The sequence below is a fragment of the Spirosoma arboris genome, from assembly GCF_009754945.1.
Taxonomy (GTDB): domain Bacteria; phylum Bacteroidota; class Bacteroidia; order Cytophagales; family Spirosomataceae; genus Spirosoma; species Spirosoma arboris.
Window position 1 is genome coordinate 115,343 of record NZ_WPIN01000002.1, and the last position, 230,686, is coordinate 346,028.

Genomic DNA, 230,686 nt, shown 5'->3' on the forward strand with positions numbered 1-230,686 from the left:
CAAGGGTGGTATACAGCTAGTTTTTACACGGCCACGCAGAATGTCAACTACTTTACATCTTGCTGTTTCCGGATTTAAATCGGGGATGAGTTGGTTCGTCCCGAGGTCAATTGTAACAGGTCGCTCAGTCGATTCACGAAACGTCAGGCACGGGACTTGCAAGTAGGTTGTTTCTTCCTGTACACCACCCGAATCTGTAATTACGATGGCGGCATGTTCCATCAAGTTCATGAATTCCAGGTAGCCCTGAGGCTCCAGAAGTCGGACGTTTGGTATAGCATCAAGCAGTGTATTCAGGCCAAATTTGAGCAGATTGGCGCGAGTACGAGGATGTATTGGGAATAGCACAAGCCTAAGACTGGCTATATTTTCCACGAGACTCAAAAGCTTTCTCAGCCTTGCTTCAGTATCGACATTGGCGGGGCGATGCATGGTGATCATCACGTACTGGCCTGGCAGTAAACCCAATGTGCCAACGGTATTCAACTTACTCGCTTCTGGCTTGTACTGCACTAGCGAGTCAATCATCACGTTACCAACGAAATGAATTTTTTCGCTAGAAATTCCTTCACGCTGGAGATTGTCTAACCCAGCCTGCTCAGTCACAAATAAGAGGTTCGATAAAGAATCTGTCAAAATTCGGTTACGTTCTTCTGGCATCTGGCTATCACCCGAACGCAATCCTGCTTCAACGTGGGCCACCCGAATTCCCATTTGGGCGGCAGTAAGCGCACAGGCAAGCGTACTCGTCACATCGCCAACGACCAGTACCCAATCAGGTCGATCCACGTTTAGAACGCGCTCAAATTTGTGCAGAATGTCTGCCGTCTGTTGGGTAGTTGTGCCAGGGTTTACGTTGAGATAATGATCGGGTTGAGGCAACCTGAGTTGATTGAAAAATACATCGCTCATTCCAGTGTCGTAATGCTGGCCGGTGTGGACAATTTTCGACTCGATAGTAGAATACGCTAGAAAGGCCTGATGTAATGGAGCTAATTTGATAAAATTGGGCCGGGCACCGACAACACTAAGAATTTTCATTCGATACTATACATCTCTTTTTTGATAGACGCCAACCAGTAAATTATTGACGTATTCTTCGGCTAAGAATGGCTTTAGCACGCTCGATATGGGATCGTTGTTTGAGAAATAAACGGTTTCCAGAGGATCGAACCCCAGCTTAGTCAACTGCTGATCGAACATTACTTTGGTAGACATGTGGCGAATATGAGCGAAATATCTAGGGCGTTTCATTAGCCCGAATGCGACTCGCTCAATCACACGAAAGACGCTCATCTGATTAGGTATAGAGACAATCAACAAACCATTTAGCCTCAGAAGCGATCGGGCCTGTTCAAGCATTCTGGTCATGTCGTCTACATACTCGAGAACACTCGACATCAGTACAATGTCCTGCGGGGTGTAGTACGCCAGATTGGTCAGTGGCAACGACTGCACGATGTATTGCACATTCGCTGATGTGCTATTTTGCTGGCAGAGGGCAATCATTGCCACTGAGCCGTCAATACCCGTTACGATACATCCTTTATCGGCGAGATAATTACTGAAAATGCCGGGTCCACAGCCAAGATCGATAACATGATCCGTCAATTTTAGGTAGCGATCGAATAACCCTGTCCAGACTCGAAATCGCTCCTGAAATGCCTTCGATGATTCGTATTTGCGACTAAATTCGGCGGCAATGGTGGTATGGAAATCAATAGCGTTCTTATCGGTCATAATCAGTCGATTAAAGCCTTTGGTTTTCGTCCTAACTTATGGAGTATCTGCTCATAAAATTGGTCCCATTCACCGTTGTTCCCAGCTATCGAAAACCGTTGGCGAGCCAGTTCAACTGCTCGTTCACGATAGCCGACATACTCGTTTATTGGCATTGTCAGGTATCTGTCAATGGCTTCCTGAAGTTTGACAGGTTCGTTCGAGACCCAGCTACCGACTCGTTCCGTTTCAAGTAGTTGCCAGGGCGTATTTGTCGAAGCAACGACCGGCGTGCCTTGCGCCAGTGATTCAATGACAACGTTTCCGAAGCTCTCCGAGTGAGATGGTAAAATTGTCAATCGGGCATTGGCATATAGATGTTCTTTCGCTTCATCCTGCACGTGGCCGATAAATGACACCTTCGCCGAAAGGCCCAGCTTCTGCACTAATTCAATCAGTGTTCGCGCATACGCTTTATCGTTTTCTGGCCCTGCAAGCTTTAGTACGTAATTGCTTTCAATAAATACATTCGACGCACTCAAAGCCATAAGCAAGTGATCAATAGCCTTGATCGGGTGCAGTCGACCTATAAACAGCAGGTAGGGTTGACTTGCCTGATCAATAGGTGTTGGTAGTACGAGAGCAGGTAATTCCATTCGGTTCAAAATTTCACCTACCACAACAGTTGCCCCAAAATGCTGACGAATATGCATCGTCTCTGTGGCACTGGTTGCATGAAACTGAACCGTCGGATCGCAGCGCTTAATGATCCCTAATATCAATCGTTTGAGATGCGGCCGAAACTGTAAAGCGATTGGACTCAATTCACCATGTGGCGACCAAACAACGGGTTTGCCCACCAGCCGACTCATTAGTACCCAGATCATTGATGCCGGATAAAACAAGCTATTTATGTGAACGATATCCGCTTTTTGAATAGCCAGCCAACCTTGCCATATGTGATTGAGAGGTAAGTAGAAATGAGGATTTCGGGTATAAATTACCTGACCACAAGCCAGTGTTAGCCATCGGTTTAACGGAACAGATGACGGTAAATTCTGAGAAGTCGCTATTACGGTTACGTCGTGACCAGCACACTTCAATGCTTTCGCCTGCCAATAAATCGTATTACTAGGTCCGCCCATCTGCGCTGGATAGAAGCAATCTGCCGATAAAAGGATCTTCATACTGCTCGTTTAGATAAGGATTGAACCCCAGCAAGTTTCTCATAAAGAGAGCGGTATTGATTAGCAGTTGCCGTTACAGTGTAGCGCTGAACATTCTTTCTGCCAGCCTCAATCAGCGACTGACGTAATGTGTCATCCTGAATCAATTGCAAGATGCCCTGTCGAATAGCTGACACATCTGTCGGATTCACAAAATGGGCCGCATCGGAACCAATCGTGCACATCGGCTCCAGGTCCGACGAGATAACTGCACGGCCAACGGCGTTGGCTTCAAGAATGGGCATTCCGAATCCTTCGTAGGTTGACACGAACGTGACGATATCACATTCTTCATACAATTGAACTACTCTCGCTCGACTCAGGTCAATGTAATTCCGGTAATTAATTCGATACTCCCGGAGTGCCCGAGTGATGATATTTGTTAGCGGACCAATGATAATAAGTGTACAAACAATGCCTTCGATAGCGGCAATCAGGCGCAACAGGTTCTTGTTAGGAGCAGTGCCTACTTGTAATAAGATGGGGCTTTGTTTGCGAAACGCAGCCGGTTGATACACAAACGCCGGATCGTATCCATTAGCTACTACAACTGCTTTCTGAGCCACTTGCCCTACATGTCGAACCAAGTCCTGCTGCGTTTTTTCCGAAACCACCGTTACAACACCAGCCCGACGAATAGGCAGGTAATACCAGAACAACCAGAACAGAGCGTACCGTAAGGGGTGGTTTCGGCTCTTTTCCAGGATACTACAATCATGAATTGTCAGTACTGTGTGTGAGGCAGGCAGGGCCAGTGCTGCGTAATGGATATCGCCGGTTATGTGAAAAATAGTGGCCGACACTGCTCGTAGAAAGCGCATATTTTGCCAGACACTCCACCAACCGCGACTAACATACGGCAACTGAATTCGAGTCGTCAGCATGTCTGGCTGTCGATCAAGTTCGCGCTGAATACTGCCAAATAGCTCTTCAATGCTATTACCGGTTCCCCGGCTACGAAATAGATACGTAACAATCATAGAAATACTAAAGCTCAATGCCTATGCCTTTCGTCGACCAAAACAGGATCGCAATGAACAGGGCACTGTTCACTAAACTTCCCCAGGTCGATAGCAAGTCTGTTTCCATCGTCAGACACCCGACATATAGCATTGGCAACCATAAAATGACTGAAGGAACTCGCTCGGCCATGATAAAAACAGCTTGAAAGCATCCTCTTAACAGTAAGCCATATAAATAGGCAAACAGAATACCCCCATAGCCGAAATTCACATAGCCTTCGCCCACTGGAGAGAGATTAATACTGGTGTTCTCAAACTGGGTTAGGGTTGTAAAGCGTCGTATATTTTCATAACCGCCTGTTTGGGGTTTATCAGACCAAAACAGGCGTGGCACCAACGGATAAATAAATGCCAGCAATACTTCACCATTGGCATAGGCTTCATGTACAGGAACTTTAGCCATAGCACTGCCAATCATTATGCCTTGATTGAAGCGCCCAAACGAAGCAAAAAGATGCCTTATATTCAGTAGCTTCTCAGGATAGGTAAGTCGGTCGATGAGCAGTTCAGTCATCAGGCCCGCATTGGCAGTACGTTCGTTACGAAGGTGCCCCCAGGTATTGTAGCGATATTCGGCTTTGATTGACTGGATAACTAAAAGAAAGGCAAAGGCAAACCCAATCAGAACTGTTTTTGAGCGAATGGTCAGTGGGATTGAAAAGCTAACAGTCCCTAAAACGAGCGCCAATAAAACCCAGAAAAACAAATCCCCAAACATGCCCGTCCGAACCGTATTTGCCAGCAGGAGTATAACGACGAGTCCGATAAGTGGAGTCCGGTATGCGCTTCTGGAATAATAAGCGTACAAAACGCTTATCAGCAAACAATACATGGGCAATGTTCCCACAAAAGCAGGCGCAAGCGGGATCACTATTTTTACCAGGAATCCGACTAATCCAATAAAAAACAGGAACAAACAAGCGGTCTTACGATGCTGGAGGTACTCAATTACATGCTGAATATAATGCCGGTGTGAATCCTCAGAAGAATTATTGGTAAACCCATGTAGGCCAGCATAAAACGCTATACAGGCAGGCAAAGCATAGCCAAAATAAGTAACCGACTCAATAGGCATCGAAGCCGGGAACATCCAGTACGTAACAGCCGGCACGGCTAAAATCTCGAGCGACGCAATGGCACTGATACACTCCAGAATAGCTATACGTTGGCCAATTCGATGAACGAATGTAAGGAATGTATACAACGAAAAAGATACAGCCAGTGCTTCATAAAACGAACTGGCTGCCAGCCATAACGAAACCAGAAAAATAACCAAACTCAGTATTAGTCGTCCCATCGGCCATTGAGTTGTACCTGCTCAGAATCCAGTAAGGGAGCTAGGCCTATCGTTTGCAAGAGTTGCGTAACCCGTTGGTCGAACGTGTGGTGTTGCTGAAAATGAGTGTATTGTTGTTTGGCGAGTTCGTGCCGTTTATCAGGTCGTGCCAGATAATACCGTATTTTATCGATGGCATCATCTATCGTTCGGTACGTTACCTGCTCAGGAGGAACACCGGTATGATCATCTATCGTTGATTTGTAGTCGCAGAGCTGGAACGCGCCAATACCGTTGATTTCAAAATATTTCTGATTGACCGAGCTTACTTCAGCGTAATGAAAATTATTGAAAACAATTTTGGCCCCATATAACAGCCTGTTTTTTTCCTGACCAACCAGGTATTGCTGTTGAAAAATTGAGCTAACCTCCGGGCGCAGGTAGGGCCCTTGCGTACCATACACTTTTACCTTCACACCGGCCCGCATAAGTTGCTCAATCATACGAGCGCGATACGCATACAAATTGCCAAATACCAATACGTCAATGTCAGTTAGCCATTCAGCAACAGCTTTTTCGATAGGCGGTTTTTGGTGAATGCGCTGATTAAAACCCTCAGGCAAATAATGCGCATTCAGACCAGCTTTGTGTCGCAACGTATCAACAATGTAGGGCTCTTTGGAAAAGTAATAATCGAAATCAGTGGCAATGATCTGCTGCTTTTCAAGGTTTGAAAGAGGATCAGGATTCATTTGCACGATCAACACATCGCCTAACTGCTTTTTCAATTGCTCTACCAATATTGGATGTAGATAGCGATAGACAATGACGACCAGATCGGGGCGAAGTTTTATGATTTTGTCCGCTATAGTTTTGCTGATAGCCCGGTCATAAAATTCAACGAACCGCGATACCCAGTAATTAATTTTAGAGGAAACAGGCAATCCATCTGCAATATCAAGTAGGGAGGCACTATGCCCTAACACCCGGAATGAATCGCAAAGGTGTTGCTCCAGCGAATCAATTAACCGGCTACCAACAATGACTACCTTCATATCTCTTCTGATTACCTGATCAAAGCTGCCAGTAGTCTATTCCATCGTCTTTACGCATCTGATATAAGCCCTTCAAATCCAACAAAATGGGCGCATGCTTCATCAGTGATTTGAAATAGGCAAGGTCCAAATCTCTATAGGCATCATGTCCAACGGCCACAATCACCGCGTCGTATTGGCCTGAAGGTTTGTCCATCAGATTCAGGCCGTACTCACGAGCTACTTCATTTGGCGACGCATATGGATCTATAGTATGCACATTAATCGCATACTCCATGAGCTCACGCACCAGATCAGCTACTTTCGAATTACGGATGTCAGCAATATTTTCCTTGAATGTTAGCCCCATAACCAGCACGCGGGTTTCGCTCGGATTTTTGGAATGCTGCAACAGCATCTGTACCAGCTTTGTAGCGATATACGCCGGCATACTATCATTGACGCGCCGTCCTGAATTAATTACCTGTGGTTCGTAACCCAACTGACGGGATTTATGAAGCAGATAATACGGGTCAATGCCAATACAGTGTCCTCCTACCAATCCTGGCGTAAAGGGCATAAAATTCCACTTCGTCGCAGCTGCTTTTATCACTTCCTGCGTGTCAATACCCATTTTATCGAAGATGATTGCCAGCTCATTCATGAGCGAAATATTGAGGTCTCGCTGAACGTTCTCAATGACTTTAGCCGCTTCGGCAACCTTAATGCTCGGAGCTGTGTAGATACCCGCCCGAATGATGCTACCATAAACCTCGGCAATAGTATGAGCGGCCTCTTCATCATTGCCCGATACAACTTTTAGAATATCCGTTAGTGTTCGGGCTTTATCACCGGGATTAATGCGTTCAGGAGAATACCCAAGTTTAAAGTCAGTGCCCAATTTCAGGCCAGACTGCGATTCCAGTATGGGTAAACAGTCCCCTTCTGTACAGCCGGGATAAACCGTAGATTCGTACACAACATAATCTCCTGGTTTAAGGGCAGCACCAATGGCCGCTGAAGCCTGCTGCAACGGTTTTATGTTGGGAACTTTGTAATCATCTACCGGTGTAGGAACCGCCACAACGAAAAAATGCGCCTGCTTCAGTTCGTTAGGATCGGCCGTGAAGAGAATATCCGTTCCAATAAACGCATCGGATGACAACTCCCGCGAAGGGTCTTCAGACCGCTGTAGCATGGCCACACGATTCGGGTTGTTATCGAAACCAACAACTCGAAATTGTCGGGCAAAAGCAAGTGCAACCGGCAAACCGATATACCCTAAGCCAATGACGGCAATTTTCTTTTCTTTCTGTCGAAGTGCGTCTATCACCAGTTGAGTCTAATTAATGGGTTCGTAACAATATGTATCTTCTGCGACAATCGCCTTTAATCGTCCAGCCAGATCGGCTTGCTGAATCAGTACAACCAGAACACTTATCACCAGTCCTGCCAGTGAAGAAAGTAGAACGGTTAGCATTCGTCTGGGCGATATTCGTTTAAGTGGTACTTTAGGTGGTTCGAGTACATTAAAGATGGGGGTTCGTTCCTGCACTTTAAGCTTAGCCTGTTCGAACCGGCGAGATAATTCAGTATAAACGGTCTGGGCAATTGTCAGTTCAGTCTCCATACGATGTCTATCCACCGTAGCAACCTGCATCGCAATAGCCTTGTGATTATCGTTATACTGGAATAAAGCTGACTGCGCTGTCTGGTATCGTTGATGAGCTGCGTCTAATTGTCGATCGTAAAAGGTTAAATCCTCCCGAGCTTTTTTCGTTCTATAGGCCGTCACATACCGGGTCAGATAATTCAATGCCAGTTGGGTCACGCTGGCGGCAACTTGAGCATCAGGCATTTTAACGGTAATTGTAATGATACCCGAACGCGTATCGAGTTTAGCATTGACTCGTTCGCTAATTTCCTCGGCCAATTCTTGCTGTTGCGCCGACAAGTACACTGGTCCCTGAATATTAGTAGTACGGGAACGGTTATCTTCATTTTGCTTATCAAATGAGACTAATTGCTTCCATGACCAGCTAGTATGGTTTGCTACTAGGAACTGACCAACTGTTTTCGGTTGGCCCTTGATGTGAACAGACTGATCAATCAGGAAAAGAATAAACGGCGTACTCTGTAATACATTAGGATACAAGTCTGGACGAACGGCATCCACGTCTTCTGCATCCGAGAAATCAACATCCACAAAGCCAGCCATTGATGAGAGTCGCTTAAACAAGTCGCTCGCGCCCGTATTCATTTCAGGAATAATCCGCGCTTCCGACCGAAATTCTGGTTGCTGAACTAAAGCAATTAGTATCCCTAGGACTGTAAATGACATCGTGATTATTATAATCCGAAACCGAGCCTGCCAAATCGTTCGTATCACTACATCAGCGGGCAAAAAAAACCAGCGATTAGCGAACAAGGTTGGGCTAAATTCCGTCGACGTTACCATACAACTCGGTGAAGGCTTTGGGCCACTGAGTCATCTAGTGACTTTCAGTAAGCATATGACGACAAAAATCAAAAAAGTCTCCTTAATTTATCATTAGGAGACTTTTTTGATTTTCACTAAGGTATTATTCCACTAATAAAAACTAGCTATAAATCTGAAAGCTACTAGTTAAATATTTAGAATTCAGGATATTAACTATTGCCAACCTCATTTATAATCGCTGCATTAACCGAACAACCTGTTCATTTTTCCAGGCTACAAAATCACCGGCCTCGATATGAGCCCGTGCCTGTCTGACAAGCCAGAGATAAAACGTCAGATTGTGCAGACTGGCAATTTGCCCGCCCAGTAATTCCTCCGATTTAACCAGATGACGCAGATAAGCTTTCGAGTAAAACGTACTGGCATACCCGTCTAATCCCGCATCGATCGGACTAAAATCCTGGTTCCATTTTTCATTTTTGATGTTGATAATACCCTCCGTTGTGAATAATAGTCCGTGTCGGGCATTACGCGTTGGCATCACACAATCGAACATATCTACCCCTAAAGCAATAGCTTCCAAAATATTGGCAGGTGTTCCTACACCCATCAAATAGCGTGGTTTATCAACGGGCAGAATACTATTTACTAACTCGATCGTAGCATACATTTCCTCGGCGGGTTCGCCTACTGCCAGCCCACCAATAGCGTTTCCTTCGCGCTCTTTACTCGCAATCGTTTCTGCCGACTGACGGCGAAGGTCAGCGTACGTGCTACCTTGCACAATAGGAAACAGCGTTTGTCGATAACCATAATGACCTTTGGTTGCATCGAAACGATCGATGCATCGGTCAAGCCATCGGTGCGTCATTTCCGTCGACTGTCGGGCATACCCATACTCGCATGGGTAGGGCGTACACTCATCGAAAGCCATGATAATATCGGCTCCAATCGTACGCTGAATATCCATGACGCCTTCAGGCGTAAAGATATGTTTTGAACCGTCGATGTGTGACTTGAAGGTCACGCCCTCCTCCTTAATCTTACGGGTATTTGACAGTGAATAGACCTGATAACCACCCGAATCAGTTAGAATAGGTCGTTTCCAGCCGTTGAATGCATGCAATCCACCTGCCTGGCGAAGTACCTCCAGACCAGGACGCAGATACAGATGATACGTATTGCCCAGAATGATTTCGGCATTGATATCGATTTCAAGTTCGCGCTGGTGAACTGCCTTTACGGTTCCTGCCGTACCGACAGGCATAAAAATCGGTGTTTGAATGGGTCCATGATCAGTGGTCAGCGTTCCCGTTCGGGCCTTCGACTGTGGATCATGACTAGAAATCGAAAAAGTCATATTGCAAAGATACGAACCCAGAATTGTTTCAGGTTCAAGGTTCCATGATTCATTGGAGAGGCTTGAAACATTGAACCTAAAACATTGAACTTGAAACTTGAAACCTGCTTATCTTTGCAACTTCGTTCAAAACCAACGCAATAGCGAGTAAACGTTTCCTCCTGGTGATTATAGCTTTACTGATAATCTGGCTACTTGTGGTCAGTATTCAGCTCATTTATATCTTCTTTATCTATTCCCGAACGGCCTTCTTCCGACAACCTGAGCAGAACGTCTTAGACTTAGGGGCCAATTCTACTAGCGGATCTGGGGTCACCATTATTGTCTGCGCACGCAACGAATTGGTAAATCTAATTGAATTGCTGCCGCTATTAAATGATCAGAATTATCCTGATTTTGAGATTTTAGTCATGGATGATCGGTCGACCGATGGCACCAGCCTATTTTTAGAAAACGATATTCCTCATCTCCAGCGCGTTCGATTTATTCGCATAGATAAAGAACATGAGCACGTTACGCCAAAAAAATATGCGCTGACAATTGCCCTTAAAAAGGCAAGCTACCCCATCGTGTTGCTCACCGACGCCGACTGTCGACCAGCTTCCGATGGCTGGCTTAGTAGTATGGTGGCACCACTAATCAACAGCCCCAAAGCCATCTCACTAGGTTTCTCCCCATACGAACACCAGCCGGGTTTACTCAATTTTCTAATCCGATCCGAAACCCTGTTTACGGCTGTACAGTATTTTTCGCTGGCTTTAGCAGGTCGGCCGTATATGGGTGTCGGTAGGAATCTTGCCTACCGAACCAGCTTATTTTTTGCCAACAAAGGATTTTATACGCACATCAATGTGGTGGGTGGCGACGACGATCTGTTTATTAACGAAGTAGCCACAGGACAAAATACAGCCGTATGTCTCAATCCGGATACATTTATGTGGTCGAAACCCAAAGAAACCTGGGCAGAATGGAGGTTACAGAAAAAACGGCACCTGAACGTAGGCAAGTACTATAAGCCCGGCAACAAATTTCGGCTTGGGTTGCTCACCGGATCGCACGTATTAACGTGGGTGCTAGCCCTGATGGTTGGTCTCGTTGTTCTAGTCCATAAATTACAGCATCATTCATTCACAACGAACGAATGGTTACTTTTGCTAATTGGAACGGGCATTTTCGTTCTCCGTGAACTAGGTTTCTGGAGCATTGTTGGTCGAATCAGTCACCGACTAGCGCATACGGTTCATTGGGCTAGTATTCCGTTAATGGATTTGTTACTTGCCTTTTACTATGGTTTAGCAGGTATAGAAACCATTTTCAGACGTCGCAAAAAACGGCTTTACTGGCGTTAAACGTAGTGTTGAAAGAAAAATGAACCTTGATCTAATCTTAAAATACTTTCCTACGCTAACTGCCGAGCAAAAAGAACGTTTTGCGGCTTTAGATGGGCTATATCGTGACTGGAATGCGAAAATCAATGTAATTTCGCGGCAGGATATTGATGCTTTGTATGAAAAGCACATTCTGCACTCGTTGGGCATCGCTAAGATTGTCCAATTCAAACCCGGCACCGAGATTCTGGATGTAGGTACCGGGGGTGGTTTTCCGGGCATTCCGTTGGCGATACTATTTCCCATGGCCGATTTTCATTTGGTCGACAGCATCGGTAAGAAAATAAAGGTCGTGCAGGAAGTATCGGATGCATTAGGCCTGACAAATGTGAAAGCTGAGCAAATTCGAGTGGAGCAATTAACAACGACCTACGATTTTGTAGTAAGCCGGGCAGTCACGCGTTTGAAGCCATTTTTGGGTTGGGTACGATATAAAATTCACAAGGCGGGTAACAACGATCGACCCAATGGTGTTTTGTATCTCAAAGGCGGAGACCTAGCCGAAGAACTGGCCGAAGTAACTGATCGTTACCGTGTTTATGAGTTATCGGACTATTTTGAAGAACCTTTTTTCGAGACCAAGAAAGTAATTTATATACCTAAAAAATAACCGGGATTTAGCTGATTTATGGATTAAACTGATTTTGATTATTGTAGATTCCCTCTTATTGAAGTGCCTAGCAAAATCAATTTAATCCATAAATCAGCTAAATCCCGGTTCAGACACTATGCCAAACGAAAAATTCCGATCCAGCAGTTTTAAAGATCCGCTGACTCCCGATGAAGTTATCTTCAACGATAAGGGTGTTACGTTCCGTGCTCGCAAATTGATTGGCGGCACTGATAATTTTGTATTCTATTCTGACATCTCCGGCGTTGAGATTGATAATGGCTTGTTCTTTTCAACGGTCCGGGTCATTCCACGGGCCCGCCCCGAGATTGTGATCAGCAATTTCTCCAAAGGCGACGCTCGACGGATTAAAGAGCTAATTTTAGAGAATGTTCCCAGTCATCGTCCAGATGCATTTCGCTAGTATTTTGACTTTTTTCGCATTGATTGCCATGTGGTTAGCCAAAATCAGCATAATCAATGATATTTTTTAAGTCTTAACACTTGCGTAGTATTTGGTTTCGCACTACTTTTGCACCACGATTCCCGAATAGCTCAGTCGGTTAGAGCATCTGACTGTTAATCAGAGGGTCGCTGGTTCGAGCCCAGCTTCGGGAGCCTGATAAACAGCCACTTACAGCATAATAGCAGTGAGTGGCTGTTTTGTTTGCATACGGATTTGCATACATAATGACTTATATTGTTTTATAGAACTTACTGTTATCCACCCTTATATTTTCTGTTTCTATGTCAAAACCTGTACTCGAAGCTCTTCTACAAGCACATATCATTACAATAGAACAGGACGATAATTTCGACAGGTTGACGGAAGCTGTTGATGAGGTAGAAAAGCGCTTACGTGCCCAAAAAAATCGTATCGCTCAAATTAGCCAATTGGCATTTGATCCCGATACTAATCCTGAGGAGCCCTCTGTAATAGAGGTTCAAGAAATTATTAGTGATAAGTGGAAGTCTTTTTCAAGCAAGTGCCAGGATCGACCAGTTCCATATGTGCGTGCTGTCATGCTAGGCGCGTTGCAAAGGTTAGCGACGGACGTAAATATTGCTGGTATCATTTGGCTAACTGTAAGCAATTACTTGCCATTCATTAAAGGTGCTCAGCGTGAAACATCTCTTCTACAAGCACTATTGTATGAAATAGGGAATGTTTATGAAAGGGCTGGTTGGATCGCTTGGGGATTAACTGAAAACTACACTTTACCTGCTCCTCCAAAAATTGTACCTATTATTAATGAACCCATTTCCTTAATCGATAGAGAGGAGATAGTAGAACGTATGAAAGCAGCGGTAGGAGGGTCTGACGAGGACAGCAATAGGGCAATTTTTTTTGATTTTAACAACTACTATACCGGTAATATCCAAATAAGAGCAACTAATGAGTGGTCAACTTCTTTTGGATCTATTGCTAGCAGTGCAATTCAAGCGGTTGCGAGCCAAATTATCGACGGTACAAACAATGCATTAGCTGAGGTTGCTAACCTAAAGCAGTTAGAGGCTTACACCTCAGAAATAACACGGTTTTTAGGAAATGTAGCCGTCTCTATAAACCAACAGACAGCTACACATAATTTGCGTAGTCGTTTATTATGGTTGAAAGAATCTTTGTATTCGGTCAGTCAACAGAAAAGTTACCGTGGATTACCCTCCTCGATTTTATCATTAGCCTTAGCGGTCGATATGTTAGAAATCGTTCCGACAATTTATCCTGTTAGTGTCAATTTCTTTATAAAGGAAACGATGACACACGCAAATTCAGGGGCTTCTCTTGCTAGCACGTTTGAAGAGATTTTAGGAGACGTATCGGCGAATAAAGATGTCGCAGGAAAAACTCTATCAACTATTAGTCAACCTGAATCTGGCCGGTTGAGTTTGCTAGAATTCTTAGGCAATTTGATATTAGGTAGCCTTAAAATTGAAAACTTCGAAGAAGTAACTGGCTTACAGCTATCTAGTACTATTACATGGGAAGAATTGAGCGTCTGGATTTTTAAGGAACTTCAGGTAAAAAAGCTGGCAACCGCAAAGTAACACTACGATGACGAGAGGATTTTGTAAGCTAGATAGGTGTCCAGCGGCAAAGACAGGGCTGTGTTATGACAATTTACCTGATCTTGAACATTGTCCGAACTGGCAACTTGGTGCTGCTGAAAGTGCTAGTTCGATTGAAGGTGCTAGCTCGATCGATACGACTCAGCAAATAACAAAGGGGAATACGATTTCGGATAGTCAAAATGTAATCTGGACAGGCTATCCTTTAAAATTAACAGAGATAGAGCTAATCAGTCGACGGACAAATCCACTAATCGTGGCACCGGTCGGTGAATCCTTTGCAGGAAAGTCGTCGTTCTTAGGCATGTTACATACACTCTTGCTACGAGGCCATAGACTAAAAGAATACACATTTGCAGGCTCAGCCACTTTGTTAGGATGGGAAGCGCTGGCCGCTTCCTTGCGCTATAATAAAGGTCAATCATCAGAGCCCACACCTACTCCTAGCGATCCAGAGTATTATAGTTTTCTCCACTGGGCACTTCGGCGAACAAAGGGAACGATACTCGACATACTTTTCCCGGACGCTTCCGGAGAAGTTTTCAGCCAGTGGGCCGTAGACCGCGATGAACCCAATTCCGAGAATGTAAGATGGATACATGACAATGCAGACGCATTCATTTTTTTTGTGAGTTGCCAATCGTTGATAATTAAACGAGGCGAATCCGTCACAAACTTGGTTGATTTAGCAAATCGAGTAAAGGAAAATTTGAGGGGGCGGCCTCTACTAGTTGTTTGGTCAAAAGCCGATTTGATTGGCGAAGTTCGTGCCGCCGTAAAAGAGCGACTCATACAGCAACTCGACTATATTTTTGGAACTGTACCACACATTGAGATCAGCAAAGTATTACAGGAGCAACCAGATCATAAACAGCTTAACAATTTAGCCGTCCTTGATCAATTATTCAGCCAACTAGAGGCTTATCATCCTAAAGTTCCTACTTTGGAAAAACCCGTTAGTAGCCAAGACCCTTTTTTGCTATATCGAAATTATGAATCAGATAGATAATAAAGTACTAATTATCGGCAAACCGGGAACATCTAAAACTACCTTTCTAGCCCAACTATTTAACGTTTTACAAGGGGGTAACAGCAGGATGAAATTGTTGGATGGAATGCCGGAGAATATAATGGCCATAGACGACGCACGTCGACGACTTGCCAAAGGGATCAATACGAAGCCAACTCCAGCAGATGACAATAAAATATTACAGTTAAAATTACTCTTGGATGGAAATATTTTTGAACTGGAATTTCCCGATTATGGTGGTGAGCAGGTCAGAGACATAATTCATGACCGTCAGTTAGGCCGACATTGGGTCAGAATGAGTCAGGCAAGCAATCAATGGATATTATTTATTAGGCTTCATGATCACGCCGAGCCGCTAGACGTGCTTACTAAGTCGATCCATGAAGTGGAGCTTTCTTCACACCAGACTGACTCTCAATCTACATTCCCTACAAAATCCATCAATGAGTCGGTGGAACTGATCGAGTTACTTCAGATGCTTTTAGCCGTACGAAATGTGGGAATCCGGCATCGTATCAAGGCTCCCAAATTGAAGACTGTCATTACTTTATGGGATGAGCTACAAACCGACCTACTACCGGAGGAGGTACTGAAGAACCGATACCCCCTGTTCATGCAGTATATATCTAGCAATTGGGCTAACGACTTTTATGAAGTATGGGGATTATCAGCGCAAGGCTTTAGTCTGGCAATAGAGGAGAACAGAGATAAATACCTTGATTTTGGTCCGCAAGAATACGCTTATGTTGTTCGACCAACCGGTGAACATGCAAATGACCTTTCCTTATTATTCGATTAACTCAATCTTTCCTTAATGTGTCGACATTTGTAGTTCATCAAGCCTTGTTTGGACAAGATGATAGTTGGGGGTTTGGCTTACTAAGTACTACCCATCCCAACCAATCACTCGTTCGAAGAATGGGAAACTCAACCGACTTGATTGAGCAGGTACCTGATCAGGTGAGTTGGCAACCTACATTGAGAGGCCGCAAATGGAATGAATACTATTTATTGTTTAAAACATATCCAGACTCCTCGATAGGTATGCGGCCGGGCCGCGTATTTTCTCATGTATTAATAATAGAGAGTGTCAACTTACCGACCGTATCCAACCTACGGCCATTACTGGACTTATTACCAATTCAGCTGAATAAAGATATAGTTCTGGATCCCGTGTCTGTTGCTCCTTCATTACCTCAGCAGATTGATATCACGCCCCGGCTTGGGTATATGTTACAGCAATATGTGTCACCCACACGTTCTGGACCTCTAATTTGGGCTGGACAGTATGGATTTGAAGAAGCTATAGTTTTATTATGGCAAGCAATTGATGATCGTGAAAGAGAACAGCTATCTTTCAACATCGGATTCATGCCCACTCAATTGCGCAATCCCGCAGATCGACTACAATTAGTGTCGGTCCCTCAAAGCCTTCTTGATCGCTGGCGCCCAAATTTCACTGTAATAGATATCAACGCTTCCCATACAAATCTAAACGAATTAGAAGCATTCCTGGCTGGTGATTTTAACAATTGTCCAAATCTTTCCTTCATTTTAAAAGAGTTAGGCATTGATTCCCGTAGTCTGAACGACCTAGATGCACTTTACCGAGTCGCATCTATTGCCTCAAATATTACTGGCGCTTCACTACAGGAAATCTTAGCTCTTGCCTCTGTTATTCACTATTATAAACCAAGTGAGAATAGTGCAAAACAAATTAAAGACCGTATTATAGTCCGTCTAAAACACCTAATATCCAACGACGAGACGGGTAACTTAGCTCGGTTAGGTTCGCTCAAAAACAATTCACTGAGTGCAGTTGATTTGTCTACAATAGCAACAGCAATAACTACCCGTCTGATTGAGCTGATGTTGCTAGGGTTAGACAGTCAATTGCTTTCAATAATTACTCAGTGGCCAAATGAACCTTCTCGAACTTGGTGGCGGACTAGCTTATTGGCAGCATTGGAAAATATTTTTTCTAAGTGGACGGCGGGTTCCGAAAGGATTGTCTTTGGTTTATGGAGCCAGCCCTTCGAGAGCGTCAACGATTTTTTTGACCTCTTGCCAGATACTGAACGTATTGAGTCTTCTTTACTAAGTGCGCTTCCCGATAGTTTACCTAGTAAGGCTTGGGAAACCGGAATCAAACTGGCTCAAGTTGAGCATTGGCTACGATTACATTTAGCGTGTTTGCTCAAGTTATTCAACCTTCAAGATGCCTTGAAGAAACATCTGGAAATAGATGTTTCTTCAACCTATATGGCCGCATTACAACTTGCCCGTGACCAACAGAATCCGCTAGAATTTATCGATGCCGCCATTACGCTTGAGGAGGGGCGGTTGATCGAACTAGCTGGCCAGCTTTGTAATAGTGACCCCGATCTCTTAAAAAATCTAGATATCACAAAAAACGGTTGGCAAAAAGTTTGGCTGTCCAGTGTGGGCTCAGAAGGGAATTTATGGAACAGCCTCAAACAACCAAACCAAATCACGGAATCCATATTTGATCACTTGATAGCAGGTGGACAAGTACTACCCGAGTTAATTAAAAAAATAAGTATGAGCACACAAGCCGATCTTCGCGCTTATTCAAACCGCTCTACTTTATGGCCACTACTGGATAAAAATAATCGAGAACGTTTCCTACTGGCGACAGCAACTGGTCTTTTGACTCATGAGAAACCAGAGGATTCATCCTATCATTTAGAGCCAGAGCTAATAGAAGTATTTAGTAGAGACAATTTTTTTGCACACGTTATTGCTAATCCTACGATATCGTTGGGTCGTTTGGTAACCTATATTGACAGGTTCAAGTTGGCCGAGGCTAATATAGTCAAGTACATACAAACTTATAATGGTCGTTCCGAGTCGGGGGACATCGTGGCTTTAGGACAACTTATTCATAGAAACCGATGGACTACCGCTGCCGAGCAAGTAGTCAATCTGGCTCGACGCATTTCGGCATTTAAGCAAGCGATACCGTTCTGTATTGATTTGTTGAGCAGATACAATCGAGTCAAAGTATATTTCTACTTCGGTGATCTACTACAGGCCCTGCCCACTACTGTCGATATTCGTAGTGACTGGTGGAGTACGTTGCTGGAAGAGGCCAAATTAGTGTATCCAGACGGGCCCCGGCAAAACGGAATATGGTCTGATAGTGGAGGAAAAGACCATGTTGTTAAAGTATCAGTAAATGGAGGGGAACAGTGGAATGATTTATTGTCTGGCATTCGTCGCGGTCGCTTTAGTGTTAGTATAGATTCCCTTCTAGCTGTTATGATTGAAGACAGCCCCCGCAATGAAACTTTTAAAATGCTTCAACAAACAATATCCAATGCTCGATAACAAGGTGCTTATCCTCACTGCTCTGGAAGAGGTAGAACGGCAAGTATTACGTACGTTTATTTCGCAAGAAACAATTGTCTACCATCCTCAAAGTAAGACAGATTATTACGCCGGCGTACTACCTACCGAGAGTGGGGAGATTACTATCATATTAGCTAGGACAGATCAGACGAACGTTAGTGCTTCGCTCGAAACTAATCGTGCATTAGATTTTTTCAAACCGCAGTACGCCTTTTTTGTAGGAATAGCAGGAGGTTTAAAAGACGTAGGAATTGGCGATATTGTCATTGGCAAAGACGTCTTTGCTTACGAGCGCGGTAAGACAACGGTTGACGGTTTTAAATCTCGGCCAGGTGAAGGTAACTCGTCTTATAAATTAGAGCGCCTAGCAACCAATTTTGCAAAATCTGACCGCTGGAAGCAAATCTCTAAAACTCTTCCAACCACTAATTTTCCAGCTCCAGTGAATGTGCAAACTGGAACTATTGCAGCTGGGGAGAAAGTGGATGCATCAGTAGAATCCGATCTGCATAAATTTTTAAAAGTCCATTGCAACCATGCTTTGGCCATTGAAATGGAAGGATTCGGCTTTTTAGAAGCTTGCCGACAACATCCATCAGTTGAAGGGTTATTAATACGTGGCATTTCTGACTTGGTTGACGACAAATCCGCTTCTGATGCTGGCGGCTCTCAACCCTATGCTACCCACAATGCAGCCGTATTCACTTTCGAACTAATAAAACAGCTTTATTCCGAAGTAAAGGGCGAAAGACTCCCAACTGACGAAGAACGTAAGCTATTTGTTAAACTAGCTTGTGAATTATACCCAGGCGGTATTAGAGAAAATAGTGTCTGGGATCGTGCAGGAGGCCAAATTGCGGCAATAGCGATCAGTAATAATGGTAAGTCACAGTGGTTAGAGGCAATTCGTCTAATAAGTAATGGCGGAGGGGGAAAAGTGACTTTTAATTCAATTCTTGAGGCCATGTTAGAAGACCATGAATCAAATAGAGAGCTTATACAGCTTAGAGGTATATGATCCAAGCTATTGCTAAACAGGCCATCTTTTAATATAAAGACTTGCATAAACGCCACTAAAGATAGTCAACAGTAGGCTTTAGCCCCTCTCACTATTATAATTGGCAATTTCAGCATTAGCTCAAAAATTTGTTCTGTGTTGCAAGTCCAGTGACAGGAGGGATGCGATCAATGTAAAAACCCTGGCTTGTTAAGCCAGGGTTTTTACTACTATTTATGTTTATCTTTTAGATTACGCTGTAAAGAAAGTATTGTAAGAGAAGCTTATCGAGCAGGGTTTTCGGCCGGATACTAGCGCCCGACACAACTGGCTGCGTAGCCACTCCGTTAGTCCACTGCCTTTGCAGTAGCCCGGTGCTAAATGAGAAAAAGGGACATCCAGCTACACCTTCACAAACTTCTTACTGGTCTTGCTCCGGTTCAAATCATATTCCGACGGAATGATATTGACTTCCAGGCCTCGCCATTTGAACTTGGTTTCTCCCCGAAAATACTGCTTGACCAGCGTTTCCCGTAACACCTCGTCGTTGGCACTCTTGATCGAGCGGGTGTGTTGCCGAACGGCATGACAGATCGCTTTGCGGCGCGACTGGCCTTCGGGAATGTCCCGCAGCGAAAAGACTTCGTTGTGATTCTCGGGCAGGATCGGAATCCGCACGCCAACCGAGTCCGGTGTTTCCCGGATGTAGATCGACCACTCGTAGTAGTGGGTGAAGGCCACCATCACGCTGCCGGTTATCCACCTGTTGGTATTCCAGTAAGCTTCGGCGTCCATGCCTTCGACCTTACCCGGCTCGAAACCGGGCTGCGTCAATGGATAGATCAGTTCGCCCCACCGATCAGCGTTACCCTTCTTACGGGCATAGTCGGACAGATAATCTTTAACCTGCTGCCGAGGAACGCCAGGAAAATGCTCCACCATGCCATTAATAATATCCTCCCGAATGGCCTTATGATCCCAGGGAGATCTCAGCTCGTAGAAATTCGAGCCGGTGTACCATTTCTCCTTATCAGTAATGTAGGCTAGCCGGGCCTCGATGGCGTAGGCATTGGGCAGGCACATGCCCCGTTTCTCCTTCAGCTCCAGACTACGGATGTGTTGCAGATTGACAATATCGGACTGGAGATTAAACAGCTTGATCTTATACCCATTGGGGTACATATGGCGTATGCTTAACTCCCGTTCCTTCTCGTAATTTATATAGAACAGTTCGCGGCCATCCAGGGGGGTGGTAAAGAGCCAGGCTCCGTCGAAGGTTTTCAGACTGAACTGGTGACGACCGCTCGACTCTACTCGAATCGGAGACTCTTTCAGGTTCAGATACAGCAGGGCGTACTCTAAAAAACCGATGGCGTCGTCGTCGGGAATCTGGGGGGCCATGCGCAGGCTTTTGGCGAACTCGTCCTGAGTCTGGCCGTAGAGATCGGCATTAAGAAAGGAAGATTGCATAAGTATTTGAGGGAATTTTCGGGTCGTAGGGAGCCCGGTTAAACGAGTAGGTAAATAATACGGTTTTAGCGAAGGCTTAGCGGCCTTTGGCCAGCTGCGCCAGGCGGTTGACTTCCGCTTCGAATCGGTCAATCTAGGTCGTACAGTAAACGATCGAGACCTGGCTGACCTCCTCATCGGCTTCTAACTGACTCCGTAATTGCTGCCACTGCGACAATTGAAGTTCGAGTAACGTGCGAATGGATAGGTCTACCCGTTGGGAGAGGTTGTTTTGAGAGTCCATGGGCGATAGTAGTTTGTGGCCCCGACCCTCGGCGGGTCACTACCCGGTGTACTGCCCAGCGGACACTACCCGCAGCCAAGAGCAGCCATACACTAGCCACCGCAAAGGGTCGGAGCGTTCGTAGATTCATTTTAGTCTTCGGTATAGGTCAGCTCGGCGCTGACGATGGCGTATAGCTTCTCCATGTGGCCACTGCGATCAGCCACGTCCAGCCAGCTCTCCCGGTCGGATCGTTTGTAGCTACGGATGCTAACATGATAGAGGTAGTACAAGCGGTCGTAAACCTTGCGCCACACCTCCTGTTGACCCACGCCCTTGGCCCGGCAGTAGTTATTGACGATGCGCTGGATCTTCATGCGCGTGGTCTCCACCGGCAGGGGCTCTGAACTACGGGGTAGTTCGAGCAGCGAGCGGGCTGCCTGCTGCTGAGACTCGATCATCTGGCTCAGTTGCTGTTCAAGACTGGCCAGTCGCTGTTCCTGTTGCTGGAGGTAAAGTGGTTGAGCGACTTCCCGCAGCTGGCGCCGGGCTTCGGAGAAGGAGCGGACCAGGGTGGCTTTGAACGCGACTACTCGCTGGGAGTTCCGACTGAGCGTGCCGATGAACAACGCCTGATCTTCGGTCAGGTGGGCAATGACCTTATTTTGTACACCACCTCCTGTCTGGAAGGGTTGCGTTTCAAACGTAACCCTTCCAAATTCGGCCTCAATCGCTCTTTGATGACTGCGGATTGTTTCCAATAAGCTCCGGTGCTGGATACCCAGCCCACTGGCAAAGTCTACACTACTGACGGTTAACATCTCTCCCGATGTGCGTACCGGTATCAGTTGGGTGGTTGGCTCCATCTCAGTATAGCCGACCAATGCCGCGTTTGTCAATAGTAGGCGACTCAAACAGGTCAGGATGCTGGCCGTAATAGGCCCGAATCGTTGTAGGGTTGTCAAGTTGTAGCTCATTCATGGACTACCTCCCTTTCTACCCTATTGCTCATGCCGTTGGCGGCTAACGATAACTCAGAACCCAGCCCGCAGACCAGCCCAAATAGACTGTTCTGGATTTCCTGAAGTATTGCTAAGTAGTGGCCGGCTTCGCCAATACCCTCACCACCCGTTTCGGTTTCGGCTATTAGCGTCTTGAGGTGGTCACCCTTGAGAGCCTCGAGTCCCCAGTAAACTAATTCGACCTCGGAATGGCGGCCTCTGGTTTCCCAAATGGTCAGGGGTAGTTTGACCTGATAGGGACCGAAAGGAGTGTAAGAGGCTTGGGCTTGCCGGTTGTCAAGCGGGGGAGGTGTCTGGCCGTCGTTTTGGGCCGGTGCTGGATTGGGGCTAAGATTACATTGATTATTCATGGTTAGGAAGGGTTTGAGTGGGGGGCTACAATAACTCGAGGGGCGTTCTTATTGGCTCGCCGGACAATTCCTTTGAGGGCACATACAGTAATACCGTAGCGCTGGGCAATCATGGCTCTGGTTAAGCCTGTAGACTTACGTGTTAGATAATCAGAAACTACACTACATACTGTCTCCTGGCTGTGCCGACTTGGTGGCCTGTGCTGGCGAAGGATTTTCTTTACCGCATCAATAGACAGCCTATGCTTAAGGCTCAACTGTTGAATGGTAAATTGTTTGGGCTGGGTATCGTAGTCGCTAATAACTCTGTTGACTATATGAACGGGGATAATCTTCGGCCTTCCGGTAAAATTTGGGTTGTTTTTAATGGCGTGAGCGATGTTTTCCTTAGCAGTAACCCATTCAAGATTTGCCCACGTATTGTTTAGTCGGTTGCCGTCTTTGTGGTTGACCTGTGGAAGCCCCTGTGGATTGGGGATAAAAGCTATTGCAACAAGCCGATGAACGAACAGGTGATGATACACTTCACCATCGTAAAGGGCCGTCCTTTGGTACCCAGTGTTAATTAGTTCGAGCTTTAGAAACTTTCTTTGGATATAGCGGGGGCCGGACCATCGGCCAAGGGCTTCAACCCTACCTTTGCTCGATACCTGGTATCGGTCTTCAAGCCCGGTTACGGGTCGCCACAACTCAGTGGCTAAATCAACGGGGATTGGAATTTGCCTTTTGTCAGGCCGGAGGGTAATTCGGGGCCGCTTTTGGGCCGCTGGTTCAGAATAAGGCGCAAAGTTGCCCTTACCCGCGTACATTTGTACCGTTTGCATTTTGACTCACTGGTTAGAATGTGACACTCGCCCCAATTGCTGCGTTTCCTAGGCCCAGCATTGGGGTTTTTCTTTGTTAATTAAGCTTCTACCGTTAAGCGGGGCACCCCTAAAAGGGGTATGTGCCGCCGTTTTCGTGCTTCATTAACAATACAAATATAGTGAAATGTTAATTATAATAAACATTATTTCTCAAAAAAACATTAATTATAACTAACTAATACTCTTAATGAGACTTCTTTAAAAAAAAGGAAACATGCATATCGTATCCAAGAGCATTAGAAATTCTATTTAATGTTGAAAGTGTCATATTTGTTCGGCCGGTCTCAAAATGAGTATAAGTGCTAGTCTTAACGCCTAACTTATGGGCCATTTCAGCCTGTGTAAGACCCTTTTGTTTACGCAATTGCTCAATATAGTCTCCGATTTCTTCTGGCGTATTCATGGTGTTTTATATGTACACAAACCTAAGAACAATATTTATTATATTCAATCTTTCGGCCTCATTGGTTATTAAGCGGCATGAATAATATTTAACTCTTGCTTACTTGCTTAAACCCATAAAATAATTTTACTGCTGCATTTTTTTGAAAAAAACAAGAAAATACTATTTTATTTATTAAATATGGCTACTTTTGACCGTGAGCATCTTTTCATCCTTATTTGAGCAGTTACAGTTTAGCCGAGATAATGGGCTATTCTACACCCAAGAGAACCGGTGGGAAGGAATCTTTCCATCCAAAATTGAACGAACCCTAAGGTTATTAAGCCCAACAGCCTTCTTTGTATTTAATGGAGAGCCGTTAGTACTTTTCTTTGATAATACCTATAATACTTCCCAAACTCATCAAAATTGTTGGAACTTTAATGTAACTCCTATTCTTTTTTTTGTATCAGATACTGATATAGAAATTTACAATAGCTTTAAATTAGAAAAGAAAAAAAAACAGGTAGATTCAGTAGAAAAAAGAATAAGCTTAGAAAAATTGGGTGGTAAACCCAATATACAGGCTTTTAATTTTTGGAACATTGCTTCAGGAAATGTATTTCAAACATACCAATCTAATTTCAATAGTCGCGAAAGAGTTGATCGCAAGCTATTGGATAATATTGAAGCAGCACGTAATGAATTGCTTAAAAAAGGATTGCCTTCGTCCATTGCAAATAATTTATTAGGACGACTCATATTTATCCGTTATCTCATTGATCGTAAAGTACGTATTTCATTCGATGAACAAGATGAGGGTTTCTTGACAAGTCAACATTTTCGCCAAATACTACAGTCAAGGCAGTTATTATATAACTTGTTTGCTCACTTAAGACAGAAGTTCAAAGGGGATGTATTTCCAGGTGAAGCACAAGAATACTTAATGATTAATGATGACCATCTAGAGGTGCTTTATCAACTGTTTAGTGGTGAGTATGTAGCGCCACGTCAGCTTTCATTATTTAATCTATTTAACTTTGACATTATACCTGTTGAGTTTATAAGTAACATTTATGAGTACTTCATGGGAAGAGAGAAGCAGGTTGATCAAAAGGCCTACTATACACCTTCCTTTTTAGCGAATTATATTGTTGATCGGACTGTTTCAACGTACTTTGAGCAACACCCAAATCAACACGAGTGCAAAGTGTTAGATCCTACGTGTGGCTCTGGTATTTTTTTAGTTGAAACACTTCGTCGAATCATCAATCAGTATGAACGAACCACTGCTCCCATTACCAATCAAAATAGCCATGTATTAACAAAGTTGGCAGTTGATAATATATTTGGTATTGATAAAGACCCAAATGCCATAAGCGTTGCTATATTTTCGCTATACATAACATTACTTGACTACCAGGAGCCAAAGGACATTGAATATTTTGAACTACCTGATTTACTCAATAAAAACTTCTTTGTAGAAGATTTTTTCAATCTTAATGAAGGTAGTCTATTTGAAGCACAAAGTTATTGCGCTTCCGTCTTGAAGGATGTAGCTTTTCAGTTTATCATTGGCAATCCGCCATGGGGTGAAGTAGCTGACAGCCCATATATGGCCTGTATACGAGAAAGAGAAAAAAAGGAAGGAACAATTATTGGTGTAAGTGATAATCAATTCTCTCAAGCCTTTTTAGTACATACAAGCCTTTTCTGTCAACCAGAGACAGTGTGTGCAATTGTTATTAATAGTAAGCTACTATATAATTTAAATGCTTACAACTTTAGGCAATATTTTCTAAAGAGATTCCACGTAGATAGCGTTCTTGAATTATCAGCAGTTAGACGTTATCTTTTTAATAGAAGCCAAACAGGGAAAGGGGGGGCAATTACTCCGGCAGCTGTTTTGGTCTATAGACATGCAAAAGGGCATGCTACGAAAGATAATGTTGTTACTCATACCACCCTTAAGTTAAATTTATTTTATAGAGTTCTTCGCCTGTTTGTGATTGAAAAAAATGATATTAAAAAGCTTAAACAAGCGAATTTCGTACAATACGACTGGATTTGGAAGGTGCTTTTGTATGGAAATGCATTAGACTTTCAATTTATCAAACGTTTAAGGTCTAATGAATTTAGTTCCATAGGAGATGTAGTAGATGATGAAAATCAGTATGAGGTCGGGGTTGGAGTTACTATGGGAGGAAAAGATAAAAATCCCGCTAGTCACCTAGTCGACAAGCCTTATTTAGATTTGACCAAAGGATATATTCAACCATTCCATGTCAATATTCCAAATAATAGTACATGGAAAAAGCATTTTGTGCATCGGCCTAGCAATGCGTCTTTATTTCAGCCCCCGATGTTATTACTTCAGAAATCAGTAGATAGTCACTTTAGAGCTAAGGCAGCCGTTAGCTACAAGCCAGTTGTGTTCACGGATAACGTAATTTCAATTAAACTTAAGCAAGATGATTTAAAGTCCGCTTCATTTTTACACGAATTAGAAGGCTTATTTCATTCACGCCTATTCACTTATTTTCAGCTTCACACTGCGGCCTCTATCGGAGTAGAAAGAGAAAAAGCAATGAAAAAGGAATTGCTTTCTTTTCCATACCGGACCAATACTGAAGTAGGAAAAATAGCCAAGAAGATTGAGGAAGAGATTAATGGCCTAACTAGTCCTATAAATCTGTATAACCTTCTTGTAGAGGGAGCAAACTTGTTTACTAGTATTGAACAATATAATACCCTACATCAATTATACCGTGAACTTAATGTTAGTATAGAAGAAGCATATGATGTAAACTCAATTGAATCTGCTCTTATAGATTATGCTGAGACAGTGACAATTCCACAACATATCTCAACACAACAAATAGTTTATCCTGCTAGTGATACATGCTTGGAAAATTATTTGTCTGTTTTTCGCCAGCACTTTGAAAAAGTTTTTCCTGTTCGTAAAGGGTATAAGTTTATTGCATCTGCTCATAGGGAAAAGTATTTTGTTCAGGCAAGTTTTAATATATCCATAATTGAGCCAGGTATACCTGATACAAGCCCAACAGAAGAAGATATTCGCAAGAGAATTGATTTATTCTCAAGATTATCTCTCAGTAAGTTTAGTGATCAGTTATTCATTCAAAAAGATATAAAGCTTTTTGAAAAAACGTCTTTTCATATAATTAAACCTAATGAAGACAAAAATTGGCATCTAGCTATTGCCTATTCTGATCTGTTTGAGATTCGAGAATCTTTGCTCAATTCAATGTCTAATCCTTCGACTCCAGTCAATGAATATCGGTAAATTCGCTTTAACTGCCGACTACTTTGCCGGTGAGTTGGAAATTATTTTAAACTTTATTGTAGATTGTTTTCAAATACTTAAGGAAAAGGAAAAAAATATTGCGAATGATGAAGAAATCATTCGCAATTTACTTTATGCCCGTTATTTGACTAATAGCTCTATTAAAAAGCAGCTAGATTTTACATCTGGCCGCTTCTGTGCTGAACCAGCAACTATTGACAAGGATACGCTTAAAGAAACAGGTTATCTGGATCTAAAAGTGTGTTTAGCGAATCATTTTAACGACGACGACATATTCTTTATAATAGAGTGTAAGCGCCTAGATGGTGGCAATACGTTGAATCGAGAATATGTAAGAGAGGGAATTAATCGATTCATTACAAGCCAGTATCCATCCCACTTATCAGTAAATGCTATGATTGGGTTTTGTGTAACTGCCTGTGATCTTGATGGATTAGTTACGGCCCCCAATGGTATTAACTATCATATTAATAAATGGATCTCTCCTTTAACAGTTCAGTCTTTAGAGTCTTACCACTGGATTGATTATTTTACAAGTACCTATTCTTCTAGACATAAAATATCATCTAGTATTAGTGAAACATTTAGTTTATATCATGTAATATTGGATTTTTCTGAAGTAGTAACTTAAGTGGTCAAAGACCTGGAGCTAAACCCGTTACTGTTTGACTCTGTTGACCGCATAATAGCCATTTATTATTAGCTCTATCTTAAATTCGGCTTTGTAAGACATACACATTCGAAGCCGTAATAGGAATACATACCCGTTTCCGATAGACGCAGATTATCGACCAGCCTAATGTCAGCCTCCAGTAGGATTTGGTACTGCCGTTCTACCTCATCCTCGAATTCGGCGGCATACAGGTCTTCAGCCGTAGGCCGGTGCCAGGTAGCGATGATTACCCCGTTAATGGTTCGATCACGAAGGGCCCGGCTTAGAATGCTGGTCAAATCAATTTCGGGATTATGCCCGCGTAGACGATGGAGCCGCTCGATGGCGACAACCTGCTTTCCGTTGAGGTAACAGACAAAAGCACTAAAGTCTGAGTTGCCTCGGTGGTTTGCAGCAGTCAAGAGAAGAGCGGCCTGGAAAGGGGATTCGACGACCTGCGGCTTTGTTTTACCGGTTGGAATTGGATTCTGGAAGCCGGTAAGCTGATCTGTTGGTTGAACCGATACGGTCGACTTAGAGGATCTGGCGGCCTGCGCTTTTGATCGGGTAACCAGTGGAAGAATGGGGAGTTGATTGGCCTGCCGTTTGTAATTCCGGGCAGTAGAATGGGCCTGCTTTGAGACCGTCTGTGGAGTTAGGGTTGTAGAATCCCCTACCCGCAGGTACATTTGTCCTGTGATCATTTGAATTTAACGGTTTGGGTGTTTCACATCGCCCCTTTGCTATGACCGTCGAAAGTGTAGCATTGGGGTTTTGTATTAATTAGTTGCTGTCAACTCGGTACGTACTGTCCAGCGGGCAACCTCCTCGGTACTATATCGCCTTTTCTGTTCCTCATTAACTTAACAAATATAGACAATATTCTACATATATATAGAATATTGGGGTAAATTTTTTTATATCCCTTTAACCAGATCAGCCATTGTTACTCCAAGGCTTTGAGCGACCTTAAATAGGGTCTCCACAGTCAAGTTTTGGCCGGTTTCATATTTATTGATTGCTTGAAAAGAAACTCCTACTAGCTGACCTAACTCCTTTTGGGTTAATCCTTTTGATTTACGAAATTCTCGAATCAAATGTCCTACCTGTTCTGCTACCTCTGGCATGATACCCTACATGATGAAGTTGTAAAAATAACGACCTAGCCCTATTTGACAAGTGATTCCGTATAAGCGGCTGATTAAGGAGACAAATATTTCTCGGCTTAATAAGGGTTGCTATTAGCTGAGCAGAATTTTTAGCGTTTGACCTATTAGGCAAGGTGCCATTTCCTCATTAATAAAATGTAAATATAGACAAAGCTTCATGCGTAAGGGTTAGCAACACATTACTAGAAGTAAATTAGTTCAACTAACTCAGTAACGTTATGAAAAAAATAAGAATAGCAACAGGGCTACTGTTGCTTGTGATTTTGGGTTATGCCTGTAAGAACGATGATAATCCAACAACCGTAAGCAATCCGGTTCAATTGATAGCTACGCTCAATAACCAGTCAATGTCGCCGGGCTCAACGACATCAACTGCGACAGGAACGTTTCTGGGAAATCTCGATCAATCATCGACTGTACTAAGCTACACGGTTACTTTCTCGGGTATTTCGCCGACAGCGGTTACCCTGGACCCTGGATCTACATCGACCTCGACAACAAGCGGTACGGTGTCTAATAGTAATAGTATTTTACTGGCTGGGGCCTTTCCATCAACTATTTCCAATCCTGGTAGTGGCACCTCAACGTCACCGGGTAGCGGAACCAGTACGATCCCAGGTAGTGGCACGTCAACTACGCCTGGTAGTGGGACCTTGGCTACACCCGGTAGTGGCACTACGACCACACCGGGCAGCGGAACCAGCACAACCCCAGGTAGTGGGACCTTGGCTACACCGGGGAGTGGCACTACGACGACTCCGGGTAGTGGTACCTCAACTACACCAGGCAGTGGTACAGCTATTGCCCTAACATCACCCTTAAGCGGTACTGTTTCTATAACACAAACGCGTGCTGACAGTTTGAAGCGAGGTTTATACCGGGTTAATCTTCGTTCTAGCTCATACCCAGCCGGTGAAATAGGGGCTACTGTCCAGATCCGTTAGTAGGCAATTAAAAATATACTTGTTACCTCACAAAAAATGCTAGCACTCTCAGTAGCGCTAGCATTTTTGTCTAACCCATAAGAGCTTGCCTTCTCAAGCAATCAACACGTTAAGTTACTGTTTAGATAATAAGTTAATTTATTTATTATTCGGTAACATCAAGCTTTGTTAGCTATAGCAAGCGTCAATCTCGCTAAGTCGATATTTTTTAATAGTATATTAATAGTGTTTACTCTGGCATTGTGTAAGTTACAAGGTCAAATTAGTCTCCCTTAGGAAGGTTAATAATGTAGATAGAAATGGAAACGCTGGTTCCGATTGGAGCTGGCGTTTTTTTGTCAACTAGTATAAACACGCTGACAGCCGACTTCGATACCCAATAATAAATAGTCCATGTTGGGATTGGATAAAAATACAAAATGCCGACTTGGATTAAATCGGCATTTTTTTGATGCGAAAACAGCCCGTACCCAGTAGGCACAGGCTGTAGAAACCAATACTTGACAAAAAGTCAATCACTTCTAAGTATAGAACACGTTTTAGGAGGAAAGCTACCTGTAAGTAAGGGTGCTAGATAACGAATCAGCCGCCATCTAAGTAGACGACGGCTGATTGATCTGATTGAAATTTATTTGTTCATTCACTACTCACCAAGAAGTCTGTTTGTTACTGACTGTGAGGGAATGGGTTTAAAAAGCACCAGCTTTAAGTAGATAATAGGTAGTGCAGACCCTGGATAGACGAATAGAGGAATTGGGCGGTTAGGAATCTTTCCTAATAGTCTCAAATTTGAATTACACAAGTTCACTTATGCCACTAAAGTGTTTATGCAAATAAAAATCCCAGTCGATACGGCCGGGATTTTTATTTGCATAATTGTCGTTTAATCCTATTCGATACTATAGGAAGCCAGCATAGCCAATAATGCCTCACTATGCTTGAAGATATCATTTAATGAGCCAAGCTCATGCCGAACCTCCTTTTTGGCCTCATCAAATAGGGTAATGAATTTCTTCTGTCCGTTGAAATTTAACCGGCAGATGGGCTTACGATTGTTGTCATCTAAGAGAATCGCAAAATAGGATTGCGCATCACGGTGGACAATCCGTTCGGGTGCAACTTTGGTTCTTAAGATCGCCCGCACAATGTAGAAGCCTTCCAGCTCCTCAGCGGTTGTAACAACTATTGGCTCTTTCTTGTCGGTGGAGGCTGTTGGTAGTTCCACACTGACGACCGGCGGCTCATCCTGCTCTTTGGTGAGGGCCGTAGTGAGTCGATCTTTGATCTGATCGGAAAAGGTTTGCTGAAATGATTTTTTGACCAGGCCCGTAAAGTAGTCTAGACGCTGGGCAGTCATCTGGCCGGTATATACCTGTTTGGCAAAATGACGAACAAACACCTCCGATGGGCTGGCCAGTTCTGTTTGAATAAGCGCCTTAATCTGATTGGTGTATTTGAGCTCACTAGCCGTTGATAGGATACTATCGACATCGAAGTAAGACTTGTGGAACTTCTTTAGCTCCTCGATCTGGTTGTCGCGTAAATCCAGCATGTTAATCTCCAGAAACGGCTTTTCGTCCATTCGATTTGGAGCCTCCAGGTCCGTATAGAATCGATAAACAATACCATTCGTCAATATACCAAACCGGGCCTTAGTGACATGGAAATATCGGAGGAGTTGATTGTCATGGAGGGTCAAGGCCTGCTTCCAGTGCTTGCATTCGATAAGCATACAGGGTTCAGGCTGGCCGTTCACCTCTCGCATAATCGCATAATCAACTTTCTCGCCTTTTTTGGTCCCTATATCGCTGATAAACTCCGGAACTACTTCGAAAGGATTAAATACATCATAGCCGAGTGCATTCAGGAAGGGCATGATGAACGCGTTTTTGGTGGCCTCTTCCGTGAGGATAGAATCTTTCATGCGGGAGACGCGCTCCGCCAATTGTTTGATCTGATCTTTAAAGTCCATATAACAGAAGGGAGGAAGGGTTAAAGAATGACTTATGACTGCATTTTAGTGGCGGCCCCGACCTCCACTACTCCGATAGGAGCCGCTACTACGTGACCGATAAGTACTGCCACTGCTTTTTGAGCGGTAGCTGCTGGTGCTCCTTGATGGACTGCTACTAGTTCGGGGAACATACGTTTTGTTCCCGTGACTATTAATGTAATACCGCCCACCCCGGGGCCCAGTATGAATGACTGCACCGGTTGAGGGTGTGTAGCCATAATTACTGGGTAAACCGCTATAGGCGCTACTATGACCATAGCGCAGCCGGCTGGTATAAACAATGGCTGGTGCAAAGGCATCGCGTTTTGACCGCACCTTTACAATCCGTAAAAACCTCGCTCTGGCAAAAGGAGCATAGAAGCGGTAACCCCTGTATTCAACCGGAACTGATCCGCCTAGCTGAATACCCTTTGTTCCGGTTGCAGAAACCGTATCCCCGGGGGCAGCGGTGAGTAGTGGCTGGCCTGAGAAAGAGGAAAATTCATAAAGATTAATGGGGTCTTCTACAACATAGTAATAGCGATTGACCCGGCAGCCCGTGAGAAAAAGGCAGGCAGCGCAAAACAGAGGGAGTATAAATCGTTCCATTAGCAGCCACATCCTTGTCCAACGGTCCAGTGACACGAGTGGGTACTACACTCCGATTTATTGTATTTGGAACAACCACATTTCGAGGTCGTACTACCCGAAGGCGAAGGATCTCCACCACCTCCACCGCAACTTAACAAAGCAAAAAGGGAACAAAGTGTAAATAGCCGTTGCATAGGCATGCTAGTATAGTGTGAATTATTTCTACAAATAATATAAATAATTCCACCTATAGTTTTTCACTTTACTTAACGGTAGTAAAACAAAGCGCCCTTTGCTCCTAAGTAGCCAACTTATCCTTACCTACACTTTTGACTGCAACTGCTTTACCTTCCGTATTCCATGTACCTACACGTTTTCGGTCCGCTTGTATAACCAGCTATGCAGTCCCGTTTTTTTTGACAATCCTTGCGGCCTACTTTGTAGTCATAGGCATTCCAAAACACATCAAACGTCGGAACGACGGGCGCTTTATTTGTAGTAGGTATATAGGTAATAGGTATATCCTTATTAATAGGTGCGCTAGAGGTGCTAGTAGAGGTAGCACTAGAAGTGCATTTTTGCACCGCTACTTCAGGGGGTAGAGGTGTCAGTAGCGGTGCGTTTTTGCACCACAGCTTCGGGAGTAGAGGTGTCACTAGAAGTGCGTTTTTGCACCTCTATGGGAATCAAGGCGCCCAGATAAAACCGGGTATGCCGTGTTCATGACGGCCCGGTATACGTTAGCTAATAACCAAATTGACTAGTCCGGCCCGTGCCGGATATTTTTATTTTAAAACTACGACTTGACGTAGTTTTCCCGACATAGCTCAGCTCCTGAATTCGCTCTCTACTTTCGCCCTACACCGCTAAACGGAGTAATCCAGGATAAGTATGGAAGCCGAAGTAACCCCAATCCAGAAAACAAAATGCCAGCCCTGCCGAGTCAAGGGCATGAAGCGAATCGAAGCGTACGTTTCGCCCGAGCGAAAAAAAGAGATCATTCGCCATTGTAAAGAGCGCGGATTCAGCATGGCGGGACTGCTTGACAAGCTATTGCGTAAGGAGCACTTATAATCGCGTCATTAATTTATCACACCGTCAAAAACGGTTTACCACACCTATACCCATTATGGCACAAGAAACGGAACAGCTACTCTTCGAGGTAGTACTCGATATTCCAAAAGTTAAAGAGAACGCGGAGATTGCCCGGGCAGCATTAGCTAGCCTACGGGTCGAAAAAGAGAAGACACAGCAACTCTTTACCAGTAAGCTCCTGGGCGAGGATGTGTATCGAAAAACGATGCAGGCCCTCCAGGTCGAAATAGACAAAACCGAGAAGGAACTAGCAGGCTACACCAAAGCCCTGGCCGCTCACGAAAAGCAGCAAAAACAGGCCGAGGCCATCGTCAAACAGATGAGTCTCTCCATGGCCGTTTTAGAGGCCAATCTGGATAGTCTCAACCAAACCGAGAGCAAAAGTGGAAAGGCGGCTCAGCAATTGGCCGGCGAACTCGAAAAAGCCAATGCCGAATTAAACCGACAGGAGGCCATATCGCAAGCCGCCACCGGCAGTATGGATGAGCTCGATAAGCTGATCGCCGAGCTAACCGATGAGTATCACCAGTTCACCCAGGCCCAACGCGACGATGCGACCGTGGGCGGTGTTCGGCTTAAGCAGATCAACGACCTGACGAGAGTTCAGCAGAAAAATCAAAAAGTCATGGATGAATCCCGAAAAAGCATTAAAGAGTATCTGCGGGATATCAATGTGCTGGGATTCAATGTAGGGAGCACACTCGATTCGTTTAAGTCCGGTGCTCAGGGAGTCGGTCTATTTACCAAAGCCGTCTTTACGGGTAGGGGTGCACTGATCGCTCTCGGCGCCGTACCCATCGTGCTACTGTTAACGGGTCTGGTCACGATCCTGACCAAGACCCAGGCCGGAATGGATTTTGTCGCTAAAGCCACCGGAGCCGTTGGCGCCGTATTCGACGTGCTCATCAAAAGCGGCATTGAGCTGACCAAAGCGTTTATTGAACTCTTTACCAGCCCAACAGCGGCCATCACCCACTTTCATAATATCATTAGGGGCTTACCTTCAGCGGTAGCCCAGGCCGCCCAGGCAGGCGTAGCCATCGTGGAACTTAATCAACGAATTCGGGAGGAAGAACGGGCCTTGCGATTAGAGCGGGCCCAGGGCAGGGCCGAGATCGCAGCCCAGAAGAAACTAGCGGAGGATGTCACCCAAACCCAGACGGTTCGCGAGGCCGCAGCCCGCAAGGCCTACGCGCTAGAAAATAGCTTACTCCAAAAGCAGATTAGCCTCCAACAGCAACGGATCGCCAGCGCAAAGGCCGAGTATGAGTTAAGTCAGAAAACAGCGGCTGACAAAGACAAGGTAGCCGAGGAGCAGATTAAACTAGCTGATATAGAGGCCGAGAGTAAAGAAAAACAGATCGAACTGCAAAACAAACTGAATCAGATTCAGATCGAAGGCGAGCAAAAGCGCATCAATTTATTGATCGCCAACTCCCAAAAAGAACTGGAAATCGCTCAGCGAAACGGCCTGGACGTCTTACACATTCAGAAGAAGTTACTCGATGAGCAGCTTCAGTTGTCGCTCGTGGGCGTGGCCAAGGGCACTGCCGAGGAAAAGGCAATCCGGGTTAAATACGAAACGGACTTACTAGCCTTAAATACCAATGCGGCCTTTGACCTCCAGGAGAAGCAGAATAGTATTACCTCGGCGGGTATTCGCCAACGTCTGTTATTAGTTGAGAAAGGAACCGCTGAGGAGTTCGAATTACGCAGGCAGCTCATTGATCAGGAAACCGAAGAGCAGGAGCTGGCTCTCTCAAAGCAGCTTGGCAAAACAACGGAGTACTACGCCAAACTGCGCGAACTGGAAGTCAAGCGAGCGGCTGATAAGCGGGAAATTGACAAACAGGAAGCCCAGGCGCAGCTTAGTACTATCCAACACCGAACCAATACGGCGCTGGCGAAAACGAAAGCAGGCAGCAAGGCCGAGTTAGATGAGCGGTTAAACCAGATCCGGGAAGCAGCTGCCCAGGAGCTACTGCAAGTTCAGGACAATGCGGACGCCCAGGAAGAAATATGGGCCAACATGAACCGGGCCATTGCCGATGCCCGGAAGGATTTCAACCAAAAACTAATCAATAACAGCTTAGACGCGCTAGCGACCCTAACCGATGCCCTAAGTAACGTTTCGCAGGCCATCACCCAGCGCGATAACAAGCTCCTGGAAGAGCAGCAAACAGCACAATTAAAATCAGCTGGTCTAAGCGCCGAGGCCCGAACCCAGATTGAAGAGAAGTACGCTCAAAAAAAGGACGAACTCGACCGCAAGAGCGCCGAACGCGCCCGCAAACTGGCCACGATCCAGAATATTATTGCCACAGCGCAAGCGGTGACGGCTGCCCAGATCCTGCCTCCTCCCTTCGATGCGATCAAAACCGTATTAGCCCTGGCCGTCGGGGCGGCCCAGCAAGCCGTCATTGCCAGTCAGCAGTTTGAGCATGGTGGTGAAATTGTAGAGGGTCCAAGCCACGCCCAGGGAGGAGTTAAGTATAGCGTTCGGGGCCGCCGTCAGGTGGAACTAGAAGGTGGTGAAGGGATTGTTAATAAACGATCCATGGCCATACCAGGTGTAAAGCAGAAAATTTCGGAATTCAATCAACTGGGGGGTGGGATTGCTTATCCTGGAACGATGCGAATCAATACGGGTGCCCCTTTAGCCTCCTATATGCCTAGCCGGTTGGCACTAGGTGGTATCCTGACCCCCACCTACCTGGCCACCACCTCCCCGGGGGCTCCCCTGGATTACGAGCGGCTGGGCTCGGTGGTGGCCGGGATGGTGCTGCAAACGGTCAAGTCGTTACCACCCCAGTATGTGCGGGTAGGTGATATCCGAAACGGCGTTGATCGACAGGTCCGCGTCGAGAATAAGGCAAATATTAAGGGATAATACCCACCTGTTTTAATCCGTGCATTTTCCCTTACTCCAGTTATTGGCTCATAGTTACTTAATCAACCATCCATCCATGCTTACCGTTAAAACCCCTCAAGTCAGCTTTACCGTGCCCACCTCCTGGGAGGAGATTACGCTGGGTCAATTCCTGCACTTGCGGCAGCAAAGTTTATCCGTCGCGGATCAGACCGAGGAGAGTCGGCCTATCCCGCTCTCCATCGGGATGCTATTAGATATACTAGCTTCCGATCCTAAGGCGCTACAAACGATTGAGGCCGCTGAAGAAGCCCAACTCATGCAGCACTTGGCCTATCTAGGTCAGGCTCCCGATTTTTTATCTTTACCCGTTCCGGAAACCATAGCCGGCGTAAAGCCTCCCCAGGAACTAGGTCTGTGCACGTTGTTTCAGAAATGGACCGTGGACGAGTTTGTCAATGAGTTGGCTGACGAGGAACTATCGGTTAATTATATGACCATGGCGGTAGCAATCTTATCGATTTATCTCTATCCGCTACTGATGAAGACTCGATTGACGGACAGAAGCCAGCTGGCCGAAATAACCGCTCAGATCGAAGCCCTGCCCGTGACCGAAGCCTTGCCGCTGGCCCATTTTTTTTTGACCAACTATCGAAGCTCGACGAGTTCTGGGCAGGTCACCTTCATTCTCAGCCACCCAAATCGGCCTTCGAAGACCTGGCTGAGTCGATGGTTCCCGAACTGGAAGCCTATAAAGAGTATGCGCTGGTATCGGCCGTGGCTGCGCACCGGGGCATCTCCTTTGACGAAGTAGAGCAACTACCTTATGGTAATTTTATGGCCTCGATTGGCTATCTTCATCACCAGGCCCGCTACCAGCACGAGATCAGTTCGTTGATGAAACAGCGAAACGGGCATTGACCTGGTTCACTATCCCAAAATCATGTTTACCTATCTATCCCGCCTTATTCGTCGTCATCGTCTGGTTCGACAGATTAAAGCAAATTACCCCGAATTAAACCGTCTTTCGGGCCTGGTGCTGCTCCGACGGTTTATCGATAACCGACTGGCGGATGAGTTGCGGCAGGAGCAGCGTTTCGAAGCCTCGCTTCGCAATCCTACTCTTTTCGGGGGCTATATCCAGTATCCAACCCCTCAGCCAGATCTACTCCAACAGGCGCAGCTTTTTGTAGAGCTAAAGCCGAACGAGGCTGTTGAGACTAACCCGAGTACCCCGCTAAAGTTCGTTAAGGCCCCTAATACCAGACAGGTGATCGTTGGCCTTAGTCCGCTAGCCACGGCCGTTAAATCGGCCAACCTGTTTCAGAGGTGGCTGACCGAACTGGAGAACCAGGGCGATCAGTGCGAAGAAGACCCGGCCATGATCGACTATCTGCGCATGACGGTAGACTTCTATAAGCAGGAGATCCAGCGCCTAACCCAACAACGAAGCCAGTAGCGGTTTCGGCTTCCAGCAGCAGGGCGTTTGCCTACGCTAGCTGACCAGTAAGGATTAGAAACCCGGGGGCATTATGACCAGCGGTGAAGTAACGTCTTTCGTAGCAACGGAAGGTTTTTACCGGTTCAATACGGGTCCATAAGAAAGGGCAGTACCAATCGGTACTGCCCTTTCTCTCATGTGTGTTTGCCCAATCCCTAAATTGCTAGTGTAACACGAATGGAGCGTTTTTGTGAGACTCAAATCATTTGGGTTTTAAGTGAGCTTTTCAAAAATGATCCAATACCTGGGCCGTTTGCTGGAATGATTTTCAGACCCGAACTGAACTAGCAAGAACGCCGCTAGAGGAAGTATCTGAGGAGTACCCCCCGTGATCTTGTAAGGGCAACCCCGTGACCTTATGAGCTTTACCGAATGGTCACAAATTTGCTAACTTTTGACTCAAACGGGATAGCTAATTGTTCCCTAGAGTCCCACCTTTGACGTATAAAACCGACCATTCATTTCGTAGATTAGCGATTGCTTTCCTCGTCCCAAGAACTATGATTCGATGCCTACTCATTGGCCTGCTGCTGAGCCTGACAACCCGCTCGCGATTGGCTCAAGCCCAGGTGAGCCCAGTTCCCCGCATCTATTTCGAGCATCTGAGTGTAGCTGATGGCCTGCCCGAAAACTCGGTCGTCTGTATGATCCAGGATCATCTAGGATTCATGTGGCTGGGTACCCAGAATGGCCTGGTCCGCTACGATGGCACCACCATGACCTCTTTTCGGTATGACCCCTTGAAACCCTTCAGTTTGAAGGGACAGCAGATAAGGGCTCTGCACGAAGACCGCAACGGCGATATCTGGGTGGGTTGTGAAAGCCTCTTCCGCTATGAACGGGCCACCGGGCGCTTCATCGACTATCCACTACCCAAAGCCCGACTAGCCGATCAGTTTGTCAACTCTATTCACGAGGACCATCAAGGAAACTTATGGATCATTACCGCACAAAATGACTGGCAAACGTACGTGCTGGATCGGCTCGATCCTAAGGCCAAAACCTGGACCTCATTCCGTTATGACCCAGCCAACGCTCACAGTTTAGCCAGCGATAATATCTATGCGAATACAGCAGGATTCATTGCTTTTTCGTTTGCGGAAGCCCCAGATAGCACGATTTGGGTCGTTACCAGAGGAGCTACCGAAAACATCCTACACGCATTTGACCCCAAAACGGCCCAGTTTAATCGCGTCCAGATCAACGCTTCATCGACCCTCTTGGGAGCTTTTCGGAAGGTTAGCTTTGTGCTGCCGGTGGACGATCAACTCTATCTGTCCAGTTCCGAGAACGGGCTGTTTCGGCTCAACCCCCAAACCGGACAACTTACCCAGTTCACTCATAACTCCCGTGACCCCAACAGCCTACAAGCCGATTCGCTCTTCCAGCTTTTCCGAAGCCGGGATGGACGGATCTGGGTGCCCTCCAGTCAGGGGGTAGATCGGTTCAATCCCAAAACTGGTCAGTTCACTCATTTTGTTTCCCGGCCCGGCGACCTGGCTACCCCCAGCGCGGGTGTATGGGGGGGGCTCCGCGAAATGCCCAACGGCGATATTTGGTTTGGGGCCAAGAATGGCCTGAACCTGTACCATCGGGCAAGTAACCGCTTTGTGCGTTATGAACTTGACCCGTTAGAGAGAGCGACCAACCTATATGGAACAGCGTTTCCTTCGTTTTTGGTGGATAAAACCGGGTTGGTGTGGGCCGGTAGCTTTGGGCTTGGGCTTAATAAACAAAGCCGCATTCCCCGTTTCCCTTTGCTGACGGCCCAAGCTGGCCAGCCAGCCAGCCTGCAAAGCAGTAATGTGCTAACCGTATACGAGGCTCCTTCTGAGCCGGGAGTAATCTGGTTCGGTACGAATAAAGGCCTCGACCGGCTCGATAAAAAAACGAACCGCTTCACCCACTACCGCTACGACAGCCTCGCCCACCACTCACTGGGAAAAGGAGCCATCCTGGCCATAGCCGAAGACAAAAAAGGGCGGTTCTGGGTGGCTACCGATCAAAGCGGTCTCTACCAGATGGATCGCCAGACGGGCCGCTTCACTCATTTTATGCCTGACCTGCGACGCAATCCCAATGAATCCCGCTTTCAGGATATCCGTCGTTTACTCCCAGCCCCTGATGGCACTCTTTGGATGACTGCCATTGAGGAACTGGCCCATATCGATATCGATGGACAGCGATATGAGCATTTTTATCAAACGGCCGACGCTTACCCGCCTGACGTATTCACGTCGCTCAAGCCCCTGCTGGTATCCCAACGCCGGATTGCGGGTATTGTTCACCCGCAGGCTAGGGCCAATCAAACCACTTCCTTCACACTGGATACGCCCACGGAGGTCTGTGTGGTGGCCGGTGGGGAGATAGGTTCGGGTGTCAAGTGGGACTACGGCTGGCTCGAAGACGAGAAAGGGCAGACGATCTGGGAACTATCACCCGAGAACAGCAAAATAGACAGTTACTCCCAACTGCGGCTGGAGATCAAAACCCTACGGCTAGGGGCGGGGCGTTACCGGCTGCGCTACCGCTCCGATGATAATACGAACTACGGTTCCTGGCCAGGTGCTCCTCCCATTCATGCCGATCTGTGGGGTGTTCAGGTCCTGAAATTGCTTCCTTCGGAACGAGAACCACTTGAGCGGCTTATTAACCGGAAATACCAGCGGGAAGGTCTGTCGGATGCGAATCTTTTTACGTTACGCCAGGATCAGAAGGGAAACATATGGACGGGGTCTGGTAATGGTGGGATTTGCGTACTGAATCCGGCCACCACCCGCTTTACCACTTGGCGGGATCAGATGGTTGGACCAAACTGCGTGCTGACCCTGCTGGAGGATCAACCCAGTGGAGGCTGGTGGGTAGGAGATTATTTGCGTGGGTTATTGCTGCTGGACCGGCACGGAACGATTATCCGCAGTTATAATACCACAAATGGCCTGCCAGCTAATCGGGTGAGTGCCCTTCAGCGGGATGATCAGGGCTGGCTGTGGGTGATGACCGACAATGGTTTGTGTCGGTTCAATCCGCAAACAGAGCGGCTACTGACCTTTACGGATCGCAATAATGGTATCCAAACAATCGTACGAGGGACTGGTGATGGTTCATTGAAAGCTCAGGATGGCGAGCTTTATTTCTGGGGTGAAAAAGGGGTGAATGCGTTTTATCCGGCTCAGGTTCAGACTGACACTCATGCCCCACCCGTAGTGTTGACCGACCTGGCCATCAACAGCCGACCGGCGACCCTGGGCGAGGATGGCCAACTACCCGTTCACATATCCGTTGCCAAAGACATCTCCTTACCCTATAACCAGAACGATCTGACCTTCCACTTTGCGGCTCTCAGCTATAATCGGGGCAGTGAATCCAGGTATGCTTACCAACTCAGTCCTCTTGATAAGGATTGGGTTCAGAACGGTACCATCCGCCAGGTCCGCTACAGCGATCTGCAGCCCGGCACGTATGTGCTGCGCGTCAAAGCGGCCAACGCCGATGGGGTCTGGAATGAAAAAGGAACGAGTATCCAGATCACTATTCAACCGCCCTGGTGGCAGACCTGGTGGGCCTATGTAGTGTATTCACTGGCACTAGGAGGTAGTCTCTGGGCGTTTATCCGATACCGTTCGCGGGCGTTGGTTCGAGAAAACCGAATTTTAGAAGAGCGGGTAGCCCAACGAACCCAGCAGGTGCAGCGCCAAAAGGGAGAGATTGAGCAGCAAAAGGAGGAGATCACCGCTCAGCGCGACCATCTAGAGGATACGCTTAACGAACTTCAAACGACTCAGGCTCAACTGATTCAGAAGGAGAAACTAGCCAGTTTGGGCGAACTGACCGCTGGTATCGCTCACGAGATTCAGAACCCTTTAAACTTCGTCAACAACTTCTCGGAAGTATCTACTGAATTGATTGAGGAGTTGAAAGAAGAAGCCCAGGCCGGACATATCGAGGACGTACTAGCCATCGCCGACGACCTCAGTGGCAACCTCCAGAAAATCAACCATCATGGCGGTCGAGCCAGTAATATTGTTAAGGGCATGCTCGAACACAGCCGCACCGAATCGGGTGAAAAGCGGCCCACTGACCTCAATGCCCTGGCCGATGAATATCTCAAGATAGCCTATCATGGCCTGAGGGCTAAAGATAAGGGCTTCAACTGCGAGCTAATCACCGATTTTGACTCAACGTTAGAGCCAGTCGAAGTAGCTCCTCAGGAGATCGGGCGAGTCTTACTCAACCTCTACAACAATGCCTTTTATGCGGTTGCCGAACGAGTCCGACAAACTAATAATCCCGATTATAAGCCCACCGTTTGGGTCAACATGCGTCAGGAATCTGGTAAAGTACTAATTCAGGTACGAGATAATGGTATCGGTATTCCTGACTCGGTAAAAGCCAAGGTATTTCAGCCTTTTTTTACCACCAAACCCACAGGCGAGGGAACGGGACTTGGCTTGTCGCTTAGCTACGACATCATCACTAAGGGACATGGGGGTACACTGACGGTGGAAAGTATACCCAATGAAGGCACTGAGTTTATGATTACAGTTCCCACAACCTAAGCGTTTGAACGTCATGAAGGTTTATATATACTTAATGTTCCTGCCTTTTCTTGCTCTTTCCACAGTTGCTCAACCGGTTAGCTATTCTATCGACAGTCTTCGAAATGAACTAGCCCGCGCCAAAGCAGACACCAGCCGAGTGTGGCTGATGACTAAATTGAGTGAGCACTATTATGAGCGTAACTTTGATTCGGCACGCTGGTATGCCCAACAGGGCATTCATTTGGCCCAGCGAGTTGGTCATCGAAAGGGCGAGTTACAAAGTAGTATTCTGTTGGGTGATGCCTATTCAGTGCAGGATATTCCCCAGAGTATGCGAATCTATTTGCAGGCCTTGCAACTGGCCCAACAAATGAACTATCAGTATGGAGTGGGTATGTGTAACCTAAAAATTGGGGAGCTAAATTTGTTTTTAGAAAATTATCCGCAGGCCATTCGCTATCTCAAACAAGCACATGACATTTTTCTAACTGTACAAGATAAGCAGCAAACAGCTCTTGCTGATTCAGAAATAGGTATTGTTTATTGTCAACTAGCCAAAAAACAAGACTCCGCTCGTTACTATCTGACCCGAAGCGATCAGGAGTACCCGCCTTTCAAGCATGATCCGTTTCAACTCTATTACTGGGCCGTACTGGAAAGTAATGAAAATCCCAGTCGGGCAGTTCAGCTTTTTGGCCAAAGCATTGAACTTTTCAAAAGGCGAAATGAGCGACGGGGTCTAGGCTATGCCTACAGATGGTATGCTATCTTTTTAAAGAACCACCATCAGCTCGATTCGAGCATCCTGATGGCTAAAAATGGGCTACGGATTAGCCAACACCTGCTCAATTTTCGGTCTATTCTTCAAAATAGTGACTTGTTAACTAAAGTGTATCAGGCACTGGGGCGGCCTGATAGTGCTTATAAGTATCAGAGTATCATGATGGCCGCCCGCGATAGTCTGTTCAGCCAGCAGAAAATCAACCAGATTCAAAACACGCTGATTGACGAACAGCAGCGGGTACAACGGCTACAGGAAGAGAAAAGTCAGTTTAAAAGCCAGGTCAAAATCTATGGTCTACTAGGCATTATGACGGGTCTACTGCTGTTAGCTGGTGTGTTATATCGTACCAATCGACAAAAGCAGAAAACCAACAGTCGGCTGCAAGTGCTGAACCATGAAATCGAGCAGCAGAAAGAAGAGATCGAAACCCAGCGCGACTATCTAGAAGAAACCCTAACTGAACTTAAAAGTACCCAAGCCCAACTCATTCAAAAAGAGAAACTCGCTAGCTTGGGTGAGCTGACGGCGGGTATTGCTCATGAGATTCAAAACCCTCTCAACTTTGTCAATAACTTCTCGGAAGTCTCGACCGAACTGGTCGAAGAGCAGAAAGAAGCTTTAGCGAAAGGCGACACGGAGGAGGCCAAAGTCATCGCCGATGATCTGAGCCAAAACCTTCAAAAGATTCATCACCATGGGGGGCGGGCTTCGGCTATCGTCAAGGGTATGTTGGAACACAGCCGTACCGATTCAGGCGAAAAACGACCTACCAGCCTGAATGCTTTAGCCGATGAATATCTCAAGATTGCCTATCAGGGGCTTAGGGCCAAAGACAAATCGTTCGAGTGCACTCTGGTGACTGAGTATGACGCTGACTTGGGACAAGTCAATGTAGTCCCCCAAGAAATTGGGCGTGTCCTATTGAATCTGTATAACAACGCCTTTTATGCCGTCAGAGAGCGCCAGCAGCACGCTGATTCATCCTACTTGCCGACCGTAAGGGTTACGACCGAAAAGACGCCAGAAGGCGTTCAGATTCGGGTCGCTGACAACGGTACAGGCATACCTGAAAGCATGAAGCAGAAGATCTTTCAGCCTTTTTTCACCACCAAGCCCACGGGTGAAGGGACCGGATTAGGCTTATCCCTTTCTTATGACATCATCACCAAAGGGCATGGAGGAACGCTTCGAGTTGAGAGCCAAGCGGGTGATGGAACGGCGTTTTTCATTGAGTTACCCCAGCGGCAGAAATCCGATTCCCATGTGTAACCTTCTCTCCTGAAATGGCCGTTTGTCTGAGATAACCTGTCAACGATGATAATGATGCTATTAGGATGGGGTTGCCGTCGCAACTTGCCAGCTCACTAATCAACGTCCCATTTCCAGTTAGGGGTGGAGTTGACGATACACCCAAGGATTGCTTATCGACTCGCTAACCATGACCAAGTGACGGAGTTGACGATCCCCTGTGGCGCTATAATCTGGCAAAGGCATCCATTCTCTGTAAACGGTTTCAAGGGCGGCATAGTCGATTGGCCCGCAACCTATGCTGTTGCTGCTCACAGTAAGTTATATGCCTGACCTGGCTGCCTATTCTTTAGGGAGGGGTATTAGGGGGACGCTAATCAGCTGTCACCGTTTGAACCCAGTTAAGCCGACCATGGGCATGGCTTGAGCGAGTGCGGTCAAGGTGAAGATAGCGAAATCAATGCCTCTACGAACTTACTCCGTTTAGCGAGTCAGCCTTAGGGATGCGGTGTCTACTCTGAGGACTGGCCTGCTGGATGAAGAATCTAATAATAATGCGTCCTGGTACTTCTTTACGCCTTTCCTGAAGGTATCTTTAGCTAACCGTAAACAACGCATTATGCCCCAACTCCTGCGCATCCAACTCTATGACGACCCCAGCCGACAGAGCTATACCCTACTACAGGCTGATGTGGTGGTGGAGGACCCACCCCACTACAGCTACGGCCAGCCCTTACTGATTGGTGAGGATGCCGACGATCCGGCCACCTGGCCTACTTACATCGTGGCTCACTTATCGCACATGAAAATGGAGGCCGATGCTGACCGACCCGGTAAGAAAAATCTCATCTACGAAATCTTTGTGGCCCGGCAAGCGGATTGGGAACAGTTCGATGAACCCACTAGCCTGTAAGCGATCGGTGGCAGACCTATAGGCGACCCAACTACGATCAGTTACCCACCAGCATAGCGATTAGTCATCAGCTCGAATACTCTTACCCAGCTAAGAGTATTCGAGCTGATCATCGATAGGCAGATTTTCGATGGCTCAACTCCGATGGCTGCGGATGAGCAAAGAGGCCTCAAGCCAGTACGGATAAGGGATTGATCGAGCAAAGGGGCTATCCCCTTTCGTAGCCTCAACCACGTTTACAGTTATTTACTTTTTTACGCCTATGGCCGTTCACCATTGACCTTATCGTTAACGGAAGGTTTTCGCGGGCATTTCAGGCGGGCGAAAATGGTCCAACGACAACGAAATAGTTTATCCGGATCGGATAATCGGCATTTCGGACTAAGTACAGGCGTTATACTTCGCTTTCGTACTATATCCTCTTCTATCGTTTCCTCATCGGTACGGTAAGTAGTATTGAGTCGTATCCCATTTGGCTCGGTAGCCAAATATACCGTTTCTAGCGTTCTGAAGATTTCTTTGACATCAATCATACGCAGGCGCGATCGGCAATCGAGTCTACCTAATGGCGCATCCGATGGGCTGAGGTGAATAGATCACGAATTGGATATATCCGAGCCTCTGTGAGCAATAACAGTAATAAAACAGCGTGAACTTCCGAAAACGGGTTGTATTTTTCCACTATAGACTAAAGCTGCAATGAACAGACCAGGTAGAAACGGGGGTACCCTTCGTGACTTTCCAAAAGGCCAATCGGGTAACCCAGCGGGTCGGCCACCCAAGCAGGGGACGATTTCTCAACTGATGAAGCAGCTGGGTCAATGCAGCGACCTGGAGCTGAGCATTACCACGACGACCGCCGATGGTCAGGTCAGCCGACAAAGCCTGACCTACTCGACCGACGGGGATAACACCCTATTCGCCATCGTCGCCATGCAGCTTATTTATCGGGCGTTGCGGGGGGATATCAACGCGTTCAAGGTGCTTCTCGACCGGACCGAAGGACGAGTCCCCCGACCGGTAAAATCAAAATCGGGTAAGCCGTCCACCGGTCAGCTCGAGTCCAGAACGGATGGGCAAATCCAGGACGAACTTAGGGAATTACGTACCCGGCGACTCGCCAGAGCAGCCCCTAATTTATGAGGTCAATTTTGATCAATAACAGGAATAGAACAGGAATAAAATCCTAAAACGGGCTAGGTCAAATCGACCCCGAAAAAGCCTCTTCCAGGCCGGCAGAATTGCCAATAGTGAGCCGATCCATTTTGAGCAATAACAGTGATGAAACAGTGATGAAATAGGGATTTTGGCTCACCTCATATCGATCGTTATACCCCTACCAAGAGCCCTCTGTAAAGCGACCCCAGCTTAAGCAATAACAGTAATAGAACAGTAATAAAATACCAAAAATGGTAGAGCAAAAAGGGTCATCCAAAAGAGCCGGAGCATGCCTTTATGGAGGCCTCCGTTCAGGTCGATGACATTCAGAAAATAACGGAATAAAAACGGAATAAAACGCCCTTTTGGGGCTGTCGAATTGGGTCGTTTTTGATCGGATTTGACGAGCGGTTTACGACCTTATGCCGAGCGGTTTGCTAGCCTGTAGACTGATCAAATCAGCGGCCTATAACTGGAGCTGTAATAGCCCGGAAAACGCTTCCCTGGTCAGCATCAAATACGGCTTGTGTTCAGTCAAGGGTATAGCCATGGTTAAACCTGCGTATTGCCCACCTGCCGAACCCGTTCAGCCAGTAGATGAGTTTTCATCGAGACCGATTCAGAAAATTGGGCTGGAGTCAGGAATCTATTGACCAGCTGATCAAACGCGGGCCGATCCGTCCGGATCAGGTTCTTGAGCGTCAAGATGGTGACGAATCGACAACTGGGTCGCTGGTGGGTAATATCCACGTCGGTAACCGGACATAGTCGCTTGGGGCGCTGAGCATTCAGGAATTGACTCAAGGCTAATTTTTTAAAGTGGTCGGCCGGATATGTGTTGACAAGGGCCCCCACCTTTAAAGCCATACTCATGCAACGGCCCGACATCGAGGAGTCATTCGGAGCCGAAATCTCCAGGCGAGTCATGACCTCTTCGAACTGGTGCCGATCCGTTTTATAGAGTCGTTTGATGGTCGCGGCCGTCACGACCGGATAGTTGTCGCCCTGATGGGTAATATCAATGTCGGTAATGGGACACCTCCGGGCGGGGCTATGAGTGATTCGCTCATAGTCTGACTGGGTACTATCCGGTTTTGACGGATAGTCCGGCTGAGTACTATCCGCGATTGACGGATAGTCTTTGGCTAGCCTTGAAAGACTATCCGGTTTTGACGGATAGTCTGGCTTGGTACTATCCGTCAAAACCGGATAGTCGGTTAAAAACTCAGCTAATGGCCTCAGGATTCGCTTATTGGCCTGCTCCTTATCGACCGTTACAGCTATCAGCGTTGCCTCACCTAATCGACTGATCAATTCAGAGATGGTTTTTGAATGCATGCCCAGGGCCTCGGCCAAGGTGGTATTGCTATCGGTGCACTGGCCAGCATCCTGAGCGGCTCGCTCACACAGGTGGGCTAGTAGAATCTTTTCGACGGCCGAGCGCCCAAGGCTCATAATAGGGAGTGAAATATAAATGGGCTGCATAAGACGCTTTTGTGATGGTTAATTGATCGAGGTTTATGGATGCCCAAACTAGCCGGTAGCAAGCAAACGCCTTTAGGTAGGTTCAACAGGAGTGGAATCAAGTGGCTACCGACGTTGAATGGGTCGTGGCTAATCGCTTTATTTCGGCAAATAGCTCGTCAAGCCTTTGCTGTTGCGCTTCCAGTTCGACGTCCGTTTTCAGGCGAATGCCTGGCCAACTGGTCACCGCCACCAGCGTTCGGTAACTGCCCCCCATCGAACAACAGTCATGGAACCAGTAAAGCTGGGAAAGATCCCCAGTCGTATAGTGACTGCATTTGTCACCTACCAACGCGTTAAACGTCGGGCAATAGCGGAGCTGCAGCCGGGCGATAAATTGCTCGAACGACTCCTGGGCGAATCGATCAAAGTTAGGAGCGGATTCCCGGAGGCAATCGCAGGCCTGATCGGCGAATTCAGGTAAAACAAAGTGCAGTCCCATCTCTTCTACTTCCTGATCGGGGACTGACTGGTAATCCAGTCTATGTGTGCTTCGTAACATGGTTGGCTTGGTTAAAATCCTTCTTGCCCTGGCTGAATCGTTACGCCGATCGGCTCCCCATTTTCAAACTCGCCCCGGCTGCTGTAATAAGCCGAATACTTGAGCCGGTGATATAAGACTACCGGATCGTCACCAGTTCGAATCACCCCATCTCGGCTTTTGGCAATGTGGATCTCGGTCAGATTGGCCGTTGGGATGCCATCCCTATACGCTTCTAAGTGGTAGTATTCGGGCCGGAACAGAAAGAAAATACCATCCGCATCCTGTTCCAGATCACCCGAACCCCGCAAATCACTCATAATCGGACGCTTCTCCCAATTACTCCGCCGGTCGGGTTCACGGGAAAGCTGAGACAAGGCCACAATGGGTACGTTGAGTTGCTTGGCTAGATCCTTCAGCGTGCCCGAGATAGCCGTAATGGTTTCCATCGCTGTGGCTCGGGGTCGGTAGTCCCGAACTCGTTGCAGGTAGTCGACAAAGATGATTTGAGCCCCATTCAGTACCAGCCGGGTGATGCGGGACTCTAACCGGTCAAGCGAACAAGGCAAATCGTCAATTTCTAAGGGAGCCTGCGCCACGATGGCCAGGGCTTGTGCCACTAAATCTCGATTGGTGTTGCCTAAACGAATGTCCTCTACGCTAAAGCCACAATATCGAGTCGAGAGTCGTCGAACGATCGATTTGTCAGTTCCTTCCAAAAGCAGTAGGCCAAGCGGAATTTTCTGTTTAACGGCGATACCGTCGAGTTGTTGACACAGATAAGCTGATTTGCCCATCGAAGGCCTCCCAGCCAGAACGTACAAACAACCAGGTTCATAGCCGCCAATCGCTTCGTCAAACAAGCGAATACCCGACTTGATTAGGTGACGCCCCTGCTGGCTCATTTCTTCCAGGACGGCCCGGGTTACGTCGGTCAGTACTTTCGCCCGTCGGTCCGGCAAATTGCTTTCCATCCGATCCATATGCTGGCGAAATTGATGGCCCGCCTGCAGTACATCGGTCGAGGGGTTTTCCAGATCCCGAGCGTAGGCTAAAGCAGCGGCCTGGGCTTGCCGTCGGTGATACAGCTCATACACCTGAATACATCGGATGTCAAAATTGGGTAATGAGGCCTCACGGGTTAATTCCAGGATGTCCACGGCGGTCAGCCTGGAGCCATTTCCACGAAGGCGATGCGTTACGTCAATGACCTCTGGTTGGATACCTTCGGCCTGCAGCTCCAGCATCGCCCGGTAAACCTCCCGGTGGGCGTAGTGAAAGAAGCTGGTTTCCTGTTTGAGTTTGGCCAAGGCTGAGCGTATCAGGGTTGGCTCAATCAGGATGGCTCCCAAGAGCCCAGCCTCTAGCTTTAGGTTAAATAAATTCTCGTTTAGGGTGTTCATGATCAAGTAAGGGCACTCAGGCCTTTGGGTGAGCTGCGGGATTGAGGTCGATCAGTAGTTCCAGGGGCATGGGTTGAGGAAGTAGCGCGAAGGCGGATTTTGCCAATGTCCTCATCTTTCCAGGACTCCCCATTCAGAAAGGTGAGCGGGTGCTTTCGAGCCGGAAACCCACCCTCTGGGGTAGCTTGAACATAGGCCGGTAGAACGGTCAGAATAGCCACCTTGTCTTCGGGCGCTAATCGGTCCCATTTTTTTTGACAATCCTTACGGCCTACTTTGTAGTCATAGGCATTCCAAAACACATCAAACGTCGGAACGACGGGCGCTTTATTTGTAGTAGGTATATAGGTAATAGGTATATCCTTATTAATAGGTGCGCCAGAGGTGCTAGTAGAGGTAGCACTAGAAGTGCATTTTTGCACCACAGCTTCGGCAGTAGAGGTATCACTAGAAGTGCGTTTTTGCACCTCTACTTCGATAGTAGCGGTGTCACTAGAGGTGCGTTTTTGCACCTCTACTTCGATAGTAGCGGTGTCACTAGAAGTGCGTTTTTGCACCTCTAGTGGAATCAAGGCACCCACATGAAACCGGGCCATGGCGTGTTCATTACGACCCGGTATATAGAGCAGTAAATCTTCCTGCCGAAGCCACTTCAAGGCCTCGTAGTACATTCGCTTTGAACACCGAATTTTATTGATGAGCCGATCAAAGTCGATGGCCGTTTCCCGCCAGAGTTCTCGTTGTGCATTTCGATTGATCGAATCGATGATGGCCAGAAAGGTGGACCCATATTCCGATTTGTAGCCTGGTCTATAGGGTACTTCCTCCCAAAACCATTCCAACAAACGGTAATAATTGATCTTAACGGGCGGGGCTTGATTCTGCGGTAGATAGGCCGTACTTTTATTGTGTTCTTGCGAGGAGGTGTCCGGTTGTGGGTTCTGTAGGCTCATAATGGTACACCTCCTTTTTTACTGAGTAGCCGCTGTCCACAGGGTCTTAACCTAGTTCGTGATTTCTGCGCCGGGTTAAGGCTGGCCAGATGTTGCGGATTCGTAGTCATTGCTGTTGACGACCTCCCCGGCGTCGGCGCGTTGACAGCGTAGTTCCCACTACCTGGCTGGCCTTCGCTTGTAGCTCATCGCTTGTTTGCTGGCGACCTGACTTGAGCCACTGGATCAGCTCATCCCTGAAGAAATAAATCCGATTCCCCTGCTTGACATGGGGCAAAGTGTTGTCATGAACCTTATCGTAAATGGTCTGATTCGTGAGGCCCAATAATTGGGCAACTTGGGATACATTAAGCGGGTCAGACTCAATCTTTGTCGGCGTCAAGGCAGGCGACTGGGCTAAGCCCGTCAGCAAAGACTCAATATTAGCGAGCCGGTCGGCTAGTTCTTGAAAGGGATTATTCACAGCTCAGTCAGTTGTAAAGTAAGGTTTCGATTATAATTAGGGGCGCGCACAAGGTCGGCCTGATCATTCGCTTACTTTATTCTGAATGGCACTCAGCCTCTTGGGATCATTGAGCAGAGCCAGCACGTCCTCCCGGCGATACCGAATACGAGACCCTATTTTAAATGGGATCAAAAGGGCAGGACGCTCCTTGGTTGGTTTAGACCAGTTTGTGAGCGTCATGTTGGTAACGCCCAATGCCTCTTTGGTTTGGCGCTTAGAAGGAAAATCGGGCAGAGCCACCACCTTAGGAGCTGCTGGCACATAGCTAGCCAGTTCCGATCGAACTTCTGAGCGAACGATCATCTTCATAAAGTCGGTGAACTGCTCAGACGTAAATGAGGTTACTATTACTTGTTGGCCAATCATAATTTGTATTCGTTTGTTTTGCTACTCCTTTTATTACAAATTGTAAGTAAGGCTTTAAAACAACAAAATACATTAAAAAATAATTACCAAAAAAGTCAATCTTCAACTTTTTGCAAATTTTATTGCAGCCCCTAAAGATGGATCCCAAGTTGCTTGGCCAAGTCAATTTCAGAAATGACCTTAGGGCTTGAAAAGGAGGGGCTAGCTCTGTTCTGGTTCAGGAGTCGACCGAAAGGAAGTCAATGCATTAGCGTACTGAAGCTTCACATCGTCTTCGAAGCTATCCAGGTAACTCTCGGTCGTTCGAATGTCCTGGTGGCCCAGGCTTTCGCTGATAAACTCGATTGGAGCACCGGAGCGCTTGAGCACGGTACTGAAGGAATGACGGGCGGTGTAAGTCGTTACGTCTTTGTCAATGCCCAGGCTCTGGGCAATCCGGCCGATATACTTGTTAATGGTTTTGGTAAACTGGCGTACCAGAGCCAGTTCCCGCTCGGCGCTGATGCCCGGCTCCAGTGCATCGAATACGTACTTTTGGGGACTAATTGGCTTTTGGCCCCATTTGTCAATAATACGCCGAACGTCATCGGTAACGGCCACCGTAATCGCTTTTACATCCCGCTTGGTGCGTTCGGTCTTGGCCCGGACAAACCGGATCTGTTTCTCTCCTATCTGTTGATAGGTCAGCCGGGCGATGTCTTTAGGGTTCATGCCGTTACACAAGTAGGAAAATAGCCACAGATCCCGCGCCTTTTCCTCCGCGCTGCCCGGTTCGGCCGCATACCGAAAAATCTTCTCGATATCGGCAATGGTCAGGGCTTTTTTGGTATTGCGGCCAGTAGGTATCTGATATCGGCGCTTGGTGAAGGGATAAATATCCCGATCGACTATACCATCCTCAACTGCCTGGTTGTAGATAGTCCGCAGCGAGCGCAGATAGATGCCGACTGTTGTAATGGAGTTCCCGTTATTGATCATCCATTGCTCAAAGCCTTTTAACCAGGCAGGATCAATTTCTTGGTAAGTCAACAGGGCTTTACGCTGGTGATAGTGTTGCAGAGCATTTACAGCACACTGGTAGCTACTGGCGGTACCAGCTCTACTTTCCTTTTTCAACTGCTCAATATAACGCTCAAATCCAGCAAATACGCTACCAGATGGGGACTCAGTACTACCTACGTAACGGGATTCAAATTCGTCAAACGTAAATAATGGCATTTCCCGAATGATCTTCTCCGCTCGATTACTGAAATTTTCCAGCAACCGTTTAGCGTCCCGAATATAATCTTCTCGGGGTTTGGGCTTTCCGACCTTCTCCCATTGCGATTCAGTCAGATTGATTCCGGTTGGATAATACTGCTGTTTGCGCTGAAAGGTAACGCGTAGTTTGGCGGGAAACGTACCGTCGTTTTTTTGTCGACGGGTATCCAGGTAAAGACTTACAATGGCGCTCATAGTCGGATTTAGGTTGGTTAGGCTTCCTGCTGTTGATCGGAGGATCAATAATCAGAGGGCCAAACCGTTTGCATACAAATTTGCATACATAAACCCGAAATAAACAAGCCTTAAAACTAAACGATTACTACTCATTTTAAGGTAATACACTGTTATTCAATAGTATTACTAAACCGTCACCTATCTATTATTTATGAATGGAAAAGACTGTTAATCAGAGGGTCGCTGGTTCGAGCCCAGCTTCGGGAGCAAAAAGCCTCAAATCTTATGATTTGGGGCTTTTTTGTGTTACAGATGTAATAATCGTATGGCTTCTATATATTTGAATGTTACATAAAATATACTCGTATGCAGATTGACGTTACCAATGCTACAGAATTGTTTAGTACACATTTTGAAGAGCCAAGTAATGATCGTATACTTTTTTCAGGCCGTTTTGGTTCTGGCAAGACCTATTTTTTAGATAGCTTCTTTAAAGGAAGTGAGTCAACAACATTCCGCATTTCACCTGTTAATTACTCGATAAGTAGTAACGAAAATATTTTCGAGTGTATTAAATTTGACCTAGTAATGCAGTTATTAAAATCATTTGATCTTATCTCGAATGAAAAGACTGAATTTAAAAATAATTTACTAATTCAACAATACTTAATATATCACACAGATGAAGCGCTAAAAACTTTAGTGGATTTTTTAGGAAATTTTGACGAGAAAGCCAAAGTTATTAGTGAATCTTGGACAAAATTACTTGAACTAAATTCTAATTTTAATAAATTCAAAGATAAGCATAGGCAAAAAAGCGAAACAGAGAAGGCTATTAACTTTCTAGAATTTCATTCTATGTTAAAAGGCTCAATATATGAAGATGATTTAATTACACAGATTATCCGACAAGCAATAAACCATTTGAAGACAAAAGAAAACAACTTAATCACTTTAGTTGTAGATGATCTTGACAGATTAGACCCTGAACATATTTTTAGAATATTAAATGTTTTTAGTGCTCACAACAATAACTATTATGAATCAAAAAATAAGTTTGATTTCGACAAGATAATTATAGTATGTGACATAGATAATATTCAACGTGCATTTGAACATCGCTATGGAATTGGACTCGATTTCGAGGGTTATATTGACAAATTTTATTCTAACGATATTTTTAGGTTCGACAACAATCTAGCTTTATTATATTTTTGCGACTCTTATATTGCTCCTTTAGTTAAGGATGAAAATGCTATTTTTTTACTTAAGATAATATTAAAAGAATTCGTAAGAAGAAGCAAATTAAATGTTAGAAATATAATAAAATCTAAATATTTTATTGACAAAAGGAAAAGCGATTTTTTTAGAGAATTTGCAATAATAAAAAGCAGCTTTCATTTAAAGGACGCATACTCTGACTACCGTACAGAATACCATCATAATGTAATGGGAGCTTTTGATATGAATAGTAAAGAATTCTACGTCAGCTCTAATGACATTTCTTTCCTTAATATTATTAGAATTTTATCAATTATGATGGGGGACTATAATAGGCTAAAATTATGTATTCAGGATTTAATAAAAAATAATTCAAATAGCTTCGAAAATAGCCAAACCAATAATGAGAATTTACTTAAATCTTTGTATCTCATTTTTCATATTGCGAAGCATATAGATAACCCAATTGAAATTTGTTATGATATATCAATTGAATCACTAGGAAATAATTCTTTTCGATCAATTGCTAATTTACCAAATGTATATATTTTCAACAAGAAATTCTCAATTCAACTGCCTTGGAAATACGATAATAAGTATAGAGGAGATTGTAGTTATTTTAAAGGGGCTGAACTCAATTTGAGAAATAATATATCTGAGAGTATTAATATTAAAACCTCAGATATATTTGAAATCATCTATGAAATCATTACAACCCTTGAAAAAGGCAACATACTTAATAAAATAGGAATAACAGGTAAATAGGATTACAACTACCTGTTATTCTATTATCTCACATTTTCCTTAATCTTAGATGTGCCTTCTGGCAACCCTGACAGCAGTAAGTAGCATCAACCCTTTTGCCCTCAAACTCCTTATTACAGTATAGGCATTTCTTGGTATAGAAGAAGTTCGTAAATTCTTGATAGCTACCGGGCCATCTTTGGCTATATATCCGTTTACCTTTTTGCACCTTCTCGAACTGGTAATTACGAAGTCCGTTTTTGCCTTCTTTAATTTTATTGTTTGTCTTCATGTCAATGTACGCGTTAAATCTGTGAAAGAACTGGCTTTGTCATTCGATAGTCATCTGATAGACCTTCTTTATACCGTCCATAGCCTCCCCAAAGCCCGCCTAAAGCCATCGAAAAGCCTATTTTGGTATAGGACTATATATCAGGTAATGTAATTATTCATTAGATGCTCGTTGAAGTCTTTACTATTTGGGTAATAATGGGAGCAGTCCCGAACATTCAACCCTTCTTTCTTAAGACGCTCTAAAGCTATCTTGCCGGACTTATCATTATCCAAGAAAGCATTTACCATAGCGTACTCAGATAAGATCGGTAAGGCATTGTTTATGAATGAAAGTGAGTTTAAAACAATAGTCGGATTCTTTAGCCTTTGTGTGTTGAACAACTGACAACAGGACAGAAAATCAAATACACCTTCAAAAAGGTTGATTGTGACTGTGCTTTGAGCCGATAGGTAGGTAAACCACTTGGGCGAAGTCCCTCCTTGAAAGTGCTGGCTTCTTAACTCAAATCCACCCTTCTCATTGCCAAATCCAACCGCGTAGTATTGCTTCTGCTTTATTCGGTAATAAACCTCCTTTAAATAGATTGAAGCAATAGCGTAGGATATTTTACGGCTGGCCACATAATTAATCAAGGCCCGATTTCGTAGGGGCTGAATGGTTATGATTTCGGCGGTTGTTTGTTGATTGGTTGGAGCGGAATTTTGACCGCTAAAAGAAAAGGATTGGTTTCCTTCCGGTTTTAGGGCTTCTAGTACATCAATCGCTTGCATAAAGCTACAGCCAGTGATATACTGAATAAGCCGGATTATATCACCTTGCTCCCCTAGTCCACTAAAATCATGAAAGACGTTCTTTTGGGGATTGACAAAAAAGGAAGGGGTGTGTTCCTCATTTTTAGGCGAATAGTAAACCAGTTCAGCACCATTCGTTTTTACAGGCTGTAACCCCTGTTGACTCAAATATTCCGTAATCGGGATAGTCTTTAATTGCTCAATCTGTTCTTTGGTTCTCATTTCCTTTTTCTTTAGCGGTGAAAACTCTACTACTCGCCTACTCTTCAACTTATCTTATTTATAATCAATAGATTAAATCAAGTATTTCGAGTAATCAACTTTTAAGCTTGACTCGTTTTTTGCCTTAATTTCGAGATACAAGACAAAACGAGTAACTTCTTATCTACTCGAATAATTAGTTATAAGTGATTGATTTATAGTAGATAATACTACTTCGAGTAACCGAGTAAGTAGGTTTACTTCATTTTGACATAATAGCCTTTATGGGAGTACCCTTTTTCCTTGCTGTAGCCAGATTCCTTCGGAAAGCCCATTACGCTCATAGCTGTACCGATTTGCGTTCTGTGTAGCCGCAAGGACACTTTACCACGCAGATATTCTTCTATGTCAGATGCCGTACAGAAGATCGCTTCACTATCGCCCTTTTCGCTTGGTAGATAATATTTACTGATCACTTCCATTTCGGTCGTTGTCCGTAAAAAACGGCGGTTTAGTATCTCTTGATGGCTGATTTCATCGGGTGTCATGTTACAATAGAACATGGGGTCATTTAGCAACGTTAAAGCTTGCGCCCAAACCCGGTCAATGTCAATGACAGCCGCGTATCCGTTCGGCCCTCCGGCATCATGTTGAATGTACTTAACCACGAACGGAAGCCAGCGAACGTTTCCCGTTTCATCGGTCAAAAACTCAAACTGGTTGGTACTAGCAACAAAGCTTGCGCGACGAGGAAAGGGAGTTTCAATGTTTTGAAACAGTAACCGGAACTTGACCGTACTTTCAGAGAGTACTGTCTTAAACTCATTATTCAGTTCCTTTTTCTCGAAGGAAGCTAATTCATCCAAGTTGATAAAGAAGTTCTGAATCAGCGAAAACTTGCCGTCTTTGTGGCCAAAATCAAATCCCTTTTTGGCGTAGTTTTTTAAGCCCTCTGGAATGAGAAAATCTAGGAAAGTAGTCTTACCATCATTCTGTTTTCCGACTAAGGTTAGACATTGTTTGTTAAATGGAATTTTGCCAATTGCTTGCCCAACGGCTCGAACCAGCCATTTTTTAAACATTCGTTTCCACCAAATCCGGTCATCGGTTTGAACAAAGTCGGCTAATTGTTCAATGTAATTAGGTTGCGATTCGTCCCATTTAGGCAAGCCATCAAAGTAGGTTGTGAATGGGTCGTATCTAGGAATCAACCTAGAGCCGAATAAGGCTCGCAAAGGGTCTTTAAACCCTTTAAAATTCGCGTTGAATAGTTCAAACTCAATGTCAGCCATATTAACTAACTCCCATTCAGAAGCGGCTTTGCTTTTGCGTTCTAATTGGTTCGACACGATGTTTACTCGGTATTCGTGCTTATCAAATAGAAATTTTTGGATTCGTTGGATAATAGGTTGCCCTTCCGAGTTTTGCTCGTCGTTTGTATTGGATTTCATATATTTGTTTTTGCGTTGAAAAAATGAATGAAAAGCACGCTCTGGCAGGAGCGTGCTTTTTTGTTATACGGCTTCGCTCAATGGCTGTTCGTCGTTCCTACGAGCCTGAAATTCATTAATATGACGAATGACAGCTTCCTCTGTCCGTTCGGTATAGTACAATTCGGTTGTACTAGTTTTCTTATGACCTAACATGGTGGCAACACTCGTTAAAGGCACACCATTAGCGATATAAAACGACGCACAAGTTTTACGGGCTACGTGGGTAGTAAGCCGAACTTGAATTTTACAAATGGCCTGTATTTCCTTTAAAATCCGGTTCATGACCTGATTGGCATAAACGGGCAAAAGTCGGTTATTGACTAGACAATCGGGGTTATTACTGTACTTATGAAGAATCTGCAACGCTTTAGGGACTAACGGAATAACGCACATATTCCCGTTCTTACCACGTCTAATTTTAATAAGCTGACTCTCATTTTCAAGTGCAACGATATGGGAAGCATTTAACTGACTAACATCAACGTAAGCCAACCCAGTAGCACAACAGAATAGGAAAACGTCTTTCACATAGTTGTACTCTCGACCAACGAAAACCATGTTTTCCAAAGCTCGAATGTCAGCTTCACGTAGGGCAACTACGTCTTTACGGTCTCGTTTTGGCCGAAAGAAAGCAAATGGGTTTTTATCTAGCCACTCGTTCGCAATGGCATAGTTACAAGTACGTTTCAGGAATTCAGCATGTAAAACAGCGTGATTATGGCCATGTCCAAACGTTCGTTTGCAGAAGTTAACCAAGTTCTGAGCGTCTACTAATTTCAGGTCGCTTAGCTTAAAATGTGGGTTATTATGGTAAGTGATAACGTATTGCTTTATACGTTGTACAATGAACTGTTTCTTCTCAACCGTCTTGCGCTCAAAGTCAATACCCTCTAATGCCTTAAACTCATTCTTAAAAAAAGTCTCTAAGCACTCTATCAGCGTTGGTATGCTAGGATCAGCACTTGCCTTCTGTAAAACCACATCCCGAATCTCCCGTAAATCGGGCGTTCGCTTGGTCAATAGAAAATCAGTGTATGTTCTTTGAAAATCTGCCCGTAACGCCTGTAGCAGATTGGTAGCAGACTCATTGCCTTCAATCGTCAATGTCTTCTTATCTAACTGCTTATGGCGACAGGTCAGACCTGTTGAAAAAGCTATGCTTTTACCGTTGCTGAATAGCTTTAGGTAAACGTTAGTACCTCGTAGATAGGGCTGAACGGTCAACCGTTTTAATCGTTTCCCTTTTGTTGCAGGGTCGATTTGTTTTAACTTTGTCATAACTGATTTTACTGTTAGTTAAAAAAAAGCCCTGTCCCGCCTGGCCGCGTTACAGGGCTTTTGCCTTTAGAGAAGTTTGTGAACTGGAATGTGGAAATGACCCGCGATTGCGTGTAGCTCATTTCGTTCTGGCTGTATTTCTCCCCGTAGGATTTTGGAGAAGCGATGCTTATTTATGCCTACTTCTTGGTAAAAGTCTTTCGTAGGCTTAAATTGCATATTGGCGGGTAAAGCTTCACTGATAAGCTCCCTAATTGGTGTTAAAACGCTTGCTTGCATATTGTTGCGGTTTGATATTGGCAACAATATTAGACCTATTTCGCATATATATCCAAATTATATATGCGAAATAGGTCTTTTAAAGTGAAATTTAGAATCATTATATATAAAAAATGTCTAAAGTATACGAAAGCATAAAGGCCATTCGCACAGCGAAAAACCTTAAGCAAGAGGAAGTTGCGCAGAAACTTGGAATGGCTCAGAGCAACTACGCCCGTATGGAGAAAGGACTAACTCAGATCACAGTAGACCGTTTAGAGGAATTAGCGGAAGTGTTCGAAATGTCTGTAACCTCTATTTTGAGCTATGAAATAGGACAGCAACAACCAACAACAGAGGACATTGCATATTATATTGATCTGTATAAGAAAAATCAGAAAACAATCGAAAACCAAAAAAAACGAATTGCAGAGCTTGAAGAAGAAAGCTTAAATGATTTGAGCCGAGCAGATGATGAATTAAAAACTGCTAAATTGAAGATCAAAGATTTGAATGAACGTTTGAAAGATAAGGAAAGAACTATTCAGGTGCTTGAAAAGGCGCTAAATGCTTTAACAAAGAGTTAATTAATAGTTATAAATAATTTTTGATAACTCACAAAAAATATATTATATATTAAACAAATTACATTTACTATGCAATAAAGCTTAATTAATGTTTTATACTTTATGTTTATATTCGGCACGCTGTTTACGCATTCTGGAAGCTATCATCGGGATAGGAAAGTATTCATCTTTATATGGAAATGGATTAGCTCTTCTTTCCAACAACAGTATACAATCTGTAAATAAAAAAATACCTCCAGCACTACATATTTGTTCAGCAATCTCATCATCTATGCATCCAGCTTGATATAAAGTTGCTACATCTCTGTAGTAAAATTTTATTATGTGCCTTGCTTCTTCTAGCTCTAGAGCCCATCCTTCTTCATTTTTTAACGCAGAAAACCAAACATCAATAAATTCATTTTTATACCTATCTCTAGAATCTCTTTCTCGTTTAAATTTTCCTACTTTTCTAAGTGACTGACGCATCTTATCATCCGAATACCTTAAAAAAAAGTTATAAGCAATACTGCCTTTAGAAAGACGACCTGCAACATGGGCATAATATCCTGATATAGCAGCGCATATTAAAGAAAAGAAAGAAATAAATAAAGCTATATTATCAGCAATTTCTTTTTTCATAATATTTTTCTAAAAATCATGCTTACACAATTCAGAATAGAAATTCTTTACTTGCATTTCAAAATAGCTAAACAGCATTGAAAGGCTCCAATTAATAGCAAATAACATTAAAGTCAATGCTAATAATTAATTTGTGGAGAGCAAAGTTCCTCCCGACTCAGCCAATCCTCGGATACATAATTAATAACAAGCGTCCTTCGCAAACCCGTAATATTTTTTTTATTAAATCCATGCCAAGTATTATTTGCTGGTCGAAAAATAAAACCAGAATTGCATGCCGAAGATGTTGTACAGACTAGCTTTTTTTCAGAATCGAATAAGTCTGTACCTAGGTCTTCAAAAGGCTTATCTTTGGATAAATATACTGTAATTGTAATTAATTTAACGGAAAGGTCAGTGTGTGGCAGTAACCAGAAACCATCTTTATCTACATAATAGCCAATTCGCAAATAGCTTCCTTTAAGGTTCACTCCTAGCATTGTTTCCAAACTTGAAGTAATATTCCTAGACTGAAAAGTAGCGGCAATTTTTCTACAAACATCGAACTTTTTGCAATTCATCTCATTAAAAAAAATGTGATTATTATTGCTATTTCTTTTCCCTTCAGCATTATATCTTTCTGGAGGGGTTACGGGCAAATTAACCAGCTCATCATATATACTATGTGAGAAAATATCCTTTATTATTAAGTACTCAAATGGACTATATACTTTTTGGTGTGTTACTAAACTTTGTAATACGCTTTCCATTATAGATAAGAATTTTTACGTAGTTTTTCTCATTATAAAATCTCAAATTGGCTTTAAATACTATAATTTACTCTTCCCATTCAAATATTAAACTTGGAAATACAGTCTTCACATCAATTTCTTCGCGTTCATCAATAAAGCTTTTTGGTAAATTTTTAATTAAGGAATACTTTAATATTAAACCTTCGTTTTTCCAATTTTTACCCAACCTTGAAAGAGAGTTAAAAAACAATAACGCTTGTTCATGATTAGACAATTGTGCTCTTATAGTTTTTACATAATCTTTTTTCATTTCTTCAGTTAAAAATTTTTGCGAATCTACAAAAGTAATAGTTTGATATAAGTGTCTATAGTAATGTGCTAAACGAGATTGGTGTCCTTCAAATGGGGTAAAGGAGAATTTTCGATTTAACTTTACTATATTTTTTCTCTTACTTACATTTATAGCTAAATCTCTAACGAAGTTGTCGGTATGATTTGGTAAAGAATTTATTAAAACTCTAGTAGAGTTTGGCCCCGTTCCGTAATAAAGTACCATATAAGCAAGCTCAATTAGCACTTCTCTGTCAGTTGTTTTTTGATGTTTAATATTAATATCCTTTACAATCTTTAGTGCCTCCCTAAATTCCCTTAATAGAATAACAAATATTTTCTTTCCTTTTTCGTGAGATAATATTAATTCATCAACATTATCTCTATGAAGTTTTATTAATTCATAGTATTTATTTTCAAATTTTTGCAGCTCAGTACTGTTTCTCTGTTCTTTAAAGGTATAATATAATAATACAACACTTATAATGCTAAATATACTTCCTACTATTCCACCTATATAATCTCCAAAAACACCCCAATTAGCTGGGTTATCGGATAATCCATATTTGTGGAACTGATAATAATACATCCATATCACCCAACAACAAATTATGCTAAAAAACAAAATGGCTATTTCTAAAGCATATTTTTTAAGATAGGCCCGTACTTTTTTTAAATTTTGATTCATATTTGAGATTGATGATAAATTATGGTAAGTTTTCACTAAAACCTATAAAAACAAAATCTATAAACAGCTATCTCAGTAGTAATCAAATATACTTACAGTATTTACTTATTTATAACAGACAAATTATTGACTATCAATACATTACAGACAAGTTAATGATATTTTTTAATATTATTTTATGACGTATGGTAGTTCTAAGAACTAGACCTAATGATAAAACACTGAAAATCAACATTTTGCACTTTATTATATACCACAGCTTCGGGAGCAAAAAGCCTCAAATCTTATGATTTGGGGCTTTTTTGTCTATTCTGGCGCGGCTTTTCAGGACGCTTGCTTCTCCTGAACTCCTCAGTTTAACTGATCAAGCAAGCCATATTATCAATTTATCCGAGACTGCTCGCTGAAGCGTGCTGGATTAACTCGTCTATCATCAGTAAATCAGGCATTTATTTGTCGACATTTTATTTTCCCGATTGCCTAATGGATGCTTTACTCGTCGTTTCGCTCAGCAGCTGATTTATATCTGCGTTGAACTCTTTCACAAACTCTTCATAATATTGACCCGTAGCTGGTCCCGAATAACCGGTATGAATTTTAGCCACTTCACCCTGACGATTGACGTAAATCGTTGTCGGAAACGAAAGAACTTCACTTAGGGCGGGTAGCACGGACGACGCATACTTCTTATCAGCTAAGCCAGCAAAAAGTATATCATAATCGACCCCAAATCGGGATTTGAGTGCTTCCAGGCGAGTTTTTGCAAAGGCGGGGTCATTCTTTCGCTCAAAGGCTAATCCGATGATCTCAACTCCCCGTTGTTTATTAGCTCGATACCACGGCGCTAGAAAACTGGTCTCATCCAGACAATTAGGGCACCAGCTTCCCAGAATAGTGACGACCACAACTTTCCCTTTGTATTTCGGGTCATTGAGCGAAACAGGTTTGCCGGTAAACGCGTCGGGGAATGTAAAATCGAATGAAGTACCTTCTTTTAGTTTGGTTAGTGTGTACGCATCAGGAAGAGTTGCCTGCTCATTTCGCGTTCCCTTTATGGGCTGTGAGCCTCGGAAATTGATAAAGCTAGCCGATAATTCATTTCCGATAACTTTCCCTTTTATCAAGGATGGGCTGGAACCACTAAAGGCCGACAATTCAAATTCATCTCCCTGTACAACACCTTCGAAAAAGCGATAATCACCCGTGGTAGTCAGGAAAGTCCCCGTCACTTTGCTACCCGATTGCGAAAATACGCCAACCGTTTTGTTGCCATTGCCCATCGTAACATCCCATTTCCCATGTAGGCTCACGGTAGCAACCGCTGGTTTTTCCACAAAACGATACCGTTTTCCAAACTCGGCCCTAAATGGAATACCCGCATCAACGGGAGTGGTATTCAGCCGTTTGAAAACTCCAGATAACGTTTTATTACTCACAACTTTAGCCGTTAGAACAGCGTCATAGATATCGATAGGTAGAACAAGTGAATCACCTTGCTGATGCACCCCTTTCAACTCAAAACGTTCGGTACCATTGAGTAACCACGCGGTTGACCCTTTGATCTCAAAATTAAAGGGAGCCTCCTGATTACCAGCCAGTGTAAATGTGCCTCGCCAAAAACCGTTCTCAGGCTTCACTTGCGCCTGACTAATGGAACCTGTTAGTAATAAAGCCGTTACGGCCAGGATGGATATTCGTTTCATTGGAAGGTAGTTTATCGTTGATAAAAGGTAATTCTTGGTCAACTGGCTAAAGCCTGAGTTATCCGAACAAGTCCGGTTATAGCGTTGAGTCGTTGAAGTAATATGTCTATGGTTTCGGCCCGATCAATGCCAAGTCGAATATGACCTTCCGACCGAACACCATCAGACTCGAAGCGAATGCCTTGAAACCAGGTTCGACCGTCCAGGCGGACGGCGTTAAGCACATCATTGGCTAAACCAAGTCGGTCAAAACCAAGCAGATTAACGATAATTTGGCGACCTGTTGATTCTTCCAGAACTAAAGTGTCAGTAGGTGTCGGTGTCATATTCGTTCGTAAACTAAGGGGTCACATAATTAATACTTAAAGTCTATATATTAAATAGATAAATTAGTTAAAAACAGAGCCAGAGCGCGAACTCTGGCTTGATTCTACAAACGTCTATTAAAAAACTTTATTTACCAATCAAAGCTCCCCTTTTTTCTTAAAAGGAACCCAAACATGGGGACGAGTGGATAGCAGGCAGCTTAATTAAGCGCCATCGCCTATATTCGGGCTAACTTCATTGGCAAGTCTCGGCGATCACTAAATCGAACATAAGAGTGAACCATCCATCCACGACATCATCTCCCCTACTTCGGGGCATTGGGCGGTTCGATTTTATCGCACTCATTATTAACATCACCATTGGAGCGGGTATTCTGGGCCTTCCAGCCAAGGTATATGCCTTGATTGATACCTGGAGTTTACTGTCTTACGGCGCTAGCGCGGCTGTCGTGACACTAATTATTCTCTGTTTTGCTGAAGTAAGCAGCCGATTTAGTGGAACAGGTGGCCCTTATTTATATACACGGGTGGCCTTTGGGCCGCTCATTGGCTTTGAGGTCGGCTGGTTATTCTGGCTATCCCGAATGGCAGCCTTTGCCTCAATTTGCAACCTATTTGTTAGCTATGCAGCCCTTTTCCGTCCACAACTGGCTGCTGGCGGGGAGCGAGCTGGCCTGATAACGCTACTGGTAGTTGGATTAGCCAGTATCAACTACATCGGGGTGAAACAGTCAGCCTGGGTAAACACGCTCTTTACCATCAGCAAATTGGGCGCAATAGGCTTATTTGCTGGATTGGGCTTATTTTTTGTTGATCCAGCTGCCTTTAGTTTTCCTAAACTACCCGATTATAGCCCGTTTTCGCAAGCCGTATTGCTCCTGATTTTTACGTTCTCGGGCTTTGACGTGGCCGCTATTCCCTCTGGTGAAGTGCAACAGCCCCAGAAAACCGTCCCTTTATCCCTCCTGGTGTCAATCGGCATAGTAGCAGTACTTTTTATGGCTGTGCAGATTGTCTGTATCGGTACTTTACCCAATCTAGCCCATTCCGAGCGACCACTGGCCGATGCCGCTGCCCATTTTCTGGGGCCAAAAGGTGCTTTATTGATCACGATGGTAGCCTTACTCACAGCTGTCGGTACCCTTCACGCTCTAATGCTGACAGGTCCCCGACTGCTATTTGCCATGGCAGAACAGCGACAATTGCCGGGTTGGCTGGCCGCTACTCATTCTCGCTTCCGCACGCCCTATGCCGCGATTCTAATCACGGCAACGCTCCAACTTCTATTGGCTCTAACTGGCACATTTCTCTATGCCCTGACACTGAGCACGGTTATTCGACTTTCGTATTATGCCCTAACCTGTGCGGCCTTACCGTTATTGCGTCAACGTACAGATGTACCAATGGCTCAATTCAGAGTAGTCGGTGGCCCGTTGATAGCCGGATTGAGTGTATTACTTTGTGGCTGGTTGCTGAGCAACAGCTCGGGTCGGGAAGCTCGTGATGCCGCGATTGCCGCAGCAGTAGGATTGGTTATTTTTGTAGGAATGCGCCGGTACCAAACGCCCCGTTGATCGGTGTATAAGTAAACTCGATTCGTTCAAGGTTATTTTCATTAATCATATGATGACTGACGTCAAACCCAAATCAGCCAGCCTTCATAAATACCTCATGAGCATTTTTCTGCTGGTATTACTGAGTAGCCTTTCTCTCGACTCAATGGCCCAGGTAACCGACACCATCCTGGTGCAAAACCTCTATTTCCCAAAACCGGGCAAAGAAGAGGAGGTTTTTAAATGGCGACTTCACGCGTCCGAAGTACGTGCTAAACTGGGGCTACCGAAAGGCCGGGTTCTTAAAAAGTTAAGCGGTTCGGGTGGCCCTTTTGTCATATGGGAATGCCAATACCCTTCGCTGGAAGCTCGAGAGAAAGACGTAACTATACTTGACAAATCCGATGAATTTAAAGAAGTACAGGCTCATATGAGTACACTTCTGGATAAATTTGAACGCTACGTTTTTGCCATTCATAAGTAGCCTGCGATCTTTTCGGCTCGTATAGATTCTATTTCCAGTTAGTCAATGCTTCATCAACCTATTGCATCAATAGCTACCCGAACCACCGAACGCATTTGTGAAGTGGCTTGGTTTTCTGATCTCTGCGGGGAGGATACCGAATTCATAAGCGTTCGCGATCCCGACCGGAGTACGTTTGCTCATTGCCGTGAAATTGCTCTGGCCGCTGAGCGCCTGGGTTTCAGCAATCTGTTGCTCCCCACTTCCTATATGATTGGTCAGGAGGTGATTCCCTTTGCAGCAGGGATATCGCAAGACCTAACGAAAATCAGTCTCTTAACGGCTATCCGATGCGGGGAAATGCACCCACCCATGCTCGCCCGTACCCTGGCGTCACTCGATCAGATGCTCGAAGGGCGACTAACGATCAACATCATCAATTCCGATTTGCCCGGCTATCGTGAAGACGCTGATTTCCGTTATCAGCGCTGCGCCGAAACGATTCAGATACTTAAGCAGGCCTGGACTACTGATCGTATTGACCATGATGGACCAGTCTATGGCAAAATTTCCCTGGCAACTGATCCCGTCAAACCCTATCAGCAGAACGGCGGGCCGCTGCTTTATTTTGGGGGAACATCAGATGGCGCACGAGATGTCTGCGCCCGTTATTGCGATGTGTTTTTGATGTGGCCTGAAACCGAAGAGTTACTCTACGCCAACATGCAGGATGTGTCGGAGCGTGCGGCCCGCTATGGTCGGCAGGTTGATTTTGGGTTGCGTATTCATATAATCGTTCGCGAGACGGAAGAGGAAGCCAGAGCCTGGTCCCAGCATATTATGTCAAAGTTTGACCCGGTTCGTGGGGCAGCCTTGAAAAACGCATCACAAAGCTCCTGGTCGCTGGGTGTTCAACGACAAAATGAACTCCGCGAAGGTGCCAACGCCGACGGATTTGTGGAGCCTTTACTGTGGACCGACATTGGTAAAGCCCGTTCGGGGGCAGGTGGGGCTCTGGTGGGTAGCGCCGATCAGATCGTTGAAAAAATCAACCGATATATGGATATGGGGATTCGAGCCTTTATTTTTTCAGGCTATCCCCTTATCGAAGAAGCGGAGTGGTTTGCTCGCTTGGTACTTCCCCGTTTGCCTAATTCGTCTTTATCCCGTTTGCAGGGACGCATTCCATTTAAGCCCGAAACTCATGAGCTGTCTTAATGGTCATTTGCGTGACGGTGGATGCTACCCATTACAGGCCGTTTGAAGCTACTTTCCCAAAGACAACAAACCGGCGGTTGCCATTCTGGCAGGAGAAAAACGATATGAGGATCACTGACGTCGACTCAACAAGACAAAGTCAAACGCTATCGTAACATGTGTTAACATGCTAGGTTAGTAGGTTCCTTACTATATCAGCCAATCCTTGTTTGCCAGGGTCGGGCTGGTGATAGTTTCGAATGCTCTCTCTCCTCAGTTCATCAAAATTCTGAACAAAGCATTGAAAGCATTTCGCAAAACGGGCACTTAAAAAGTCAGACCAAGACACGAATAGCTATTTTTTTTGGTTGGTGTATTTGTTTTAGATACATACCGAAAAAATGCAGGAAACGAAGGGCGTGCTAGACAGGATGACGCACCACGATAAATTGTCGCTGATCGTGAATGAAAATTGTGCGATAGCCCTGCCGGACGATGTCTTGCAAAAGCTGCTTCAACCGCACAAACTAGACTATTATTATTTCGTGTTTGTCGATGAGGGATCAGAATCCTTTAAAGTTGACTTGCAGGACATTACCATTGCTGATAGCCAGGTGATTTTTGGTGTGCCCAATCAAATTTTCGCTCATTCATTCCAGAGTAAAGCGCATCAACAGTATAAAATCGGATTTGATGAGAACACGTTAGCGCTGCTTCCCCACGCCTATCCGTTCCTGCTTAATTCGTTGAATTCAAACGTAATAACGTTTGATCCAGATGCCAAACAGCGGGTAAAGGCCGTGTTATCTATTTTATTTCAGTTGCTTCATTCGTCGACAAAAACTCAAAAGATCGACATCATTCTGGCGCATTTAAACACACTGCTAACCGAATTCAACAGTGCATACTTCGAGGGGTCTGGTCAGGAAAGCCATGTAAATGGAAAAATGGCCAAGTATGTCGAATTTAAACTCGCCGTGGAAACGCAATTGACTGACCACGAGGATGTCCACACCATCGCAGAAAAATTAGGCATGACTACAAGCAGTCTTTATGCCGTTGTGAAGGAGTATTCGGGCATTTCGCCCAAGGAGTGGATCACGAATAGATTGATTCAGGAAGCCCAGCGCCAGTTGCAATACACAACCGTTTCTGTAAAGGAACTAGCGTATGATCTGGGCTTTAATGACCCCCATTATTTTTCGCGGTTGTTCAGAAAGAAGACTGGAAAAAGCGTTCGAGCATTTGCCGAGAGCTTACGCGATTTGTCCCCTAAATAACCAGATTTGTCCATTTGGGCCGTTTTTGGGCGATCTACTTTTGCTGCATCAGTTTAAAACAGTTCTTGAAATGAAATCAGCATTAGTAACAGGAGCCAACAAAGGCATTGGTCTGGAAGTAGCGAAACTACTCGCTCAAAACGGATTCTTCGTTTATCTGGGCAGTCGTAGTTTGGAAAATGGGTTGTCGGCAGTCGAAAAGCTCCGAGCCAACGGACTCGACAACATTGAAGCCGTCCAGTTGGACGTCACGAGTCAGGAATCGATCAATGCCGCCCGCTTGGCCATTAGCGAAAAAACAACAGTTTTGGATGTGCTCGTCAACAACGCAGGAATAAGCGGCCCATTTCAGCAATCGGCACTCGGAACAACGGTTAATGTTTATAAAGAAGTTTACGATACCAATTTATTTGGGGTGATTGGTGTGACACAGGCGTTTATCGATTTGCTAAGAAAGTCCCCTGAACCACGCATTGTGAATGTGAGTACCGCAATGGCTTCACTTACCCTGGCGGCCGACTTGACCAACAGCAATTATCCCGTACGCTATGCCGTGTATCAATCGTCAAAGTCGGCGCTAAATATGTACACGATTAATCTGGCTTACGAGCTACGGGATACGCTAGTCAAAGTCAATGCCGTTTGCCCTGGATATACCCGAACTGATTTTACCAACCATCAAGGTACAAGCACGGTCGAAGAGGCTGGTCAACGTATAGCCAAGTACGCGTTGATTGGCCAGGATGGACCAACGGGGAAATTTATCAGTGAAGAGTATTTCCCAGAACCAGCCAGTTGCCCCTGGTAAAGTTGATTATTCATTCAAACGCTCATACGGACTCTCCCAACCCATATGAGCGTTTGGTGTTTTAAACGCATTTAGGCAAGTCAATTAGCTCATTGCCTGTTCGATATCCTCTTTAATGGCGTCAATATGCTCAATCTCCACCGATAACCGTAACGATGTTGGCCAAATGACTTAACCATTTCCAATGTCATCGTTCGTGATGTATAGGACATTAGCTATTTTATGACTGGCTTCAACCGATTAGTCAGGCTATTAAATCAGCAGACTGGTGTTCGTATATGCTTTCAAGTGCAGCCACCAGAATGTCCACTTCGGTTTGCGTATTATACTTCCCAAGCGATAGGCGAACGTGCTCCCAACCTGGCAACGAACCAATAGCACTCAATACATGGGAGCCACCCCGAATCAGATTCGAGCAGGCGCTCCCGCCCGAGACGGCTATCCCTGCATGATCTAAAGTGGTCACCAGCGAATCTCCTGATGGTAGGGGTGGTAAACTAAGACTAAGTACTGTATCTATACTCTCAGCTGGTAAAGCCGATAAACCGTTAAATCGCACTTGTGGCAGTACTTCAGTTAATCGGTTAATCAGTCGTTCTTTCAGAGAACGTACATGGATTTGATTCGATAGGCGATCCCGGTAGCTGATTTCCAATGCCTTTGCTAACCCAACAATACCCGTTACGTTTTCTGTGCCCGGACGTAGTCCCTGCTCCTGGTTACCGCCGTATAGGAGTGCTGGGAGCTGGATTCGTTTTCGGGCGTACAGGAATCCGACGCCTTTGGGACCATGAAATTTATGGGCAGAGCCGACGATAAAATCGATGGGCAAGTCAGCCAGATCAAACGGATAACGACCAATTGTCTGTACTGTATCTGAGTGAAACAAAGCGTTATACTCCTTGCAAAGCCAGGCAATATGGGCAAGGTCGTTTAGGTTACCGATTTCATTGTTGCCGTGCATTAAGCTCACCAGCGTAGACGGCAAATCGTCGGTACGGTGTTGGTGTAGTAATCGTTCTAAGTAGTCGTAATCAGGACGCCCCCGGGTGTCCAGCGGCAGCCAATGAAGTCGAACACCTTCTTCTGGACTAAATCGGGTAAGGGGTTGTAACACCGCTTTATGTTCGATAGGACTACTGATAGCATGCCGGATACCCAACCCCCGCAAACTCCCAGCGATAGCCAGATTATCCGATTCGGTAGCACCACTCGTGAACGTAATCTCGCTCGGGGATGCGTTGAGTAAATCAGCTACAGTTTTTCTAGCTTTGTCCACTACCCGCCGTGCTTCCTGACCCGCTCGATGGGTTGAAGATGGATTACCAAAGTACTGGGTTAAGTACGGCACCATTGCGTCAAATACTTCAGGGTCAAGGGCAGTTGTGGCGGCATTGTCGAAATAGATTTCCATAATGAAGTGTTTTATTGAGTATCACGCAGTAAATTTATCGGTATTTTTTATCTATAATTCCTATAGAATAAATGGAAAAATTAAGCTAATTAAGGGCTAATCAACCTATTCAGTGGCATTAATTCTAAGTAATAGTTAAGAGGAAACTTAGGTTAATTCAGGAGCTAATCAGGCAATAACGGTGGGGAGTACTAACGGGGAGACTCCTTCTTGAGTCAATTGAACATCGGAAGACGTGTGCAGTCATAAGCCATGCCGCCGAAGCGGTTGTAAATTTATAGTTCCTAACGCTGTAGGCAGGTTAGCACTATCGCCAACTGGCAAGTTGCTAAGGGTTCGCTGAGCCTATCTCTCCCCCTTTCTGTATAAATCACAACTACGTGCAGGCTTCGTAATTGATGATGGCGTAAAGATAAACACGTCAATTTTTAATTTCCAAATTAGTATATAAATTTTATCGAATAAAAAGACTAGTCCTAAAACCCGATAGAATATACACCCTATTTAAAGTACCGCACGATCTAAAAAAAACAAAATATTTATAAATAAATGTTCGCTAAAAAATGGGGTTAATCAGATACTGATCGAGTTGAACCTAACTACGTAGGCCGATTACCTGCACCTTTTTTAAATTCGTCAAACTAGAAAGTTTTTTGTTAGAAGCTATTTTTTCTGTTCGTAATAGACTGTATATGAACGATTTTAAAAAAATATTAAGTATTTTTCTTGTTTTTCTAAAATAATCATTCCTACCTTTGAGGCATCTGACAAGTACTACCTGCAAAGTAGTTGTTATTTATACTGATCGAATAGAAGGCACTCGTTGATATCTTTTTCAACTGGCGCAATATTGGATTAGTACTAGTTTCCGAACTTATAAATAACCGTCATTATGCGCATGCATTTTATACTTTGTTGTTGTAGCTCCACTAGAGAAGTCTCCCCTCTCTCGCTACCCATTGACTATTGATCCAGTAATCTCAATTAGTCTTCTGGCTCCTGATCAAATTTAGTAGGATACTCATCCTCAATGAGAACACTTCATCAATAAGCTTTTTTTTACAGTCAATTACTATATAAATTCTATATACTTTGACTAGTAATATAAAAAATGATTAACCCAAAATTCATCGACTGACCCAATACACTCATTTTCTGATCCTGAATCGCTTTTGATTCTGTGGCGTGGCAAATTCTGTTTCTGAAAAGGTAGTTATCCGCTTTCGAAATGCAGGCTCTTCAGCTGGCAACTATCCGAACTCAACAAATTTGTTCACCCACAGAATCGAAGGCAATCGGCAAAATGAGGACTATACATAGTAGCTAATACGATCAACTAAAATCGTCATAACCCAACTGTACTTAACCTATTATGGCAACTCAAGATGTGAAAATTCTGGCGAAGAAAATTGGGGTGAGTATCCTGGTTTACGCGATCCCGCTAGCTATTCTGGGTGGCGGCCTTTCTCTGATTAAACTCCTGATAATCAAGTAATTCACTGAACAATGGCCTTAGATCAATCCGCTGCAAAGAAAATTACCCGCGATGCACTCATTAGCGTCATTCTATACGCATTGCCTGTTATCGCACTTGTCGTCTGGTTCACATATACGGGCGAGACACCCTGGAAAAATCCGGTCAAGGATTACGCTCACGTTTCGGCACCTGCCTTCCTGACGTTTCTAGAGCCGGTATTTAAAAATCTGAAATCCTGGGGATTCATCGCCCTGGCGTTGGGATTAGGTGTACTTGAATTTGCCCTGGGTCTCTACGACAATAAGTGGACACCCACCGAACGCAAAATTGACATCGTCTGTTTTTTAGCTCCCAAGTTTCTGGTGCCACCGGTCGTTGCTTATTTCAGCCTGACACTCTTACCAACGCTGTTACCCAGCTATGCGAATGTATTTTCGTGGGTACCTTTTTGGGGTGGTTTCTTCCTGATTGCTGTAGCCGATGACCTGACTCAGTACTGGTATCACCGACTGCACCACCAGATCCCGTTTATGTGGCGCTTCCATCGGACGCACCACTCTGCTCCCTACATGGGTATGGCGATGGCCAGTCGACAGAATTTCATTTACACGATCTTCTTTTCGCAAACTTACCTGACGGCTACGCTCATTTATCTGGGCTTAGGGTATCCCGCCTTGTTCGTAACGGCCATTAAGAGTCTGATCACGATGACGGCCCACAGCAGCATTGCCTGGGATAAACCCTTCTACAAATACCGGATTTTACATCCCATCGCCTGGGTCTTGGAGCGGCTGATTTCTACGCCCGCTACGCACCATGCTCACCATGCAGACAGTGCCGATGATGGCATCGGGAACTACAAAGGCAACTTTGGTAATATGTTTTTCCTCTGGGACGTCATTTTTGGCACGGGTTTGATTACTCGCCAGTACCCAACTTCGTATGGCATCAAATTCTATAAAGAGGAAGAATGGTATGCCCAGTTCCTGTGGCCCCTATTCAAATCGAAAAAGGAAGGCAGCGAGTTATCGGCCGATGGTCCTGAGGTGGGCGATGAAGTAGAGGCCACCCCCGAATTGATAAATGCGTAAGTGATACGCTAAGTAATACAACCTATGAAATCGTTCCAATCAGTTATTCCCGTTGCTGCTTTATTGATCGCCGGTATGGCGTTCATCAGCAAGAATGGAGTTCCCGATAAAAAGCCTACAAAAAATCCTCAAAAAGCAATTGCTCTCTGTGGAGGCTCAACATGTAAGGTACCATCGCGAGCTGTGGCCCTACGAACCAGCCTGGTTTCAACCACAAATCGGGAGCAAACTACGGCCGATATGGTTTTGATTAAAGGCAGTAGTTTCCAGATGGGGTCGGCGGAATTTCCAGACGCCAAACCCGTTCATGCCGTGACTGTGAATAGCTTCTGGATGGATACGCACGAGGTAACGAACGCTCAGTTTGACGCCTTTGTAAAAGCCACCGGTTATCGTACCGTAGCCGAGCGTCCACTTAACCCCGCTGATTATCCCGGTGTGCCAGCCGATAAGTTAGTGCCTGGCTCGGCTGTATTTACGCCACCAGCTCACCCCGTTTCACTACAAAACCCACTTCAATGGTGGCAATACGTACCGGGTGCCAACTGGCGTCATCCGCAAGGTCCCCAGAGCAATCTGGTTGGCAAGGGCAATGAACCGGTTGTGCAGGTTTGCTACGAAGATGCTGCGGCTTATGCCAGATGGGCAGGCAAACGGTTACCAACCGAAGCGGAATGGGAATTTGCAGCCAGGGCTGGTCGTAAGAACACAACCTACTATTGGGGGAATACGCTGAAACCAGCCGGAAAATGGGTGGCCAATATCTTTCAGGGTTCATTCCCCGCCAAGAATACGCTTGACGATGGCTACGCAGCCTTGGCTCCCGTAAAAACCTTTCCCGCCAACCCTAATGGGTTGTACGATATGGATGGCAACGTCTGGGAGTGGTGTAGCGATTTGTACCGACCCGATTATTACCAGAAAAGCCTCTCAGTTAATCCTAAAGGGCCTAAAGACAGCTTTGATCCCGATGAACCGGGTACAGTAAAGCATGTACAGCGCGGTGGCTCGTTTCTGTGCAGCGATCAATACTGTATCCGCTACAAGGCGGGCAGCCGTGGAAAAGGCGAAACCACCAGTGCCAGTAATAACCTGGGCTTCCGTTGTGTTCGTACGGCCGAATCAATCCCTCAGAATTTATAATCGTTTCACTTAATCGTACCCCATGTAACAAAAAAAGCCAACCCTGTTCCAGCAGGGTTGGCTGGTCAAAACAAGGCTCAGTGGCAACTGAATTTGTGCAGTCGTTGGCACGACTGACACAGCACCCTATTGTTTATCTAACCAGTACAAAACAATGAATAAAAGTTTAATTTTTTTACTATGGGTTTGGGTTCTTACTCAGCCTTCCTCTCTTTTTGCACAAGGCACCGCTCCCGTCATTAACGCTACCCTAAACGGTAAGGTCCTGGATGCCAAAACAAAAGAACCCCTGATTGGCGCTACAATTCAGATAAAAGGCATTACCAATGGGGCCTCAACGGATGCTAACGGGAAGTTCACCCTGAAAACCGCCCAGACACTACCATTTACCCTTATTGTTACCTATGTCGGTTACAAGACCCGGGAAGTAGCGGCTGTTTCGAACACGATCGACATTGAACTGGATGAAAATCTTGGTCAATTAAGTGAAGTCGTCGTGGTGGGCTATGGTACGGTAAAGCGGAGCGATATTACCGGTTCCATTGCTTCCGTTCCGTTAGAAATTAAATCACAGCCGGTTGTCTCACTCGAACGGCTACTCCAGGGTTCCATTGCCGGGGTGACCGTCACCCAAACCTCAGGTCAGCCGGGTGGCGGGGTGAGCGTTCAGGTCAGAGGGAGCAACTCGATTACGGCGGGTAGTGACCCACTCTATGTGATCGATGGTTTCCCGATCAATAACGATTATGGCGTCAGCGATGCCGGGGTTACTGATGGCCCAAAAATAAATCCGCTATCATCCCTGAATACGGCGGATATTGAGTCCATCGACGTATTGAAGGATGCCTCGGCAACGGCTATCTATGGCTCACGGGGAGCCAATGGGGTAGTTATCATTACAACGAAAGGAGGATCAGCCAAAAAATCCTCCATTAGCTACGATGCCTATTTCGGACAGCAACAAGTGATCCGAACACTTCCCCTGCTGAATGCCAGAGAGTGGTGGCTGCTCCGGAAAGATGCAGCGACTAACTCGGGCAAAACGCCCACGCTGCCCAGTGTTTCTGGTTATACATTGGATACGACGGGTGCAGGTACCGACTGGCAGGCGGCTGGATTCCGTAAAGCGGCCCAGCAAAGTCATAGCCTCTCCATCTCCTCTGGCTCCGATAAAACCCGACTAGGCATTTCGTTCAATTACTTCAAGCAGGATGGGGTACTTCAGAATACGGATTTCAAACGAATTTCGGCCCGGGTCAATATTGATCATAACTACAGTAAAAACCTACGCCTTTCGGCTAGCATTACCGGTAGTAACACCAAAGCAAATGTGGCACCCGCAGCCATTGTTGGTGCCTTAATTTTAACGCCACCAGCGCTACCGGTTTATCAGGATAATGGCACATTCGTTAAAAACAGCCCGTTTGAAACGGTCTATGCCAATCCCATCAATTCATTGATGAACCAGATCAACCAGACGTCTACGAATCGGTTTTTGGGCAATTTTTCGGCTGAATACACCTTTATTGAAGGGTTGAAAGCGAAGGTGCTGGTGGGTGCTGACGTCGTCGATAACAAACAGAATCGGTACCTCCCGATCTCTACCTACGAAGGCTCAGCCCTCAATGGCGACGCGCTGGTGGGCTCTATTTTTACCACCAACTGGCTGAATGAAAATACGCTCAGCTACGATAAACATTTTGGTGGTAAGCATGCGTTAAATACGGTTGTCGGGTTCACCGCTCAGCAGTCAAAAACGAGAGGTTCGGTGGCTGAAGCCGCTGGGTTCACCTCAGATGCCCTCACATTCAATAATCTGGGAACCGGCATTACCAACCGGACACCCGGATCGTCAGCCATCGACTGGTCACTAGCCTCTTACTTAGGCCGGATCAATTATGTGTATGATGACCGGTATTTATTTACGGCCACCTTCCGCGCCGATGGTTCGTCCAAGTTTGGTGATGGTAACAAATGGGGCTATTTCCCCTCGGCAGCTGTCGGCTGGAACATCAGTAATGAAAAATTCTTTAGTGAAGTTCGCCATGTTAGTTCGGCAAAACTTAGACTAAGTGCGGGATCAACGGGTAATCAGAATATCCCTCCCTATCAATCGCTGGCCCAGTTAACGTACTATCCCTACAATTTTTCGGGCGCTACCGTCTCGGGCTATGCGCCTAGTACCGTGGCCAACAAGAATTTGAGTTGGGAGAAAACCTTCCAGGTAGATGCTGGTCTGGATGTCGGGTTGTTAAACGAACGTATCCATCTGACAGCCGATTATTATTATAAAAAGACAACGGATCTGCTACTAACCCGCACCGTTCCCGGAACGTCTGGTTTATCGGATGTCTATAATGGCCAGGGATCGACGACCTATCAAAATGTGGGTGCTGTATCAAACCAGGGTATCGAGTTAAATATTAATTCCCGAAACATCACCGGGCCCTTCAAGTGGACGACCATCCTGATTTATGCGAAAAATACGAATAAGATTCTGAGCCTCGGAGACGGCGTCGATCAATACATTCCGTCCAGCTCAGCGCCTTCCATTGCGAAAGTTGGCCACCCACTCGGCTCATTCATCGTCTATCAAACCGATGGCCTGATTCAACAGGATACCAAACCCCTGACTCCGCAGGCCAATAACAAACCTGGTGGGCAACAGTATAAAGACCTGAATGGCGATGGTCTGATTACGCAGGCGGGTGACCGGATTGTGATTGACAACCAGATCAAGTTTACAGCCGGTTTAACCAATACGTTCAGTTACAAAGGCTTCGACCTGTCGGTTTTCTTCCAGGCTTCGGTAGGAGGCAAACTTTACAATGTCAACCGGGCCAATCTTGAATTAGGGACAGGCTACACCAATTTCTCAAAAGTCCTGCTGGACCGATGGACGCCTACCCATACCAACACAGACGTGAAAGCTGCTTACCAGGACCCAGCCATTACCATCTCGGATCGGTTCATTGAGGATGCTACGTACTACCGGCTGAAAAACGCTTCGTTTGGCTATACCCTACCTAAAGCCGTTAGTACCCGGATTGGCCTTCAGACATTACGGGTGTATGTATCGGCGCAAAATGCGGCTACCTGGACTAAGTACACCGGTTTTGACCCAGAGGTTAGTTCAAGCGGGCAAAGTCTGATTAATCGGGGCGTAGATGATGGCGTCTATCCCAACAATAAGTCATACCTGGCAGGCTTGTCCATCACCTTCTGATTCAATCGTTTAATAGTGAACAATCATGAAAAAGTACTCATACATCTTATTAGTTATAGCGGTTTCTTTCACTAGTTCCTGCACGGAATTTCTAAAAGAACAACCCGAATCGATCATTTCAGAAGATCAGTATTATAAAACGGAATCGGATGCGCTAACAGCCATCAACGCGGCTTATTTCTTTCTGAATACGGCCAAAGTACAATCGCCTTATAACACCCTGTTCAATACGGGGATGAACATGGCCGGTGATGATGAAGATCCAGGACCGGGCGCCACCAATCCTGATGTTCGGTCGCTATCCGTTTTAGCGCATTCGACCAGTAACCTGCGGGTGTACGAACTCTGGCAACAGCACTATGCAGCCATTCGGAAAGCCAATGTCGTGCTGGCTAAAGTACCCGCCATTACATTCGCTGTACCTGCTACAAAAGATCGCATTCTTGGTGAAGCCAAATTTTTACGGGCTTTGTTTTATTTCAATCTGGTGCGTTTATATGGTGACGTCCCTTTAGTTACACAGTACCAAAACTATGTGTATGCGTCCGATTACGCCGTTGCTCGCACACCCTCGGCCGACGTATATGCGCAGATTGAAAAGGATCTGACCGAAGCCGCTCAGGTTCTGCCCGCTTCCTACAGCGCCCCCGATGCAGGGCGCGCTACGGCGGGTGCCGCTAAGGCGCTATTGGCCAAGGTATACCTGATCAAATCATCCTTACCGTTAAAATTGACTGAAAACTACCAGAAGGCCATTACAAAAGCCGAAGAGGCTTTATCGACTGCTGATGGGGGAACCGGTACATATGGGTATGATCTAAAAACGGACTATTCTCAGGTATTTTTGCCCGCTTATAAAAATGGTGCCGAGCATATTTTCTCGGCCCAGATGAAAGGGAACTCGTATAGTCAGGGCAACGCTGAAAACCCACGCGCCATTTTTACCTCGATTCCTGGCCTGACGGGTAACTACGCCCATATGGTTCGGTTCTATACCGAAGGCAACGACAAATTTTTTAATATCTACAAACTGTATAAGTCCACCGATAAGCGCCGGGATGTCACGTTTGTGCGCAACTTTACCAGCCCAACAAACGGCAAAAAATACGGTCTTCCAATTGCCAATACAGCCGTTGCCAATGATTCGACCCCGTTCTGGCACAAGTGGTGGGACCCCGCCAACACATCGGTCACCAGCAACTCAGAGGCTAACGTTCCCATTATCCGCTATGCCGAATTACTCCTGATTCATGCAGAGGCCGAAAACGAGGTAAATGGTCCAAGCGCCAAAGCCTACAAGTCGATCAATCGGGTACGTAAACGGGCTGGCCTAGCCGACCTGACTGCAGGCTTAAGTAAGGATCAATTCCGCGATTCTGTTTATCTGGAGCGTCGTCTTGAACTTTCGTATGAATACCAACGCTGGTTCGATCTAATTCGGGAAAAAGACGCGAGTGGCAATGGTATTCTGATCTCCAGCTTACAAAAAGTGGGTAAAACCAATGTAGCGGCTAAGCACTATTTATACCCGATTCCACAAACCGAAATTGACAATAACCCCAAGCTAACCCAGAATGCTGGTTGGTAATGATTCCATAGGTAGAGCGGCCCAACATGCTGCTCTACCTATGGAATTTACCTTTTCGGAATCAGTAGAAAAATGAAAATAAAGTCAACCATAGCCTTATTAATGAGATGCTTATCAGGGATAGTAATCTTTGGTCTAGGCAGTTTCATTGGGCCCGTATTCGGCCAGCAGAAACCGGTTAATGTAGTGGTTTTATATTCCGACGACCAACGGTATAACACCATTCACGCCCTGGGGAACAACGTCATCCAGACGCCCAACCTCGACCGATTGGTGAAACAGGGTGTTGCTTTTACACGGGCGCAAACGATGGGCGGCATGCACGGCGCATTGTGCGTGCCAAGCCGGGCTATGCTCCATACGGGACGGTACCTGAACGACCTGCAAAAAACAGGCGATGTCATTCCTGCCGAACATACTACGTTGCCGGAATACCTGCAAACCAAAGGTTACCAGACTTATGCCATCGGGAAATGGCACAACGATAAGGCGTCCTTCGCCCGGAGTTACACCGGTGGAGCGGCACTTTATTTCGGAGGTATGCATTTTCCCAAAGATGGCGGTCAGGAACACCCGCAGTATGTAGATTTCGATCCATCGGGGCAATACACGAAAGCGAATCAAAACGCCAGCACCTATTCGTCGGAGCTATACGCCAACGAAGCGATTAAGTTTCTGAAGCAGCAAACGCCAACCTCCAAACCATTTTATTGCTACGTCGCCTTTACGTCACCCCACGACCCACGTACACCAACGGAAAAATACCGAAACCTGTATTCCAAAGAACAGATTCCACTGCCCGCAAATTTCCTCCCCCAACATCCGTTCGACAATGGTGATTTGTCTGTACGGGATGAAAAACTATTACCTCGGCCACTTAGCGAAGCCCAGGCCAAAGAGGAACTGGCGTTGTACTACGGGATGATTTCGGAGCTGGACGCGCAAATTGGGCGTATTCTGGATGAACTGGACAAACAAGGATTAACCCAAAATACCCTGATTGTTTTTGCAGGTGATAATGGTCTGGCAGTCGGCAGTCACGGTTTATTGGGAAAGCAAAACGTTTACGAACATAGCATGCGAGTGCCGCTGATCATTAGCGGCCCAACTTTACCGAAAAACCAACGGGTTGACGCACTGACGTATCTAGCAGATATTTTCCCGACGGTAACGAGTGTGCTGGGCTTTCCAAATCCGCCTACGGTTGAGAGCCAAAGTTTGTTACCGTTTATCAAAAACCCTAAGAAACCAGGTCGCCAGCAGGTCTATTACGCCTATCGTGATTTGCAACGGGCTGTTCGTACCGCCGATAACTGGAAGCTGATCAAATACAACGTCAATCAGCAACAAACCACTCAGTTATTTAATCTCAATAACGACCCTTACGAGACAAAGAACTTAGCCGACAATTCAGCCTTTGGGCAAAAGAAACAGCAACTGGAAGCGCTGTTAATCAGTGAAATGAAGACCTATCACGATGCACTCGACATCACTAAACCTAACTGGGGAAAACAACCCTAAGCGTTCATGAAAAAGACCCCTCTTTTAATAACCAAATTCTCACTTGCAGCCTTGGCTTTGCTCGCAACAACAGCGAGCACCAGGGCCCAGTACACACCCGTTCAACCCAGCAAGGCAACCATCGGCAAAACTGTAGCTGAAACACAGCAGTGGTGGCCCGAGCGGAAGAAAGCTCCACAGGGTGCTCCCAATGTTGTCTGGATTTTGCTGGACGACATTGGTTTCGGGGCAATCAGCTCGTTTGGTGGTTTGATTCAGACACCTACACTGGATAGTCTAGCCTATAACGGCCTTCGGTATACCAATTTCCACACGACCTCCATTTGTGCCCCAACTCGGGCAGCCTTGTTAACGGGCCGAAATCACCATTCGGCGCACATGGGTCTTTTCCCAGAAAATGCTGTCGGGACACCGGGTTATGATGCGCAGATTCCGTTTGAAAAAGCGACGATTGCTGAGATTTTGAAGGAGAACGGCTACAATACGTTTGCCCTGGGGAAATGGCACATCACTCCATTGGCTGATCTGACCCCAGCCGGACCATTTAATCGCTGGCCAACAGGTCGCGGGTTCGATCACTTTTTCGGATTCCCATCTCGCGGAAGCACCGACCAATGGCATACTGAATTTTGGGAAGATACGCGTCGGATAAAAGACCAGCAGAACGGAAAGCATTTCAATCAGGTGCTAGCCGACAAAGCGATCGAGTACGTTTCTGAACAGAAATCGGCCGCGCCGGATAAGCCGTTCTTTTTGTATCTAGCAACGGGTGCAGGTCATGCCCCGCATCAGGTCGCGAAAGAATGGAGTGATAAATACAAAGGCAAGTTTGATGCTGGTTGGGATGCCTACCGCGAGCAAACCTTAGCCAATCAGATTCGTCTGGGTGTGGTCCCTAAAAACACGGTATTGCCCCCACGAAATCCGGGCATTAAAGCCTGGAATACCCTCTCAGAGCCGGAAAAGAAACTTTATGCTCGCTTCATGGAAGTGTACGCTGGTTTCCTGAGCTACACCGATCACGAAATCGGCCGCGTGGTGAACCATCTGAAGCAAATTGGCCAACTCGACAATACGTTGATCTTCGTGTCGGTTGGCGACAACGGGGCGAGCAAAGAAGGCACGTTTGTCGGTACCGTCAATAACTTCGATCCGGAAATCTCGGACGAAGAACATCTAAAGAAAAACCTGAAAGAGATTGATTTGATCGGTACCGAGTTCGCCAAGGCAAATTACCCATTGGGCTGGGCTGCCGCCACCAACGTACCATTCCGGCAGTGGAAAACGGACGCCAATTCAGAAGGTGGCACCCGAAATCCATTGATCGTTTTTTATCCGAAAGGAATCAAGGAAAAGGGCGCATTCCGCACGCAATACGGTCACGTCATCGATATTCTACCAACCACCGTTGAGCTGATCAATGCCCAGATTCCGCAAACTATCAATGGCTACAAACAGGATGCCGTTGAAGGAACGAGTCTGGCTTACAGCATTAATGATGCAAATGCGAGCAACCGTCATACGCAGCAGTATTACGAAATTCTGGGCACCCGTTCGATTTATAAAGACGGTTGGAAAGCGGGCACTCTTCACGTCAAGAAACAGCCGTTCGATCAGGATAAGTGGGAGCTGTTCAACATGAACGAAGATTTTAACGAACTGCACGATCTGGCAGCCAGCAATCCCGAAAAACTGAAAGAATTACGCGAGTTATTTGAAAGCGAAGCGGTTAAATACAACATCTATCCGTTGAAAGATGGCACTCCTCCTACCGTTGGACCATCGGCTTACAAAAACCTGAACCAAGTGGTGTTGTATCCAGGCATTCAAACCCTGATCGATATTGCTAGTCCTCTCGCCGGAAAGCAAGCGTTTACGATAACAGCCGACGTCATGATTCCGGCTAACGGAGCCGAAGGGGTCTTACTCTCGCGTGGTGGTCGGGCCGGTGGGCTTACGCTCTTTGTACAGGATAAGAAATTGCAGTTTGTTTATAACCTCGGCGATGGAACCAAATACGCCGTCTGGTCGAAGGGTGTATTACCAGTGGGAAAAGCACTATTGCGTGTCGATGTCCATTTTGATGCACAGAAAAAAGCTGGCCAGATCGATTTGTATGTCAACGGGACGCAGGAAGCCAAAACAACCTTCGAACGAAGCATTGCCTCGATTTATTCGCACGAGGGTGTTAACGTCGGTTTTGATGACCTAACCCCCGTTTCGGATTCGTATAAAGTGCCCTTCGCGTTCACTGGCAAAATCAATAAAGTCACCCTCGATTTCGAACCTAGCCAACAATCGTATCTGAAAAAGTAACGCGGCCGGAAAGCCGCACCGCGTTTTTGTCATTCCGACGTTAGGAGGAATCTCAAGGTTCTTATTAGTCAAGCTTGAGATTCCTCCTAACGTCGGAATGACAAAAACAGGACGCTGGAGATGCCATTTTAATATATCTAAATAGCCTCACTAACCCTGTTTTGATTAATGCCTAAAAACATAACCCATATAGCCTTACTCCTGCTACTGGGCCTGCTCCTTCCGGGACTAGGATTCGCGCAGAAAAAGGCCAATCAGCCGACGAACATCATCTTTATTCTATCGGATGATCACAGTGCGCCTTTTCTGAGTAGCTACGGATATCCGAGTATCAAAACACCCAACATCGACCGGTTGGCGCAGGAAGGAATTCGGTATACGCGTGCCTACACAACGGCCCCTCAGTGTGTATTGTCACGGGCGGCACTGATGACCGGCCGCTCGACGCTCGATATTCAGATGACCCGCTTTTCGGCACCGCTGCCTGCTGATGTCATTACGTATCCCGAGCTACTACGAAAAGCGGGTTATTACACCGGTATTTGCGGACGAACTTTCCATCTGAACGGAAATCGCGGGGTGAAGGAATCGGCGGTGGTTTATGACAAATATGGTCTGGAGACCTTCAAAAACCGGGTCGATTACCTACGCACGACACCCAATTCTGACACTATACAGCTTCAATACAAGGAGTTTCTGGACAAGGCTCCCAAAAACAAACCCTTTTTCTTACAGGTTGGCTACAGCGATCCGCACCGGGTTTTCACAGCGAAACAATTTGAGCCAGACCCAACAACGCTTAATCTCCCGGAAGGATGGCCCGACACGAAACTGGTCAGGGAAGATTTCGCAGCTTATCTCGGCGAAATTCAACGGCTGGATGGCGACGTTGGTCAGTTGCTGGACGAAATCAAAAAGCGAGGACTGGACCAAAATACGCTGGTTGTGTTCATTGGCGATAACGGCGGGGCGTTACTGCGGGGTAAAGGCACGCTGTATAACCTCGGCATCAACGTACCCCTCATTGTGCGGCATCCTGGCCTGGTCAAAGCTGGGCAGGTGAATACCGCCATCATATCGGGCGAAGACATTGCGCCAACCTTTTTGCAGGTGGCCGGGGTAGAGATTCCTAAAACTATGACGGGTAAAAGTTTGGTACCCTCCTTTCAACAAGCGTCGTACGAACCACACGATTACGTCTTTGCTGTACGGGGTGCCCACGGTCATGGTCTACCCACCAGCACGGTTCATTTTGACTTAGGGCGAACGATTATCGGCAACAGGTATAAGTTGATTTACAACGCCTTATGGCAATTACCTTATACGCCCGTCGATTTTGCAGCGCAACCCTTCTGGCTTGATTTAACCCAGCGACATGCCGAAGGAAAATTGAATCCCAAGATTGACCAGCGCTTGTTTGCAGCTCGCCGGGAGATGTTTGAACTCTTTGATCTGGAAAAAGACCCGAACGAATTCACTAATCTGATTGGCGATGAACAACACCAGGATATTGTGCATGACTTGAAAACCCGATTACAAGAATGGATGATTCTGAACCGGGATTACTTACCCTTGCCAATTCCACCGGAGGGAAGATATTGAGTGGTTTGCTCCCCTCTCCTGTTTTGGGAGAGGGGTCGGGGGTGAGGGTAACCTGCCAATTCTGGTGATTCACCTCACGGCAGCGGCCGACCGTCCCAACCCCTCTCCTATAACAGGAGAGGGGCTCCTAACAGCCTTGTCCTTTAGTTGCGGGCCGTTTTTTAGAAGGAAAGCATATGATAAAAATAAAGAAACAACTCATCGGCCTGTTGCTATTGGGATTTTTTCAGGGAAAGGCACAAGCGCCTGCCGACCGACCCAATATTCTCTGGATCGTTAGCGAGGATAATAACACCTCGCTAATTGGCTGTTATGGGAATCCCTACGCCACAACGCCCAACATCGACCAGTTTGCGAAAGAGAGCATCCTGTACAAAAATGCGTTTTCGACGGCCCCCGTTTGCGCGCCTTCGCGCAATACGCTCATTACGGGTATGTATCCTCCTTCGCTGGGCACCGAACACATGCGCAGTACGTATCCGGTACCATCGTTTGTAAAGTTCTTCCCGAAGTACCTGCGGGAAGCAGGTTATTACACGACTAATAATTCCAAGAAAGATTACAACACGACCGATCAGAAAGACGCCTGGGATGAGTCGAGTGATTCGGCGACCTACAAAAAGCGAAGATCTGGTCAACCGTTCTTTGCGGTGTTCAACCTGTTTGTATCGCACGAAAGCGGGTTGCATAAGCCACTTCCGTCGCTGCACCACGATCCAGAAAAAGCGCCCATTCCACCCTATCATCCCCGTACGACTGAGTTCAAACACGACTGGGCGCAGTATTACGACAAGGTCGAAACGATGGACCAACAATTCGGTAAACTGCTAAAAGAATTAACCGATGCTGGACTGGCTGAAAACACCATCGTGTTCTACTACGCCGACAATGGTGGTATACTGGGACGTAGCAAACGGTTTATGTACGAATCGGGGCTACACGTACCGCTGGTGGTTCATTTACCCAAAAAGTACGCGCATCTGGCGAAGGCAAAAGCGGGTTCACAAACGGACCAGCTCGTTACGTTTCTGGACTTTGCGCCCACTATTTTGAGCCTGACCGGTATCCAGATTCCAACCTATATGCAGGGACAGGCATTTCTGGGCAATCAGCAGAAACCCGAGCATCAATACGCCTATGGATTCCGGGGACGGATGGACGAAGCCATTGATCTATCTCGATCGGTGCGGGATAAAAAGTACCGCTATATTCGGAATTATCTGCCGCACAAAATTTACGGTCAGCACCTGAATTACTTATGGCAGGCCCCTTCGATTCCATCGTGGGAAGCTGAGTATAAAGCGGGTCGCCTGAACGAAGTACAGTCCCGTTTCTGGCAACCTAAACCTGCGGAGGAACTGTTTGATGTGGATGCCGACCCCGACAACATTCACAATCTGGCAACTGATCCACGATATGCAAAAGAACTGGTTCGGTTGCGAAAAGCCAACGACCAATGGCTCCGGCAAAGCAACGATGTTGGCTTCATTCCCGAAGCGATTCTGGCGAAAATTTCCAGTCAGGAGCCTTTGTACGATTACGCCCATCAGGGGAAATACAACACCAATCGCATCATTGAAACGGCGACACTGGCTTCTTCGCGCAACCCAACCAATGCTACCAAACTCACCAAACGATTAACCGATACCGATCCGGTGGTACGATACTGGGCTGCAACGGGTTGTACCATTTTGAAGCCCATTGCCGCTAAAGCATCGCTACAAAAACTGCTTCAGGACCCCGAAGCTGCCGTCCAGGTTGCCGCTGCCGAAGCACTCTATCAGCTTGGTGATAAAGAGGGATCGATTGCTGCGCTCAAGAAAGCCTTAACGGATTCCAATCGACTGATTCGTCTGCAGGCACTCAGTGTTCTACAGTCGTTAGGTAAGGAGGCCAGTCCGGCATTACCAGAAGTGAAGGAAATTGTGACTCAGGCAGCGAAAGGCTATTCGGTCGATACGGCATACGATGTTCGGGCGGCCCAAAATCTGGTGGAAGAACTAAACCATTAAACAATCTCAAAGCCATGAAAAAATTACCCCTACTTCTATTTGCCCTTCTACTGACAATCGGTGCGTATGCCCAAACTAGCCAGAGTAAATTGAGCGATATTAAAAAATCGCCGGAAGCGATTGTCCAGGAAATTAAAGAAGGGAAAGCTTATCTGGTCGATGTCAGAACGCCCGAAGAATACAAGGAAGGGCATTTAGCGTATTCGAAGAACATTGATATTAAAGCCGCCGATTTCAAATCGCAGGTCAGCAAGTTGGATCGAAACAAGCCGGTTTACCTCTACTGCCGTTCGGGCAACCGCAGCGGAAAAGCGGCTGATACCTTGCAGACGCTAAACTTTAAATCCGCTTACAACATCGGTGGTTTTGCCGATTTGAAAACCGCTGGATTGCCCGCCGAACCTTAATCAATAATTCGTAACCATGACCTGCAACATGCTACGTTGGATTACTTGTCTGTGGCTGATTAGTGCGATCAACGCACAAGCCCAAAACACAACCGTGTGGAAAACCCATGCCATCGACAATTCGCTGTTGGGTGCCGATGGTGTTCGGTTTGCGGATGCCAATGGCGATCACTTGCCCGACATTGCTACGGGTTGGGAGCAAAGCGGACTCGTGCGTGTTTATCTTAATCCAGGCAAAAAACAAGTTGGCAAAAAATGGCCCTACGTAACAGTTGGCCGCGCTTCTGACGTAGAAGACGCCGTGATCGTGGATCTGGATGGCGACGGAGCCAAAGACGTAATCAGTTGTTCGGAAGGTAGAACGATGCAGGTACAGGTTCACTGGGCGCCAAGTCCCGGAAAGAACTATACCGACTCGACGCTATGGAAAACCGAGATTTTCCCGGTCGCAAAAGGTGCCTTTCAGTGGATGTTTGCGGAGCCAGTTCAGGTGGATGGGCAAAACGGTGTCGATTTAATCGTGGGGGGCAAAAACCATAACCCTCAATCCTACATTGGCTGGCTCAAAGCACCAGCCAATCCCCGCAATCTGGCGGCCTGGCAGTGGTTTCCACTCGCTAAGGTTGGCTGGGTGATGTCAATTCGGCTGGCGGATATCAACGGCGATCATCTCTCTGACATTGTCTATTCCGACCGCAAAGGAGATCACCAGGGGTGTTACTGGCTCGAAAATCCGGGAACGGCTAAAAGTACTGGCCCCTGGGCAAGTCATCTCATTGGCGAGGCCGGTCATGAAGTGATGTTTCTGGACCTGGCCGATCTGGACAAGGACGGAAAACAGGATGTAGTGGTAGCGACCAAAGACGACAAGATTCACTTTATCCTCAAACTAAGTGCCGACGGCCTACACTGGGAAACGCATAAAATTTCGTATCCGGATCATATTGGCCGGGGCAAAGCCGTCACAGTGGCCGATATCGATGGAGATAATCGGAACGATCTCGTGATTTCGTGTGAAGGCGCTGGTGAGGATCGGTCCGGTATTGTTTACCTGCGCTATCGGAATTCAGTCTTTGATGCCGACTGGCAGCGTAATGAAATCAGTGGTCCCATCGGGATCAAATACGATCTGATTCCGGCCCTCGACATCGACAACGATGGAGATTTGGATGTCTTCTCGACAGAAGAAAATAACAATTCAGAGGGTGGAAAACCAGGATTGGGCCTGATCTGGTATGAGAACCCACGCTCCTCAACATCACTAACCCGTTCAAAACCTTAACCTAATGCAATTGACTCGAACCGCAATCTGTAAAAGCCTTCTGATTCTGTTGATTTTCGGCAGTGCAGTCAGTGTTTTTGCCCAATCAAAATCAGCGAAGAAACCCAACGTCATTATCATTATGGCCGATGATCTGGACAGTCGGCAGTTGAGTTGCTATGGCGGGCAAAACCTTCAAACCAGGAACATCGACGCACTGGCGACTGAGGGGCTGAAGTTCAACCAGATTTATACATCCGAAGCCATGTGCGTGCCAACGCGGGCATCCCTATTTACGGGCCTGTACCCAGTACGGCACGGGTCATTCCAGAATCACAAACCCGTTTATGATAACTTGAAGAGTGTCGGACATTACCTGGCAGATCAGGGGTATCGTGTTGGATTGACGGGTAAAGACCACGTTACCAAGCCCAAAACCGTTTTCCCGTTTGAGATCGTGAAAGGCTTCGAGCCAAATTGTGTGGCACCGACCGACGACTATGAACTTGACGATGTGAAGAAGTACATCACTCGTGATTCTCAGCCCTATTGCCTGTTTGTCATGAGCATCAATCCGCATGCCCCTTGGACGGTTGGCGACACGACCGAATTTGACGCAGACAAACTCATTCTTCCCAAAAACTGGGTCGATACGAAGATAACCCGACGTCAGTTTGTCAAGTATCTGGCGGAGGTTCGGCGGCTGGATAATCAGGTGGGCGACATTACTCGACTCCTGAAAGAAACTGGTCAGGACAAAAACACCATCGTTGTGTTTCTAGGCGAGCAGGGTGCCCAGTTTCCGGGAGCCAAATGGAACCTGTGGGACGTCGGGCAGAAGAGTTCGATGCTGGTTAAATGGTCCGGCAGCGTTAAGCCCGGCACCCAAACCGACGCGCTGGTTCAATACGAAGACATCACCCCGACGCTCATTGACATCGCAGGTGGCAAGCCCATTGCCGGACTGGATGGTAAAACGTTTCTACCGGTGTTGCTGGGCAAAAGCACGAAAGCACGGGAATACGCCTATGGCATTCACAACAATATTCCCGAGGGCAACCCCTACCCGATCCGCAGCATTCGCGACACTCGCTATAAACTCATTCTGAATCTGACGCCAGACAAAGACTATTACAACCGGTTCATGATGAACCCTGAACAGAAAGACCGCAATTCGGTCTGGTTTTCTTGGGCCAATCAGGCTACCAGCGACCCGAACGCCAAACGAATCACCGAGCGGTTTGTCAAACGACCGGCCATTGAATTCTACGATACACAGGCTGATCCATGGGAGTTCAACAACCTGGCCACCAATCCAGCCTATCAGGATCGTATTAAACAATACCAACAAAAACTGGACGATTGGATGAAGCAGCAGGGTGATACCGGAGCCGCGCTGGATATCATTTACGCCAAAAAGAAGGAGTAACCATGCAAAACCGGGCTAGACTCAACGCATTACTGCTGGCACTCCTCCTGATCGGGACAACCGGTTTCGGGCAATCGGTGAAGACCAAACCCAACATCGTCTTTATCATGGCCGATGACCTGGGCTATACCGATCTGGGCTGCTATGGCAATCCGTACATCCGAACGCCCAACATTGATAAACTGGCGAAAGGAGGATTACGGTTTACCCAGGCATATTCGGCCTGTCCGGTTTGCTCGCCATCAAGGGCTGCCATTTTAACGGGGAAGCACCCGGCCCGGCTGCATCTGACCAATTTTATTGCGGGTGATCGGAAAGATGCTAACTCGCCGATTCTTCCTGCAAAATGGACCAAGTACCTGCCCTCTTCGGAGACGACGCTGGCCGAAATCGTGCAGCGTCACGGCTATCAGACGGGTATGGTTGGGAAGTGGCACTTGGGTAATGGTAGTGCGGATTCAACCGCTCCGGCAGCGCAGGGATTTGGCTATGACCGGGTGATTGCCAAAAATGGACTGGATTATTACAACTATACGATTACGGCAAAAGGCAAAACAGTATTTGAGGACAAAGGGACTAACTACCTAACCGACAAGCTGACCGACTACGCCGTTGAGTTTATCGACCAGAACAAAAGTCGTCCGTTCTTTCTCTATCTCACCTATTCCGCGCCCCATGTCATGCTGATTCCGAGGGCGGACAAGCTGAAATATTACTATGATCAGTACGCCAAATCGAAAGGCAAGTATAATCCCAACTATGCCGCCATGATCGAGAGCATGGACGATGGAGTCGGGCGCGTAGTTGAGCAACTGGCGAAGCACAATCTACTCGATAATACGATTCTGGTTTTTACTTCCGACAATGGCGGCTTGGGTTTGCCAGAACTCGGACCGACGCCCACCAATCTGGAACCGCTACGAGCCTGGAAAGGCCATGTTTATGAAGGCGGCATCCGAATTCCGCTGATTGTCTGGTGGAAAGGACAGATTCAGGAACAGACCGAAACGAAAAACTACATCACCGGAACTGACTTCCTGCCGACGTTTCTGGACGCGCTAAACATCCGTGACCAACCGGCCAGCCCCGACGGAAAGAGTTTTTATTCAGTACTAAAATCGCCCGAACAACCCAAAGATCGCGGACCCATTTTCTGGCATTATCCTCATTTCAGCAATCAGGAAGGGCGACCAGCCGGAGCTGTTCGGTGGGGAGATTACAAACTGGTGGAGTTATACGAATCGGGCAAGCTCGAACTGTATAATCTGACCGAAGACATATCAGAGCACAACGATCTCTCGGCAAGTCTCCCGGAAAAGACAAAGGAACTGGCCGATCTGCTGAAAAAATGGCGCTCGGAAGTAAAAGCCAATATGCCGGAGACTAATCCAGATTATAAAAAACTATAAACCAAGCCGATGCCAGTCAGAACCTAGCTTTTTTACGCAACCTCATTCAATGGCTCGACCCCAGAAAAAGACCCACTCTCCGATAACTATGAACCGAATTATTCTTAGTCTGGCCCTATCGGCGCTCGCTCTCAGCGCGTCGGTTGCTCAGCAAAAATCACGAACATCGGCAAAAGCAACTGCCGATAAACCCAATATTATCCTGGTCATGGTAGATGACCTAGGCTACTCCGATTTTGGCGCATACGGCTCGGAAATCAACACCCCAACCATCGACAAGCTAGCCAGTGAAGGGCTGCGGCTACGGGAGTTTTACAACAATTCCATCTGCGCTCCCACGCGGGCGTCGCTCATTACGGGGCAGTATCACCACAAAGCAGGTGTTGGTTATTTCAACGTCAATCTGGGTTTACCCGCTTATCAGGGCTGGCTGAACAAAGAATCGCTGACGTTTGGTGAGGTACTGAAACAGGCAGGCTATCGTACGTACCTGTCGGGTAAATGGCACGTCGGAAATGATAGTTTATACTGGCCTAATCAGCGGGGTTTCGATCGATTTTATGGGTTCATCAATGGGGCCAGTAATTACTACGACATCAGTCCATACAAAGAAAAAGCGCCCCCCGTTGAGCTAGTCGAGAACAACAAACGCATAAATCTGGAGCCGGGCAAATACCTGACCGATGAGATTACCAATCACGCCATCTCGTACATCAACGAATCGAAAACCGCTCCCTTCTTTCTGTATCTGGCTTACAATGCCCCCCACTGGCCCTTGCAGGCACCAGTCGAAGACATTGCCAAATACAAAGATCGTTACGCCATTGGTTGGGACTCGCTTCGGAAAGAGCGGCTGGCGAAACAAATCAAACTCGGTATTGCCGATCCTAAACAAGCCATTGCGGCCCATGATCCAGAAGTGGTACCCTGGGCAAGTCTGACTTACGATGAACAGCAACTTTGGCAACGAAAAATGGAAGTCTACGCAGCGATGGTCGATCATGTAGACCAGAGTCTGGCGCGCATTCTGACTGAACTTAAACGACTTAAGGTAGATGACAATACGCTCATCGTGCTGATTTCCGACAACGGAGCACAAGGTGGTTTGATCCCAACGGGACGGAAACGCCCGCGTAGTTCGGGGCCAATCGGGTCGGCGGGTTCGTACGATTATCAGGAGCAAAACTGGGCCTACGTATCGAATACGCCATTCCGTAACTACAAAGCCACGCCTTACGAGGGCGGCATCAGTGCCCCGTTTATCGCCTGGTATCCAAAGAAAATCAAAGCGAGTAGCATCGAGAAAGGCACCGCTCACCTGATCGATCTGGCCCCCACGTTTTATGATCTGGCCGGAGCGAAATACCCCGAAACCTTCAACGGCGTGAAAACCAATCCGCTACCGGGCGTAAGTCTGACAAACCTGCTGTTTCAGGGAACGGCGCTGCCAGCCGACCGACCTATTTTCTGGGAACGGGCGGGGAATCGGGCTGTTCGAAAAGGCAAGTGGAAAATCGTATCGATCTTCCCGCAGAACAAATGGCAACTGTTTGACCTCGAAACCGACCGGGGCGAAACCACCGATCTAGCCATCCAGCACACCGACATTGTCAAAGACCTAAACGCCGAGTATGAAGCCTGGGCCAAACGCACCGACGTAGAACCCTACGAAAAACTCCGTCCAGTGAGTCAGGGCGTACCCGGCGGCAATGCTGGCGCTAACCAGAACCGAGCCGCTTCTCGCGTCGAATAACCACCGTTTGACTAAAACAGACCATGAAAAACATTCTCATACAAAAATATCTATTGGCGATTGCGGCTCTCTGCGTTCTAAGCACGCTGGGATTCGCCCAAAGTCCCAAACCCGCTACGGACCGTCGGGATGCCACACCACCAAACATCATTCTGATTATGGTGGACGATATGGGCTATTCCGACCTGGGTTCGTACGGCTCCGAAATTCAAACCCCTAATCTGGATCGACTAGCCAATGAAGGACTGAGACTGAAAGAGTTCTACAACAACTCAATTTGTGCGCCTACGAGGGCGTCACTCATTACGGGACAATATCCGCACAAGGCTGGCGTGGGTTATTTCAATGTCAATCTGGGCTTACCTGCCTATCAGGGATACTTGAACAAACAGTCGCTGACCTTTGGTGAGGTACTGAAACAGGCAGGGTATAGCACGCTACTTTCCGGGAAATGGCACGTAGGAAATGATAGTCTGTACTGGCCCAAGCAGCGTGGCTTCGACCGTTTTTACGGGATTCTGGGTGGTGCTTCCAACTACTTCGACGCTGGTCCTTTACCCATTGGGAGGCCTTCACCAGTAACCGTTCTGGAAGATAATAAACGACAACACCCTAAACCCAACTCCTTTTATTTCACCGATGAGGTAACCAATCATGCTGTGACGTTTCTGGATGAGCAGAATAAAGAGAACAAGCCTTTCTTCCTCTACCTGGCCTACACCGCTCCCCACTGGCCGTTACAGGCATTGCCGGAAGACATTGCCAAATACAAAGGAAAATACGATACAGGCTGGGACGCATTGCGCAAGGAACGGCTGACTCGTCAGGTCAAGCTCGGCATCATAACCCAGAAGTTAGCCGACGCAGCCGCAGCCCGCGATGCCGATGTACCTGAATGGGATGCGCTAACCTACGAGGAAAAAGGCCTCTGGAAAGCCAAAATGGAAGTATATGCCGCTATGCTCGACCGCGCCGATCAGGGAATCGGTAAAGTGCTGGACAAGTTGAAAGAACTCCAGAAAGACAAGAATACACTCATTGTTTTTATTTCAGACAATGGTGCTCCCGCCGAGGACGTAGCCCATTGGGGACCCAAAGCGGGTCGCAATACGGGGCCAGTTGGTACGGCAGGTTCGTTTGAATCGCAGGGCAAAAACTGGTCGTATCTGTCGAATACACCGTTTCGTTCCTTTAAGTCGTTTGCCTACGAGGGTGGTATTCGTACGCCGTTCATTGCCTGGTTTCCGGGCAAAATTAAAGCGGGCACACTAGCTCGTGGTACTGGCCACCTCATCGATTTAGCACCTACGTTTTATGATCTCGCCAAAGCGTCTTATCCGGCTTCTTATCAAGGAACGGCGATCAATGCGCTGCCCGGAAAAAGCCTGACTAATCTGCTGTTCAACAACCAGGAACTAGATGCTCAGCGACCACTTTTCTGGGAGTGGGCGGGCAACCGCGCCGTCCGCCGGGGCAAGTGGAAGCTGGTATCGATCTACCCAAGCTATCAGTGGGAGTTATACGATCTGGAAAGTGACGCCGGTGAAACGCAGAACGTAGCCGCCCGGAACTCCAATCTAGTCGATGACTTATCGGCGCTGTATTTCAACTGGGCCAAACAAACCGACGTCGTGGATTACGACAAAATAAAGCCAAAAGAACCACTTCTACCCACACCTAAAAAGCCGTCAGTCGGAAACCGAAATTTTTAAGCTTGTTCACCGGTAAGCACCAATGAAGGGCGAGAGCAGTCAAGTTTTATCTCTTTTTTAGTCCCTCTCCTGAAAACCAGGAGAGGGGTTGGGGTGAGGTGAACTGCCAGAATTTGTCCGATTACCCTCACCCCCTGCCCCTCTCCCAAAACGGGAGAGGGGAGTAAAGCGAAAATAAATTCAGAACACCCCCACCTAGAAAGAGGCTCCTGGGGTCATCCTCTCTAACCAAAACTGTTATGAAAAAGCTGTTTTTTTGTAGTTTGGCACTATTTCTACTCTTAACCGATAGAATTAATGCGCAACCTATTACCCTTGAACGATTTGCTAATAATCCAATAATCTCTGCCAGTCAACTCCCGAAACTGGAGGGTGATGACCTTAACGGGCCATCGCTGATCAAAGTCCCCGACTGGCTCCCCAATAAACTGGGTAAGTATTATCTGTACTTCGCCCACCACAAAGGCAAATACATCCGGCTAGCCTACGCCAATGATTTACATGGACCCTGGAAAATTTACAAACCCGGCACGCTGCAAATCACCGATTGCCGGTGCAACGATGCGCCATTTCCAGCTACCGAAAGCATCCGACACGACGGGGCCGAAAATGCAGGCGATGGTGTTACGCACGTAGCGTCTCCTGATATACATATCGACGACCGCCAGAAGCAACTGATTCTTTATTTCCATTGTCCGTTGGAGCACAAAGGCCAGAAAGGACAATACACACTAAGGGCGACAACTAAAGACGGTATCCATTTTAAGGCCGACACTGCCGTACTGGGCGAATCGTATTTCCGGGTTTTTCAGTGGCATAATACCTATTACGCCATCGGTCGGTCGAGTTCAATTTATCGCTCCAAGGATGGGAAAACTGAATTTGAGAAAGGCCCGAATCCGTTCGCGAAAATCCAGAAACCAAACTCGCTCCGTCATTCGGCGGTCAAGGTAGTGGGCGATACGCTATGGGTATTTTATAGCCGCGTCGGCGATACACCAGAGCGGATACTACTCACGAAAATCAAACTAACCGACGATTGGACCAGCTGGACACCAACCCCTCCCCAAGAAGTAGCCGCCCCCGAAACCGATTACGAAGGTGGTAACTTACCCCTGACGACCTCGAAAATCGGCTTATTCTATGGCAAGGTTCGGGAGTTGAGAGACCCCTATGTTTTTGAGGAAAACCAGAAGTGGTATTTGCTGTATTCAGCCGCGGGCGAAAACTCCATCGCCATCGGTCAATTGCATTTTGGCAAACAGCCAACACCCGTCAGCCCTTCGCGAAGCAAGTAATTATGGCACTCTCACGACGACGTTTTCTTAAAACAGCGAGTATCGCCACTACTCTGCCGACTGGCCCCGGCTTGGGCTATACGCTGAATTATACCATCATAAACAAGCATAGTTAAATCTATTGCGTATGAAATCCTGCAACAATCCAATCGCAATCCCCTTATTTCTGACAGCCGTCAGCGCCCTGTTCGTTGGCCTTAATTTGCCTCAAAAGCAGAATCTACCAACCGTTACTCGTCAGCAAGACCCTAATCGGCCGAATATCGTGGTGATTCTGGCCGACGATCTGGGTTACGGCGACATTTCTGCCAATGGGAAGAACTTCGTACAAACGCCCAATATTGATGCGCTGGCCAAATCAGGGGCGCTTTGCACCAATGGTTATGCCAACGCACCGTTTTGTTCGCCTTCCCGTGCGGCCATCCTGACGGGTCGGTATCAGCACCGATTTGGCTTTGAATTTTTGTATCCAGCCACGGCGAAACGGGATTCGGTCGCGGGATTGCCTTTCGAAGAAATAACGCTGGCGGAGCAACTAAAAAAGCAGGGATATGCTACCGCCATGTTCGGCAAGTGGCACATTGGTAATCGTAAGAACAACACCCCTACAGATCGGGGTTTCGATCAGTATTATGGTACACTGGGCGGCCACACCATGTATAAAGACAGTTCGGATGCTGATGTCGAAAACTCCCCGCAACGCTGGTGGCCCGGTTCCGCGACCTCTTTTCACCGCGATGATTACTCTGCCATTTTTGATGGCAAAAAAGAAGTAACCGAGAAGGAATACACAACGGATGTTTTTAGCCGAAAGGCCAGCGAGTTTATCGATCAGCACAAAACGAGCCCATTCTTTTTGTACGTTCCCTTCAACGCGGTGCACTTCCCTTTTCAGGCTACGAAGAATTATACGGATCGGTTCAAAGGCGAGAAAGACAAAAACAAACGAATCTATTACGGCATGATTGCCGCCCTGGACGATGCCGTCGGAAGCATTGTTCAAAAGCTGAAAGCAACTGGTCTCGATAAGAATACCCTGATCGTTTTTACGAGCGACAATGGCGGAGCGGGTTTTCTCAAAGCACCTTATAATGGGCCGTTATCGGGCGTAAAAGGATTGTTGTTCGAGGGAGGCATTCGGGTTCCATACATCGTTTCGTGGGCGGGAAAAATTCCGGCGGGAACTGTGTATACCCAACCCGTTGCCGGTATGGATATCTACACCACAGCCGTAGCTGCCTCCCACGGAACCCTTGCAAAAGATCGCCCGTACGACGGTGTTGATCTGCTTCCTTATCTGAGTGGAAAAACAAAATCAGCTCCTCATCAAACGCTATTCTGGCGATTTGGCAAAAATAAAGCCGTTCGGCAAGGAGACTGGAAACTGTTCTACTATGGTCAGGAAGACAAATATTCTCTCTTCAACCTGGAAAAAGACATTGCCGAGCGTCAGGATGTATCGGCGTCAAATTCGGCTAAAGTTGCCGAGTTAAAGCAGGCATTGGCCACCTGGGAAAAGGGAACTCTCCCACCCGCCTGGGCCGATGGTGGCCTTCCCAAATTTAAACCCGGCAAAGAAGGCAACGGCCAATACCGCGTTGGTCCCGACGGAAACCTGTTTTACATCTACTGATTAGCAAGCAAATGAATCGTAACGCTTTTTTTATAGTAGGGTTATTTTGGACTTGCCAGCTACTGGCGACAACCAGTCTATGGGCACAATCAAAGTCGCCAACCTCGCCAGCGAAACCAAACATTGTGCTGATCATTGCCGATGACCTGGGCTGGAGAGATGTTGGCTTTATGGGTAGCACGTTTTACGAAACGCCCAATCTGGATCGGCTGGCGGCACAGGGAATGAAATTCACTACTGCCTATACCGCAGCGGCCAACTGTGCACCAAGCCGGGCCTGCCTGTTTTCGGGTCAGTACTCCCCCCGACACGGGATTTATACGGTTGCCAATGCGGATCGGGGCGATACTAAAACCCGCAAACTGATTCCTGTAAAAAATAATGAGGTGTTGCCCGATAGTGTGTATACACTGGCAGAAGCCCTGCGTGACGCCGGTTATCAAACAGCGAGCATCGGCAAGTGGCATCTGGGCAAAAGTCCAACCACTCAGGGCTTTACCTACAATCGGGCTGGCGATGAGCGGGGTATGAATAAGCATTTCAGTCCGTATGGTATTCCAGCGCTACCAGACGGCCCTCCCGGCGAATACCTGACGGACCGGCTGACGAGTGAGGCACTAACCTTCCTGGATCAGGCGAAGGCAAAACCATTCTTTCTATATCTGCCCTATTACGCTGTCCATACACCCTTACAAGCACCCGATTCGCTGGTAAAGAAATACGAGCGAAAACCGAAATCGCCGGGGCAAGGTCATGCTACGTATGCGGCCATGATCGAATCGCTGGACAGCAACGTAGGGCGGGTTCTGAAGAAACTGGAGGCTTTGGGACTGGATCAAAATACCATTGTGATTTTCACATCGGACCATGGTGGTATCCGCTCCATTTCCCGGCAAGACCCGATTCGGGCTGGAAAAGGGTCGTACTATGAAGGTGGCGTTCGGGTACCACTGGTTGTTCGCTGGCCGGGTACCGTAGCGGCAGGAAGCACGTCGCAAACGCCTGTCATCAATCTGGATTATTATCCAACTTTTCTGGACATTCTGAAACGGCCAAAGCCGAGCCAGCCGCTGGATGGCATCAGTATCCTGCCGCTATTGACCGGAAAGTCGGTGGCTGAGCGCCCTTTTTTCTGGCACTTCCCGATCTATCTGGAAGCCTATGATCAACAAACAGACAACGGGCGCGATCCTCTATTCCGCACCCGACCCGGCTCGACCATCCGGCTGGGCGACTGGAAATTGCACGAGTATTTCGAAGATAACGCGCTTGAGCTTTACAACCTTAAAACTGATCTGAGTGAACAGCACAACGTAGCTTCAGAGAATCCGGCTGTCGTCAAAAAACTACACACTCTTTTAGGGGATTGGCGCGCTAAGCAGTCAGCTTTTATCCCAACAGAGCGGAATCCGGCTTATGTCGCTCCGTAACAGTGTCACTACTTTTTTGTCATCCCGACAAAGGAGGGATCTTAATGTCTCTTGGCATTCTAGTAAGGACGCGTCAAGATCCCTCCTGCGTCGGGATGACAAAAAAAACGCCCATAACACATTGGTAACAAAACATTTAACCAACTATTACGACTCGCGCTAGCCCTATGAAACTAGATATGCTCGTTTTTTCGGCTCACCCCGATGACGCCGAAGTGGCCTGTGGTGGCACAGTGCTACACTATCGTGCGCTGGGTCGAAAAATCGGGTTTGTCGATCTGACCTGCGGAGAACTGAGCACCCGAGGCACTCCCGAAATTCGGCTAAGAGAAGCAACTGAAGCGGCTCAATTGCTAGGACTGAGTACTCGTCTTAACCTGCATTTTGCGGATGGATTCTTTAAGAATGATGAATGCCACCAGCGCAAAGTCATTCAGGTTATCCGCCAATATCAGCCCGATGTGGTGCTTGTCAATGCGCCCTCAGATCGCCACCCCGACCATATACGGGCAGCTAAACTAGTCGTGGATGCCTGTCATTATGCCGGTTTCGCCAAGCTGGAAACGTACGATGGAAAGCAAACCAGGCAACAAAACTGGCGGCCCAAAGCCATCTATCATTACATACAGGATTGGTGGCTAAAACCTGATTTTGTGGTGGATGTATCAGGCCATTTTGAGCAAAAGCTCCAGGCGGCCAAAGCCTACCGAAGTCAATTTTATGACTCTGAAAGTCTCGAACCTGTCACGGCTATTTCCGACCCTAGTTTCTTCAGTCGTGTCGAGTCACGAGCCGTTGAGTTTGGCCGCATGATTGGCACAAGGTACGGGGAAGGCTTTCTGAAAACCAGCATGATCGATACAAATGTCTTTTTCGACTTTCGCTGAATTTGGGCCATTCACTCTCTCATTTAATCTGTAAGAAACCATGATATCCTCTGTCAATTTTGTCGCCCTCAGTAGCCTGGTGAGCTTACTAACTCTCAGTCAACTAACTGCACAAACACCTGATTACCTGACGGGTAAGTATTTGTACAGCACCGTCGAAAAATTTGTGAGCCTAGGCGAACACCGCACGGGTACCGAAACCGACCGCAATACATCGGCCTGGTTAGGCAACGAACTCAGACAGGCAGGTTATGCCGTCAAGTACCTCGAATTTCCGGTTAAGCAGTTCTTTTTTGACAAAGGGAGCCTGTCGACGGGTGCCAAAGCGATCAATATATTTCCATTGTGGTACGTCAACGATAAAATTCCGCTTCAGGTTGACGCGCCAATCGTTGACAGCCGAACGAGTAGTCAACCATCTGATTTTTCAGGCAAGATTGTCCTGACGCGCCTTTCAGGACAAATCGGTCATAACGCGATTTTTAAGCCATTGATTGACGGAGGTGCCAAAGCGATTGTGGCCATTACCGAAAACCCATCGGGCGAGATTGTGGCCATCAATACGTCGTACAGCACCGAGCCTTGGCCCATTCCCATTGTGCTGGTGGCTCCTAAAGATAGCGCCAATGTGTTGGCTGCGGTTACGGCCCATAAAACCGCTTCGCTGGCAATCAAGGGTACTTTTCGCGACGTAATCGCGCGTAACATCTACGGAAAAATCGGCAATGGACCGAAGACAATCGTGGTTTCAACACCGATTAGTGGGTGGTTTACGTGCGGAGGAGAGCGCGGTCCCGGTATTGCGGCTTGGCTGGCTCTGGCAAAATGGACAAGTGAGGCCAAACTACCGTATACCTTTTTGTTTACGGCCAATTCGGGGCATGAACTGGCCAATCTGGGCGCTCGTCAATTCCTGGAAACGATTGCTCCCAAGCCTGCCGATACTCAGTTGTGGGTCCATCTGGGCGCGGGAATCGCCACCCGAAAATGGGCTAAAACAGAGGCCGGTTACGCACCGACCAATCAGGTAGATGCCAACCGACAGATTGTCTACAGCCCTACTGTAAAAGACAGTTTCGAACAGGTGTTCCAGGCCATCGACGGGCGGAAAGCCGTGACCGACAAGGGAGTTGGCGAACTGATCGAAGTCGTCAAAAAAGGCTATCCAAATTTTCTGGCCATTGCAGGCGCGCATTTCCTGTTTCACGCGCCAACAGACGACGCCAAAGCTACTTCACCTGAATTACTCGAAGAAATCACCCTCGCCCTGAAACACTTCATCGAGCAAGAAACCCGACGCTAATCCACTAAAACACAAACTATTAAACACCACATCGCACTCCTACATTACTCCCCTCTCCCGTTTTGGGAGAGGGGTCGGGGGTGAGGGTAAATCAATACAACAATTATCCATTATAAACCAATACAATCCATGAAAAAGCAACTTGCATTCATCTTTGTCCTGTTGGGCTTCGCTACATTAGCCATTGCTCAAACTGAAAAATCAGAAGACGTTATCTCCGTCGATCAGTTTACCGCGAAATTAAAAGCACAGGCAACTCCTCAATTGATTGACGCTCGAAGTGCCGAAGAATTTGCCCTTAACCACATTCCGAACGCCGTCAATTTCAACCTGCAAACCGAAGGATATGAAACACTTGTAAAGGGAATCAGTAAATCGAAACCCGTATTCATCTACTCCATTGCCAACGGGCGTAGCGTTGCCCTGGCCAAAGATTTACGGAGCAAGGGATTCAACGAGGTCTATGTACTCGACAGCGGTATCGGTGCCTGGACGGGAGCGGGGAACCCTTTGTTCACAACCGCAAAAAAAGGGCTGACATTAGATGAATATAACTCCATTCTGACCAGTAACAAACTCGTTCTGGTTGACATTGGCTCCAAATACTGCGGTTCCTGCAAAAAAGTAAAACCCATTCTGGAGACTCTTCGTAAGGAACACGGAGATGCCCTAAAAATTGTTGAAATAGAGCTGGAAGAAAGCCCTGCGCTGATTGCCTCGCTCAAAACCGTATCAGCTTTCCCATACCTTATCCTCTACAAACAGGGCGAAATTGTACTGAAACGCCCTGGCTTAACCGAGCTAAAAACTGAACTCGATACCAAGTTGGTAGCTTCGAAATAGGGGCTGATGCTGTTTATTTTTCTTCTAGTGGAAAACTAGGCTAATTTTTGTCATTTCGACCGGAGGGAGAAATCTCAACTACCCTATGAGTCAAGCTTGAGATTTCTCCCTCCGGTCGAAATGACAAAAATCCACTCAGTTTTAATGGAATATGAAAAAACTATCTTTTTTACTAATTCCCCTGCTGGCTATCGCTGGCGGTTCTGTTGCCCAACAGCGCGGTTCGACAAGGCCAAACATTGTGCTTATTGTAGCCGATGATCTGGGTTACGGAGACGTGGGTTTCAACGGGCAAAAACTGATCAAAACGCCAAACATTGACCGATTGGCAGCCCAGGGAGTTCGGTTCAATCAGTTTTATGCCGGAACAACGGTTTGCGCCCCTTCTCGGTCAGCTTTACTAACGGGGAAACACACGGGACATACGTACATCCGGGGAAATAAAGGGGTTGATCCTGAAGGGCAGGAACCCATTGCCGATTCGGTTGTAACGCTGGCGGAAGTACTGAAAAAAGCCGGGTATACCACGGGAGCGTTTGGCAAATGGGGATTAGGTCCGGTAGGGTCTGAAGGCGATCCCAACAACCAGGGGTTCGATCAATTTTATGGCTACAATTGCCAAAGTCTGGCCCACCGCTATTACCCAGATCATCTATGGAAAAACGGCAATCGGGTTGTTTTGCCTGAAAATAAGAATCTTGCTCATAATCAGACCTATGCCCCCGATTTGATTCAAAAGCAGGCCTTGAATTTTATTGAAGTCCAGAGCATGAACAAGCCATTTTTCCTCTTCCTTCCCTATATCCTGCCCCACGCCGAGCTACTCGTTCCCGACGACAGTCTATTCCGGTATTACAAAGGCAAATTTCCCGAAACACCGTTTAAAGGAGCTGATTATGGGGTCAGTGCAACAACGGGCGGCTATACGTCACAAGCTTATCCACATGCTACGTTTGCCGCGATGGTTGCCCGACTAGATGCCTACGTTGGACAGGTGCTGGCTGCCCTCAAGGCCAAGGGTCTTGACGAAAATACACTGGTTATTTTTACGAGTGATAACGGGCCACACATAGAAGGCGGAGCAGACCCAACGTTTTTTGCCAGTAGTGGCGGCTTTCGTGGCGTCAAGCGCGACCTGTATGAAGGTGGTATTCGGGTCCCGTTCATTGCCCGCTGGTCGGGAAAAATCAAACCCAATACCCAAAGCAACTACATCGGAGCATTTTGGGATTTGCTTCCTACGTTCGCCGAATTAGCGGGTGTAAAGCCAACAACAACCGGCGACGGTTTTTCCATAGTACCGAGCTTACTCCGTAAAGGAAATCAAAAAGCACACGACTATTTATATTGGGAGTTCCACGAAGGTGGAGGCAAACAGGCGGTGCGTCAGGGCAATTGGAAAGCCGTTCGACTGAACGCCAATAAACCGGATGCATCAACGCTGGAACTCTACGATTTGGCAAAAGATCCGGGGGAGAAACAGGATATTTCCATATCATTTCCGGCCAAAGCGAATGAATTGGATCGCCTAATGAAGCAGTCGCACGTTCCATCAATTCTCTTTCCGTTTGGTGAGCTGTAAGGTGTATTATCTGTCTACCCTGAAAATGGCAACTACACTTTTTGTGATGTCAGATGCTTACATCTGACACGTTAGGTTTCTCAAAACCTATCGGCACAAAAAGTAGGTTTTAAGAAACCTAACGTGTCGGTTATTAGTAACCAACACCACGTAAATATAATCTTCTGTTTCTCTAAAGTATGCTAAAGTATCTTTTCGTTTCCCTCTGCCTTGGTAGTCAAATCGTGTCTCCCCTGAACGCAGTCGCTCAACAGGGAATTGCTAACCAGAAACCGAATATTATCTTTTTACTCACCGATGATCACCGCTGGGATGCCATGGGGGCTATGGGCAATTCAATCATCCAGACGCCAAATCTCGATGCTTTAGCGGGAAAGGGCGTTTTATTCAAAAACGCCTATGTCACAACGGCGATTTGCTGCGTGAGCCGGGCCAGTCTGCTGAGTGGTCAGTATATGTCGCGGCACAAGATCACTGATTTCGATACGCCGTTTAGTCAGGCGGCTCTGGCGAAAACATACCCGCTGCTTCTTAAAAAAGCTGGCTACAAAATTGGCTTTATCGGCAAGTACGGCGTGGGCACTAAAAACCAGCCGAGCGCCGAATACGATTATTGGTCCTGCACCAAAAAAAGTCAGCCCGATTATGAGGTGCCTGATGCTCAGGGCAAATTCATTCATGACACCGATACGATTAGCCACGACATTCAGAAGTTTCTGGGGCAATTTTCCAGCCGAGGGCCGTTTTGCCTGTCCGTCAGTTTTAAAGCGCCCCACGAACTGGATGGCGATCCACCAACCTACATCGTGCAACCACAGTTTAAAGACCTGTATAGTACTATTAACATTCCGCAACCGCTCACCGCTGATCCAAAATACTGGAATAGTTTCCCGGATTTTTTCAGAACGGATCAGAACATTGCCCGGGTACGCTGGAAGCCGTTGTTCTCAACCCCAGAATTACATGCTGAAACCGTACGAAATTATTACCGATTGATTACAGGCGTCGATGAGGCCGTTGGCAAACTGGTGGCTCAGTTAAAACAGTTGGGGCTGGACCAGAATACGGTTATTGTCTTTATGGGCGACAACGGATTTTACCTCGGCGAACACGGCCTGGAAGGCAAATGGTATGGCCACGAAGAATCCATTCGGGTACCGCTGATCGTTTATGATCCCCGGTTACCTGCGACATTACGCGGTACAAAATCCACGCAAATCGCCCTCAATATCGACGTAGCACCAACCCTTTTATCACTGGCCAATGTACCGATTCCAGCCGACATGCAGGGAATTAACTTACTCAGTAGCCTCACTCAAAAAACACCAGCACGAACCGATTTCTTTTACGAACACACTTTTCTGGGTAGCCCCCGACTGCCGAAAGTAGAAGGCGTGGTGAGTTCGAACTGGAAGTACATGAACTTCATCGAGCACGGCTATGAAGAACTTTACGACACCGCCCATGACCCACATGAGACAACAAATCTGGCGCAGAATACCCGGTTTTCAACGAAATTAGAGACCATGCGCAAGCGGTATAAAACACTGAAACAGACGGCTCAATAACCTATGAAACAACGAGCTGTTCTACGTCTGCTTCTGGCCAGTGTGTTCATTACTACGTCAGTATGGGCACAACCATCTGCTTCTCCCAAGGCAGTCAAACGGCCGAACATTATCCTGATTATGACAGATGATCAGGGCTATGGCGATTTGGGATTTTATGGCAACCCACACCTCAAAACCCCAAACATCGACGCGTTTGCAACCCAGAGTACCCGATTGGCCAATTACCATACATCGCCGGTTTGTAGTCCAACGCGAGCCAGTTTGCTGACGGGTCGGTACCACCAGCGAACGGGTGTGCATGATACCTACAACGGTGGCTCCATTATGGCGACCGAAGAGGTAACGCTGGCCGAAATTCTGGCGCAGCATGGGTATCAGACTGGCATTGTTGGCAAATGGCATCTGGGCGACAATTATCCCTACCGGGCATCGGAGCAGGGATTTGCATTCTCATTCGTTGGGCACGGTGGGGGTATTGGCCAGCCCGGCGATCATGCGGATAACTTCTTCCGGCCAGACAGCAGTTATTTCAACTCGACACTTTATAAGAACAATGTTCCGGTAAAGTCTAGTGGCTACTGTACTGATGTATTCACCGATGCCGCGCTGGATTTCCTAAAAACCAGCCAGCAAAAGTCGGGAGACGCGGCTCGGCCTTTTTTCCTGTACGTTGCTTATAACGCACCGCACGATCCGTTACAGGTACCCAAAAAATATTATGACCAGTACAAAGACCTGGCCTTCAATACCCCTTTCGACACGAAGCCCGGTACAGACTGGGCAGCCATGACCGAAAAGGATAAAGAGGATGCCCGTCGGGCTTACGCCATGATTACCAATATCGACGATAACGTGGGCCGAATTCTGGCGCAGGTCAAAGCCCTAAATCTGGAAGAAAACACCATTGTGATTTTCACGACCGATAACGGCAATCAGCAGGTACGGTTCAATACGGGATTAAAAGGTCGCAAAGGAACTGTGTATGAAGGAGGTACACGCACACCGCATTTCATTCGGGGTAACGGAATTTTCCCAGTCGACAAAGACATCAACACCCGCCTGACCCATATCGATATCCTGCCAACCTTACTGGAAGCCGTACACATTCCTCTGCCGGGCAATTTGCGGCTTGATGGTCAATCGGCGCTTCCGTTTATTCAGGGTCGGCAAGTTGAGCGAAAGGGAGTTTTCTACAATGCCTGGAACCGGGGCTGGCCCGAACCCTATCGAAATGCGGCTCTGTACAAGAATGATTACAAGCTTGTTGCCGTTAATGCCGATGCACAAAAACCTGAAAGTTTTGAGTTGTATAACCTCAAAACGGACCCTTACGAACGCACGAATCTGATCTCGACTAACCCAGCAATTGCCCAGGAGTTGAAAACTGAACTTGACAAGGTCTATAAGGACATTGCGGCCAGCCCCAATCTGGTCACCCGGCGAATCAGTCTGGGTACGACTCACGAAAACTCGACTGTATTGACCCGTCAGGATTGGTCTGGTCTGGTGAGTAACTGGATTGCCGAGACGGGTTTGGCTTACTGGGCCGTTCGGGTAGAAACGGATGGGTGTTATGATTTCACGATTCAGAATCGGGCCATCAAGAAAGGGAGTCGGGTAGTTGTGCGAGTCGGACAAACCCAGCGCAGCCTACAAACGGATCAGGACAATAGTACCAAGGAAACGATTAGTCAGGTTTACCTGAAGCGGGGTGACTACAACCTGGAATCGTGGCTGGAAACGGATAAAGGCACGTTGGGGCCTTTTTATGTAGACGTGAAAAAGCGGTAGATGTATGAAAAAGGTTATTCCTATACTCGTTTGCGTTCTGATGGCGGTATGTGTTTTCGCCCAAAAGCCAAAAACGCCACCCAATATCATCCTGATTCTGGCCGATGATCTGGGTTGGCATGAATTAGGCAGCTACGGAAATCGTTTTAACGAAACGCCCAACCTGGATCGGCTGGCGGCTGGTGGAATGCGGTTTACACAGGCATACGCCACCGCGCCCGTCTGCACCCCTACGCGCATTGCGCTCATGACCGGTCAGCATCCGGCGCGGGTTGGCATCACCGATTATCTGGATGCTAAAGACGAAAAGTTTCTGTCTCCAGACTACGTAACGCTTAATGAACAGCTTAAGAAAGCGGGTTACCATTCCGGCCTGATTGGCAAATGGCACCTCACGGGCGATTATACGAAGAAAAAAGGCGAACCAGCTAAGCACGGCTGGGACGAGGTGATCTGCTCCGAAACGGGCTACATTGCTGGTGGCGATTACGTTCATCCGTACTTTTTCATGCCCGATGTCCAGGCCAGAACCAAAGGCGAGTACCTGACCGACCGGCTAAATCAGGAAGCGGTTGACTTCATCAAGCGCAATCAGAAAAGTCCATTTTTCCTGTATCTGTCGCATTACGCGGTCCATACGACATTGGCGGGTAAGCCGGAAGACGTCGCGAAATATCGACAAAAGGCTGGTGCTGGTATGAAACAAAATAACCCCGAACTGGCCGCCATGCTGGAACGTGTTGATGATGGCGTTGGTCAACTAATCGCGACATTAACTGAATTGGGTCTGAAGGATAACACGTTGATTCTATTTACATCTGACAATGGTGGTGAGCTAAACGTAACGTCGAACGCCCCACTCCGAGGTGGAAAATCGGAGTTGTTTGAAGGCGGCATTCGGGAACCCTTCATCGCATATTGGCCGGGAGTCATACCGCCAGGGAAAGTCTCGACGCAAGTGGTTAATACGCTGGACATCTACCCCACTTTACTGGAACTTGCCTCGGTCAAACCGGCTCCTGATCAACAGCTTGATGGTATCAGCATCGCATCCGTACTGAAAGGCCGAGCGAAGCCAATTCTCAGAACGCTCTACTGGAATTATCCGCTTGCGAAGCCCCATTTTCTGGGTGGTCGCTCTGCCGGGGCCATCCGAAACGGAGATATTAAGCTGATCGAATACTTCGACACGGGCCAGATTCAGCTCTTCAACCTGGCTGACGATCCGGGTGAGCAGACCGATTTATCCGATAAACTACCAACTCAACGAACCCAATTGCTTACTCAATTACGGGAATGGCGCCAAAAGACGGCCCGCGATTTCCCAACAGCCATGAATTCTCTCAAACCATGAAAAAAATACTCATCCTTAGTGCCTTCCTAAGCGGGCTCTTCTTCATCGGTGCCACACCGCCAAAAAAATCAACAACTCCCAAAGCCGCCCAAAAACCAAATATCGTCCTCATCATGGCCGACGATATGGGTTACTCAGATCTGGGCTGTTACGGCTCTGAAATTCCAACACCTAACCTGGATAAGCTCGCCAGTCAGGGTGTCCGGTTCACTCAGTTTTATAATTCGGCTCGCTGCTGCCCTACACGGGCTTCGCTGATGACGGGTCTGTTTCCACACCAGGCGGGCATTGGCCACATGACCAAAGAACCGAGCAATCGAATCGACTATGATTATGGCGTTTACGGCTACCGGGGTGAAATCAATCGTAACTGCGTTACGTTGGCGGAAGTACTAAAACCGGCAGGTTATCATACCTATATGGCCGGAAAGTGGCATTTGGGGTCAGGTATACCCGATCTGCGCCCACGCCAGCGGGGCTTTGATCGCTACTACGGCTTATTGGCTGGTGCCAGTAGCTATTTAGATCCCATCCAGCCGCGCGGTATCTGGCAGGATAATGAACCTCTTGACAAAGTAGAACAGCCGTTTTACACGACGGATGCCTTTACCGATCATGCCATTACGTTCCTGAACGAGCAAAAAGACCAGCAGCCGTTTTTCCTGTATCTGGCGTTTACATCCCCACACTGGCCGTTGCATGCGCTCAATCAGGATATTGAACGCTTCCGAGGAAAATACCGGCAGGGCTGGGACGCGCTTCGGGAACAACGGTTCCGGAAGCAGGTCAAAGAAGGTATTGCTCCCGAAAAATGGGGCATTTCTGCCCGCCCGGAAATCTATCCGGCCTGGGCTGAACAGGACACCGCCAAACAACAGGAGATGGATTACCGGATGGCCGTCTACGCTGCCCAGATTTCACGCATGGATCAGAACATTGGTAAGCTGGTTGATTACCTCAAAAAGACTGGCAAATTAGACAATACGCTACTGGTCTTCCTGTCCGACAATGGTGCCTGTCAGGAAGGCGGTGTTTTGGGTGGAGGGGCGTTGACGGACATCAACGATCCGGCCAAAGGCGGTGCTATATCGTACGGGGGCGTCTGGGCGAATGCGTCCAATACGCCATTCAAAGGATTTAAGCACGTTTCGTATGAAGGTGGCATTGCTACGCCCCTGATCATCCATTACCCTGCAGGCACAGCAGGTCAGAAGGGCCGTATTACGTCGACACCGGGTTACCTGATCGACATTATGCCCACCTTTCTGGAGGCAAGTGGAGCAACGTATCCGACAGAAGCGAAAGGGCAGAAAATTCAACCGATTGAAGGTAAAAGTTTGCTTCCTGTACTCACGAAAGGGACGCGCCAGCCGCACGAGTATATGTATTGGGAGCACGAAAACCACCGCGCCATCCGGTTTGGCAACTGGAAAGCCGTCGGGTCCATTGGTGCCCCCTGGGAATTATACAATCTGGAAACCGACCGAACCGAACAGCACAATCGCGCAACGGAACACCCCGATCTGGTTAAAAAGCTCGATCAGCAGTGGAACACCTGGGCTAACTCGCACCATGTTTTCCCCAAAGGGACAATGAAAACGGACTTTTCGAAAGAGTGGAATTTCTTCAAGACGGCTGATTAATTCGTTATGGTTCAAACTCTGTCATAACATCAAAAGGTGCCAGTACACTCAAAGGAAAGTTACTCTATTTTGTTGAGGCTGTTTAAATTTTTTGTGAGCACTACCTGCTTGTGTATGCCACCCGATTACTGAAGGATGTTCCTGGTTTACAATTAGTCGGGACTGCTCACGAGAAAACAAGTATGTTGTCGTTTACGTTGCAAGGGCACACCAACTGGTTAGATAACCAATGGACACGCCCAGACTAGAGCTAACATAGTAAGTTCGTTCACAATAGCGCTTTGCTGAATAATTTCTGATTCAATCAGTTCTCTCATTTTTCTCATTTTATAGTACCCTAAATTCAAAGACGAATGTTCGCTAAAATTGCAGCCTTTGGTTTGATCACCTATTTAGCTTGCCCACTTGTGCAGGCGCAATCCCTCAATACCCTGTCGGCCCAGGAAAAGAAAGAAGGCTGGAAATTGCTCTTTGATGGGCAAGATCTAAAAGGCTGGCATCGATACAATGGAAAAGGTGTTCCCGCAACCTGGAAAGTAGAACAGGGAGTTCTGCATCTGGATGTTCCTCAAACAGCTACAACACCACGTGATGCAGGTGATTTAGTGACCGATGCGTCAATTTTAGGTGATTTTGAGTTTAAAGCAGAGTTCAAAATAGAAAAGTATACCAATAGCGGATTCTTTTTCTTTGTGCAGGAAGAAGCGCAGAACAAAAAAATTTATGATACCGGTCTTGAGGTTCAGGTGGGAGATGATGCACTCTATCAAAAAGAGTCGGCCCATCCGCACAGCTCCGGCGATCTGTTTGGCATAGCCGACGTTCGGATGCAGGAGCCAAAGCCGCTCGGAAGTTGGAATCAGCTAGCGGTGAGCCTAAAAAAGAATAAACTGATTGTCAGCATAAACGGCTTCACCGTTCAGGAGCACGACCTGACCAGTGCCGACTGGAAACAGCGTATGGCAGCCAGTAAGCTCAAAGACGCCCCAGTCGGAAAAGGAAAGTTCAGTGGGCGAATTGGTTTACAGGACTGGAATACCAACGTCTGGTTCCGAAACATCAAACTGCGCCCGCTCTGATAGTTTCAGCAATGGTTCATTAAAAATAAAACACCTGACAGTCAGCTAACTATCAGGTGTATCTTAACCTAACCTATGAGAAATGTTGGCGCCAATGTGTACTTACTGCACAAGCCATCAGCTATGCAACAAAGGTAGACTACGAGCTCATATTCATTTGAGCGAAGAAACACCGATTTTCAGTGCCTTGATCTTAATAGGCAAAAGTCCGCACTTTAGTACGTAGAACTACGCATTGACAATTATTTTTTTGAGCACAACAACTTAACATTCAATAAGTTGCCTCATCAATATAGGCATTGAGGGATGTTGCGATACTATACCAGTTGTCGTATTTTAGTCGCGCTTTCCGATTATGTCCATTCCAATAAACAGCTTGTACTTCCTCACTTTTACTCTCTTTTTTCCATGAGTGATTCTATTTTCAATGAAAATGCAGGACGCTTTCTGAGTACGAAAGAAAACCTGTCCATGAAAGAAGCCTACCGTGCTAGTAAGTTAGCCTGTGGCCATAAAGAAAACGACTATACGCGCTCGGAATTTTTCGGTCTTAACCGAATAACCGAGTTGCTCAAGCAACCGGGCTGTGTGGGTATTCGTGTCCACTACGCCAATCGCTGGGAGGATGAAGACGGCAAACCTACCGAGCCAGGAAGAGGCAAGCTTAATTCCCGCGCTTTACTAACGGGTGTAGATTCGAGCGGTAGAGACTTGCTCGCTTACGCGGGACATGGCGGATTAAAAGATGACGCAGGAGATGGTAATAATAGTGGGGCCGTAGGCGATGGATATACTTGCCCACAACATTGTGGAAATAGTAATTAGATTATGTGGGATCGGCTACTAGAATTGTGGGTAAAATATCCTATTGATTTATTTTCTCATTTGAGTAGTGGCCTTCCTATTATAATAGGTGTAATTATCTGGAAAAGCTTAGATAAAAGCGCTCTTTGCATATGGCTATTCTTTGTTTTTTGTTTTATCAAAGACACGTATGCGCTTTGGCATGCCTTATACGCACTTAATACATTTTACATTCAAAATTTAGAAACTGTTTTCCAAACGGTTTTAATAGGCCTAGTTTATTATTATTGTTTTGATAAGCCATTATCTAAGCAAATTACGATTGGCTTAATTATAGTATGCCTTGGCATCATTTTTTATTCGTATGATGCTACAAGAGTCTCCACTAGAGCCTTATCAACATTTCGATTACTATCAATCGGTTTATCATTAGCGTATTTCAACAAAATTTTAGTTGATATGCGTGTTAATAATGTATTACTGCATACAATGTTTTGGTTTAGTGCGGGGCTACTTCTTTATGCATCCGGCACGTTTTTTATTATGCTTTTCAGTGAATATTGGTATAAAGACATCAATAAAGTCCCTGCTGAAGTATTTGATAAATATTGGAATGCAACTCAGATATTATTTATTCTATTCTGCCTGTTTTCTGCTTATGGACTTTGGGTTAGTAAATACGATCAGGAAAGTTTGATCTAGTTTGACTATTCATTTGTGGAGGTCATAGTATTCAAAATAAAAATAATACCTACTTAATAGTTGCCGCTTACTCAATCATATACCTAACCCATTGACATTCAGACAGCGATTAATCAACTTTACTTCACTTAGATTGAGCGTAAGCAAATAGTATGTCAATGGATGCTGGTTTTGTAATTGCTGTAGGTACGGCTGTACTACTGGTGATGGCGGTGTTCATCATCATTTTCGTGGCCTATTATCAGCAAAAACAGGCCCGACAACAATTGGCTTTTAAAGAATTACAGGCACAGCATCGGCGTGACTTAATGGAGGCTACTTTCCGAGGTCAGGAAGAAGAGCGAAAACGACTCGCCGAAGATATGCATGATGGTATTGGCACCATGTTGTCAATTACCAAAATGAGCCTGAATCAATTAGAACAACAATTGGGTGGTGAAGTAAAAGTTGGGTTTCAGTTTCAGAAAACCCGCTCCATGATTGATGAGACGATGACGAATGTCCGGCGCATCAGTCGCAATCTGGTCCCGACAACTCTCGAGCGATTTGGTCTGTTAGCAGCACTTGAAGAATTGGCCGACCGGGCTACCGATAATGAAACAGAAATCCAGTTAATTTATCCAGAAGTAGAGACGCACTTCACGCCAGCCCTCGACCTGATGCTTTACCGAATCGCTCAGGAATTGGTCAACAATGCCATCCGACACGCCCGCGCCCGACACATTGTCGTTGAGGTATTTAACTTTGAAAAAGAGATCCGTTTATCGGTTCTGGACGATGGCGTAGGCTTTGACTTCGATGCGGTAATGGAAAATAAACAGGGGGGACTGGGGCTTCGTAATATAGAAAGTCGATTAAATGTGGTGAATGGGCACGTCACATTCGATGTGGCACCCGGTCGTGGTTCACAGATTCATGTGCAGGTTCATCTGCATGATGCACAGCCTGTTGATTTAATGAGTTAATTTGTTTGTCCAATAGGTTGTTTTTACGACTTATTGGGTAACAGCTGCTAACTCTTCTCCTCTATGCGAAAAATTAAACTGGCTCTCTGCGATGATCATACTCTATTTCGAGTTGGGATGTCAACCATTCTAGGACAGATTCACGATTTCGAATTGATTCTGGAAGCGGGTAATGGTCAGGAACTCATTGAAAAAATTCCCCGAAAAACACCTGATGTCGTGCTACTCGACCTGCAAATGCCGGTTATGGATGGCACCGCTACAGCCGACTATCTGCGTGAAAATTACCCGCTCGTTAAAATCGTTGTGCTAACAATGCATGACGAAGATCGAATGGTGCTACATCTATTAGAGAAAGGCGTCAGTGGTTACCTATTGAAAGATGCTGAAGCAGGTGAAGTGGAGAAAGCCATTCGAAAGGTAATCGATGAGGGTGTTTATTTGAATGAGTTTGTCTCAAAAGCCATGTTGCGCAAGATGACGAACAAGCCTAATGCTACCAAGCCGGTCAATGCTTTCTATAATAGTAAGATTTTATTGTCGGAGCGAGAAAAAGAAGTGCTAACACTGATCTGTGAAGGTCTTTCAACCAACGAGATCAGCGAAAAAATATTTCTTAGCCCCCGTACCGTTGAAGGACACCGTCTTCGAATTCTTGAAAAAACGGGCACCAAAAACACCGCTGGTATGGTTGCCTACGCGTTTAAAAATAATCTGGTTTAATGTCTCAAGTTCAAGGTTTCAAGTTCTACTCCGGCAAACATGAAACTTGAAACCTTGAACTTGAAACATTAAAGGCTTCCCGTTTTTCCGCCATCTACCGGAATATTAATGCCGTTAATTGAGGCTGCTGCGGGTGTACACAAAAAGGCCACAGCTGCGGCTACTTCTTCAGGTGTGGCAAACCGCCCGGTTGGAATTTCACTCTTCATCTGCATCGTTATTTCTGCCTTTGATTTGCCGGATGTTTTGGTACGCATCGCCAGCACTGCCTCTAATCGAGCGGTTTCTGTATAACCCGGCAATACATTATTGACTGTTATGCCGAAACGAGCAATTTCCAGAGATAGGGTTTTCGCCCATTGCGCAACCGCTCCCCGAATCGTATTTGAAACCCCTAGTCCAGCAATTGGTTGTTTAACAGAGGTTGAAATAATATTGACGATGCGTCCATAACCCGCTCGTTTCATAGCCGGTACAACCGTCTGTACTAATGCCTGATTGTTGAGCAGATGATTGTGGAATGTTTGCACAAACTCATCGGCTTTAGCCTCAAGCAGGGGGCCACCAGCCGGGCCTCCTGTGTTATTGACAAGAATATGTAGATCAGGAAATTTGGCCAAATGTTGTGCAATGGCTGCTGCCACGGCTCCCGACTGACTGAAATCGGCCACGATATAATAATGCGTTTGTCCTTTTTCTGTGTTTAAGTCGGCCAGCGTACTTTTTAGGGTCTGCTCATTACGAGCCATCAAGATAATATTAGCACCCAGCAAGGCCAGTTCTATAGCAGCAGCACGGCCAATGCCCTGTGTACTACCGCTAACAAGGGCAGTTTTACCCGTTAAGTCAAGGTTCATTCGAAAACAGGTTTTTGATTTGTTTCAAGTTTATTAGCTACCAATTATCCATACAAATGCGGAGCAAAGGTGGGAAAAACACCGCTAACGTAGTTTTACATAAACAAATTAGTAGTTTTGACCAACTTTGAATCCAATAATAACCTTTGCATTTCAACATACCATGTCAAAATCGTTAATTATCGTGGTGGTTATCGCCCTTATTTTGGGCATGTACGGCTGTAGTTCCTACAACGGTTTGGTTCAGAATGATACCAATGTACAGGAAAAATGGGCGCAAGTTCAGACGCAGTATCAACGTCGGTCAGATCTGATTCCTAACCTTGTTCGGACAGTACAGGGAGCAGCCAATTTTGAAAAAAGCACGTTGACAGCCGTTATTCAGGCGCGTGCCAACGCAACGGGCATCAAGCTGAATGCTGACCAGCTGACTCCTGAAAATATTCAGAAATTCCAGGCTGCACAGGATCAGTTAAGCGGTTCATTGTCGCGCTTGCTGGCTGTAGCTGAGAGTTATCCTCAACTGAAGGCAACTCAAAATTTCTCGGAATTACAGGCGCAGTTAGAAGGTACTGAAAACCGTATCTCCGTAGCCCGGAATGACTTTAATGGAGCTGTGCGAGTTTATAATCAGTCTGTACGCTCGTTTCCGAACAATATCTTCGCCGGCATTTTCGGATTCCCTGTGAAAGGATTCTTCGAGGCTTCACAAGCCGCTCAGAGCGCCCCAACGGTACAGTTTTAAGTAGTGATTAGTGAAGTGAGTTGATTAAGTGAAGTAGGTGAATCGTCCTTACTCACTTAATCAACCCACTTCACTCACTTCACATAGTCGCCTATGACCAATCCCTTCACCCCCGACGAGCAGCATCGCATTGTCGAATCTATCCGGCAGGCCGAAAAGGCTACATCGGGCGAAATTCGGGTGCATGTAGAAGCCCATTGCAGCAATACTGATCCCGTGCAACGAGCTATTGAGGTGTTTGCCCAGTTAGGCATGCACCAAACCAAAGATCAGAACGGCGTACTTTTTTATGTAGCTTATACCGATCGAAAGTTCGCGGTGGTAGGTGATCAAGGAATTGATGCAAAAGTGCCTGCTGACTTCTGGGAAAGCACAAAGAATCTGCTCCGTAACCATTTTGCCAAGGGGGCTTACGCCGAAGGACTAAGCCAGGGAATTGAGCGGGCCGGGCAACAGTTAAAACAGTATTTCCCTTACGCCAGCGATGACACCAACGAACTCGCCGACGATATTTCGTTTGACTGATACTGCCGTGAATGTACTTCATTTTGTTAATCAAATTACCCGAATTATCTGTCTTGGAGTAGCCTTACTCCTGCTGAGTACGTCTGCTAATTTGCGGGCTCAGGAATCAGCAGCCGATACGGTTATCCCTAATAAGCCAAATCCGCCCCGCCTGGTTAATGACTTCGCAGGCATTTTGACTAGTACTGAGCGCACGCAATTAGAGCAGAAGCTCCGTGCGTATAATGACTCAACCTCAACCCAGATCACCATTGTCATTGTTAAAACAACGGACCCTTACCCGATTGGCGACTTCGCCTTTCAGGTAGGTCGAAAGTGGGGAGTTGGTCAGAAAGATAAAAACAATGGATTGGTTCTTGCCTGGGCTACCCAGACGCGCAAAATCTTCATTGCCCCTGGTTATGGGTTAGAAGGCGCCATTCCTGATGCCATTGCCAAGCGAATTATCACGAATACGATAGTTCCAGCTTTTAAGCAGGAGCAATATTACCGAGGACTGGATGATGCTACTACTGAGATAATCCAACGAGCCAGGGGAGAATATAAAGGCGATCCCGACTCAACTAGTGGTAATGATAGTGGTGGAAGCGGAATTTTCATTGCCCTGATTATCTTTCTTATCATCATTTTCATCATCGCGCGTCGGAATCGGGGTGGTGGCAATAATCGCAACCGTGGTGGTGGCTGGGGCGGTCCTGTTTTCTTCCCAACCTCCAGTTGGGGAAACTCAGGCGGTGGCGGCTGGAGTAGTGGTGGCGGAGACAGTGGTGGTGGATTCGGCGGTTTTGGGGGAGGTAGTTTCGGCGGTGGTGGCGCCGGTGGCGACTACTAAATCAAGCTTTATATGCTTTATTAACAGCCGATAAACAGGCTCAACGGGCCGTTCAACGAAAAAACAGCACTGTTTTAACGCAGGATAGCTTACTTTGACTTAGTAAGCTATCCTCTTTTATGTTACCCGCTCCTGTTCGTCAGTGTATAATTTTAGTCTTTTTGCCATTTTTTTCATTCGCACAGACAAATCCCGTTATTCCGACCACTGCGCAATCAGATGTTGCTTTACCAGATACTATTCGGAAAAGTTCAAGTGAACAAGGCAGTCTGAATGAGCAATCTGCAACGGGTCAAGCCGTAATTTTTGCCCCATCGACAAAACGTAGAATCATTCAAGCCGTTGAAATAAGCGATAAACTCAAAATTGATGGGCACCTAAATGAAAGTGATTGGCAACGGGCAAAACCAGTAAATCGCTTTATACAGGTCGACCCCACTCAAGGTAAGCGGGCTAGCTTTGATACAGATATACGGGTACTGTACAATCGCCATTTCCTCTATGTTGCGGCTATTAATTATGACTCATTAGGCCGAAAAGGACTTCGGGCACCTAACTTCAAACGAGACTTTTCGGCGACAGCGCATGATCTGTTTGGGGTAGTCATTGATGGTTTCAACGATCAACGCAATGCAATGACGTTTGCCACAAATCCGTACGGCACCCAACGCGACCTGCTTTCCTTTGATGATTTGCTGAATGATGTAGATTGGGATGGCTTCTGGAAAGTACGTACCAGCCGCACCGATTCGGGATGGGTGGCTGAAATGCAGATTCCCTGGCAGACGCTTCGTTATGTTCGTTCGGCAGATTCTACGCAATCGTGGGGTATTAATTTCTTCCGTCGACGACGGTACTCGAATGAATTATCAGCCTGGTCACCTTATCCAAGAGCCTTCACGTCGAGCAGAGTAGCGTATGCTGGCTTAATTACGGGTTTAAAACCACCACCACCTTCACCTAATATCCGTATTCAGCCCTATGTGCTAATTAGTGACGATCGTTACAATGGCACCGAAGTAGGCTATAGTCAAGCGGCAGGCATTAAACTGGGTGGCGATTTGAAATGGGCGATCAATCCCAACACAGTTCTCGATCTGACACTAAATACTGATTTCGCGCAGGCTGATGTAGACCGTCAGGTTAATAATATCACCCGGTTTTCCGTCTTATTCCCCGAACGGCGAGCGTTTTTTCTGGAAAACGCCAGCTTGTTTGGTGCCGGATTACCCGGTAATAAAGATACAGGCGAAGGGGGTAGCATGGTTATTCAACCCTTCTTCAGCCGGACAATTGGGTTAGCAACGCTCCCGGACGGTACGAGTACACCCGTTCCAATCGACGCCGGAGCACGATTGGTTTATCGGTCGCTCAACCGGAATTATGGCGGTATGCTGGTACGGCAACGGGGCATTCCAGGCAGTCCAACTACTGATTTTATTGTTGGGCGATACAGTGAAAATGTAGGTCGTCAGAATCGCATTGGTGGTTTAGTAACGTTAAAAAACGTACATGCTACCGATAGTCTGAGAGGTCGGCAAAATGGTACCGTTGCACTCGACGGATTTTTCCGGCTGAGTCAAACAGTAGCCTATAGTGCTATGGTAATGGGTACCTTTGGATCAACAGACACTGATAAGGGGCTATCTGCCTATAGTCAACTTTTCTATCGGACCAATCAACTAGTGGCCTGGTGGACGCAATCGGTGGTAACGAAGAATTTCAATCCGGAAATGGGGTTTGTCTCGCGTAGCGATGTCATAGCCACAACTCCAGGCCTCTATCTGGTTAACCGGGGGAAATGGTTACCGAAATGGGTGCGGAATTTTGAGCCGGGGGCTTTCATGGAGTTATACCACAAGGCTTCAACGGGTTATCTACAGGAAGCTCTGTATAATTTCAATCCAGTTTGGCTCACGTTTCAGAACGGCGGCAACCTTGGCTTGTTTGCTACTCCTACGTTCGAGCGTTTAGACGATGGCGATTATCGTCCTTTAGGGCTCAATATTGCATCAGGAAAATATCGTTATACCCGTTACCAGGTCATATTCAGCACCGACCCATCGCAAAAAGTATCTTTCCAGTTCACTGGCGAAACAGGCCGTTATTATGATGGAAATCTAAATTACGGCCGAGGGTCTCTTGTGTTAGCCCCTATTCCACATATGGCGTTTACGCTGAGTAGCGAGCTAAATAACTTCAGAAACGTAGGCAATTATTCGGGCACGATTGGCTTACATAGTATTGAGAGTCGGATGGCTGTTAACCCTCGACTGCAACTAATTAGCTTTTTTCAGCGCAATACGTATACCGACAAAAACGTCTGGAATATTCGATTGTCGTGGGAGTTTCAGCCGCTTTCATTCCTGTATATTGTCTATAACAATGGCACTTACGCAGGGTCAATTCGCGCCACCGATCGCCAGCAGGAACAGCACACTATTGGTAAGTTATCGTATCTGAAGCAGTTCTGACCGCGCGGGCGGCCCCGCCTGGATTTTTATGATTTAACTGACCGGCCACGATTTTTTATGATTTTGCTTTCAACGAAAGCCGAAGGCTAAAATCAAAGTCTGTCAGTTAAATCACAAAAATCCAGGTTCAGATGACCTGTTTTTCAATGAGCAGGATAAATAGGTGAATGACCTTAATGTGGATTTCCTGAATACGATCTGCATAACCGAAGTGCGGTACCCGAATTTCGACGTCGGCTTTTCCGGCTAATTTGCCACCGTCTTTCCCCGTTAACAAAATCACCTTCATTCCTTTATCCCGGGCAGCTTCAACAGCCCGAACTATATTGCCCGAATTACCACTTGTGCTTAAGCCAAGAAGCACATCACCTTCGTTACCTAGTCCTTCGATAAAGCGCGAAAACACAAATTCATAGCCATAATCGTTGCTGACACAGGAGATGTGACTAACATCCGAAATGGCGATAGCTGCCAGTGAACGACGATTATCACGATACCGCCCAGAAAGTTCTTCGGCAAAGTGCATCGCGTCGCAGTGTGACCCGCCGTTGCCGCAGGAAATAATTTTACGACCACTTTTAAGTGCATCGGCCATCAGTATAGCCGCCTGTTCAATGGCTGATAGATGCTCGGGACTACTAAGAAATTTATCTAGAACAGACTGCGCTTCCGTCAGTTCCTGGCGAATAAGATCAAGCATTTTTTGTTAAGTTGTAAGTTACCAAGTGGTAAGCTACCAAGTAGTAATACCACTTAGTTTAAAACACCCAGTTTCGATATGGCAAATTCCAGCGGAGAGCAAGGCTAGCAACCTTTTCTGTATAGCTATCAGGTCGATATTGGCTGTCCTGAAATCGGTATAGAAGACGACCTTCCAGAAATACGTTATGCCGAATCATATAAGACGCCCTTACATCAGCATATGTGATAATTGTTTTCCGGCCCTGACCAATAAAATTCCCTTCTTCTCGAATCCTTGTTGTGTAGTCTTTCAGGATATTACCTCCATAATTAATATCTGTAGCCGGATCGGCCCCATACATCATTACACCACCAATTCCATTAAGCGATAATCGCTTTTGTTGGTAGCGAATAATGCCTAGCCCCTCCATAAAATTACCACCCAAGGGATGTGCCAGAGGTTGGCTGTAATGCGCATAATTGGTTTGGCCAGAGCTAACCGTAGACGATGATTCGTGCGAATAAGTATATGGACGAGCCAGATTGAATTCAGCCTGTAAATCGAGGTTTGGTACGTTAAACGCATCAATGTACTTGCCTCCAAGCTGTAAGGCAAACTTATTAGTCCAATCACCCTTGCCTGCCAGTAAGGGCTTAAGCCGAAACTCATCTAGCATGAACTGAGTATAGACCAGAAAATGGGACAGAAAGTTGGCTTTTAAATCAATGCCAATAAACGCATTATCGCCACTGCCCAAACTCGACTCAACATAGCGATAGAGAATAATGGGATTTAAATAACTAAGATCCAGGCGATCCCGACTGAACACTTCGGCTTCAAATACACCCAAATTGACGTGATCACTGATGTTGATGCTCAAATGGTGCATTGCGGCAAACTTCGGAGGAATTAACTTATCATCCTGAGGTCTGGGAGCCTGGGTATTTTGTAAGGAGGTGAACAGGTTCGTGTATTGAATTCTACTCCCCAATCGGGTTGACAATTTGAGAAATAAATACGGTGGACTATTGTCAGACAGTAACAGTGATCGAAATCCATTACCGAAGAAGTTTCGGTCGTGGCCAAATTGGATATTGATGACTTTGAGGGCATTAAGCGTAAAGTATCCGCGTGCTGACAGGAAATCCACGCCATTGGTGCGGAATGTCTTCACGAAACCCTCGCCTGGTGCCGTGGCAGATGGATCGCCAGTCGAACTATATACTTGGCCATACGTCTGCCCATAACGCTGTATATATTCAGGGTAAACTGCCTGGTTGTCGGCAAAGAATGTATAAAAACCCAGCTTCTTTCCAATTGTGCCACGTACTTCCAAGCCCCGCGTATTGACAAATAAAGCCTGATTCTTATTGGTCAACGCATCCGTTGAGCTGGATGTAATGTCACCACCTACGCCTACATACACAACTGGATTGACATGCAGATCAATATCTGGTGTTTGTAAACTATAGAAATCCGCTTTCTTTTGATAAAAATGTTTAAACAAAGGCTTATGACTGTCACCTACCGACATTGAAGCACTTTGATGCCGCGTGAACGGATCTCTTCGTATTGTATCATAAGGAGTTACCCATTCCCAACTGTCATTGCGTAGATAGTCGATAGTAAAATAATCGGTATCTGATAAATCACGGCCAGGATGCGTAAGTAGACTATCCGTTAACTGAATAATACTCTGTCGGTTATAAGGCTTCACAGAACTATGAAACCCTTCAGCCCAGTGATTTTGCCGAATTTCGAACCGGTCAATTAAGTGATAATAATCTGCATTCAGTGGCACAAATGGGCTTTGTGCCCGAACACTCAACGAAATGAAAAGAAAACAGAAAACGTAAACGTTGCTGCGCATGTAACTTACTGTCTGATGACCCTGGGAGGTGTGTTTATATAACCGATTGGCCCCATTAAACCGCTTAAATTAGACAATTGGTTTGGATATACGCCAACCTTGGGGCTAATTTACGGCGAAAGAAGCCTACAAACCATGTTTGTTTTTGCCCAGCAGCCCTCGTTAGCCAATCAGTTCATCGCCGAACTTCGGGATGTTTCCATCCAACAGGATCGGCTGCGGTTTCGCCGTAACCTTGAACGACTTGGTGAATTAATGGCGTATGAAATTTCCAAAAAATTGCCCTATCATTTTATTGATGTGCAAACTCCCCTTGGTATTTCCAACACGCAAGTCCTTCGCCAGCAACCTGTTCTGGCCACTATTCTTCGTGCCGGATTACCTTTTCACCAGGGTTTTGCGAACTATTTTGATCAGGCCGAGAATGCTTTCGCAGGAGCTTATCGAGGTAGTTCATCGTCGGAGAACGAGGAATTTGAGATCGCAATGGATTATATCGTAAGCCCCGATCTAAGCGGGAAGGTCCTTATTCTCTGCGATCCTATGCTGGCAACGGGCCGTTCGCTAGAAAAAGTATATCACGCTTTATTGCGTTATGGAATTCCAGCACAAACCCATATTGCTGCTGTAATCGCTAGCCCAGAAGGTGTTCGACATGTGCAGCAACAGCTCCCCCAATGCCATCTTTGGCTAGGAGCCATCGACGATCATCTTAATGAACACTTTTACATTGTTCCTGGCCTGGGCGACTCAGGTGATCTGGCGTTTGGAGAGAAAGTGTGATGTTGATGTATGATATAGGATGTATGACATAGCTGGCGCGAAAGCAATATATCATACACCATACATCCTATCGTAGATCAACAACTTCAACACCCGGATACTTCGATTTGTCGAAAACAAAATACGAATCCGGTGTATTTACATTGGGAGTGAATTTCATGATTGTATAGGAGGTACGTTTACCATCTTTATTAACAATCAACCAGTTGCGAACGGATTTGTCGGCCTTATCAACAGAAATCTGTACTGTTTCAATTGGACTCTTAGGACGATTAGGTGTCAGCTCTATTATTTCGAGTGTTCGCCCACCCTGTTTTTGCTCTTTTAAGAAACGATAACTGAAACCCCGTTTGTAAATCGTATAAATCTGGGTTGGGTTCAATTCGCCGTTACTACTGGCATCATAGTCCTGCACATTTACTTCATTGGATTCTTTAATATAGGTCGACATTACCTTACCATCCGTAAATACTTCCTGACCACCTAACAGTAAATGAAATTTCTCATTTTTTACCGTTAAATCTCCTTTATAAGACTCCTTTGCACCTGCCCCCGCACTAGCGAAAGTAAATGTAGCCTGATAGGATTTTAGTGATTTATAGTACTTACTCATCGCATCCAAAATATCCTGTGCCCGTTTGTCTTTCTGAGCCAAAGCCGGTAAAGCTATTCCTAAAGCCAAACTCAGCATCAATACTATTTTCTTCATTTTTATAGGTGTTACCCGTCAATTCAGGTTCGTGTATAGTTCTTAGACGGGAAATCTGAGTTAAAAGTTTAATAACCCGCATCATTCCAGTCTACAATTACTCACCCTTAAGCCTTTTCAGCATTTCTTCCAGCGTCTGTAAGTCCTGCACAAGGACGTCACGAGCTTTGCTACCTTCAAATGAACCAACAATTTTAGCCGCTTCCAGTTGATCGATTAACCGTCCGGCGCGATTGTAGCCGAGTTTTAGTTTACGCTGAATCAGTGACGTACTACCTTGCTGGTGAATAACAATAAGCCGGGCCGCTTCATCGAACATTGGGTCACGATTGCCGAGATCTACATCTTTATCATCGCTTTGGCCGCCGTCGTCACCCACAAACTCTGGTAGCGCATACGCTTCATCATAACCACGCTGGTTGCCGACAAACTCGCAGAGTTCTTCAATTTCGTTCGTATCCACAAAGGGACACTGAAGTCGAATAATGTCGGAGTTTGACGAAAGAAGCATATCGCCCATACCTACCAATTGCTCAGCACCACCCGTATCTAAAATCGTTCGTGAGTCAATTTTTGACGTCACTTTAAACGATAAACGAGCAGGGAAGTTGGCCTTAATCAACCCCGTGATCACATTTACTGATGGCCGTTGCGTAGCTACAACAAGGTGAATACCAATGGCACGCGCCAACTGGGCCAGTCGGGCAATGGGTTGTTCGACCTCCTTCCCAGCGGTCATCATTAAGTCGGCAAGCTCGTCGACTATGAGAACAATATAAGGCAGGAAACGGTGGCCTTTCTCGGGGTTAAGCCGACGTTTCACAAACTTTGCATTGTATTCTTTCAGGTTCCGGCAACCCGCATCTTTCAGCAGGTTATAGCGGTTATCCATTTCAATACAAAGCGAATTAAGCGTATTGACAACCTTCTTGGTATCAGTGATAATTGGCTCTTCTGAGTCGGGAAGTTTAGCTAAAAAGTGCCGTTCCAACTTATTAAACAGCGTGAGTTCAACCTTTTTAGGATCAACCAGTACGAGTTTCAATTGAGATGGGTGCTTCTTATAAATCAGCGATGTGAGAAGCACATTCAGACCAACTGACTTCCCCTGCCCCGTGGCCCCTGCCATGAGTAAATGGGGCATTTTAGCCAGATCAGCCACATAAATTTCATTCGATATGGTTTTGCCCAGAACTACAGGCAGATCGAACTTACTATTATTGAAAGCTTCACTCGTAATCATCGACCGCATAGACACCATTTCGCGGTTCTTATTGGGTACTTCAATCCCTATGGTCCCCATTCCCGGCATTGGAGCAATAATACGAATACCAAGGGCCGACAAACTTAGCGCAATGTCATCTTCCAGGCTCTTAATCTTGGAAATTCTGACTCCTTTAGCGGGTACAATTTCGTATAAAGTAACCGTTGGGCCGATAGATGCCTGAATAGAGTCGATTTCAATACCGAAGTTCCGCAGCGTGTTTTCAATCTTTTCTTTATTCGCTGTCAGTTCATCATCCGAAACCTGTGCTTTGCGGTTATTCTGATACTCAGTCAGCAAATCGTTGGTTGGGTATTGATACTGCGGTAAGTCAAGAGTTGAGTCATACAAGCCATGAACCGCCACTAAATCATCGTCTTCGAATGGGTCTGGCTCAAATGTGGGAGCCGGTGTCGCACTCAGTTCGTTAGTTTCGTCCAGCTCATCTGTAACAGCGTCCCGATTTTTGATGGTCAGGGTAACGCCCGTTGTTTTAGCTACAACATCAGGTATTGGCGTTTCGGTATTCGTATTTTCGTCAGTAGCGATATTCGTAGCGAAACTATTAACCGGCTCAACGCCCGGATTCCGATAGGGCTCTTGCGCTGTTTCTTCGTGGCCAAACTCGTTATCTTCATCTGGCTCAAATTCACTCTCTTCGTAAGTCTGCAGTGGATTATCCGAGCGTTTTCGAGTCTGGGAACGAACCGGCCGCGAAAAGTCCGGCAGTTTTATATGCCGTATATCGAAGAAATAAACGACAAAAAAGAAGAGCAAAAAACAAATAAAGGCCAAATTACCCCATCCAAATAGACTATAAAGTGCCGCGTTCAGCTCGTAGCCAATTCCCCCACACCACACACTGGCGGTTTCTGCCGATTTCGTCACCAATACGATATAACCCAAAATCAGGCTACACCAGACGGCAGCAAACAGCAAAGCCGTAGTGGTGCGACTCAAGGGTAGTAGCTCGATCTTAAATGTCAGTTTATAACCCGCCAGGAAAACAATAATTGGTAAGGCAAGTGCCCCGACACCAAACCATCGAAATACAAAAGCATGCGCTATATAAGCACCAACTAATCCAACCCAGTTGCGGGTTTCGGTAGCCGATTCGGCCAGTGGCTCCGAGAAGGCAGCACCTACAACGCTCTGATCGGCGGGTCCGTTGAGCAAGTAGGATATAAAAGCAAACATCAGCCCTATTGCCACACCCATCAGCAGGACACCGAGTGTTAGCGTCGACCGTTGGTCGGTAAACCAACGGTCGAGAGCGGCTCCCCAATTGACTGAAGTACCTTGGGAGCGACCAGCTGGTTTACCGTTTGGTATACGCGGACGGGGTTCGTTCCGATCAGGAGTTCGCCGAAGCGTATTCTGGCGTGGGGACGTAGTTGGTTGTGCCATTTACTTTGGGTTAGCGGCTATCGCAGCAGGGTAAATTTCCCACTTTTTAACGAAAAAGCGTGTAGAGTTGCAAAATATTGCGATTCCTTATCGAATGGATACGCCGACTAAGCGCTACGAATTAATTATACCCATGAGTTTTAGCCGGGGTTTCGTTATAATGCATACACGAGCTAGAACTCGTGGGTCTAATCAATAAAGCAATCCCCGATTGATGCGTTTGGCCAGGGCTGGCCCTTCGTAAATAAAACTAGTGTACAACTGCACCAGACTGGCACCAGCATTTAGTTTCTCCTTCGCGTCTTCGACAGAAAAAATTCCACCAACGCCAATAATAGGAAACGCTGCGCCTGATTGCTGATGCAGATATCGAATTACTTCGGTCGATCGTTCGCACAAGGGCCGACCACTGACACCACCTGCCCCAATTTGTTCGACATCGGTTGAATTTGTTTTCAAACCAGCACGACTAATCGTTGTATTGGTCGCTATCACGCCTGCAATTCCCGTTTCGGTAACAATGGCAATAATATCGTCTAATTGACCATTGGTTAGATCGGGAGCAATTTTGAGAAGAATAGGTTTAGGAGAAGAATGTTGACGATTTTCCTGTTGTAACGCCGTTAATAGCTTTGTTAAGGGTTCACGTTCCTGTAAATCGCGTAGGCCAGGGGTATTAGGTGAACTAACATTCACCACGAAATAATCGACTGCATCGAACAACTCTCGAAAGCTAGTGAGATAATCCGCAAGCGCATTCTCATTCGGCGTATCCTTATTTTTCCCAATATTACCACCAACAATTACTTGCCGATTTCCTTTGTTTCGGGCAAAATGTCGAAGTCGTTCAGCAGCTGGTCCAACGCCTTTATTATTGAAACCCATCCGGTTAATCAATCCACCATCGACTTTTAGGCGGAACAAACGAGGACGCGGATTACCTGACTGTGGGCGAGGAGTTACCGTTCCGATTTCAACGAAACCAAACCCCAGATCGCTTAACTCACTCACCAAATCTGCATTTTTATCGAAACCAGCTGCCATACCTATCGGATTCGGGAACGTCAGGCCAAAAACGATGCGGTTTAAACGCTTGTCTTCCAAAACGTATAGTTTCCGACAAATAGCCGATACGCCTGGAATCGAGAGCGCTAGTTTGAGTAGTGTTGTAACGGTATGATGAATGGTTTCGGCATCGAAACGAAACAATAACGGTAGAATAATGCGCTTGTACATGCGCACAAAGATAATGTAGAGCCGATGGTCCCGGTTGGTATATAGTAGAAAGATTACATATATCGACCGGGACCATTGGTTCTACAGTTAACCAAATAAGTCAGATGACAAATAGCGATCACCCCGATCGCATAGAATACAAACGATCACTCCTGACTCTATTTCCTGCGCCAGTTGAATGGCTGCATGAACCGCCCCTCCACTGCTCATACCAGCGAAGACACCCTCAACGCTGGCTAACTTACGCGTCATCATAGTCGCTTCATCAGCAGATACTTCCATGACACGATCAACACGCTGGGGTTCAAAGATTTTGGGCAAATACTCTACCGGCCACTTCCGAATACCTGGAATCGAAGAACCATCGGTAGGTTGACAGCCTATAATCTGGATAGCCGAGTTTTGTTCTTTTAGGTAACGAGACGTACCCATAATGGTGCCTGTGGTGCCCATCGACGACACGAAATGAGTAATATGACCGTCAGTATCACGCCAGATTTCAGGGCCTGTGTTGCGATAGTGAGCCAAATAATTATCTGGATTGCCAAATTGATTCAGCATCAGATAGCCACCTTTAGTCACCTGTTCTTCCGCATAGTCTCGGGCGTTTTCGATGGTTTCGGTCAATGTTACTTTCGCCCCAAAAGCCTCCATCGTCAGGACGCGCTCACGGGTCGAATTTACAGGCATTACTAACTCGATTTCGATGTCATAAAGCCGGGCAATCATAGCCAAGGCAATACCAGTATTACCACTTGTTGCCTCAACCAGCTTCATACCTGGTTTTAAATCACCTCTGGCCAGAGCACCTTGAATCATGCTGACCGCAGCCCGGTCTTTTACGCTGCCACCTGGATTATTGCCTTCGAGTTTGCCGTATAGCTTAACATTTGGATTAGGATTCAGACGATTCAACTCAACTAAGGGTGTATTGCCGACTAAATCAAGCAGGGTTGCCATACTGATTTTTCTAAAACTGGTTCTTCAGTGGTGAAGGTTAAAGCTGCTCAATAAGTTCGTTAGAAGCGCCATTATACGTTAATCAAGGCCTTATTCTTTACTACTCATAAAAACCTATTTACATGCATTATTTCATGTAAAAATAATATTCAACCAAGCTAACGACTTGATAATGAAATTTGTGTAAACTTGCTAAATAGAAAGATAAACGTTAATAATTTATTGATTTAGGTAGTTTATGATTCCCTTATTCACACCACATAATTTGTTGTTCTATGAAAACAACTTTACTATCCAAACCTCTTACGAGTATCTATGTTGAGCAAATTGCACCCCAGTTTGGCATGCCTGACTTAACACTTCCTTTTTGGGGCAGCCGTAAGAAAATGCCTATGCACCGTATTGTGCGGCTAGAGGGTGAAGGCAACTATACTTTATTCCATTTTGCTGATGGCAGCCAGTTGATGGTGTCATTGACGCTAAAGAAAATGGAAAGTCGATTATCGCCTAAAGTGTTTGTTCGACCACACAAAAAAAATATTATTAATTTATTGTATTTAGAAGCTTTCCATCCAGACCACCAGCAACTTAGTGTAAGCCTTGTGAATGGAGATCTGATCGAAGTATCCCGTCGGAAAGCCAGCCGATTTATAAAACAGGTAAAAGGGTTTCAACAAGAATTGTTGATACTAGATGCCAGACCTACAACTCCAGCCTTAGTAGGTGTTTAACAGCAAAGCAGAGCGGGTCGTAGATCGTGAAAATTACGATCTACGACCCGCTCTGCTTTGCTAAGCCTATTATTTTTTCAACTTTGCCAATTCCTCATCACGCAACGGTTTACGCAAAATTTTACCTACGTTCGATTTGGGCAACTCATTACGGAATTCAATGACGCGAGGCACTTTGTAGGGTGTCAAATTTTCACGGCAAAATTCTTTGATCGTCTCGACAGTAAGATTGGGATCTTTCTTCACTACAAAGATTTTGACAACTTCGGTCGATTTTTCATCAGGAATGCCAATACACGCAACTTCCAATACGCCTGGGCACTGCGATACCACATCTTCGATTTCATTTGGATAGACGTTGAAGCCCGATACCAGAATCATATCCTTTTTTCGGTCAACGATCTTGAAGAAACCATCTTCATTCATTACGCCCACATCACCCGTTTTAAACCAGTCGCCCAGCATTGCCTTAGCTGTCTCGTCAGGGCGATTGTAATATCCTTTGAATACCTGCGGTCCACGAGCTACAATCTCACCTGCTTCACCTATGGGGGCATCTGTACCATCTTCACGAATAAGTTTCATCTCCGTACTGGGCCAGGGGATGCCAATTGTGCCTACTCGTACCGTACCATCAATGGGATTTGAACAGAGTACTGGCGACGTCTCCGTAAGACCATAGCCTTCGCAGGGTGTATTGCCAGTAAGTTTAGTCCAACGTTCGGCTACGGACGTTTGAAGGGCCATTCCCCCTGCCGAAGTAACCTTCAAATGGCTGAAATCAACTTCGCCAATGCGCGGATGATTTAGTAAGCCATTATAGAGTGTATTTACCCCCGTAAATGCCGTGAACTTATATTTTTTCAAGTCATCGATAAAGGCATTCATGTCGCGGGGATTTGTAATAAGCAGATTCATAGACCCGCTTTTCAAAGCCGCTAATGCATTTGTTGTCAATGCATATACATGGTAAAGTGGTAGTGCTGCAACGTAAATACCTTCACCATCGGGAACACCACCAGGTTTCATCCAGCAATGTTGTCCCTCTACATTCGCGATAATATTTCGATGAGTCAGCATGGCCCCCTTTGAAACGCCCGTCGTACCACCTGTATACTGCACAAAAGCTAAATCCGTATTTTGAATAGCTACTGGCTTCAATGGTTGCGTACTTCCCCGGCTTAGGGCATCACTAAACGAAATAGCGTCAGGGAGGTTGTAAGCCGGAACCAGTTTCTTAACATACTTGACAACCGCATTGACAATTTGCTTTTTAGGGAAACCTAATAAGTCGCCAAGCTGTGTGACGATAACATGTTGAATGTCTGTACGATCAAGAATTTTTTCTAAATGACTGGCAAAGTTGGCCAGAATCACAATCGCTTTTGCTCCCGAGTCTTTAAACTGATGCTGCATTTCGCGGGGCGTGTAAAGCGGATTCGTATTGACCACTGCCAAACCTGCCCGTAAAGCACCAAACATAGCTACTGGATATTGTAGTGTGTTTGGCATCTGAATTGCCAGTCGGTCTCCCTTTTGAAGACCCAGGTCATTCTGTAAAAACGACGCGAATTGTGTTGATAGTTTATCTAATTCGCCGAATGTAATCTGTTTGCCCATACAGGCATAAGCAGGACGATCGGTGAACCGTCGACAACCTTCCTCTAAAAGAGCAGCTAGAGAGGAGTAGGCATCTGGATTAATCTCGTATGGAACTCCCTTGGGATAAAATCGTCGCCAGGGATATAGGTCTAGTGTTGATTCCGTATTCATGTAGAAATGCTGGTTTGAAAGCAAATGTACTTCGCTTTAGTGCTTAGGTAGACGGGCAATTTGTAATTGGCTATTTTAGTATCAATATCGGTTGAATTGAGTTGATAATCTCCAATATCAGAACAAAACGCGCTACTGGTTGTCCTCATAAAACTAACTGCCTAGATAGTGCCTTATTGCCAACAATCATTGATCCGTACAACAAAACTAAGGAAATTGTTCAATCCTCTTCTGAAGTTATACAACGTTTCTATTCCAAATACAAAAAAGCCGGAACTATAAGTCCCGGCTTTTTTTATTGACCACTTGTACACGTATTTGACCACTTATAAAACAGTGCCTATTGAGTGCAACATTGGTGCAGTGAATGCGTCATTAATTTGACGCTCAAGAGCGTTTAAGTTAAGAAATGAATGCGGAAACGCCGGAACTATGATGAGTCCGGCGTTTTTTATTTCCAGGAACCCTGTGTGCAAGATAACTAATTTTTTTTAAAATTACAGCGTCGGAGTGATTTATGTAACTGCCAAGACACAAAAAACCTACCGCTAATAAGTGGTAGGTTTTGATTGTGCTCCCGAAGGAAGTTGAGTTATTGTTGATAATCAACGCCTTATAAATTATTAGGAAAATATTAGGAAAATATATGATACTCCCTAACCTAACAGAGGTTCGGCTCCTGTCAGGAGCCCGTAAATTATCAATTAGAAGGTTATTATTCGGCATAGCTAGTATAAGAAAATGATGGGTAGTTGCCTAGAGAAAAAAGGGTGTTTATACGGTATTTTTAGCTAGATCGCCATAGAATAATATTCTTTATTCTATAGATTATTACATTCGAGCGATTAATTAGGACTTGTTAGAAACAGGAGAATCATTTGCTAATCGTTCGTTTTCTTCTTTTAAGCGTTTTATCTCCGCTTGCTGGTATTTGTCCTTTATTTCTCTTAGGCTCTCATACTCAGATTTAGAAATCTGAATTATTTCTTCACTTGCTTCTTTATTTGGTATTGCTGCGTCTACAAGCAACTCCTCCTCTGTAATACCCAATGCCTGGACAAGCAACTTTAGATGGCTTTTGGTCTTTATAATGCCTTCATTCAAAATCTTGCTGACTGTTCGTCGGCTAACTCCTATTTGGTCAGCCAATTGACCGATCGTCAAATTTTTCCTCTTTAACAGCAAAAAAAGTTTAGGGCCGTCAATATTCATTAGTCCTGATAAACAGATGGTTATACATTTTATAAGTCAAAATGAGAAAATATGATTGAGAAAATTTGCTCATATAGGAAAATCAAGCATATCTTAGCGTCATAAAGACGTAGCAATCATAGCGATTTAGCGTCATTAATCGCAAGGGTAGATGAAAAAAACTTATGAAGGTTTAACGGAGCGATTCCGGGTAGCCTACTTCAATCGCATTCCCTACAAAATGCGGAATGGTGTCAAAGCCAGGTTCTGTGAAGAATTCGGAATTACCGAAGACACATTTGGTCATAAGCTATCAGGAGGTAATAGCACCACCATGACGGAAACAGAGTGCAAATGGATGGAAGAGGTCAATCCATTAGAACCGGCTAAAGCAGTTGCACAATCATGAATACGTCATTAAAAACCGAAAACATGGCTGGAACAATGACTCAACTTATATGGCCAAGAAACGCGCAAAACGAAGGTTAATCCCAGAGGCGGGTGAAGTGAACCCCACTTATACGTTTATTGACGACCAGCTTACTTGGCTTGATTTTGAATTATTTTTTAAGCCCCTGGCAACTCGGTTGTCAACATCACCTGATGATAATAAACGCCCTCCTTCTGTTTGATGCGAAGTTGAGTTAAGTATATGGCATGCAGAGCCTTAGGGGTAAAGACGTCAGCAAAAACAGAAAAATGCTGTCTGATATCAACGTCAAAATGAATGAAGGCCATACGGGGGTTATGCAGGGCTCCTTCGAATTGCAAAACGACGACGTAGGCACCCCGGTGGTAAACAACAGATGGTAGAAGTGAAAGTCGGGAATTGTCGATTAATTGATTGGGGTCCTCGCCAGTCTGCTCAAGATTATAAGCAACTCGGATTGGGTCATGTGTATAGCCGCCAATCTCAGGGGATAACAGAACATCAACAGACTGATAAACTGTCTGTGGAGCATAATCTGAATGATTAATAGCCATTGGGAGTGTATGGTTAGGTGTTTGACAGATTGGAAACCTGGCTCTAACCTAACCATCGCTCCCGACAAAACCAACCAAGGTCAACTCCTATAACTCTGGCACATCGATACAGACTCCGCAAAATGTTTAAGAACCTACAACAACAAGAATTAACCTCCTCAGCTATGAAATCCCATCCGCCCATTTACACCAATGCCACCAAAGAGTCGGTGTTGCTTCTTTTCAATCAAGATGTATCCTCCGCTCACATTGCCCAGGTCCTGCACATTAGTCAGGAGACCGTCTTTGCTATCCTGGATGACACCTCAAGACAGCGGAAAGGATTGCCACCTGAAGTAATCACTCTGGATAAGCTACCGTCAATTGGTAGTCTGATTATGGACTATAAACCCGAAGCGGGTACCCTGGATCTCAACTTGCAGCTTAAAAGTGCATCGCCTTCATCAGTCGAGTGGCTCACGGCGCTCTTAGCTCAGCTACTAAACCAACCTGCCGAACCAGCTAGGTAACTCCCTCACCCTTAGTAATCCTTACGCTCGATGGGCCGACCAATTCTGACTAAGCAGATCCAGTACAATGATGGCTGCACCAATTGTGGGCGGCATGTGGTCGATCAGGAAACGCTGACGAGGGTAAAGTCGTCCGAACTCCGGTCACTGGGTGCCCAACGGCGTATCGATGCGCACTCTCAAGATGTGTGGTGGAGCTGGCCCCGAACTTTTACTAGTTGTGACGCGTGCAACCCGGAAGCCGATGACTAATCAAGACTGCACGATGAATCTATCCTACCTACTGGATGGCTACCAAGCCGGGACATTGTGCTTACCCGATCTACAAGCTCTATTGGACGCTCAGAAGCGGGTCAGCGCTTATTACGAGCGCCTGGCGGCCATTGGGCCACGGACCGATTTTATCACCGACCTATTGTCTTTGCTACTGGCCATGCAGGAAGCCTTTACCCAGCGAATCAACCGTCTTCATTCTTTCCACTCTCTCCAGTAACCCCATGCCACTCGTTACGAAATCCTTCCGCAAGTCGTTTACACTGACTGCTAGTAAGCTCAAACCGGCTGATGCGGCTATTCTCTCCGCCGATCTGTGGCTACTGGCTAATACACCAGCCCAAACTCTGGAACAAAAAGAGAAGAAACAACGACACCTCAAACAAACCCTGGCCCTATTGGCAGACTCCCGGCTCAAAAAGAAACATGTAGTACCGACGCCCGAGCCAACTAAACAGCAATGCGTGGTTGTCCTGACCGCTGATTTGCTGACGGTCCTGGAAGGGGGCTTATCCCGGGCCATGATTGATCGACTGGAGCGTCCAGACCTGACCGCGCCGGCGCTCATCGAGGATCAGGATGAGGACTTCTACGAGTTTTCAGTGCGGGAACGGGCCATTTTTCGCTATCAACGGGCCGAACGGTTTACCCTTGATGAGTTGCTGGCGATTCAGCTGCTGCTGAATGAAGGGGATGGAAATGTGGTTGGCACGCTGGATGAATTGGATTTGCTGAGTTCCTGGGCCGAACAGGAGTTGGACTTTCTGAACCTGACCTCCCTGCCGTTTCGTCGGTTCCGGGATGCGGAGAACAACCTGATTTACCCGCCCGCCATTGACCGGGCGCTCAGTGAGTTGATTGCTCATATTGACCAGGTGGATGATCTGGTTAAACCCATGCAGTTTTCCATCAGGAAAGGGCCCGGCTTGGGTTGGCTATTTCGGCGGAAAAAAGATTGGGAGTTAACGATTGGAGACTGATGGGCGTGCTCCAGCCGGGCAACTAGTCGGGCTGGACATTTTTCCGCGACTAAGCCCCCTTAACGAACCGCCGATGATTACCCCACAAGCTATTTTTGCCCAGACCCAGGATGGTCTCGACATTATCCTCCGCTACTACCCCCAGGCCGAAGTGGGGGTAAAGCGCAAGAATGCCAAGTTTCGCATTCGGTCTGAAACCGAAGACCCCTCCCCAAGTGCCGTACTGAGCCACTACAATGGCGTCTGGCGCGTCACGGACTTTGGTTCCGGGGAGAAGGCAATGGATGCCATTGGTATTGTGATGAAGGAGGAAAATTGCGACTTCGCTACGGCCATCAAGCTGCTGTGTGAACACCACGGCATCACCGATGAGGAAGGCAAGCAGGCCGCCAAACTAGGCCCCACCATCAAGCAACGAGCGGCCACCGCTGACGAAGAAGAAGGCACCACCTTTATCACCAAAGAGACCTTTACCGTAGCCGAATTGCAGACCATTTTTTCCCGTAACAGCTGGTCCTACTTGAGCCGACTCAAATACGTCGCTGGTGATGAGCCAGGGGATGAATTGGCTACCCGAAATGCACTAGCTGTCTGTCGGAAGTACCGTTTTTTTAGTTTGGAATCGTATACCCTTGTCAAAAATCGCAAGGCCACTGTCATTAGCAGTACCGAGCTATTCCCTATCTTTCTCTTCAACGAAGGAGACTGGCAGAAGATTTATAAACCCCGGGAACGGGAAGCCCAGCACCGTTTTTTCTCCATCGGCCAAAAGCCCGACCACTACGTCTTTGGCCTGGAGCAATGCCAGCGCCGGCTTGAGGAGCTGCAAAAAAATGATAAACCGGGGGATTCGGCGGAAGAAGAACCCGATACTGGCAGTCGGGAAACCCAGCTCCCGGAAATCATCATCTGCTCGGGTGGATCGGATGCCTTGAATGTAGCCGCCATGGGCTATTCAGTCGTGTGGTTCAACTCCGAAACCGTCGATCCCAAAACCATCCCCTTTGCCAAGTTTCGAAAAATGGCCGAACGGGTCTATAACCTGCCCGATCTGGACGTGACGGGCCGTAAAAAAGCCCATGAGCTGGCCCTGGAACACCTGGATCTATTTACCGCTTATTTGCCCGATGAGCTGGCCAATCGTCGTGATCTGAAGGGCAAAGCCTGCAAAGATGTCCGGGATTATTTTAATTATTATTCGACCGAGGATTTTAAGAACCTGCTGGCCCTGGCCTTGCCCTATCGGTTCTGGGATGAAGAGCCCAGGCGCACCCGGGACGGCAAAATCATCAAGAAGTTTGGCCGGATTCAGGCCGAATACAAGCCTAATAACCGGCGCCTGTACAACTTTTTAGCCCGCAGCGGCTTTGGCAAATTGCCCATGCCCAACTCCAAAGATGGAGAGGTATTGATTCAGGTTCTGGGCAATGTGGTGTTCAACATCGACTACAAACACATCCGGCGCTACATCGAAGGGTTCTTAGAGTCGCGCCACGCCTCGGAGGATCTATTCAACGCCTTCTACCGCTCCGACCAGGTGGGCAACAACTCGCTGGAAAATATCAAACGGGTAGCGCTCGACTTCCAGGATTACGGGAGAGATTACCAGTATCTGTTTTTTGCCAATGAGGTCTGGAAGGTCACGGCCACCGGCATCGAGGTGATCAAACACCAAAACTGTGACCGCATCGTCTGGGCCGATAAAGTGATCCAACACCGGGTCAAAAAGCTAGCGCCCATGTTCACCGTCTCCCGGAACGCTCAAACGAGCATGCCCCAGATTGACATCCATAACCAGGACTGTCTATTCTTTCGCTACCTGATTAACACCAGCCGCGTATTCTGGAAAAAAGAGCTGGAGGAACGGCTCGGTGAGCATAGCCAGGCCTACCAGACCGATTACCTGGCTAACCACCAATGGTCGGTCGATGGACCCCTGCTGAGCCAGGAAGAACGCGCCGAGCAGCACCAACACCTGATTAACAAAATGGCTTCGCTGGGCTATCTGCTGCACCGCTACAAGGACCCCGCTACGGCTTACTGCGTCTGGGCCATGGACTACAACATGCAAAACGCGGGACAGTCCTACGGCGGGACGGGCAAGAGCCTGGCCTACGATAACTTAAAACGACTCATCCGCCAGGATTACCATAATGGGCGCAACGACCGTCTGTTCGAAAACAATTTCATTTTTGCGCGCGTCACCAAGCACACCGATTTTCTGTTCTTTGATGATGCCTATGAGTACTTCAATTTTAAGTTTCTATTCAGCATCATCACCGGCAGCATGGACTGCGTGGCCAAAGGTGTCGATGGGTGGGTGCTGAGCAATGAGGAATCGCCCAAGCTCTGTATCACCTCCAACTTTCCCCCGCGCGATACCGATTCGGCAACCGCCCGGCGGCTGTGGTTTACTATGTTTTCGGACTACTACCACAAGAATCCGAACGGGGAGTACCAGGAAGAACGGGACCCCAAGACCGAGTTTGGCAAGTCGTTATTCACCGATTTTACGGCGGAGGAGTGGAATTTATGTTTAAATTTCTATGCCCAGTGCATCCAGGTGTGGCTCCAGCTGGGCAAGGTCGATACGCCGGGCCAGATGGCCCGGCAGAATACCTATCGCAATAAGATGGGGGCCAGTTTCCACGCCTGGGCGGATGTGTTCTTTAACGAAGCGAATGGCCGCTTGAATGCCTACGTGCAGAAGATCTACGCCCATGAGGTCTACAAGCGGGAGTACGATCCCAAGATGTCCTCCCAAACCTTCAAGGATAAACTGCGCTACTGGTGTCTCTACAACGGCTATACGCTCGATCCGGTCGAACTGCAAAACGAAAAGCAAAAGCGGATTCTGCAAAGCGTCTATAAGCTGGAATTCCGGCAAGGTCAGTGGCTGAAGAATGACAAGCTGGAGACGGTGGAGCACCTCTACATCCAGACGCCGGGTGCCGAGCTAACCCAGGCAGGCCTGCTGCGTGATCCAAGCCCGCACATGGCCATTGACCCAACCGAAAAAATTGGTTTTTAACCGCTCTAAACCCTTCCTTACATGTGGATACTGCTACGCACCCTGCTGATCTCGTTCGTGGTCCTGCTGGCCAGTATGTGCCTTATTCTCCTGAGTTGGATGATCTCACCTTACCTGAAAAGCCGGAGGCGTCGGCGGCAGGGCCGAAGGCAGCTGAACGCTTCATTGACCTCTATTCCTGGTGGAAGAAAACCGGTCCGGAAACGACTCCATTTGTGGTGGTCGAGAAGGAACTGGAATGGACGCTAAAAGGCCCCCGTACGGCTTATCTCTGGATTTTACTGGTCGGTGATTCGAATCGTCATCGACGCTCGCTAAACGAATTTATCAAAGCCGTTGAGGCTGGCCTCATCGAAAACATCACCTACCGCTAAATATGGAAAACCTCCCCCAAACCCTTAGCCCTGACCAATTGCGCATCGGCAACTATGTCCAATTCAAGCAACAGGATCACCAAGTTGTTCGCCTGTTGGGCCTCCACTCGTCATTGCTTTTACGGCGCCGGTTCCCGACGGAAAAAGAAACGTATTCGCTGGATCTAATTGATCTACTTACCAAAAAGTACCATAAAGATGTACACCTTGACTTAGTGGAAGCCATCCCCCTCACGCCGACCCTGTTGCAGCGGTTAGGCTTCAATGAGCAACCGGCGGGTTCGTTTCCCACTTACCAGCAACAGGTTTACACCTGGCCCTGTGATGAGGATACCTACTGGGTGGTATGCTTCGATGGGGACGGGGTATCGCTCTGGCTCATGCTGGATGGAGAGGAAATCTGCTTCTCAGAGATCACCAGTCTGCATCATCTGCAAAACCTGCTCTTCGAGCTAGACGACATTACCCTGCGGCTCGATTGTGATCCAGCTAGCCTGGCGGCCACTATAGCGACCCAAGCGATCAACGACTCGTCCCCATCGGGAGAATGATGGCCCAAGCTGTTTCCCGAAAAGCGACCAAAAGACCATTAGCTGGCTTCAGTTGGGGATGTTTTCGATCATGTGTAATTTAAAGCTGGCTAAACCTTAAACAAAACCCTTATGACCCCTTCCACCTCGCCTCAATGGACACCCCAGGAAATTAAATTCCTGGAAGAAAACTACGGGATCACCAGTATTATCGAACTGGCTAAACTTCTCCAGAAAGAGCCTGAGGATATTCGGGCTATGATTGAGCAGAAAGGGCTACGGGAGTCCTTTCTAGCGGTGGATAGTGAGGATAGACGCCTCAAACTGATGATCCTGCTGCTGTTGCAGGAAAATAAGCGTTACCTGCCCAATGGGTGGCTGCTGGGCCTGGCAATGGGCCAACGAATACTCAACTCGTTGGTCCACCAACTAAAAACCGGGGACACTTGGCTGGAAGAAGTGGAAGACGAAATCAACAGTGTGCTCGATGCGATTAGTCAACTGTATGCCTTTACGCCCCTGTTGAGTGTGGGGGATAGGTTACTGGGAGCCGATCACGGGCAAGTATACCGAATCACGGGCCGGGAGTTTGTCCCCGCTGATCAGTGGATCACCTATTATTATACCTACCTCTACGGCGGTGGTGACAGTCCAGAAGAATATGACGAGGAGGATTGGCCAGAGGAAGACGAAGTGGAGGGCCTAACCAAGCTGAGGCTGCACGACAATTAAGTGAAGCTAGCCTGGCCGTAAACATTTTGGCTGAAAAGTGGTTAGACTAGCTGTTGAATCATCATAGTGGCTGTAAAAGTTAGTTGTTTTAATAAAGCCCGGCTCTCGTAGAGTCGGGCTTTATTGGGTATAGTCAACGCCGTAAAGCTCACCTTTATGAAGTCAGCCATTTCAGTTGGGGATCGCGTCAGCATCGAAAATACAGTGAAAGGCTTCACCCGGAGCCGGTGTGAAGGGGTAGTCATTCGCTGGACGAGTCATGGGCGGCTGATGATCCAGCTCGACGGTGGCCAGGGAAAGCGAGCCGTCATGCCCGAACACGTTCGCAAGCTGGCCGATGGACCGTCCCAGTCGCCGGAAACGTAGGGGTAATACGCGCCTAATCAGGACGCAGCCCACCTAACTTGATCAAGCCTGCTTTCTACAATAAATACAATTCCTTATTCTCAAAAAGTCCTCGTCCAGAGGACTTTTTTGTTGCTCAACCCTACCCAGACCGTTTCTTGACAATCTTGCTTACCAGAAAATGGGTAAAAACTGTAATTTCTGTAACAGCCTATTGGCAGGATAGGTAAAGTTGTAATTTTCAACTACTTACAGTATTACAAAAAAATAAATTAACTGTAATCCTTAACTAAGAAATTACAAATCTTTGTAATACGCTATAACTAGAAAAGAGGCTAGGAGGCCTATTACAAATCGAAAGTAGGCAGATTACAAACCTAAAAACTGGTTTGTAATACGATTCCCTACTGAGGATCAAGCAGTTACACGGAAATTACAGAATTACAAATTTTCCGGGGATTCTTAGCGTTGAGACGTTGCGGATTTGCAAACTAAACGAAGGCAAACAGAGCCGATTGGGTGCAAGTATTTAAACCGACTTTTGTTGTCAACCCGTTATAGGACAAAACGGCTCGCACCTGGAAGGGCGAGCCGTTTTAGCGGTAGAAACCGACTGCTACTTGTTTACGGTTGGCTATATAGGAGTGCGCTGGTGATGTCGATCCTAGCGTACTCTATTGGCTACTTCCGGGGTATTCACGTTACTCGCAAGGACTACCATCGGTTCCTGGACGAGAAAGACAACTGGCTGCGAAGAAACGGAATGGATGCAAAGGGCGACTAATCCACCAGGCCTGCCTTGATCACATCCCGGCTCAGACCCGTATAAGCGGCAAAATCATCTACTGATACAATCGGATTAACCAGGGCCAGGCGGCTGGACCGTTTGGCAGCTACCATCTTGGCCACTTTCAGTTGGCGTAAGATCGAAAAGGCTTTGGCCCGTTTATAGCCGGTAATATTCTGAATGTCCTTACAAGTGATGCGTTCGCGGGGATTAGGTTTGTGACTCATAGAACAGGGCGGTAATACCCGTTAGGGTAGGCGAAAAAGTGCTAGAAAGTGCTACAAGATACCATAAAATTACTTAAGTATAAATACCAGAGTAAGCGGGTATTACCTTCGGCGAAACGAAAACGGTCCATGACGCCCCTATCTTCCAACCCAGTACTACCTGAACGCTTGAATGGTATTACCGAAACAGAGGTACAGCCCCTTTCTTCTCCCATTCCAATTGCCTCTCCGGCCCAACTAGTGGGTAGTACTTCTAGTCCAGTAATACCGGTATTACCTTCGGAGGGTACACCACCCGTTGAGTCGGTAAACCCGGTAAACAACGGTAATCTGGCCGGTTTACCACATTCTGACACGGACGGTATTACCGATGGCATAATACCGAAGACGTTTAAATTGCCCACCTCTGTCATGCGCTCCATCGAGCGGGCCGTCGATGAGCTCAATAAAGTAACACCCGGTAATACCACCCACGCCTATGGGGTAAACCTGTTAACCCGGCATGAGGAATTACTCCGAGCTGCCGGGGAGACTCAGCGGTTAACCGACTATTGTGAGCGGCTGAGTCAGCGAAACACCCAGCTCATAACGGAGCTACTTCAGGCACGGAGTGAAAACGTTGAGTTAACCAAACTACTGCCAGGGGGTCAAGACCTACCTGGTATACCGCGTTCAACACCCCCGGTTGATGCGAGTTGGCGTGTGCGCTATGAGCAAGTAACTAGCGAGTTGCAAAAGGCGCTGGAGGCTCACGCGTTGGAGAAGCGAGCGGCCCAGCCTGTGTATGCCTTAGTGAAGGTATTACCTGACCTATTGGAGCAGCTCTATCAGGAGGCCTCTTCGGATAGCTGGCGTACACCCCAGTATTACCAACAGTTCTTTCAGGAGCTGCTAGCCCCTTATCTCGATTCAGAGTAGTCACCCTTTATTTTTCTGTCCATGAAACGATTTATTGCCCTGGTCGAAACTAGCGATGAAATTGCCCTGACAACTGAAGGAGTGGTTGCCATCAGCGGTGTACATCTTTTTCCGCAGATCAATCCAGACACGTTCATTACCCTTTGGAACGAAGGTATCGTAGCTCTACGCCAATGGGATCAATTTTGTCAGAGCCTGTTTCACATTCTCACCAAATCGGGCATGATTGACGAAGAGGGCTTGCATGTCTCCGAGTACAGCCCGGGGAGTATCTGCCGGTTCATCCTGGCCAATAAAGAAGTGCTGCCAGAAGGATTTCGGGAAACGGGCTTAGGCATGATGGTCATGCAGGCCATTAAAACGGGAGCGAAGACCATCAAAAAAGGAAAAGACATTGTCATCGACTGGAAAGAGATAACGGCTTATGCCGGCCCCATGACCGATGCCGTCTTAGTTCAGATGATGAACTCTCCCCAGCGGTCGGCAATCCTCCTACCGATCATTCAGCAATTCTTTCCGCATTGGCCCGAAGTCCCTACCACGGAGACGCAACCTACCCTTTCCGACAACGAACCGGTATGAATCCACTTGCCCAATTGGTCGAAACCCGGTCCGGCTCGGCCCTCTCGGAAGTGCTCCAGGAAGCCCCCCGACTCGTCGAGTCCGTTTCGGATGCGCTGAACGAATCGCCCCTAATTAGCCTACCTAGCCTGTTCGGATCAAAAGCGGCAACGGCCCCTCCATCGGCTATTGATTCCGAACTGGACGAAGAGCCTTATATCCCCCTAACAGCGGAGGAAATCAAAACCAAGGCGGAGTCTAAAGCGGAGATGTGGGGGGCCATTATTGCCCTGTGTTTTGGCTTCATTCACCGCTACACGGCCTACCAGAAAATTCGGGAAGGCGATAAGCAATTAGTCCGGGACTATGAACAGCACGTGAAGCTGACTAAAGAAATTCCGGTCTATGGTCCCGATCACCCCTATTATGCAGCCCGTGAACGCTGGAACGATTTCGAGGAAGCCCTGGAAGAAGCCGACGAGGAAGCCCGTCTGACGGACGCCCAGCTCACGCTGTTGCGCAGAGCCATCGAAGCGGATTTGAAGGCTAAGAATCGCCGGGGTACACTCAAAACGGGCAGTATTACTGAGACCCTGTTTGAGATCATGATAATCAAGGCCATGGCTCCACTGATGCAAGTAGGGATGATGACAGTCAATAAAATGGTTGACAAAACAATGCGCTAACATGTACACTGGTACTACCACTCACCCCACTTCCATGAACCCATTGTCCAACCGGCGTATTGACGCCGTTAGCGTCTGCGTGAATTATGCTGATTTTCTGGTTCAAACCTTGCCCCACAACCGACTTCTATTTGATCGTTATATTGTGGTAACTAGCCTGGCAGACCAGTTTACCCGCCAGGTCTGCGAGTATTACCGGGTCGAGTGCATTCAGACCGATTGCTTTTATGACGACGGAGCGGTTTTTAATAAAGCCCGGGGTATTAACGCAGGTCTAACCGCCCTGGGAGAAACGGATTGGGTGGTACACCTGGATTCGGACATCTATCTGCCGCCCTGGACACGAACGATTTTGGAGCTAGCCCATCTGGACCCGGAGAGCATTTATGGGATTGATCGGCTGATGTGCCACAGTTATCGCGATTGGGTCAACTACCTGGCTAAGCCCGTGGCCATGCACGAACTGTATTACCTGGTACAAGCCCGGGCCTTCCCCATGGGCAGCCGGGTTGCCCACTACAATCAGCTAGATGGCTGGTTTCCCATTGGCTTCTTTCAGCTCTGGAATCCATCAGAATCAGGCGTGACCCGGTACCCCGAAAATAGCCACGGTGCGGACCATACGGACGTGGTTTTCGCTAAAGCTTTCCCCATCGGCAAACGGCACTTAATGCCGGAATTTTACGGAATTCATCTGGACAGTGAGCGGGCCGAAATGGGCGTCAATTGGCAGGGGAGGAGCACCAAACCGTTTTGCTTAGAGCCTTCACGCCCATGACTAAGATGATCCTTCCTGAGCTGAACAATAAGAAACGAGCTTCGTCTATTTTTTTGGCCGTTGGAGCCAAGAAAACGGGCAAAACCCAGGGCAGTATTAATATTCAGGTGGAGATGCTCAAACGCCAGGGCAAGCCCGTTTTGGTCTTTGACGTGGGCCGTCAGTCTGAGTATGACGACTATATCCCTATTTCCCTGGATGATCTAAGCCGCTTCAATCGACTAGCCAGTAAAGAGCCCTATCCATTGTTTGTGTGCCGCGACTGCGAAGACATTGATGTTTTTTTTACCCTAGTCAATCAATGGGTGAAGAATGCGTTTGTGGTGTTTGAGGATGCTACTTCCTACATGGCGGGGAACCTCTCGGAGCCGGTGCGTAAACTGATCTTGAACAGCCGCAATCTATGTAATGATTATCTGTTCAACCTGCACAGCCTGGCCGAACCGGCTCCCTTTCTATTTCGCCATTCGGAGTACATTATTTTGCGTAAAACGTCGGATGTAAAGCTGCCTGCTAAAGTACCCGTTCCCCATAAAATCGAGCGGGCCATGGCCGAAATAAAGGCCGAAAATGCACGGCTGTATCCCCTGCCGGACCAACCCAAATTAGCCTTTCGCGTCATTGATATCACTTCCGCCGATTAATATGGATGATAATTTATTTATTGCTGGATTTCTCTTAGGCTATTGTGCTGGTAGCTGGACGGTAATCCTGACAGGCTACCTGGTTATTCGTATTTGTCAGGCGAACAAGCCGCTTAAACCAACTCTTTAACCCCATGGCCATTTATAAGTACCGCGCCTGCTTTATGAGCGACATTGCCAAGCGGGCAGGCTTCCAGGATGTTACCGTGTTTCAGTGTTGTATCGTGCCCGAAGACTGGATTGAAATGATCCGCCTGGGCTGGGTGCCCTACCGCAAGAAATTAAATCCGCCGGTGGTGCAGTTCTTGATGGATAAGTATGTACCTGATTACGATACGGCCAAGAGTTAGCCTCAAGTTAAAGCCTAATGCCAACCAGATGACTCGTTAGAAGTATCTACTGAAAATAGCCTAGGGTCCGGTTTGCTTATTAAGTCATTTTGTTTCTAAACACCCCGAACCATTTCATAGTAGAAAATTCTACTATGAAATGGTTCGGGGTGTTTATATTAAACTATTATTCCAACCTATGGCAGTTAATAAATGGTCATTCTTAAAACGCCATAAACTACTATATTTGATCCATTAAGCTGTGGAACACCTACTTTTAACGGAGTAAAAAGGATATATGAACTGCATCTGCTCTATCGGGTATCGACCAAAGCACAAGGATGCTCCGGCCTGGGCTTGGGAGATCAACAGTCTATAGTCAGCCGGTATCTTCGAGAAAAAGATCAGATCGTAATCGAATTTACCGAAATCGAATCTGGCCGAAAGAGTGAGCGGCCAAAGTTGGCTGAAGCCATCCGGGCTTGTTAGTAGTATAAGGCGAAACTCTTAGTTGCTAAGCTCGATAGATTGAGCCTCAATGTTGCTTTTGTGATGACAATAAGAGATTCAGAAGTTGACTTTATAGCTTGTGATCTGCCAGATGATAATACACTCACCATTGGCATGATGGTGACCTTTGCTCAGTATGAAGCGGAGCGGAGAACGTACCCGTGCACCCTTGGCGCAAAAGAAGGTTCAAAGATTTAAACTGGGGAAACCGGAAAACTTGACTTTGAAGGTCATTCAAAAAGGCGAAGCCATTAGGGTAATTAATGGGTTAACTCATAAAGCGAATATACAAGCTACTGAGCTGGCCACACTCTACCGTAATAAAGGTATGACGTATGCCCAAATAGCTGACAAACTAAATCAAACTCATTACCAGACCAGGATTAACAAGCAGTTTGATGGAAAAGCCGTTTATCGTCTCCTTCAGCGGGTAACTATATGAAGCATTACAAATGAGCAAGAATCGGCTACATTAGGAAATAATTACGCTGTTATTATATTTGAGCGGCTATAAAGCCACCTTATCGATTGAACATCAGTAAATAAGATCTCTCTAATAGCTTATCAGGACATAAGCATATTCAAATAATGTAACTTTCTAATAAAACCATATAGGGCATGCCATATATAAATGACGTTTTCATATCTTATAAAAGAGGGAGAATCATTGAACAGTGGATTAATGAAATTTTTTTGCCATTGTTTACAGAAAATTTAGATTATGAATTACCAGATCCGCCCAAAATTTTTATTGACTCTACTGGTTTAACGCCAGGAGTGGGCTACTGGGATGAACTATTTGTAAATTTATTTTATTCAAAATGTATAGTCTCTATCTGGTCACCTCCTTATTTTAGAAGGTCGGAGTGGTGCGTAAAAGAATTTCTCACAATGAAACACAGGCAAGAACTCTGGGAGCTTGGCCCATTAAAAATGCCAAAAACCCTAATTTGGCCTGTAATATATCGAGAAGTAAATCCACTTCCGGAAATAGCTTCTGGTTTACAATATAGTAACTATTCAGAATTTAATTTAGTTGGTGACGCCTTCTTTAAAACTAAAAGCTACTTATTATTTCAAAAAAAGCTACAAAAAGATATAAAATACGTAAGTGAAATTATTCTACATGCTCCTCCATTAAACACTGAATGGGAAACTTACGAAGGTAAAGCTAAAATTATATCTACTCTTAATGAGTATTTTTCTAAAGTTCAGGGAATTGAATCTACTATAAATCAAAAACTAGTTACGTGGTCGGAAAAGTAATAACTTTTTATTCCTATAAAGGGGGTGTAGGGCGGTCAATGGCTATGGCTAATATAGGCGTTATATTAGCACAATGGGGGTATAAAACTTTATTAATAGATTGGGACCTTGAGGCTCCTGGATTAGAGCATTTCTTTAAAACTCATATCAATATAGAACGTGCAAAAAAAAAATTAGGCTTAATTGACTTGTTTGACCTTAAACAAAAAGATAAAGACATTAATTTGTTAAATTTAAACTGGGAGGATTTTATAACTAAAATTCCTATAAACAATAATTTAGATTTTCTTTCAGCTGGAAAAAGAGATGAAGAATATATAAGCAAATTAAATGCTTTTGATTTTAATTTATTTTATGATAAATATAACGGCGGACAATATTTAGAAGATTTAAGGGAAATATGGATCAGTAAATATCAATTTATATTGATTGATAGTAGGACTGGACTTACGGATAGCAGTGGAGTCTGTTCTATACAAATGCCTGATATTCTAATACTGATTTTTACACTAAATAATCAAAGTTTTGATGGCATTAAAAATGTAGCTCAGAAAGCTATCAATGGTCAGAAACAAATCGTTTTTGACCGATTTCGCTTAAGAATACTTCCTATTCCTAGCCGTATCGAAAATGCTGAAACATTTTTGATGGATGAATGGATGGCTAAAATAGATATAGAATCTGAAGGGATGTTAGATTGGCTTCCTAGATACAACGAATCTCCTAACAAATATCTGCTAAATCCTTTACAGTTAATAAATCAAATTAAAATCCCTTACAAAACATTGTATGCCTATGGTGAGAGATTAGCGGTTACTGAGCGTGGAACAAGTGATCCTCACGATTTGGGCTATGTATATGAAACAATATCAGCTGTTATAGCAAACGATTTGCAGCATATAGATTTACTTTCTGATTCAAGAGATACCTTTATAAAAAAAGCAAAAGGTGAATCTGTAACGGAAGACAAATCTCTTCTTGATAAAGTTGCTTTTGAAAAGCAAAATCTCGAAACCAAGTTATTGTTAAATGAACAACTGTTAATAATTAATAAACAAAAACTGTATAAAATTTCTCAAATTTCAGTATTAATATTTTTTGTATTATTTACGCTTGTTTCCTATTATTTTTTTAAAACTAAAGCCGTAGAAAAAAGTAACTCAACTATTGATAGTATACTTATTAGGCAATCAACATTAAGACAATTGGAAGACAAGTCCGACTCTACTTATAAAAAGTCCATTAACGAATCAGACAATAGAAGGAGTAATGAAATATCGAAAAAATTAGATAAAAATAGAGATAAAAAACATCTTGATTTAAAAAGAAATTTAGAAGCATACGCTTACGTTGGAATCTACTATGATGGAAAATGGATAGAGAAAAATTTTACTTTTGATAATAATGATTCGCTTCCTAAAACTGGTTCTATTATAAAAGCTAATATTGCAGTTAATGCCCGAGCTGGTATCATAGAATATAACGAAGGAAAAGGCTGGCAAAATAAAGAAGTAGTTGGAGCAATAATGTTAGGAGATAAGATTAAAGTTGATAGTGTTTATGGAGTGGCAGGAGGTTCTTTTATTTGGGTAAAGTTTAAGAAATTCCTAAATACTAATAAAAAATAGATTAGCTATTAGCAGTATAAATGTGAGAGCTTGGGCTAATTTCTGGTTTACATCCGATACGTGCACGAGGTGCTGAAAGTCCAGCTTTTGTTCGTTCTCAGATCAAATCAAGCTCGAACTCACCTAGTGAAGCGAAGATATTAAAAATTAATCGACCTTGAGCAGTTGTGGTATCAATAGCATCATTGAGGCTTTTGAAGCCTATCTTTCTTTACTGGAAATCATTGGTTAAATTTATCAAATCTTTGAGAGATCGTCACAGTCGGTCAAGTTTCCAGATCACAACTGTATCACCAAACATAAGAGCAAACTAAAATTTGTTAATGTTTAGTATTTGTCTCTAAAAAAAATATGAAAATAAAAATAATCGATGATTTTTATGATTTTCTTAAGCTACAAACTGAGACCGAAGATAATTTAATTTATCGAGGTGTTAGAAATTCTACATTTACTCTGACCCCCTCTATTGGAAGACTAAAAGATAGATACGGAAATACTTTAGATGTTAAAGAAGAAATTAGGCTTTTTGATATTTTCAGACACAGAGCTTACCCTTTTATAAAAGATTATAAAGATGATAGACTTGAGTTGTTATCTATCGCACAGCATCATGGATTACCAACAAGACTATTAGATTGGACAAAAAACCCCTTAGTAGCTGCTTATTTTGCCGTTGAAGAAGACTTTACAAAAAATGATAAAAAACTAACTGAGTTCAGCTGCATATATATATACAAGGCAAATAGAAAAGTAAAACTAAGTGATACTTTTGACCCTTTTGAAATAAAAGAAGTTAGAAGATTCGTTCCAAAGCATTGGGATAATCGAATAATTTCACAAAGTGGATTATTTACAGTCCATAATGAGCCTTACAAACCTTGGGTTCCAGCGGATTTAAAAATTATATTAATCCACGAAAGTGTTAGAGTAGATATTAAAAAAACTTTAAACACATTTGGAATACATGCAGGAACAATTTATTCTGATTTAGATGGCATTGCAGCACATATAAAATGGTTAAGAACCTGTCAAATGTAAACAAATTTAGTCCTCATAAATGATTACAAATAGTAACATTTAGGGTTACAAACCTGCAAGGGTCGTTCCTGGTTTGTAACCATAGCATTTATCGGCAGCTGCTTGTTGCAAGTAAAATGCCATACTCTTAAATGATGGTTTTAGAATACCGTTTTCCAGTGCCTAACAAAACAGTCGAACTGGCCGTATTGTTGTTTACTTTCCTGGTTTACTTAATCAAGGTTTACAATGCCCAATTAGGAACGGTTAAAGTAAACTATACTTTGGGGCACGCCAGTAGTTAGCATGGACTAGGTAAGCTATAGTTTATGCTGTCAATCAAAACGTTGTCATTATTAAAGCTTGCTACGCAATGGCTGATTTCTATATTGTAAAAAGTTTAGCAAATCTTTCGGAGCCGTTACCCCAACCTCCTGCTCATAATGCTCTATTAAACTATTAATGTTGTCGTAGCTTTGATGTTCGTCAACCCAGCCAGTTCCCCTATCTACTTTGCGAACTTCACACTTAGTAAAATAGGAGAGTCGGGGTGGTTGGTCTTCTTCTGTAAGTAGAACAAAGCTATCACGAGTACGTAGGCCTACAGTGCATTTTCGTCCATCAACAGTATTATTAACCTGAAATAACAAATCTTCACCTTGCTTCAGGATTCGAGTTCCTCGGTTAATAGTACTCAGCTTTTTAATGACTGGCATTAATAATTTTAATTCATCTCGATATAAAGGAGAGTCGATATCATTATGAGCTAGTGTATTTAATATCACATCTTTATAAATCTTCAATGCTCTAAACGGAGCATAATCAATACCTTCTACTGCACAGAAATCTTCAAGGCTGTTGATCTTATCATTTAAATTCTTCGGTTCGCTAGTGCCATCTGCTTTAAACGTTTTTTTCCAGCCTTCAGGTAAAAGCTCATCTAAGCGTTTTTCGCATTCTTTCCGAAGGTACAATCCACAAGCTGAATAGTCATGAACATTAAAATAGTCTTGGGCTTGTTTTAGGTTAGGCTTTTTTGTGTTGAAGTAAGGCCGAGCAATTGGGCTAATTGTGTCTTGGTACATTTCTGTAAATTCCCACTCGTCCGATTGACCGTATTCAATTCTAATTTTCTTCTCAGCGAAATGGTAAAAAGATCGGTCGTGAGTCAGGATAAACAACTGATATATTGGAGCATACCGCTTCAGAAGTAAGTCTAGTACCTTCCGCCGATTACTCATATCCAAGCTGATGAGCAGATCGTCCAGAACTAGAATTCTAAATTCAGCTCGACGGAGATAATCCGAACGGCGACGCAGAATTGCTAAGCGAATGGCAATACCTATAGCTGTTAGTTTAGCTTCGTTCAAAAAAGACTGGGGGCGACGAACTACGTTGGCAATATTATCATATTCAGGTATCGTTAATGTAAGTCGTAGTGGCCCATCAGGCTCGTCTGAATCTCGGCCAGTAAGCTCTCCACGTCCTCCTAATGGCTTAAATTTCTGCTGACAATCTACCTCAAATCGAATCTTAGGATACCCTAGCTCTTCTCGTAACAGTTGGTTGCCTACCCCATTAATTTCGCTTGATAGGGTTTTCAGCTCCTCAACAAAAGCACGGAGTTTGTCAGCGAATTTCTTCTGCTCCCTTCGTTGGTCATCTTCAGATACTTCTCCTTCTGCCAGAGCGGGAACACCCTTTTGAAGATCATCCCAAATCTCATTGAAGTCATATGTTTCTACTGGCTCGTGAAGTAAACTAAACTTTGCGCGAGTAATGATGTATGGAAATACCTCTTTCTGAAAAAGATCAAAAAGATTAATTTCATCCTTATGTCGGCAATCATGCAGTTTATACATGAAGCGGTAATTTAGAAAATCGGATGCTCGCAGAGTGGCCTGGCTCCTAGGTCTTGACTTAATACTAAAGTCATTGACTGCAACACGATAGCTACCTTCTCCATCAGTAAGCGTAGCTTCTATAAATGCTCCCCAATCTCCTGCGTCAATTGGCTGAGCATGGACGTTAACCAAGCTGGCATCATCTGTTTGGGTGAAGTACCGATTGATATGCTCATCAGTTTTTTGTACTGATTCAAGCAGTGTATAAAGAGCCCAGAATAATGATGATTTGCCGCTACCATTTTCACCGTAAAGCAAGAGGTGCTTACCACCTAACTGAATGGGATCGTTATCGGCAAAGAACTTGAACTGGTTGATGTGGATACTATCTATTCGTGCCATTGATGGGTATGATCAAACAACCTTACTTAAAATCCGGCCAACCGTCTCGGGTAATTCAAGAGGTGCCTCTGCCATAGCTTGCCGCACCACATTACCTGGCAGTTGCAAGCCATTATATACTTCATTTATAACAGTTGCCTTCTCATCATCTGTCAGTTCGGAAATGGGTAGAATCTGTAATATGTCGCCAATAGCTACATCTTTTTCTAGCATCTCATCAGCAAAGTACAACTCACATATCATATGATTGAGTATTTCTTCAAAGAGCAAAGCAACTTTCTTATTCTCGACATAAAGATTAATAGAACGCTGCTGACTATCACACAGATAAATCATATAGTCTGCGAGTATTTCTATACGTTTCTCTTCTAATTCGGTAGGAACTTTGACTGGAATTTCTTGCATGAAAACTTTCCTTAGCTCACGCGAATTTCCTTGTAACTCTGGAAAATTCTCTTCAAAAACATATCTGAAAAGTCGCGAACTAAAAAAGCCAAGTAGATACTTGAGATGATTCCCTGTTATGAAGAAACACTTGTCATTAGTGTAGTATCCGCCGTCATCGTAGCAGAATACCAAATCTTTCGTTATTTGAGGATAAATGATTTTAGGCTTTTCGAAATCCTTATAATAGTAAGACCCAAACCTTTGCAAGGCGTACCACTCGTATCGAATACCGGTTTCAGTTGCGTTACGGTTTTCTAACTCTTTTCTAGAAGTCAGTAAGTGTTCGTAAATGTGAGAATATTGTTGCTTAAATGCATCTTCAGCCTCTAAGGAGGCTCCCTGAATATCTTCACGATCATTCAAGGGAAAGTGCCAAGGCAAATAAATTAACCATAAGTTTTCGAATGAAAACTTAAATTTTTGTACATCTCTACCTCGTAAAAATGGCTTTATAATATGATCATACTTTTTATCAAGCTTAATAAATTCTTCTCGCTGAGCACTTTTTATTACAAATGCATCATTATAGCCTGTCACTAAACCTCTATTAATTCTTATATTCCATTCCTTATGCCCTAGCTTTCGACCTTGTCTTTCGATTTTCCCTTTTAAATTATAATGTTCGCTAGTAAGTACCACCCATGCAGTTTCAAGTTGTTCATTAAGGATAATATGGTGAGCATTAAAATAAGCATCCAATACTCTAATCGCTTGTTGAGTTTTGCGCGTCAAACGTAGGGCTTTCAACTGAAAGCGATTCTCAGCCTTGCGGAAGGCCATAATGGTAGTTAATACCGTGGCTGACTCAAAAATCTGACAGTCAGAAAGGTCAACTAATTTGAGTGGATCAGTACGTTCTGCAAAGAATGCACGTAGGGATTTGCCATAATTGGAGCGTAGCCATGAACTACCTGTAATATAAACTAGCACTCCACCAGGCCGCAGGATTTCGTAACCACGCTCATAAAACAGGGCATAAATGTCGCCGGTGGACTCGAAGGTCTTGTATTTATTGGCTAATGCTTTCAAATGTGGTTGCTTGCTCACCGAGAAATAAGGAGGATTACCGATGACAATATCAAATCCTTTCCTCTTCTCATTCAGTACATCCTGGAAATAGAGGTGCCATAGGAAATAGGGTCGTTCAGTTGTTTTTTGTAACTCAAGTAATCGAGTACGAGTCTGCTCAATGCGTTGTATACCTACCCGCATATCCTCTAACTCTTTGCGCTTTTTGGGCTTTAACAGCGCAACGTCCACGTTGGCAGCCTCTTCCAACTGGGTAGTAAGTTGGCCTCCTCTAAATTTAAGATTATCCTCAATGTGTTCGGTAATGTGGTTGTTGATTTCATCACCCAGTTGTTGTTTAGTTTGAGGGTCATTAGCTGTGAAGTAGCGCTCAATAAGGTTAGGCAAATCAACATTGGAGAGTCGGCCATAGTTAGTATTAAGTTGGGGATTAATGATGTTGCCGAACAGGTCGCGGTCAGGTTCTACTACCTTCAGGGTTTGAGCTTGATGTGCACTGGAAAGATCAATGTCTTCGAAGCTTTCAAAAAGGCTGTCACCTTGCATAATCTTATAATCAAGGTTGGGCAATTGACGAGGTGTTTCTTCATCTACAACTAAGGCTAACCAAAAGCGTAATCGGGCAATATCAACGGCACCTCCGTCAAGGTCTACGCCATAAATCGAATGTTCAAGAATTCCCAACTTAACCTCCGTTGGGTTAAACGGATGCGTTGCATTAAGGTGCGTATAGATATAGCGTTTAGCTAAAAATACCTCTTGTAACATCCCTATCGGAAAAGCGCCTGAGCCAATAGCGGGGTCACAAATTTTGACCTGATCGAGTAGTCGGTTAAGTTGTTCGGCATGAGGCCGCTGAGTCAGATATGGAGATACGTCTTTCTTTTTGACAAAGTCTTCTATGTTAGCATCGGGCGGGAAGTGGGGAGTAAGGTATTGCACCAGAGCTTCTTGACACATAAAGTAAACCACCTCTTTAGGCGTATAAAAGGTGCCTTTGTCACGGTTCTCTTCAAGTAAGTTCTCGAAGATATGCCCCAACATTTCAGGGTCTATACCGACTTCTTGTTCGTCAAGGTTATTTTCGTCGATTGTAAAATTGAACTGATCAAATGTATCGAGTAAGTCGGCAAAATAAGCTATTGGAAAATCGAAGCGTTCAGTCTGACGCGCAATTGCCTTGTTAGGATTACGGTCAAACAACCCACCATTCAAATATGGTACTTTAGTATTGGTGATGTAAAATAAATCATCAGTACGCTGCCGGTTAAGTGTTTCGAAGAACAGCTTAGTGAGTCGTTCCGAATAAAAACTACCTTTATCAGGCGCCGACTCAAACAAGTGTCTCACAAATTGCTTATCACCTTCTTTCCAGTCGATGCGATTAGCAGGAACACCCATCCACCCTTTCTTTTGCAGGAATTGCAGAAAAACTAGCCTGCCAAGGAGTTTCTTGGCGAAATCACGAATAGGCTTCTGTTGTTGAATAAGTGTGGGCTTATCCGTGTCGAGCAATACACGAGCATAATCGGCGCGCTCAGCAATATATTTCCAGAAACGTTCGTAATGCTCTTTATAGCGTTTGAAAAACTCTTTATTGAGTCGCTCAACAGAAAATGCATCAATAACATCCTGGAGTATTAGCGCCGATGGTTTGGCTATTAACGACACAAACTGCCTAGCTGCTGTGGTACAGGGTTCATTTGGTCCTAAGACATAGGTAAAACGCTTAGGAGCTGTTTCGTTTACGATCTGTTCACCGTCGTCATTGAACTCACTAGTCTTGGCAATAAGTGATAAGCGATAGTCGGCCTGTCGGGGCGAATAATAAAACACCAATGCTCCATGAATGATGTCCTGGTCGATGTAACGGGCGGCAATATCGCGCAGACCTCGGCGGTTACGCTGGATAATGACACCATCAGCTACTTCAACTTCAAACAAGGCTAGACTTCGGCCATCGGCAAGTGTAATACGTCCACGTTGTATTACAGATCGTGCTTTATCCTCATCAGTATCTAGTTGAATTGGGCGGCTAAGGTATTTATCCGCTTGGGGAAAAAGAGCATCTATAACCGTTCGGAGATTATCGAACTGGTAACGATGACAAAATATCTGTTTTAACTCAGATTCAATCATAGAATTGGACAGTCAGGTGGGGATGTGATGTTAATTACAATAAATTCTATTTTCTGAATTTTAAATAAAATAGAATAATTGCTTAAAAATCAATCAGTTAATCAATTTTCTTTTTCGTCTCTATTTTTTTTTGCCAGCCAATAGGTACGGTAAGTTTTACCAGGCGAATGTTCTAGTACACCCTCTTTGACTAAATTATACACGGCTTTTCGAATATCTTCAATTGTAATTTCTTCAAATTGCTTTTGAATACTGCTAACGGTGCTTTCAGGTCTCAGTTTTAATTCTTCGATTATAAGTGCCCTTAGATGATGTGGTTCAATCACCTTTAGTGTTGGCTTAACGTTGATTTTAGCATTGGCAATCAGTTTCGGATTGACTAAATATTCGGTTCCTTTCTTCACTCCCCGGCTGATAACAATGCCCTGTTCAATGAGTCGTCCCACGTAAGAACGTAGACGCTCCTCTTCAGCTAATTGTAGCTCTTTAGATAGTTGTGTAGTCAATATTTTCTGATGACGGGCAATAATGCCTAAAGCAATGAATTCACGCTGCGCCAATTGGTAATGTGTTGATACAAAGTCAAGCAATACGACAGTCTCCTCATTCAAAATTTTGGAATACTGTACAATAGTAGTGCTATCATAGTCGCTATTAATCTCGGGAAATGGTTTGGCATCCCGACTACTGATTTCATAAAGCAGATCATAGCCGGAGCCTTCACCTTCCATCAAATTAAGATCATGGAAAATTCGGATCACATGAGGATTTCTTCGTGCTGTTTTGTGCAGTATATTATCTTTCGTAATACCGGTTGGTAGACCCCCTGGATTTTTCATTTCGAGCCGGTCAGGCCAAACGTTAATGAATACATCGCCTGAGATTGTGTAGCTCTTATGCGCGAAGGCATTAATAAGCAACTCACGAACTACCTGCGCGTCATAGAAGCGAATAGGTCGCCGAAAGAGACCATCGGGAAACTCATGGTAATACGTTAGTTCAATGGCTTGCTGCTCGATATCTAACAGTAGCGCTTTGGGATTCTGGGTATAATCATGCCAGTCAATCTTTCGAACTTTGTTTCCTAACTCATCATAAACAATATACTGAACTGTAATTGGATAAGATAGTCGACTCCGTTGGGCTGGCGTGCCTAGCCACAGTACACCGAGATTAGTTAATTGCCCATTAACCGCCAGGTTGTAATGCTCAATTATTTCAAGGTCATTGAATGCCTTGACTGTGCTTTTAACACGTGGAGATTTACGTATTTCGTTAGCAAACGCGTCAACAGTCTCTAAAGAAACTTCGCTTAACGAGATTTGCCGTGGTTGCAGCTCCCATTGGAAAGCGTCTTTATCATTGGCTAAGCGTATAATATCTTCACTGCGAACCGCGTGGCATTGATCACCTATTCGAAGATAAATCTTACCATCAGAGGTAGTTGCAATGGCTTTTAGAGAGGGAAACACTTGAATGACGAAATACTGTGCACCATTGGGATAAATTTTTACACCTGTTGATGATACGGCTACACCAAAACAAAGTGAGCGCAGTCTGTTAAGTGTATGATTAACAACTTCAACTTTAACTAATTGATTACTAGGTGGCAATTTATCTTTATCCTCTATACCAATAACAAGTTGCCCCCCCTGTGCATTAGCAAAGCAGACACATGCTTGTGCTAGCTTTTGAAAACCAGCGTCGCCCATCTGAACGATACGGAGACTTTTGTAATCGATGTTTTTATCTTCAGATACCATACGGCTGGGCTAGTATCATCTTAGGCATTGAAGCTTTCAGAAATAATAATTTCGGGGGAAAAGGCATTAACGGGTATAACTAATAAGGGTGGTGTTGTCATTACATCATCCTCGTTAGTCTTCCGAAGCGGATAGGAATTTAACACCTTCATTAGTTCATCAAATAAGATGACAAGTTTTAATTTAGCCGTCTTTTGAGTCTTCTGCAATTTATTAATATCGCGTTGTAAGTTTTGGAAGCGACCTTTCCGGATGGCTTCTTTGGTCAGCACAATTAGCTCTCTTTCTGTCTCATTAATAATAGATAAACTTAAAAAACCGTCCAGGAACGTTATTGCCTTCTTCTCGTTAGGGCCTTGAGTAACGTCTACTTTGCGATCCCTAGCCTTTTCATACTCTAATGCATTCTCAAAGTGGCCAATGGAGGTCTTTACTTGCTGGTGATGCAACTCATGAATTTTTATTGAATGTTCGTCGGCGCGCGCTTCGAACTGTTTAGCTGTTTCCAGAAACGTCAAATCTTCAATTGAGCCATCTGGCTTGACAAATACAAATGCGTCACGTTTCTCATTACGAATAAAGACAATAGTGGCCTCACGTAGAATGCGGCTTCTACGGCCTACACGGGCGCGAAGGGGCATATTTTTAATACGCTTGAACAACTCAAGATCTTTCTCTTTTATAGCCCTAATCTTCATTAAGTAATCAAGCTTTTCATCACGTTCCTCGTCAAGGTCTTTGTCAAACAGTCCAAAGGTGCTGGTTTCCTCATCGGGAGTATAGATTTGGCTATCCTCACCCAAAGCTGCGTGAAACGCTTGAAGCTTCATTAGGGCTTTCTTTTGTAAGTCTATATCACTGTCGACTTGTGCGGTGGGGAAAAAGTTGAAAATATGGACCTTATCACCTTGAGACCCTATTCGGTTTACGCGACCAATACGCTGCATAAGCCGGGTAGAATTCCAAGGAGTATCATAGTTAACAATGACATTGGCACGGTGAAGATTAACTCCTTCAGCCAACACTTCTGTCGAGATAACGATGTCATAATCGTGTCGGCGTTGCGCATCAGGGAGATTAGCATCAAAGTTAGCTCGGATAGTAGGCATTCGATCTTTACGCGTTTTACTATCAACAGTTAGAATGCGCTGGTCAATAAATTGGGGTAATCGCCGAGCTAGATAATCCGTCGTTTCCTTACTTTCGGAGAAGACAACCAGTTTGCCTTCATGATTGATGCTTTCAAATAGGTGATGTCTCAAGTAATAAACGAAGGTGTCTAATTTAGGATCTTCGTCGCCAAGTGCTTCCCAAGCAGACACAAGCTCTTTCAAGATTTGGCGATCATGGAGCAAGCCACTGTAAAAGTCTGGCTGGAAGTCGTCGGGTGTACAGATTTCGATTGTAGCGTCAAACTCCATACGTTCAAGCACTAAATCCAGTAACTCCTCTTCCTGCTCATTGTTGATAAACTCGGTAACAGGTAAGTTCGGAGCAATAAAAATTCGGCCTTGATCAAACATTGTGACCATAGCTTCAGTGGCATTGCAAAATCGTTTTAGTGATTGTGTAAAGGCATAGAAACTACTATCTAACCTTTTCACAAGCATTGTTTTCATGATCTTTGCTAATTGCGACGAAATCATGTCGGCCTTTGTGTATTTTTTCTTTTTGGGCGGCTTTAAGGCCCCAATTGCCCTATAACGATTATAGGTCAGGCTGTCCGATCTGCTACCTCCAATGTAATAAATTGTACGGTCGTAGAGGTCCTCAAGATGAGGCTTTAGTTGATAAAACAGTTTTTCTGGTTTTTGAACATTAGGAAAACGAATACCTTGGGCTGCTAGGTCTTTTGAGTATTGTTCGTGTATTAACAAGTCGGTCCGTGTCCGACGAACAGTTAAAGGCTCAATGACCTTTACCCGTATTTGATCGTATATACGCTTAACCGTTTCCTTCAATTTAGCTAAATCCGTTTCATGCTGTGCCTTACGGTAAGCTTCAATATGCTGACGGAAGAAATGTTGCAGATTGCCAATTTCGAGTGTAGAATCTTTACTATCCTGAAACAGATATACCAGATTTGCGATGTCTTCGGGACGATTATTAAGGGGTGTTGCCGAGATCAACATTACTTTTTTGTGGGTGCGAGTTCCGTCAGGCAGCCTTCTCCTGGCACCGGATTTGCAAATTTTCTGGAGATCGTTGTAAGCATCGGCAGTGTCTGAACGGAACTTGTGCGCTTCGTCCACAATCACTAAATCATATTTCTCAGGATTCGTGATTTTATGTAAACTACCATTTGTAATGATTTCGTAATTCTCCAAACCAAAACTCTCGGCCGTTTCTCGCCAGTTATCTTTCAAAGCTGGCGGAACTACGATTAAGGTATGGGATCGGTGTTCAGGAAAACCATTCTTGAAGTAGTACTTTTTGGCTATAATGGTAGCTACAATTGTCTTACCCAATCCAACCACATCGGCTAAAAAGAAACCTCCATGCCTCTCCATCTTATTGAATCCATCGTTAACAGCGTCGATTTGATAAGATAGCCGCTTAAAGCCTTTTGGTAAATCAGTGACGGAGTTTGGGTCAAAATCTATGCTTTTACCAAAGTATTCAATCAGAAACTTTAGATACACTTCATAAGGTGTAAAATCATCATTTAGGAAGGTTTCTTTTTTTAATCGGTCTACAAATTCCTCACTAATTGGAATTCCTTCTAGCCAAAGGCGATCAAATGTTTGGGTAGCAAACTCAATATCGGCATTCTCACGCAGCTCTACGTTGAACTCAAAATTGCGTTCTAACCCCGCTTCAGTTAGATTACTAGATCCTGTAATTACAGCACCGTACCCGTGATCATGCTTATCTTTCTCACGGAAGACATAAACTTTAGCATGTATATTTTGCTTAGGATGAACTCGAATCTGGACTTTGTGGCTAACTAAATCTTTGATAAGCTGTACCATTCCATCTTCCACATCTTTAGAATAGGCTGCTTGTTGTATATTCTTTTTGATCTCCTTGAAGAAATCCTCTTGAGACTTCTGTACGTCAACTTCAAAAAGGACGCCTTGCTTAGTCGCTTCTAGTACAAGATTATTTACATTGATACCAACCAGGATTCGTATTTCAGCAGCTTTTTCTATAAAAGGTCGAATTCTAAAATATCCTGAAGCCCGAAAGTAGCCAACCAATGCATCAAAGAAATGTATGTTTCGGTAGTGAAAAATACCCTGAATTTTGTCTATTAAGGTATCAGAACCTTCATTAGTGAAAAATTTAGTCATTATAATTACCTGCTGTTAGACTGTATCAAGTACCGCTGCCCGTTTACTTACTCTTCAATGATCAGCCCTAATATTATTCAAATATGCAGCAATTACAAGGTAATTATGGCTTTGGTCGGGAAGTTGATCTAACTAAACTCGAATAAAAATCAATGAAAAGCTTAATCACCTTAATATTCTTAACAAATAGTTAAATGCAGACTTATAATATACTGATCTTGATACCATCTTGATACACCTCACGCCGAATAATATATAACATCCTGATTTTCAGAATCCTGTTCGGCTCCCTTCGGGATTCGCCCGCGTGAGTTACTCTACTATTTGGATGCATAACTTATTCATAATAGACTCCTTTGAGTTCTATTTCAACGGTTTTTCCTTTTTATCCTAAATTTCCCAAGCAGTTATCCATAATTGCCTGCAAATCTATATTTGGGCAGTTACCCACGATTAACGGGTGATTACCTGCAATATCCAGCATCTATGCTTGTAGTATCTGATAAGTTTGGTAGGCTCTAGCCGGGGGTGGTTATGCTAGTGGGGGTAGGGTTACACCTATCCCCAAGCATTTACCTGATTAATACGGTTTTAGTAACCAAATGGCTAAGTGCTATTTTCTCCATGACTAATAAGGCAACTACTAAAAGTCTACGAGCCAAGGCTGGATCGAAAGCGGATGAGGCTACGAATAGCTTGTACGAAACGCTGCTTACGGAAGGATTTGAAGTTGACGATGAATTTGTTGTCAACGAGCTAGAACAGCTTATCCAGGAGGAGCTAGATGAGTTTCCGATCAATTCTTACAATCGGCAATCCAGATGAGAACAATAACCACTGTCCTAGTAACTTTATTGGTAGTAGTCGTTGGTGTTGCTATTGCGTGGTTGTACTTAAAGAATGTAGCGGGTACCGATATGGTCGAAAAACGGGCCGCAGAACAACGAATTAGAGACAAATATGGGAATGATGTCATTATTGACTGATCCATTCAATCAATAGGCCTGTAGTAGTATTCAATTAGGTGTTGTAATAGCCTTGTACCGTTGGTATAAGGCTATTTTGTTTGGTACGCTTACAACATTGTTGTAGGAAAATAACGACCGTTTTTACTGGTCATAAATTGCTGCTATATTCTCTTTATAATCTCGCAAAAATTGCGTATTTTTAATAAGAATAATAGGTTAAACCTTGCAGCTATAAAAGTGAACAAGATCAGTAATAATCCGCGATGGAAAGGGGTGCTTATCGAAGCAAAGCGGCTTAAAATAATAAATGCAGCGGAAGCCGCTAGGTATCTACAAAACGAAATGTTTATCAGCATAGCTTCTGCTTACACAGTATTAAAAAGACTTAAAGAGAATGAGGAAATTTAAGCTTGGTGATATTGTTAGAGCAACTTTAAGTTATATAGCGAAGACCCGTTTTTTTAACTCAGGGTACATATCTTAGTCCTGATTTTTTCAGTGCGGGCATTTTATTGAATCTATTGCCCAAAGTTGAGTTTAGCCAGCCCGGTAAAATTATGCACTGGCTTTATAACCAGTTTGACTTTTCATTTTGGAATGAATTAATGTCGATAATTGCTTTGCTCCAATGATATACGCTTACATCCGGGTTTCAACGGACCGTCAGACGGGCGAAAACCAGAAATACGAAATCCTTAAGAAGACATCTAGTGAACGGGTACATGTTGACAAATGGATTGAAGAAACGGCTTCTGGTGCCAGATCAGCTAAAGATCGAGAATTAGGTTCTCTTCTAAAGAGAATGCAGTCTAGAGATGTATTGTATGTGACGGAGCTTTCCAGGCTTGGGAGAAGCCTAATGGAAATTATGTCAATCCTTCATGATTGCATGGAACGGGATGTCCGGGTAGTTGCCATTAAAGAAGGTTACGAGTTAGGTAACAATATTTCATCCAAAGTACTGGCATTTGCCTTCGGCCTATCGGCTGAAATCGAGAGGCAATTAATCAGTCAGAGAACCAAGGAAGCATTAGAGCGTAGGAAGACTGAAGGCGGGAGCCTAGGAAGGCCTAAAGGTTCTCGTAATGAATTGGTAAAACTATCCGGTAAAGAAGACAACATTCGGGAATTGTTGAAAAACAAAGTGTCTATTTCGGCCATTGGTCGAATACTAGGCGTGAACAGACAAACGGTGAGTGACTTTATCGGGAGTAGAAACTTAGCTTAACTTTTACAAGAATGAAATTTATTCAATTACAATCGTCGGGAAAATGCTTGCTTCTGGAGTAGCTCCCACATCTACTGAATAGTACTATTTATGGTCGTCTAAACTCAATACATTCATAGTCATTCAAACTAGTAATTGGGGAGAAAATATGCCCATATGTAGCGAAGTCTAGCCAATCATCTATAGAATCAAGTTATTCAGTTGGTGTTCATTAGTACAACTTTACCTTATAGCGATACCTCCCCCGAAAATATTCCCTCATCTTAACGACCTCACGAGGTTTATCACTGATCCAAAACGTTGCGGATGATCCAGGAGCATAGTCGATTCGGAGTACCCAGCAATCAGTGGTAGCCTGACCCGGTAGTAAGAGTTTTTGCCGATAGGCAACCTGAAGTGTGTAATAGGCCGATGAGGAATTGCCTGGTTCATAGAAAGCAATGGCAAATTGTTGCCCCACTCTGCGGAAAGGTAATAATGCGAGAATTTCAAGATCCATTGGAAACTCGAAGGCAGCCTGCTGGGTAATCACCCGGAATGAGCTGTCTTTGGCTGTCCGCCGGGCCGAATCTGGAATAGTTACGACGTTGTTCTGAAATATAAAACTACGAGTCCCACGTTTCGTATACACTGCGTTGTGAGTAAGTGGGGCCAGGGAGGGCCACAGCCCCGTGGCCGTAACATGGGCTAATAATGAATCTCGATGAAACCAATCCCAGACAAACTGATACTGACTTTGACCAGCTATGGTGGTCCGACGCAGGGTCCGATCCCAGATGTCTGCCGAGGAGAGTCGTCTGCCTGCTGAGTCCTCAAAGAAAACAGCATAAGAGCTTTTGCCATCCCGCCAAGCCGATCTATTCAATTTTAAGGTAGCGGTATTGATCGTATCGATTTGCGCTTGAGTGACCAGGGCGATCAGCACTAAAAAGGTGGTAGTGATAAGTTGTTTCATTAAGCAGTTGTGATTGTCGGCCAAAGGAAACACGAATCTTATAGCCCGCCAAACCAGAATGATGAACCCGACAGAAACCGGATCAACGCCTATTAATAGCCCCTAAAGACCTTTCGTCATTTACTACCCAATCTAACATTTCTGTTTTACTTATTTGGGTAATATTGCTTGTATGAAGCTGTTGTCTCGACTAGACCCATCCCTTATTGTAGCACATACCTTGTTGTGGACCTTGTTTCTTCTGCCATCTGCTCCTTACTATCTCGAACGCATGTCGGTTAGTGCTGCGGTTATTACTATTGGGTTTATGGGATTATATTTCAGCTTACCTGTTTACGCTAATCAACTCTATTTCCTACCCCGATTTTTCTTTATCGGCCAGCGACTTACGTACCTGCTACTTACGTTGGTCGTTCTGCTCCCCTATGGATGGGCAGGAACCTGGCTATTTGAACGAATCATACTTGAAAAACCACCAATCTTTTCGCTCATTGCCCGGTGTTATACCTTGACTTTCGCGTTTGGTTTTATTGACCAGTATGTCCACCGGCAAAAAACCCAAAACCGCCTATTACAATTAGAAAGCCAACAAGCCCGTCTGGAACTGGAACGATTGAAAGCACATGTAAACCCTCATTTTCTGTTCAATACCCTTCATAATCTCTATACACTCACCCTAAAGCAGTCACCCCAGGCTTCTGATGTGGTGCTACGCTTAGCCAGTTTGATGCGGTACCTCTTCACGACCAACCATTTGGATACAGTCCCTTTAAGTGAAGAGGTAACTTACTTGGAGCAGTATATTGCTCTCGAACGTCTGCGCTTGAGCAGCGAGCGAGCTGTAATCACGTTTCTAGTGCAAGGTCCAGTGAACAGGGTCGAACTACCACCGATGCTACTCATTCCTTTTGTTGAAAATGCATTTAAACACGGCGTAGAGGCCGATACAGGACAAGTATTTGTGACCATCACGCTGGCAGTACAGGAACAGGAGGTATTCTTTGAGGTCGAAAATAGTAAACCTCCTTTGGTGCAGGATGTCCCGATTATGCCCCAACCTACTACAGGAACCGGCCTTTCAAACGTGCGTCAGCGGCTCGCCTTGCTTTTTACCAACCGCCATCGATTGACTATCAATGAACAGCCGCTGGCCTATAAAATTACCCTAGCTTTACAACTATGAGTTACCGCTGTTTGATTGTCGACGACGAGCCCCTAGCCCGCGAGCTGCTTGTACAATTCATCGAACAGCTACCTAGCCTTATCCTAGTGGATAACTGTGCAGATGCATTTGCTGGACTAAAGGTGTTGCATACTCAACCCATAGACATTTTATTTACTGATATTAAAATGCCCAGGTTATCAGGTATTGAGTTAGTAAAAGCACTGACTAGACCACCAAGAATCATCCTAACAACAGCTTATGCTGATTTTGCTTTAGATGGGTTTGAAGTGGGTGCTATTGATTATTTGGTGAAGCCCTTTTCATTCCCTCGCTTTATCAGAGCTGTCGACCGAGCATTGGGTCGACCTCCATCAGTTGAAAGCGACTCTCAAACCTTAATTCAGCCTCCTACGTTCCTGTTTTTGAAAGTAGATCGAAACATTGTCAAGGTATCATTGACCGATGTGTTGTACTGGCAGGCATATGGGAATTATGTCAGAGCCTATTTTCGCGATGGACAAACTCTACTAGTTACCGAGACCATGGTCCATCTGGAGAAATTATTACCTGTTAACCAGTTCGTACGAATTCATAAGTCGTACATCGTTGCTTTAGCGGGAGTCACCCAATATCAGACTAACAGTCTATCTGTGGGTTCGGTATCGATCCCTATAGGAGACCTATATCGTAAGCAGTTTATTGAAGCCATTAATTAAAGTGGCTGGCATGCTACTTGCAGCCAGCGAAGCTTCAGAAGGGCTTCTTAGTGAGAATCCTAGCTAGCCCCTCTCCCTTTTTGAAATAACTTATCAAAAACATTTATTTTCTCCTTCTTCCGCTTGTCACTAATGTGAACATACTTCATAGTGGTACCAAGATCACGGTGACCCATATAATCCTTCAGTGTAACAACATCCCCACCTAATTCAATAAATATGGTCCCGAATGTATGCCTGGCAGTGTGCGTTTTTACTTTGAAGTCAACCCCAGCAGCCTGACCTATCTGAGTCAACAGTCGGTTAGTATACTGCTCTGAAAAAGTGTCAAATAGTTTACCCAAAGAGGAAATGATTAGGGTCTTGGCCAATGGATGCAAGGGGACTCTGATAGTCTTCTGTTTGCCCAAGGTCTTTTTTGGCATGATGACTAACCAATCACCTCTTATGTTGTCATGAGCAACTGATTTAGCGTCGCTAATACGCAAGCCCGTGAAGCAGGAGAATAAAAAATGGCGAAGAACCAAGGACCAGTTTTCAGGTGTAGTGTTGTCTTGAAATAATTTCATTAGAGACTCGAGTTGGTCTTCCGTTAGTACATCCGGCCATGTTTCGGGCTTAGTAACCTTTACTTTTTTAAATGGATCATCAAAAACGTTACCATCTGCAAGCGCCCGTTTTACATAGGTTCTAACGTTCTTCATGTGGTTTTCAACAGTAGTAGGAATATTGCCTTTGTTCGACTTTAGCCAAGCCCGAAAGTTTTCTAGATTCTTGGGTGTAAGAGCATTGAAGGGCATACGGTCAGATTGGGCTGCATCTTTTTTCTTTCCCTTGATCTGCTCTTGTGCCCAAAATTCCTTTAAGCTATTTAAGCTTGCTATCTGACCATTTCTGGTTCCAGCTTCGATCTTCTTACGCTTAACTCGCTCATTTGCATCATTCAGAAAAAAAGTAAAAAAGTCTTTTCGAGATGTGAACGAATTAAAATCCGTAAGCAATTGGCTAATGGTTAAGATCTTATTACCAAGACGGTATTCTTTGAATATTTCGTTGACTTTCGCCATTTCCGTATTAATCATCAACTGATAATCTGAATAATCCTTGTCATTCTTGCTCCTTGGCAAGATTTTTCCAACCTCTTTATCAAAAAAAGATGTTGGCCAGGACAGTTTTAGGGGCAATCTCTCCCAATCTCCATCAATAGAAACGTAGATGTAGAGGGCTGAAGAGCCATCTTTCTTTATATAGTCATCCTTAATAATGACTTTTTGATTGAAGTTCTGTGTGGTTCCCATTCGGAAATGGCTAGGAAACGGAAGTGGCTAAAGCAGGATTAGGAAACACATTAGGAAACGAAAAATGCCCTCTACAGTGCGTATGAGGGCATTTTATACTGTTTCGTGCTCCCGAAGGGATTCGAACCCCTATCGTCGGTACCGGAAACCGAAATTCTATCCATTGAACTACGGAAGCTTTTCCCGTTTGGGAGTGCAAATATAGTAGATTGGGTTACTAAAACGCAAGTCTACTTCTAAACAACCCTTTACTTTTTAGCGTCTCCCACGGCCACCACGTCGGTTTTCACCCTTTGCGGCTACGCCTTGCTTCTGTCTGGAACTACTGCCTCCACGAGAACTACCCGAACGCGAACCCTGGTTATCATCACGTCGACGCGAACTTGGTTTACTAAAATCTAAATTCGTAGCACGACCTGCCTTGTCGCTCACTAAAGTAAAATCCATACTTCGGCGCGCCAGATTTGTGTCTTTTACCTTGACGACAACCGGATCGCCAAACGTATACATTTTCTTGTGGCGTTGACCAATTATTCGGTAATTGTCCTTGTCGAACTCATAATAGTCGTCGCTCAAGTCCTGCATTCGAACCAGGCCTTCGCAACTATTCTCTGTGATTTCAACAAAAATGCCAAACTCTGTAACACCAGAAATTACACCCTCAAATACCTGATCAGGTGCCATACGGCTCATAAACTCGACCTGTTTGTATTTGATGCTGGCTCGTTCGGCTTCAGAAGCCATACGTTCCCGCTCAGACGCATGGCGACATTTTTCCTCATATTCTTCGCGGTCAACGGGTTTGCCTTTGTCGAGGTAATGTTGAAGTAATCGATGCGCCATCATGTCGGGGTAACGGCGAATAGGCGACGTGAAGTGTGAATACCGCTTGAATGCCAGACCAAAGTGACCTAAATCTTCGGTACTATACCGAGCTTTCGACATTGTTCGGACGGCCAGTTGCTGAAGCATACCTGCTTCGGGTTTACCCTCAATGCTCACCATAAAGCGATTCATCGAACTTGATAAATGCTCGTCGTCTACGTTCAGTTTGTAGCCCAACTTACGGGCAAAGTCCGAGAAGCTACGGAGTTTATCTTCGGCAGGGCCCTCGTGAACACGATACACCATTGTGTTCTCTTCACCATTCTTGTTCCGCTTTGACAGCGAATGCACAAACTCGGCAACCCGTTTGTTTGCCAGCAGCATAAACTCTTCAATGAGTTTGTTCGTGTCCTGCCGGATTTTTGGGTAAACAGTCAAGGGTACTCCGTTCTCATCTAATCGAAACCGCACTTCAACCGTCTCGAAGTTAATAGCTCCATTTTTAAAACGCTCGTCGCGGAGTTTATAGGCTAATTCGTTCAAGAGTCGAAGCTCTTCCAGATAGTCACCACTATTGTTGTTGAGAATATCCTGCGCTTCTTCATAGGCGAACCGGCGGTTTGAATGGATGGCGGTTCGGCCAAACCATTCATTCACTAGTTGAGCATTGGGTGTTAATTCAAAAACAGCCGAGAAAGTCAGCTTGTCTTCGTTGGGACGGAGCGAACAAAGACCATTCGACAGCTTTTCGGGCAGCATAGGAACAACTCGGTCGACTAGATAAACCGATGTAGCCCGTTTATAGGCTTCGGCTTCCAGTTTCGAACCGGGAAGAACATAGTGCGTTACATCAGCGATATGAACACCAATTTCATAGTTGCCATTGTCGAGTATCTGGACAGAAAGAGCATCATCGAAATCTTTGGCATCAACAGGATCAATGGTGAAGGTTGTTACTTCACGCATGTCACGCCGTTTGGCCAAATCTTTTTCCAGAATTTGGGTCGGAATAGCTTCCGCTTCCTGTTCTACATCCTCAGGAAAATGAATAGGTAAGCCGAATTCCGCCAGAATAGCATGCATTTCGGTATTGTTCTGCCCTGCAAGTCCCAGTACGGTAATCACCTCGCCCTCAAAACGTTGTTTGTGGCTGTCTGGGTCAGGATACTTTGTGAGTCGAACAATAACTTTCTCCCCGTCGGCAGCTCCTCCAAGTTTCTCTTTGGAAATAAAAATATCGTCGTAAATCTTTTTGCTGTCAGGAACGACAAAGCCGTAAGTTGGCCAGACTTCAATGCGACCAACTAACTCGGTGCGACCACGCTCAATCACGTTGGCGACTTTCCCTTCAAGCCGGCGTCCTCTATTGCGCGAGTCTGTAAAGCGAATTACACGCACACGATCACCGTCAACGGCACCGGCGAGGTCTTCGGTCGAAACCCAGATATCATCATCACGGTCACCCCGTACGCCACTGGCTGTATTGGGAATAACAAATGCAAAACGTGAATTCACATGGTCAACAACGCCTTCAACCAGATTTGCGTTAGCATCAGCACGGTAACTACCGTCAGACTGGCGCACGATGGTACCTTCGTCGGTAAGTTCGCCAATCAGACCGTGCATGATCAATTTCATGCGCCGGTCGCCAGTGCCGAAATGGTCTAATACCTGCTCCTGCGTAAAGGAATGGTCATCGTTAATCTGGAAAAACGCCATGATGTCGTTTTTCATTTCATCCAGAAAAGAGTCGGCCTGTTGAATAGGCCTTACCTGGCTGGGCTTTACTTTTGCTGATTTCTCGAAACCCTTTTCACGTGGGCGCGTCGTTGGCGACTGCCCCGTACTGGGTCGACCAGATGTGGCCTTCGAGTATTTATCTTGTTTTGGTTTTCCTCTCATGTTGTTTGCCTAACTCATTAGTGAGGCTAAAATGTTTAAATTCAGTGTGGAAGAAGTAATTGATTATGAAAAATGAGCAATAGATAATGAAGCCAAACGACCTCAATCATTCATAAATTATACATTGTTCATTTATAGAAACCTCTTCAATCACTTAATACAATATGCTCGTCGGCCACGAGCGGGGCACCCACCATTTTCAAATAAACCTGCACCAGCATCACCATCGAATCGCGGGCGTATTGCTCAATACGAGGCCAGTCGTGTTCGCGGTAATACACTTCGCTGGTCCGATCGCCGGTCCATTCGAGTGGGCGAGTTGGTACGTTGAGGACAGCAGCCAGCAGATCGAGTGGAACAAAGTGTCGTTTGTCGCCAAACTGCCAGTGTTCGAGGGTATCCCGATGTGGAATTTCCCAGGGTTTCTTTCCCGAAATCTGCAAGGCCGGAGGGAGCGGTAAGCCATTTACCATTAACCGACGACACAGATAGGGAAAGTCAAATTCTTTGCCATTGTGGGCACATAACGTTAGTTCACCGGGTGGGTAGCGGTTTACAATAGTTAGGAATTCCTCCAATAATACAAGCTCGTCGTCGTTGCTGATCAGCTTAACTTTCAGATGCGGCTTGTCGTCGTCATCGAAGAATAGGCCACCTACGCCAATGCAGATAATTTTCCCAAATTCAGCGAAGTAGGAAGCCCGGCGATCATACCAGCCAGCCGCCGAGAGTTCATCATCATTTTTGAAATACCTGCTTTTTTCTTCCCATTGCCGTTGCAATCGCGGCTCAACAGACAGAAGAGATGGCTCACCCGCCACCGTTTTGAGATCAATAAACAAAAGGTTTTTAAGCCGGCGTTTCCAGGAGATGGGTTGAGGCATAAGAATAGGAGTCAAGAAATCAGGCGTGTAGAATTCCTTCCAGTCCTAATGCAGGTATAAGTACCAGATTTTCTTCTACAATGCTGTCTGGCACGAAGATAAACTTCTTATCGAAAATCTGGTCACCAATAAAATAACTTACCCAGTACTCATTATTCAGATGAAATACATCGGGCATAATGCTCTCGACAACTTCATGCGCCCCCGGCTGAACCTCTACAAAAAAGTGGCGCAGGGTTGACGTTTTCTGTTCTTCGTCATTTTTTAATCCGTAACCTTTCGACGTAACAAACACGGTTGTAATAGGCACTTCCTTCTGGTTTATCAAATAAACCTGCCAATCATAACCACTGATCAGATTCTCTTTCCGGGCGATAGCTACCTGTACGCCTTCAACAGGCAAAAAATTAATATCTTTTTTCATTCAATATAATTCGGGTTTCAATTTCGGGTTTCCACTGGCACGTCAGTCAACAGCTTCGCTCCTACTAATTCCATCTCAAACAAAGCGGCCAGGTGATACTGAACATGATTGGCTACCTCATTCAATGGTATCTCATGACCTAACTCAGCCGCCAGCGACGTAACCGCTTTGTCTGTAATCCCACAAGGGACAATATGGTCAAAATAATGCAAATCTGTATTCACGTTTAGTGCAAAGCCGTGCATCGTTACCCAACGGCTGGCTTTTACACCCATTGCGCAAATTTTGCGAGGTCTCTGGATACCGGTAGCATCAGTGCCATAATCAAGCCAAACCCCCGTTAAGCCCTCAATCCGTCCCGCATCGAGTCCATAATCGGCCAGCGTAAGAATGATACTTTCTTCAAGCAGACGCATGTACCGATGGATGTCAGTGAAAAAATTATCCAGGTCCAGAATCGGATAACCCACCAGCTGGCCGGGGCCATGGAAGGTTATATCGCCCCCACGACGAATCTTAAAGAATGTGGCACCGAACTCACTAGCCAGCCGAGCTTCATCAATCAGCAGATTTTCGGCATGCCCACTCGTACCAAGCGTATATACGGGCGGATGCTCGCAAAACAGCAAATAATTCGGGGTTACTTGCTGCTCATCAGTAGGGCATGTTCGGTTCAGTAGTTTCTGGTTAACAATTGTGGCAAAAAGACGTTCCTGCTCATCCCAGGCAGTCTGATAATCCATCAATCCTAAGGCCCGAACTTCAACTTGTTTATTGACGCGACTATTCATTGCTTACTGGAAGAAAAAGTCTTCCGTTAGTTGACGAACAAACAGGTCGGTAAGTTTCGTTCGATTGTCGTTATTTGTGACTATATCGTACTTATATGGCACAACATAACGAAACAGGTAAACAGGGAGAAGCTGAAGCAAATCGCTACTTACGCGAGCAGGGTTACGAAGTCATGTTTCGAAATTATCGTTACCAACACGCTGAAATTGACCTTATTGCTAAGAAAGGAAAACTGCTGGTTTTCGTGGAAGTAAAAACGCGGACGAACCTCAGTTATGGCAACCCTGAAGAATTTGTTTCTTATGCGAAAGCTAAGCTGGTAATGAAGGCTGCCGAACAGTATATTTTTGCAAACGACTGGCAGCATGACATCCGATTTGACATCATTGCCGTAACTATAGCAGGCAGTGAATTACAGGTGAAACACATTGAAGATGCCTTTTGCTGACCTCTTTTTCAAACACAAAAACAACATATCCTTTCTGATTTTCGATAAATTATTTAGGAGATCATTACGTTGGTAGTAAGGATAGAGTTATTTCACATCAACAAATGCAAATGAGAACATTTTTCGACTGGAGCCCAGTCTTGCTTTTAGTAGTTTGTAACGCGTTTCTGATGACATCCTGTAAAAAGGATACAGACGTTACACCTTCAGGACCGACCTCAAACGGAGAAGTCAATAATTGGGTCCTGGATAATATGAAGACCTATTACTTCTGGAATGACAAATTACCGGCTAATCCGGACACCTCCCTGACATCCGATAATTTTTTTCTGTCCTTACTCTACGATCGAAACAACACCGCGAATGTAGACCGTGACCGTTTCTCCTGGATTCAGGCGAGCGCCGATGATCTGAAGGCGTCGCTAAGTGGTCAATCGAAGACGACCGGTATAGAATATAATCTGTATTATAGAGATCAGGCCAAGACGGGTGTCGTTGCATCAATTATCTATGTACTCCCTGGCTCCCCAGGGGCTAAAGCAGGCATTAAACGAGGGGATATTATCTCAAAAGTAAACGGAGAGTCATTGACAGGTGCTAATTATCAGACCTTACTGTCTGGCAGCACCGATACATACACATACGGGTTTGCCACTATCACGAATGGTACATTGACAGATAATGGCCAAACCAAGCAGGTTACGGCGGTCGTTTTTCAGGAAGACCCTGTCCTGCTGGATACAACCTATACCATTGGCGGAAAAACGATAGGGTATGTGATTTATAACCAGTTCATACCTGGTGTGTATAAAGATGGCTCAACAGATAAAACCTATGATCTGAAATTGGACAATATTTTTGGTAAGTTCAAACAGAAAGGTGTTAACGAGCTGGTGCTTGATTTACGCTATAATCGGGGTGGTTATGTGAGCTCATCGACTAACCTTGCTAGTCTGATTGGTAAAAATATTGATGCTTCCAAGGTGTATTATACACAGAAATGGAATAGCACTGTAACAGCCGCAAATAATAAGAGTCGTGGTGCGGGCTGGGACACTCAAAATTTCCTAACGAAGCCGACCAATATTGGGGCTAACATCAATCGTGTATTTGTCCTGACAACGGGAAGTACGGCCTCAGCCAGCGAATTGGTTATTAACGGCTTACGGCCTTTCATGACGGTGACTACTATCGGTACAACTACAGTTGGCAAAAATGTTGGTTCCATTACCATCTATGATGAAACCGGCCGTATTAAATGGGGCATACAACCCATTACCTTCAAATCGGCAAATGCGCTGGGATTTACGGATTATGCGGGTGGATTCACACCATCCGTAGAGGTGAAAGAGCCAAGCTACGGCATGAAGCCCTTTGGTGATGTAACCGAACCTATGTTGAGTGAAGCCATTTTTCAGATTTCAGGTACTCGTATGGCACGTAGGGCAGCGTCTACAGAAGTCCCGCAGCCCATTCTTGGCTCGTCTCTGGACCATAAGGCTGGAGGAGGGAATATGTTTAGTAATGATAACCTTCTGAACGGCCAGCATTAAGATTGCATTATTTTGGCACAAGGGCAGCTCTAAAGGCTGCTTTTGGCGTTTTATATTGTAACTTTAGCATGAACAAGCTCCCATCACTATGTACGAAAAGAATATAGGTACGAAGCAGAAAGCATTACGCATTAATCTGGATCGACGTATTTATGGCTCCTTTGCGGAGATTGGTGCAGGTCAGGAAACCGCTGCCATGTTTTTCAAAGCAGGTGGCTCATCTGGGACTATTGCCAAAACTATGTCGGCCTATGACATGACCTTTAGCGATTCTATTTACGGAGTTGAAGAAAGTGGCCGCTACGTAGTTGAGTCTCGGCTGGTAAAAATGCTGAGTAAGGAATATAGCCTGTTAGAGAAACGATTAGCCGAAAAACGTGGCCCAGATACCACGTTTTTTGCGTTTGCCAATACCGTTGTTGCCCTTAATTATCAGAAAACCAACGAAGCTCATGGCTGGCTCGGGTGCCGGTTTCAGTTAAATCCGCAGTCTGGTTACAACGACGTGATTATCCACGTTCGAATGATTGACAACGAGAATATCCTTCAACAGCAGGCGCTGGGCATCATTGGCGTTAATCTGATTTATGGCTGTTACTATTACGCCAAATCGCCCGAAACGCTCGTATTGTCGCTTATGGACGATCTGGCTCCCGAGCGTATTCAGATTGATATGATTCGATTTAATGGGCCTGATTTTGCTGATGTAGATAATCGACTAATGAGCCTGCACCTGGTCAAAAATGGTTTTACAGATGCAGCTCTGTTTGGTGCCGATGGCCAGGTACTTCAACCCTCCGAAGCGCTTTATAAAAAACATATTCTGGTCATGCGTGGACGATTGCGTCCGGTCACAAATGTCCAGATGGATATGATTGAAAATGGCCTGAAGCAGTTTAAAGACGAACCCGACGTTGATGCCAATCGGGTGATTTCGATGGCGGAATTAACGCTTCATAACTTGAAGGCCAATGAGCAGGGAATCGACGAGAAAGATTTTCTGGATCGGGTAGATATTTTGTGCTCAATGGGGCAGACTGTAATGATTTCCAATTATCTGGAGTACTACAAATTAGTAGCCTATCTGGCCCGTTTGACGCGGCTTAAAATTGGCCTGATTGTAGGGATTCCTAACCTGGAATACATTTTTGAAGAAGGCCACTATGAATTTTTACCAGGTGGTATTCTGGAATCATTCGCAACCTTGTTCAGCCGAAAGGTAAAGCTGTTTGTGTATCCGACGCTAAAAGAAGGAGCAATCTATACCTGCAATGAGTTCAAATTACCGGCTACTCTAGAACCGCTATTTCAGTATCTCGTTCGGAACGATAAAATTGAAGACATCACCGATTACAATGAGCAAAATCTGCACATATCGACCGATCATGTGCTGGAGATGATTCAACTGGGAGAAGATGGCTGGGAAAAAATGGTACCCGATCGTGTAGCCGAACAGATTAAGGCAAACTGCCTATTTGGTTATCCCTGCGAAGTGGAATATGTCCCCATTGGTCAGCAAGTCCGTCAACAGCAGGTTGAAGAACAAAATTCAACTCGCTAAAACAGTACTGATTCTTAATGCTATTGCCATTTAGTTGTAAATTCATTAAGCATAAACAGTTATCAATTAATGGCGACTAAATGACAATAACATTAAGAATCAGTACTGTTTTAGGAAGATGTTGTGGCTATAACTGGTAGATTCTGATATGAATCCACTACCTGTCAATGTTGAACTTTTAACTCAAATCGCCAATCAGAGAGGGCGCCAATACATAGATGCCTACAAGGTTTGGCTGGCATATTACCAGGAACCAGACGTATATACTATTGTTGATACAGTGCTATGGGTTGCCCAGAACCAGGAGCTTTCTGTCGTAGATGCTATAAAAGTGGTGCAAGATATTGAGGGACAATTCTAACGAATACTATACTATTCCCTTCAGAAAGCAGCTAACAAAACCTTGTCTTTCTGGGTAATACCTAAAAGAAATTAATCTTTCTGTGACAAAAGCGAATACCCAGCCAAGTGTAAAGTAATAGAATAGCCGTTTCGCCAATGGCTTGAGTAGGCTTGCTGGTGCTATTCGAGACAGCGCCTACCCAGTGAATCAGGACTGCACAATAAACTGAAAAGCCTGCTAAAAAGCTAACAATGACGAGTAGTGAAATACACAATCGATTTAGTCTTTCCGATACCATTGATTAGCGGTTATAATGTGTTTACTCCACTAAATTGGCTCTTCATACCTTTCAAAGCTACCCAGAATAAACAGTAAGTAGTTTTGGAGCTATAACAGGCGTATATAGTTTTTACTTACCAGAGGAGCGTTAAGGATACTACTGTCCTTTACTATAGTCAGTCACTATTTTTAACATATCTGTTACTTTTCCCCGCTAGTCAGTCTAACTCACCTGTCAGGGTCCGTAAATCGGGCTTTATGCAGCCAGTCCATACGTTAAGACTAAAGACTAAATACTTGATAATTAGGCAGATTAATCAGAATCAATTTGGCGCTGGTTTTGCTGACGTTTGCCTGAGCCAAAGCAGGCAAGCTTTATGAGAACAAAACAGTCAATACCCAAAGAGATTTCCCTGATCTTACACCAACAAAAAAAACGATTGAATGAATTGAATGCACTCGATAAGTGGACTGAAGCCGAATTTGAGGAAGTTATCCATTGCTCCAATGAATGGGACTCAATGAAACAGGGGTGGATATTTCCGCTTGTTGCCATTGAAAAGCTAGCCTTTGATAGTAGAACACCCGACAAACAGGCCCGCTCTTTACAAATAATCGCCAGACATATGAGTCTTGATATATCCAAATAGTAATCGCTTACTTAAGGTATTTTAAAATCAGAGAGTATTTATATAGCAAAAGCCCCCGTTGTATCTGAACTTCAGTACAACGGGGACTCTTTTTATTCAATCATTTATATATTCTGCCGCTTCATCTCTTTCACTGCAAAATCGGCAGCTCGCGCTGTCATGGCCATATAGGTTAGCGAAGGATTTACGCACGAAGCCGATACCATGAAGGCACCATCTGTCACAAACACGTTCTTAACGCCATGAACCTGATTATTGGCATTCAGGACTGACGTTTTCGGATCGCGGCCCATGCGAGCTGTTCCCATTTCGTGGATCGCCATGCCTAAATAAGAACCGTTGTCGTAGGACTTAACGTTTTTCAACCCCGATGCTTCCAGCATTTCTTTGGCATCGTTCATCATATCGACGCGCATTTTCTTCTCATTCTCTTTTAATTCAGCGTCGAATACAACAAGTGGCATACCCCATTTGTCTTTCTCATTTTTATCGAGATACATGCGGTTTTCGTGGTACGGTAATGTCTCACCAAATCCACCCAAGCCCATTGTCCAGGGACCAGGTTTCGTGAGTTCATCTTTATAATCAGCCCCGAAACTCATTTCGGCAATGTTGCGCTGCCAACCTGTTCGACTACCGCCACCCTGATAACCAAAGCCACGTAAATAGTCTCGTTTATCGGTCCCGATGTTCCGATAACGTGGCACGTAAATGCCATTCGCCCGCCGACCAATGTAGTATTTATCCAGATCACCTTCCCAAATGCCCGATGCACCTGTGCGGAAGTGATGATCCATCAGATTGTGACCCAGTTCGCCCGAATCGTTCCCGAAGCCATTTGGAAAACGGTTTGATTTGGAGTTCAGTAGAACAGCCGTTGATCCAAGTGCACTACCACACACAAAAACAATTTTAGCATAATACTCCTTGGGTTGGAGTGTAACTGCATCCATGATACGGACACCCGTTGCTCGTTTTTTGTTTTCGTCGTATAGAATCTCCGTCACAACCGAATCGGGACGCAACGTCAGTCGACCGGTTTTGGCGGCTGGCGGTAACGTACAGGACTGCGTACTGAAATAAGCACCATAAGGGCATCCGAGCGAGCATTTGTTTCGGTACTGGCATGGAGCGCGGCCAACGCCTAACTGCGCTTCTCCGGCTTTCGAAAGGTTAGCTACCCGGCCAATCGTCATAACGCGACCAGGGAAGTTCTTTTCAATGCGCTTCCGCACTTCTTTCTCCACACAATACATTTCCATGGGTGGCAAAAATTCGCTGTCGGGCAACTGCGGCAGGTTCAATTTTTCGCCCGAAATACCCACGAATTTCTCGACGTACGAATACCAGGGTGCTACGTCTTTATAGCGAATCGGCCAGTCAATTGCGATACCATCTTTCAAATTGGCGCCAAAGTCAATATCGCTCAGGCGATACGACTGACGACCCCACATAATGGACTTACCTCCAACGATATTTGGCCGATACCAGTCGAATCGCTTGTCTTCTTTATACAGCGAGTCGGTATCTTTCATCCAATACGTTTCGGTCATTTCATTGTATGGATAATCGCGGGCTAGTTTTGGATGCGATTCTTTCTGCGCCATCGTTAGCCGACCATTGTATTTAGTCTGCCAGGGGTCTTTCATGGCGTATTCGTAGTCCTTGACGTGTTCAAGCTGGTGCCCTTTTTCGAGCATCAATACGCGTAACCCTTTTTCGGTCAGCTCTTTGGAAGCCCAACCACCTGTAATGCCCGACCCAATGACAATGGCGTCGTAGGTCTGATCTTTTATGGAATCGATATTGAGGTTCATGATATAATTGTAAGTTGACAAGTGGTAAGCAGTAAGTAAGCGTATCAATTATATTCAGGCAAGCACCATACTTACCACTTGATCACTTACAGCTTACCACTTTTTTATAATGCCCAGGTTTTCTGACCGGGTTTGAGTGGCATACATCCGTTAAACTGGCCGGGTACGGGCAGGTATTCGAGGGCTTTGGTAGCGCCGATTTCAGACGTAAAGTAACCCGTTGTGGTAAGCTCTTTCATGCGCATGAAGAAGGGCTTATCATCGGTCATGGTTTGTTTTACCATTTCGTTTTTCTGAGCCGTATCTAATCCTATGAAGTCTTTCCCAAATTTGGTTTTGCTACTCGCATCCAACTTGGCCAGTCCGGCATAAAATTGCTCCTGATCGGCTTTGGGGTAACAATCGCGCATGACCCGAACAATGAATTTTTCGGCTCCGGCAGCTTTGGCCCCGGGTGTGCTGGTAGTTGGAATAATCACATCGGCGACCTCGGCTAATAACGCTTCCTGCTCGGCAGTTACGTCTATACTCGGGCCCATGTTCGTGATTCGTCCCATAGCGCCCGCCAGTGTGGGTGCCGACAGAATTCCGCCCATCATCAGGGCGGCCTGTTGTAAGGCTTCTCTACGTTTCATAGGTTAAATAGGTATTTGTAATAAGTCTGTTTTTCAACGAAGAAAGTTAAAACCAAATAAGCTAAGGTATTCTGATCAAGGCAAAAATCACGCGTTTTTAATCTTAAGAAGACTAAAGACTGTTAAATATCCTCTTTTTATCAAAAAAATGCTTCCCTAATCAAGGATAACTGTTTTCGGCCTTTTTCAGGCTATTCAATAACGAGTGAATTGGCTAAAACATGAATGGGCCCTACCAATAAGCTAATTAGTAGGGCCCATTCATGTTTAAATTTCAAGCTTTTGAACGATTTACCTTATTCTGGTAGAATCAAATCCTGATACCAGAAGCCCGTATCCCAGCCTCGATCCGAGTCGTTTATAGAGCCATCAGTACTTCCCGAGGGGCCATAAGTTCGTCGAACTACTTCCCCTTTGATAAACCCGACTCGACTCGAAAAAATTGGGCCATCGTACACAAACGAGTGATATTCTCCATTTTCGCCACAAGGGTCAACCGTTTTGGGTAGGTCTTTCAGTAAATCCAGGTCCAATTCTCGGCCTACGAACTCTGCTCCTAGCTGCTTTTCATTAACACAAACGAGCACGGCCCGGAAACCCAGATCAACAAACTCATGAATCAGCTCGGTCGTGTTTCGCTTCCAAAGTGGAAATTCACCTGTTAAACCCACTCTTTGCAACTGAGTTTCCCGATAGTGACGTAAATCCTCCAGAAAAATATCTCCGAAAATAGAGTGCGTAACATGCTGTTCCTGAAATAACTGAAGTACCTGGTGCAGTTGGGCATCATAGGTTTCCATCGACACATCGCCCGATAGCCGCAATAGCTGCACTGGAAGTCCTAAACGTTCTGCCTGAGCATTTAACAATTCCGTCCGAACGCCATGCATACTGATACGCTCATGTCGGTCGTTCACCGATGTCAGTAAACTATGAATATCCCAACGCCCTGACCGGAGACTATGATACAGAGCCAGCGCAGAGTCTTTACCTCCGCTCCAGTTCATAATAGCCCGTTGTCGACTCATCGGAAATAAAAGCCAGAGGGAGCGATTTCTGCTTTTACAGAGTCAACTAATGTACCTGTTGATTCATAGCGAATTACATAGCCTGCTTGTGTATAAAGTAGCGGATTCTGAGTACCGTAAATTCGGTTGGTTTGTGGATCAATCCCAAGCGTACTGAATGACCGGGATATAACGATACTGCCCGATGCTGTAGTAGCATCAGTCGAAATAGTATAGGTTTTACCGCTTAGGGTATAATAGAATGACTTTTTGTCTGCACTAATGGTTACAGAACCTGGAGCAGCCGCAAACGTCAACCGTTTTGCCACAACCCGACTCGCAGGATCTAGCTGAACTAAATCTTTACCAGCCTGTAGCCACAATTTACCAGTTGCGTCAAGCGCAATTGGCTCAGGAGTTGAGCCGAAAGCGATACGCTGCTTCTCCGTATCCGTATTTAGGTCGACTATTAGCAGTGTTTGATCGCCACTATAAGTATTGCTACCGACAAACGCTTCAGTCCCAGAAACAACCATTTTTTCAACACCTTTCACCGCTGGAATTTTTTTCGTCACTGTGTTGGTATTCAAATCGACAACCGCGATATAACCAGGATCTTTATAAAACGTGCCGGCACTATAATCGCCCGAAACATCCCAGCAACTGATATACGCTTTGTTTGGACCAACTGCGATAACCTGACGGGGATTTTCGATATTAGGAGTTTTCAGCGTAGCGCGAGACACGAATGTACCAGTTTCCACAATCTCAACCTTGTCCTGACCAGCCGTACTGTTATCGACCAGAATCAGGCCTTTGCCGTTGACTTCTGTATATCCCTGTACGCCACCACTCAATACTAACGAAGGATTAGCCGTCTGAAAAATATTAGTAGCAACTGTATTGCTGTTACGCGATAAAAACGAGACCGTTCCATTGTTGTTGGAGAAATTACCTGCATTCAGAATAAACACGCCCGATTCATAAGGGGTTGGTTCTGGGTCAGACGTTTTACAGTTCCAGACACTCAGGGCGACCAGCCCAATTGCAATTGATTTGGTCAATTGATTTTTCATGAATTATAAAGAAGGAAAATTGATAATTAGATTGATTGCCCCGTTTCGCCCCGGAAGCGCATTTCGCTTTACCCCTACTACCAGGGCGTCGAACACATTATTGACTTGTCCTTGCACTCGAATCGGAACAGTCTTCCATGTAAGCGAATGCTCCAAAAGTATGTTTGTCAACGTAGTCCCTTTAAAAAATTGACTGTTGTCGAAGGTGATATACCGACGAGAATTAGCCTGCATTTGTACACTAAGCCGTGTTTGACCGTGTTGCAGGTAGGCATTGAGTGTCCCCGTATGAATCGGTACATACACCAGCTGTTTCCCGATCACATCCTGCGAATAGGCATCATAGGCACGCTCCTGCGAGGAACGCGTCAGTGCATAACCGAGTCGTAGTCCCGCTCGCCAACTATTCTGTACATAAGTCAGGTTGGTGTTAAATTCAATTCCACGAGCGACGACCAATTGGAGGTTTTCGACGTGGTAATTGGTGGTCGGGTTCCAATATGTCCAGTTATCTACGCGATTATGATAACCTGTTAGCTCAGTTGTCAGGTTAACCCGGTCAGACAAGGGCGTATTGGCAGCTAAACCAGCCTCGAAATTCAGGCCACTTTCGGGCAACAGGTTTGGATTGCCGAGGTCAATCCAGTAGCGTTCGTTTAAGGTTGGTACGCGATAGCTTCGACTTACTGACCCTTTAGCGGTTAGCTTAAACCGGTCACGTTTAACAAGTTGATATTCAGCTCCAAGCGATGGTGTAATGGGTGGATTAAAGCGCGTCACGAACGCTTGGCGAATATTGGCCGATACAAGCCAGCGAGTCGTTTGAAAACGAAGTAACGCGTATAGATCTCCTCTATCTTCCTGAATCAATTGGCCCCCATAACCATCTGTTCTAGTGCGGTAATGCGACCACTCACCGCCAATACGCAGATTCAACTGCCGGTTTGTGCCAGATAGTAGAGCGAATTCACGTTCTGCCCGACTGATAAGCCGCTCTGTTTCGGTATGGCTTGGATTGTCGAAGTTCTGCTTCGCGTAGTCCAACACATCGCGAATCCAGCCAACCCGGAATGTCATGCGATTCGCTTCGTAAGTAGCCAGCAACCGTGCCGATTGCGTCCGGGTGCGTTCGCGGGCAATGGTGTCCTGGGGCGTAATGATCAAATCATTGTCGGTCAACCAGGCATTAATGGAAATCTGCCGCCCACTTTTATGCAGGAAATAGAGATCTTGAATGAATCCGCGTTGTGCCGTTGTTGACGGTTCCAGAAAATAATGCTGCCGTTCGGTGTATGGGTAAGCGTTGTTAAACTGATTTCGGTAGGCAAACGTCTTACCCGACAGTTTCCAACTTTGCCCTAGTGCCGACGCATAGCGAACGCCTACCTGAGTCTGGTTATTCTGAAAGCTGGCCAATTGTTGGCCAATCGTTGCTTGTATTCCTGATTTCCAGCCGGGATTACTGCCCAGAAGAATACTCCCTCCCACGGCATCGGAACCAACTGCACTCGCCGATGAACCGTACTGCACGGCTAATCGGTCGAAACCAGCAACGGGTAGCGTGGAGAAATCCGTCTGCCCCAGGTTAGGTTGATTGATATTAATTCCGTTCCAAAGAACAGCAGTATGATTAGCAGATGTGCCCCGAAAGGCAATCGTTGCCAATTGGCCCGGACCGTAGTTTTTGAAAGCTAATGGCGTATTGAGCGCCAATAGATCGGTTAAGGAACCAAACTTAAATTGTAGCAGGATTGTCGAGTCAATACGCTGTAGTTTTTGCCCTGCCAGGAACCGTTCAGGGGCAATGTCTCGCACGGTCACCGCTGATAAGGGCACGGCAGTTTCCACCCGATTCATTGCCGCTATCAACGAATCGGTTTGCGCGAAACTGCTACGGCCAGTTGACAGGACAATAGCCATACTCAATACCCAACAAAGAAGGGCTTGCTTTACCACGATAACTTTTGACTAAATATGCTTTTTGATGCGTCGGATCGCTGAATTATCAGATCATTCGCACGCGGTTGGGGTGTTTCCTCCGAACACCAGAACAACGGATGGTTTTGGGCAGGTCTCCTGGCTCGTCTTGTCGGTTCTGACCTTCCCGCGCTGATTCTAAACGCAGTGGTTATGTAGCTTGAACCGATTTTGTAAACAGACTTACAGTTGCGGGGACAGCGCTGGTTTTGCACCAACTTCCCTATTAAGCCTCGAAAGTCATCATGAAATGACGTTAGGCACCTAAAACTCAGGGCAAAGGTAAAGGAATTTAAACACAGAGGCACGGAGTGCACAAAGAAATCCATCTCCGTGCACTCCGTGCCCCTGTGTTTAAACTAACTTAAAATCCGTCGGCCTTGATTTCTTTCTCGGTGACAGTTCCGTATTTTTTCACTTTATCCCGAATGGTTTCTGCCTTACCAACAAGCACAAACTGGAGGTTATTTTTCGGAAAATACTGATCAATGATCTGGCGCGTTTTAGCCACCGTTAGCCCATCGACGTTCTTCTGGAAATTATTAATGAACGACTCATCGAAGCCCATACTGAACATATCCGTCAATAGGTTCGCTAACTCACTAGCCGATTCGTATCGTGGCGGGAAATCAGCTTTGACGTAGTTCTTAGCCGATGCCAGCGTTTTCTCATCGATACCCGTTTTGTGCAGGCTATCGAGAACCTGCAAAGCCATGTCGATTGCCTGCGTAGTCGTGCTAACCTTTGTAAAGGTTGAGATAGCAAACGTACCACTCTTTCGATACGTACCGAAACGGCTGCTCGCTCCGTAGGTCAGGCCCGAATTCACACGCAGCGCATCGTTCAGCCAGGAGGTGAATCGTCCCCCCAGAATTGTATTGACTACAGTTACCGGAATAAAGTCGGGGTTGTTTTGAGTGATTCCTTTACCACCAATCAAGAACGTCGTTTCGCGGGCATCATCTTTGTTTACTAACAACACTCGGTTCTTATTAAACGAGAAGGTCGGCTCTGTCAAGGCTGGTGACGTTGATGGTGCCGTTTTCCAGCTACCGAATAAATCGGTAACGCGTTTTTTCATCTCCGCCGTATTGAAGTCACCCACAATGGCAATAGCCGCCCGATCGGCAGTATAATACTTTTGATAAAACTGCCGGGCATCGGTTGCTGAAACCGCCGAAACTGAGCTTGGTGTACCTGTGAGAGGATTTGCATACGGGTGACCTTCGTATACAAATCGGTTGAAATAGGAATTAATCACACCACGGGGACTTTCTTTCTGTTGCGTTAACTGAAGCAGCTGTCGTTGCTTATACTTATCAAATTCAACCTGATCGAAGGTCGGTTTCGTAATCACATCCTGGATAATATCGAACAGTAAATCCTGATCCTTTACGGCAAATGAAGATGTCAGCTTAGCAACCTCCTTACCTGCGTAGGTATCCACGCTGGCCCCAACATATTCGATTTTTTCTTCCAGTTGCGACTTCGTGTATTTAGAACTCCCGAACAGAAGTGCTTCGGCAGTCATATTGGACAAACCATAACGACTTCCATCCTGCACAGCTCCCGCATCGAATACGGCCGAGATATTAATAAGCGGCACTTCATGCTGCTCCATCAAATAAATCGTAAGTCCATTTTTGAGCTTGAACTTCTGATAAGGTGGTACCTTAAATGTCTGCGCCAACGACGCGCCTGTTATGAACAGAGTAGTAATAAAAATGAGTATCGATTTCATATAGTGAAACCTATAATGCCTGGGCAACTGCCTGGCGGCCCGGCTTATAGATTTGAGGATTAATTGTTTTTAGCAGGATTCGTCTTAGGCTCTGGCAATAGATAACCGACAGTGCGGTTACGACTGGTCAAATAAGTCTTGGCCACGCGCTGCACATCTTCTTTAGTTACTTTCTCATAGAGAGCCGGAGCTTCATACAGCTTTTTGTAGTCCCCGAAAAATAGCTCATAAGTCCCCAATGAATTCGCCTTTCCATTGATCGACTCCATTGTGTGATAGAACTCCATCAATTTCTGATTCTTCAACTTTTGCAATTCTACATCGGTAATACCTTCATTGATCACCTTGTCTATCTGATTAAGTATCGACCGCTCTAATTGCTCAGCAGATATATTACTGGCCGCAATAGCATAAATCGAAAATAAGCTCGGGTCGAACGACTGATCCATATTGCTGAATACCCGCGATGCGATGGTAGAATCGAGTACCAGCGATTTGACTAAACGCGACGAGTTCCCCGAACTGAGTACGCCACTGAGCAAATCGAGGGCATAATAATCGGGATGGCGGGTTGCGGGTGTATGATAAGCCAGCAAAATATTAGGCGTCGCTACGTCTTTATAAGTTGTTGCTCGACGTTCGCCATTTTGGGGAGGCTCTACAGTGCGTAAGCTATCGGGCAGTTTTTGCGCTGGAATCGGCTCAATATATTGCTCGGCCAGCTTCTTGACCTGAGCCGCATTTACATCGCCAACCACTACGGCAACGGCATTATTAGGCGAGTAATACGTCTTAAAATACTTTTCCAAATCAGCTTGCGTCCATTTCTTAATATCCGACTCAAAACCAATCACCGGAAACATATATGGGTGCTCAACAAAAGCGACCGACTGCACTAGCTCGTTAATAACTCGATAGTTACTGTTTTCCAAACCCGTACTCCGTTCCGACAAAACAACACCCCGTTCGCTTTCAACCATTTTTGGATCGATGGCTAAGTCACGAATACGATCGGCTTCCAGGTCGAAGATTGTTTCGAGTGCACCGCTCTGAAACCAGTCGGTATAGACTGTATTATTTTCGGTCGTATAAGCGTTGTTCGATCCGCCATTGGCTTCCATAACACGGTCGAACTGCTTGGGACCGTATTTTTTAGCCCCGTTGAACATCATGTGTTCAAAAAAGTGTGAGAGGCCCGTTATGCCATGTACCTCATTCCTGGAACCGACTTTCCAGAATGAATAGAAATTGGCGTTTGGAATCGAATGGTCTTCGAGGACCATGAATTTCATGCCATTTTTGAGCGTAAAGGTTTGCACATCCTCTGGCTTGGGTTTGTTCTGCGCTAGTACAATGCCCGTTGCGAACGTCAACCCGGCCAGCAGACCGATTCGTTTGTTCATGAGTATAGTTTTAATTGGGAAATCTAAAATTACTGGCGAAATAGGGGATTGCCAAAAATGGTAGCACTCAGCGTTTGGTTGAAAGACAACCTTTAAGCTCCCCACGTTGCGAGCTGAAGAGCAGATAGATTAAAAAAATTCAATCCATTACTTGTATATTTAATTTTCTTATATATATTCGTAATAGAAAGTAAGGGAATAAACCATAGGTAATTTATGGAACAAGTCAGTAGTGAGTTTTTAAGAGGAACCTTGAAGACGATTGTCTTAAAGCTACTCTCCGAACAGAATAAAATGTATGGCTATCAGATAACTCAGGCCGTCAAAGAGCGGACCCGTGGCGAACTGACGTTGACTTTTGGAGCGCTTTATCCGGTCCTTCACAAGCTGGAGCAGGAAGGTTTACTGATAAATGAGTCGGTTGAAGTGGATGGTCGACTACGTAAATATTACTCCTTAACAGATAGCGGCACTCAAATGGCTATTCAGAAGATCTCTGAATTTGAGCGCTTTGTCGACTATATGCAGCAATTATTTCAAACACCTCCTAATCTGGCCTATGGCAATTGATTTAATCCCTTACGCATATGGAAAAGCTAAATCCTCAGCAAATAGACCGTATCCACAAATACCTTTTACAAAGTGGCCTCTCCGACGGGCTGCTCAACGAACTACTTGACCATCTTGTTTGCGAAGTCGAACATTACCTGTGGATTGGTCTTCCTTTTGAATCAGCACTGCAAAGAACCCTACTAGACGCCAATGCAGAATCAGTTCAAAAGCTCCGTAAACTCTATCAAGAGGAGCTGACTTTTTCGGAGGCACAGCTTGCCGAAGCTAGTCTTGATGATATACTGTTTCAGTTTCGCAATAAATCCTACGGAGCCTATTCATTGCGACAATCCTACCAAAAGACATTAGTGTACGCGTTGGGTGGAGCATTAGGGCTTGGGCTGATGATGATTGCCTTATTGCATCTGATTAGTCAAAAAAACTGGTCTTACTGGAGTCCCTGGGGACTGGTGTGGATCATCGGAGTGGGGGCTGTTACAGGAGCGATAGTTATGTATTTCCTACAACAGGAACGTTGGGAATCCATACCCGACCACGAAGAAGGTTAATTTTATGGTTTGTAATTCCTACTATGTAGTTTTATGACGCAACCAAAAACTACAAACCTACATGACAAAATCGCTTTGGTCGCTTAGCGGTCAACGTGCCCTCGTAACGGGCGGAACCAAAGGAATCGGCGAAGCCATTGTTCGGCAATTTCTGAACCTCGGCGCGTCCGTATTTATCGTTGCCCGTGACAATCACTTACTTCAGCAGCAGTTAACGGAATATCGACAGCAAGGACATCTGGTCGATGGCTTAGCCGTTGATATGAGTAAGCTTGGCATAGCAACTCAGGTCATTGATGCTGTTAACGAAAAGTGGGGAAGCTTGGATATTTTGGTCAATAATGCAGGAACCAACATTCGCAAAGCCACCGCTGATTATAGTTCTGCCGATTACGAGCATGTTCTGAATACAAACCAGCGCTCAGCTTATGAATTAAGTCAAGCCGCTTATCCATTACTGAAAGCGTCTAGTATTGGCGGCAAGATCGTAATGATTTCGTCGGTATCGGGTTTAGCCCATACAAGTAGTGGTTCCCTCTACGGAATGTCCAAAGCTGCCATGCTTCAGCTTACCCGAAATCTGGCTGTTGAGTGGGCTTCCGATGGAATTCGGGTGAATGCGGTGGCACCCTGGTATATAAAAACACCACTGGCAACTCCCGTTCTTACCAATCCTGAAAAATTAGCAGGAATACTGAAACGTACTCCGATGAATCGAGTTGGCGAACCAGAAGAAGTAGCTTCTGTTGTTTCTTTTTTGTGTATGCCTGCGTCCAGCTACGTCACTGGTCAAACGATTTCGGCAGATGGCGGATTGATGGCCTGGGCTTATTAAAAACAATCAAGGGTAGGCAGGAGTAGTCAAAAATTGCTAAACAATATCTGACTACTCCTGCCTACCCTTGATTGTTTATGACCCCTCCTTATTAGTTAAACCCCAGCTACCATTGCTTTCATCTTCGCCATAGCAGTATTCGCTACTACTTGAGCTTCCTGTGCGTAGTACATCTTATTAAAAACCTCCAACGACAGCACAATTGGTCGATCAGGACGCTTAATAAGCTTTAGCGTTTCCTTAATTGGAGCAACACCATCTCCAGGAAAAACTCGATCAGCATCAGTGATTTTTTCGCGGGTAAAGTCGGCAGTGTAGTCATTTACATGAAAAACCTCAATGGCTGGTTTACCAACCAATGGCAGACTCACATTGCCAGAACCGCCCTTATAGAGGTGATAAATATCCAGTAACACTCTTGCCGATGGATGGCCGCTTTCAATTGCCACGAACATAACTTCGCCTAATCGGCTCAGATTGGGCGAGAACCCCCATAATTCCAATTGTGGTACAACGCCTGTTTTATCACCTACTTCTAAAATGGTGCGGTAACGTTCGGCAGCTTTATACAAATCAATTTTGGGACTCCCCGGCGATTGAGCACCAATAGGTGGAGTTGCAACCCGCTTACAGCCAACTTCGGCCAGCATCTCCATTTCGCTCTTGAGTTGGGCAACGCCTTTAGCACGAGCAGCTTCATCGTCGATAATCCAGGGTGCAAATCCAATTGCATTTTCAACTTTTATTCCAGTATCGCTCAAGATTTTACGGGCATCAGCCGTAGTAGCCCCAGATTTCAAATAAGTCTGTAAAGTCTCAACCCATATTTCAACTGATCGAAAACCAGCCTTTGAGGCTACTTCCAATTCTTTTACGAATCCAAGTTTATGCCCACGAATCGTACTCATATTCAGACAAAGCGTAAAGGAAGGCTGTGCAGTTGGAGCAGGCATGGCGTCCAATGAATTTGACGATAGAGATGCGCCTACAGAGGCAGTCAGGGCCGCCAGTGTTTGACGACGAGTTATAGATTGAGACATGAACGAACCGGATTCAGGCGTTTTGCGATATCTATAATAAATGAGAAAATGGTATAAACCTACTGTTTACTGGCCTCATAGCGATCGAAGAATTCATTACCGAACACTACCAGAATACTTCTTAAAACCATGCCCAAACATTCTTTAAAATAATTTTTCTGTTTCTCCTAATTATTTCATACTTTTGCACTCCCAAACTCGGAACATCGAGTCTAACGACATACGAGGGTGAAGGTCCGTAAGGAAACCACATCTGACTTTTTCGCAAACAAACCTTGCATTGCACGGCTTTGTCTGCCATTTAAGGTCAGGTGCAACGCGCCCGACCTTTTTTTATGTTGTTTTTGGGCTGATTGTTAAGCAGATATAGGATTCATCTAAATATTTGTCTAATTTTGCGGCCCGATTCGGAAAGTCCGATAAGGAAAAACAGTACCTATTTTTTACCTGCTTACTTTAAACAAACACAAATGTCTGGTTTAATTGGCAAGAAAATCGGGATGACCAGCGTGTACAATGCGGACGGGCAGGCTCTGGCATGTACAGTGATTGAGACGGGTCCCTGTGTTGTAACTCAAGTTCGTAGCCTCGAGAAAGATGGCTACACAGCTGTGCAGCTGGGTTATGGCGACAAAAAAGAAAAGCACAGTAACAAGCCGGAGTTGGGCCACTTCAAAAAAGCTGGTACCACACCTAAGCGCAAACTGGTTGAATTCAAAGAATTCACACAAGAGCTTAATTTAGGTGAAACCCTTACGGTAGCCGACGTATTTACTGAAGCCGACTTCGTTGACGTAGTTGGAACAGCTAAAGGTCGTGGTTTCCAAGGCGTTGTGAAACGTCATGGATTCGGTGGTGTAGGCGGTCAAACGCATGGTCAGCACAACCGGGGTCGTCACCCAGGTTCGATCGGTGCCTGCTCGTTCCCATCGCGCGTGTTCAAAGGTCTTCGTATGGCTGGTCGGATGGGCGGTAATCGCGTGAAGGTGCAAAACCTGCGCATTCTGCGTATTCTGCCTGAGCAAAACCTGCTCGTTGTTAGCGGTTCAGTTCCCGGAGCTAAAAATTCATACGTTATTATTGAGAAATAGGCCATGGAAGTAATCGTATATAACAGCAAGGGCGTAGACACAGGCAAAAAGGTCACCCTTCCGGAGGAGGTTTTCGGCATCGAGCCAAACCAACACGCGATTTACCTCGACGTGAAACAATACCTGGCCAACCAACGTCAGGGAACGCACAAAGCGAAAGAGCGTGCTGAAAATGCGCACTCAACTCGCAAACTGAAGAAGCAAAAAGGTACGGGGGGTGCTCGCGCCGGTAGTGCCAAATCACCTGTATTTGTTGGTGGTGGTACAATTTTCGGACCTCGCCCCCGGGATTATAGCTTCAAACTGAACAAAAAAGTGAAGTCGCTGGCCCGCCAGTCTGCTTACGCTGTAAAAGCAAAAGCTGAGAAGATTTCAGTTATCGACAGCATCACGCTGGAAGCTCCCCGCACGAAAGATTACATTCAATTCCTGAGTGATCTTAACCTGACGGGTCGCAAAACGCTGCTGATTCTGCCCGACGTAAACACAAATGTTGTCTTGTCGAGCCGGAACGTGCAGAAAGCGAAAGTGACCACAGCTTCGCAGGTAAACACCTACGATCTGATGAACGCTGACCAACTGCTCATTAGCGAAGAAGCGCTGTCAACCATCCAAACGTTGTTCGAAAAATAATCATGAGCGTACTGAAACGACCAATCGTCACTGAAAAAATGACGGGCCTTAACAAGCAAGGGAAGTATGCTTTTGAGGTTGAACTAAAAGCCAACAAACTCGAAATTGGCAAAGCCATCGAGAAAATGTACGGCGTAAACGTTGAGGCTGTCAACACATTCCGGGTTTACGGAAAGAAACGCAGCAAGAACATCAACGGACGTGTTGTATCGGGCAAGACCCCAACCACTAAGAAAGCAATTGTAACGGTGGCAGAAGGCGAAGTAATTGATATCTACGCTGACCTGTAAACCGAGCATTGCTCTACCAATTAATCAGTCATGGGAGTTAAAAAACTAAGACCAATAACGCCGAGTACACGTTTTCGCGTGGCACCCGACTTTGCGGAAATAACAGCCTCCAAGCCAGAAAAAAGTCTGCTGGAGCCCATTAAGAGAACCGGGGGCCGTAATAACGAAGGTCACCGCACTATGCGCTACATTGGAGGAGGTCATAAGCGGCACTACCGTATTATTGACTTCAAGCGCGACAAAGTCGGCCAACCTGCCGAAGTTTTGACTGTAGAATACGATCCAAACCGTTCAGCCCGCATCTCTTTGGTGCAATATGCTGACGGCGAAAAACGCTACATCATTGCCCCTCAGGGTATCACCGTTGGCCAGACGATTCAGTCGGGCGAAGGCTCAACACCAGATGTTGGTAATGCCCTGCCACTGGCTCTGATGCCAATCGGTACCATCGTTCACAACATCGAGTTGACACCAGGTAAAGGTGGTGCAATGGCTCGTTCAGCAGGCACATACGCTCAGTTAGTTGGTCGTGAAGATAAGTACGCTATCCTGCGTCTTCCTTCGGGCGAAACTCGCCGGGTATTAAGTGCTGGTATGGCAACGGTTGGTTCGGTATCCAATCCCGACCACATGAACGTTGTCGTAGGCAAAGCCGGCCGGAACCGTTGGTTAGGTCGTCGCCCACGCGTTCGTGCTGTGGTGATGAACCCTGTCGATCACCCAATGGGTGGTGGTGAAGGCCGGGCTTCCGGTGGTCACCCACGCTCACGCAATGGCCAGTTCGCTAAAGGTCAGAAGACCCGAAACAAGAACAAGGCATCTGAAAGCATGATTATTAGCCGACGCAAAAAGTAACAGATAACAATGGCACGTTCACTCAAAAAAGGCCCATATATTGATTTCCGTCTGGACAATAAAGTTCAGGCTCAGAATGATTCGGGCAAGAAATCGGTCATCAAAACCTGGTCGCGTCGTTCGATGATTTCGCCGGATTTCGTAGGCCACACCTTCGCTGTTCACAACGGCAACAAGTTTATCCCGGTTTATGTAACGGAAAACATGGTAGGCCACAAGCTCGGTGAATTTTCACCAACGCGCAACTTCCGGGGGCACACCGCAAAGAAAGACAAGGGCAAACGATAAACTGAGCTTGTATAGTTGAAAGTCATGTAGTTGGCTTATGCACACTAACAAACTCGATAACTATACGACTCTACAACTCACAATTCCAAAATGGAAGCAGTAGCGAAACTTAAAGATGTGCCCACGTCGCCCCGTAAGATGCGGATAATCGCCGACCTCATTCGTGGTCAGCGTGTTAGTCGGGCGTTGGGTCTGTTAAAATATCAGCCACAGGCTGGTGCCGGTGTATTGCAGAAAGTGCTTTTATCGGCCGTTGCCAACTGGCAACAGAAAAATGAAGATGAGCGCATCGAAGACGCTGATCTTTATGTGAAAACGGTTTTTGTTGATGGAGGTCCGATGCTGAAGCGTCTACGTCCAGCTCCACAAGGTCGTGGTCACCGGATTCGGAAGCGGTCAAATCATATCACAATCGTGGTTGACAGCGCAGCGCAATCTGTGTTGACGGCAGCAGAAGCAGAAACCCCTGAAAACGAACAATAATTAAGAAATGGGACAAAAAATAAATCCAGTTGGCCTGCGACTTGGTATTGTTCGGGGCTGGGAATCGAGCTGGTACGGCGGCAAAGAGTTTGCTGATAAACTCGTTGAAGACGAGAAAATCCGCAAATACGTAGCAGCCCGTATTCCGAAAGGAGCCATTGCTCGGGTAGTTATCGAGCGTACCCTGAAACGGGTTACTCTCACGATTCACACAGCCCGTCCGGGTATTGTAATCGGTAAAGGCGGTGGCGAGGTCGATAAGATTAAAGAAGAATTGAAAAAGATCACGGGCAAAGATGTCCAGATCAACATCTTCGAAATCAAACGGCCAGAAATCGATGCTAAACTTGTTGGCGAAGCTATTGCTCAGCAATTACAGGCTCGTATTTCGTTCCGTCGTGCCATGAAGCAGGCTATCCAGTCAGCTCTCCGCGTAGGTGCTCAAGGTATCAAAGTAAAGGTATCGGGTCGTTTAGGTGGCGCTGAAATTGCCCGCTCAGAGCAATATAAAGAAGGTCGTGTACCTCTTCATACACTCCGCGCTGATATCGATTATGCTATCTCTGAAGCCCAAACCGTTTACGGTAAAATCGGCATCAAAGTGTGGATTTTCAAAGGCGAAGTTTATGGCAAACGTGATCTGTCTCCATCAGCAATGATGAGCCAGGCACAAGCCGGAGAACGTACAGCATCTGCTAACGACCGTGGTGATCGTCGGGGCCCTCGTGGCGACCGTGATGGCAACGATCGGGGCGGTCGTGGTCGTGGTGACCGCGGTGGTAACGATCGGGGCGGCCAGGGTGGCAATCGCGGTGGCGCTCCAGGTGCCAATCGTGGTGGTGGCCAGGGCGGTAACCGGGGCGGTGGTCAAGGTGGCAACCGTGGTGGTGGTCAAGGTGGACCAAGACGATAAACTTAGTCGTCAGTTGGCAGTCGACAGTCGTCAGTAATTCTAACGACTATCGACTAACCACTATCGACTCCAACTTTTAGAGCTAATGTTACAGCCAAAAAGAACTAAATTCCGTAAACAGCATAAAGGAAGGATTCCAGGTATCGCATCGCGCGGTCATGAGATCTCTTTCGGTACGTTCGCTATCAAATCATTGGAACCAGGTCGGATTACCGCCCGCCAGATTGAAGCCGCTCGTATTTCCGTAACCCGGGCCATGAAACGTGAAGGCCAGGTTTGGATTCGTATTTTCCCAGACAAGCCGATCACCAAGAAACCGGCTGAAGTACGGATGGGTAAAGGTAAAGGTGCTCCCGAATACTGGGTAGCCGTAGTGAAACCCGGCACGATTATGTTCGAAACAACGGGAGTTGATTTAGCAACGGGTATGGAAGCCCTTCGCTTAGCCGCTCAGAAGTTGCCCGTTCGGACCAAGTTTGTAGTCCGGCGCGATTATCAGGAGCAAGGCGAAGAGTAGTATCCCTAAGCGACGAACAAGATGAAAAAAGAAGATTTGAAAGGATTGTCGGCGGATGCCTTACGTACTGAAATCGGTGCGGAACAGGATCGCCTGCTGAAACTGAAGTTTGCTCATGCTGTGTCTCCAATCGAGAACCCCATGCGCATCCGCGAGAGCCGCAAACGGATTGCTCGCCTGCACACAGAACTGACAGTTAAATCGCGGCAAGCCTAATAAGACACGACGATGGAAGAGCAACAAGCACCAGCACCGCAGGAGGAAGTAACAACCCCAGCGGCAGCAGCAACAGAACAGCCGAAGGCAGCCGTTCCTGCAACGAGCGAAGCGAAATCGGCATCGGAGCGTAACGCACGTAAAGAGCGTATCGGGCGGGTGACCAGCAATAAAATGCAGAAAACAATCACAGTTGCGATTGATCGCAAAGTGAAACACCCGATGTATGGCAAGTTCATGAACAAGACCAAAAAATTGACGGTTCATGACGAGAAAAATGAGTGTGGTATCGGCGACACAGTTCGCGTAATGGAAACCCGCCCATTGAGCAAAAATAAACGTTGGCGGTTAGTCGAAATCATCGAAAAAGCGAAGTAAGCCATGGTACAGCAAGAATCAAGATTAGGAGTAGCCGATAACAGTGGCGCAAAAGAAGTGCTGGTTATCCGAGTCCTGGGCGGTACGGGCAAACGGTATGCATCGGTCGGTGACAAGATTGTCGTGACAGTGAAGCAAGCCCTGTCGTCCAGCAGTATGAAAAAAGGTACGGTTTCGAAAGCCGTGGTTGTTCGGACAAAAAAGGAAGTACGCCGGAAAGATGGTTCGTACATCCGTTTCGAAGACAACGCAGCTGTGTTGCTCAACAACAACGATGAGCCACGTGGTACTCGGATTTTTGGACCTGTAGCCCGCGAATTGCGCGAGAAGCAGTTTATGAAAATCGTATCGTTAGCCCCAGAGGTATTGTAAGCAATGGAGAAGAAAATAACGCTACCGACACACAAATTCCACATCAAGACGGGCGATACGGTCGTCGTGATTGGTGGTAACTCGAAAGGTCAGCGCGGTGTGGTGAAAGAAGTAATTGTAGAAAAAGATCGTGCCCGTGTTGAAGGGGTGGCTATGATTACCAAACACCTGAAGCCAACGGCTTCGAATCCGCAGGGAAGTCTGGAAAAAACGGAAGGTTCAATCCACATCAGTAATCTGAAACTGGTTGACCCCGCTACCGGCGAACCTACCCGTACGGGTCGTAAGTTGAATGAAAAGGGTAAACTGCAACGGTTCTCGAAAAAGACCGGCAACTTCATCCCTGACGTCCGTAAATAATAAAGGTCTAAGAGAATGGCAACGCCAAGACTGAAAGAAAAATATTTAAGCGAAGTCGTACCTCAGTTGAAGGACAAGTTTCAATACAAGTCGGTTATGCAAGTACCCCGCTTGAGCAAAATTGTCATCAATAAAGGTATTGGAGCCGCTGTCGCCGATAAGAAATTGGTTGACGTGGGCGTCGAAGAATTGACGACCATCACGGGTCAGAAAGCCGTTGCGACTATGTCGAAAAAAGCGGTTTCTAACTTCAAACTGCGGGAGAAAATGCCTATTGGTGCGAAAGTGACCTTACGTGGTGAGAAAATGTATGAATTTATGGATCGCCTGACAACAGTATCGTTGCCACGTGTTCGTGACTTCAAAGGCATTAGCGATAAAGGGTTCGATGGCCGTGGCAACTACACGTTCGGCGTGCAGGAGCAGATTATCTTCCCAGAGATTAGCATCGAAAAAGTAGCTCGTATTTCGGGAATGGACATCACATTTGTGACGACAGCTAACACCGACAACGAAAGCTATGAGTTGTTGAAAGCAATGGGCATGCCGTTTGCTAAAAGTGGTAAATAACAACCGACACAAAGGCTAAGACAATGGCAAAAGAATCAATCAAAGCACGGGAACGGAAACGCGAAGCGTTAGTTGCCAAATATGCTACGAAACGGGCTGCTCTGAAAGCTGCTGGTGATTACATCGGTCTGGATAAGCTCCCTAAAAATGCATCGCCAGTTCGTCTGCACAATCGTTGCAAACTAACAGGTCGTCCTCGGGGCTATATGCGCAAGTTTGGTATTTCGCGGGTAACCTTCCGGGAAATGGCATCAGCGGGTAAAATTCCAGGTGTAACTAAAGCAAGCTGGTAATTCCAGATTCCATTTCTCTTTGTAATTCAGTTTCCGTAATTTTGCGAACTTTCTCAAAAAGAGAAGTTTGCAAGTAACGCAACGCTAAGAATGAATACAGATCCAATAGCAGATTTTCTAACCCGCGTTAGAAATGCCATCCGGGCAAAGCACCGGGTAGTGGAGATCCCTGCTTCCAATATAAAGAAAGAAATTACCAAAGTTTTGTACGACAAAGGGTTTATCCAGAACTATAAGTTCGACGATAGCACTGCACAAGGCACCATCAAAATTGCTTTGAAGTACAATCCTACAACGAAGCAGTCCGCTATCGTTGACCTGCAACGGATCAGCCGGCCAGGCTTACGTCAGTATCGGGGAGCCGATCATCTGCCACGTATCTTAAATGGCCTGGGTGTTGCTATCATCTCGACCTCAAAAGGTGTGATGACCGATAAAGAAGCGAAGACGCTGAACGTTGGTGGAGAAGTATTGTGTTACGTATATTAATCCGAACTGAACGATGTCACGCATAGGTAAGAAACCCATCGCCCTACCCAGCAACGTAACGTTGTCTGTCAACGACCAAAACGTCGTTACGGTAAAAGGGCCTAAAGGCACCCTGCACCAAACGGTTGACCCGGACATTTCGGTAGCAGTCGAAGAAGGCCAGATTCAAGTGTCCCGTCCAACGGAGCAGAAACGCCACAAAGCACTGCACGGTCTGTATCGTTCGCTGGTTAGCAATATGGTATTGGGCGTTAGCGAAGGCTTTAAACTTAACCTCGAAGTTATTGGGGTAGGTTACAAAGCATCAGTTGCCAACAATGTTCTTGAATTGCAACTTGGCTACTCACACAATGTGTACGTAGCAGTTCCAGAAGAAATCAAGGTAACGGCTGTAACTGAAAAAGGTCAGAATCCGAAAGTATATCTGGAAGGCTCAGACAAACAACTTCTTGGCGATGTAGCGGCTAAAATCCGTTCACTCCGTAAAGTTGAGCCGTATAAAGGCAAAGGTATCCGCTTCATTGGTGAGCAAGTTCGCCGGAAAGCAGGTAAATCTTCGTCTAAGAAATAGCGTTTTTAGTTCAAGGTTTCAAGCTCAAGGCTTTATGTTTCTTTTAGGAACAAATAGAAGCAAACTTGAAACTTTGAATAAAGAACTTGAAACATTTAAACGCCTATTTGGTCGGAATCAAATAACATGGCAACTACAAAACAAGAAAGAAGACAGCGGATTAAGTTTGGTATCCGGGCGAAAGTATCCGGTACAGCCGAACGTCCCCGTCTATCCGTTTTCCGTTCTAACACGGGCATTTACGCACAACTTATTGATGACGTAGCCGGTCATACTCTGGCAGCAGCATCGTCTGTTGAGTTGAAAAGCGAAATCGAAGGTAACACCCTCGAAACAGCGAAGAAAGTAGGTCAGCGGTTAGCTGAAAAAGCAATTGCTCAGAACATCAGCGCAGCTGTGTTTGACCGCAATGGCTACTTATATCACGGTAAAGTAAAAGCACTGGCCGATGCAGCCCGCGAGGGTGGCCTTAAGTTCTAAGCGATGAACATCAATTCAGCAAGACCGACAAAATTTAACGAAGCCGACCTAAAGGAAAAGGTTGTAGCCATTAACCGCGTAGCGAAGGTGGTAAAAGGTGGTCGCCGATTCAGTTTCTCGGCGATTGTCGTCGTCGGAGACGGTAACGGTGTCGTTGGTTACGGATTAGGCAAAGCCAATGAAGTAACAGATGCGATTGCCAAAGGAGTAGAAGACGCTAAGAAAAACCTGGTGCAGGTTCCTCTTTTGAAGCGTACGATTCCTCACGAAATGGAAGGTAAATTCAGCGGTGGTTTTGTCCTGCTGAAACCAGCATCTCCAGGTACTGGCGTAATTGCTGGTGGTGCTATGCGGGCCGTTCTTGAATCGGCTGGTATTCACGATATCCTGGCAAAATCGAAAGGATCATCAAATCCTCACAACGTTGTAAAAGCTACTCTTGATGCGCTGCTGAAAATGCGGTTACCTCACCAGGTCGCTTTCCAACGTCAGGTAAGTTTGGCAAAAGTATTTAACGGTTAATTAAACGGAGCAACAGACATGGCACGAGTACGCATCACGCAGGTCAGCAGCACCATTAAACGGCCGCTATCTCAAAAGAACGCTATCAAGTCATTGGGCTTGGGCAAAATCAACCGCAGCGTCGAACTAGAATATAATGACGCGCTGAAAGGTGCAATCAATAAGGTGCAGCACCTAGTGAAAGTTGAAGAAATTTAAGTATCTTTGCGATTCTTTTGGTTTTCAGGCCGCTGTAACCCTGCGTTAGAGACGAGTTGACAAGCCAGAAGAATCACTTTTTATTAACATAGCAATGAATTTAAGCAACCTTAGACCGGCAAAAGGTTCCGTCAGAGAGCGCAAGCGAGTCGGACGCGGGCAGGGATCAGGCATGGGCGGAACGTCTACGCGTGGTCACAAAGGAGCGCAGTCGCGCTCAGGTTATAGTCGTAAGACACACTTCGAAGGTGGTCAGATGCCACTTCAACGTCGCGTGCCTAAGTTCGGCTTCAAGAATATTAACCGCGTCGAATATAAACCTCTCAACCTAGACGCTATCCAAGCGCTGGTTGATGAAACCAAGGCAACAGTCGTTGACATGGAATTCCTGCTCCAGCATGGTCTGGTAAGCAAGAAAGATCTTGTTAAAGTATTGAGCCGAGGTGAATTGACCACCGCTGTTGAAATCCATGCCCACGCTTTCTCGGCTAGCGCGAAAGACGCAATTGAAAAAGCAGGCGGTAAGGCAATTGTGCCTACAAAAGAAGCGAAAGAAGAAGCAGCTAACTAAGTTGTGAGCACGGCAAAGACCGATCTACTTTTATGAACCGACTCATCACCACGTTTAAGAATATTTTTGCAATTGACGAGTTGCGGAGTCGAATCCTCAACACGCTGTTGTTCATTACGGCGTTTCGTCTCGGTTCGGCCATTGTCCTACCAGGCGTTGACCCCCAGAAACTGAACCTTAATCCGCAGGGATTGCTCGGTTTGTTGGACACCTTTTTAGGTGGTGCGTTCAGTAAGGCTTCGATTTTTGCATTGGGCATCATGCCATATATTTCGGCATCGATTGCTATTCAGTTACTGACACTGGCTCTTCCCTACTTCCAGAAAATGCAGAAGGAAGGGGAGTCAGGACGTAAACGGCTGAACCAGATTACGCGGATACTCACAATTGGTGTAACGGCTGTACAGGCTATCACCTACGTTCGTACGACAATTCCACAAGAAGCATTGTTAATCGATCGAGGATTATTCACCATCTCATCCTTATTCGTTCTAACAGCAGGCACAATTTTCTGTATGTGGTTGGGCGAACGGATTACAGACAAAGGTATTGGTAACGGGATTTCCATGATCATCATGATCGGGATTGTATCCCGGCTTCCAGGTGCCATTATCGGTGAGCAACAATCGAGAGGTTCAGGTGGTATTCTGATTTTCGTACTGGAGATCGTTGCTCTGTATTTTGTTGTCATGGGTGCTGTTGTATTGACTCAAGCTGTGCGTCGTATTCCAATTCAGTACGCTAAGCAGGTCATCGGGAATAAGGTTGTGGGTGGACAACGGCAGTACTTGCCACTAAAGTTGAATGCAGCAGGTGTCATGCCTATCATTTTTGCTCAGGCGTTAATGTTCATTCCAACGTATGTAGCCGGGTTGTTCGCTGAAAAAAGTGACTTCGCAGCGGGCGTTCAAAATGCATTCCAGAGTTACACTACCTGGCAGTACAATGTTCTGTTTGCGTTGTTGATCATCATCTTTACGTTCTTCTACACAGCTATCTCGGTTAACCCCGTTCAGATTGCCGATGATATGAAACGTAGTGGAGGGTTCATTCCAGGTGTGAAACCAGGTCTTCAGACATCTGAATACATTGGCACAGTACTTGACCGAATTACATTGCCTGGTGCTGTTATGCTGGCTATTGTAGCGATTCTACCAGCTATTGCCAATCTATTGGGAATGACTAGCGGATTTGCACAATTCTTCGGTGGTACGTCACTGTTGATCATGGTTGGTGTTGTATTGGATACGCTTCAGCAAGTAGAAAGTTACCTACTCATGCGTCGGTACGAAGGTCTGATGAAATCAGGTCGCGTACAAGGACGAACGAGCAGCGAGACTGTAGCAGCTTAATTGAAATGGCTGGTTCTGACAAAAAGGATAAAATGATTTTTTATAGAAGCGATGAAGAAATTGCTTTGATAAAAATCAGTGCTCAGGTTCTTGGGAAAGCACATGCCGAAGTGGCAAAACTTATCCGGCCTGGTATTACCACAAAGGAACTGGACATCGTTGCAGAAACGTTTATAAAGGATAATGGTGGCATTCCATCGTTCTTAGGTTATAATAAGTTTCCGGCTTCACTCTGTATTTCTGTCAATGATGTAGTGGTTCATGGGTTTCCGAGCCGTTACGAGCTTCGCGATGGAGATATCATCTCGATTGACTGCGGTGTTAAACTGAATGGCTATCATAGCGATAGCGCCTATACGTACCCTGTTGGTGATGTTAGTCCAGCCGTTCGTCGATTGCTAAGTCGTACAAAAGAGTCGCTTTATCTTGGATTAGGCCAAGCGATAGAAGGGAATCGAGTGGGTGATATTGGTTATGCAATTCAGACCTACACCGAGAAATTCGGTTATTCTGTAGTCCGGGAATTAGTTGGTCATGGCGTTGGTCAGAACCTGCACGAAGCTCCTGAGGTACCAAACTACGGAAAGCGAGGTCAGGGTCCTAAATTACGGGAAGGTATGATTTTGGCGATTGAGCCAATGATTAACTTCGGTAAGAAAGGGGTTGTCCAGGAACGCGATGGCTGGACTATTCGGACAGTTGACCGCAAACCTTCGGCTCACTTTGAACACACAGTGGCCGTACGGAAAGGAAAAGCTGAGATTTTAACCACCTTTGAATACATCGAAGCAGTCACCGCGAATACTAGCCTGATGGTCGATACACAGGAACTGATGGCGGCTTAAAGCAACATGGCAAAGCAGAATTCAATAGAACAAGACGGTGTGATTTTGGAGGCATTATCGAATGCGATGTTCCGGGTCGAATTGGCCAACAAGCATGAAGTAATTGCTCATATCTCCGGCAAAATGCGGATGAACTACATCAAGATTTTGCCCGGAGATCGCGTAAAATTAGAAATGTCGCCTTACGACTTAAGTAAGGCAAGGATTGTGTACCGATACAAATAAGTTTGTGGTTTGTGGTTCATAATTCGACGTTGCAAAATGGATAATTAAAACCACAAACTATAAACTGCAAACTTTTAAATCATGAAAGTTAAAGCGTCCATCAAAAAGCGCAGTGAAGACTGCAAAGTGATCCGGCGGAAAGGGAAGCTGTACGTGATCAACAAAAAGAATCCCCGTTACAAACAAAGACAAGGCTAAGCATGGCACGTATTGCAGGTGTTGATATTCCAGACAAGAAGCGTGGTGAAATCGCGCTGACGTACATCTACGGCATCGGTCGTAGCCGGGCTAAGAAAATCCTGACCGACGCTGGTATCAGTGTTGACAAGAAAGCCAATGAGTGGACGGACGAAGAAGCGAGTGCAGTACGTAACGCGATCTCGAACGAATACAAAGTGGAAGGTCAGTTACGTTCAGAAGTTCAGTTGAGCATCAAACGTTTGATGGACATCGGTTGCTACCGGGGTTTGCGTCACCGGAAAGGGTTACCGGTTCGTGGCCAGCACACGAAAAATAACTCACGTACCCGGAAAGGGAAACGTAAGACTGTTGCTAACAAGAAGAAAGTAACGAAATAATTAATCGGTCGCTCATCGTCATAAGGAGCATTTGAGGTCATTTATAGTTGAATGGCAAGTAATGTTACCGGTGGCACATTGACGATTACCTACAAACAATGGCTCAAGCAAAACGCAAAGACAAAGCGAAAAAGCGAGTGGTAGTTGTTGAACCCGTTGGTCAGGTACACATCCGGGCTACGTTTAACAACATCATCATTTCGATCACCAACATGAACGGCCAGGTTATTTCCTGGGCATCGGCGGGTAAAATGGGCTTTCGCGGCTCAAAGAAAAATACACCCTATGCTGCACAAACAGCCGCTCAAAACTGTGCTACCGTTGCCCATGATTTGGGAATGCGTAAAGCAGAAGTATTCGTGAAAGGTCCAGGATCAGGTCGTGAGTCGGCGATCCGCACCATTCAGAATTCAGGTATCGAAGTAACAACGATTCGTGATATTACCCCGCTGCCGCACAATGGGTGTCGGCCGCCAAAACGTCGTCGCGTATAATTTACGGATGGCATGAATAGGGGCAGGCGACATTTAGTTGTGTCTGTCCATTGTTTCACAATTATTCATTCATTGAAGAATGGCACGTTACATTGGGCCAAAAGCCAAAATCTCGCGCAAGTTCGGCGAACCCGTGATGGGGCCGAGCAAAGCGCTCCAGAAGAAAAATTACGGACCGGGTATGCACGGTCGGGGTCGCAAACGGAAACAGTCCGAATATGCACTCCAACTGCTGGAAAAGCAGAAAGTAAAATATACCTATGGTATCCTGGAACGTCAGTTCCGTGCACTGTTCCACCGGGCACAGGTTCGCGAAGGTATCACGGGTGAAAACCTGCTCAAATTGTGCGAAGCTCGTTTAGATAACACGGTTTATCGTTTGGGTATCGCTTCTTCTCGTCGGGCTGCTCGTCAGTTGGTAGCTCACAAACACATCGTTGTTGATGGCGAAGTGGTAAATATTCCTTCTTACTCGCTGAAACCTGGTCAATTGATTGGTGTTCGTGAGAAGTCGAAATCACTCGAAGCGGTTACAACAAGTGTAGCTGCTCGCAACACAAAGCGTTATAACTGGGTTGAATGGGATGCTCAACAACTAACGGGTAAGTTTATTAGCTACCCTGAGCGTGATCAGATACCTGAGAACTTCAACGAGCAGGCCATCGTCGAATTGTATTCGAAGTAAGCTTACTAGCAGAACTCATTTCGTGGGTTCTGCTGGATTTTCTATAAATAAGTTACGGTTTAGGTTGATTGGTTTTAGTGCAAAGCTGGTCATTCGGCCAGTAAAGTTCTAAAACCGAAGCACTGAAAACCGTACAAATTTCAGTCTTCACGCCAAGGCAGAGAACTGCTGTAAAATACGAAACGTATGTCAATATTAGCGTTCCAAATGCCCGACAAAGTCGTAGTGGAGAAAGCTGACGACTTTCACGGGGTGTTTGAATTCAAACCCCTTGAAAAAGGATACGGTGTAACAATCGGCAATGCGCTTCGTCGCATTTTGCTGTCATCGTTGGAAGGATATGCCATCACCAGCGTAAAATTCCCAGGTGTGTTGCACGAGTTTTCTTCTATCGAGGGCGTTGTTGAAGACGTGACAGAGATCATTCTGAACCTGAAAATGGTTCGTTTCAAGAAGATCAATGACATGGTCGACAACAAGATCACCGTCAACATAAAGAAACAATCGGTCCTGAAGGCCGGTGATATATCTAAGTTCTCGCCATCGTTCGAGGTGCTAAATCCAGAACTGGAAATCTGTCACATCGATGATACCCGGGATTTAGAGATGGAAATTTTCGTGGAGAAAGGTCGTGGCTATGTTCCGGCTGATGAACCACGGGCAAACGAATTACCGTTTGGTCATATCCCTATCGATGCTATTTACACGCCAATCAAAAACGTGAAATATAGCGTTGAAAACACGCGGGTTGAGCAGAAAACGGACTATGAGCGTCTGCTTTTAGACATCGAAACGGATGGATCTATCCATCCAGAAGAAGCTTTGAAAGGTGCAGCTTATATCCTGATTCAGCACTTCATGCTGTTCTCGGATCAAACCATGACGTTTGAAACGGCCAAACCAGAAGAGGAAAATGTAGTAGACGAAGAAGTACTGCACATGCGGAAACTTCTGAAAACGTCGCTGGCTGACCTTGATCTGTCGGTACGTGCCTACAACTGTCTTAAGTCGGCTGATGTACGGACGCTGGGTGACCTCGTTCGGTTAGAGATTTCGGACATGATGAAGTTCCGTAACTTCGGTAAGAAGTCTTTGACGGAGCTTGAGCAATTAGTTGCTGAAAAGAACCTGACGTTCGGCATGGACGTCGCTAAGTACAGATTAGACGAAGACTAAAAAGTTGTTCCAGGTTTCAAGTTCCATGTGAATAACATTGAACGTGGAACTTGACGCTTGAAACAAACAAGAAATAATGAGACACGGTAAAAAAGATAATCACCTAAGCCGGACGCACTCGCACCGCGAAGCGATGTTGCAGAACATGGCCTCGTCGCTCATCCTGCACAAACGCATTGAGACGACAGTAGCGAAGGCGAAAGAACTCCGCAAATTCGTGGAGCCTATTTTGACCAAGGCTAAAGATGACACCTACCAGAATCGTCGCGTTGTATTCCAATCGCTGCACGACAAGGAGACAATTAAAGAATTGTTCGGTAATGTAGCCGATAAAATCGCTAGCCGTCCAGGTGGTTACACACGTATCATCAAGCTGGGCAACCGCTTAGGTGATAATGCCGAAACCTGCCTGATCGAACTGGTTGATTTCAACGAAACACTTCTGGCTGCTGCTGCTGAAAAAGCTGCTGCAACAACAAAAACACGTCGTAGTCGTCGTGGTAGTGGTTCACGGACTGCTGAAACAGCTGAAGTTCCTGCTGCAGAAGTAGTAGAAACAACACCTGTTTCAGCGGAAGAAGCACCAGCTACTGGCGACGACCTGACTAAAATTGAAGGTATCGGTCCAAAAATTGCTGAGTTGCTCAACAACGCTGGTATTACTACCTTTGCACAGTTAGCCGATGCACAGGACGAAGCCGTTCAACAAGTATTAGTTGATGCAGGCCCTCGGTTCAATGTACATGACGCAACAACCTGGAACGAACAAGCAGCCCTGGCCCGCGATGGCAAATGGGACGAACTGAACGAGTTACAGGATCGTTTAAAAGGTGGTAAAGAAGAAGCATAACGGAGTGACCTACAAAAACGTCATATAGAAATGGGTTAACCGCAACGGTTAGCCCTTTTTTTTAGTCTTTCAAGCCAAACGCATAGATGAAACATACGCAGCAACCTGAGGCACTGTTGGTTTTGCAGGATGGAACCGTATATCGGGGACTAGCTCTTGGTAAAATAGGGACAGCTGGTGGTGAAATTTGCTTCAACACAGGCATGACCGGTTATCAGGAGATTTACACAGATCCCTCCTACTACGGTCAGGTAATTATTAATACAACCTCACACATTGGTAATTATGGTGTGCTGAATAATGCAGAACAAGAGTCGAGTAGTGTAAAAATTCGGGCAATGGTCTGCAATTTTTTCTCTAACATTCACTCACGTTATACTGCTGACGGCTCATTACAGGATTATTTTGAGAAAGCCGGTATTGTTGGGATTCATGGTGTTGATACACGTCAACTGGTGCGTTACATACGTTCGAAAGGCGTTATGAACTGCATCATCTCGTCGGAAATTCTAGACCCAGCTATCCTATTAGCTGAGTTGCAAAAAGTACCTGACATGGCTGGTCTGGAATTATCGTCAGAAGTATGTACACAGGAAGCCTACGAACAAGGTAACCCTGAATCGAAGTTACGGGTAGCTGTACTAGATTTAGGCGTCAAGAAGAGTATTCTCAGCAACTTTAACCAACGCGGTGTATTCTGCAAGGTATTCCCGGCTAAAACGCCTTATAGCGAGCTAGCAGCATGGAAACCGAATGGCTATTTCATTGCCAATGGCCCTGGCGATCCAGCAGCTATGCCTTACGCAGTTGAGACTGTTAAGCAGGCTTTAGATACAGAAACGCCCTTATTCGGTATATGCTTAGGTCATCAGATTTTATCGCTGGCCAGTGGTATTTCAACCTATAAAATGCATAATGGCCACCGGGGTTTGAACCACCCGGTCAAAAATTTGATCACAGGCCATTGTGAGGTAACTTCGCAGAACCACGGTTTTGCCGTGAAAGCTGATGAAGTTATGGATACAGACAATGTTGAATTGACTCACATCAACCTCAATGATAAGACCATTGAGGGTATCCGTCGGAAAGACAAGCCTGCGTTCTCAGTGCAATATCACCCGGAATCATCGCCTGGTCCGCACGATTCACATTATCTGTTCGACCAGTTTATTGGTATGATGAACGAGTAAACAAAAAGCCTGAGTCTCCTCAGGCTTTTTGTTTATGAAGTAATGCAGTGGTTCTGCCTCCGATGGAAACACACGGCTAAATTCCAGGATTAACTTTTACAAATCGTGGGTATCCACCCGCGCTAGTCGCCAAAACTCTCGGCTCCAAACTCGTTGAAATGGCCACTTTCGAACCTGCAGGGCTATTGGCAAATAGGCGTGAGCTTGTTTGGAGGTCTGTTGATAATACGCTTCGTCATCGGTTAGCACAAGTGATTCATAGGTCTCACCAGACTTAACGGTTAAATCAGCAAAAGGAAGCTCAGGTTGCCAGTCTGGGTGCTGGATTGCTAACCTGTCTTTTAACAAAACATTGGATGGTAGTGTCTGCAATGATGGTAGCACAGGCTGAAAATTTTCCTGAGCTACGGTCAATGCATAAGAAAGGTATGCTTTTAGAAGCTTAGGGCCTTCATTCGCTGAGCCAGCAATTGTTAATTGTTCTGGCCATAAACTCGTTACAACATATACTCGTTCACGCGCTCTTGTCACGGCTACATTCAACCTATTCCCCCCCCCACGTGTATTCAGGCTACCAAACTGCATGGATAAACGCCCACGCTCATCAGGAGCATAACCGATGGAGAAAATGATAATATCGCGCTCATCGCCCTGCACGTTTTCAATGTTTTTGACAAATAAATCAGCTGGGAGTTTGTGAGCATCATCACCTGATAATGATCCAGCTTCTGCCCGGCTCTCCAGCATATCCTGAATTAACTGTTGCTGTGGAAAGTTAAACGTTACAATCCCCACAGAACGGCCGGGCAATTCAGTAACTAATCGATCCAGAAGTTCCAGAACGGCCGCGGCTTCGATAGGATTTGTGTTTTGTTGCCACATGCCTTTTACATTCAAATAACGAATGGCAGGCTCATGTCGGTTAATCTCTTCAAAATGCGGCAGGAGAGACAGTTTACTTTGATAAAAATGCTCGTTCGAGAATGTAATCAGGTCGAGTGAGCGGCTACGATAATGTTCTGTTAACGATACCTGTGGCAATTGTTGAGCCGCTAATTCGAGTAGCGATTCAACCTCAAGGGATGCGGCTATTTCCTCGTCCGTATCTGATTCGTCTAAACGGGTTCGATAGAGATCACTGGGCCGGAGTTGCTGGTTATCTCCTGTGACAATGACCTGTTTGCCTCTCACGATTGCAGGAACCCCATTTTCAGCGAAGCACTGCGAGGCTTCATCAAAAATAACCAGATCGAACAGACCTTCCGTCAACGGAAACATAGCCGAAACGGATTCAGGCGACGCCAGCCAGCAGGGTACTACTTTAAATACTTCATCGGCGAACGACTCCATCAACTTCCGAACCGGCCATACGTTACGCTTTTTAGTCGTCTGATGCAACAAATCACGATATGTAACTACATTGTTCAGACGATTAAGTAATAAGTTCCGGTAAGTCTGTTCCCGAAGTTTAACAAGCAAAATATCGCGGCTTAGCGTCTGTTTCCGCAACACACTCTCCTGCAAGGTCTGCTCCCACTGACTCATTTTAAGTGATGACACACTCCGAAGTTCAGGGTATTGGTTTTCGATATGATCGAGCCAGACACGACGAAGACTCGTCTGAAAATCACTGACCCAACGAGCTGGTTCTAGCTGCTTCAATCGACTTACAACAGTCTGTTCACTCTCCGAAAAACAGTCTTTTAATCGATCAGATTCTACCATCAGATCGAAATCATTGCGGAGAGTTTTTCGGAGATTGCTGGCATATACGTTGTCTTCCCAAATCTGATTGATTTGATTGAGTGTTAAATAGACCTCTGCATTAACTCTCTGTTGCTCTACAATTGCCGCAAGACTCAATAATGTCTTTACGGTATCAATAAACCGTTCATGAGCCTGCCAACATGCTTCGGGAAGCTGTTGTAACGGTTGGATAGCTTTTATACGCTCAGTTATATGCTGTGCCCGACGCAAAATTCGCAGACTATTCGGCAATTCGGTTAGTAGCAGTCCTGTCAACAATGTATTCGCTTCATATCGGGTAGCTTCTAACCGGATACGCTTATCAACTTTTGTGGCCAACGTCTGCAAATCGACCTCTGCCAGCGTTAGTAAGTTGGTCGTAATAACGGTCTGAAGCTGCCCTTTTCCGGAATTAGTCAACTGCCACCAGTTCCAGCTTACCCACGATGAACGGGCCGTAAGCGCATCGGCCAACAAGGTTCGAAACGAGCGTAACTCAGTTGTTGGTAGCGACATCTCCGGGCCGGGTGCCTCAAGTGATTCGTCCCAGGCATGGGCTATTTGCTCAAATTTCGTTTCGTCAGTCGTAAAAGCCGGATGATAGGGTGTCTGCCGCAACTGATTAACAACTGCCCAAAGCTCTGAAGCATCTGGCGCATCCAGCAGGCTTAACAGTGCAGTCAGTTCCCAATCATGAGCCTGCCATTCTAGAAGTTGTGGTAATAAAAGAGGCCGACCTAATAAGTCCGTCGTTTGTTCATTCGTCTTATCTCGAAGCGCTGCCCATTGCCCAATGGTTTGATCGGCCTTTCCTAAATCAGCATTAGCAAAGGAAGCGAAACTTACACGCTCAGCCCAAAGGTGATTAGTTCCTAACCGTTGCTGGTAGGCTGCATAATCGGTAAGCCGCCGAACAAAGTTATCCACATTCGATAAGTGGAATTGTGGATAAATATCATTTAATGCAATAGCAGGAGTAATGGGGTCACAGGTAAGGTATAATTCTTTAGCCGATACACCACTCTCACTCGTATCAAAAAGAGCCCGTTTGAAGGCGTTTAGTTCGGCAATCGTCTCATCGATCCGACGACTTTCACTATCGAAATCACGTTCGAGTAATACGGCGTTTAGGCTATTATTTTGCCGACGATAGGCTTCAACCTGGTTAATCTGATTGGCAATCTGTGTGTACAACGCACGGCGATCATCCTGAAAATCGTGAATCAAGGCCAAAAATGGAGCCATGCCAACCTGGCGAAGGCGTTCCTGCACAACATCGAGCGCAGCCCGTTTCTGACACACCAGCAATACACGCTTACCAGACGCTGCCGCATCGGCCATCAGATTCGCAATAAGTTGCGACTTACCCGTACCAGGCGGCCCTTGTACTACCAACGACTGACCAGCTTTAATCGCCCGTACAGCATCTTCCTGCGACGCATCCATTGGCAAAGGCGTATGAATGGACTTTTCCGGGAGGAAAGAGGCAGGGGACAGGGAGCTAGGAGCAGGGAACAGAAATGAGGGGACAAGGACTTCTGAATCAGATGCATCTTGTTCATCTGAGAACTCCTCATCCCCTGCTTTCTCGCCCATTGCTCCTTGTTCCTCGCTCCGTGCAAGGAGCGCATCATAATCAGGTACCAGGAATGAGCCTGCCTGTGGAAAAATACCAAGAACAGCTTCTGGATATAGTTTTAACTCACCAGTGCGTTCGAGTTGAGCAAGGTCTTTAGCTGTCTGTTTGTTAAAAAACTGAAGCTTGTCAGTAAATAAATCGGTATTAAAATTGATTTCGAGCGGGGTGGTTTTGAGCCATTCGTACAGTTGGGTGCGAAAAACAGTGGGATCTCGATCAAGATCATCCATCGTTTTTTCAACAATTTCATCAGGCAGTTTAACCTGATTGAACTGCCCATAGGCCAGCGCCAGGGTTGGATTCAAAAAGGCCAGATCATCGCCCCGACGCGTGAGTTTCCAGAATTTCCCTTGTTGTTCAATCTGTACTGGAAAAAACAGCAACGGTCCATGAACAACTGTTTCGTCCAAGAATTTCCCCTTTACAAAAGGCCAGCCAACATACAAATCCTCGGTTCCCCGTTCTTCCTCAATAAAACGCGCAGTACGGTCAATTCGCCGAAGTTTTCTACTGACTTCATTGCTTCGTTCCTGACGTGGATCCAGTACTTCACATATAGCAACTGACGATTTTCGCCCGATCAGATCAGTGATAATTGCGAATGAAGGCTTATTCAACAGAAAATCGGTTTCCTGTAAGTCTAAAAACTGCCCAGCAGGCAAACTCGTCAATAACAGCGAACGGTTACGACTACTAAGATTTGTTAAGCGTCGGCGAAAGGCTTTAAGTACAGTCTGAGTCTGAACAGGGATTTTCACAAGATTTATAGGATTCACAGAAGTATAACGTTTGACAAGGTAAAAAATCCTGCGAATCTTTTAAATCATGCAAATGGTCGCAGATTGTCAGTTTGCGAGCTCTTATGGGCTAGATGAAACATTGGCACTGTTGGTGTCAACATTTTTATGTGTCCCAAATACACTTTCAGAGTCTTAATAATACCGACGTGAATCTAACCCATAAGATCACTCTCATCATAAAGTAAGTATTAGCCCTATCCGAGTAAGGATGGGGCTATTTTTTGTCAAAAAATCGATGTTACAAGATCAACCTTTCTATCAATACTATGCCAAGATTGTTGGGGTTATCTTGGCAAATATGCAGCTCTTAAAGTCATTACAACGACCAGCTAGAGGATTTGTTAATCAGTTTGGTAACTGCTGATAGATCTGAGATTGAAAATTAGAGAGCGTCTAACAGCCCGAGAATTACAATATTCCCTTAGTTACTAAGTTTAAAAAAGTAGCCCATTGAAATAGTATTTTATTTATAGTAAAAAACTTAAAGTATATCATTACCAATTAAATGATACAATCAACTAATTATCAGGCCATTAGCTAATATTTATATCTATTTTTCTTCATATTCCTTTAGTTTCACGAATATTATGAAACTAAAGGATTTGCCTGACCTTAGCCCATGGGTGCTCTTAATAGCTATCCTAATTACGGCATTCTGGCTGGGGTTCATTTGGCTTTCCACGTCTAGCTGATCCTTTGTTCATACCTTCCTTTTTTTGTCCCTGTCAGCGATTGCTGACAGGGATTTTTTTGCCAAATATGCCTAATACTGATTGTAAGTAGCTCGAGTCAACGCTTATTATAAGAATTGACTCGCAATTTATTAGCATTAAAATACCGTTATAATTACCTAAGTATAAATACAAGATATATACCTAAGGTTTTAACTTGCGCCCAAACCTTCCTATACTAATGAACCTACTCATTCCTCTCGCATTCCGCGTAGTTGGTGGATTGGCTGCTGCGCTAGTTGGTATTATTTACTTTTTCCGAAAAGTTGCCTTTAAAAAGCGATGCCCTTACTGTGGGGATTTCCACGGAGACCGAGTCAAGCGTCCAAAATTACTAAAGGCAACTCTTGGCTTCCTGCCAATAAAAGCTTATCACTGCCAAGCTTGCCACCATTCTTATTATTTGATGAGTTATAACCTATAATGGAGTCTAGCCTTTGCACGCGCCATGGACTACAAAAGGATTGCTTTACTACAGCTGTTCTTACGACTCGTATTACTGGCGATGTTCAATAGTGCTCTCTTGGCAGTCTTATTAGCTGCCAGGATAATGCTTGCCTTCTATTATTTTTTGTTTGGCTAATCTACAATCTTCTTTTATCGAGTTATCTCGAATCCCGATTGGCAGTTGCTAATCGGGATTTTCATTTTGCTTCCGATACTTTGGAGGCAGCAAACTAAACGCCGAAGGCTCTGCTAGGTTCTCTTTGAGTTTGCTGAAACAAGTATGGGTAGGCCATTTGCGTCAAGCACAGATTTGCCTCAAACTTCTACTAGTAAGCAGTATAGATGACAATGGTAGTGCAGGCTAAATTTATTATGGCCGAGCTAAACCATGCAAGTACATGGAGTTTTGCCATTCAATAAATAAGTTACCAAAATTTACTATAAATATATAAATTGTTTTCAAATTTATCTAACTGACGAATTCAAACTAAAAAAACATATCAACGGAGAGCTGATCTTTTAGCATCAGTTTTTTTGCAAAAAAAAATCTCATCCTAATTCAAACAGAGTTAGGTATTTCTATTCGTGAGGGCAAGCTCATGGGTTAAATTGCTTATTCATTAAACGTAAAGCTGGTATTGTAAGCTTATAAAAAACGTTGGCACTAACAGTACCAACGTTTCACCTAACCCATAAGAGCTCGCAAGCTAACAGTCCGAAAGCCTGCAATCAATACTAATTTAGTAATTAAATTATCTTAATGGTAACTTATTGATTATTTGGTAAGGCATTTGAGGAACAAAAAGATTAATGCGTATAGCACCAATGTTTGCTTTTGCATGCGTTGCTAACTTACCTACTAGTTACTCGAGCAAGACCATGATATCTTCTCTAGTAAGTGATTTCATGAAGTTTTCTTCGGTCGAAATCAGGCTTCCAGCAAGTTGCTGCTTCGCTCGTTGTAGTGATAGGATTTTTTCCTCAACAGTGTTTTTAGCGATGAATTTGTAAGTAAACACCGTTTTCTGCTGTCCAATACGGTGCGCCCGATCAACAGCCTGGGCTTCGATAGCCGGATTCCACCATGGGTCTAGAATGAACACATAATCAGCAGCTGTCAAATTATGACCCAACCCACCCGCTTTAAGGGAAATTAGAAATAATTTAACCGAATCGTCTGTTTGAAACAATTCAACCTGGCTCTGGCGGTCTGTCGTTGAACCATCCAAATACGCATATTTGATCTTTTTTTCTTTCAGATACTGCTGAACGACATTGAGATGCTTAATGAATTGACTAAATACCAGAACCTTATGATTTTCAGTCATGGCACTCTCCAGCCGCATGAGCACGTCATCTAACTTGCCAGAATCACCTTCATAATCGGCATCGACCATCCGTGGATGGTTAGCAATCTGCCGCAGTTTGGTTAGGCCCTGCAATACAATCATCTGCGACTTTGCCATGCCTTCTTCTTCAATATGTTCCAGAATCAGGTTCCGATAGTACGATTTAGCCTCCTCATATTGAGTTTCCTGGTCGGGTGTCATCTCACAATAAAGTACACTCTCTACTTTTTCGGGTAAATCAGTAGCTACCTGCGCCTTATTACGACGAAGCATAAATGGCTTAATTAGACTATACAATCGCCCTGTTTTCGCATCGTCATGACGCTTCTCAATGGGTATCTGAAATTCGTTTCGAAAAAATGATTGATTTCCCAACAAGCCTGGGTTGATGAATGACATCTGCGACCAGAGGTCCAGCGTACTATTTTCAAGCGGGGTACCTGTTAGAATGAGTCGATAAGCCGTATTGAGTTGCCTTACTGCTTTCGTAATGTGCGACGACGGATTTTTAATCGCCTGCGACTCATCCAGAATCACATAGTTAAACCGATAATTACTTAGCAAATCAATGTCGATCCTAACAATACCATAGGATGTCAGAATCAGGTCATAATCATCAAATTGAGCGGTATTTTTATCTCGGTAAGTTCCGGTATAAACCATAATCCGCAGGTCGGGTGTAAACTTACGAGCTTCTAGTTCCCAGTTATAGAGCAACGATGTAGGCATGACCAGCAAACTCGGTTCTATAATTCCGGCTTCTTTCTGCCCTTGTAGCATAGCCAGTGTCATAACGGTTTTTCCTAAACCCATATCGTCGGCTAAGCATCCACCAAAACGATATTGACGCAGGAAATTCATCCAGTCATAACCAGCCTGCTGATAAGGTCGCAACGTGCCATTGAACCGATAGGGCAATGGAAAGTGTTCAATTTCCTCAAAATCGCGCAACCGTTCGAGTTTACGGCTCATCACTGTTGTGGCCAGATTATCACTTTCTAATTCCTGTACTAGCGCGAGATGATGCTTTTGCAGGACTAAACGTCCATCGGCAGCATCAGTCCCATCAATGTGCTCCAGAAACCCGAAAAGTTCCGAATATTTTGTAAACCAAGCATCAGGAATAACGGCTACTTCTCCATTTGGAAGGGTGAATTCGTGCTTTTTATTCAGAATGAGCTTACGAAGCTTCAGGAATGGAATCTCAAATTCTCCAAAGCGAACATTGGCATAGATATCGAACCAATCTCGACTTTCCTGAATAGACACATCGATACTCGAATAGCCCAGAAAATACCGTTTCGTATTCTGTGCATCCTGTCTGAGCAAAAAACCCGATTCCTGTAACTGCCTACCATGATTCGATAGCCATGAAAAGGCGTCTATCTTTGGGAGAGCCAGTCGACCCTGGCGTAAATCCAAGCCTGTATCGCGTAGAAAAGCTAGTTTTTGTCGCTCCAGCCGCTGATCCCGGCGAATTTTGTGAAAAATATACTCGTCGTTTTTCTTTTCTAAACTCACATTAGCCGACGGCCCAAAATTGTCGAACCGGAAGACAAAATCACCATATTGGAACGCCAGATCAAACATGATACGCTGGCCTTGTTCATCATCATTCGCCACCGTATCGACATCATTCGGCTCGGTCAGAAATAATGATGCAGGCACTGGGCGATTCGCCTGCACAACTTCTGAGACGGTTAAAACAGGCGTAGGTACCAGCACTTCTGACTTAATTTCGAACCCTTTAGGATATACGTCATACGAAGCGATCAACTGCGCCACAAACCGTTCGTAATACTGCTGCTCAAGGTTTCGAGGAATAACAATATGATTTTTCGAAAAGAAAGGTCGTAGTTTTTTGCCATCTACGTTTTTGCTGAAATGATAGAGTCGATTTCCCACCATCATATAGGCCGGCTCATCGCAAATCATCAGAGCATCTTTAAACTGAAATTCGACACGCTCCGTTTCAGAGGTCTGACTACCCTCACCTGGACCAGTCTGGCGCGTCCCAATCGGATAACGAATGATAGGAAAATAGTGTGTCGAGTCGCTATTGCGAATAAAGTGAAAATGAACCCGCGCCGGTTCAGGCATCCAGTTGATGGCTTGCCAGGCGGGGTTACCATCGTTACCCATAATATAAAATGGCTTGCCCGGCAGCAGAGCCATTATCTTCGCTTTAATGTTTTCCAGATAGGCCCCAATTGCCTCCTGAATAAGTTTATCACCCTTTTGCGAGTCATATATTTTCAGGAAAAAATCAACAGCAGGCAGTTTACGGGTATTAAACTTTTTGACAATGGTATCCTGCTGAATGCTGTCGATGAGCTTAACTAGTTCAAAATCCCGTTCATCTAATCCTTTGGCGAATTCGCCGACATTTTGGGTGGATAACGTTTGATTTTGAAGTGTCAATTCGCCCTTGCTATTACGTTGTACAACGAAAGCTTCGATCAAATAGCCCAGAAACTCGTGATCCAGTAATGAATACACGATTTGAAACGGTTGTAAAGGCGAAACTTTCATGCGGATACGTCCTTCATTACCCATCTATTTTAGGATGAGCAGAACGACAGAAAAAGGTGAACAAGCTATTAGAAAAGGGTGGATGAACGCGTTAACAAACAGAACAAAAACAAAACAAAAGTCTTCATAATGAATGATTTACATGAAGTTCGCATTTGTCAACGGTTTCAAATATACGAATCAATACAAAATGTACAAGTAGGAATTTGGCAAAAATGATAAACCGTAAGCGTCAGGGTATGAAAGTTATTATCCGGCAGAAATCACCCTAACTATACCATTGCATTCTCCTTTACAGCGGCAATTAATAGCTGATTAAAGCATTTGCGTTAACCAACTTTATCTGCCGTCGTTGGTTATCCTATGCATGACTAACAGACATATGGAAACGCAGCAACCAGCAATAGCATCACCTGTCTCAAAAGGTTTTTTTGAGCAATTTTCATCTGCAGTAACTAAAGCTACTGGTAGCTCAGCCGCTTTTATCATAGCCTTTTTTACGGTTATAATCTGGGCCATAACGGGGCCTATTTTTCACTATTCGGAGAACTGGCAATTGGTAATAAACACGGGCACTACAATCGTTACGTTTCTGATGGTCTTTTTGATTCAGAAAGCGCAGAATAAAGATTCAATGTCTGTGCAACTAAAACTTAATGAACTGATAGCAGCAACAAAGGGCGCCAGTAACCGATTAGTATCGGTCGAGAATCTGACTGAAGAAGAATTGCAGGTTTTACAAAAGCACTACCAAACAATGGCGGAGATAACCAAGCAGGCATCTGACCTGCGTCAGTCACACTCTGTAGAAGAAGCGATCAAAGACTCGGCCGAGAAATTAGAAGAGGATTTAGGAACTGGACACACACTGTAATCGAATATCAAAGATTTAAAAACAAAAAAGCCCTGAAAATCAGGGCTTTTTTGTTTGACTCAGTACCAGGAGCGGGAGTCGAACCCGCACGGGCTTGAGGCCCACAGGATTTTAAGTCCGGCGTGTCTACCGATTCCACCATCCCGGCATTCCATTACCGCCGAAGCGGGCATTTACAAAAAAAGCACCGGGTTCGGTGCCTCTTTGTAGAGCGAAAGACGGGGTTCGAACCCGCGACCTCGACCTTGGCAAGGTCGCGCTCTACCAGCTGAGCTACTTTCGCGTTTAACAATTTGCCACTCTTTCGGCGAATTGTGGATGCAAAATTAGGCTATTTTCTTCATTTGTCAAGTCTTGTCCTGAAAAAAATTTCAGAAATCCTGTCTACATGGATGCCAAAATCTGATTATGAATGGATTAGCACTTGAGTTATTTATAGCAGTGGCTCATTCACCTGTGTGTCGAACACCCCCGTTAGCACTTGTCCGTTACGCTTTACTTGCACCCAAATTCGATAATGCCCGGCGCGTGGAAATGCATATGGGAACTCGACCATATTGTTCGTTTTCATGGCGTGGGACATGCCCGGCATACTTGCGGCTAATAGCTTATTTTTTTCTGCTTCAGGTAATGTTTTTAGCTTAGCAATGTAGGTATTGATGCTATCGCTGAATCGAGCAGGGTTGGGATAATGAAACGTTCGGGCGGTATCGGCAATACGATTTACGAGTGATCCTTCTGCCGCCATTGAATACGTTCCAACCGGATGCAGATGAATGTACACACTTCCGTCAGAGCGCAGGATAACCGCGTGACCACCCATGCCCAAGTATGGTTCGAGCGCTGTAGCTTTCCCCTGCGCATCAGCCACAGCGAATTTCAGTGAATACAGTTTTCCCGCTTCCAGAATTTGGCTCGGCTTATCCATCCAGATCATGGTAGAACCGTCAGCCAGTTTCGAGCTGGCACCAGGTTTACCACAAACTATCATATCATTGTCTAGATGCGGTATATTCACAGCGCTGGCTTTTACACCCATTGGCTCAGTTAAAAGCCAGCTATCATCAATGTCTGTTGGCTTGGCATTGGCAGCAGCTTCAGGGCTAGTTTTTAGGGCTGGAATCTCAACAGTATCGGTCAGGGTTTCAGCAAAACCGCTTCGATAAACCACATCAGTATACAGCAGATAGTTGCCCCCTGGCAGTGGCGGCAAAGCCGATTCATAATTCAGTGTATCCCGGCGGTTAGGGTGTAGATGAGCGAAAGCATCAAGCCCCGGCGTCCTGACTAAGAAAGCGTGCATCAGCTTGCCATGGTCAGGCAATACAAAACTAAAGAGTCGACGTGACCTCTGACCGCTTCCAAAACCCGTCGTATCAAATTGGATCGTGAGTTGACGCTGGGCGTTGGCAACATGGACTGATGTGTTAATACGCGTTGGCTGGTACAGTTGTTCATGACGATAATCTTCAGCAGTACTCGTCCACCACGACCGCCATCCAGTTAAAATCAAACAGATAACGGCCAGACCAATCCCCATACCGACTAGTCTCTGCCGACGGAGCGTTTCAGGGGCTTTCTGACCAGGTATTAGTACCCCATCCGAATTGCTGGCCCCAATGATGGTAACCAGCATAACGATCAACAACAGCCCCATAGCAGCCAATCCAAAACCGGTTCCATTGGGCATATCGCGCAAAGCCGTTGCCATCGCCACAACAGGTACAACAACCTGCTGTTTGCCATCGGGACCGTCGATACTCAATTCAATACTCGATGAACCAGAGTCCATTAGCCATAAGTCGCCTTCATAACGATTAGCGCCAATTGGGGTCAGGATGTCGTGCGTTGGGGCACCTTTATCACCTGAACGAAAATAAATAGGGCGCGCGCCAATACTGCTCACTCGACCTTGTTCTACAAAAACCGTTACAATAGCTGTACCCGGCACTACATCGGGGGGCTTTACACTAATTAGCAACTGGTACTTACCAACCTGTTTCTGCACAATCACGCCAGAGCTACCCACGTGGGCAGTAGCCAAAGGTGAAAGAGCAAACGAGTAAAAGAGCGAAAAGAGAGATAGTACGAGCCATTTTGCTCGACCGGGGATTCGTGTATGGCTTGTTATTGGCTTCATTATGTAAAATTTCATGACGCTCTAACTTCGTTACTTAGCGGGCTACCCGTTTCATCCAGTTACCCCAAAACAACCCAACTCTAGCCGAGAGGATGGCGTATAGCAATGCCTTTCCGAAACCAATCGCGAAATCAGCTGGTGAGTAAACGCGCCAGGGCGGGAACACATACCTATATTCCCAGTCGGGTGGGCTGCCGTAGGTCCATGAGTACGACAAGAAAATGCCATTACGCGCATAAGGCGACGTCTGAAGAAACGTTCCAAATGGCCACTGAACGGCTAGTAGTACCAGCAAAAATGCGGTTCCTAACAAAGCCGCGAGTAGCCAGTCGTTCAATTTTCGACCCCTGCCAGCATTATCAAAGCGGTGCAGAATCAAGTCCATTACAAAACCTGGAATGACCAGCAGGGGTGGAAAAACGAACGGTTGATAATGTGTGATCGGGTTCAATACCGGACCGAGTCGGGGAACAGCAGGAAAGTGTTGAATTACCCAGCTCGGTACCAGTAAAAAGAGCATGAACAATCCCGAAATGGAGGTAATAGGCCAACGTAATAAAGATGCTCGCCCCATTGCAACCAAATAGAAAGGCAATGCAATGGCTGCTGTCGCGTAATAGGTTGTACTATGTGTATCGCCCCGCTCCATTGTCTCGGAGAATAAAGAGAAAAGCATGGTTAGCAGCAGGCCAGCTGCGATGGCAAACAACCATTTCAGGCGTGTGGAGGCAGTACTTATCAGATCTACTGGGTTCCGGTACTGGTTTTGCATCGCCAATACGCCAATAATAGCCCCGAACTGTAAAGTCATAATGCCAACAGCCAGAATCGTGTGTGGAGGGGTTAGGATCTGAACATCAAGGCCGTAAGTATTATGCCACCAATCATCGAAAGGAGCTGATGTTAGCATTGCCAACGCGCCCCAAACGCAGAACATAGCGCCGAGTGGCCCATAAAAAACACCCCAGAAAGGAACTGCATTGGCACGGCCAGGGTGATTTTTATTGAGCGTCAGGTTTAGAATTTGGTAAGCAGAAAACAAACCTGCTACCAAACCACCTACGTAAATGACCATGTGAGGGGGAGCAAACAGTCCATCGCGTCCAATACTCATATGCCACATAATGTCCCATAACAGGCCCATAATGACGCAAAACGACGCAAAGACAACCGCATAGATATAGATGGGTATATTTAATTTTTGGTCAGAAGAAGAAGCTGATGGCATAGATAAACAACGTGTGCTGGTGGGTGAATGATGTTGAAAAATACGAAAAGGTTGCCGAATAGCATGGAAAAGATCAGCTTACAACTTTTACCCACTTGAGCCAATGGGACACTTATCCGTCGATTTATAGCGTTATTTGCACAACGGTGCGCATCTTAAAGCCAGATCGTATGCTTTGTTTTGGTTCATCTACAAGAATTTTGTCCTTTCTTGGTAAAGCACTTTTGCCGGTCCTTGTCCTGTTCATGAGCGGGTGTGTACCCGATTTTCTGCTATCAGACTCAGATTGGGTTGTTATTGAAGCCGGTGAGCACGAGCCAAGTCCCGCTCGTAAGTTTGGCTTACTCATCAGCCCCAGTGAAATATCGGCAACGGTTACCTTCGATAGTAGCTGCATCTATGATGTTGGTGCCGTTGATGCCGACGACTGGAATAAAGTAATTGGGGTAGGATTTGTAGGGGCCAAAGATCAGCCATTAGATGGGGTCGCTCCGCACCAGGTTGATGGCGCACGGGTAGGCTGGCGCTGGAACGCCCAACGACAACGCATTGACCTGGGTGCTTACATTTACGTGGAAGGGCAGCGCATTGATTTTAAAGTGGCCGAAGTGGCCATCAATACGCCGACCAAAATGGTCATTAAGATCGACTACGACCGGAAGGTTTATCAGGTTCTGGGGGGCAAAACGGTACCCTTCACCCACAACAAGTCATTTGCCTATAATACCGGACTCTATTTTGGAGGTACCAGTGTAGCTCCTCATCGAATACGGGTAAAAATCCAGGATTATTAGCCAGCATTCCATGTGTCGTATTCTATGGTATGACTATTTCTCCCTTTGACCTGATCTTATTGCTGGGTAGTATTCAGGGGGCTATTCTGGCATCTCTTCTCTGGTTCAATACAAAAGGTCGTCAGCTATCGAACCGGCTGCTGGCGACGCTCATTGGGCTGCTGGCATCAATGAGTTTTGCGGTAGGGCATCCCATTACAAATCGTTGGGTAATCTTCGTGCTGGATTTAATTCCGCTTATTATTGCCATGCCCATTGGCCCGCTCGTTTACTTTTATACAAAGTCGATGCTGGACCCGGCTTTTCAATTCGGCAAATCCGAACGACGTCATTTTTATCCAACTGTTCTGGATCTAGGCTCGAAATTCATAGGCTGGGTTTTCATTATCGGCATGCTGCTAGGTTTTTTTGAGCAGAAAAATGGTCCTCGTTGGGGAGACGCTATGGACCAATACGATACGTATGTTGATATTCCCCGCTGGCTATCGGCTACTGTTTATCTGTTCCTGACCAGGCGTTTGCTTCGTCAATATCAAGTAACTACGCGAAATCAGCAGGCAGGTCAACTCCGTCCTATGCGCTGGCTCTGGCAGTTTGTTAATGTATTTCTCGTTTTTCAGGTCATCTGGTTTATTCATTTAGTGCCTTATATCATTCCTTTTTCGCGCGGTCCTTTACTGGATCGGTTTGGCTGGTATCCGGTATATATTCCTATTACTATTCTGATTTACTGGCTGGGTTTTAAGGGCTATCTGTACACACGCTCGGAAAACGTACTAGCGAAATCATCAGGCTCGGACTTATCTCCGCAAACGATTGATCAGGTTGTGAACTCACTGACCAAAGCGATGGAGCAGGAGAAGCTTTTTTTAGATCCTGAGCTGACCGTCGACAAATTAGGGCAACAGTTGCAACTCCCAGCGAAACTGATTTCGGCAGTACTCAATCAGCACCTGCACAAAAATTTCAACGGTTTCGTAAACGAATACCGAGTCGATGAAGTGAAACGGCGGTTAATCGATCCGGCGTACGAACACCTTACCCTCACCGGTATTGCCTTTGACTGTGGATTCAATTCGCAGGCTACCTTTCAGCGTACATTTAAGCAGCTAACGGGAGTTTCGCCGGGAGAATACCTTAAAAATTCCTCTCAAATCGGGATTTGAGTAGATCAAGACGTGTTTTTCGATCAGTTTTGGCCGAAAAGCAACGCACTATGAACCGTTCATGTTGGGCTATTGTCGCTCTGACCATTCATTGTCTAACTAATTCTGTTAGCGCCCAATCTACTAAAACAACCGCCCAAAAGCTTGACGAATACCTGACCGTAGCCGCCGACATCCATCGGTTCAATGGCACTGTCCTGATCGCCCAAAAAGGAGCGACTCTACTTCAAAAAGGGTACGGCTGGCGAAATGAATCGAGTAAAACCCCCAACGACACAAACAGCATTTATCAGCTTGGGTCAATTACCAAAACGTTTACAGGCGCGGCCATTCTGCAATTGCAGGAAGAGAAAAAGCTATCTGTCAAAGACAAGCTGAGTAAATACCTGCCCGACTATCCCAATGGCGATCAGATCACCATCGAGCAGTTATTCGCTCATACGTCAGGCATTTACGACTACAAAGCAGTGCTCTACAGCAAAGACAGTCTGGAGTTTACCCGCCCCGTTACAAAAGAGCGAGTCCTCGCTACATTCAAAGACAAGCCGTTGACCAACAAACCGGGGAAACAGGTCAACTATACGAATTCCGGGTATTTTTTGCTGGGCCTGATTATCGAAAAAGTAACGCAAAAACCGTTTGAGACCGTTATCCGGGAGCAGTTTCTCAATCCACTCCAACTCACGCGAACGGGCTTTGATTTTATCAATTTAAAAAGGCCAGATAGAACAACCGGCTATACGTACTGGAAAGATTCTGTTTTAGTAGCTGTTCGTCCGCTCGATTCAACAGCGGCTTATGCTGCTGGTGGCATGTATAGTTCGGTGGGTGATTTGTACCGTTGGGCACAGGCTATACGAACCAATCAATTTTTTAAGCCAGCTTCCCAGGCATTGTCTTTTACGCCCATTAAACCCGGAAACTGGGGCTACGGCTGGGGTGTCAATTATTTCGTGAACCATAAAAAGCTGGTATTTCAGAACGGGAACCTCCCCGGATTCGCGACCTTTTTTGTACTTATTCCGGAGGATGAGGTCGTCCTGATTATGCTGGCCAATGTCGATGATACATCCGACATGACCACGCTGGAGCCGATGCTTAAAGACTTGCTTTTTATTACGTATGGCATGCCTTACCAACTGCCGGTTAGTTTCAAAACGGTTCGGGTTAGTGAAGCGATTTTACAGCAATACGCAGGAAAATACCAGCTTGATCCGAAACGAATCTTAGCCATTACGCTTGATCAGAACAGGTTATTCCTACAAGTGACGGGGCAGGAACGATTCGAGATATTCCCATCCAGTGAAACCGACTTTTTCCTCAAGGCCGTCAACGCTCAATTAACCTTCCAGAAAGATACCAGCGGGCGAGTTACGCAGGTCGTCGTTCATCAAAACGGCGACCTGGTGGCGAAACGATTGTAAGCCATTTAGTCTGTTGAACCCCTTTTAAGCCCTAATCAATGAATTATGAAATTTATCTATAGCATCTTCCTTTTCCTCATTGCCAATTCACTATACGCCCAACCAGGGACGGACTCTTTATGCACCAAAATTCTACAACCTGCCGATATGCAGGCCGACTTTCGCTACTTCCGTCGATTGCTGGAAGAAACGCATCCGGGTCTGTACAGATACACACCCAAAGTAGTCATGCAGGCAAAGCTGGACAGCATTGACCGAACGTTTACGCAACCAGCCCCTTTTTACAATTTCTTCCGAACCATTGAAGCACTAGTTGCCGATATCCATTGCGCCCATACGCATGCGCTACCAGAAAAAAACTGGCGAGCGCAGTTCAATAAAGTCCAGAAAACTATTCCATTTTTTATACTGTCAGCCCAAAAACGCTTTTTCGTGCTACTCAACGGCACAACCGATCAAACCGTCAAACCCGGCTTTGATTTACTGAGCATCAACGGACAATCGATGGACGATGTGCAGCAGCAGTTATACCGGCATCATTGGGCTGATGGTTATATCCAATCATCGAAAAGCCAGATACGGGGCGAGTTTTTTGCCTTGTTTTATTATTGGTTCGTGGGTCAGCCGGATACGTATTCGCTTAGGTTTCGCAGCCTCACGGGCGATACGTTACAGATTACTGCACCCGGGAAACCATTCAACGAATCACTCCGACAAATGATCAAAAACCCGGTCAACAAGCAGATGGTGGACTGGTATGTCAACAAAAAACACAAGCATCCCTGGCGGCTCCATTTCTCTGATACGCTGGCGAATACGGCTATTCTCCGACTCGATGGATTCGGTGGTGAAGGTGCCAGAAATAGCACTGAAGCCGTAACCGTTTTTCAGGTCTTTATGGATAAGACTATGGCCAAGCTGGAAAAGCAAGGCACCCGACACTTGATCATCGATGTTAGAGGCAATACGGGTGGTTGGGATAGCCAGGGTATTGAGTTATTCACCTATCTGATGAAAACTGATTCGGCCGTGCCCTATTACACGCGCCAGCATAGCATTACCAACGGCGACGGCAGTAGCAGCGAATTCCTCCAGTTTTCAGACCTTTCCGAAGCCGACCGAAAAAACGCGAAGAACGAACTGACACCTGAAGCTGACGGCACGTTTACGCTCAAACAAGACAGTGGAATCGATTCAACGGGCCGAACCCCAAAACGGTATGCGCCTAAGCCCAATCGGTTCAAGGGTAGCGTTTATATTTTAATGAATGGAGAAAGTGCCTCAACCGCATCGGAGTTTCTGGCCGTTGCGCATGCCAATAAAGTGGGCGTGTTTATAGGCGCAGAGTCCGGTGGCGCTTATGAAGGGGGCAACGGGGGCAGTTTCATTACCCTCGAACTCCCAAAATCAGGCATACAGGTAACAACGCCCCTGGTTTATTACAACGACGCCGTGCCTGAGCCAAAGCAGAAAGGACGGGGCACATTGCCCGATTACGACATCCCCATTACACGAACTGATATCCTGAATCATACTGATTCTCAATTAAATTTTGTAGTAACATTAATTCGGAAACAGCCTTGATGCAGAAATTTGGAAAGCCGAAAGCGGTGCCACGGTTCTAAACCGTGGCACCGCTTTCGGCTTTCCAAATTTCTATAAACTCTCGTCCAATTCTGCGAGTTACGTAGGCACGAATCATGTCTGCGTATGGCCAATTATCAACCTCTTCACGATTGGAACGTTTCGCCCACCGAAGCCGTCGCGCTGCAACAACAGTTACGCTCCCAGATTCGCATTGAGCCGTTGGCAGAACCGCCAAAAACGATTGCGGGCTGCGATATTTCATTCAATAAGTTTGAAGAAACGGTCTACGCTGGCATAGTAGTCCTGCGGCTCGATACACTGGAAACCATCGAAGAAGCGGGCGTCGTCAGCACTGCTCCATTTCCATACATTCCTGGCTTACTTTCCTTCCGCGAAATTCCGTCGCTATTGCAAGCGTGGCAGAAATTGACCATCGAACCCGATGTGGTGATGTTCGATGGTCATGGCACAGCACATCCTCGACGCATCGGAATAGCTTCACACGCGGGTCTTTTCCTGAATCGCCCAACCTTTGGTTGTGGCAAATCGGTGCTGGTTGGTAAGTATGACGAGCCAGACTTGGAACGCGGCTCCTGGTCGCCCATGAAGCATTATGGTGAGGTTATTGGTGCGGCCTTGCGGACGAAAAACAAAGTCAATCCAGTTTATGTATCGCCCGGTCATTTAATTGATTTGGAAACCGCCATCGCGCTCACACTCCAGTGCAATGGCGGCTACCGCATTCCTGAACCAACCCGCCGGGCTCATAATCTGGTGAACGCGTTACGGCGGGGAGAAAGAGATCAGTCTACCTGATTCTACAGTGTAATATCGCCAACCCGACTCACTTTGTCGCCACTATATAAAATTGCCATATCGCCAATCCGACTTACTTTATCACCACTATATAAAATTGGCGTATCACCGATTCGACTCACTTTAGCACCGGCATACAAAATTGGTGTATTACCGATTCGGCTCATTTTATCGCCATTATATAAAATTGACGTATTACCTATACGGCTGACTTTAGCACCATTGTACAAAATTGATGTACTGCCAATTTTGTTAACTTTTTCGGTAAATGAACTTTCTGAAATCTGTTTATCTGCCAAAATGGCGACCAGGCAATTTTGGCAATTCTGACTAAAAATCGTCGAGGAAAATACACTAAAAGTGCCATCCAGATTTAGCTTAAACGTATTTTCTCCTTCATCAAATGTGTGATATATCTGAAAGGAAAGCTCTCTTTTTTCAGATACGACTAAATGCCCCACTTTAACTATAAATACTCTATTTCCATTAATGAAATAATTAGTTATCTGTGCATTTGCAGAGCAATAGATAAAGAGTAATAAGAGGCATAAATGTATATTTTTCATAATTCTTATACCCAGTTGGGATCATCGTTAAAAGGCAGCCTGGGGAGTACTTCGCATATCCAGCCGAGAATCTGAATACCTGGGGCAGTTAGCGAATTGGTCGTAGCGTCAAAAGAGCTGGAAGAAAGGTTGAACGAACCAAATCCAAATGCCGATTGAGCAATACGTTTATCCTCCTCGCTCCACTTCGACGCTTTAATCTTCAGGTCTTTAATAACGATCATTGCTTTTGGAAGCGCTCTCATTACGCCATTGTTATTGCTCATTTCTCCTGTAGAATAAAATCCAGCTTTTGCGGCAAGCGAGTACCAGAGATTTGACAGATTAAAAACCTGCGGTAACATCCAGGGGCGCTGTAATGTCACCATACAATAAGAGAAACTCAGCTCAAAGCCTGACGAAGATATTACCGGCTGAGATTGATTATTTACCGGCAGCCCCACTTGCCGTACGAAGTCGTTTCTTTGCAACAATGGAACTGACAAATCGATGGTGCGCATCAGTTCTTTATTTACGGTTGGCACTTTGTTAACCTTCACTGTTGCCAGTTTGGGCTGGGGATTCATGGTTGCTGTAAGCGTAGCAGCCATAGTACTGGCAATACTGCTCTTTGCCAACGATTTTACAGGTTGCTTCAAGGTCGTTTTCAAAGTCGTTTCATTGATCTTATTTACAAGATTATTGTTGTCGAACATCTTTGTGACCTTTGGATTAACAGCTAGTTTCAGCGCAATAGGATTAATTTTCCATTGCAACTTCATCGTATTGAATGCAGCCTGCGGGATAGGATGCGCAGCGCCTGGAGTGGTAGACGTTTGAGTAAACGTTTTTGGCGCCCATACATTACTAGTAGGGTCATACCAGGTACTCGGCGATGCGATAATCGTATTCCCTGTCAACTTTACCGGATCGTACGTTGGTTTCTTTTGCTGGGCATCACTCTTCATCGCCCCAAACTGGCTGAGATAAGGTGTTTTATCACCTATGATATGCGTATCGCAAAACTGCATCGAGTCGACCATAGATGCATAGGTATCTATCGCACTTTGCAACAAATCAGGGTTTAACACATCGTCGATTTGCGGGACAAAGTTGCTTAGAACAGTTACTTCGTTCGCGGCAATTGTAGGGTCAAAGTTGCCGGCGAACGTGAAGTCTTCAGGAGAAATCATATGGCCAAGCGGCTCAAAGGACAGAAATGTTTTACTATCATTGCCACCAGGCGCATGGGCTACAAAGAAATCTTTTACGTTTTTGACGAGATCATCCAGTTCCATAAGTGAACGTATTTTTTAGGTGAAGGATAGAAGCCAAGTCAGTACACCTAAACGATGTACTGACTTTTTTTACTAATTACGACAACGCGTTTAGTGTGTTACCGCTACAGCAGGAGTGGCGAGTTTCACACCGGTAGTAGCTGCAGTGGCCGACATGAATTCAGACGAATTGTGGCGTGGAGATGCTGGCAGGATAGTGGAGATAGAGCCAATCATCTGAACGCCGTTCACACGAAGGCCGCCAGAAATGAAGTCGTAGCTTGAATCGTCCTTATGGTTCTTGTCGCTATAAGAAGCATGAACCGAGAATGGCCCCCAGCCTACAGATCCGCCCGTACTGATGGCTTTATCAATTACGGTGCGTTGCGTGTTTGCTTCACTCCATTTGATAGTCAGGTTACTGATAAGAATAATGCTCGTTACTACCGAAGGCAGGAAGGTGGAGTTATCCGAATGATTGTCGTAAACTTGGTTGATGGTACCGTCGGAGATACAGTTTTTCTTGTAATTGCCCACCAGGAACCAGTTGTCAAGGTTCAGCAGGGTAGTATCCATCCAGGGGCGCACTACATCTGCAACGCAGTAACTGAACGAGATATCCAGACCCGTAGTCTTCAGCTTCATATCATTGAGTTCAGAACTACTTTTCACATCAGCGCCGGCACTCCAGAAACCCAGGCTAAAGCCACCGCCTGCGCTGAATGAGGAGGATTCGTTTTTGAAGTGAGATTCAGAATGGAAATCGCTGCTGCTGTAGGTCATCCATCCGCCACCATTCTGATCGTACCAGTCGCGCGGGGTCATGAACGTATAAGGCAAATCACCAACCTTATCAAAATGCACCAGGCTATTTTCCCACTTTTGTTTGGCCCGGGTGATGAGTAACAGCGCGGGATTCTGCCCCTGGCCAGCGAGAATATTCATAGCCGTTTCAACTTCTATTTTGAAACCGAAGCCCATCCATTGTTGCCAGGCAAAATCCACATCCGACTGATAGGACTTACCGGTAATAGGCCAGCGTTGAAGATCGGTGGGGTTACTTAATGCATCGGCATAAGCGCGGTTCAGTGTTCTTACCTTGTCATTGTAAGCATCACGATATTGGACGTAAGCACTGAAATGAGGGGTTGGGTTGCCATCAGTATCCTGTAGCTTAGCCTGCGCATCTTGAATGATGTGCTTAATACTGTCATTTACATCTGCTTTCGGAGCTATAGACTGAGCGCCGTTAATCACAGCATACCATGCGTCATCTACTTTGCCCGCAGATAGATTTTCGCGATAAGCATTTTCAAGATAGAGCTTGTTATTGGTGAGATAAAACGTGTTCACATAGTTCATGAAGCTTTGGCCAATACCGGCATTCACCAACGCATTCAAATCCACAGGACTGGCAGGAGGCAGCGTTCCGTCGGCATTCGGTTGTGGAGTTGGGCCTGCATCTTTTTTAGCATCCGACAGAATTTTTTTCATTTCCGCCCCAAAAGGAGTCCACGGATTGCTGTAATCGCTCTTGCGGATCGGAAGCCCGATTGGGCGAAAGGAAATAAATGAGCCCTCAGGTTTTTTCTGAGAATGAGGATCTACACCAACGGCCTTATATTCAAGGTCGCTCAGGATTTTGAACACGTCTGGCTGTGCCATTTTTTTGGTAGTAATATGACTTTTGCCTACTCTTTACCGGATTTTCGGCTTACTCCGTTTTTATTCGGTTTTCAGAAATGAAGTATCGTCTCCTGTTGCTTTAAGCACGCTTATTGCCTGCTCGATTTCATTTTTATAACCAAGCGCAATCCATTGATTTCTTGCCTGTTGTAGCTCATCACCAAAGATCTTTCCGGTAATAGGCCAGTTGCGCATCTTAGTGAAATCCTGACTGGCTCCTTGCCTGGCCTCATTCATCTCTCGTTCTTTTTCGGTAGCGAGCTTCGCAAATTTTAGGTAAGCCTGGTATTGCGGAGTGGGACGTCCGTCTTCCAGAACCAATAGTCTTTTTGCCTCTTTGCCTTCCATTTTTCGCGTGATTTTTAATGAGTGCCAAGACCAAACTTTCTTATAAAAATGCCGAAGTCAGACGTCGAGCCGCCAGCGCGCCGGACCAATGCTGTACAACAGGATTATTTATAGAACGAGCCGAAGAATTAGTGCCCACCTGGTTACAGGTTTTTGGTACCGCCTGTAGTGGGGTCAACAGAAAGGAGATTTTTACGCATTAGCGTGAGCCTATGCATTAGGTGATTAGATCGTACCTACGGGCTTCAGCCCGTGTATGACTAGCATGAAAATACGGACTGAAACCCGTGGGTACGACCTAATCACCCGATACATTTATCAGCTTGCAGGTAGTCGACGCAAGGGCGTCGGCTCGTCGTTTTTTGCGGGATATAACCCATAAGCGTATTGACTAAATTAAGTGTGGATAGAAGGGAATTGTATGTTTTCATGGCAATTGTAAATGGTGTGGATTCGCATGATTACCATTCTGTAAT

The 230,686-nt window shown here is 45.7% G+C and carries 208 protein-coding genes, 4 tRNA genes, 2 pseudogenes and 2 riboswitches (1 of these 216 only partly in view); of the genes and pseudogenes, 138 read left to right on the plus strand and 76 right to left on the minus strand.

All coding sequences use genetic code 11. The features are described 5' to 3' along the window. The 9 genes from wecB to tgt form a co-directional block, all read right to left on the minus strand. Positions 1-1,041 carry the 5' portion of a non-hydrolyzing UDP-N-acetylglucosamine 2-epimerase gene (wecB, locus tag GO755_RS04375; protein WP_157583473.1) on the minus strand. Its footprint begins 93 nt before the window's first position, so 1,041 of the gene's 1,134 nt are visible here — the first part of the coding sequence; its start codon is at positions 1,039-1,041; its stop codon lies beyond the left edge, outside the window. A gap of 6 nt (positions 1,042-1,047) precedes the next feature. Then, the gene (locus GO755_RS04380; protein ID WP_157583475.1) at positions 1,048-1,740 is read right to left on the minus strand and encodes a class I SAM-dependent methyltransferase; all 693 of its coding nucleotides are present in this window, start codon (positions 1,738-1,740) and stop codon (positions 1,048-1,050) included. A gap of 2 nt (positions 1,741-1,742) precedes the next feature. After that, a complete protein-coding gene (locus GO755_RS04385; protein WP_157583477.1) occupies positions 1,743-2,906 on the minus strand; it encodes a glycosyltransferase in 1,164 nt (387 codons plus the stop codon). Further along, a complete protein-coding gene (locus GO755_RS04390; protein WP_157583479.1) occupies positions 2,903-3,925 on the minus strand; it encodes a glycosyltransferase family 4 protein in 1,023 nt (340 codons plus the stop codon). The genes GO755_RS04385 and GO755_RS04390 overlap by 4 nt, the downstream gene beginning before the upstream one ends. 7 nt (positions 3,926-3,932) lie before the next feature. Beyond that, entirely contained in the window at positions 3,933-5,264 is a 1,332-nt protein-coding gene (locus GO755_RS04395; protein WP_157583481.1) for a hypothetical protein, read from the minus strand. Next, positions 5,252-6,298 carry a CgeB family protein gene (locus GO755_RS04400; protein ID WP_157583482.1) on the minus strand — a complete coding sequence of 349 codons (1,047 nt, stop codon included), beginning with the start codon at positions 6,296-6,298 and terminating at the stop codon, positions 5,252-5,254. Before GO755_RS04400 ends, GO755_RS04395 begins: the two co-directional genes overlap by 13 nt. 19 nt (positions 6,299-6,317) lie before the next feature. Beyond that, positions 6,318-7,610, minus strand: a complete 1,293-nt coding sequence (locus tag GO755_RS04405) for a nucleotide sugar dehydrogenase (RefSeq protein WP_317165791.1) — start codon at positions 7,608-7,610, stop codon at positions 6,318-6,320. 9 nt (positions 7,611-7,619) lie between these two features. Further along, entirely contained in the window at positions 7,620-8,735 is a 1,116-nt protein-coding gene (locus GO755_RS04410) for a Wzz/FepE/Etk N-terminal domain-containing protein (RefSeq protein WP_157583486.1), read from the minus strand. A 211-nt stretch (positions 8,736-8,946) separates the two neighbouring features. Further along, a complete protein-coding gene (gene tgt, locus GO755_RS04415) occupies positions 8,947-10,077 on the minus strand; it encodes a tRNA guanosine(34) transglycosylase Tgt (protein ID WP_157583487.1) in 1,131 nt (376 codons plus the stop codon). Between the two features lie 161 nt (positions 10,078-10,238). Here tgt and GO755_RS04420 point away from each other — a divergent pair, with 161 nt between their 5' ends. The 9 genes from GO755_RS04420 to GO755_RS04460 all read left to right on the plus strand — a co-directional run bounded on the left by GO755_RS04420 (position 10,239) and on the right by GO755_RS04460 (position 19,565). Then, positions 10,239-11,426 carry a glycosyltransferase gene (locus tag GO755_RS04420; protein ID WP_157583489.1) on the plus strand — a complete coding sequence of 396 codons (1,188 nt, stop codon included), beginning with the start codon at positions 10,239-10,241 and terminating at the stop codon, positions 11,424-11,426. Positions 11,427-11,445: 19 nt separating this feature from the next. Beyond that, positions 11,446-12,075, plus strand: coding sequence for a 16S rRNA (guanine(527)-N(7))-methyltransferase RsmG (rsmG, locus tag GO755_RS04425; RefSeq protein ID WP_157583491.1), 630 nt, complete (start codon positions 11,446-11,448; stop codon positions 12,073-12,075). Positions 12,076-12,193: 118 nt separating this feature from the next. After that, positions 12,194-12,499, plus strand: coding sequence for a PH domain-containing protein (locus tag GO755_RS04430; RefSeq protein ID WP_157583493.1), 306 nt, complete (start codon positions 12,194-12,196; stop codon positions 12,497-12,499). A 120-nt stretch (positions 12,500-12,619) separates the two neighbouring features. Beyond that, positions 12,620-12,693 (plus strand) — tRNA-Asn (locus tag GO755_RS04435). A gap of 129 nt (positions 12,694-12,822) precedes the next feature. Continuing rightward, on the plus strand, positions 12,823-14,124 hold the full coding sequence (locus GO755_RS04440; protein ID WP_157583495.1) for a GTPase-associated system all-helical protein GASH: 1,302 nt from the start codon (positions 12,823-12,825) through the stop codon (positions 14,122-14,124). Between the two features lie 7 nt (positions 14,125-14,131). After that, complete coding sequence (locus GO755_RS04445; protein WP_157583497.1) at positions 14,132-15,154, plus strand: TRAFAC clade GTPase domain-containing protein; 1,023 nt, start codon at positions 14,132-14,134, stop codon at positions 15,152-15,154. Beyond that, the gene (locus GO755_RS04450) at positions 15,138-15,974 is read left to right on the plus strand and encodes a TRAFAC clade GTPase domain-containing protein (protein WP_157583499.1); all 837 of its coding nucleotides are present in this window, start codon (positions 15,138-15,140) and stop codon (positions 15,972-15,974) included. Before GO755_RS04445 ends, GO755_RS04450 begins: the two co-directional genes overlap by 17 nt. A gap of 17 nt (positions 15,975-15,991) precedes the next feature. After that, positions 15,992-18,526 carry a GAP1-N1 domain-containing protein gene (locus tag GO755_RS04455; protein ID WP_157583500.1) on the plus strand — a complete coding sequence of 845 codons (2,535 nt, stop codon included), beginning with the start codon at positions 15,992-15,994 and terminating at the stop codon, positions 18,524-18,526. Further along, the gene (locus GO755_RS04460; RefSeq protein ID WP_198174755.1) at positions 18,516-19,565 is read left to right on the plus strand and encodes a phosphorylase family protein; all 1,050 of its coding nucleotides are present in this window, start codon (positions 18,516-18,518) and stop codon (positions 19,563-19,565) included. The genes GO755_RS04455 and GO755_RS04460 overlap by 11 nt, the downstream gene beginning before the upstream one ends. A 381-nt stretch (positions 19,566-19,946) precedes the next feature. Here GO755_RS04460 and GO755_RS04465 read toward each other — a convergent pair whose 3' ends face one another. The 6 genes from GO755_RS04465 to GO755_RS04490 form a co-directional block, all read right to left on the minus strand. Then, the gene (locus GO755_RS04465; protein WP_157583503.1) at positions 19,947-21,014 is read right to left on the minus strand and encodes a hypothetical protein; all 1,068 of its coding nucleotides are present in this window, start codon (positions 21,012-21,014) and stop codon (positions 19,947-19,949) included. Positions 21,015-21,147: 133 nt separating this feature from the next. Beyond that, positions 21,148-21,297: a hypothetical protein gene (locus tag GO755_RS04470; RefSeq protein WP_157583505.1), complete on the minus strand. Its 150-nt coding sequence runs from the start codon at positions 21,295-21,297 to the stop codon at positions 21,148-21,150. Positions 21,298-21,428: 131 nt separating this feature from the next. After that, positions 21,429-22,253: a Rha family transcriptional regulator gene (locus tag GO755_RS04475; RefSeq protein WP_157583506.1), complete on the minus strand. Its 825-nt coding sequence runs from the start codon at positions 22,251-22,253 to the stop codon at positions 21,429-21,431. Next, a complete protein-coding gene (locus GO755_RS04480; protein ID WP_157583508.1) occupies positions 22,250-22,648 on the minus strand; it encodes a hypothetical protein in 399 nt (132 codons plus the stop codon). Before GO755_RS04480 ends, GO755_RS04475 begins: the two co-directional genes overlap by 4 nt. A gap of 2 nt (positions 22,649-22,650) precedes the next feature. Next, positions 22,651-23,472 (minus strand): NUMOD4 motif-containing HNH endonuclease, encoded by an 822-nt coding sequence (locus GO755_RS04485; protein WP_157583510.1) that lies wholly within the window; start codon positions 23,470-23,472, stop codon positions 22,651-22,653. Between the two features lie 226 nt (positions 23,473-23,698). After that, complete coding sequence (locus tag GO755_RS04490) at positions 23,699-23,917, minus strand: helix-turn-helix domain-containing protein (RefSeq protein ID WP_157583512.1); 219 nt, start codon at positions 23,915-23,917, stop codon at positions 23,699-23,701. A 196-nt stretch (positions 23,918-24,113) separates the two neighbouring features. On the opposite strand from GO755_RS04490, the gene GO755_RS04495 reads away from it, so the two are divergent. Together GO755_RS04495 and GO755_RS04500 are read left to right on the plus strand one after the other, a co-directional pair. Then, on the plus strand, positions 24,114-27,203 hold the full coding sequence (locus GO755_RS04495; protein WP_157583514.1) for an Eco57I restriction-modification methylase domain-containing protein: 3,090 nt from the start codon (positions 24,114-24,116) through the stop codon (positions 27,201-27,203). Continuing rightward, positions 27,190-27,855, plus strand: a complete 666-nt coding sequence (locus GO755_RS04500; protein WP_157583516.1) for a hypothetical protein — start codon at positions 27,190-27,192, stop codon at positions 27,853-27,855. Before GO755_RS04495 ends, GO755_RS04500 begins: the two co-directional genes overlap by 14 nt. Before the next feature lie 74 nt (positions 27,856-27,929). On the opposite strand, the gene GO755_RS04505 is transcribed toward GO755_RS04500, so the two are convergent. Then, positions 27,930-28,580, minus strand: a complete 651-nt coding sequence (locus GO755_RS04505) for a hypothetical protein (protein WP_157583517.1) — start codon at positions 28,578-28,580, stop codon at positions 27,930-27,932. Positions 28,581-28,793: 213 nt separating this feature from the next. Continuing rightward, a complete protein-coding gene (locus GO755_RS04510) occupies positions 28,794-29,003 on the minus strand; it encodes a helix-turn-helix domain-containing protein (RefSeq protein WP_157583519.1) in 210 nt (69 codons plus the stop codon). Positions 29,004-29,263: 260 nt separating this feature from the next. Between GO755_RS04510 and GO755_RS41330 the strand changes: the two genes are divergently transcribed. Further along, entirely contained in the window at positions 29,264-29,989 is a 726-nt protein-coding gene (locus tag GO755_RS41330) for a CHRD domain-containing protein (protein WP_227686860.1), read from the plus strand. A gap of 889 nt (positions 29,990-30,878) precedes the next feature. On the opposite strand, the gene GO755_RS04520 is transcribed toward GO755_RS41330, so the two are convergent. Together GO755_RS04520 and GO755_RS04525 are read right to left on the minus strand one after the other, a co-directional pair. After that, a complete protein-coding gene (locus GO755_RS04520; protein ID WP_157583521.1) occupies positions 30,879-31,961 on the minus strand; it encodes a type I restriction endonuclease in 1,083 nt (360 codons plus the stop codon). A 45-nt stretch (positions 31,962-32,006) separates the two neighbouring features. Then, complete coding sequence (locus tag GO755_RS04525; RefSeq protein ID WP_157583523.1) at positions 32,007-32,591, minus strand: hypothetical protein; 585 nt, start codon at positions 32,589-32,591, stop codon at positions 32,007-32,009. An 873-nt stretch (positions 32,592-33,464) separates the two neighbouring features. Between GO755_RS04525 and GO755_RS04530 the strand changes: the two genes are divergently transcribed. The 9 genes and pseudogenes from GO755_RS04530 (at position 33,465) to GO755_RS04565 (ending at position 46,667) form a co-directional block, all read left to right on the plus strand. Then, positions 33,465-33,647, plus strand: a complete 183-nt coding sequence (locus GO755_RS04530) for a hypothetical protein (RefSeq protein WP_157583525.1) — start codon at positions 33,465-33,467, stop codon at positions 33,645-33,647. Positions 33,648-33,702: 55 nt separating this feature from the next. Beyond that, entirely contained in the window at positions 33,703-36,558 is a 2,856-nt protein-coding gene (locus GO755_RS04535; protein ID WP_157583526.1) for a hypothetical protein, read from the plus strand. Positions 36,559-36,634: 76 nt separating this feature from the next. Then, a complete protein-coding gene (locus GO755_RS04540) occupies positions 36,635-37,351 on the plus strand; it encodes a hypothetical protein (RefSeq protein WP_157583528.1) in 717 nt (238 codons plus the stop codon). A gap of 129 nt (positions 37,352-37,480) precedes the next feature. Continuing rightward, positions 37,481-37,996, plus strand: a complete 516-nt coding sequence (locus GO755_RS04545) for a hypothetical protein (RefSeq protein ID WP_157583530.1) — start codon at positions 37,481-37,483, stop codon at positions 37,994-37,996. A gap of 542 nt (positions 37,997-38,538) precedes the next feature. Continuing rightward, a pseudogene (locus GO755_RS04550) lies at positions 38,539-41,565 on the plus strand (ligand-binding sensor domain-containing protein); the annotation flags it as partial. A 162-nt stretch (positions 41,566-41,727) separates the two neighbouring features. Then, positions 41,728-42,597: pseudogene (locus GO755_RS42305) on the plus strand (sensor histidine kinase); the annotation flags it as partial. A gap of 13 nt (positions 42,598-42,610) precedes the next feature. After that, positions 42,611-44,632, plus strand: a complete 2,022-nt coding sequence (locus tag GO755_RS04555) for a sensor histidine kinase (protein WP_227686861.1) — start codon at positions 42,611-42,613, stop codon at positions 44,630-44,632. Between the two features lie 487 nt (positions 44,633-45,119). Continuing rightward, positions 45,120-45,524 (plus strand): hypothetical protein, encoded by a 405-nt coding sequence (locus GO755_RS04560; protein ID WP_157583534.1) that lies wholly within the window; start codon positions 45,120-45,122, stop codon positions 45,522-45,524. 699 nt (positions 45,525-46,223) lie between these two features. Next, the gene (locus tag GO755_RS04565; protein ID WP_157583535.1) at positions 46,224-46,667 is read left to right on the plus strand and encodes a DUF5681 domain-containing protein; all 444 of its coding nucleotides are present in this window, start codon (positions 46,224-46,226) and stop codon (positions 46,665-46,667) included. A 567-nt stretch (positions 46,668-47,234) separates the two neighbouring features. On the opposite strand, the gene GO755_RS04570 is transcribed toward GO755_RS04565, so the two are convergent. The 7 genes from GO755_RS04570 to GO755_RS04600 all read right to left on the minus strand — a co-directional run bounded on the left by GO755_RS04570 (position 47,235) and on the right by GO755_RS04600 (position 53,369). Next, on the minus strand, positions 47,235-48,167 hold the full coding sequence (locus GO755_RS04570) for a helix-turn-helix domain-containing protein (protein WP_157583537.1): 933 nt from the start codon (positions 48,165-48,167) through the stop codon (positions 47,235-47,237). 97 nt (positions 48,168-48,264) lie between these two features. Beyond that, a complete protein-coding gene (locus GO755_RS04575; RefSeq protein ID WP_157583539.1) occupies positions 48,265-48,708 on the minus strand; it encodes a hypothetical protein in 444 nt (147 codons plus the stop codon). Between the two features lie 11 nt (positions 48,709-48,719). After that, complete coding sequence (locus GO755_RS04580; protein ID WP_157583541.1) at positions 48,720-50,090, minus strand: replicative DNA helicase; 1,371 nt, start codon at positions 50,088-50,090, stop codon at positions 48,720-48,722. 2 nt (positions 50,091-50,092) lie between these two features. Next, positions 50,093-51,043: a hypothetical protein gene (locus GO755_RS04585; RefSeq protein WP_157583543.1), complete on the minus strand. Its 951-nt coding sequence runs from the start codon at positions 51,041-51,043 to the stop codon at positions 50,093-50,095. 106 nt (positions 51,044-51,149) lie between these two features. Continuing rightward, positions 51,150-51,506: a helix-turn-helix domain-containing protein gene (locus GO755_RS04590; RefSeq protein WP_157583545.1), complete on the minus strand. Its 357-nt coding sequence runs from the start codon at positions 51,504-51,506 to the stop codon at positions 51,150-51,152. A gap of 63 nt (positions 51,507-51,569) precedes the next feature. Continuing rightward, positions 51,570-51,914 carry a DNA-binding protein gene (locus GO755_RS04595; RefSeq protein WP_227686862.1) on the minus strand — a complete coding sequence of 115 codons (345 nt, stop codon included), beginning with the start codon at positions 51,912-51,914 and terminating at the stop codon, positions 51,570-51,572. A gap of 201 nt (positions 51,915-52,115) precedes the next feature. Next, positions 52,116-53,369, minus strand: coding sequence for a site-specific integrase (locus GO755_RS04600; RefSeq protein ID WP_157583547.1), 1,254 nt, complete (start codon positions 53,367-53,369; stop codon positions 52,116-52,118). A gap of 348 nt (positions 53,370-53,717) precedes the next feature. Here GO755_RS04600 and GO755_RS04605 point away from each other — a divergent pair, with 348 nt between their 5' ends. Beyond that, on the plus strand, positions 53,718-55,337 hold the full coding sequence (locus GO755_RS04605; RefSeq protein WP_157583549.1) for a P-loop NTPase fold protein: 1,620 nt from the start codon (positions 53,718-53,720) through the stop codon (positions 55,335-55,337). Between the two features lie 411 nt (positions 55,338-55,748). On the opposite strand, the gene GO755_RS04610 is transcribed toward GO755_RS04605, so the two are convergent. The 3 genes from GO755_RS04610 to GO755_RS04620 all read right to left on the minus strand — a co-directional run bounded on the left by GO755_RS04610 (position 55,749) and on the right by GO755_RS04620 (position 59,374). Then, positions 55,749-56,624 (minus strand): toprim domain-containing protein, encoded by an 876-nt coding sequence (locus GO755_RS04610; protein ID WP_157583551.1) that lies wholly within the window; start codon positions 56,622-56,624, stop codon positions 55,749-55,751. Between the two features lie 236 nt (positions 56,625-56,860). Next, complete coding sequence (locus GO755_RS04615; RefSeq protein WP_157583553.1) at positions 56,861-58,054, minus strand: VapE domain-containing protein; 1,194 nt, start codon at positions 58,052-58,054, stop codon at positions 56,861-56,863. Between the two features lie 63 nt (positions 58,055-58,117). Next, positions 58,118-59,374, minus strand: coding sequence for a site-specific integrase (locus GO755_RS04620; protein WP_157583555.1), 1,257 nt, complete (start codon positions 59,372-59,374; stop codon positions 58,118-58,120). A gap of 392 nt (positions 59,375-59,766) precedes the next feature. On the opposite strand from GO755_RS04620, the gene GO755_RS04625 reads away from it, so the two are divergent. Continuing rightward, positions 59,767-60,219 (plus strand): helix-turn-helix domain-containing protein, encoded by a 453-nt coding sequence (locus GO755_RS04625; protein WP_157583557.1) that lies wholly within the window; start codon positions 59,767-59,769, stop codon positions 60,217-60,219. A gap of 93 nt (positions 60,220-60,312) precedes the next feature. Here the strand turns inward: GO755_RS04625 and GO755_RS04630 are convergent, their stop codons facing one another. From GO755_RS04630 to GO755_RS04650, 5 genes are all read right to left on the minus strand, one after another. Further along, positions 60,313-60,840 carry a hypothetical protein gene (locus GO755_RS04630; RefSeq protein ID WP_157583560.1) on the minus strand — a complete coding sequence of 176 codons (528 nt, stop codon included), beginning with the start codon at positions 60,838-60,840 and terminating at the stop codon, positions 60,313-60,315. Between the two features lie 119 nt (positions 60,841-60,959). Beyond that, entirely contained in the window at positions 60,960-61,589 is a 630-nt protein-coding gene (locus GO755_RS04635; protein WP_157583562.1) for a 2OG-Fe(II) oxygenase, read from the minus strand. A 67-nt stretch (positions 61,590-61,656) separates the two neighbouring features. Continuing rightward, positions 61,657-62,589 carry a putative phage abortive infection protein gene (locus GO755_RS04640; RefSeq protein WP_157583564.1) on the minus strand — a complete coding sequence of 311 codons (933 nt, stop codon included), beginning with the start codon at positions 62,587-62,589 and terminating at the stop codon, positions 61,657-61,659. Positions 62,590-63,053: 464 nt separating this feature from the next. After that, positions 63,054-64,292: a TlpA disulfide reductase family protein gene (locus GO755_RS04645; protein ID WP_157583566.1), complete on the minus strand. Its 1,239-nt coding sequence runs from the start codon at positions 64,290-64,292 to the stop codon at positions 63,054-63,056. A gap of 38 nt (positions 64,293-64,330) precedes the next feature. Continuing rightward, complete coding sequence (locus GO755_RS04650; protein ID WP_157583568.1) at positions 64,331-64,618, minus strand: hypothetical protein; 288 nt, start codon at positions 64,616-64,618, stop codon at positions 64,331-64,333. Between the two features lie 275 nt (positions 64,619-64,893). Between GO755_RS04650 and GO755_RS04655 the strand changes: the two genes are divergently transcribed. From GO755_RS04655 to GO755_RS04675, 5 genes are all read left to right on the plus strand, one after another. Continuing rightward, complete coding sequence (locus GO755_RS04655) at positions 64,894-66,192, plus strand: APC family permease (protein ID WP_317165792.1); 1,299 nt, start codon at positions 64,894-64,896, stop codon at positions 66,190-66,192. A 49-nt stretch (positions 66,193-66,241) separates the two neighbouring features. Then, positions 66,242-66,655 carry a hypothetical protein gene (locus tag GO755_RS04660; RefSeq protein WP_157583569.1) on the plus strand — a complete coding sequence of 138 codons (414 nt, stop codon included), beginning with the start codon at positions 66,242-66,244 and terminating at the stop codon, positions 66,653-66,655. Between the two features lie 45 nt (positions 66,656-66,700). Then, on the plus strand, positions 66,701-67,852 hold the full coding sequence (locus GO755_RS04665) for an LLM class flavin-dependent oxidoreductase (RefSeq protein ID WP_157583571.1): 1,152 nt from the start codon (positions 66,701-66,703) through the stop codon (positions 67,850-67,852). A 380-nt stretch (positions 67,853-68,232) separates the two neighbouring features. Next, positions 68,233-69,111, plus strand: coding sequence for a helix-turn-helix domain-containing protein (locus GO755_RS04670; RefSeq protein ID WP_157583573.1), 879 nt, complete (start codon positions 68,233-68,235; stop codon positions 69,109-69,111). Positions 69,112-69,181: 70 nt separating this feature from the next. Continuing rightward, positions 69,182-69,919, plus strand: a complete 738-nt coding sequence (locus GO755_RS04675; RefSeq protein WP_157583575.1) for an SDR family oxidoreductase — start codon at positions 69,182-69,184, stop codon at positions 69,917-69,919. Positions 69,920-70,163: 244 nt separating this feature from the next. On the opposite strand, the gene GO755_RS04680 is transcribed toward GO755_RS04675, so the two are convergent. After that, positions 70,164-71,333 (minus strand): cysteine desulfurase family protein, encoded by a 1,170-nt coding sequence (locus GO755_RS04680; RefSeq protein WP_157583577.1) that lies wholly within the window; start codon positions 71,331-71,333, stop codon positions 70,164-70,166. Positions 71,334-71,605: 272 nt separating this feature from the next. Further along, a riboswitch (SAM riboswitch) is annotated at positions 71,606-71,705 on the minus strand. 1,000 nt (positions 71,706-72,705) lie between these two features. Here GO755_RS04680 and GO755_RS41785 point away from each other — a divergent pair. The 31 genes from GO755_RS41785 to GO755_RS04830 all read left to right on the plus strand — a co-directional run bounded on the left by GO755_RS41785 (position 72,706) and on the right by GO755_RS04830 (position 114,888). Continuing rightward, the gene (locus GO755_RS41785; protein ID WP_262886980.1) at positions 72,706-72,828 is read left to right on the plus strand and encodes a hypothetical protein; all 123 of its coding nucleotides are present in this window, start codon (positions 72,706-72,708) and stop codon (positions 72,826-72,828) included. Positions 72,829-72,839: 11 nt separating this feature from the next. Further along, positions 72,840-73,901 carry a sterol desaturase family protein gene (locus GO755_RS04685; RefSeq protein WP_157583579.1) on the plus strand — a complete coding sequence of 354 codons (1,062 nt, stop codon included), beginning with the start codon at positions 72,840-72,842 and terminating at the stop codon, positions 73,899-73,901. 24 nt (positions 73,902-73,925) lie between these two features. Continuing rightward, positions 73,926-75,044: a formylglycine-generating enzyme family protein gene (locus tag GO755_RS04690; protein ID WP_227686863.1), complete on the plus strand. Its 1,119-nt coding sequence runs from the start codon at positions 73,926-73,928 to the stop codon at positions 75,042-75,044. Positions 75,045-75,198: 154 nt separating this feature from the next. Next, on the plus strand, positions 75,199-78,270 hold the full coding sequence (locus tag GO755_RS04695; RefSeq protein ID WP_157583581.1) for a SusC/RagA family TonB-linked outer membrane protein: 3,072 nt from the start codon (positions 75,199-75,201) through the stop codon (positions 78,268-78,270). A gap of 25 nt (positions 78,271-78,295) precedes the next feature. Further along, positions 78,296-79,858, plus strand: a complete 1,563-nt coding sequence (locus tag GO755_RS04700) for a RagB/SusD family nutrient uptake outer membrane protein (protein WP_157583582.1) — start codon at positions 78,296-78,298, stop codon at positions 79,856-79,858. A 102-nt stretch (positions 79,859-79,960) separates the two neighbouring features. Next, complete coding sequence (locus GO755_RS04705; RefSeq protein ID WP_198174756.1) at positions 79,961-81,379, plus strand: sulfatase-like hydrolase/transferase; 1,419 nt, start codon at positions 79,961-79,963, stop codon at positions 81,377-81,379. 6 nt (positions 81,380-81,385) lie between these two features. Then, on the plus strand, positions 81,386-83,695 hold the full coding sequence (locus tag GO755_RS04710; RefSeq protein ID WP_157583586.1) for an arylsulfatase: 2,310 nt from the start codon (positions 81,386-81,388) through the stop codon (positions 83,693-83,695). 168 nt (positions 83,696-83,863) lie between these two features. Then, positions 83,864-85,297, plus strand: a complete 1,434-nt coding sequence (locus GO755_RS04715; RefSeq protein WP_157583588.1) for a sulfatase family protein — start codon at positions 83,864-83,866, stop codon at positions 85,295-85,297. Between the two features lie 176 nt (positions 85,298-85,473). Next, positions 85,474-87,309: a sulfatase-like hydrolase/transferase gene (locus GO755_RS04720; RefSeq protein ID WP_157583590.1), complete on the plus strand. Its 1,836-nt coding sequence runs from the start codon at positions 85,474-85,476 to the stop codon at positions 87,307-87,309. Between the two features lie 14 nt (positions 87,310-87,323). Continuing rightward, positions 87,324-87,716 carry a rhodanese-like domain-containing protein gene (locus GO755_RS04725; protein ID WP_157583593.1) on the plus strand — a complete coding sequence of 131 codons (393 nt, stop codon included), beginning with the start codon at positions 87,324-87,326 and terminating at the stop codon, positions 87,714-87,716. A 28-nt stretch (positions 87,717-87,744) separates the two neighbouring features. Beyond that, positions 87,745-88,998 carry an FG-GAP repeat domain-containing protein gene (locus tag GO755_RS04730; protein WP_198174757.1) on the plus strand — a complete coding sequence of 418 codons (1,254 nt, stop codon included), beginning with the start codon at positions 87,745-87,747 and terminating at the stop codon, positions 88,996-88,998. 4 nt (positions 88,999-89,002) lie between these two features. Beyond that, positions 89,003-90,406: a sulfatase family protein gene (locus GO755_RS04735; RefSeq protein WP_157583596.1), complete on the plus strand. Its 1,404-nt coding sequence runs from the start codon at positions 89,003-89,005 to the stop codon at positions 90,404-90,406. 2 nt (positions 90,407-90,408) lie between these two features. Further along, positions 90,409-91,815: a sulfatase gene (locus tag GO755_RS04740; RefSeq protein ID WP_157583598.1), complete on the plus strand. Its 1,407-nt coding sequence runs from the start codon at positions 90,409-90,411 to the stop codon at positions 91,813-91,815. Positions 91,816-91,903: 88 nt separating this feature from the next. Further along, positions 91,904-93,568, plus strand: coding sequence for an arylsulfatase (locus tag GO755_RS04745; protein WP_157583600.1), 1,665 nt, complete (start codon positions 91,904-91,906; stop codon positions 93,566-93,568). Between the two features lie 23 nt (positions 93,569-93,591). Further along, a complete protein-coding gene (locus GO755_RS04750; protein WP_157583602.1) occupies positions 93,592-95,280 on the plus strand; it encodes an arylsulfatase in 1,689 nt (562 codons plus the stop codon). A gap of 239 nt (positions 95,281-95,519) precedes the next feature. Beyond that, a complete protein-coding gene (locus GO755_RS04755; RefSeq protein ID WP_198174758.1) occupies positions 95,520-96,578 on the plus strand; it encodes a glycoside hydrolase family protein in 1,059 nt (352 codons plus the stop codon). A 127-nt stretch (positions 96,579-96,705) separates the two neighbouring features. Continuing rightward, positions 96,706-98,211, plus strand: coding sequence for a sulfatase (locus tag GO755_RS04760; RefSeq protein WP_157583604.1), 1,506 nt, complete (start codon positions 96,706-96,708; stop codon positions 98,209-98,211). A gap of 11 nt (positions 98,212-98,222) precedes the next feature. Next, on the plus strand, positions 98,223-99,641 hold the full coding sequence (locus GO755_RS04765) for a sulfatase (RefSeq protein WP_157583606.1): 1,419 nt from the start codon (positions 98,223-98,225) through the stop codon (positions 99,639-99,641). A gap of 167 nt (positions 99,642-99,808) precedes the next feature. After that, positions 99,809-100,528: a bacillithiol biosynthesis deacetylase BshB1 gene (bshB1, locus tag GO755_RS04770; RefSeq protein ID WP_157583608.1), complete on the plus strand. Its 720-nt coding sequence runs from the start codon at positions 99,809-99,811 to the stop codon at positions 100,526-100,528. A gap of 40 nt (positions 100,529-100,568) precedes the next feature. Further along, positions 100,569-101,831, plus strand: coding sequence for a hypothetical protein (locus GO755_RS04775; RefSeq protein WP_157583610.1), 1,263 nt, complete (start codon positions 100,569-100,571; stop codon positions 101,829-101,831). 129 nt (positions 101,832-101,960) lie between these two features. Next, the gene (locus GO755_RS04780) at positions 101,961-102,674 is read left to right on the plus strand and encodes a rhodanese-like domain-containing protein (protein WP_157583612.1); all 714 of its coding nucleotides are present in this window, start codon (positions 101,961-101,963) and stop codon (positions 102,672-102,674) included. Between the two features lie 151 nt (positions 102,675-102,825). After that, the gene (locus tag GO755_RS04785) at positions 102,826-104,256 is read left to right on the plus strand and encodes an arylsulfatase (RefSeq protein WP_157583613.1); all 1,431 of its coding nucleotides are present in this window, start codon (positions 102,826-102,828) and stop codon (positions 104,254-104,256) included. Between the two features lie 179 nt (positions 104,257-104,435). Beyond that, positions 104,436-105,824, plus strand: coding sequence for a sulfatase family protein (locus tag GO755_RS04790; RefSeq protein ID WP_157583614.1), 1,389 nt, complete (start codon positions 104,436-104,438; stop codon positions 105,822-105,824). Positions 105,825-105,827: 3 nt separating this feature from the next. Then, entirely contained in the window at positions 105,828-107,618 is a 1,791-nt protein-coding gene (locus tag GO755_RS04795; protein ID WP_157583615.1) for an arylsulfatase, read from the plus strand. A gap of 4 nt (positions 107,619-107,622) precedes the next feature. Next, positions 107,623-108,972 carry a sulfatase gene (locus tag GO755_RS04800; RefSeq protein WP_157583616.1) on the plus strand — a complete coding sequence of 450 codons (1,350 nt, stop codon included), beginning with the start codon at positions 107,623-107,625 and terminating at the stop codon, positions 108,970-108,972. Continuing rightward, positions 108,969-110,615, plus strand: a complete 1,647-nt coding sequence (locus GO755_RS04805) for an arylsulfatase (RefSeq protein ID WP_157583617.1) — start codon at positions 108,969-108,971, stop codon at positions 110,613-110,615. The genes GO755_RS04800 and GO755_RS04805 overlap by 4 nt, the downstream gene beginning before the upstream one ends. Before the next feature lie 353 nt (positions 110,616-110,968). Further along, on the plus strand, positions 110,969-111,694 hold the full coding sequence (locus GO755_RS04810; RefSeq protein ID WP_157583618.1) for a 3-keto-disaccharide hydrolase: 726 nt from the start codon (positions 110,969-110,971) through the stop codon (positions 111,692-111,694). 408 nt (positions 111,695-112,102) lie between these two features. Beyond that, entirely contained in the window at positions 112,103-112,519 is a 417-nt protein-coding gene (locus GO755_RS04815) for a hypothetical protein (RefSeq protein WP_157583619.1), read from the plus strand. A 3-nt stretch (positions 112,520-112,522) separates the two neighbouring features. Beyond that, the gene (locus tag GO755_RS04820; protein WP_157583620.1) at positions 112,523-113,200 is read left to right on the plus strand and encodes a hypothetical protein; all 678 of its coding nucleotides are present in this window, start codon (positions 112,523-112,525) and stop codon (positions 113,198-113,200) included. 152 nt (positions 113,201-113,352) lie between these two features. After that, the gene (locus GO755_RS04825; RefSeq protein ID WP_157583621.1) at positions 113,353-114,165 is read left to right on the plus strand and encodes a sensor histidine kinase; all 813 of its coding nucleotides are present in this window, start codon (positions 113,353-113,355) and stop codon (positions 114,163-114,165) included. Between the two features lie 63 nt (positions 114,166-114,228). Then, on the plus strand, positions 114,229-114,888 hold the full coding sequence (locus GO755_RS04830; RefSeq protein ID WP_157583622.1) for a response regulator transcription factor: 660 nt from the start codon (positions 114,229-114,231) through the stop codon (positions 114,886-114,888). A gap of 68 nt (positions 114,889-114,956) precedes the next feature. Here GO755_RS04830 and GO755_RS04835 read toward each other — a convergent pair whose 3' ends face one another. After that, the gene (locus tag GO755_RS04835) at positions 114,957-115,745 is read right to left on the minus strand and encodes an SDR family oxidoreductase (RefSeq protein WP_157583623.1); all 789 of its coding nucleotides are present in this window, start codon (positions 115,743-115,745) and stop codon (positions 114,957-114,959) included. A gap of 163 nt (positions 115,746-115,908) precedes the next feature. Here GO755_RS04835 and GO755_RS04840 point away from each other — a divergent pair, with 163 nt between their 5' ends. The 4 genes from GO755_RS04840 to GO755_RS04855 all read left to right on the plus strand — a co-directional run bounded on the left by GO755_RS04840 (position 115,909) and on the right by GO755_RS04855 (position 120,321). After that, positions 115,909-116,490 carry a LemA family protein gene (locus GO755_RS04840; RefSeq protein WP_157583624.1) on the plus strand — a complete coding sequence of 194 codons (582 nt, stop codon included), beginning with the start codon at positions 115,909-115,911 and terminating at the stop codon, positions 116,488-116,490. 93 nt (positions 116,491-116,583) lie between these two features. Continuing rightward, a complete protein-coding gene (locus tag GO755_RS04845) occupies positions 116,584-117,015 on the plus strand; it encodes a TPM domain-containing protein (RefSeq protein WP_157583625.1) in 432 nt (143 codons plus the stop codon). Further along, complete coding sequence (locus tag GO755_RS04850; protein WP_157584135.1) at positions 117,008-117,847, plus strand: TPM domain-containing protein; 840 nt, start codon at positions 117,008-117,010, stop codon at positions 117,845-117,847. The genes GO755_RS04845 and GO755_RS04850 overlap by 8 nt, the downstream gene beginning before the upstream one ends. A 119-nt stretch (positions 117,848-117,966) precedes the next feature. Continuing rightward, positions 117,967-120,321, plus strand: coding sequence for a carbohydrate binding family 9 domain-containing protein (locus GO755_RS04855; protein WP_157583626.1), 2,355 nt, complete (start codon positions 117,967-117,969; stop codon positions 120,319-120,321). Positions 120,322-120,448: 127 nt separating this feature from the next. Here the strand turns inward: GO755_RS04855 and lpcA are convergent, their stop codons facing one another. After that, on the minus strand, positions 120,449-121,021 hold the full coding sequence (lpcA, locus tag GO755_RS04860) for a D-sedoheptulose 7-phosphate isomerase (protein ID WP_157583627.1): 573 nt from the start codon (positions 121,019-121,021) through the stop codon (positions 120,449-120,451). Between the two features lie 58 nt (positions 121,022-121,079). Further along, positions 121,080-122,873, minus strand: coding sequence for a hypothetical protein (locus tag GO755_RS04865; protein ID WP_157583628.1), 1,794 nt, complete (start codon positions 122,871-122,873; stop codon positions 121,080-121,082). 135 nt (positions 122,874-123,008) lie between these two features. On the opposite strand from GO755_RS04865, the gene upp reads away from it, so the two are divergent. Continuing rightward, complete coding sequence (upp, locus tag GO755_RS04870; protein ID WP_157583629.1) at positions 123,009-123,656, plus strand: uracil phosphoribosyltransferase; 648 nt, start codon at positions 123,009-123,011, stop codon at positions 123,654-123,656. A gap of 67 nt (positions 123,657-123,723) precedes the next feature. Here upp and GO755_RS04875 read toward each other — a convergent pair whose 3' ends face one another. The 4 genes from GO755_RS04875 to cysM form a co-directional block, all read right to left on the minus strand. Then, on the minus strand, positions 123,724-124,365 hold the full coding sequence (locus GO755_RS04875) for a LolA family protein (protein ID WP_157583630.1): 642 nt from the start codon (positions 124,363-124,365) through the stop codon (positions 123,724-123,726). Between the two features lie 97 nt (positions 124,366-124,462). Beyond that, a complete protein-coding gene (locus GO755_RS04880; RefSeq protein WP_157583631.1) occupies positions 124,463-127,036 on the minus strand; it encodes an FtsK/SpoIIIE family DNA translocase in 2,574 nt (857 codons plus the stop codon). Positions 127,037-127,228: 192 nt separating this feature from the next. Beyond that, positions 127,229-128,272, minus strand: coding sequence for a quinone-dependent dihydroorotate dehydrogenase (locus GO755_RS04885; RefSeq protein WP_157583632.1), 1,044 nt, complete (start codon positions 128,270-128,272; stop codon positions 127,229-127,231). Positions 128,273-128,359: 87 nt separating this feature from the next. Further along, positions 128,360-129,232, minus strand: a complete 873-nt coding sequence (cysM, locus tag GO755_RS04890; protein ID WP_157583633.1) for a cysteine synthase CysM — start codon at positions 129,230-129,232, stop codon at positions 128,360-128,362. Between the two features lie 275 nt (positions 129,233-129,507). Here cysM and GO755_RS04895 point away from each other — a divergent pair, with 275 nt between their 5' ends. Further along, positions 129,508-129,963, plus strand: a complete 456-nt coding sequence (locus GO755_RS04895) for a LytR/AlgR family response regulator transcription factor (protein ID WP_157583634.1) — start codon at positions 129,508-129,510, stop codon at positions 129,961-129,963. 69 nt (positions 129,964-130,032) lie between these two features. Here the strand turns inward: GO755_RS04895 and GO755_RS04900 are convergent, their stop codons facing one another. Together GO755_RS04900 and GO755_RS04905 are read right to left on the minus strand one after the other, a co-directional pair. Continuing rightward, positions 130,033-131,736 (minus strand): AMP-binding protein, encoded by a 1,704-nt coding sequence (locus GO755_RS04900; RefSeq protein ID WP_157583635.1) that lies wholly within the window; start codon positions 131,734-131,736, stop codon positions 130,033-130,035. Positions 131,737-132,585: 849 nt separating this feature from the next. Continuing rightward, on the minus strand, positions 132,586-132,948 hold the full coding sequence (locus tag GO755_RS04905) for a helix-turn-helix domain-containing protein (protein WP_157583636.1): 363 nt from the start codon (positions 132,946-132,948) through the stop codon (positions 132,586-132,588). A 151-nt stretch (positions 132,949-133,099) separates the two neighbouring features. On the opposite strand from GO755_RS04905, the gene GO755_RS04910 reads away from it, so the two are divergent. Continuing rightward, positions 133,100-133,336 carry a hypothetical protein gene (locus tag GO755_RS04910; protein WP_157583637.1) on the plus strand — a complete coding sequence of 79 codons (237 nt, stop codon included), beginning with the start codon at positions 133,100-133,102 and terminating at the stop codon, positions 133,334-133,336. A gap of 158 nt (positions 133,337-133,494) precedes the next feature. On the opposite strand, the gene GO755_RS04915 is transcribed toward GO755_RS04910, so the two are convergent. Further along, positions 133,495-133,911, minus strand: a complete 417-nt coding sequence (locus GO755_RS04915; protein WP_157583638.1) for a hypothetical protein — start codon at positions 133,909-133,911, stop codon at positions 133,495-133,497. Positions 133,912-134,075: 164 nt separating this feature from the next. On the opposite strand from GO755_RS04915, the gene GO755_RS04920 reads away from it, so the two are divergent. The 10 genes from GO755_RS04920 (at position 134,076) to GO755_RS41790 (ending at position 141,469) form a co-directional block, all read left to right on the plus strand. Continuing rightward, complete coding sequence (locus GO755_RS04920) at positions 134,076-134,420, plus strand: hypothetical protein (RefSeq protein WP_157583639.1); 345 nt, start codon at positions 134,076-134,078, stop codon at positions 134,418-134,420. A gap of 30 nt (positions 134,421-134,450) precedes the next feature. After that, positions 134,451-134,672, plus strand: coding sequence for a hypothetical protein (locus GO755_RS04925; RefSeq protein ID WP_157583640.1), 222 nt, complete (start codon positions 134,451-134,453; stop codon positions 134,670-134,672). A gap of 13 nt (positions 134,673-134,685) precedes the next feature. Continuing rightward, positions 134,686-134,913 carry a hypothetical protein gene (locus tag GO755_RS04930; RefSeq protein WP_157583641.1) on the plus strand — a complete coding sequence of 76 codons (228 nt, stop codon included), beginning with the start codon at positions 134,686-134,688 and terminating at the stop codon, positions 134,911-134,913. A 4-nt stretch (positions 134,914-134,917) separates the two neighbouring features. After that, positions 134,918-135,673, plus strand: a complete 756-nt coding sequence (locus tag GO755_RS04935) for a hypothetical protein (protein WP_157583642.1) — start codon at positions 134,918-134,920, stop codon at positions 135,671-135,673. A 73-nt stretch (positions 135,674-135,746) separates the two neighbouring features. Beyond that, on the plus strand, positions 135,747-138,704 hold the full coding sequence (locus GO755_RS04940; RefSeq protein ID WP_157583643.1) for a hypothetical protein: 2,958 nt from the start codon (positions 135,747-135,749) through the stop codon (positions 138,702-138,704). A 23-nt stretch (positions 138,705-138,727) separates the two neighbouring features. Beyond that, complete coding sequence (locus tag GO755_RS04945; RefSeq protein ID WP_157583644.1) at positions 138,728-139,078, plus strand: hypothetical protein; 351 nt, start codon at positions 138,728-138,730, stop codon at positions 139,076-139,078. Positions 139,079-139,080: 2 nt separating this feature from the next. Then, positions 139,081-139,629, plus strand: coding sequence for a hypothetical protein (locus GO755_RS04950; RefSeq protein ID WP_157583645.1), 549 nt, complete (start codon positions 139,081-139,083; stop codon positions 139,627-139,629). Between the two features lie 111 nt (positions 139,630-139,740). Continuing rightward, positions 139,741-140,340: a hypothetical protein gene (locus GO755_RS04955; RefSeq protein WP_157583646.1), complete on the plus strand. Its 600-nt coding sequence runs from the start codon at positions 139,741-139,743 to the stop codon at positions 140,338-140,340. 156 nt (positions 140,341-140,496) lie between these two features. After that, complete coding sequence (locus GO755_RS04960) at positions 140,497-140,706, plus strand: hypothetical protein (RefSeq protein ID WP_157583647.1); 210 nt, start codon at positions 140,497-140,499, stop codon at positions 140,704-140,706. Between the two features lie 634 nt (positions 140,707-141,340). Next, complete coding sequence (locus GO755_RS41790) at positions 141,341-141,469, plus strand: hypothetical protein (RefSeq protein ID WP_262886981.1); 129 nt, start codon at positions 141,341-141,343, stop codon at positions 141,467-141,469. Here the strand turns inward: GO755_RS41790 and GO755_RS04965 are convergent. Beyond that, a complete protein-coding gene (locus GO755_RS04965) occupies positions 141,466-141,699 on the minus strand; it encodes a hypothetical protein (RefSeq protein WP_157583648.1) in 234 nt (77 codons plus the stop codon). The two genes, GO755_RS41790 and GO755_RS04965, sit on opposite strands and share 4 nt — an antisense overlap. Before the next feature lie 129 nt (positions 141,700-141,828). Between GO755_RS04965 and GO755_RS04970 the strand changes: the two genes are divergently transcribed. From GO755_RS04970 to GO755_RS05010, 11 genes are all read left to right on the plus strand, one after another. Beyond that, a complete protein-coding gene (locus GO755_RS04970) occupies positions 141,829-142,617 on the plus strand; it encodes a hypothetical protein (RefSeq protein WP_157583649.1) in 789 nt (262 codons plus the stop codon). Positions 142,618-142,638: 21 nt separating this feature from the next. Then, positions 142,639-143,199: a hypothetical protein gene (locus GO755_RS04975; RefSeq protein WP_157583650.1), complete on the plus strand. Its 561-nt coding sequence runs from the start codon at positions 142,639-142,641 to the stop codon at positions 143,197-143,199. Further along, positions 143,196-143,864 (plus strand): hypothetical protein, encoded by a 669-nt coding sequence (locus GO755_RS04980; RefSeq protein WP_157583651.1) that lies wholly within the window; start codon positions 143,196-143,198, stop codon positions 143,862-143,864. Before GO755_RS04975 ends, GO755_RS04980 begins: the two co-directional genes overlap by 4 nt. Positions 143,865-143,898: 34 nt before the next feature. Further along, positions 143,899-144,642, plus strand: coding sequence for a glycosyltransferase family A protein (locus GO755_RS04985; protein ID WP_157583652.1), 744 nt, complete (start codon positions 143,899-143,901; stop codon positions 144,640-144,642). After that, positions 144,639-145,286, plus strand: coding sequence for a hypothetical protein (locus GO755_RS04990; protein ID WP_157583653.1), 648 nt, complete (start codon positions 144,639-144,641; stop codon positions 145,284-145,286). Before GO755_RS04985 ends, GO755_RS04990 begins: the two co-directional genes overlap by 4 nt. A 1-nt stretch (position 145,287) precedes the next feature. Continuing rightward, positions 145,288-145,416 (plus strand): hypothetical protein, encoded by a 129-nt coding sequence (locus GO755_RS41795; protein ID WP_262886982.1) that lies wholly within the window; start codon positions 145,288-145,290, stop codon positions 145,414-145,416. Between the two features lie 4 nt (positions 145,417-145,420). Then, the gene (locus GO755_RS04995; RefSeq protein ID WP_157583654.1) at positions 145,421-145,636 is read left to right on the plus strand and encodes a hypothetical protein; all 216 of its coding nucleotides are present in this window, start codon (positions 145,421-145,423) and stop codon (positions 145,634-145,636) included. A 336-nt stretch (positions 145,637-145,972) separates the two neighbouring features. Further along, positions 145,973-146,104 (plus strand): hypothetical protein, encoded by a 132-nt coding sequence (locus tag GO755_RS41340; protein WP_262886983.1) that lies wholly within the window; start codon positions 145,973-145,975, stop codon positions 146,102-146,104. A gap of 157 nt (positions 146,105-146,261) precedes the next feature. Further along, entirely contained in the window at positions 146,262-146,567 is a 306-nt protein-coding gene (locus GO755_RS41345) for a hypothetical protein (protein ID WP_227686864.1), read from the plus strand. A 176-nt stretch (positions 146,568-146,743) separates the two neighbouring features. Beyond that, complete coding sequence (locus GO755_RS05005) at positions 146,744-147,391, plus strand: TIR domain-containing protein (protein ID WP_157583655.1); 648 nt, start codon at positions 146,744-146,746, stop codon at positions 147,389-147,391. Then, positions 147,376-149,019, plus strand: a complete 1,644-nt coding sequence (locus tag GO755_RS05010) for a tyrosine-protein kinase family protein (protein WP_157583656.1) — start codon at positions 147,376-147,378, stop codon at positions 149,017-149,019. The genes GO755_RS05005 and GO755_RS05010 overlap by 16 nt, the downstream gene beginning before the upstream one ends. A 97-nt stretch (positions 149,020-149,116) precedes the next feature. Here GO755_RS05010 and GO755_RS41970 read toward each other — a convergent pair whose 3' ends face one another. After that, positions 149,117-149,224: a recombinase family protein gene (locus tag GO755_RS41970; RefSeq protein WP_317165814.1), complete on the minus strand. Its 108-nt coding sequence runs from the start codon at positions 149,222-149,224 to the stop codon at positions 149,117-149,119. 146 nt (positions 149,225-149,370) lie between these two features. Here GO755_RS41970 and GO755_RS05015 point away from each other — a divergent pair, with 146 nt between their 5' ends. Then, positions 149,371-150,057 (plus strand): FRG domain-containing protein, encoded by a 687-nt coding sequence (locus GO755_RS05015; protein ID WP_157583657.1) that lies wholly within the window; start codon positions 149,371-149,373, stop codon positions 150,055-150,057. 335 nt (positions 150,058-150,392) lie between these two features. Here the strand turns inward: GO755_RS05015 and GO755_RS05020 are convergent, their stop codons facing one another. The 4 genes from GO755_RS05020 to GO755_RS05035 form a co-directional block, all read right to left on the minus strand. Next, positions 150,393-152,282 carry an ATP-binding protein gene (locus GO755_RS05020; protein ID WP_157583658.1) on the minus strand — a complete coding sequence of 630 codons (1,890 nt, stop codon included), beginning with the start codon at positions 152,280-152,282 and terminating at the stop codon, positions 150,393-150,395. 12 nt (positions 152,283-152,294) lie between these two features. Further along, positions 152,295-155,897, minus strand: coding sequence for an Eco57I restriction-modification methylase domain-containing protein (locus tag GO755_RS05025; protein WP_157583659.1), 3,603 nt, complete (start codon positions 155,895-155,897; stop codon positions 152,295-152,297). A 101-nt stretch (positions 155,898-155,998) separates the two neighbouring features. After that, positions 155,999-157,660, minus strand: coding sequence for an ATP-binding protein (locus GO755_RS05030; RefSeq protein ID WP_157583660.1), 1,662 nt, complete (start codon positions 157,658-157,660; stop codon positions 155,999-156,001). Between the two features lie 20 nt (positions 157,661-157,680). Continuing rightward, positions 157,681-160,953, minus strand: coding sequence for a helicase-related protein (locus GO755_RS05035; RefSeq protein ID WP_157583661.1), 3,273 nt, complete (start codon positions 160,951-160,953; stop codon positions 157,681-157,683). A gap of 624 nt (positions 160,954-161,577) precedes the next feature. On the opposite strand from GO755_RS05035, the gene GO755_RS05040 reads away from it, so the two are divergent. The 3 genes from GO755_RS05040 (at position 161,578) to GO755_RS05050 (ending at position 163,149) form a co-directional block, all read left to right on the plus strand. Then, positions 161,578-161,778, plus strand: a complete 201-nt coding sequence (locus tag GO755_RS05040) for a hypothetical protein (protein ID WP_157583662.1) — start codon at positions 161,578-161,580, stop codon at positions 161,776-161,778. Then, on the plus strand, positions 161,775-161,939 hold the full coding sequence (locus GO755_RS05045) for a hypothetical protein (RefSeq protein ID WP_157583663.1): 165 nt from the start codon (positions 161,775-161,777) through the stop codon (positions 161,937-161,939). The genes GO755_RS05040 and GO755_RS05045 overlap by 4 nt, the downstream gene beginning before the upstream one ends. A gap of 610 nt (positions 161,940-162,549) precedes the next feature. After that, a complete protein-coding gene (locus tag GO755_RS05050; RefSeq protein ID WP_157583664.1) occupies positions 162,550-163,149 on the plus strand; it encodes a master DNA invertase Mpi family serine-type recombinase in 600 nt (199 codons plus the stop codon). A gap of 211 nt (positions 163,150-163,360) precedes the next feature. On the opposite strand, the gene GO755_RS05055 is transcribed toward GO755_RS05050, so the two are convergent. After that, positions 163,361-164,104 (minus strand): hypothetical protein, encoded by a 744-nt coding sequence (locus tag GO755_RS05055; protein WP_157583665.1) that lies wholly within the window; start codon positions 164,102-164,104, stop codon positions 163,361-163,363. 172 nt (positions 164,105-164,276) lie between these two features. Here GO755_RS05055 and GO755_RS05060 point away from each other — a divergent pair, with 172 nt between their 5' ends. Together GO755_RS05060 and GO755_RS05065 are read left to right on the plus strand one after the other, a co-directional pair. After that, positions 164,277-165,287, plus strand: a complete 1,011-nt coding sequence (locus GO755_RS05060; protein WP_157583666.1) for a sensor histidine kinase — start codon at positions 164,277-164,279, stop codon at positions 165,285-165,287. Further along, the gene (locus tag GO755_RS05065) at positions 165,284-165,985 is read left to right on the plus strand and encodes a LytR/AlgR family response regulator transcription factor (RefSeq protein ID WP_157583667.1); all 702 of its coding nucleotides are present in this window, start codon (positions 165,284-165,286) and stop codon (positions 165,983-165,985) included. The genes GO755_RS05060 and GO755_RS05065 overlap by 4 nt, the downstream gene beginning before the upstream one ends. A gap of 59 nt (positions 165,986-166,044) precedes the next feature. Here the strand turns inward: GO755_RS05065 and GO755_RS05070 are convergent, their stop codons facing one another. The 6 genes from GO755_RS05070 to lipB all read right to left on the minus strand — a co-directional run bounded on the left by GO755_RS05070 (position 166,045) and on the right by lipB (position 172,109). Beyond that, on the minus strand, positions 166,045-167,283 hold the full coding sequence (locus tag GO755_RS05070; RefSeq protein WP_157583668.1) for a site-specific integrase: 1,239 nt from the start codon (positions 167,281-167,283) through the stop codon (positions 166,045-166,047). A 106-nt stretch (positions 167,284-167,389) separates the two neighbouring features. After that, positions 167,390-167,461: transfer RNA gene (locus GO755_RS05075), tRNA-Arg, on the minus strand. Positions 167,462-167,538: 77 nt separating this feature from the next. After that, a complete protein-coding gene (gene rnr / locus GO755_RS05080) occupies positions 167,539-170,010 on the minus strand; it encodes a ribonuclease R (RefSeq protein ID WP_157583669.1) in 2,472 nt (823 codons plus the stop codon). 146 nt (positions 170,011-170,156) lie between these two features. Further along, on the minus strand, positions 170,157-170,894 hold the full coding sequence (locus GO755_RS05085) for a 3'-5' exonuclease (RefSeq protein ID WP_157583670.1): 738 nt from the start codon (positions 170,892-170,894) through the stop codon (positions 170,157-170,159). Positions 170,895-170,913: 19 nt separating this feature from the next. After that, the gene (locus GO755_RS05090; protein ID WP_157583671.1) at positions 170,914-171,318 is read right to left on the minus strand and encodes a hypothetical protein; all 405 of its coding nucleotides are present in this window, start codon (positions 171,316-171,318) and stop codon (positions 170,914-170,916) included. 17 nt (positions 171,319-171,335) lie between these two features. Next, positions 171,336-172,109, minus strand: a complete 774-nt coding sequence (gene lipB, locus GO755_RS05095; protein WP_157583672.1) for a lipoyl(octanoyl) transferase LipB — start codon at positions 172,107-172,109, stop codon at positions 171,336-171,338. A 95-nt stretch (positions 172,110-172,204) separates the two neighbouring features. Between lipB and GO755_RS05100 the strand changes: the two genes are divergently transcribed. From GO755_RS05100 to GO755_RS05120, 5 genes are all read left to right on the plus strand, one after another. Continuing rightward, entirely contained in the window at positions 172,205-172,558 is a 354-nt protein-coding gene (locus tag GO755_RS05100) for a YraN family protein (protein WP_157583673.1), read from the plus strand. A gap of 110 nt (positions 172,559-172,668) precedes the next feature. After that, on the plus strand, positions 172,669-174,111 hold the full coding sequence (locus tag GO755_RS05105; RefSeq protein ID WP_157583674.1) for a S41 family peptidase: 1,443 nt from the start codon (positions 172,669-172,671) through the stop codon (positions 174,109-174,111). Between the two features lie 88 nt (positions 174,112-174,199). Further along, on the plus strand, positions 174,200-175,672 hold the full coding sequence (locus GO755_RS05110; RefSeq protein WP_157583675.1) for a TonB-dependent receptor: 1,473 nt from the start codon (positions 174,200-174,202) through the stop codon (positions 175,670-175,672). A 148-nt stretch (positions 175,673-175,820) separates the two neighbouring features. After that, the gene (locus tag GO755_RS05115; RefSeq protein WP_157583676.1) at positions 175,821-176,033 is read left to right on the plus strand and encodes a hypothetical protein; all 213 of its coding nucleotides are present in this window, start codon (positions 175,821-175,823) and stop codon (positions 176,031-176,033) included. A 638-nt stretch (positions 176,034-176,671) separates the two neighbouring features. Beyond that, positions 176,672-176,944, plus strand: a complete 273-nt coding sequence (locus GO755_RS05120; protein ID WP_157583677.1) for a hypothetical protein — start codon at positions 176,672-176,674, stop codon at positions 176,942-176,944. Between the two features lie 104 nt (positions 176,945-177,048). Here the strand turns inward: GO755_RS05120 and GO755_RS05125 are convergent, their stop codons facing one another. From GO755_RS05125 to GO755_RS05155, 7 genes are all read right to left on the minus strand, one after another. After that, positions 177,049-178,761: a GMC oxidoreductase gene (locus GO755_RS05125; RefSeq protein ID WP_157583678.1), complete on the minus strand. Its 1,713-nt coding sequence runs from the start codon at positions 178,759-178,761 to the stop codon at positions 177,049-177,051. A 104-nt stretch (positions 178,762-178,865) separates the two neighbouring features. Beyond that, positions 178,866-179,396: a gluconate 2-dehydrogenase subunit 3 family protein gene (locus tag GO755_RS05130; RefSeq protein ID WP_157583679.1), complete on the minus strand. Its 531-nt coding sequence runs from the start codon at positions 179,394-179,396 to the stop codon at positions 178,866-178,868. Positions 179,397-179,692: 296 nt separating this feature from the next. Then, entirely contained in the window at positions 179,693-180,424 is a 732-nt protein-coding gene (locus tag GO755_RS05135; RefSeq protein WP_157583680.1) for a Dph6-related ATP pyrophosphatase, read from the minus strand. After that, positions 180,421-181,479, minus strand: coding sequence for a YncE family protein (locus GO755_RS05140; RefSeq protein ID WP_157583681.1), 1,059 nt, complete (start codon positions 181,477-181,479; stop codon positions 180,421-180,423). Before GO755_RS05140 ends, GO755_RS05135 begins: the two co-directional genes overlap by 4 nt. A 3-nt stretch (positions 181,480-181,482) precedes the next feature. Next, positions 181,483-183,399, minus strand: a complete 1,917-nt coding sequence (locus tag GO755_RS05145) for a TonB-dependent receptor plug domain-containing protein (protein ID WP_157583682.1) — start codon at positions 183,397-183,399, stop codon at positions 181,483-181,485. 129 nt (positions 183,400-183,528) lie between these two features. Then, a riboswitch (cobalamin riboswitch) is annotated at positions 183,529-183,739 on the minus strand. Positions 183,740-183,820: 81 nt separating this feature from the next. After that, complete coding sequence (locus GO755_RS05150; RefSeq protein ID WP_157583683.1) at positions 183,821-185,197, minus strand: M16 family metallopeptidase; 1,377 nt, start codon at positions 185,195-185,197, stop codon at positions 183,821-183,823. A gap of 59 nt (positions 185,198-185,256) precedes the next feature. Continuing rightward, positions 185,257-186,600: a M16 family metallopeptidase gene (locus tag GO755_RS05155; RefSeq protein WP_157583684.1), complete on the minus strand. Its 1,344-nt coding sequence runs from the start codon at positions 186,598-186,600 to the stop codon at positions 185,257-185,259. 216 nt (positions 186,601-186,816) lie between these two features. Between GO755_RS05155 and GO755_RS05160 the strand changes: the two genes are divergently transcribed. From GO755_RS05160 to GO755_RS05170, 3 genes are all read left to right on the plus strand, one after another. Beyond that, entirely contained in the window at positions 186,817-187,170 is a 354-nt protein-coding gene (locus tag GO755_RS05160; protein ID WP_157583685.1) for a PadR family transcriptional regulator, read from the plus strand. Between the two features lie 17 nt (positions 187,171-187,187). Further along, a complete protein-coding gene (locus GO755_RS05165; RefSeq protein WP_157583686.1) occupies positions 187,188-187,721 on the plus strand; it encodes a hypothetical protein in 534 nt (177 codons plus the stop codon). A gap of 61 nt (positions 187,722-187,782) precedes the next feature. Then, a complete protein-coding gene (locus GO755_RS05170; RefSeq protein ID WP_157583687.1) occupies positions 187,783-188,556 on the plus strand; it encodes an SDR family oxidoreductase in 774 nt (257 codons plus the stop codon). Between the two features lie 95 nt (positions 188,557-188,651). On the opposite strand, the gene GO755_RS05175 is transcribed toward GO755_RS05170, so the two are convergent. After that, a complete protein-coding gene (locus tag GO755_RS05175; protein WP_157583688.1) occupies positions 188,652-189,596 on the minus strand; it encodes a sugar phosphate isomerase/epimerase family protein in 945 nt (314 codons plus the stop codon). A 470-nt stretch (positions 189,597-190,066) separates the two neighbouring features. Here GO755_RS05175 and rplC point away from each other — a divergent pair, with 470 nt between their 5' ends. From rplC to carA, 30 genes are all read left to right on the plus strand, one after another. After that, positions 190,067-190,687, plus strand: coding sequence for a 50S ribosomal protein L3 (rplC, locus tag GO755_RS05180; protein ID WP_157583689.1), 621 nt, complete (start codon positions 190,067-190,069; stop codon positions 190,685-190,687). A gap of 3 nt (positions 190,688-190,690) precedes the next feature. Next, entirely contained in the window at positions 190,691-191,320 is a 630-nt protein-coding gene (gene rplD, locus GO755_RS05185) for a 50S ribosomal protein L4 (RefSeq protein WP_157583690.1), read from the plus strand. A gap of 2 nt (positions 191,321-191,322) precedes the next feature. Then, positions 191,323-191,610: a 50S ribosomal protein L23 gene (gene rplW / locus GO755_RS05190; RefSeq protein WP_012930240.1), complete on the plus strand. Its 288-nt coding sequence runs from the start codon at positions 191,323-191,325 to the stop codon at positions 191,608-191,610. Between the two features lie 30 nt (positions 191,611-191,640). After that, positions 191,641-192,465: a 50S ribosomal protein L2 gene (gene rplB / locus GO755_RS05195; protein ID WP_157583691.1), complete on the plus strand. Its 825-nt coding sequence runs from the start codon at positions 191,641-191,643 to the stop codon at positions 192,463-192,465. A gap of 9 nt (positions 192,466-192,474) precedes the next feature. Beyond that, positions 192,475-192,753 carry a 30S ribosomal protein S19 gene (gene rpsS, locus GO755_RS05200; RefSeq protein WP_012930238.1) on the plus strand — a complete coding sequence of 93 codons (279 nt, stop codon included), beginning with the start codon at positions 192,475-192,477 and terminating at the stop codon, positions 192,751-192,753. 90 nt (positions 192,754-192,843) lie between these two features. Then, the gene (gene rplV / locus GO755_RS05205) at positions 192,844-193,236 is read left to right on the plus strand and encodes a 50S ribosomal protein L22 (protein WP_157583692.1); all 393 of its coding nucleotides are present in this window, start codon (positions 192,844-192,846) and stop codon (positions 193,234-193,236) included. A 7-nt stretch (positions 193,237-193,243) separates the two neighbouring features. Beyond that, positions 193,244-194,149, plus strand: a complete 906-nt coding sequence (gene rpsC / locus GO755_RS05210) for a 30S ribosomal protein S3 (RefSeq protein ID WP_157583693.1) — start codon at positions 193,244-193,246, stop codon at positions 194,147-194,149. Between the two features lie 85 nt (positions 194,150-194,234). After that, on the plus strand, positions 194,235-194,666 hold the full coding sequence (gene rplP, locus GO755_RS05215) for a 50S ribosomal protein L16 (protein WP_157583694.1): 432 nt from the start codon (positions 194,235-194,237) through the stop codon (positions 194,664-194,666). A gap of 21 nt (positions 194,667-194,687) precedes the next feature. Beyond that, a complete protein-coding gene (gene rpmC / locus GO755_RS05220; protein WP_111346592.1) occupies positions 194,688-194,882 on the plus strand; it encodes a 50S ribosomal protein L29 in 195 nt (64 codons plus the stop codon). Between the two features lie 12 nt (positions 194,883-194,894). Beyond that, on the plus strand, positions 194,895-195,260 hold the full coding sequence (gene rpsQ, locus GO755_RS41800) for a 30S ribosomal protein S17 (RefSeq protein ID WP_157583695.1): 366 nt from the start codon (positions 194,895-194,897) through the stop codon (positions 195,258-195,260). Positions 195,261-195,263: 3 nt separating this feature from the next. Beyond that, positions 195,264-195,632, plus strand: coding sequence for a 50S ribosomal protein L14 (gene rplN / locus GO755_RS05230; protein WP_018618706.1), 369 nt, complete (start codon positions 195,264-195,266; stop codon positions 195,630-195,632). A 3-nt stretch (positions 195,633-195,635) separates the two neighbouring features. Beyond that, on the plus strand, positions 195,636-195,992 hold the full coding sequence (rplX, locus tag GO755_RS05235; RefSeq protein ID WP_157583696.1) for a 50S ribosomal protein L24: 357 nt from the start codon (positions 195,636-195,638) through the stop codon (positions 195,990-195,992). Positions 195,993-196,007: 15 nt separating this feature from the next. After that, on the plus strand, positions 196,008-196,562 hold the full coding sequence (gene rplE, locus GO755_RS05240) for a 50S ribosomal protein L5 (RefSeq protein WP_157583697.1): 555 nt from the start codon (positions 196,008-196,010) through the stop codon (positions 196,560-196,562). A 23-nt stretch (positions 196,563-196,585) separates the two neighbouring features. Next, a complete protein-coding gene (rpsN, locus tag GO755_RS05245) occupies positions 196,586-196,855 on the plus strand; it encodes a 30S ribosomal protein S14 (protein WP_106137346.1) in 270 nt (89 codons plus the stop codon). Between the two features lie 90 nt (positions 196,856-196,945). After that, positions 196,946-197,344, plus strand: coding sequence for a 30S ribosomal protein S8 (gene rpsH / locus GO755_RS05250; protein WP_157583698.1), 399 nt, complete (start codon positions 196,946-196,948; stop codon positions 197,342-197,344). Positions 197,345-197,357: 13 nt separating this feature from the next. After that, positions 197,358-197,915, plus strand: a complete 558-nt coding sequence (gene rplF, locus GO755_RS05255; RefSeq protein ID WP_157583699.1) for a 50S ribosomal protein L6 — start codon at positions 197,358-197,360, stop codon at positions 197,913-197,915. 126 nt (positions 197,916-198,041) lie between these two features. Then, entirely contained in the window at positions 198,042-198,395 is a 354-nt protein-coding gene (gene rplR / locus GO755_RS05260; RefSeq protein WP_157583700.1) for a 50S ribosomal protein L18, read from the plus strand. A 3-nt stretch (positions 198,396-198,398) separates the two neighbouring features. After that, the gene (rpsE, locus tag GO755_RS05265) at positions 198,399-198,917 is read left to right on the plus strand and encodes a 30S ribosomal protein S5 (protein ID WP_111346582.1); all 519 of its coding nucleotides are present in this window, start codon (positions 198,399-198,401) and stop codon (positions 198,915-198,917) included. 18 nt (positions 198,918-198,935) lie between these two features. Further along, the gene (gene rpmD / locus GO755_RS05270) at positions 198,936-199,115 is read left to right on the plus strand and encodes a 50S ribosomal protein L30 (protein WP_046577840.1); all 180 of its coding nucleotides are present in this window, start codon (positions 198,936-198,938) and stop codon (positions 199,113-199,115) included. A 94-nt stretch (positions 199,116-199,209) separates the two neighbouring features. Next, positions 199,210-199,686: a 50S ribosomal protein L15 gene (rplO, locus tag GO755_RS05275; protein ID WP_157583701.1), complete on the plus strand. Its 477-nt coding sequence runs from the start codon at positions 199,210-199,212 to the stop codon at positions 199,684-199,686. A 32-nt stretch (positions 199,687-199,718) separates the two neighbouring features. Continuing rightward, entirely contained in the window at positions 199,719-201,038 is a 1,320-nt protein-coding gene (secY, locus tag GO755_RS05280; protein ID WP_157583702.1) for a preprotein translocase subunit SecY, read from the plus strand. Between the two features lie 32 nt (positions 201,039-201,070). Then, positions 201,071-201,883, plus strand: a complete 813-nt coding sequence (map, locus tag GO755_RS05285) for a type I methionyl aminopeptidase (protein ID WP_157583703.1) — start codon at positions 201,071-201,073, stop codon at positions 201,881-201,883. A gap of 6 nt (positions 201,884-201,889) precedes the next feature. Next, positions 201,890-202,108 (plus strand): translation initiation factor IF-1, encoded by a 219-nt coding sequence (gene infA / locus GO755_RS05290; RefSeq protein WP_009284801.1) that lies wholly within the window; start codon positions 201,890-201,892, stop codon positions 202,106-202,108. Positions 202,109-202,189: 81 nt separating this feature from the next. Further along, on the plus strand, positions 202,190-202,306 hold the full coding sequence (ykgO, locus tag GO755_RS05295) for a type B 50S ribosomal protein L36 (protein ID WP_018618719.1): 117 nt from the start codon (positions 202,190-202,192) through the stop codon (positions 202,304-202,306). 2 nt (positions 202,307-202,308) lie between these two features. After that, positions 202,309-202,686: a 30S ribosomal protein S13 gene (gene rpsM, locus GO755_RS05300; protein WP_157583704.1), complete on the plus strand. Its 378-nt coding sequence runs from the start codon at positions 202,309-202,311 to the stop codon at positions 202,684-202,686. Positions 202,687-202,784: 98 nt separating this feature from the next. Beyond that, on the plus strand, positions 202,785-203,180 hold the full coding sequence (rpsK, locus tag GO755_RS05305; RefSeq protein ID WP_111350591.1) for a 30S ribosomal protein S11: 396 nt from the start codon (positions 202,785-202,787) through the stop codon (positions 203,178-203,180). Positions 203,181-203,259: 79 nt separating this feature from the next. Further along, positions 203,260-203,865 carry a 30S ribosomal protein S4 gene (gene rpsD, locus GO755_RS05310; RefSeq protein ID WP_157583705.1) on the plus strand — a complete coding sequence of 202 codons (606 nt, stop codon included), beginning with the start codon at positions 203,260-203,262 and terminating at the stop codon, positions 203,863-203,865. A gap of 186 nt (positions 203,866-204,051) precedes the next feature. Continuing rightward, positions 204,052-205,041 carry a DNA-directed RNA polymerase subunit alpha gene (locus tag GO755_RS05315; protein WP_046577854.1) on the plus strand — a complete coding sequence of 330 codons (990 nt, stop codon included), beginning with the start codon at positions 204,052-204,054 and terminating at the stop codon, positions 205,039-205,041. Between the two features lie 76 nt (positions 205,042-205,117). Continuing rightward, positions 205,118-205,891 carry a 50S ribosomal protein L17 gene (gene rplQ, locus GO755_RS05320; RefSeq protein WP_157583706.1) on the plus strand — a complete coding sequence of 258 codons (774 nt, stop codon included), beginning with the start codon at positions 205,118-205,120 and terminating at the stop codon, positions 205,889-205,891. A gap of 86 nt (positions 205,892-205,977) precedes the next feature. After that, positions 205,978-207,081 carry a glutamine-hydrolyzing carbamoyl-phosphate synthase small subunit gene (gene carA / locus GO755_RS05325; protein WP_157583707.1) on the plus strand — a complete coding sequence of 368 codons (1,104 nt, stop codon included), beginning with the start codon at positions 205,978-205,980 and terminating at the stop codon, positions 207,079-207,081. A gap of 96 nt (positions 207,082-207,177) precedes the next feature. On the opposite strand, the gene GO755_RS05330 is transcribed toward carA, so the two are convergent. Then, positions 207,178-211,242, minus strand: coding sequence for an AAA domain-containing protein (locus GO755_RS05330; protein ID WP_317165794.1), 4,065 nt, complete (start codon positions 211,240-211,242; stop codon positions 207,178-207,180). 936 nt (positions 211,243-212,178) lie between these two features. Here GO755_RS05330 and GO755_RS05335 point away from each other — a divergent pair. Continuing rightward, positions 212,179-212,421, plus strand: a complete 243-nt coding sequence (locus tag GO755_RS05335; protein ID WP_157583708.1) for a hypothetical protein — start codon at positions 212,179-212,181, stop codon at positions 212,419-212,421. Between the two features lie 886 nt (positions 212,422-213,307). Here GO755_RS05335 and GO755_RS05340 read toward each other — a convergent pair. After that, entirely contained in the window at positions 213,308-216,325 is a 3,018-nt protein-coding gene (locus GO755_RS05340; RefSeq protein ID WP_157583709.1) for a DEAD/DEAH box helicase, read from the minus strand. Between the two features lie 382 nt (positions 216,326-216,707). On the opposite strand from GO755_RS05340, the gene GO755_RS05345 reads away from it, so the two are divergent. Further along, positions 216,708-217,199: a low affinity iron permease family protein gene (locus tag GO755_RS05345; protein WP_157583710.1), complete on the plus strand. Its 492-nt coding sequence runs from the start codon at positions 216,708-216,710 to the stop codon at positions 217,197-217,199. Between the two features lie 63 nt (positions 217,200-217,262). Here GO755_RS05345 and GO755_RS05350 read toward each other — a convergent pair. The 4 genes from GO755_RS05350 to GO755_RS05365 all read right to left on the minus strand — a co-directional run bounded on the left by GO755_RS05350 (position 217,263) and on the right by GO755_RS05365 (position 220,567). After that, positions 217,263-217,347: transfer RNA gene (locus tag GO755_RS05350), tRNA-Leu, on the minus strand. 62 nt (positions 217,348-217,409) lie between these two features. Next, positions 217,410-217,482, minus strand: a tRNA-Gly gene (locus GO755_RS05355). A gap of 150 nt (positions 217,483-217,632) precedes the next feature. Then, the gene (locus tag GO755_RS05360) at positions 217,633-219,339 is read right to left on the minus strand and encodes a hypothetical protein (protein ID WP_157583711.1); all 1,707 of its coding nucleotides are present in this window, start codon (positions 219,337-219,339) and stop codon (positions 217,633-217,635) included. 34 nt (positions 219,340-219,373) lie between these two features. Then, positions 219,374-220,567 carry a hypothetical protein gene (locus tag GO755_RS05365; RefSeq protein WP_157583712.1) on the minus strand — a complete coding sequence of 398 codons (1,194 nt, stop codon included), beginning with the start codon at positions 220,565-220,567 and terminating at the stop codon, positions 219,374-219,376. Positions 220,568-220,812: 245 nt separating this feature from the next. Between GO755_RS05365 and GO755_RS05370 the strand changes: the two genes are divergently transcribed. The 5 genes from GO755_RS05370 (at position 220,813) to nfi (ending at position 226,354) form a co-directional block, all read left to right on the plus strand. After that, a complete protein-coding gene (locus GO755_RS05370) occupies positions 220,813-221,361 on the plus strand; it encodes a hypothetical protein (protein WP_227686865.1) in 549 nt (182 codons plus the stop codon). A gap of 29 nt (positions 221,362-221,390) precedes the next feature. Further along, complete coding sequence (locus GO755_RS05375) at positions 221,391-222,527, plus strand: helix-turn-helix domain-containing protein (protein WP_157583713.1); 1,137 nt, start codon at positions 221,391-221,393, stop codon at positions 222,525-222,527. A gap of 50 nt (positions 222,528-222,577) precedes the next feature. Then, a complete protein-coding gene (locus GO755_RS05380; RefSeq protein WP_157583714.1) occupies positions 222,578-223,951 on the plus strand; it encodes a serine hydrolase in 1,374 nt (457 codons plus the stop codon). Between the two features lie 45 nt (positions 223,952-223,996). After that, positions 223,997-225,535, plus strand: a complete 1,539-nt coding sequence (locus GO755_RS05385) for a S41 family peptidase (RefSeq protein WP_157583715.1) — start codon at positions 223,997-223,999, stop codon at positions 225,533-225,535. Between the two features lie 126 nt (positions 225,536-225,661). After that, positions 225,662-226,354 (plus strand): deoxyribonuclease V, encoded by a 693-nt coding sequence (nfi, locus tag GO755_RS05390; RefSeq protein WP_157583716.1) that lies wholly within the window; start codon positions 225,662-225,664, stop codon positions 226,352-226,354. A gap of 2 nt (positions 226,355-226,356) precedes the next feature. Here the strand turns inward: nfi and GO755_RS05395 are convergent, their stop codons facing one another. The 4 genes from GO755_RS05395 to GO755_RS05410 all read right to left on the minus strand — a co-directional run bounded on the left by GO755_RS05395 (position 226,357) and on the right by GO755_RS05410 (position 230,210). Then, complete coding sequence (locus GO755_RS05395) at positions 226,357-226,920, minus strand: hypothetical protein (protein WP_157583717.1); 564 nt, start codon at positions 226,918-226,920, stop codon at positions 226,357-226,359. Positions 226,921-226,925: 5 nt separating this feature from the next. After that, on the minus strand, positions 226,926-228,197 hold the full coding sequence (locus GO755_RS05400; RefSeq protein ID WP_157583718.1) for a hypothetical protein: 1,272 nt from the start codon (positions 228,195-228,197) through the stop codon (positions 226,926-226,928). Positions 228,198-228,287: 90 nt separating this feature from the next. Continuing rightward, positions 228,288-229,841, minus strand: a complete 1,554-nt coding sequence (locus GO755_RS05405; RefSeq protein WP_157583719.1) for a hypothetical protein — start codon at positions 229,839-229,841, stop codon at positions 228,288-228,290. Between the two features lie 60 nt (positions 229,842-229,901). Beyond that, on the minus strand, positions 229,902-230,210 hold the full coding sequence (locus tag GO755_RS05410; protein WP_157583720.1) for a hypothetical protein: 309 nt from the start codon (positions 230,208-230,210) through the stop codon (positions 229,902-229,904). Positions 230,211-230,686: the final 476 nt, after the last annotated feature.

Coding starts and splice junctions, on each gene's coding strand:
- GO755_RS04380 (WP_157583475.1), bottom strand. CDS start 1,740: ATGACCGATAAGAACGCTATTGATTTCCATACCACCATTGCCGCCGAA.
- GO755_RS04385 (WP_157583477.1), bottom strand. CDS start 2,906: ATGAAGATCCTTTTATCGGCAGATTGCTTCTATCCAGCGCAGATGGGC.
- GO755_RS04390 (WP_157583479.1), bottom strand. CDS start 3,925: ATGATTGTTACGTATCTATTTCGTAGCCGGGGAACCGGTAATAGCATT.
- GO755_RS04395 (WP_157583481.1), bottom strand. CDS start 5,264: ATGGGACGACTAATACTGAGTTTGGTTATTTTTCTGGTTTCGTTATGG.
- GO755_RS04400 (WP_157583482.1), bottom strand. CDS start 6,298: ATGAAGGTAGTCATTGTTGGTAGCCGGTTAATTGATTCGCTGGAGCAA.
- GO755_RS04410 (WP_157583486.1), bottom strand. CDS start 8,735: ATGGTAACGTCGACGGAATTTAGCCCAACCTTGTTCGCTAATCGCTGG.
- tgt (WP_157583487.1), bottom strand. CDS start 10,077: ATGACTTTTTCGATTTCTAGTCATGATCCACAGTCGAAGGCCCGAACG.
- rsmG (WP_157583491.1), top strand. CDS start 11,446: ATGAACCTTGATCTAATCTTAAAATACTTTCCTACGCTAACTGCCGAG.
- GO755_RS04430 (WP_157583493.1), top strand. CDS start 12,194: ATGCCAAACGAAAAATTCCGATCCAGCAGTTTTAAAGATCCGCTGACT.
- GO755_RS04440 (WP_157583495.1), top strand. CDS start 12,823: ATGTCAAAACCTGTACTCGAAGCTCTTCTACAAGCACATATCATTACA.
- GO755_RS04445 (WP_157583497.1), top strand. CDS start 14,132: ATGACGAGAGGATTTTGTAAGCTAGATAGGTGTCCAGCGGCAAAGACA.
- GO755_RS04450 (WP_157583499.1), top strand. CDS start 15,138: ATGAATCAGATAGATAATAAAGTACTAATTATCGGCAAACCGGGAACA.
- GO755_RS04460 (WP_198174755.1), top strand. CDS start 18,516: ATGCTCGATAACAAGGTGCTTATCCTCACTGCTCTGGAAGAGGTAGAA.
- GO755_RS04465 (WP_157583503.1), bottom strand. CDS start 21,014: ATGCAATCTTCCTTTCTTAATGCCGATCTCTACGGCCAGACTCAGGAC.
- GO755_RS04470 (WP_157583505.1), bottom strand. CDS start 21,297: ATGGACTCTCAAAACAACCTCTCCCAACGGGTAGACCTATCCATTCGC.
- GO755_RS04475 (WP_157583506.1), bottom strand. CDS start 22,253: ATGAGCTACAACTTGACAACCCTACAACGATTCGGGCCTATTACGGCC.
- GO755_RS04480 (WP_157583508.1), bottom strand. CDS start 22,648: ATGAATAATCAATGTAATCTTAGCCCCAATCCAGCACCGGCCCAAAAC.
- GO755_RS04485 (WP_157583510.1), bottom strand. CDS start 23,472: ATGCAAACGGTACAAATGTACGCGGGTAAGGGCAACTTTGCGCCTTAT.
- GO755_RS04490 (WP_157583512.1), bottom strand. CDS start 23,917: ATGAATACGCCAGAAGAAATCGGAGACTATATTGAGCAATTGCGTAAA.
- GO755_RS04500 (WP_157583516.1), top strand. CDS start 27,190: ATGAATATCGGTAAATTCGCTTTAACTGCCGACTACTTTGCCGGTGAG.
- GO755_RS04505 (WP_157583517.1), bottom strand. CDS start 28,580: ATGATCACAGGACAAATGTACCTGCGGGTAGGGGATTCTACAACCCTA.
- GO755_RS04510 (WP_157583519.1), bottom strand. CDS start 29,003: ATGCCAGAGGTAGCAGAACAGGTAGGACATTTGATTCGAGAATTTCGT.
- GO755_RS41330 (WP_227686860.1), top strand. CDS start 29,264: ATGAAAAAAATAAGAATAGCAACAGGGCTACTGTTGCTTGTGATTTTG.
- GO755_RS04520 (WP_157583521.1), bottom strand. CDS start 31,961: ATGGACTTTAAAGATCAGATCAAACAATTGGCGGAGCGCGTCTCCCGC.
- GO755_RS04525 (WP_157583523.1), bottom strand. CDS start 32,591: ATGGAACGATTTATACTCCCTCTGTTTTGCGCTGCCTGCCTTTTTCTC.
- GO755_RS04530 (WP_157583525.1), top strand. CDS start 33,465: ATGGAAGCCGAAGTAACCCCAATCCAGAAAACAAAATGCCAGCCCTGC.
- GO755_RS04535 (WP_157583526.1), top strand. CDS start 33,703: ATGGCACAAGAAACGGAACAGCTACTCTTCGAGGTAGTACTCGATATT.
- GO755_RS04540 (WP_157583528.1), top strand. CDS start 36,635: ATGCTTACCGTTAAAACCCCTCAAGTCAGCTTTACCGTGCCCACCTCC.
- GO755_RS04545 (WP_157583530.1), top strand. CDS start 37,481: ATGTTTACCTATCTATCCCGCCTTATTCGTCGTCATCGTCTGGTTCGA.
- GO755_RS04555 (WP_227686861.1), top strand. CDS start 42,611: ATGAAGGTTTATATATACTTAATGTTCCTGCCTTTTCTTGCTCTTTCC.
- GO755_RS04565 (WP_157583535.1), top strand. CDS start 46,224: ATGAACAGACCAGGTAGAAACGGGGGTACCCTTCGTGACTTTCCAAAA.
- GO755_RS04570 (WP_157583537.1), bottom strand. CDS start 48,167: ATGCAGCCCATTTATATTTCACTCCCTATTATGAGCCTTGGGCGCTCG.
- GO755_RS04575 (WP_157583539.1), bottom strand. CDS start 48,708: ATGTTACGAAGCACACATAGACTGGATTACCAGTCAGTCCCCGATCAG.
- GO755_RS04580 (WP_157583541.1), bottom strand. CDS start 50,090: ATGAACACCCTAAACGAGAATTTATTTAACCTAAAGCTAGAGGCTGGG.
- GO755_RS04585 (WP_157583543.1), bottom strand. CDS start 51,043: ATGAGCCTACAGAACCCACAACCGGACACCTCCTCGCAAGAACACAAT.
- GO755_RS04595 (WP_227686862.1), bottom strand. CDS start 51,914: ATGATTGGCCAACAAGTAATAGTAACCTCATTTACGTCTGAGCAGTTC.
- GO755_RS04600 (WP_157583547.1), bottom strand. CDS start 53,369: ATGAGCGCCATTGTAAGTCTTTACCTGGATACCCGTCGACAAAAAAAC.
- GO755_RS04605 (WP_157583549.1), top strand. CDS start 53,718: ATGCAGATTGACGTTACCAATGCTACAGAATTGTTTAGTACACATTTT.
- GO755_RS04610 (WP_157583551.1), bottom strand. CDS start 56,624: ATGAGAACCAAAGAACAGATTGAGCAATTAAAGACTATCCCGATTACG.
- GO755_RS04615 (WP_157583553.1), bottom strand. CDS start 58,054: ATGAAATCCAATACAAACGACGAGCAAAACTCGGAAGGGCAACCTATT.
- GO755_RS04620 (WP_157583555.1), bottom strand. CDS start 59,374: ATGACAAAGTTAAAACAAATCGACCCTGCAACAAAAGGGAAACGATTA.
- GO755_RS04625 (WP_157583557.1), top strand. CDS start 59,767: ATGTCTAAAGTATACGAAAGCATAAAGGCCATTCGCACAGCGAAAAAC.
- GO755_RS04630 (WP_157583560.1), bottom strand. CDS start 60,840: ATGAAAAAAGAAATTGCTGATAATATAGCTTTATTTATTTCTTTCTTT.
- GO755_RS04635 (WP_157583562.1), bottom strand. CDS start 61,589: ATGGAAAGCGTATTACAAAGTTTAGTAACACACCAAAAAGTATATAGT.
- GO755_RS04640 (WP_157583564.1), bottom strand. CDS start 62,589: ATGAATCAAAATTTAAAAAAAGTACGGGCCTATCTTAAAAAATATGCT.
- GO755_RS04645 (WP_157583566.1), bottom strand. CDS start 64,292: ATGAAACGAATATCCATCCTGGCCGTAACGGCTTTATTACTAACAGGT.
- GO755_RS04650 (WP_157583568.1), bottom strand. CDS start 64,618: ATGACACCGACACCTACTGACACTTTAGTTCTGGAAGAATCAACAGGT.
- GO755_RS04660 (WP_157583569.1), top strand. CDS start 66,242: ATGATGACTGACGTCAAACCCAAATCAGCCAGCCTTCATAAATACCTC.
- GO755_RS04665 (WP_157583571.1), top strand. CDS start 66,701: ATGCTTCATCAACCTATTGCATCAATAGCTACCCGAACCACCGAACGC.
- GO755_RS04670 (WP_157583573.1), top strand. CDS start 68,233: ATGCAGGAAACGAAGGGCGTGCTAGACAGGATGACGCACCACGATAAA.
- GO755_RS04675 (WP_157583575.1), top strand. CDS start 69,182: ATGAAATCAGCATTAGTAACAGGAGCCAACAAAGGCATTGGTCTGGAA.
- GO755_RS04680 (WP_157583577.1), bottom strand. CDS start 71,333: ATGGAAATCTATTTCGACAATGCCGCCACAACTGCCCTTGACCCTGAA.
- GO755_RS41785 (WP_262886980.1), top strand. CDS start 72,706: ATGGCAACTCAAGATGTGAAAATTCTGGCGAAGAAAATTGGGGTGAGT.
- GO755_RS04685 (WP_157583579.1), top strand. CDS start 72,840: ATGGCCTTAGATCAATCCGCTGCAAAGAAAATTACCCGCGATGCACTC.
- GO755_RS04690 (WP_227686863.1), top strand. CDS start 73,926: ATGAAATCGTTCCAATCAGTTATTCCCGTTGCTGCTTTATTGATCGCC.
- GO755_RS04695 (WP_157583581.1), top strand. CDS start 75,199: ATGAATAAAAGTTTAATTTTTTTACTATGGGTTTGGGTTCTTACTCAG.
- GO755_RS04700 (WP_157583582.1), top strand. CDS start 78,296: ATGAAAAAGTACTCATACATCTTATTAGTTATAGCGGTTTCTTTCACT.
- GO755_RS04705 (WP_198174756.1), top strand. CDS start 79,961: ATGAGATGCTTATCAGGGATAGTAATCTTTGGTCTAGGCAGTTTCATT.
- GO755_RS04710 (WP_157583586.1), top strand. CDS start 81,386: ATGAAAAAGACCCCTCTTTTAATAACCAAATTCTCACTTGCAGCCTTG.
- GO755_RS04715 (WP_157583588.1), top strand. CDS start 83,864: ATGCCTAAAAACATAACCCATATAGCCTTACTCCTGCTACTGGGCCTG.
- GO755_RS04720 (WP_157583590.1), top strand. CDS start 85,474: ATGATAAAAATAAAGAAACAACTCATCGGCCTGTTGCTATTGGGATTT.
- GO755_RS04725 (WP_157583593.1), top strand. CDS start 87,324: ATGAAAAAATTACCCCTACTTCTATTTGCCCTTCTACTGACAATCGGT.
- GO755_RS04730 (WP_198174757.1), top strand. CDS start 87,745: ATGCTACGTTGGATTACTTGTCTGTGGCTGATTAGTGCGATCAACGCA.
- GO755_RS04735 (WP_157583596.1), top strand. CDS start 89,003: ATGCAATTGACTCGAACCGCAATCTGTAAAAGCCTTCTGATTCTGTTG.
- GO755_RS04740 (WP_157583598.1), top strand. CDS start 90,409: ATGCAAAACCGGGCTAGACTCAACGCATTACTGCTGGCACTCCTCCTG.
- GO755_RS04745 (WP_157583600.1), top strand. CDS start 91,904: ATGAACCGAATTATTCTTAGTCTGGCCCTATCGGCGCTCGCTCTCAGC.
- GO755_RS04750 (WP_157583602.1), top strand. CDS start 93,592: ATGAAAAACATTCTCATACAAAAATATCTATTGGCGATTGCGGCTCTC.
- GO755_RS04755 (WP_198174758.1), top strand. CDS start 95,520: ATGAAAAAGCTGTTTTTTTGTAGTTTGGCACTATTTCTACTCTTAACC.
- GO755_RS04760 (WP_157583604.1), top strand. CDS start 96,706: ATGAAATCCTGCAACAATCCAATCGCAATCCCCTTATTTCTGACAGCC.
- GO755_RS04765 (WP_157583606.1), top strand. CDS start 98,223: ATGAATCGTAACGCTTTTTTTATAGTAGGGTTATTTTGGACTTGCCAG.
- bshB1 (WP_157583608.1), top strand. CDS start 99,809: ATGAAACTAGATATGCTCGTTTTTTCGGCTCACCCCGATGACGCCGAA.
- GO755_RS04775 (WP_157583610.1), top strand. CDS start 100,569: ATGATATCCTCTGTCAATTTTGTCGCCCTCAGTAGCCTGGTGAGCTTA.
- GO755_RS04780 (WP_157583612.1), top strand. CDS start 101,961: ATGAAAAAGCAACTTGCATTCATCTTTGTCCTGTTGGGCTTCGCTACA.
- GO755_RS04785 (WP_157583613.1), top strand. CDS start 102,826: ATGAAAAAACTATCTTTTTTACTAATTCCCCTGCTGGCTATCGCTGGC.
- GO755_RS04790 (WP_157583614.1), top strand. CDS start 104,436: ATGCTAAAGTATCTTTTCGTTTCCCTCTGCCTTGGTAGTCAAATCGTG.
- GO755_RS04795 (WP_157583615.1), top strand. CDS start 105,828: ATGAAACAACGAGCTGTTCTACGTCTGCTTCTGGCCAGTGTGTTCATT.
- GO755_RS04800 (WP_157583616.1), top strand. CDS start 107,623: ATGAAAAAGGTTATTCCTATACTCGTTTGCGTTCTGATGGCGGTATGT.
- GO755_RS04805 (WP_157583617.1), top strand. CDS start 108,969: ATGAAAAAAATACTCATCCTTAGTGCCTTCCTAAGCGGGCTCTTCTTC.
- GO755_RS04810 (WP_157583618.1), top strand. CDS start 110,969: ATGTTCGCTAAAATTGCAGCCTTTGGTTTGATCACCTATTTAGCTTGC.
- GO755_RS04815 (WP_157583619.1), top strand. CDS start 112,103: ATGAGTGATTCTATTTTCAATGAAAATGCAGGACGCTTTCTGAGTACG.
- GO755_RS04820 (WP_157583620.1), top strand. CDS start 112,523: ATGTGGGATCGGCTACTAGAATTGTGGGTAAAATATCCTATTGATTTA.
- GO755_RS04825 (WP_157583621.1), top strand. CDS start 113,353: ATGTCAATGGATGCTGGTTTTGTAATTGCTGTAGGTACGGCTGTACTA.
- GO755_RS04830 (WP_157583622.1), top strand. CDS start 114,229: ATGCGAAAAATTAAACTGGCTCTCTGCGATGATCATACTCTATTTCGA.
- GO755_RS04835 (WP_157583623.1), bottom strand. CDS start 115,745: ATGAACCTTGACTTAACGGGTAAAACTGCCCTTGTTAGCGGTAGTACA.
- GO755_RS04840 (WP_157583624.1), top strand. CDS start 115,909: ATGTCAAAATCGTTAATTATCGTGGTGGTTATCGCCCTTATTTTGGGC.
- GO755_RS04845 (WP_157583625.1), top strand. CDS start 116,584: ATGACCAATCCCTTCACCCCCGACGAGCAGCATCGCATTGTCGAATCT.
- GO755_RS04855 (WP_157583626.1), top strand. CDS start 117,967: ATGTTACCCGCTCCTGTTCGTCAGTGTATAATTTTAGTCTTTTTGCCA.
- lpcA (WP_157583627.1), bottom strand. CDS start 121,021: ATGCTTGATCTTATTCGCCAGGAACTGACGGAAGCGCAGTCTGTTCTA.
- GO755_RS04865 (WP_157583628.1), bottom strand. CDS start 122,873: ATGCGCAGCAACGTTTACGTTTTCTGTTTTCTTTTCATTTCGTTGAGT.
- upp (WP_157583629.1), top strand. CDS start 123,009: ATGTTTGTTTTTGCCCAGCAGCCCTCGTTAGCCAATCAGTTCATCGCC.
- GO755_RS04875 (WP_157583630.1), bottom strand. CDS start 124,365: ATGAAGAAAATAGTATTGATGCTGAGTTTGGCTTTAGGAATAGCTTTA.
- GO755_RS04880 (WP_157583631.1), bottom strand. CDS start 127,036: ATGGCACAACCAACTACGTCCCCACGCCAGAATACGCTTCGGCGAACT.
- GO755_RS04885 (WP_157583632.1), bottom strand. CDS start 128,272: ATGTACAAGCGCATTATTCTACCGTTATTGTTTCGTTTCGATGCCGAA.
- cysM (WP_157583633.1), bottom strand. CDS start 129,232: ATGGCAACCCTGCTTGATTTAGTCGGCAATACACCCTTAGTTGAGTTG.
- GO755_RS04895 (WP_157583634.1), top strand. CDS start 129,508: ATGAAAACAACTTTACTATCCAAACCTCTTACGAGTATCTATGTTGAG.
- GO755_RS04900 (WP_157583635.1), bottom strand. CDS start 131,736: ATGAATACGGAATCAACACTAGACCTATATCCCTGGCGACGATTTTAT.
- GO755_RS04905 (WP_157583636.1), bottom strand. CDS start 132,948: ATGAATATTGACGGCCCTAAACTTTTTTTGCTGTTAAAGAGGAAAAAT.
- GO755_RS04910 (WP_157583637.1), top strand. CDS start 133,100: ATGAAAAAAACTTATGAAGGTTTAACGGAGCGATTCCGGGTAGCCTAC.
- GO755_RS04915 (WP_157583638.1), bottom strand. CDS start 133,911: ATGGCTATTAATCATTCAGATTATGCTCCACAGACAGTTTATCAGTCT.
- GO755_RS04920 (WP_157583639.1), top strand. CDS start 134,076: ATGAAATCCCATCCGCCCATTTACACCAATGCCACCAAAGAGTCGGTG.
- GO755_RS04925 (WP_157583640.1), top strand. CDS start 134,451: ATGGGCCGACCAATTCTGACTAAGCAGATCCAGTACAATGATGGCTGC.
- GO755_RS04930 (WP_157583641.1), top strand. CDS start 134,686: ATGAATCTATCCTACCTACTGGATGGCTACCAAGCCGGGACATTGTGC.
- GO755_RS04935 (WP_157583642.1), top strand. CDS start 134,918: ATGCCACTCGTTACGAAATCCTTCCGCAAGTCGTTTACACTGACTGCT.
- GO755_RS04940 (WP_157583643.1), top strand. CDS start 135,747: ATGATTACCCCACAAGCTATTTTTGCCCAGACCCAGGATGGTCTCGAC.
- GO755_RS04950 (WP_157583645.1), top strand. CDS start 139,081: ATGGAAAACCTCCCCCAAACCCTTAGCCCTGACCAATTGCGCATCGGC.
- GO755_RS04955 (WP_157583646.1), top strand. CDS start 139,741: ATGACCCCTTCCACCTCGCCTCAATGGACACCCCAGGAAATTAAATTC.
- GO755_RS04960 (WP_157583647.1), top strand. CDS start 140,497: ATGAAGTCAGCCATTTCAGTTGGGGATCGCGTCAGCATCGAAAATACA.
- GO755_RS41790 (WP_262886981.1), top strand. CDS start 141,341: ATGTCGATCCTAGCGTACTCTATTGGCTACTTCCGGGGTATTCACGTT.
- GO755_RS04965 (WP_157583648.1), bottom strand. CDS start 141,699: ATGAGTCACAAACCTAATCCCCGCGAACGCATCACTTGTAAGGACATT.
- GO755_RS04970 (WP_157583649.1), top strand. CDS start 141,829: ATGACGCCCCTATCTTCCAACCCAGTACTACCTGAACGCTTGAATGGT.
- GO755_RS04975 (WP_157583650.1), top strand. CDS start 142,639: ATGAAACGATTTATTGCCCTGGTCGAAACTAGCGATGAAATTGCCCTG.
- GO755_RS04980 (WP_157583651.1), top strand. CDS start 143,196: ATGAATCCACTTGCCCAATTGGTCGAAACCCGGTCCGGCTCGGCCCTC.
- GO755_RS04985 (WP_157583652.1), top strand. CDS start 143,899: ATGAACCCATTGTCCAACCGGCGTATTGACGCCGTTAGCGTCTGCGTG.
- GO755_RS04990 (WP_157583653.1), top strand. CDS start 144,639: ATGACTAAGATGATCCTTCCTGAGCTGAACAATAAGAAACGAGCTTCG.
- GO755_RS41795 (WP_262886982.1), top strand. CDS start 145,288: ATGGATGATAATTTATTTATTGCTGGATTTCTCTTAGGCTATTGTGCT.
- GO755_RS04995 (WP_157583654.1), top strand. CDS start 145,421: ATGGCCATTTATAAGTACCGCGCCTGCTTTATGAGCGACATTGCCAAG.
- GO755_RS41345 (WP_227686864.1), top strand. CDS start 146,262: ATGAAGCGGAGCGGAGAACGTACCCGTGCACCCTTGGCGCAAAAGAAG.
- GO755_RS05005 (WP_157583655.1), top strand. CDS start 146,744: ATGCCATATATAAATGACGTTTTCATATCTTATAAAAGAGGGAGAATC.
- GO755_RS05015 (WP_157583657.1), top strand. CDS start 149,371: ATGAAAATAAAAATAATCGATGATTTTTATGATTTTCTTAAGCTACAA.
- GO755_RS05020 (WP_157583658.1), bottom strand. CDS start 152,282: ATGGCACGAATAGATAGTATCCACATCAACCAGTTCAAGTTCTTTGCC.
- GO755_RS05025 (WP_157583659.1), bottom strand. CDS start 155,897: ATGATTGAATCTGAGTTAAAACAGATATTTTGTCATCGTTACCAGTTC.
- GO755_RS05030 (WP_157583660.1), bottom strand. CDS start 157,660: ATGGTATCTGAAGATAAAAACATCGATTACAAAAGTCTCCGTATCGTT.
- GO755_RS05035 (WP_157583661.1), bottom strand. CDS start 160,953: ATGACTAAATTTTTCACTAATGAAGGTTCTGATACCTTAATAGACAAA.
- GO755_RS05040 (WP_157583662.1), top strand. CDS start 161,578: ATGACTAATAAGGCAACTACTAAAAGTCTACGAGCCAAGGCTGGATCG.
- GO755_RS05045 (WP_157583663.1), top strand. CDS start 161,775: ATGAGAACAATAACCACTGTCCTAGTAACTTTATTGGTAGTAGTCGTT.
- GO755_RS05050 (WP_157583664.1), top strand. CDS start 162,550: ATGATATACGCTTACATCCGGGTTTCAACGGACCGTCAGACGGGCGAA.
- GO755_RS05055 (WP_157583665.1), bottom strand. CDS start 164,104: ATGAAACAACTTATCACTACCACCTTTTTAGTGCTGATCGCCCTGGTC.
- GO755_RS05060 (WP_157583666.1), top strand. CDS start 164,277: ATGAAGCTGTTGTCTCGACTAGACCCATCCCTTATTGTAGCACATACC.
- GO755_RS05065 (WP_157583667.1), top strand. CDS start 165,284: ATGAGTTACCGCTGTTTGATTGTCGACGACGAGCCCCTAGCCCGCGAG.
- GO755_RS05070 (WP_157583668.1), bottom strand. CDS start 167,283: ATGGGAACCACACAGAACTTCAATCAAAAAGTCATTATTAAGGATGAC.
- rnr (WP_157583669.1), bottom strand. CDS start 170,010: ATGAGAGGAAAACCAAAACAAGATAAATACTCGAAGGCCACATCTGGT.
- GO755_RS05085 (WP_157583670.1), bottom strand. CDS start 170,894: ATGCCTCAACCCATCTCCTGGAAACGCCGGCTTAAAAACCTTTTGTTT.
- GO755_RS05090 (WP_157583671.1), bottom strand. CDS start 171,318: ATGAAAAAAGATATTAATTTTTTGCCTGTTGAAGGCGTACAGGTAGCT.
- lipB (WP_157583672.1), bottom strand. CDS start 172,109: ATGAATAGTCGCGTCAATAAACAAGTTGAAGTTCGGGCCTTAGGATTG.
- GO755_RS05100 (WP_157583673.1), top strand. CDS start 172,205: ATGGCACAACATAACGAAACAGGTAAACAGGGAGAAGCTGAAGCAAAT.
- GO755_RS05105 (WP_157583674.1), top strand. CDS start 172,669: ATGAGAACATTTTTCGACTGGAGCCCAGTCTTGCTTTTAGTAGTTTGT.
- GO755_RS05110 (WP_157583675.1), top strand. CDS start 174,200: ATGTACGAAAAGAATATAGGTACGAAGCAGAAAGCATTACGCATTAAT.
- GO755_RS05115 (WP_157583676.1), top strand. CDS start 175,821: ATGAATCCACTACCTGTCAATGTTGAACTTTTAACTCAAATCGCCAAT.
- GO755_RS05120 (WP_157583677.1), top strand. CDS start 176,672: ATGAGAACAAAACAGTCAATACCCAAAGAGATTTCCCTGATCTTACAC.
- GO755_RS05125 (WP_157583678.1), bottom strand. CDS start 178,761: ATGAACCTCAATATCGATTCCATAAAAGATCAGACCTACGACGCCATT.
- GO755_RS05130 (WP_157583679.1), bottom strand. CDS start 179,396: ATGAAACGTAGAGAAGCCTTACAACAGGCCGCCCTGATGATGGGCGGA.
- GO755_RS05135 (WP_157583680.1), bottom strand. CDS start 180,424: ATGAGTCGACAACGGGCTATTATGAACTGGAGCGGAGGTAAAGACTCT.
- GO755_RS05140 (WP_157583681.1), bottom strand. CDS start 181,479: ATGAAAAATCAATTGACCAAATCAATTGCAATTGGGCTGGTCGCCCTG.
- GO755_RS05145 (WP_157583682.1), bottom strand. CDS start 183,399: ATGGCTATTGTCCTGTCAACTGGCCGTAGCAGTTTCGCGCAAACCGAT.
- GO755_RS05150 (WP_157583683.1), bottom strand. CDS start 185,197: ATGAAATCGATACTCATTTTTATTACTACTCTGTTCATAACAGGCGCG.
- GO755_RS05155 (WP_157583684.1), bottom strand. CDS start 186,600: ATGAACAAACGAATCGGTCTGCTGGCCGGGTTGACGTTCGCAACGGGC.
- GO755_RS05160 (WP_157583685.1), top strand. CDS start 186,817: ATGGAACAAGTCAGTAGTGAGTTTTTAAGAGGAACCTTGAAGACGATT.
- GO755_RS05165 (WP_157583686.1), top strand. CDS start 187,188: ATGGAAAAGCTAAATCCTCAGCAAATAGACCGTATCCACAAATACCTT.
- GO755_RS05170 (WP_157583687.1), top strand. CDS start 187,783: ATGACAAAATCGCTTTGGTCGCTTAGCGGTCAACGTGCCCTCGTAACG.
- GO755_RS05175 (WP_157583688.1), bottom strand. CDS start 189,596: ATGTCTCAATCTATAACTCGTCGTCAAACACTGGCGGCCCTGACTGCC.
- rplC (WP_157583689.1), top strand. CDS start 190,067: ATGTCTGGTTTAATTGGCAAGAAAATCGGGATGACCAGCGTGTACAAT.
- rplD (WP_157583690.1), top strand. CDS start 190,691: ATGGAAGTAATCGTATATAACAGCAAGGGCGTAGACACAGGCAAAAAG.
- rplW (WP_012930240.1), top strand. CDS start 191,323: ATGAGCGTACTGAAACGACCAATCGTCACTGAAAAAATGACGGGCCTT.
- rplB (WP_157583691.1), top strand. CDS start 191,641: ATGGGAGTTAAAAAACTAAGACCAATAACGCCGAGTACACGTTTTCGC.
- rpsS (WP_012930238.1), top strand. CDS start 192,475: ATGGCACGTTCACTCAAAAAAGGCCCATATATTGATTTCCGTCTGGAC.
- rplV (WP_157583692.1), top strand. CDS start 192,844: ATGGAAGCAGTAGCGAAACTTAAAGATGTGCCCACGTCGCCCCGTAAG.
- rpsC (WP_157583693.1), top strand. CDS start 193,244: ATGGGACAAAAAATAAATCCAGTTGGCCTGCGACTTGGTATTGTTCGG.
- rplP (WP_157583694.1), top strand. CDS start 194,235: ATGTTACAGCCAAAAAGAACTAAATTCCGTAAACAGCATAAAGGAAGG.
- rpmC (WP_111346592.1), top strand. CDS start 194,688: ATGAAAAAAGAAGATTTGAAAGGATTGTCGGCGGATGCCTTACGTACT.
- rpsQ (WP_157583695.1), top strand. CDS start 194,895: ATGGAAGAGCAACAAGCACCAGCACCGCAGGAGGAAGTAACAACCCCA.
- rplN (WP_018618706.1), top strand. CDS start 195,264: ATGGTACAGCAAGAATCAAGATTAGGAGTAGCCGATAACAGTGGCGCA.
- rplX (WP_157583696.1), top strand. CDS start 195,636: ATGGAGAAGAAAATAACGCTACCGACACACAAATTCCACATCAAGACG.
- rplE (WP_157583697.1), top strand. CDS start 196,008: ATGGCAACGCCAAGACTGAAAGAAAAATATTTAAGCGAAGTCGTACCT.
- rpsN (WP_106137346.1), top strand. CDS start 196,586: ATGGCAAAAGAATCAATCAAAGCACGGGAACGGAAACGCGAAGCGTTA.
- rpsH (WP_157583698.1), top strand. CDS start 196,946: ATGAATACAGATCCAATAGCAGATTTTCTAACCCGCGTTAGAAATGCC.
- rplF (WP_157583699.1), top strand. CDS start 197,358: ATGTCACGCATAGGTAAGAAACCCATCGCCCTACCCAGCAACGTAACG.
- rplR (WP_157583700.1), top strand. CDS start 198,042: ATGGCAACTACAAAACAAGAAAGAAGACAGCGGATTAAGTTTGGTATC.
- rpsE (WP_111346582.1), top strand. CDS start 198,399: ATGAACATCAATTCAGCAAGACCGACAAAATTTAACGAAGCCGACCTA.
- rpmD (WP_046577840.1), top strand. CDS start 198,936: ATGGCACGAGTACGCATCACGCAGGTCAGCAGCACCATTAAACGGCCG.
- rplO (WP_157583701.1), top strand. CDS start 199,210: ATGAATTTAAGCAACCTTAGACCGGCAAAAGGTTCCGTCAGAGAGCGC.
- secY (WP_157583702.1), top strand. CDS start 199,719: ATGAACCGACTCATCACCACGTTTAAGAATATTTTTGCAATTGACGAG.
- map (WP_157583703.1), top strand. CDS start 201,071: ATGATTTTTTATAGAAGCGATGAAGAAATTGCTTTGATAAAAATCAGT.
- infA (WP_009284801.1), top strand. CDS start 201,890: ATGGCAAAGCAGAATTCAATAGAACAAGACGGTGTGATTTTGGAGGCA.
- ykgO (WP_018618719.1), top strand. CDS start 202,190: ATGAAAGTTAAAGCGTCCATCAAAAAGCGCAGTGAAGACTGCAAAGTG.
- rpsM (WP_157583704.1), top strand. CDS start 202,309: ATGGCACGTATTGCAGGTGTTGATATTCCAGACAAGAAGCGTGGTGAA.
- rpsK (WP_111350591.1), top strand. CDS start 202,785: ATGGCTCAAGCAAAACGCAAAGACAAAGCGAAAAAGCGAGTGGTAGTT.
- rpsD (WP_157583705.1), top strand. CDS start 203,260: ATGGCACGTTACATTGGGCCAAAAGCCAAAATCTCGCGCAAGTTCGGC.
- GO755_RS05315 (WP_046577854.1), top strand. CDS start 204,052: ATGTCAATATTAGCGTTCCAAATGCCCGACAAAGTCGTAGTGGAGAAA.
- rplQ (WP_157583706.1), top strand. CDS start 205,118: ATGAGACACGGTAAAAAAGATAATCACCTAAGCCGGACGCACTCGCAC.
- carA (WP_157583707.1), top strand. CDS start 205,978: ATGAAACATACGCAGCAACCTGAGGCACTGTTGGTTTTGCAGGATGGA.
- GO755_RS05335 (WP_157583708.1), top strand. CDS start 212,179: ATGAACCTACTCATTCCTCTCGCATTCCGCGTAGTTGGTGGATTGGCT.
- GO755_RS05340 (WP_157583709.1), bottom strand. CDS start 216,325: ATGAAAGTTTCGCCTTTACAACCGTTTCAAATCGTGTATTCATTACTG.
- GO755_RS05345 (WP_157583710.1), top strand. CDS start 216,708: ATGGAAACGCAGCAACCAGCAATAGCATCACCTGTCTCAAAAGGTTTT.
- GO755_RS05360 (WP_157583711.1), bottom strand. CDS start 219,339: ATGAAGCCAATAACAAGCCATACACGAATCCCCGGTCGAGCAAAATGG.
- GO755_RS05365 (WP_157583712.1), bottom strand. CDS start 220,567: ATGCCATCAGCTTCTTCTTCTGACCAAAAATTAAATATACCCATCTAT.
- GO755_RS05370 (WP_227686865.1), top strand. CDS start 220,813: ATGAGCGGGTGTGTACCCGATTTTCTGCTATCAGACTCAGATTGGGTT.
- GO755_RS05375 (WP_157583713.1), top strand. CDS start 221,391: ATGACTATTTCTCCCTTTGACCTGATCTTATTGCTGGGTAGTATTCAG.
- GO755_RS05380 (WP_157583714.1), top strand. CDS start 222,578: ATGAACCGTTCATGTTGGGCTATTGTCGCTCTGACCATTCATTGTCTA.
- GO755_RS05385 (WP_157583715.1), top strand. CDS start 223,997: ATGAAATTTATCTATAGCATCTTCCTTTTCCTCATTGCCAATTCACTA.
- nfi (WP_157583716.1), top strand. CDS start 225,662: ATGGCCAATTATCAACCTCTTCACGATTGGAACGTTTCGCCCACCGAA.
- GO755_RS05395 (WP_157583717.1), bottom strand. CDS start 226,920: ATGAAAAATATACATTTATGCCTCTTATTACTCTTTATCTATTGCTCT.
- GO755_RS05400 (WP_157583718.1), bottom strand. CDS start 228,197: ATGGAACTGGATGATCTCGTCAAAAACGTAAAAGATTTCTTTGTAGCC.
- GO755_RS05405 (WP_157583719.1), bottom strand. CDS start 229,841: ATGGCACAGCCAGACGTGTTCAAAATCCTGAGCGACCTTGAATATAAG.
- GO755_RS05410 (WP_157583720.1), bottom strand. CDS start 230,210: ATGGAAGGCAAAGAGGCAAAAAGACTATTGGTTCTGGAAGACGGACGT.